Annotated in this window: 137 protein-coding genes, 4 tRNA genes and 2 pseudogenes (1 of these 143 running past the window's edge); 81 read left to right on the top strand and 62 right to left on the bottom strand. The window is 63.1% G+C overall.

The window, feature by feature from the left end:
* The first annotated feature begins 267 nt into the window (after positions 1–267).
* Entirely contained in the window at positions 268–1,017 is a 750-nt protein-coding gene (locus GTP55_RS17230; protein WP_161046082.1) for a Crp/Fnr family transcriptional regulator, read from the top strand.
* A gap of 12 nt (positions 1,018–1,029) precedes the next feature.
* On the opposite strand, the gene GTP55_RS17225 is transcribed toward GTP55_RS17230, so the two are convergent.
* Positions 1,030–1,257, bottom strand: coding sequence for a hypothetical protein (locus GTP55_RS17225; RefSeq protein WP_161046081.1), 228 nt, complete (start codon positions 1,255–1,257; stop codon positions 1,030–1,032).
* A 168-nt stretch (positions 1,258–1,425) separates the two neighbouring features.
* Between GTP55_RS17225 and GTP55_RS17220 the strand changes: the two genes are divergently transcribed.
* Positions 1,426–2,862 carry a SulP family inorganic anion transporter gene (locus GTP55_RS17220; RefSeq protein ID WP_161046080.1) on the top strand — a complete coding sequence of 479 codons (1,437 nt, stop codon included), beginning with the start codon at positions 1,426–1,428 and terminating at the stop codon, positions 2,860–2,862.
* 2 nt (positions 2,863–2,864) lie between these two features.
* Here GTP55_RS17220 and GTP55_RS17215 read toward each other — a convergent pair whose 3' ends face one another.
* From GTP55_RS17215 to GTP55_RS17190, 6 genes are all read right to left on the bottom strand, one after another.
* Entirely contained in the window at positions 2,865–5,207 is a 2,343-nt protein-coding gene (locus tag GTP55_RS17215; protein ID WP_161046079.1) for a hypothetical protein, read from the bottom strand.
* Positions 5,204–5,896 carry a hypothetical protein gene (locus tag GTP55_RS17210; RefSeq protein WP_161046078.1) on the bottom strand — a complete coding sequence of 231 codons (693 nt, stop codon included), beginning with the start codon at positions 5,894–5,896 and terminating at the stop codon, positions 5,204–5,206. Before GTP55_RS17210 ends, GTP55_RS17215 begins: the two co-directional genes overlap by 4 nt.
* A 43-nt stretch (positions 5,897–5,939) precedes the next feature.
* A complete protein-coding gene (locus tag GTP55_RS17205) occupies positions 5,940–7,379 on the bottom strand; it encodes a catalase (RefSeq protein WP_161046077.1) in 1,440 nt (479 codons plus the stop codon).
* Positions 7,380–7,510: 131 nt separating this feature from the next.
* Positions 7,511–8,038 carry an OmpA family protein gene (locus GTP55_RS17200; RefSeq protein WP_161046076.1) on the bottom strand — a complete coding sequence of 176 codons (528 nt, stop codon included), beginning with the start codon at positions 8,036–8,038 and terminating at the stop codon, positions 7,511–7,513.
* Between the two features lie 121 nt (positions 8,039–8,159).
* Entirely contained in the window at positions 8,160–10,334 is a 2,175-nt protein-coding gene (locus GTP55_RS17195) for an ATP-dependent helicase (protein WP_161046075.1), read from the bottom strand.
* Between the two features lie 3 nt (positions 10,335–10,337).
* Positions 10,338–11,489 carry a LacI family DNA-binding transcriptional regulator gene (locus GTP55_RS17190; protein WP_229257993.1) on the bottom strand — a complete coding sequence of 384 codons (1,152 nt, stop codon included), beginning with the start codon at positions 11,487–11,489 and terminating at the stop codon, positions 10,338–10,340.
* Between the two features lie 172 nt (positions 11,490–11,661).
* Between GTP55_RS17190 and GTP55_RS17185 the strand changes: the two genes are divergently transcribed.
* The 3 genes from GTP55_RS17185 (at position 11,662) to GTP55_RS17175 (ending at position 15,021) form a co-directional block, all read left to right on the top strand.
* Positions 11,662–12,915, top strand: coding sequence for an Hsp70 family protein (locus tag GTP55_RS17185; RefSeq protein WP_161046074.1), 1,254 nt, complete (start codon positions 11,662–11,664; stop codon positions 12,913–12,915).
* Positions 12,916–12,918: 3 nt separating this feature from the next.
* Positions 12,919–13,542 (top strand): 3'-5' exonuclease, encoded by a 624-nt coding sequence (locus GTP55_RS17180; protein WP_161046073.1) that lies wholly within the window; start codon positions 12,919–12,921, stop codon positions 13,540–13,542.
* 75 nt (positions 13,543–13,617) lie between these two features.
* On the top strand, positions 13,618–15,021 hold the full coding sequence (locus tag GTP55_RS17175) for a tetratricopeptide repeat protein (protein ID WP_161046072.1): 1,404 nt from the start codon (positions 13,618–13,620) through the stop codon (positions 15,019–15,021).
* A gap of 22 nt (positions 15,022–15,043) precedes the next feature.
* On the opposite strand, the pseudogene GTP55_RS17170 reads toward GTP55_RS17175, so the two are convergent.
* Positions 15,044–16,243 (bottom strand): annotated as a pseudogene (locus GTP55_RS17170) (EAL domain-containing protein); the annotation flags it as partial.
* 210 nt (positions 16,244–16,453) lie between these two features.
* Here GTP55_RS17170 and GTP55_RS17165 point away from each other — a divergent pair.
* The 5 genes from GTP55_RS17165 to GTP55_RS17145 all read left to right on the top strand — a co-directional run bounded on the left by GTP55_RS17165 (position 16,454) and on the right by GTP55_RS17145 (position 24,343).
* Positions 16,454–17,074, top strand: a complete 621-nt coding sequence (locus tag GTP55_RS17165; protein ID WP_161046071.1) for a methylamine utilization protein — start codon at positions 16,454–16,456, stop codon at positions 17,072–17,074.
* A 16-nt stretch (positions 17,075–17,090) separates the two neighbouring features.
* Positions 17,091–19,511, top strand: coding sequence for a putative bifunctional diguanylate cyclase/phosphodiesterase (locus GTP55_RS17160; protein ID WP_161046070.1), 2,421 nt, complete (start codon positions 17,091–17,093; stop codon positions 19,509–19,511).
* A gap of 103 nt (positions 19,512–19,614) precedes the next feature.
* Positions 19,615–20,688 carry a DUF5694 domain-containing protein gene (locus GTP55_RS17155; protein WP_161046069.1) on the top strand — a complete coding sequence of 358 codons (1,074 nt, stop codon included), beginning with the start codon at positions 19,615–19,617 and terminating at the stop codon, positions 20,686–20,688.
* Positions 20,689–20,735: 47 nt separating this feature from the next.
* On the top strand, positions 20,736–22,901 hold the full coding sequence (locus GTP55_RS17150; protein ID WP_202423743.1) for a prolyl oligopeptidase family serine peptidase: 2,166 nt from the start codon (positions 20,736–20,738) through the stop codon (positions 22,899–22,901).
* 239 nt (positions 22,902–23,140) lie between these two features.
* Positions 23,141–24,343: an ammonium transporter gene (locus GTP55_RS17145; RefSeq protein ID WP_161046068.1), complete on the top strand. Its 1,203-nt coding sequence runs from the start codon at positions 23,141–23,143 to the stop codon at positions 24,341–24,343.
* 3 nt (positions 24,344–24,346) lie between these two features.
* Here the strand turns inward: GTP55_RS17145 and GTP55_RS17140 are convergent, their stop codons facing one another.
* Entirely contained in the window at positions 24,347–24,931 is a 585-nt protein-coding gene (locus tag GTP55_RS17140) for a helix-turn-helix domain-containing protein (RefSeq protein ID WP_161046067.1), read from the bottom strand.
* Between the two features lie 115 nt (positions 24,932–25,046).
* Between GTP55_RS17140 and kbl the strand changes: the two genes are divergently transcribed.
* The 3 genes from kbl to GTP55_RS17125 are packed head-to-tail and all read left to right on the top strand — an operon-like array spanning position 25,047 to position 28,616.
* Positions 25,047–26,249 carry a glycine C-acetyltransferase gene (gene kbl, locus GTP55_RS17135; RefSeq protein ID WP_161046066.1) on the top strand — a complete coding sequence of 401 codons (1,203 nt, stop codon included), beginning with the start codon at positions 25,047–25,049 and terminating at the stop codon, positions 26,247–26,249.
* A 25-nt stretch (positions 26,250–26,274) separates the two neighbouring features.
* Positions 26,275–27,243, top strand: coding sequence for an NAD-dependent epimerase/dehydratase family protein (locus GTP55_RS17130; protein ID WP_161046065.1), 969 nt, complete (start codon positions 26,275–26,277; stop codon positions 27,241–27,243).
* Positions 27,243–28,616, top strand: coding sequence for an L-serine ammonia-lyase (locus GTP55_RS17125; RefSeq protein ID WP_161046064.1), 1,374 nt, complete (start codon positions 27,243–27,245; stop codon positions 28,614–28,616). The genes GTP55_RS17130 and GTP55_RS17125 overlap by 1 nt, the downstream gene beginning before the upstream one ends.
* Here GTP55_RS17125 and GTP55_RS17120 read toward each other — a convergent pair.
* Positions 28,597–29,808, bottom strand: coding sequence for a M56 family metallopeptidase (locus GTP55_RS17120; RefSeq protein WP_161046063.1), 1,212 nt, complete (start codon positions 29,806–29,808; stop codon positions 28,597–28,599). The genes GTP55_RS17125 and GTP55_RS17120 overlap by 20 nt on opposite strands.
* Complete coding sequence (locus GTP55_RS17115; RefSeq protein WP_161046062.1) at positions 29,798–30,166, bottom strand: BlaI/MecI/CopY family transcriptional regulator; 369 nt, start codon at positions 30,164–30,166, stop codon at positions 29,798–29,800. Before GTP55_RS17115 ends, GTP55_RS17120 begins: the two co-directional genes overlap by 11 nt.
* A 111-nt stretch (positions 30,167–30,277) precedes the next feature.
* On the opposite strand from GTP55_RS17115, the gene GTP55_RS17110 reads away from it, so the two are divergent.
* Complete coding sequence (locus GTP55_RS17110) at positions 30,278–32,209, top strand: FTR1 family protein (RefSeq protein ID WP_229257992.1); 1,932 nt, start codon at positions 30,278–30,280, stop codon at positions 32,207–32,209.
* Here GTP55_RS17110 and GTP55_RS17105 read toward each other — a convergent pair.
* Complete coding sequence (locus tag GTP55_RS17105; RefSeq protein ID WP_161046060.1) at positions 32,206–34,935, bottom strand: putative bifunctional diguanylate cyclase/phosphodiesterase; 2,730 nt, start codon at positions 34,933–34,935, stop codon at positions 32,206–32,208. The genes GTP55_RS17110 and GTP55_RS17105 overlap by 4 nt on opposite strands.
* Before the next feature lie 202 nt (positions 34,936–35,137).
* Between GTP55_RS17105 and thrC the strand changes: the two genes are divergently transcribed.
* The 3 genes from thrC to moaD are packed head-to-tail and all read left to right on the top strand — an operon-like array spanning position 35,138 to position 38,090.
* Positions 35,138–36,616: a threonine synthase gene (gene thrC / locus GTP55_RS17100; protein ID WP_161046059.1), complete on the top strand. Its 1,479-nt coding sequence runs from the start codon at positions 35,138–35,140 to the stop codon at positions 36,614–36,616.
* A complete protein-coding gene (locus tag GTP55_RS17095) occupies positions 36,616–37,827 on the top strand; it encodes a molybdopterin molybdotransferase MoeA (RefSeq protein ID WP_229257986.1) in 1,212 nt (403 codons plus the stop codon). The genes thrC and GTP55_RS17095 overlap by 1 nt, the downstream gene beginning before the upstream one ends.
* A gap of 8 nt (positions 37,828–37,835) precedes the next feature.
* The gene (gene moaD, locus GTP55_RS17090; protein WP_161046058.1) at positions 37,836–38,090 is read left to right on the top strand and encodes a molybdopterin converting factor subunit 1; all 255 of its coding nucleotides are present in this window, start codon (positions 37,836–37,838) and stop codon (positions 38,088–38,090) included.
* On the opposite strand, the gene GTP55_RS17085 is transcribed toward moaD, so the two are convergent.
* The gene (locus tag GTP55_RS17085) at positions 38,087–38,329 is read right to left on the bottom strand and encodes a hypothetical protein (RefSeq protein ID WP_161046057.1); all 243 of its coding nucleotides are present in this window, start codon (positions 38,327–38,329) and stop codon (positions 38,087–38,089) included. The two genes, moaD and GTP55_RS17085, sit on opposite strands and share 4 nt — an antisense overlap.
* A 32-nt stretch (positions 38,330–38,361) precedes the next feature.
* Here GTP55_RS17085 and GTP55_RS17080 point away from each other — a divergent pair, with 32 nt between their 5' ends.
* The gene (locus GTP55_RS17080) at positions 38,362–39,618 is read left to right on the top strand and encodes a TIGR03862 family flavoprotein (RefSeq protein ID WP_161046056.1); all 1,257 of its coding nucleotides are present in this window, start codon (positions 38,362–38,364) and stop codon (positions 39,616–39,618) included.
* 75 nt (positions 39,619–39,693) lie between these two features.
* On the opposite strand, the gene GTP55_RS17075 is transcribed toward GTP55_RS17080, so the two are convergent.
* From GTP55_RS17075 to hpnD, 4 genes are all read right to left on the bottom strand, one after another.
* Positions 39,694–40,500: a head GIN domain-containing protein gene (locus GTP55_RS17075; RefSeq protein WP_161046055.1), complete on the bottom strand. Its 807-nt coding sequence runs from the start codon at positions 40,498–40,500 to the stop codon at positions 39,694–39,696.
* A 10-nt stretch (positions 40,501–40,510) separates the two neighbouring features.
* Positions 40,511–41,305, bottom strand: coding sequence for a DUF1700 domain-containing protein (locus GTP55_RS17070; protein ID WP_161046054.1), 795 nt, complete (start codon positions 41,303–41,305; stop codon positions 40,511–40,513).
* Positions 41,306–41,445: 140 nt separating this feature from the next.
* On the bottom strand, positions 41,446–42,813 hold the full coding sequence (hpnE, locus tag GTP55_RS17065; RefSeq protein WP_161046103.1) for a hydroxysqualene dehydroxylase HpnE: 1,368 nt from the start codon (positions 42,811–42,813) through the stop codon (positions 41,446–41,448).
* A gap of 85 nt (positions 42,814–42,898) precedes the next feature.
* On the bottom strand, positions 42,899–43,732 hold the full coding sequence (gene hpnD, locus GTP55_RS17060) for a presqualene diphosphate synthase HpnD (RefSeq protein ID WP_161046053.1): 834 nt from the start codon (positions 43,730–43,732) through the stop codon (positions 42,899–42,901).
* Positions 43,733–43,935: 203 nt separating this feature from the next.
* Here hpnD and GTP55_RS17055 point away from each other — a divergent pair, with 203 nt between their 5' ends.
* Positions 43,936–44,262, top strand: a complete 327-nt coding sequence (locus GTP55_RS17055) for a hypothetical protein (protein ID WP_161046052.1) — start codon at positions 43,936–43,938, stop codon at positions 44,260–44,262.
* 42 nt (positions 44,263–44,304) lie between these two features.
* On the opposite strand, the gene hpnC is transcribed toward GTP55_RS17055, so the two are convergent.
* On the bottom strand, positions 44,305–45,147 hold the full coding sequence (hpnC, locus tag GTP55_RS17050) for a squalene synthase HpnC (protein ID WP_161046051.1): 843 nt from the start codon (positions 45,145–45,147) through the stop codon (positions 44,305–44,307).
* Between the two features lie 167 nt (positions 45,148–45,314).
* Between hpnC and GTP55_RS17045 the strand changes: the two genes are divergently transcribed.
* The 14 genes from GTP55_RS17045 (at position 45,315) to yddG (ending at position 61,211) form a co-directional block, all read left to right on the top strand.
* Positions 45,315–46,403 carry an efflux RND transporter periplasmic adaptor subunit gene (locus tag GTP55_RS17045; RefSeq protein ID WP_371868371.1) on the top strand — a complete coding sequence of 363 codons (1,089 nt, stop codon included), beginning with the start codon at positions 45,315–45,317 and terminating at the stop codon, positions 46,401–46,403.
* Positions 46,400–49,501 carry an efflux RND transporter permease subunit gene (locus GTP55_RS17040; protein ID WP_161046050.1) on the top strand — a complete coding sequence of 1,034 codons (3,102 nt, stop codon included), beginning with the start codon at positions 46,400–46,402 and terminating at the stop codon, positions 49,499–49,501. Before GTP55_RS17045 ends, GTP55_RS17040 begins: the two co-directional genes overlap by 4 nt.
* Positions 49,502–49,661: 160 nt before the next feature.
* Positions 49,662–49,748, top strand: a tRNA-Leu gene (locus tag GTP55_RS17035).
* A 32-nt stretch (positions 49,749–49,780) separates the two neighbouring features.
* Positions 49,781–51,121 (top strand): trigger factor, encoded by a 1,341-nt coding sequence (gene tig / locus GTP55_RS17030; RefSeq protein ID WP_110848084.1) that lies wholly within the window; start codon positions 49,781–49,783, stop codon positions 51,119–51,121.
* Between the two features lie 158 nt (positions 51,122–51,279).
* Positions 51,280–51,897, top strand: coding sequence for an ATP-dependent Clp endopeptidase proteolytic subunit ClpP (clpP, locus tag GTP55_RS17025; RefSeq protein WP_371868370.1), 618 nt, complete (start codon positions 51,280–51,282; stop codon positions 51,895–51,897).
* Between the two features lie 160 nt (positions 51,898–52,057).
* Entirely contained in the window at positions 52,058–53,326 is a 1,269-nt protein-coding gene (gene clpX, locus GTP55_RS17020; protein ID WP_110847814.1) for an ATP-dependent Clp protease ATP-binding subunit ClpX, read from the top strand.
* A gap of 263 nt (positions 53,327–53,589) precedes the next feature.
* A complete protein-coding gene (gene lon / locus GTP55_RS17015) occupies positions 53,590–56,001 on the top strand; it encodes an endopeptidase La (protein WP_161046048.1) in 2,412 nt (803 codons plus the stop codon).
* A gap of 182 nt (positions 56,002–56,183) precedes the next feature.
* Positions 56,184–56,456 carry a non-specific DNA-binding protein Hbs gene (hbs, locus tag GTP55_RS17010; RefSeq protein WP_070266615.1) on the top strand — a complete coding sequence of 91 codons (273 nt, stop codon included), beginning with the start codon at positions 56,184–56,186 and terminating at the stop codon, positions 56,454–56,456.
* Positions 56,457–56,505: 49 nt separating this feature from the next.
* Positions 56,506–56,581: transfer RNA gene (locus tag GTP55_RS17005), tRNA-Val, on the top strand.
* A 70-nt stretch (positions 56,582–56,651) separates the two neighbouring features.
* A tRNA-Asp gene (locus tag GTP55_RS17000) sits at positions 56,652–56,728 on the top strand.
* Positions 56,729–56,758: 30 nt separating this feature from the next.
* A tRNA-Asp gene (locus GTP55_RS16995) sits at positions 56,759–56,835 on the top strand.
* Between the two features lie 172 nt (positions 56,836–57,007).
* Entirely contained in the window at positions 57,008–58,126 is a 1,119-nt protein-coding gene (locus GTP55_RS16990; RefSeq protein ID WP_161046047.1) for a hypothetical protein, read from the top strand.
* Between the two features lie 250 nt (positions 58,127–58,376).
* A complete protein-coding gene (locus GTP55_RS16985; RefSeq protein ID WP_161046046.1) occupies positions 58,377–60,287 on the top strand; it encodes a SurA N-terminal domain-containing protein in 1,911 nt (636 codons plus the stop codon).
* A gap of 36 nt (positions 60,288–60,323) precedes the next feature.
* Positions 60,324–61,211 carry an aromatic amino acid DMT transporter YddG gene (gene yddG / locus GTP55_RS16980; protein WP_161046045.1) on the top strand — a complete coding sequence of 296 codons (888 nt, stop codon included), beginning with the start codon at positions 60,324–60,326 and terminating at the stop codon, positions 61,209–61,211.
* Here yddG and mnmH read toward each other — a convergent pair.
* Together mnmH and GTP55_RS16970 are read right to left on the bottom strand one after the other, a co-directional pair.
* Positions 61,198–62,259, bottom strand: a complete 1,062-nt coding sequence (mnmH, locus tag GTP55_RS16975; protein ID WP_161046044.1) for a tRNA 2-selenouridine(34) synthase MnmH — start codon at positions 62,257–62,259, stop codon at positions 61,198–61,200. The two genes, yddG and mnmH, sit on opposite strands and share 14 nt — an antisense overlap.
* On the bottom strand, positions 62,256–62,885 hold the full coding sequence (locus GTP55_RS16970; protein WP_169115389.1) for an arylesterase: 630 nt from the start codon (positions 62,883–62,885) through the stop codon (positions 62,256–62,258). Before GTP55_RS16970 ends, mnmH begins: the two co-directional genes overlap by 4 nt.
* 40 nt (positions 62,886–62,925) lie before the next feature.
* Here GTP55_RS16970 and GTP55_RS16965 point away from each other — a divergent pair, with 40 nt between their 5' ends.
* The gene (locus GTP55_RS16965) at positions 62,926–63,639 is read left to right on the top strand and encodes an ABC transporter ATP-binding protein (RefSeq protein ID WP_161046101.1); all 714 of its coding nucleotides are present in this window, start codon (positions 62,926–62,928) and stop codon (positions 63,637–63,639) included.
* Positions 63,639–65,096, top strand: coding sequence for a S41 family peptidase (locus GTP55_RS16960; RefSeq protein ID WP_161046043.1), 1,458 nt, complete (start codon positions 63,639–63,641; stop codon positions 65,094–65,096). Before GTP55_RS16965 ends, GTP55_RS16960 begins: the two co-directional genes overlap by 1 nt.
* On the opposite strand, the gene GTP55_RS16955 is transcribed toward GTP55_RS16960, so the two are convergent.
* The gene (locus GTP55_RS16955; RefSeq protein WP_161046042.1) at positions 65,093–66,604 is read right to left on the bottom strand and encodes an NAD(P)H-hydrate dehydratase; all 1,512 of its coding nucleotides are present in this window, start codon (positions 66,602–66,604) and stop codon (positions 65,093–65,095) included. The two genes, GTP55_RS16960 and GTP55_RS16955, sit on opposite strands and share 4 nt — an antisense overlap.
* 85 nt (positions 66,605–66,689) lie before the next feature.
* On the opposite strand from GTP55_RS16955, the gene GTP55_RS16950 reads away from it, so the two are divergent.
* The 3 genes from GTP55_RS16950 (at position 66,690) to GTP55_RS16945 (ending at position 71,559) form a co-directional block, all read left to right on the top strand.
* Entirely contained in the window at positions 66,690–70,301 is a 3,612-nt protein-coding gene (locus GTP55_RS16950) for a hydantoinase B/oxoprolinase family protein (RefSeq protein ID WP_161046041.1), read from the top strand.
* A 100-nt stretch (positions 70,302–70,401) separates the two neighbouring features.
* Positions 70,402–70,542 (top strand): hypothetical protein, encoded by a 141-nt coding sequence (locus GTP55_RS29610; RefSeq protein ID WP_202423741.1) that lies wholly within the window; start codon positions 70,402–70,404, stop codon positions 70,540–70,542.
* A gap of 9 nt (positions 70,543–70,551) precedes the next feature.
* Positions 70,552–71,559: a TraB/GumN family protein gene (locus GTP55_RS16945; protein ID WP_161046040.1), complete on the top strand. Its 1,008-nt coding sequence runs from the start codon at positions 70,552–70,554 to the stop codon at positions 71,557–71,559.
* An 80-nt stretch (positions 71,560–71,639) separates the two neighbouring features.
* On the opposite strand, the gene GTP55_RS16940 is transcribed toward GTP55_RS16945, so the two are convergent.
* Positions 71,640–73,280, bottom strand: a complete 1,641-nt coding sequence (locus GTP55_RS16940; protein WP_161046039.1) for a response regulator — start codon at positions 73,278–73,280, stop codon at positions 71,640–71,642.
* 226 nt (positions 73,281–73,506) lie between these two features.
* Here GTP55_RS16940 and purL point away from each other — a divergent pair, with 226 nt between their 5' ends.
* Positions 73,507–77,562 carry a phosphoribosylformylglycinamidine synthase gene (purL, locus tag GTP55_RS16935; RefSeq protein ID WP_161046038.1) on the top strand — a complete coding sequence of 1,352 codons (4,056 nt, stop codon included), beginning with the start codon at positions 73,507–73,509 and terminating at the stop codon, positions 77,560–77,562.
* Between the two features lie 248 nt (positions 77,563–77,810).
* Here the strand turns inward: purL and GTP55_RS16930 are convergent, their stop codons facing one another.
* The 6 genes from GTP55_RS16930 to GTP55_RS16905 all read right to left on the bottom strand — a co-directional run bounded on the left by GTP55_RS16930 (position 77,811) and on the right by GTP55_RS16905 (position 82,332).
* Positions 77,811–78,587, bottom strand: a complete 777-nt coding sequence (locus GTP55_RS16930; protein WP_161046037.1) for a foldase protein PrsA — start codon at positions 78,585–78,587, stop codon at positions 77,811–77,813.
* Between the two features lie 92 nt (positions 78,588–78,679).
* Positions 78,680–79,456: a peptidylprolyl isomerase gene (locus GTP55_RS16925; protein ID WP_161046036.1), complete on the bottom strand. Its 777-nt coding sequence runs from the start codon at positions 79,454–79,456 to the stop codon at positions 78,680–78,682.
* Between the two features lie 73 nt (positions 79,457–79,529).
* Positions 79,530–79,811, bottom strand: a complete 282-nt coding sequence (locus GTP55_RS16920) for a BolA family protein (protein ID WP_161046035.1) — start codon at positions 79,809–79,811, stop codon at positions 79,530–79,532.
* Positions 79,808–80,437, bottom strand: coding sequence for a septation protein A (locus tag GTP55_RS16915; RefSeq protein ID WP_161046034.1), 630 nt, complete (start codon positions 80,435–80,437; stop codon positions 79,808–79,810). Before GTP55_RS16915 ends, GTP55_RS16920 begins: the two co-directional genes overlap by 4 nt.
* 9 nt (positions 80,438–80,446) lie before the next feature.
* Positions 80,447–80,845 carry a peptide-methionine (R)-S-oxide reductase MsrB gene (msrB, locus tag GTP55_RS16910; protein WP_110847832.1) on the bottom strand — a complete coding sequence of 133 codons (399 nt, stop codon included), beginning with the start codon at positions 80,843–80,845 and terminating at the stop codon, positions 80,447–80,449.
* 14 nt (positions 80,846–80,859) lie between these two features.
* Positions 80,860–82,332 carry a protein adenylyltransferase SelO gene (locus tag GTP55_RS16905; RefSeq protein ID WP_202423750.1) on the bottom strand — a complete coding sequence of 491 codons (1,473 nt, stop codon included), beginning with the start codon at positions 82,330–82,332 and terminating at the stop codon, positions 80,860–80,862.
* Positions 82,333–82,449: 117 nt separating this feature from the next.
* Here GTP55_RS16905 and GTP55_RS16900 point away from each other — a divergent pair, with 117 nt between their 5' ends.
* Together GTP55_RS16900 and GTP55_RS30215 are read left to right on the top strand one after the other, a co-directional pair.
* A complete protein-coding gene (locus tag GTP55_RS16900; protein WP_161046033.1) occupies positions 82,450–84,096 on the top strand; it encodes a 3-(methylthio)propionyl-CoA ligase in 1,647 nt (548 codons plus the stop codon).
* A gap of 245 nt (positions 84,097–84,341) precedes the next feature.
* The gene (locus GTP55_RS30215; protein ID WP_161046032.1) at positions 84,342–85,955 is read left to right on the top strand and encodes a methyl-accepting chemotaxis protein; all 1,614 of its coding nucleotides are present in this window, start codon (positions 84,342–84,344) and stop codon (positions 85,953–85,955) included.
* Between the two features lie 72 nt (positions 85,956–86,027).
* Here the strand turns inward: GTP55_RS30215 and GTP55_RS16890 are convergent, their stop codons facing one another.
* The 8 genes and pseudogenes from GTP55_RS16890 to GTP55_RS16860 form a co-directional block, all read right to left on the bottom strand.
* Positions 86,028–87,431, bottom strand: a complete 1,404-nt coding sequence (locus GTP55_RS16890; RefSeq protein ID WP_161046031.1) for an MDR family MFS transporter — start codon at positions 87,429–87,431, stop codon at positions 86,028–86,030.
* Positions 87,432–87,875 carry a MarR family winged helix-turn-helix transcriptional regulator gene (locus tag GTP55_RS16885; protein WP_161046030.1) on the bottom strand — a complete coding sequence of 148 codons (444 nt, stop codon included), beginning with the start codon at positions 87,873–87,875 and terminating at the stop codon, positions 87,432–87,434.
* 103 nt (positions 87,876–87,978) lie between these two features.
* Entirely contained in the window at positions 87,979–88,671 is a 693-nt protein-coding gene (locus tag GTP55_RS16880) for a DUF4197 domain-containing protein (protein ID WP_161046029.1), read from the bottom strand.
* Between the two features lie 59 nt (positions 88,672–88,730).
* Complete coding sequence (locus GTP55_RS30365; protein WP_371868372.1) at positions 88,731–89,201, bottom strand: chemotaxis protein CheW; 471 nt, start codon at positions 89,199–89,201, stop codon at positions 88,731–88,733.
* Positions 89,202–89,318: 117 nt separating this feature from the next.
* Positions 89,319–90,254 (bottom strand): annotated as a pseudogene (locus GTP55_RS30360) (chemotaxis protein CheW); the annotation flags it as partial.
* Positions 90,247–90,816: a chemotaxis protein CheD gene (locus GTP55_RS16870; RefSeq protein WP_229257983.1), complete on the bottom strand. Its 570-nt coding sequence runs from the start codon at positions 90,814–90,816 to the stop codon at positions 90,247–90,249. The gene GTP55_RS16870 and the pseudogene GTP55_RS30360, both read right to left, overlap by 8 nt.
* Before the next feature lie 9 nt (positions 90,817–90,825).
* The gene (locus GTP55_RS16865; RefSeq protein WP_161046027.1) at positions 90,826–91,641 is read right to left on the bottom strand and encodes a CheR family methyltransferase; all 816 of its coding nucleotides are present in this window, start codon (positions 91,639–91,641) and stop codon (positions 90,826–90,828) included.
* A gap of 2 nt (positions 91,642–91,643) precedes the next feature.
* Entirely contained in the window at positions 91,644–93,341 is a 1,698-nt protein-coding gene (locus GTP55_RS16860) for a methyl-accepting chemotaxis protein (protein WP_161046026.1), read from the bottom strand.
* 319 nt (positions 93,342–93,660) lie between these two features.
* On the opposite strand from GTP55_RS16860, the gene GTP55_RS16855 reads away from it, so the two are divergent.
* The 3 genes from GTP55_RS16855 to GTP55_RS16845 all read left to right on the top strand — a co-directional run bounded on the left by GTP55_RS16855 (position 93,661) and on the right by GTP55_RS16845 (position 98,276).
* Positions 93,661–95,742 carry a 3-hydroxyacyl-CoA dehydrogenase NAD-binding domain-containing protein gene (locus GTP55_RS16855; RefSeq protein ID WP_161046025.1) on the top strand — a complete coding sequence of 694 codons (2,082 nt, stop codon included), beginning with the start codon at positions 93,661–93,663 and terminating at the stop codon, positions 95,740–95,742.
* Between the two features lie 182 nt (positions 95,743–95,924).
* Positions 95,925–96,593 (top strand): PEP-CTERM sorting domain-containing protein, encoded by a 669-nt coding sequence (locus GTP55_RS16850; RefSeq protein WP_161046024.1) that lies wholly within the window; start codon positions 95,925–95,927, stop codon positions 96,591–96,593.
* 309 nt (positions 96,594–96,902) lie between these two features.
* Positions 96,903–98,276 carry an alpha/beta hydrolase family protein gene (locus tag GTP55_RS16845; protein WP_161046023.1) on the top strand — a complete coding sequence of 458 codons (1,374 nt, stop codon included), beginning with the start codon at positions 96,903–96,905 and terminating at the stop codon, positions 98,274–98,276.
* Between the two features lie 480 nt (positions 98,277–98,756).
* Here GTP55_RS16845 and GTP55_RS16840 read toward each other — a convergent pair whose 3' ends face one another.
* The gene (locus GTP55_RS16840; RefSeq protein WP_229257977.1) at positions 98,757–100,454 is read right to left on the bottom strand and encodes an MFS transporter; all 1,698 of its coding nucleotides are present in this window, start codon (positions 100,452–100,454) and stop codon (positions 98,757–98,759) included.
* A gap of 202 nt (positions 100,455–100,656) precedes the next feature.
* On the opposite strand from GTP55_RS16840, the gene GTP55_RS16835 reads away from it, so the two are divergent.
* From GTP55_RS16835 to GTP55_RS16810, 6 genes are all read left to right on the top strand, one after another.
* Entirely contained in the window at positions 100,657–101,835 is a 1,179-nt protein-coding gene (locus GTP55_RS16835) for an acetyl-CoA C-acyltransferase (protein ID WP_161046022.1), read from the top strand.
* A gap of 3 nt (positions 101,836–101,838) precedes the next feature.
* Positions 101,839–103,680 (top strand): acyl-CoA dehydrogenase, encoded by a 1,842-nt coding sequence (locus GTP55_RS16830; protein ID WP_161046021.1) that lies wholly within the window; start codon positions 101,839–101,841, stop codon positions 103,678–103,680.
* A 114-nt stretch (positions 103,681–103,794) separates the two neighbouring features.
* The gene (locus GTP55_RS16825; protein ID WP_161046020.1) at positions 103,795–104,574 is read left to right on the top strand and encodes an SDR family oxidoreductase; all 780 of its coding nucleotides are present in this window, start codon (positions 103,795–103,797) and stop codon (positions 104,572–104,574) included.
* Complete coding sequence (locus GTP55_RS16820) at positions 104,571–105,575, top strand: NADP-dependent oxidoreductase (RefSeq protein WP_161046019.1); 1,005 nt, start codon at positions 104,571–104,573, stop codon at positions 105,573–105,575. Before GTP55_RS16825 ends, GTP55_RS16820 begins: the two co-directional genes overlap by 4 nt.
* 2 nt (positions 105,576–105,577) lie before the next feature.
* Positions 105,578–106,498, top strand: coding sequence for an SDR family oxidoreductase (locus GTP55_RS16815; protein ID WP_161046018.1), 921 nt, complete (start codon positions 105,578–105,580; stop codon positions 106,496–106,498).
* A 39-nt stretch (positions 106,499–106,537) separates the two neighbouring features.
* Positions 106,538–106,963, top strand: coding sequence for a GNAT family N-acetyltransferase (locus tag GTP55_RS16810; protein WP_110847854.1), 426 nt, complete (start codon positions 106,538–106,540; stop codon positions 106,961–106,963).
* On the opposite strand, the gene GTP55_RS16805 is transcribed toward GTP55_RS16810, so the two are convergent.
* A complete protein-coding gene (locus GTP55_RS16805) occupies positions 106,960–108,273 on the bottom strand; it encodes a hypothetical protein (protein ID WP_161046017.1) in 1,314 nt (437 codons plus the stop codon). The genes GTP55_RS16810 and GTP55_RS16805 overlap by 4 nt on opposite strands.
* Before the next feature lie 9 nt (positions 108,274–108,282).
* Positions 108,283–108,657: a flagellar protein FlaG gene (locus GTP55_RS16800; RefSeq protein ID WP_161046016.1), complete on the bottom strand. Its 375-nt coding sequence runs from the start codon at positions 108,655–108,657 to the stop codon at positions 108,283–108,285.
* A gap of 94 nt (positions 108,658–108,751) precedes the next feature.
* Here GTP55_RS16800 and GTP55_RS16795 point away from each other — a divergent pair, with 94 nt between their 5' ends.
* From GTP55_RS16795 to GTP55_RS16780, 4 genes are all read left to right on the top strand, one after another.
* Positions 108,752–110,230 (top strand): pyridoxal phosphate-dependent decarboxylase family protein, encoded by a 1,479-nt coding sequence (locus GTP55_RS16795; RefSeq protein ID WP_229257976.1) that lies wholly within the window; start codon positions 108,752–108,754, stop codon positions 110,228–110,230.
* Positions 110,227–111,441 carry an ATP-grasp domain-containing protein gene (locus GTP55_RS16790; RefSeq protein WP_161046015.1) on the top strand — a complete coding sequence of 405 codons (1,215 nt, stop codon included), beginning with the start codon at positions 110,227–110,229 and terminating at the stop codon, positions 111,439–111,441. Before GTP55_RS16795 ends, GTP55_RS16790 begins: the two co-directional genes overlap by 4 nt.
* A 157-nt stretch (positions 111,442–111,598) precedes the next feature.
* Positions 111,599–114,220, top strand: coding sequence for a cation-translocating P-type ATPase (locus GTP55_RS16785; RefSeq protein ID WP_229257975.1), 2,622 nt, complete (start codon positions 111,599–111,601; stop codon positions 114,218–114,220).
* Between the two features lie 42 nt (positions 114,221–114,262).
* Entirely contained in the window at positions 114,263–114,835 is a 573-nt protein-coding gene (locus GTP55_RS16780) for a cytochrome b (protein ID WP_161046014.1), read from the top strand.
* Between the two features lie 30 nt (positions 114,836–114,865).
* Here GTP55_RS16780 and GTP55_RS16775 read toward each other — a convergent pair whose 3' ends face one another.
* From GTP55_RS16775 to ygfZ, 3 genes are read right to left on the bottom strand one after another with little or no spacing between them, the layout of a single operon-like run.
* The gene (locus GTP55_RS16775) at positions 114,866–115,609 is read right to left on the bottom strand and encodes an NRDE family protein (RefSeq protein WP_161046013.1); all 744 of its coding nucleotides are present in this window, start codon (positions 115,607–115,609) and stop codon (positions 114,866–114,868) included.
* The gene (locus GTP55_RS16770; protein ID WP_161046012.1) at positions 115,600–115,887 is read right to left on the bottom strand and encodes a DUF4936 family protein; all 288 of its coding nucleotides are present in this window, start codon (positions 115,885–115,887) and stop codon (positions 115,600–115,602) included. The genes GTP55_RS16775 and GTP55_RS16770 overlap by 10 nt, the downstream gene beginning before the upstream one ends.
* Before the next feature lies 1 nt (position 115,888).
* Positions 115,889–116,905, bottom strand: a complete 1,017-nt coding sequence (gene ygfZ, locus GTP55_RS16765; protein WP_161046011.1) for a CAF17-like 4Fe-4S cluster assembly/insertion protein YgfZ — start codon at positions 116,903–116,905, stop codon at positions 115,889–115,891.
* A 156-nt stretch (positions 116,906–117,061) separates the two neighbouring features.
* Between ygfZ and mltG the strand changes: the two genes are divergently transcribed.
* Genes mltG through GTP55_RS16745 form a run of 4 tightly spaced genes read left to right on the top strand, consistent with a single transcriptional unit; the run spans position 117,062 to position 120,102 of the window.
* Positions 117,062–118,051, top strand: coding sequence for an endolytic transglycosylase MltG (gene mltG, locus GTP55_RS16760; protein ID WP_202423740.1), 990 nt, complete (start codon positions 117,062–117,064; stop codon positions 118,049–118,051).
* Between the two features lie 6 nt (positions 118,052–118,057).
* A complete protein-coding gene (gene tmk / locus GTP55_RS16755) occupies positions 118,058–118,663 on the top strand; it encodes a dTMP kinase (protein ID WP_161046010.1) in 606 nt (201 codons plus the stop codon).
* Between the two features lie 16 nt (positions 118,664–118,679).
* On the top strand, positions 118,680–119,708 hold the full coding sequence (locus tag GTP55_RS16750; protein WP_161046009.1) for a DNA polymerase III subunit delta': 1,029 nt from the start codon (positions 118,680–118,682) through the stop codon (positions 119,706–119,708).
* A gap of 10 nt (positions 119,709–119,718) precedes the next feature.
* A complete protein-coding gene (locus GTP55_RS16745) occupies positions 119,719–120,102 on the top strand; it encodes a PilZ domain-containing protein (protein WP_179672305.1) in 384 nt (127 codons plus the stop codon).
* On the opposite strand, the gene GTP55_RS16740 is transcribed toward GTP55_RS16745, so the two are convergent.
* A complete protein-coding gene (locus GTP55_RS16740; RefSeq protein ID WP_161046008.1) occupies positions 120,090–120,626 on the bottom strand; it encodes a DNA-binding protein in 537 nt (178 codons plus the stop codon). The two genes, GTP55_RS16745 and GTP55_RS16740, sit on opposite strands and share 13 nt — an antisense overlap.
* A gap of 12 nt (positions 120,627–120,638) precedes the next feature.
* The gene (locus tag GTP55_RS16735) at positions 120,639–121,844 is read right to left on the bottom strand and encodes a cation:proton antiporter (RefSeq protein ID WP_161046007.1); all 1,206 of its coding nucleotides are present in this window, start codon (positions 121,842–121,844) and stop codon (positions 120,639–120,641) included.
* Positions 121,845–121,995: 151 nt separating this feature from the next.
* Between GTP55_RS16735 and GTP55_RS16730 the strand changes: the two genes are divergently transcribed.
* Both GTP55_RS16730 and GTP55_RS16725 read left to right on the top strand, forming a co-directional pair.
* Entirely contained in the window at positions 121,996–122,775 is a 780-nt protein-coding gene (locus GTP55_RS16730) for a TatD family hydrolase (RefSeq protein WP_161046006.1), read from the top strand.
* 14 nt (positions 122,776–122,789) lie between these two features.
* The gene (locus GTP55_RS16725) at positions 122,790–123,434 is read left to right on the top strand and encodes an ankyrin repeat domain-containing protein (protein ID WP_371868369.1); all 645 of its coding nucleotides are present in this window, start codon (positions 122,790–122,792) and stop codon (positions 123,432–123,434) included.
* Between the two features lie 61 nt (positions 123,435–123,495).
* On the opposite strand, the gene GTP55_RS16720 is transcribed toward GTP55_RS16725, so the two are convergent.
* Together GTP55_RS16720 and GTP55_RS16715 are read right to left on the bottom strand one after the other, a co-directional pair.
* Positions 123,496–125,220 (bottom strand): DUF3300 domain-containing protein, encoded by a 1,725-nt coding sequence (locus GTP55_RS16720; RefSeq protein WP_161046004.1) that lies wholly within the window; start codon positions 125,218–125,220, stop codon positions 123,496–123,498.
* A 106-nt stretch (positions 125,221–125,326) separates the two neighbouring features.
* Positions 125,327–126,130: an alpha/beta fold hydrolase gene (locus GTP55_RS16715; RefSeq protein WP_161046003.1), complete on the bottom strand. Its 804-nt coding sequence runs from the start codon at positions 126,128–126,130 to the stop codon at positions 125,327–125,329.
* Between the two features lie 160 nt (positions 126,131–126,290).
* Between GTP55_RS16715 and GTP55_RS16710 the strand changes: the two genes are divergently transcribed.
* Positions 126,291–127,211 (top strand): class I SAM-dependent methyltransferase, encoded by a 921-nt coding sequence (locus tag GTP55_RS16710; protein WP_161046002.1) that lies wholly within the window; start codon positions 126,291–126,293, stop codon positions 127,209–127,211.
* Here the strand turns inward: GTP55_RS16710 and GTP55_RS16705 are convergent, their stop codons facing one another.
* Entirely contained in the window at positions 127,212–128,984 is a 1,773-nt protein-coding gene (locus GTP55_RS16705) for a tetratricopeptide repeat protein (protein ID WP_161046001.1), read from the bottom strand. It lies immediately after the preceding gene.
* 133 nt (positions 128,985–129,117) lie between these two features.
* Here GTP55_RS16705 and GTP55_RS16700 point away from each other — a divergent pair, with 133 nt between their 5' ends.
* Complete coding sequence (locus GTP55_RS16700; RefSeq protein WP_161046000.1) at positions 129,118–129,315, top strand: hypothetical protein; 198 nt, start codon at positions 129,118–129,120, stop codon at positions 129,313–129,315.
* Here GTP55_RS16700 and GTP55_RS16695 read toward each other — a convergent pair.
* Positions 129,312–130,391, bottom strand: coding sequence for a phospholipase A (locus tag GTP55_RS16695; protein WP_161045999.1), 1,080 nt, complete (start codon positions 130,389–130,391; stop codon positions 129,312–129,314). The two genes, GTP55_RS16700 and GTP55_RS16695, sit on opposite strands and share 4 nt — an antisense overlap.
* A gap of 191 nt (positions 130,392–130,582) precedes the next feature.
* On the opposite strand from GTP55_RS16695, the gene fusA reads away from it, so the two are divergent.
* On the top strand, positions 130,583–132,694 hold the full coding sequence (gene fusA / locus GTP55_RS16690) for an elongation factor G (protein WP_161045998.1): 2,112 nt from the start codon (positions 130,583–130,585) through the stop codon (positions 132,692–132,694).
* Here the strand turns inward: fusA and GTP55_RS16685 are convergent.
* Positions 132,691–137,724 carry a hybrid sensor histidine kinase/response regulator gene (locus tag GTP55_RS16685; protein WP_229257973.1) on the bottom strand — a complete coding sequence of 1,678 codons (5,034 nt, stop codon included), beginning with the start codon at positions 137,722–137,724 and terminating at the stop codon, positions 132,691–132,693. The genes fusA and GTP55_RS16685 overlap by 4 nt on opposite strands.
* 126 nt (positions 137,725–137,850) lie before the next feature.
* Between GTP55_RS16685 and GTP55_RS16680 the strand changes: the two genes are divergently transcribed.
* Both GTP55_RS16680 and yjjJ read left to right on the top strand, forming a co-directional pair.
* Positions 137,851–138,801: a 2-hydroxyacid dehydrogenase gene (locus GTP55_RS16680; RefSeq protein WP_161045997.1), complete on the top strand. Its 951-nt coding sequence runs from the start codon at positions 137,851–137,853 to the stop codon at positions 138,799–138,801.
* An 86-nt stretch (positions 138,802–138,887) separates the two neighbouring features.
* Entirely contained in the window at positions 138,888–140,264 is a 1,377-nt protein-coding gene (yjjJ, locus tag GTP55_RS16675; protein WP_161045996.1) for a type II toxin-antitoxin system HipA family toxin YjjJ, read from the top strand.
* Here yjjJ and GTP55_RS16670 read toward each other — a convergent pair.
* From GTP55_RS16670 to GTP55_RS16655, 4 genes are read right to left on the bottom strand one after another with little or no spacing between them, the layout of a single operon-like run.
* Positions 140,218–140,979, bottom strand: a complete 762-nt coding sequence (locus tag GTP55_RS16670) for a GGDEF domain-containing protein (protein ID WP_161046092.1) — start codon at positions 140,977–140,979, stop codon at positions 140,218–140,220. The two genes, yjjJ and GTP55_RS16670, sit on opposite strands and share 47 nt — an antisense overlap.
* Before the next feature lie 8 nt (positions 140,980–140,987).
* Positions 140,988–141,374, bottom strand: a complete 387-nt coding sequence (locus GTP55_RS16665; protein WP_161045995.1) for a DUF1987 domain-containing protein — start codon at positions 141,372–141,374, stop codon at positions 140,988–140,990.
* Positions 141,375–141,393: 19 nt separating this feature from the next.
* Positions 141,394–141,951, bottom strand: a complete 558-nt coding sequence (locus GTP55_RS16660) for a SiaB family protein kinase (protein WP_161045994.1) — start codon at positions 141,949–141,951, stop codon at positions 141,394–141,396.
* 12 nt (positions 141,952–141,963) lie between these two features.
* Entirely contained in the window at positions 141,964–143,166 is a 1,203-nt protein-coding gene (locus GTP55_RS16655) for a SpoIIE family protein phosphatase (RefSeq protein WP_202423739.1), read from the bottom strand.
* 204 nt (positions 143,167–143,370) lie between these two features.
* Between GTP55_RS16655 and GTP55_RS16650 the strand changes: the two genes are divergently transcribed.
* The 5 genes from GTP55_RS16650 to GTP55_RS16630 are packed head-to-tail and all read left to right on the top strand — an operon-like array spanning position 143,371 to position 146,978.
* Positions 143,371–144,996 (top strand): methyl-accepting chemotaxis protein, encoded by a 1,626-nt coding sequence (locus GTP55_RS16650; RefSeq protein WP_161045992.1) that lies wholly within the window; start codon positions 143,371–143,373, stop codon positions 144,994–144,996.
* Between the two features lie 56 nt (positions 144,997–145,052).
* Positions 145,053–145,628 (top strand): lipopolysaccharide transport periplasmic protein LptA, encoded by a 576-nt coding sequence (gene lptA / locus GTP55_RS16645; protein ID WP_161045991.1) that lies wholly within the window; start codon positions 145,053–145,055, stop codon positions 145,626–145,628.
* Between the two features lie 2 nt (positions 145,629–145,630).
* Positions 145,631–146,170, top strand: coding sequence for a hypothetical protein (locus GTP55_RS16640; protein WP_161045990.1), 540 nt, complete (start codon positions 145,631–145,633; stop codon positions 146,168–146,170).
* Between the two features lie 5 nt (positions 146,171–146,175).
* Entirely contained in the window at positions 146,176–146,718 is a 543-nt protein-coding gene (locus GTP55_RS16635) for a GNAT family N-acetyltransferase (RefSeq protein ID WP_161045989.1), read from the top strand.
* Positions 146,715–146,978: a hypothetical protein gene (locus tag GTP55_RS16630; protein ID WP_161045988.1), complete on the top strand. Its 264-nt coding sequence runs from the start codon at positions 146,715–146,717 to the stop codon at positions 146,976–146,978. The genes GTP55_RS16635 and GTP55_RS16630 overlap by 4 nt, the downstream gene beginning before the upstream one ends.
* Here GTP55_RS16630 and GTP55_RS16625 read toward each other — a convergent pair.
* Positions 146,962–147,753 carry an SDR family NAD(P)-dependent oxidoreductase gene (locus tag GTP55_RS16625; RefSeq protein WP_161045987.1) on the bottom strand — a complete coding sequence of 264 codons (792 nt, stop codon included), beginning with the start codon at positions 147,751–147,753 and terminating at the stop codon, positions 146,962–146,964. The genes GTP55_RS16630 and GTP55_RS16625 overlap by 17 nt on opposite strands.
* A 158-nt stretch (positions 147,754–147,911) precedes the next feature.
* Between GTP55_RS16625 and GTP55_RS16620 the strand changes: the two genes are divergently transcribed.
* The 4 genes from GTP55_RS16620 to GTP55_RS16605 all read left to right on the top strand — a co-directional run bounded on the left by GTP55_RS16620 (position 147,912) and on the right by GTP55_RS16605 (position 151,770).
* Positions 147,912–149,132: a hypothetical protein gene (locus GTP55_RS16620; protein WP_229257972.1), complete on the top strand. Its 1,221-nt coding sequence runs from the start codon at positions 147,912–147,914 to the stop codon at positions 149,130–149,132.
* Entirely contained in the window at positions 149,113–149,883 is a 771-nt protein-coding gene (locus GTP55_RS16615) for a hypothetical protein (protein ID WP_161045986.1), read from the top strand. The genes GTP55_RS16620 and GTP55_RS16615 overlap by 20 nt, the downstream gene beginning before the upstream one ends.
* Positions 149,884–149,993: 110 nt before the next feature.
* Positions 149,994–150,296, top strand: a complete 303-nt coding sequence (locus GTP55_RS16610) for a hypothetical protein (protein ID WP_161045985.1) — start codon at positions 149,994–149,996, stop codon at positions 150,294–150,296.
* 127 nt (positions 150,297–150,423) lie between these two features.
* Positions 150,424–151,770 (top strand): MATE family efflux transporter, encoded by a 1,347-nt coding sequence (locus GTP55_RS16605; RefSeq protein ID WP_229257971.1) that lies wholly within the window; start codon positions 150,424–150,426, stop codon positions 151,768–151,770.
* Here the strand turns inward: GTP55_RS16605 and GTP55_RS16600 are convergent.
* Complete coding sequence (locus tag GTP55_RS16600; RefSeq protein ID WP_161045983.1) at positions 151,767–155,303, bottom strand: CHASE domain-containing protein; 3,537 nt, start codon at positions 155,301–155,303, stop codon at positions 151,767–151,769. The two genes, GTP55_RS16605 and GTP55_RS16600, sit on opposite strands and share 4 nt — an antisense overlap.
* A 117-nt stretch (positions 155,304–155,420) precedes the next feature.
* Here GTP55_RS16600 and GTP55_RS16595 point away from each other — a divergent pair, with 117 nt between their 5' ends.
* The 5 genes from GTP55_RS16595 (at position 155,421) to GTP55_RS16575 (ending at position 161,071) form a co-directional block, all read left to right on the top strand.
* Complete coding sequence (locus tag GTP55_RS16595) at positions 155,421–157,133, top strand: PAS domain-containing hybrid sensor histidine kinase/response regulator (RefSeq protein ID WP_229257970.1); 1,713 nt, start codon at positions 155,421–155,423, stop codon at positions 157,131–157,133.
* 90 nt (positions 157,134–157,223) lie between these two features.
* On the top strand, positions 157,224–157,631 hold the full coding sequence (locus tag GTP55_RS16590) for a DUF2141 domain-containing protein (RefSeq protein ID WP_161045982.1): 408 nt from the start codon (positions 157,224–157,226) through the stop codon (positions 157,629–157,631).
* A gap of 13 nt (positions 157,632–157,644) precedes the next feature.
* Positions 157,645–159,117 (top strand): carotenoid oxygenase family protein, encoded by a 1,473-nt coding sequence (locus GTP55_RS16585; protein ID WP_161045981.1) that lies wholly within the window; start codon positions 157,645–157,647, stop codon positions 159,115–159,117.
* A gap of 17 nt (positions 159,118–159,134) precedes the next feature.
* Positions 159,135–160,301, top strand: a complete 1,167-nt coding sequence (locus tag GTP55_RS16580) for a sensor histidine kinase (protein ID WP_229257969.1) — start codon at positions 159,135–159,137, stop codon at positions 160,299–160,301.
* A gap of 20 nt (positions 160,302–160,321) precedes the next feature.
* Positions 160,322–161,071 (top strand): LytR/AlgR family response regulator transcription factor, encoded by a 750-nt coding sequence (locus GTP55_RS16575; protein WP_229258002.1) that lies wholly within the window; start codon positions 160,322–160,324, stop codon positions 161,069–161,071.
* Between the two features lies 1 nt (position 161,072).
* On the opposite strand, the gene purT is transcribed toward GTP55_RS16575, so the two are convergent.
* Together purT and GTP55_RS16565 are read right to left on the bottom strand one after the other, a co-directional pair.
* Positions 161,073–162,284 (bottom strand): formate-dependent phosphoribosylglycinamide formyltransferase, encoded by a 1,212-nt coding sequence (purT, locus tag GTP55_RS16570; protein WP_161045979.1) that lies wholly within the window; start codon positions 162,282–162,284, stop codon positions 161,073–161,075.
* A 16-nt stretch (positions 162,285–162,300) separates the two neighbouring features.
* Positions 162,301–163,053 (bottom strand): DUF481 domain-containing protein, encoded by a 753-nt coding sequence (locus GTP55_RS16565; protein ID WP_161045978.1) that lies wholly within the window; start codon positions 163,051–163,053, stop codon positions 162,301–162,303.
* Between the two features lie 176 nt (positions 163,054–163,229).
* Here GTP55_RS16565 and GTP55_RS16560 point away from each other — a divergent pair, with 176 nt between their 5' ends.
* Entirely contained in the window at positions 163,230–163,565 is a 336-nt protein-coding gene (locus GTP55_RS16560; RefSeq protein WP_229257968.1) for a DUF4124 domain-containing protein, read from the top strand.
* Here the strand turns inward: GTP55_RS16560 and GTP55_RS16555 are convergent.
* Positions 163,552–164,460, bottom strand: a complete 909-nt coding sequence (locus GTP55_RS16555; protein ID WP_161045976.1) for a LysR family transcriptional regulator — start codon at positions 164,458–164,460, stop codon at positions 163,552–163,554. The genes GTP55_RS16560 and GTP55_RS16555 overlap by 14 nt on opposite strands.
* Positions 164,461–164,553: 93 nt before the next feature.
* Between GTP55_RS16555 and GTP55_RS16550 the strand changes: the two genes are divergently transcribed.
* Positions 164,554–165,606 carry an NAD(P)H-binding protein gene (locus GTP55_RS16550; protein ID WP_161045975.1) on the top strand — a complete coding sequence of 351 codons (1,053 nt, stop codon included), beginning with the start codon at positions 164,554–164,556 and terminating at the stop codon, positions 165,604–165,606.
* Here GTP55_RS16550 and GTP55_RS16545 read toward each other — a convergent pair.
* The 4 genes in view from GTP55_RS16545 to GTP55_RS16530 are tightly spaced (at most 18 nt apart) and all read right to left on the bottom strand, a layout consistent with a single transcriptional unit that may run on beyond the window.
* Positions 165,522–165,872, bottom strand: coding sequence for a DUF3325 domain-containing protein (locus GTP55_RS16545; RefSeq protein ID WP_161045974.1), 351 nt, complete (start codon positions 165,870–165,872; stop codon positions 165,522–165,524). The genes GTP55_RS16550 and GTP55_RS16545 overlap by 85 nt on opposite strands.
* Complete coding sequence (locus GTP55_RS16540; RefSeq protein ID WP_161045973.1) at positions 165,869–167,470, bottom strand: PepSY-associated TM helix domain-containing protein; 1,602 nt, start codon at positions 167,468–167,470, stop codon at positions 165,869–165,871. The genes GTP55_RS16545 and GTP55_RS16540 overlap by 4 nt, the downstream gene beginning before the upstream one ends.
* Positions 167,467–167,724, bottom strand: a complete 258-nt coding sequence (locus GTP55_RS16535) for a DUF3649 domain-containing protein (protein ID WP_161045972.1) — start codon at positions 167,722–167,724, stop codon at positions 167,467–167,469. The genes GTP55_RS16540 and GTP55_RS16535 overlap by 4 nt, the downstream gene beginning before the upstream one ends.
* Positions 167,725–167,742: 18 nt before the next feature.
* Positions 167,743–170,069, bottom strand: partial view of a TonB-dependent siderophore receptor gene (locus tag GTP55_RS16530; RefSeq protein ID WP_161045971.1) — the 3' portion only. 136 nt of this gene lie beyond the right edge of the window; 2,327 of the gene's 2,463 nt are visible here — the last part of the coding sequence; the start codon falls outside the window, past its right edge; its stop codon occupies positions 167,743–167,745.

Below are 170,069 nucleotides of genomic sequence, written 5' to 3'. Positions count from 1 at the left end.
GTCATCGGCGCCGTCATGCATAAGCTGGCGCATTTCATTTACGGCGTCATCAAAACAAACAAGCCCTTTGACCCCAATTACCTGGCGAAAGGGCTTGCTATTCAAGACGGTATCTGACCCCGGATTACGGAGTGCGTAGGACTAAGATGACATTTTGCAATGTTCGCAGCCTACATAGGGCTGCAGGTTGCTCCTATACCGAAGGATTAGGCTGCTCGATATAGTGTCTACATCAACCAGACAGACACACTATCAAGAGGCCTTACCATGAACGCACTTCACTCCGCTCCAGCCGCTGCTCCACAAGTTAGCCTGATCGGTGCTCAGCAGAACGATTTGCTGCGCGCTCTGTCGCGCGACGATCTGCTGGCCCTGTTCGGCGACCTGGAATTGGTGACGTTGCCAGAAGGTAAGCACTTGTTCGATTTCGGCGCGACCGTCGAATACACCTATTTCCCTACCAACGCCATTATCTCGCTGCAGTATGTGATGGAAGACGGCGCCACGACCGAGATCGCCGTGGTTGGCCGTGAAGGTGTGGTCGGCGTGGCGTTGCATCCTACCGAGCGCGCCAGCTACTCGGCCGTGGTGCAAACCGCCGGCTATGGCTACCGTCTGAAGACCTCGGTGCTGCGCGATGTGTTCTACACCGGCGGCCCTCTGGCCCAGCAACTGATGCGTTACACCAGCGCAATGTTCGCCCAGTTGGCGCAAAGCGTGGCAGGCAGCCGTCATAGCAGCATTGAGCAGAAACTGTGCCGCTGGCTGCTGGAACGTCTGGACCGTTCGCTGTCCAACGAATTGAAGGTCACGCAGGAAATGATCGCCAATATGCTCGGCGTGCGCCGCGAAAGCATCACCGGCGCGGCAGGCAAGCTGGCTCAGGAAGGCCTGATTATCTACCGCCGCGGTCTGGTCACGGTGCTGGATCGGGAAGGCATGGAACGCCGCGCAGGCAGCTGCTACCAGAGCCGCGTCAGCAACACGGCACCGGCGCAGCAACGCTACGCAGCTTGATAGGGTAGGGAGTTAATGCAGCACGCGGGACGGCGGCGTGATCAGGAAACCGCCGAAATCCGCCCGCGCCGGCATGCGCGCTGCCAGGTCCTGGTCCAGTTTGCGCTGCACCAGCTTGTGCCAGGCGCTGGCCCAACGGGCCGCCAGCTGGGATTCTTCGGCCGATCGCGCATACAGCGTTCTTTCCACGGCGATTTTTTGGCGTTGCAGGGCGTAGGTGGCGGATATCAGAGTAGTCATGGCGTAGTTTGACTGGCTGGGTTAATCGAATAAGTGTCGCCATTGTGCCCTCGCCACGCCGTTATTGAATGTGCGCCACTTCACCATAACGATGAGTATTTAGCGCAGCCCGTGTAAAATGCACGACTGTTGCCTTTTCGCATCGCCGTTATTCCGTCTTTTCCCCTCATGAATCTTTCCAAAAATGCCCTGGCAGGGCTGACCACCTCGTTCGCGTTGGTTCCCGAATGCATCGCTTTTGCCTTGGTTGCGCATCTCAATCCGCTGACAGGGCTGTACGGCGCCTTCTTTATTTGCACGATCACCGCGATTTTCGGTGGCCGTCCCGGCATGATTTCCGGCGCCGCCGGTTCGATGGCGGTGGTGATTGTGGCGCTGGTGGCCCAACACGGGTTGCAATATTTCCTGGCGACGGTGGTGCTGAGCGGAATCATCATGCTGTTGTTCGGCGTACTAAGGCTGGGCAAGCTGGTGACCATGGTGCCCCATCCGGTGATGCTGGGCTTCGTCAATGGACTGGCGATCGTGATCGCATGGTCGCAACTGCAACATTTTAAGGCGGATGGGGCATGGCTCCATGGCAGTTTACTGCTGTGGATGTGCGGCCTGGTGGCGCTGACGATGCTGATTGTCTATCTGCTCCCGCGCCTCACCAGGGCGCTGCCGCCGGCGCTGGTGGCGATTGTCGGCGTGGGCGTGTTGTCCGCGACACTGGGTCTGCCGGTGCGCACACTGGGCGACATGGCCCACATCGCCGGCGGATTGCCGGTGTTTGCGCTGCCGGAACTGCCGATGACGATGGACACATTGCGCGTTGTCTTCCCCTATGCGCTGCTGATGGCGGTGGTCGGTCTGCTGGAAACGCTGCTGACCTTTAACCTGACCGATGAAATGACCGAGACGCGCGGCTTGCCGAATCGTGAGTGCGTGGCGCTGGGCGTAGCGAATGTGGCTTCCGGCCTGTTCGGCGGCATGGGCGGCTGCGCGATGATCGGCCAGACCATGATCAACCTGAGTTCCGGCGGCCGCACGCGGGTGTCGGGCGCGGTCAGCGGCATCATGATTTTATTGTTTATACTGTTTTTGTCGCCGCTGATCGAGCGCATTCCGCTGGCGGCGCTGGTGGGCGTGATGTTCGTGGTGGCGCAGCAGACGTTCGCGTGGAGCTCCCTGCAGGTGCTGGGCAAGGTTCCGCGTCATGATGCGCTGCTGATTGTGGCGGTGACGGCGATTACCGTGGCCACCGATCTGGCGGTCGCCGTGTTGTGCGGAATTGTGATTGCGGCGCTGAGTTTCGCCTGGCGCCACGCGCGCGAGATCCGCGCCGATGTGACGCAGGCCGAAGGCGTCAAAACGTACACGCCCTACGGCACGTTGTTCTTTGCGTCGATCGCGCATTTCAATGAGCTGTTTGATCCGCAGGCCGATCCGCAGCAGGTGACGCTGGATTGTCGTCATCTGCGACTGGCGGATCATTCTGCGGTGGTGGCCGTGGCCTCGCTGAGTGAGCGTTACGCCAAGGCCGGCAAAACGCTGCAGGTGCTGCATTTGTCCAGGCGCTGCGAAGCGCTGCTGCAGCGCTCGGGCGTGATGGCGACCGCTTAACATCAATAATAGTAAGGCGTCTTGCGCGACCATTCGGTGTTGCCGTAACGTTTGCCCAGCAGGGTGAAGGCGTTCTTCGACAGCGCTTTGGCATCTGCATCCAGGCAGCCGCCGCGCGTGGATTGCACCACCACATACAATAGCCACGGCAGCTCCGGATCTTTCGGCACCGCTGCCGCGCGACGCAGTACGTGGTCGCCGACAAAGCCGGTAGCGGTTTTCAGGCTGCCCAGTTGCGCCAGTTCCTTGTCGCGGATGGCGGCGTTGCCGGTGTCGGGCGACGGCGGCGCGATTTCGATGCCGGTGTCTTCGTCAATGCTGACGCCGGCCTTGGCGGGCAGCTTGCACCACATGCTGGCCGTGACGTCATCCAGGTTAGGTGAGGGCAAGTCGTCGCGCGTCGCCATGTACGCGTTCAGTGTCGGCGTCAGTTGCCACTTCATCGCGGTGACCAGCATGATGTGACGCCGCTCCTGTACGTTGGCCTGCGACTGATATTTGCGCATGTCCGCAGCCAGCGCTGGCGCGCTTTGTTCGATGCGTTTGGCGGCGGCGATGGCGGCGCTGTCTTGTCCCAGCAGATCAAAACGCATCCATGCGGCGATGGCGATGCGCGTGCGCAGTGGCGCGGGCAGGCGCGTGTCGGCGCTCAACGCGTACAGGTCGGCGTTGGACAGGCCGCTATTCAGCCAGCGCTGGCCGTCGGACGCCAATTGCAGGTTGACCGGTTTGGCCTCTGCCTTTTCGCCGGTATCGCCATCATGGCCGTCCACCGGTTCGCGCAGCAGATACGGCGCCGCTTCCGCCGGCGTAGTCGCCATCGCCAGCCGCTCTTGCAGGAACAGATTGCGCGCGCTCGGCGATGCTGCAGCGCGGAGCTGCGCGCTGGCTAGCACGGCATCTTCCAGTGCCCGAGCCTTATCGGCCTGCTTGCTGACGCGATAGTGACGCGCCAGCGCATAGCGCAGCGTCAGGTATTCCGGCGCATCGGCCGTCACTTGCAGGCTGGCTTTCTCCAGATCCTGCGGCATCGTCTCGCCACGGATCGCGGCAGCCATCAGCCACACGCGCGCCTGTGGCTTGTTGGCCTCCTTGACGTAGCGGCGCCATTGCTCCAGCGCGTGATCGCGTTCCTGTTCGCAGCTGGCTTGCGGCTTGTAGTCATAACAAGCCTGAATGGTTTGTATCCAGTCGATGAAACCCACCGATTTGCGCAGCGATACCGCAGATATCAGGTGATTCGCCAGCAGGCGCCAGTCACCCAACTGGTCATCGGCGTAGGGATCGATGCGCGGGTTGTCGAGTGCCTTGCTCAGTTCTGCGAAGCGCACTTCAGGCGTCAGCGTGGAGCGCATCGCGCGCCCGATGGCACGGGCATTTTCGTGCAAGTCCTTCAGCGCGGGATCGGCGACAATATGGTCGATGCCGGCCTGGATGGCGTCCACTTTCTTTTGCTGTGCCGCTTGCGGCGCCGCTGTTGCTTCCGGACTTTCGGCGGCGATGGCCTGGCGCTGCTTCCAGCGCTCTTCCTGTGATACCGATGACGGCAGGTAGGTCGCCGCGCGCGCCAGCGAGCGCAGGCTCAGATACTCGCCCCAATGCCGCAGCGGATGTTTGTCGGTAGCGCCGATGCGGGCAAACAGCTTGCCGCTGGCCGCGTAGTCTTCGGCGTAAAACGTGGCTGACGCCAGCTGATACTCCTGCATCTGCCGCCAATACAGCGCTTCCGATGCCGGTAGCGCGGCCGGCTGCGCCACCACCACCTTGGGCTGCCCATAGCCGGGATGACGCACCTCCGGATCATCGCCACAGATGCGGAACACCTGCCGCTGTGTCGCAACCCACGCCTGCAACCGCGCCGGCGTGGCGTCGCTGCGCCTGGCGAGATCGTTCAGCGTTTGCGCCGCGAAGAAGTAGCTGGTGTCCGGACAGGCGCGATAGGTAGCGGCGACATTGTCGTTCTCACGCGCTGGCAGGATCTCGCGCTTCAACGCTGCGCTGACCGCCAGGCGCCAGGCTTCGTACACGTCGTTCGGTGCATTCTGGCGCCAGTCGCCATAGCCTCCCACGCGTCCTTGTACCGTCACCGCCAGGCCACCTTCCATGCCCGGAGATGCTTTCAGGTCGCGCGCGCCCAGCATCACATCGCGCCATGCGGCGTAGAGATAGGGACGCGCATAGGTCGGCAGCACCACGCCCAGTTCACCGCCCTGGTAGCGACCCGACGCGATGTCCGGCGCGTAGCGGCTGGCGAAGCGGTCGTAGGGCACATCGCCGCTGGCGCCGGCGTTGGCGATGGTCAGCAGGGTGCCGGCAAGTACGCCCGCTTTGAAACAACGAATCATGGAATGCTCCCAATGTTGGCGCCACGCTGCCAGGCGTAGCGGTCGAACCAGTATGTTTTGCGATAGCGCGCCGTCACCTGCGGCGAAAATGGCTCTTGTGGCGAAAAACCGGCGACGTCGCGGCAGCTGGCGTGCAGCGTTGCGGGAGAGTGCTCGACGATGTCGCGCAGCCGCGCGCTGTCTTTCCCCATGCGGAAGAACATCGGCACCACTTCATCGGCGCCGAGGTCGTCCAGCCATGCGGGCGAGCGGCACCACCAGGCCAGCGCCGTCACACTCAGTTTGATGTGAGGCGGCAGCTCGCTGCGCAGCTGGCGCACCAGGGAGCGATAGAATACGCGCTGCGACGGTTTGGCTTCCATGTCCAGCTGCACCCAGCCGGACGTGCTGGCGTCCGCAGCTTCCTGCATAGCGCGCAGGATCATGGCGCGCCGGCGTTCGAGGTCGATAGGGGGATTGACGGTGCTGACTTCCACATGCACCACCGGCGTAATGCGCGAGGCGGGCGGCCAGCCGGCACGGGGACGGGTGAGGGCGTTGTCGCCGCTCAGCAGAATATGGCGTTGCAGGATTGCGGCTTCCTGCTGTGACCACGCGGGAAGCGCTGCGCCGTCCCACAGCCAGGCGACTTGCTGCGCGCAGGCCGCGGCGGGAAGGAGCAGCGCAATCAGTAAAAAAACGAAGGGCATCGGTCAATGAGGCGGTCTATGAGGCCGCCTCATTGTACCGGTATTACTTGCCTTCCAGCGCAGCGATGGCGGCGGCGACGCCTGCGCCGTAGGCCGGATCGGCCTGGGTGCAGTTGTAGATGTGACGTTCCTGCACCGGCTTCGACACGCCATTGATGGCGCGCGCAGTGTTTTCAAACAGCAGCTGCTTCTTCTCGGCGGTCAGGAGGCGGAACAGATTGCCCGGCTGCGAGTAGTAGTCGGTGTCCACGCGGTGGTTCCAGTGATCGGCCGCACCTTCCAGCGACAGCGGCGGCTCCTTGAATTGCGGGCTTTCCTGCCATTCGCCACGGCTGTTCGGCTCATAGGGCGTGTGTTCGCCGCCGCTGGCGCCGATGCGCATGGCGCCGTCGCGGTGGTAGCTGTGGAACGGGCATTTCGGCGCATTCACCGGAATCTGGTGATGGTTGACGCCCAGGCGATAACGCGCCGCGTCGCCGTACGAGAACAGGCGCGATTGCAGCATCTTGTCCGGCGAGAAGCTCACGCCCGGCACCACGTTGGCAGGCGAGAAGGCCGCCTGCTCCACGTCGGCGAAGTAGTTCTCGGCATTGCGATTCAGTTCCAGCACGCCGACGTCGATCAGCGGATAGTCGCCCTTCGGCCAGACCTTGGTCAGGTCGAACGGGTGATACGGCACTTTGGACGCATCGGCCTCCGGCATGATCTGCACCGCCAGTTTCCAGCGCGGGAAGTCCTTGTTCTCGATGGCGTCGTACAGGTCGCGCTGCGAGCTCTCGCGGTCCACGCCTACCAGCGCGGTCGCCTCGGCGTCGCTCAGGTTCTCGATGCCTTGCTGCGAAACGAAGTGGAATTTGACCCAGAAGCGCTCATTGGCCGGGCTGATAAAGCTGTAGGTGTGGCTGCCGAAACCGTGCATGTGGCGGTAGCCCTTTGGAATACCGCGGTCGCTCATGACGATGGTGACCTGATGCAGCGCTTCCGGCAGCAGGGTCCAGAAGTCCCAGTTGTTTTCGGCGCTGCGCAGATTGGTCTTTGGATCGCGCTTGACGACGTGGTTCAGGTCCGGGAATTTCAGCGGGTCGCGGAAGAAGAACACCGGTGTGTTGTTGCCCACCACATCCCAGTTGCCTTGCTCGGTGTAAAACTTGACAGCGAAGCCGCGGATATCGCGTTCGGCGTCGGCCGCGCCGCGTTCACCGGCCACGGTCGAAAAACGCATGAAGATATCGGTCTTTTTGCCGACTTCAGAGAACAACGCGGCGCGCGTGTACTTGCTGATGTCGTGGGTGACCGTAAAGGTGCCGAAGGCGCCGGAGCCCTTGGCGTGCATGCGGCGCTCGGGGATCACTTCGCGCGCGAAATGGGCCAGCTTTTCCAGATGCCAGACATCCTGCAGCAGTACCGGGCCGCGCGGGCCTGCGGTTTGGGTATTTTGATTATCGACGACCGGTGCGCCGGCCGCAGTAGTGAGGTTCTTCATGAAACTTCCTTCGCCTGAATGGGATGAATGGAAACTTCCAGCATAACTACTACCAGTGATTTGCGCCGCTCTCAAAAGTCAGAGCCGCAATGAAAAACGCCCGGCGGTGCCGGGCGTTCGATGCTGCTGAATTACTTGCTTGGGTAGATGATGTCGTCGCGGCGATCATGTGCGCGCGCTGCATCGTCGGTACCGGTGGTTTTTTCTTTACCGTAGCTGACGGCTTCCATCTGGCCATCTTTCACGCCCTGGACTTTCAGGGCGGTGATCAGGGCCTGGGCACGTTTCTGACCCAGGGCCAGATTGTATTCTGCGCCGCCGCGGTCATCGGTGTTGCCTTCGACTTTGATCGAGACGTTTGGATTGGCCGACAGGAACTTGGCGTGATCAGCAACCAGTGCATCGAACTCTGGCTTGACGGTGTACTTGTCGAAGTCGAAGTAGACGCTACGATTTTTGTAGATCGAGCTGTTTGGGTCCAGGTAAGCTGGCAGTGGTGCAGCAACTGGAGCTGGCACTGGTGCGGCTACTGGCGCTGGTGCTGGCGCAGCAACTGGCGCTGGCGCCGGTGCTGGTGCAGGGGCCGGAGCTGGGGTCGAGCAAGCGCTCAGCAGAGCGATGGTGCAGGCTGCCAGCAGGATATTGGTTTTAGCTTTCATCGAAATACTCCCGAATTGATTTTGTTGGAGGGACATGGTGTACACGCTAGGTGTGAGGCTGTTCCGCAGCCCGCGACCGGTATTATATAAGGGTTTCCCTTGGAAAGATTGGTCCCCTGCATTATTTTTTCATCCAGGCTGAAAATGGCGTAAGGTCGGTCCCGCTTTCGACATACCACGCGCGGCGGGCGATATCGAATTTGGCGCCCAGCGCCTTGACGTGATCCTTGTCCTGGAAACCGGCGGTCAGGTAGCAACGCGTAGGCGGCGTGGCAACTGGCGCGCGCTGATTGCGCTCCAAAGCGCTGTCGGCGGCTGCTGAAGATTTAGGCAGCCGCATCTGCGCGATGAAGCTGCTGCGGGCGGCGGCATCGGACGGCGCGAGCAGCGTCAGCCGCGCGCGGGCGCGGGTGGCGGCCACGTAGAACAGGTTTTCTTCCTCGCGCCGCGGTTGCGACGGATGGGGAAATTCGCCTTCCTCCAGGAACGGCAGGATCACGTGTTCGAACTCCTTGCCCTTGGCATTGCCGGCGCACTCGATCAATACCGACTTGCGGTCACGCTTGCGGCGGATGAAGGCTTCGCGCGCGTTGACGGCGTTCCAGAACTCGCCCAGGCTCTGGCCCGAAGCTGCAGCCGCTGCCAGCAGGCTGGCGATGGATCTGGTGATGACGCTGGCGTCATAGGCGCGCACGAAGATGCGGCGGGCGGTGGCGGCCAGTTGCACGCGCTCGCACAATTCGGTCAGCACGGCGGCGGCCGGCGCGGCCGGGTCCACGGTCGACAGCCAGGCCAGCGCGGCGATCACGGCGCGCTTGGTGCCGGCACTGGCGACGTCGCGGTAGTCCGGCTCGACGCCGTCGCGGCGCTCGTCCTCGATCATGAACAGTTCGCCCAGCAGGTCCGGGCTCTTCATGATCTGCTGCTTGAAATTGTCCATGCGGTGGGTGGAGAACTTCATTTCGCTGAACGCCACCAGCGCTTCGACCACGGCCACGCGCACCTGTTCCGATTTGACGGCGGAGAAATCCTTGAGCGCGATGCCCAGCAGGCCGCGCAGGAACAGGATCTCGTCGCGCTGCAGATACCCGGCCATGGGCGGCGTGCGGTAGTCGATATCGGCTTCGATCAGCGCGTTTTCGATGGCCATCGACTGATGGCGGTCGCGGATCAGGATGGCGCAGCCATCGTAGGCGTGGCCGTCGGCCTTCCACTGGCGCACGGCGGCCACCACGCGCTGCGCGCATTCGGCCGCGTCGTTGTAGTGCGCGTGCAGGATCTCGGTGCGCAGCGGCAGGGCCGATTCCACCCGTTTCTGCTTGAACTCGGCCATGGCGTAGGCCAGATGCGGACCGTGGCGCCAGGTTTGCGTCAGCGGATAGCGCACCAGCTTGGGAAAGCGTTCGTTGAAGCGGCGCTTCAGGTATTCGTCGCTGGCGCCCAGCTTGGCGTGGATCACCTGGTCCTTGTCGCCGGCGCCGACGAAGAAGCACGGCGGGCGGTCGATCAGCGCCTCCAGGATGCGGAACGAGGCTTCGTTCAAGTCGTGCAGCTCGTCGCACAGCACCAGCCGATAGTCGGGGAACTGCTCGGCCAGGCGGGCGCCCTGATGCAGGTTGCAGGCCAGATCGTAGCTGGCGTCGAACGGGCCGCGGAACACCGCGCCGGCGCCGCCGTCCAGCCGCATCGCTTCGTACTCCAGCGTGGCCAGGTAGTCGCTCAGCGGTATGCCCAGCTGCTCGGCGGCTTCGTCGTGGCCCATGAACTCGACGTCGCTGTCGAGCGCCATGGTGGCTTTCAGGCTTTGCTGGACGTCGAGAAACTGGCTCAGCGCCACGCTGTGGGTGTGCAGTTCCAGGCCGTCGACGCTGCCGGCGTAGCGGTCGGCGGTGCGGTCGATGGCGCGCAGCGCGTGCTCTTTCAGCGCGCGCAGGTCGCGGCACTGGCGTACGTCGTCGTTGTCGGCCAGGTCCATCATCCAGGCCGCGAAATCCTCGAAACTCAGCACTGCCACGCGCTCCGCCAGGGCCGACGGCACGCCCACTTCCTGCAGCCGGCGGCGCAGCACTTCGCGCGCTTCCGGCGTGAAGGTCAGCGCCAGGATCTGCTCCGGCGCCAGCTTGCGCGCCAGCGCCTCACCGATGCGTAGCGCCAGCGTGGTGGTCTTGGCGGCGCCGGCGTTGGCGTCCACCAGCACCACCTTGTTCTGGGCCAGCTGGATGGCGGTCTGCTCTGCGGTAGGAATCAGGCCTTGCGGGGTGAAGCGGGGTGTATTGGTCGGATTGGTTTGGTTCATCCGCTACATTATAGCGACCGGCAGCCGCAAGCTGGGCGTCGCCATCGCCGGCGGCGCCATCGAGGTGGCGACCGGCGTCAGGCGCGCGGTGGCGCCTTCGATGAACTGGGCGCTGAACACGCGCCGCTCGGTGTCGGTTTCGTGGCGGTCGATGCGGGAACACAGCAGTTCGGCGGCGGCGGCGGCCATTTTCGGCAGCGGCTGGCGCAGCGTGGTCAGGTTGTAGCTGATCCAGTTGGATGGTTCGACGGCGTCGAAGCCGGCCACGGACAACTGGCCCGGCACGTCCAGCCCCAGTTCGTGGCGGGCGAAATCCAGGCAGCCGATCGCCATGACGTCGCTGCCGCAGATGATGGCGTCCGGCACGCTGCCCAGCTGGGCGATGATGGCTTTCAGTCCCAGCGCGCCGCTACGGTAATCGTAGGCGCCCGGCACCACCACCGGCGTCGGCAGGCCCAGCTCGGCGATGCGTTCGCAGGCGCCGCGCTGGCGTTCCGTGGCCACGCTGTACGGATCGTTGCCGGCGATGATGCCGAATTGGCGATGCCCGGCAGCCGCCAGCCGCGAGGCCAGCATGCGGCCGGATTCCACATGGTCGCAGGTGACGGTGTTGACCGACTGGTCGCGCAGCTTGCGGTTGAACAGCACCAACGGCATGCGGCGGCGCTCGAATTCGGCCGCGTGTTCGGCCGTCAGGCGTGCGGCGGCGATCACGCCGTCGACCTGGTATTGCCAGACGTCGGCCAGCACGCGGTCGACATCGCCCTCATGTTGCAACGTGAATAACAGCACGCGCTGGCCGCGCGCGGTCAACTGCTGGCTCAGTTCGGCCAGCAGTTCCGGGTAGTATAGATTGGCCTGGTTGGTAATGATCAGCGCGACCATATTGGATCGGCGGGTGATCAGGCTGCGGGCGGCGGCGTTGGGAATATAATCGAGCAGGGCGGCGGCCTGCATCACCAGCGCGTAGGTGCTCTTGGAAACGCTGGCGCCGGGCTTGAAGCAGCGCGACACCGCAGACTGCGAGACCCCCGCCAGCTGCGCCACGTCATACGACGTTACGCGGCGGTTTTCGCCGGCGATCACCGTTTTCAGCGTGGTTGCGCTATCCTCTACAGTCGGATTCGATTTGCTCATCGTGGAAAGCAGGCCCATTGGATTGTTCTTTTAATAGTGAAACGAGCATAAATAAAAAATTACCCGATAGCAACAACTATCGCATTTCTGCAAAGAAATATCTTCTTTCTTGTGGCTAAGGCGCAATGTTTGCTGCGATGCGCCTTTATCTGATAAACTCCCGCCCCTTTAGCTGAACGGAAAGGGCAAGATGGCCATTGCTTGCGGCGTTGATTTTGGTACGTCCAATTCCACCGTTGGCTGGGTGCGTCCCGGCCATCCGGTGATGCTGGGACTGGAGGAGGGTAAGACCACCTTGCCGTCGGTTGTCTTCTTTAATGCGGACGACGACGAAGTCACCTATGGGCGCGCGGCGCTGGCCGACTACCTGGCCGGCTACGAGGGGCGCCTGATGCGTTCCATGAAGAGTTTGCTCGGCACCAGCCTGATCGATGGCCAGACCGAGGTCGGCGGCCGCGCGCTGCCGTTCCGCATGCTGCTGGCGCAATTCATCGGCGAGCTCAAGAAGCGTGCCGAACGCGCGGCCGGGCGGGAATTCACCTCGGCCGTGTTCGGCCGTCCGGTGTATTTCATCGACGACAGCAAGGACAACGACCAGCTGGCCGAGGATACGCTGGCCGAGGTGGCGCGCTCGGTCGGCTTCAAGGACATCGCCTTCCAGTTCGAGCCGATTGCCGCCGCGTTCGACTACGAGTCGCAAATCGACCGCGAGGAACTGGTGCTGATCGCCGACATCGGCGGCGGTACCTCGGACTTTTCGCTGGTGCGCCTGTCGCCCGAACGGGCCAGGAAGGCCGAGCGGCGCGACGACATACTGGCCAACGGCGGCGTCCACATCGGCGGTACCGACTTCGATAAATACCTGAGCCTGTCGTCCATCATGCCGCTGCTGGGGTACGGCAGCCGCCTGCGCAACAACAGCGAAGTGCCGTCCAGCTACTTCTTCAACCTGGCGACGTGGCACACCATCAACCAGGTCTACACCAAGAAGATGTGGACCCAGCTGTCCGACCTGATCCGCGATTCGGCCGAGCAGGAAAAACTGGGCCGCCTGCAGCGCCTGATCGACGAGCGCGCCGGCCACTGGCTGGCGATGAAGGCGGAAGAGGGCAAGATCGCGCTGTCCGCCGACGCCGTGGTGCAGCTGGAGCTGGACCGGCTGGCGCCGCCGGTGACGCTGGCGCTGCGCCGCGAGCTGTTCGACGGCGCGATCGACCACCTGGTCGGCTCGGTGGAAACCACGGTGCAGAACTTGCTGCGCGACGCCGGCGTCAAACCGGAAGACGTCGACACGGTGTTCTTCACCGGCGGTTCCAGCGGCGTGCGCAAGCTGCGCGAGCGCATCGGCGCCGTGCTGCCGGCCGCGCGCAAGGTCGAAGGCGACCTGTTCGGCAGCATCGGCGCCGGCCTGGCGCTGGACGCCGTCCGCAAATTTGGCGGATAAACCATGCTCGACCAACCTATCGTCATGCTCGACTTTGAGACCACCGGCCTGTCGCCCGCCATGGGCGACCGCATCACCGAAGTGGCGGCGTTGCGCATCGTCGGCGGCGAGGTGGTCGAGCGCTATGTGTCGCTGATTAATTGCGGCGTGCGCATCCCATCCTTCATCACCGGCCTGACCGGCATCACCCAGTCCATGGTGGACCACGCGCCGCCGGTCGGCGAGGTGGTGCCGCAGCTGCTGGAGTTCATCGGCAGCGATCCGCTGTCGGCCCACAACGCCAGCTTCGACGAAAAGTTCTTGCGCGCCGAGGCGGAACGGCTGACGCTGGCGCCGCGCCATGCGTCGCTGGTGTGTTCGCTCAAGCTGTCGCGCCGCGTGTTCCCCACGCTGGGCAGCTACAAGCTGGGCCAGCTGTCCGGCGCGCTGGGCATCCAGTTCCGCAGCGCCGCCCACCGGGCCGAGGCCGATGCGGAGGTCGCCGCCAAGCTGCTGATCCATATCGGCCAGCATCTGCGCGCAACGTACGGCATCCGCCAGGTCGACACCGACCTGCTGGTGTCGGTCAACAAGTTGGCGGCCGCCAAGGTGCCGCAATTCCTGCAAAAGCGCGGCCAGCCCGTTTGAGCGTCGTCAAATCCGTTCTGGGGACGCGTTTTACACTTTAATCAACAGTGTTGTCACGTTGGTCAGAGGTGTATCGTGAAAAAACCATGCACGGCCAAGGAAGGGTACGACGTCTACCGGTGGTTCCTCGACGCTGCTGAGCGTGGCAATCCCTACGCCCAGTTCAATCTTGGCCGCATGTACAAAAGCGGCGATGGCGTGGCGCGCGACGAATCCCAGGCGTTTGACTGGATGAGCAAAGCTGCCGTCCAGGGACTGGCTTACGCCCAGAATCAGCTGGGCGTGATGTACTACTACGGCCGTGGCGTCGACCACAGCGATGATCTGGCCACCAGCTGGTTTCGCCGCGCCGCCCGCCAGGGCGACGCCTCCGCCCAGCAAAACCTCGGACAAATGTACAAGAAGGGACGCGGCGTGCCGCAGAGCGACGAGGTGGCGCTGGCCTGTTTCTGCCGCGCCGCCGAGCAGGGCCTGCCCAGCGCGCAGACGCTGGTCGGCGAAGCCTACTGCAACGGCTACGGCGTGGCGCGCAATTATCCGATGGCGCTGGCGTGGTTCCGCAAGGCCGCGCTGCAAAACGACGCCAACGCCCAGCTTCGCCTCGGCCTGATGTACAAGCACGCGCTCGGCGTGGCGCGCAACGAGGCGCAGGCCGTGGCCTGGTTCCGGCAGGCGGCGGCGCAGGAAGATCCGGTGGCGCAACGGCTGGTGGGCGTGGCGTACGCCGAAGGGCTGGGCGTGCAGCGTGACCCGCGCCGCGCGTTTGCCTGGCTGTTGCGCGCCGCCGAGCAGGAAGACGCCGACGCCCAGTTCAACCTCGGCGTGATGCTGGCCACCGGCAATGGCGTCGAGCAGGATGACGAGCTGGCTTTGACCTGGTACCGCCGCGCAGCCGAGGCCGGCCATGCGCTGGCCCAGTACAACCTCGGCGGCCTGTATGCGCGCGGCCGTGGTGTCGACCGCGATGAACGGATGGCGCTGGAATGGTACCGGCGCGCGGCCGAGCAGGGCATGCCGCATGCGCAATTCAATGTGGCGGTGATGTACGCCAACGGCCACGGTGTGGGCAAGGACGATGAGCTGGCTGCGGCCTGGTATCGCAGCGCCGCCGAGCAGGGCGATGCCAGCGCGCAGAACAACCTGGGTGTGATGTACGCCAACGGCGTCGGTGTCAAGCGCGACGATCTGCAGGCGGTCGACTGGTACGGCAAGGCGGCCGAGCAGGGCCATGCGCTGGCGCAGTTCAACCTGGGCGGCATGTACGGCAGCGGCCGCGGCGTGGAGCGCGATCCGGCGCAGTCCTTCATGTGGCTCACGCTGGCTGCGCAGGCGGGCGATGTGGCGGCGGTCAGCAACCGCCGTCGCATGGCGCTGGTGATGACGCCGCAAGCTATCGCTGCTGCCCAGCAATTGGTGCGCAAGTGGCGCGACGCCCATCCGCCGTCGTGTTATGTGCCGCACAACCGCGCGGTCGATTAAGGGGCTAGCCCGGCGGCGGCTGGTTGATCTGCCTCTGCGTGATCGCGCGCATCAGGTCGTGGCCGGTGCCCATGCCCAGATAGCGGCCCTGTTCGGTAATGATGAAGCCGTTGAACAGGTGGTGCGCTTCAGCCTCGGCCATGCGGCAGCCGAGTTCCTGCAAGCTGGTATTGCGGTCGGCGATCAGCGGTTGGCGGTCCATGAACTGCTTGCACGACTTGTTGCCGTACAGCTGGCGCTCATAGGGCCGGGCGAAATGCTCGATCATGTCGAAGCGGTTGATCAGCCCCAGCGGCTGGCCGTCGTCCACCACCGGGATGCTCATCAGCTTGGGATGCTGCTGAAATATCTGGTAGACGTCGCGGTTGCTCGTGCATGGCGACACGGTCGGCACTTCGTGCAGCAGCTGGTGGATGCGGCCGGCATGCGGATCCACCGCGCGCTGCGGATACCTGGCCCGGCCATGACGCGCCAGCGCCTTGATGACGTCGGCGGGCGCGGTGCGGGCCGGCATCGGATGCGGCCGCCCCAGATGGTAGCCTTGACCGTAAGCGACGCCCACCTCGCGCAGTACCAGCAGCTCGGCCTGGGTTTCGATGCCCTCGGCAATCACGCGGGTGTTGGACTTCTCCGCAATCTCCTGGATCGAGCGTATAAACTGCAATTTGAGCGGGTCGCGGTTGACGCCCTGGATGAAGTGCATGTCGATCTTGACATATTCCGGCCGCAATTCCGACCACAGCCGCAAGCTGGAAAAGCCTTCGCCGAGGTCGTCGATAGCGATCTGAAAGCCCATCTTGCGGTAATGCAGCACCGCTTCGCGCATCAAATCATAATCGTAGGTGGGCTGGTTTTCGGTCAGCTCGATGATCACCCGCTCGGGGTTGATGCCGATCTGCTGGATCACTTCCAGCGTCTCGCCACGGCGGGCGTCGCGTTGCAGCAGGCATTCAGGGCTGACGTTGAGAAACAGCTTGCCCGGCAGTGCCAGCTCGGCAAAACGCTCCAGCACCACCTTGCGGCACAGGTGCTCCAGCTGCACCGTCAGGCCGTTGGCGCGCGCCGTCTGGAAGAGATTCATCGGCGCATGCAGCGGACTGTCGGACGGTCCGCGTATCAATCCTTCATAGGCGATGATTTCGCCGCGCTGCATGTGTACAATCGGTTGAAACCACGCGCTCAGCTGCTTGCGTGCCAGGATGTCGTATAAATGCGCGCGCAGCACCGCTTCCTCGTCTTCTTTGCGAGGTGTCAGGTAGGTGACTGTGGCGCCACCGGATGGCTGGAGGGCGGAATTCACGATGAATCATTTGCCAATTGTCGGTTTAACTGTACGATCATAGAGTCAATTTATGACTGGATGATGAATTTGGGAAACAGTTGTTCTGCACATGCGCTACACTTATGCCGTCGCCGAGAGAACAGGGAACTTATGCAGTATCGTCATTTCGCTTTTTGCCTGGGCCTGGTTGGCGCGGCCCACGCCGGCGCCACCGGGATTGCGGTGCAGGTCCAGGATGCCACTGGCAAGGTGCTACCGGACACCGTGGTCTATATCGAGGCCGAGGGCGGCGCCACCGGCGGCAAGCCGGGCACCGCACTGATCGAACAGAAGGGCTTGAAGTTTCTGCCGATGGTGACCGTTGTGCAGACCGGCGCCACCATCAACTTCCCGAACAACGACAAGGTCCGTCACCACATTTATTCGTTCTCGCCGGCGCACAAGTTCGACCAGAAGCTGTATTCCGGCCAGGCGGCGTCGCCGCAGATCTTCGACAAGGCCGGCACGGTGGTCCTGGGCTGCAATATTCATGACAAAATGATCGCCTACGTGAAGATCGTCGACACGCCATATTTCGCCAAGACCGATGGCGGCGGCGCGGTGCGCATCGACCTGCCGGCGGGCGGCAAGTACGTGGTCAAGGCCTGGCATTACAATACCGTGGGCGGCGCGACGCCGGAACAGGTGTTGACGGTGAAGGCGGGCGAACTGGCCACCGCGTTGTTCAAGCTGCCGATGAAACCCATTGCGGCCGACGACGCTGCGCTTTAAATAGGATAGTCCCAGCATGCACTTGCGTTTTCGCAGCCTCGAAAGCCGTATTGTCACCTTGTTCCTGGTGCTGATCGTGGCCGTGCAGGTGGTGGGGCTGCTGGTGATCCAGCGCGGCATCGACAACAACGCGCGGCTGGCCATCAGCAGTGAGCTGGTCAACGGCGCCAAGGTGTTCCACCGGCTGCTGGAGCAGAATGCGCAGAACCTGCGCTTTGGCGCGCGGCTGCTGGCGCGCGATACCGCCTTCGTGGCCGCCATCGGCAACAACGATGAAAGCGACCGCGCCACCATCGAGTCGGCGCTGGTCAACAGCGGCCGGCGCATCAAGGCTTCGCTCACCATGCTGATCGGCGAGGACCGCAAGATCAGCGTCTCCACCAATCCGCCGCAGGCGGCGGGCCTGCAGAAAATCGCGCTGTCGATGCTGGACGCGGCGGAAGCGGGCGACGGCGCCATTGGCATCGCCATCGTCGACCACCGGCCGTTCCAGATTGTCGCCATGCCGGTCAAGGCGCCGATCACCATCGGCTGGATTGTGATGACCTTCCCGATCGACCGCCAGCTGGCCAACGACATGCGCGAAGTCAGCTCGCTGCACACCACGGTGCTGACCCGCGACACGCAGGGCAAATGGCTGTCGGCCGGCTCCACCTTCGTCGGACCGTCGGCACAGGAAGTGGTCGACCAGTTGCAGGCGCTGGGCGGCAAGCCGCCTGCGGGGCCGTTCGACATCACGGTGGAGACCTCGCAGTACAGCGCGCGCCTGCTGTCGATCGGCGAGGACAGCGGCCAGACCGCCAGCGTGCTGCTGGCGCGCTCAATCGACGAAGCGACGGCCGAATACCGCCGGCTCGAGCGCTGGCTGATCGGCCTGACGCTGGGCGGCATTTTCGCCTCGGCGCTGGCCATCGTGTTCACCGCCAAGCGCATCGCCCAGCCGATCAGCGAGCTGGTGACCACCGCCAAGCGGCTGGAAGGCGGCGACTACAAGGTTTCGATCGACAGCACGCGCGAAGATGAAATCGGCCAGCTGGCGCACGCCTTCGATTCCATGCGCGAGGGGATCGCCAAGCGCGAACAGGAAATCCGCCGGCTGGCGTATTGGGACCCGCTGACCAACCTGCCGAACCGCGCACAGTTCGTGGTGCAGCTGAACGACGCGCTGCAGGACGCCCGCCGCCGCGAGGAGGCCCTGTTCGTGCTGATGATGGACCTGGACCGCTTCAAACACGTCAACGACGTCATGGGCCACAGCTTTGGCGACGCCTTGCTGCAGCAGGTGGCGGGGCGCCTGCAGCTGCTGCTGGCCAATCGCCGCCAGCTGTCGGCACAAGTGGCGCGTCTGGGCGGCGACGAATTTGCCGTGCTGCTGCCGGCCGCGAACATCGACGCCGCGCTGCTGATGGCGGCCGAGATTTTGCAGGCGCTGGAAACCCCGCTGTCGCTGGAAGACCAGATGGTCGACATCGGCGCCGGCCTCGGCATCGCCGCCTATCCGGAACATGCGGACGATGGCGAGACCTTGTTGAGCATGGCCGAAGTGGCGATGTACGCCGCCAAGCAGCGCAACGACGGCGCCGTGGTGTACGACGCGGCGATGGACAAATCCAGCGCCAAGAGCCTGTCGCTGCTGACGGAGCTGCGCAACGCCGCCGAGCGCAACGAGTTCCGCCTGCACGTGCAGCCGAAGATCTCGCTGCAGACCGGTAAAGTGGTGGGCATGGAGGCGCTGGTGCGCTGGGTTCATCCGGAGCGCGGCAATGTATTCCCCGACGAGTTCATTCCGTTCGCCGAGCAGACCGGCTTTATCCGCGTGCTGACGCGCTGGGTGATGGAGCGTTCGGCCGAGTTGTGCCGCGAACTGGCGCTCAAGGGCCACCCGTTGAAAGTGTCGGTCAACCTGTCCACCCGCGACTTGCTGGACCAGGATCTGCCGGCCAAGTTTGCCGACCTGCTGGCGCGTCACAAGCTGACGCCTGGCTCGTTCTGCCTGGAGATCACCGAGAGTGCCATCATGGACGATCCGGTGCGCGCGCAGCAAACGCTGGAGCGCCTGAGCGCCATGGGTCTCGATTTGTCGATCGACGATTTCGGCACCGGCTACTCGTCGCTGGCCTACCTCAAACGCCTGCCGGTGAATGAACTGAAGATCGACAAGTCCTTCGTGCTGAATATGGAGAACGACGAAGGCGACACCAAGATCGTGCGCTCCACCATTGACCTTGGCCACAACATGGGCCTGCGCGTAGTGGCCGAGGGCATCGAGAGCGAAGCCGTATGGCGGCTGCTGGCGGAGCTGGGCTGCGACCAGGGGCAGGGCTATTTCATGAGCCGTCCGATCCCGGGCGACCAGATGATCCCGTGGCTGGAGAAATGGCAGGCGCCGATCGCCATCGCGCAAACCGACGACAGCGCGGTGGCCGCCGATAGCTGATTTGCATTCCATCCCACGAAAACTGCATTACGTCGCATTTCAAGCGCGCACGCGCGCGTAGCCGCAGTAAGCTGGCGGCATCGTAATCATTCCGGGAGAATGCATGAGCCGTCTGTTTGCCGCCTTGATCGTCGCAGCCCTTGCCAGCCAGGTATCCGCTGCGGAATCCACTGATTTCTCTCCCGGCGCGTTCAAGCTGCAAAACGGCCAGCCGAACCAGCTGCTGGTCCTCGGCACCGAGCATCTGTCGCAGCTGCCCAAGTCCTTCGATCCCGCCAATCTGAGCGCGTTGCTGGAGTTGCTGGCGAACTGGCGGCCCAAGGCCATCGCCATCGAGGCCTTGTCCGGCCCGCAATGCGCCTACCTGCGCCAATACCCCGAGCGCTACGCCGACACCGTTAAGACCTATTGCTTTGATACGGCGCCCGCGCTTGGCGCCACCGGCCTCGATGTGCCGGCGGCCACCGCACAGGCGGAGCGCATGCTCGCCGCGTGGCCTGCCGCGCCAGCGCCGGCCCAGCGCCGCAAGCTGGCGTCGCTGTTCCTGGCTGGCGGCGAACCTGCATCGGCCACGGTCCAGTGGCTGCGCCTGCCGGCGGAACAGCGCCGCGCCGGCGATGGCCTGGACCAAGGCCTGGTCGACAGCCTGGAGAAGCTGCGCCAGAAGCGCAACGAAGACTATCTGATCGCCGTGCCGCTGGCCGTGCGCAGTGGCCATGAGCGCGTCTATCCGATGGACGACCACACCTCCGACGCCTCTGCAGGGGACGAAAAAGCCTACGGCGCCGCCGTGATGAAAGCCTGGGACAATCGCTACACTGCAGAACGCAAGCAGGCTTCCGATGCCTTGCAGGCGCATCTCGACACGCCGGCCGGGGTGCTGGCCATGTACCGCGCCTATAACGCGCCGGGCGCGCCGGAGCAGACCTTCCACAGTGACTTCGGCGCGGCGCTGGAAGAACCCTCGCCGCAGCACTATGGCCGCAACTACACCGGCTCATGGGAGACGCGCAACCTGCGCATGGCCTCCAACATCCGCGAGGTGATGACCACGCAACCCGGCGGCCGCATGCTGGTGATCGTCGGCGCCTCGCACAAAGGCTATCTGGATGCGTACCTGAACCAGATGCACGACGTTCGCATCGTCAACGCCGAGGCGCTGTTACGCGCCGAATAAAAAACCGCTATGATCCACAGCACTTCTTTGACTACATGGACCCTCGAATGAAGCAATTGAAACACGCAGCCATGGCTGCCGCAGTTCTGGTGGCGCAAGGCGCCATGGCGCAAACCTGTAACGTCGCCGGCGCCGGCCTGGCCTATCCGGTTACGCACACAGTGGACCAGCAGGACAACTACCACGGCACCGTCATCGCCGATCCGTACCGCTGGCTGGAAGACGCCAACAGCGCCGAGACCAAGGACTGGGTAGTGGCGCAGAACCAGCTGACGCAAAGTTATCTGGCGCAGATTCCCGGCCGCGCAGCGCTCAAGGAGCGTCTGACCAAGCTGTGGAACTTCGAGCGCTTCAGCGTGCCGTTCAAGGAAGGCGGCCGCTATTTCTACAGCCGTAACGACGGCCTGCAAAATCAGGCGGTGCTGTACACCACCAAGACGCTGGCCGACGTGCCACGCCTGCTGCTCGATCCGAACACGCTGGCCGCCGACGGCACCGTGGCGCTGGCCGGCCTGGCCGTCAGCCCGGATGGCAAATACCTGGCCTACAGCACCGCTGCTTCCGGCTCCGACTGGAACGAGATCAAGGTGCGCGACATCGACAGCGGCAAGGACGTGGAAGACCACATCAAGTGGGTCAAGTTCTCCAGCACTGCATGGCTGCACGACGGTTCAGGCTTCTTCTACAGCCGCTACGACGAGCCGAAGGAAGCCACCAAGCTGGCCGACGTCAATTACTTCCAGAAGCTGTACTTCCACAAACTGGGCACCCAGCAAAGCGCGGACGTGCTGGTGTACGAACGCCCGGACCACAAGGACTGGGGCTTCGGCGCGCAGGTCACTGAGGATGGCCGCTTCCTGATCATCAGTGCTTCGCAAGGCACGGAGAACAAGAACCGCGTGTTCTACAAGGACTTGAGCAAGAAGGACGCGAAAGTGGTCGGCCTGCTGGAGGACTTCGACGCCGCCTATGACTTCGTCGGCAATGACGGTCCGGTGTTCCTGTTCCGCACCGAGCGCAATGCGCCGCGCGGCCGCATCGTCAGCATCGACACCCGCAAGCCGGGTGTGCTGAACTGGAAGCAGATCGTCCCGGAAAGCAGCAACACCATGGTGTCGGCATCGGTGGTCAACAACCAACTGCTGGTGGACTACCTGAGCGACGCGCATAGCCTGGTCAAGGTCTACGACCTGAAAGGCAAGGCGCTGCACGACGTCGAACTGCCTGGCCTGGGCACCGCCGGTGGCTTCAGCGGCAAGCGCGGCGACACCGAGACCTTCTACTCGTACACCAGCTTTACCACGCCGAGCACCATCTACCGCTACGACCTGAAGGCCAACAAGAGCAGTGTGTACCGCCAGCCGAAAGTGGACTTCGATCCGACCGCGTTCGAAACCCGCCAGGAGTTCTTCACCTCGCGTGATGGCACCAAGGTGCCGATGTTCATCGTCTCGAAAAAAGGCCTGAAGCTGGACGGCAGCAATCCGACCTACCTGTATGGCTACGGCGGCTTCAATATCTCGCTGACCCCCAGCTTCTCGGTGGCCAACCTGGCGTGGCTGGAAATGGGCGGCGTCTACGTGATGGCCAACCTGCGCGGCGGCGGCGAGTACGGCGAATCGTGGCACGCCGCCGGCACCAAGCTGCAAAAGCAGAACGTGTTCGACGACTTTATCGGCGCCGCAGAATGGCTGGTGGCGCACAAGGTGACTTCGCCGGCCAAGCTGTCCATCGGTGGCGGCAGCAACGGCGGCCTGCTGGTCGGCGCGGCGATGACGCAGCGTCCGGACCTGTTTGCGGCGGCGATTCCGCAAGTGGGCGTGCTGGATATGCTGCGCTTCCATAAATTCACCATCGGCTGGGCGTGGACTTCGGACTACGGTTCGTCCGACAACGCCGACGAATTCAAGGCGCTGCTCAAGTATTCGCCGCTGCACAACCTGAAGAAAGGCACTTGCTACCCGGCCACCATGATCACCACCGCCGACCATGACGACCGCGTGGTGCCGGCCCACAGCTTCAAGTTTGCCGCCACTGCGCAGGCCGACCAGGCCGCCGGCGGCGCGCCGATCCTGATCCGCATCGAGAGCAAGGCGGGCCACGGCGCCGGCAAGCCGACCACCAAGCAGATCGACGAAGTGGTGGACCGCTGGGGCTTCCTGACCCGCGCGCTGCACATGGATAGCGGCGACGCGACGACTGCTGGACAGTAACAAATCGCCACGCCGGGCGCCCGTCCGGCGGGCTGGCTTGATGAGCATGGTGGCTGGGTCGCTGCAAGAACGCACCAAAATAACGCCTTGTTTTAGTGCGCACCGGGTCGGTGCGCATTTTTGCACCATTTGAAAAACCATTGAAATCAATCACTTAAAATTTGCACCAAATTGGAACGATTATTGCTTCTAGCATGAAACGTTTTTAATTTCTGCATTGTTTTGGGGAGTGATTGTTGATGGATGCACACAAAGACGGCGCCAACGCTTTATTCATTTTGCTCGGCGCTATCATGATTCTGGCCATGCACGCGGGCTTCGCTTTTCTTGAGCTGGGCACGGTGCGCAAGAAAAACCAGGTCAACGCGCTGGTGAAAATCCTGGTCGACTTCGCCGTATCGACCATCGCGTATTTTTTCGTCGGCTACAGCATTGCCTACGGCATCAATTTCTTCTCCTCGGCCGGGGAGCTGTCCGCCAGGAACGGCTACGAGCTGGTCAAATTTTTCTTTCTGCTGACGTTTGCCGCCGCCATTCCGGCGATCATTTCCGGCGGCATCGCCGAGCGCGCGCGTTTCCATCCGCAGACCATCGCCACCGCCTTGCTGGTCGGCCTGATCTATCCATTCTTTGAGGGCATCGCCTGGAACAACCGTTTTGGCGTGCAGGACTGGCTGACGCACACTTTCGGCGCCGCCTTCCACGACTTCGCCGGCTCGGTGGTGGTGCATGCGGTGGGCGGCTGGATCGCGCTGCCGGCGGTGTTGCTGCTGGGCGCGCGCCGTGGCCGCTACATGAAAAACGGCGCCATCGCCGCCCATCCGCCATCGTCGATCCCGTTTTTGGCGCTGGGGGCGTGGATTCTGACCGTCGGCTGGTTCGGCTTTAACGTAATGAGCGCACAGTCGCTGGACAAGATGAACGGTTTGGTTGCGGTCAACTCGCTGATGGCCATGGTGGGCGGCACGCTGGTCGCGCTCATGATGGGCAAGAACGATCCCGGGTTCGCCTACAACGGCCCGCTGGCCGGCCTGGTGGCGGTGTGCGCCGGCTCGGACCTGATGCATCCGCTCGGCGCGCTGGTCACCGGCGGCATCGCCGGCGCGGTGTTTGTCTGGATGTTTACGCTGGCGCAGAACAAGTGGAAGATCGACGACGTGCTGGGCGTATGGCCGCTGCACGGCCTGTGCGGCGCCTGGGGCGGCATCGCTGCCGGCATCTTTGGGCAGAAGGCCTTGGGTGGGATGGGCGGTGTCTCGCTGCTGTCGCAGCTGGTCGGCACGGTGATGGGTGTGGCAGTGGCGCTGATCGGCGGTTACGCGGTGTACGGCGTGCTGAAAGCCACGCTGGGCCTGCGCCTGGACCCGGAAGAGGAATTCCAGGGCGCCGACCTGTCGATCCACCGCATCAGCTCCACGCCGGAGCGCGAAGCCAACTGGTAGTCATTAGCGGTGGATCACCACCAGCAGCGCCTTCGCCTCGGTCTTGCCGACGTTGCGGATGATGTGCTGCTGGTCGCCCGGGTAGCGCGCCGTGCTGCCCAGTTTGACCTTCTTTTTGTCGTTACCGACTTGCACTTCGACCGAGCCGTGCAGCAGCGTCAGATGTTCCTGCGCGCCCGGATCGTGGCCTTGCGAGGCCAGCTCGCCGCCCGGCGACAGCGTCAGTTCATACCATTCATATTTGCTGGCCAGCTCCAGCGGGCCCAGAATGCGCAGCACGTAGCCGGCGTGCAGGCCGGGCAGGGTGGGCGTCTCGTGGGCGTCGATCACGCGGATGGTTTCGGTCTCGCGCTCGGCGGTGGCCAGCAGTTCGCCGATCTGCACGCCCAGCGCATTGGCCAGCCGCCAGGTGATGGCGATGGTGGGGTTGGCCTTCTCGCGTTCAATTTGCGACAACATTGACTTCGAAACACCGGCGATGCGCGACAGATCTTCCAGCGTCAGGCCGCGGGCCAGGCGCAGGCGCTGCAGGGCGGCGCCGACTTCCGGTGGTGCGTTGGTGGAAACGGTTGATACAGTTGTTTTCATTGTTTTGGTTGCGGAGTTCACTGGTTCTCGATAAAATTCAATATATCGAATTTGAATTCGACATAACGAATTTCGCATAAGATAGCGAAATCGTATCACAGACCTGAGGACCATCATGAGCAATCCACAAAATACCTTCTACAGCGGCCTCCAGCAAAGCCTGGATCAATTGCGCGAACAGGGCCTGTACAAGCCAGAGCGCGTACTGGCCTCCCGCCAGGGCTCGGAAGTGATGAGTGAGGATGGCCGAATGCTGATCAATATGTGCGCCAACAATTACCTCGGCCTGTCGGGCGAGGAGTGGGTGGCGCAGGCGTCCATCGACGCCACCGAAAAATATGGCTACGGCCTGTCGTCGGTACGCTTCATCTGCGGCACCCAGACCGTGCACAAACAGCTGGAGCAGGCCATCTCCAGGTTCCTCGGCACCGAAGACACGATTCTGTATGCAGCCGCTTTCGATGCCAACGGCGGCGTGTTCGAGCCGTTGTTCGACGAGAACGACGCCATCATCTCCGACGCGCTGAACCACGCCTCGATTATCGACGGCATTCGCCTGTGCAAGGCCGCGCGTTTCCGCTACGCCCACAACGACATGGCCGACCTGGAAAAGCAGCTGCAAGCGGCCGCCGACAAGCGCCATAAAGTCATCGTCACCGACGGCGTGTTCTCGATGGACGGCACCATCGCCCAGCTGGACAAGATCGTCGAGCTGGCCGACAAATACGGCGCGCTGGTAATGATCGACGAATGCCACGCCTCCGGCTTCATGGGCAAGACCGGCCGCGGCACGCACGAGCACCACAACGTGGTCGGCAAGATCGACATCATCACCGGCACGCTGGGCAAGGCGCTGGGCGGCGCCATGGGCGGCTTCACCTCCGGCCGCAAGGAAGTAATCGAGATGCTGCGCCAGAAATCGCGTCCTTACCTGTTCTCGAACACGCTGGCGCCGTCGATCGCCGGCGCGTCGCTGGCCGTGCTGCAGCAGCTGTCGCAATCGACCGAACTGCGCGATCGCCTGCACGAGAACACCGCGTACTTCCGTAAAGAGATCGAAGCGCTCGGCTTCACTATCAAGCCGGGCACCCACCCTGTGGTTCCTGTGATGTTGTTCGAAGCGCCGGTGGCGCAGAAGTTCGCCGCGCGAATGTATGAACTGGGCGTGCTGCTCAGCGGCTTCTTCTACCCGGTGGTTCCGATGGGCCAGGCGCGCGTGCGCGTCCAACTGTCTGCCGCGCATACCCGCGAGCAGCTGGACACCGTACTCAAGGCATTCGAACAGGCCGGCCGCGAATTGGGCCTGCTGAAGAACTAATATGAAAATCGTCAGGAACACAGAAATGGAACAACAAAAAATTCTCGTCATCGGCGCCAATGGCCAGATCGGCAGTGAACTGGTGGAAGCACTGGCCACACAACACGGTGCACAGAACGTCATCGCCAGCGATGTCAGCCCGACCAACCTGTATCAGGCAGCGCGCTACACCATGCTGAACGTGCTGGATAAAGTAGCATTGGCCTCATTGATCACCGATGAAGGCATCACCCAGGTGTACCAGCTGGCGGCGATGCTGTCGGCCACCGGCGAAGCGGCGCCGTTGAAGGCGTGGACGCTGAACATGGACGGCCTGCTGAATATTCTGGAAGTGGCGCGCGAGCGCGGCGCCATCGGCAAGCCGCTGAAGGTGTTCTGGCCGTCGTCGATCGCCGCCTTCGGCCCGAACACGCCGCAAACCGATACGCCGCAACTGACGGTGATGGACCCAACCACCATCTATGGCATCAGCAAGCTGGCCGGCGAGCGCCTGTGCGAATACTATTTCCTGAAGTACGGCGTGGACGTGCGTTCGATCCGCTACCCAGGCATCATCAGCTACAAGTCGCCACCGGGCGGCGGCACCACCGATTACGCGATTGCGATCTTCCACTCGGCGCTGCGCGGCGAGCGTTATGAATGCTTCCTCGGCCCGCACACCACGCTGCCGATGATCTACATGCCCGACGCGATCCGCGCCACCATCGAGTTGATGGATGCGCCGGCGGAGCTGGTCAAGGTGCGTTCCTCGTACAACGTTGCCGGGGTGTCGTTCAATCCGGAGCAGCTGGCTGCGGCGATTACCCGCAAGCTGCCGGACTTTAAAATCGCCTACCAGCCGGACAGCCGCCAGGCCATCGCCGACTCCTGGCCGCAAAGCCTGGACGACGCAACCGCCACTGCGGACTGGGGCTGGAAAGCCCGCATCGGCGTCGATGAAATGGTCGACAGCATGCTGGCCAATATCGACGTCAGCTTGGGCAAGGCCGCCTGATGGACATGAGCGTCTTCGATCTGTTCAAGATCGGCATCGGCCCATCGAGCTCGCACACCGTGGGCCCGATGGTTGCGGCGCGCCGCTTCCTGCTGGATAACGCGCCATTGGAGGACGTGACCGAAGTCAAGGCCGAGCTATATGGCTCGCTGGCCTTGACCGGTATCGGCCACGCGACCGACAAAGCCGTGCTGCTCGGCCTGATGGGCGAAACGCCGCAGGACGTGGTGCCGACCCGCGTGGATGCGCAACTGGCGGAAGCCGAGGCGGCCGGCCAGCTCGCGCTGCTCGGCAAGCAGGTGGTGCCGTTCAAACGCGGCACGCATCTGGTATTCCACATGGCCGAATCGCTGCCGGAGCACCCGAACGGCATGCGCTTCACGCTGACTCGCAAGGACGGCAGCAGCGTCGCCAAAGTCTACTACTCGGTCGGTGGAGGCTTTATCCGCGAAGAGGGCGAGGAGGCGGCGTTGGCGGCGTCGGTGGTGGTGCCTTACCCGTTCGGCACCATGGACGAACTGCTGGCGCACGGCGTGCGCAGCGGCCTGACCATCCCGCAGATGCTGCGCGCGAATGAGCGCGTGCGCGTCAGCGACGATGAGCTGAACACCGGCCTGGATAAAATCTGGAGGGTGATGCGCGACTGTATCGCCCATGGTCTCGACACGCCGGGCCAGTTGCCGGGCGGCTTGAACGTCAAGCGCCGCGCCGCCGGCCTGTGGAAGCAGGCCAGCACCAGCAGCCCGGCGGACAGCCTGCCGCACGACGCCATGCATCTGGTCAGCCTGTATGCGATGGCGGTCAACGAAGAAAACGCCGCCGGCGGACGCGTGGTCACCGCGCCGACCAACGGCGCGGCCGGCATCATCCCGGCGGTGCTGCGCTACTACGCGGAAGACTGCAAGCCGAGCGACCCGGTCACCGGCGTGCGCGACTTCATGCTGACGGCTGCGGCCATCGGCATGCTGTGCAAGCGGAATGCGTCGATCTCCGGCGCGGAAATCGGCTGCCAGGGCGAAGTGGGCGTCGCTTGCGCGATGGCTGCTGCGGGCCTGGTCGCCGCGCTGGGCGGCAGCAATGGTCAGATCGAGAACGCCGCCGAAATCGGCATCGAGCACCACTTGGGCATGACCTGCGATCCGATCGGAGGGCTGGTCCAAATTCCCTGTATCGAGCGGAACGGCATGGGCGCCGTCAAGGCGATCACGGCCGCCTCGCTTGCTCTAAAGGGCGATGGCACGCACTTCGTCAGCCTCGATGAAGTGATCGAGACCATGCGCCAGACCGGCGCCGACATGCAGGCGAAGTACAAAGAAACTTCGCTGGGCGGCCTGGCGATTCACGTCATCACCGTCAATCACGCGGCTTGCTGACGGCCAGTTGTAGTTTGAACTGATCGTCCACGCCGACGGTTGCGGTTTCGCCGATCGGCACCAGCAAGCCTGGGCTGCTGATCACGCGGTCGTCATGCTTGATGACCGCTTTCACAAACACGGAGCTGGCGCTGGCCTTGGTCAGCATCAGCTCCGTGCGCCATTTGCCGCCTTTCCCGGTGCTGGTCACTGCCGCCTGCACGCCTTCCTGCACCAGCAGTGCCGGCGAGGACGACTCGCCGCCCGCGCTCAACTTCATAGTGACCATGTATTTGTCCGGGCTTGCCACGCCGGCGTTGGCGGCCATGGCGCCGTAGCCGCAGGCGGCGACGAGGGCGGTGATGGTGATGCGGCCGAACACGCGGCGAAGCCTGGTGGGTGGCGTTTGCTGCAACTGCATGATGCGCTCCTTCAGTGGGTGAGTGGACTGCCAGTGGCAATGGATCAGTGCTGCCTGGGTGGACATCTGCGTCTTCAGCATGGCCTCGGCGTAGCTGCGCTTCAAGCCTGGATGCGCGTGCATGACGGCGGCGTCGCACGCCAGTTCCTGATCCAGCCGGAAGCGGCGCGCGGCCAGATGCACCAGCGGATGGAACCACAGCGCGCATTGAAGCAGTGCGCACAGGGCGTTCATCAAGGGATCGCGGCGGCGCAGATGCACAGCTTCGTGGGCGAGGATCAGTTGCTGCTCTTGTGGCGTGTAGCGCGCGGCGAAATCGGCCGGCACCACGATCACGGGCCGCCACAGGCCAACCACCGCCGGCCCTTCGTCGGTGCGCATACTGTGATAGAGACTGCCATCGCGGCGGAGCGGGCCAAGCTGCTTGCGGTAGCGACGGTGAGCGACGCCATACCACGCCAGCATCGCCACGGCCACCGCCAGCCAGGCCGCCGCCAACCACGTCTGCCACTGCTGCCATGGCATGCCGGCGATGCCGGCGGCGGGCAGGCCAGCGCTGGCGAGATGGCGCAACGGTGCCACCACCTGCTGCACCTGAGCAGGCATGCGTACGGTGGACAGCATGGCCAGTGCTGTCGCCGCCAGCGCGATCGGCACTGCGGCCCACGCCATGTAGGCGACCGCCGCGCCAAACGCACGTCGCAGCGGCACACGCGCGGCGCACAGCAACGCAATGACAGCGCCGGCAATCAGGCTGGCGGCAAGCAGCGCATGCAGGATGTCATTTGCCATCGCTAAGCTCTTTGACCAGTCGCTTCAGATCTTCAAGATCGTCTGCACTCAGTTTGCCGTGCTGGCCGAAATGCGCGACCAGCGGCGCGATGCGGCCGCCGAACAGGCGCTGCACCATGCTGCCGCTTTCCGTCACCAGCCACTGGTCACGCGTCAGCAGCGGCGAGTAGAGGAAGCGCCGGCCGTCCTTGTCGGCGCGCACCGCTCCTTTTCTGAGCAGGCGATTTAACAGCGTTTTGATGGTGGCGACTTGCCAGGCCTGTTGATCGCTGAGCGCCGCCACCACGTCTTCCGCCGTGCGCGGGCTACCGCTCCACAGCACTTCCATGACTTGCGATTCGGCATCGCTGATTTGCATAGGTTTATTCATGCGGTTAACGATTACACATGTAATCGATGATGTCAACCTGCAGAAACTTGGAAATTGGAATATAGTCGCCGACTTGGATACACAATGAGAATAAGAATCATGTTGATTGCGATGAGAATCTGGTCGATAGCGCTGCTGGCCTTCTGCCTGAATGGAACCGTGCACGCGCAGGCGAGCGATCCAAGCGCCGGCGCAAGGCAGTTATGGCAGCTGATTGATTACGTCGCCGTCGATTACGGCGGTGCGGTGGAACATGGCGCGGTGGCCAGTGAGTCCGAATATGCGGAAATGCTGGACTTCACCGACAACGCCGTCAAGCAAGCCGCTGGCCTGCCGCCGCATGCGTCCCAGGGGGCGGTATCGGCTGCGGTGGCAGACCTGCGCGCCGCTGTCATGCGCAAGGCCGATGCGGCCGATGTCAAGAATCTTGCACACCGCGCCAACGCTTTGCTGATCGCTGCCTATCCGATTCCGGTGGCGCCGAAGGCCTTGCCGAATCTGGCACGCGGCGCTTCGCTGTATGCCGCGCAGTGCGCCGCCTGTCACGGCGCGGCGGGTCATGGCGATGGCGCACTCGCCGCCACGCTCGATCCCAAGCCGATTGCTTTCTCGGACGCTGAACGCGCGCAGTCGCGCAGCCTGATGGCGCTGTACCAGGTGGTGTCGCAAGGAGTGGCGGGAACCTCGATGGCCAGTTTTGCGGCTTTGCCGGAAGCCGACCGCTGGGATCTCGCGTTCTTCATCGGCGGCCTGTCGTTCGATGCTGCCGCCCGCGCGCGCGGCGAAAAATTATGGAAGGATCATCCCGCGCTGCATGCGCAATTCCCCGACCTGGCCGCAGTCACCACGCTGACGCAGGAAGCCATCGCCGCCAGAACCGGCATGCAGACGGCGCATGATTTGACCGCTTACATTCGCAGCCAACCGGCGCAGGCCGAACGACAAAAACCGTCCGGCCTGGCGCTGTCGCGCGCCCGCCTGGCGGAAAGCCTGGCCGCCTTGCATGCGGGCGACCGCGCGGCGGCCACCAAGCTTGGCTTGTCCGCCTATCTGGACGGCTTCGAGCCGATCGAACCGGTGGTCGGCGCGCGTAACAAGTCACTGCTGGCGGCTGTCGAAAGCGCCATGCTGGCGTATCGCTCCGCCGTCGCTGGCGGCGATGTGGCCAAGGCCGACGCGGTCGGCAGGGAACTCGCGCAGCTGTTTACGTTGGTGGAAGCCGAACTCGGTGACGCCAAGGCCGACCCGATGACGACCTTCGTCGGCGCGCTGACCATCCTGCTGCGCGAAGGCGTTGAGGCGCTGTTGATCGTGATCGGCATCGTCGCCTTCCTGCGCAAGGCGCAGCGCAAGGACGTGCTGCTGCATGTCCACGCCGGCTGGATCGGCGCACTGGTGGCGGGTGTGCTGACCTGGGTGGCGGCGACCTACCTGGTAACCATCAGCGGCGCCAGTCGCGAAGTCAGCGAAGGCGTCGGCTCGGTGTTCGCGGCACTGGTGCTGTTGAGCGTTGGCCTGTGGATGCACCAGAAGAGCAGCGCCGGTCGCTGGCAGGAATATTTGAGCGGGAAGCTGTCGGCGGCGATGACCCGCAAAACTGCGTGGAGCCTGTTCGCGCTGTCCTTCATCGCCGTCTACCGCGAAGTGTTCGAGACAGTACTGTTCTACTCTGCGCTGGCGGCGGACGGCAACGGCGGCGCGCTGCTGGGAGGTTTCATCGCGGCGGTGGTGCTGCTGGCGATGATTGGCTGGGTGCTGCTGCGCTCCAGCGCGCGTATGCCGATCGGGAAGTTCTTCTCCTTCACCTCCGGCTTTGTCGCGGTGCTGGCAGTGATCTTGATCGGCAAGGGCGTGGCGGCGTTGCAGGAAGCTGGCTGGGTGGGCGTGACGCCGGTCAGCTTCCCTCGCATCGACATGCTGGGCCTGCTGCCGACCGCCGAAACGCTGGGTTCCCAGGCGCTGATCCTGGCGATTCTGCTGGCCGGTTTTGGCTTCAACCGGTTCTTTGCGGCGCGGCGGGTGAAAGCTTAAGCTTCCAGCAGCGCGCGGAAGGCATCCGGCAGCAATGGCTTGCTGAAGTGGTAGCCCTGCATCTCATCGCAGTCCTGCTCGCGCAGGAAGTCCAGCTGCGCCGTGGTCTCCACGCCTTCGGCGATGGTGGTCAGCCCCAGGCTGCGCGCCATGTTGATGATGGCGCTGACAATGGCCTTGTCCTCGCTGTCGGTGCTGATGTCGCGCACGAAGGACTGGTCGATCTTCAGTTTGTAGACCTTGAACTTCTTCAGGTGGCTGAGTGACGAGAAGCCGGTGCCGAAATCGTCGATCGACATGCGGATGCCACGGTCGTGCAGCTGGTTCATGGTGGCGATGGCGCCTTGCGGGTCCTGCACCGCCACGCCCTCGGTCAATTCCAGTTCCAGGTATTCTGGCGGCAGGCCTTCTTCGTACAGCACTTGCGCCACATGCGAGGGCAGGTCGGCAGTGCGGAACTGGATGGCCGACAGATTCACCGCCATCACCAGCGGCGGCAGGCCGTCGTCCAGCCACTGGCGCGCCTGACGCACGGCCTGACGCAGCACCCAGTCGCCGATCGACACAATCAGGCCGCTTTCCTCGGCGGCCGGAATGAATTCGGCAGGTGATACCACGCCCAGCTCCGGCGTACTCCAGCGCAGCAGCGCCTCCGCGCCGACAATGCGGCCGGTCTTCAGCGAGACCTGCGGCTGATACACCACGTGCATCTGCTCGCGTTCCAGCGCGTAGCGCAGCGCGTTTACCACCTGCAGGTGGCGCGCGGCCCGCTGTTGCATGGCGGCGGTGAAAAAGCGGAAGTCGTGGCGGCCGGCGCGCTTGACCTGGTACATGGCGGCGTCGGCGCGTTGCAACAACGTCTCGATATCCAGCCCGTCGTCCGGATACATGGCGATGCCGATCGAGGCCGACACCTTGAGGTCGTGCGTGCCCACCGTGTAGGCCTGGCCGGTGAGGTCGAGCAGCTTGCGGGCGACGTCGCTCGCTTCGCCGCCGCCGGCATTCGGCAGCACGAAGATGAATTCATCGCCTCCGAGGCGCGCCACCAGGTCGGTGTCGCGCAGGCAGCTGGTCAGGCGCAGCGCCAGTTCCGACAGCAGCGCGTCGCCCACCGTGTGGCCGAGCGAATCGTTGATGTCCTTGAAGTGATCCAGGTCCAGCATCATCAACGCCATCGAGGTGCGGCTGTTGCGCGCATGTTCCAGCAGGTGGCGCGCGCGTTCGTGCAACTGTGAGCGGTTCGGCAGTCCGGTCAGCACATCGTAATGCGCCAGATACTGCACGCGCTGGTCGGCCTGCTGGCGTACCGCCTCGCGGTCGAAGTTCTTCAGCGCGAATTCGATATCGAGCGTCATTTCCAGCAGCAGTTCGCGCACGTCCTGGTCGAAGGCGTTGACGGTGCTGGAGTAGGGCGCGAAGAAGCCGATGATCTCGCCGTCGCGGCGCAACGGAATCGCCGCCGACGCGGCCCATCCATAACGCGCGCCATGCGCGTGCCAGTGGGCCGTCTCCGGCGCGTGCTGGTAGTCCTGGCACCAGTAAGGCTGGCCGCTGTGGTAGGACAGGCCGATCGGACCGCGGCCTTCCGGCGTGTTCGGGTCGAGCGAGACTTCCAGCTGGTCCAGGTATTCGACGCCGCCGCCGAACGAGGCGGCGACGTCGATGCGGCCATGCTGCTTGTCGATGATGCCGATCCACGCCATGGCCATGCCGCCGTAGCTGACCACGTCGCGGCAAATGCGCTCGAACAGTTCCGCTTCGCTGTGGCTGCGCACAATCGCCTGGTTGCACTGGCTCAGCGCCGAGTACAGGCGGCTGACGCGCTGGATGCGTTCCACCGCCTCATTGCGTTCGGCGTCCAGCCGCGCCAGGCCTTGCTGTGTATGGGCCAGCCAGCCCCACACGCTGTCGCGGGCATCGTCGGTGACGGTTAGCGGATCGGAGAAATCGCCGCGCCCCAGCTTTTCCATGCTGGCCTGAAGCTGGTCGACCGAGCAGCCAAGCGACGCGTCCAGCCGTCGCTTGGCGCGCCATACCAGCAGCACCAGCACCACGGCGCTGAACATGAAGGCCCACCGGGCCAGGTTGGCATCGCGCGCGGTCTCCTCGACCAGCCTGCGGGTGCGGCGGTCAACGCTGTCGTTGACGGCGCCGATGGGGCGCATGATGTCGGCCTTGGCGCGGTGGTAGGCGGCGTCGTACAGCATGGCGGTGGCCTGAGCGACGTCGCCGCCGGCCGCGCGCAGGTCCATCGCGGCGACCTCCAGCCCCACCAGCTTGTCCGATTCGTTCTTGGCGGCGGCCAGCAGCGCCAGCTCTTCCGGCGCGAAATCGGCTTCGCGCATCATTTGCATCAATGGCACGGCGGCGCCAGCGGCGCGCGGACGCTGGCCGTTGGCCTGCACCAGATCCCAATACACGTTCTCGTAGTTTTGCGGGCGCGGCGCGCGGCCGTCGCGGATGTCGACGATTTCGTTGTAGTGCTTGCGGTATTGCTCCTCGCCGGTGGCGACGTAGGTGCGCGCCATGCGCGTCAGGTCGTCGGAGGACTGGCGCAACTCCTCGACCAGATTGTGCGAGGTGTAGCGCAGCGCATTGGCGTGGTCGATGCGCTTTTCGGTCCACACGTAGAACATGAAGGCTGCCGCAACCAGCAGCAGTGTGGCAAAGCAGGCCCACAGGTAGCTGATGAACTGGGGGCGTGGCGGGGTGACGTGGGACTTCATGTGGTTTTGCGGCGAGATGCGGAAGTTAGGCTGTAATTCAGCAGTATCCGGCAGTATAGGGCCTGGCCCGGTCACCAGCCAGCACCGCAGGTCAAGGTCATGACCATAAAACAACGTGAATTTCACGGCTGGGCGCAAGGCGCACTATAATAGTCCCTCGCTTTGTACCGTCCTGCAGCTCAACTGGAATCTCTTCTTATTTATGCAATACGTGTCTACTCGCGCCGCCCAGTCGGCCGCCGCTTCGTCTCCTCAACAATTTTCCGATATTCTGCTGGGCGGCCTGGCCGCTGACGGCGGCTTGTTCCTGCCTGCGACCTATCCGCAAGTAACCGGCGCGGAGCTGGATGCATGGCGCCAGCTGTCGTACGCCGACCTGGCGTTCGAGATCCTGAAGAAGTTTGCGACCGATATTCCGGAAGCCGATCTGCGTGCGCTGACCGCCAAGACCTATACCAAAGAAGTTTATAAAAACGTTCGCGAAGGCGAGAAGGCTTCCCAGATTACGCCGCTGCGCGTGCTGGAAGAGGGCGAGAACGGCACCAGGCTGGTATTGCAGGCGCTGTCCAATGGCCCGACGCTGGCCTTCAAGGATATGGCCATGCAGTTGCTGGGTAACCTGTTCGAGTACGCGCTGGCCAAGCAGAACGCGGAACTGAATATTTTCGGCGCCACTTCCGGCGATACCGGCAGCGCCGCCGAATACGCGATGCGCGGCAAGCAGGGCATCCGTGTCTTCATGCTGTCGCCGCACAAGAAGATGAGCGCCTTCCAGACCGCGCAGATGTTCAGCCTGCAGGACCCGAACATCTTCAACATCGCCATCGAAGGCGTGTTTGATGATGCGCAGGACATGGTCAAAGCCGTGTCCAACGACCTGGAATTCAAGGCCAGGTACAAGATCGGCACCGTCAACTCGATCAACTGGGCACGCGTGGTGGCGCAGGTGGTGTACTACTTCCGCGGTTACCTGGCGGCGACCACCTCCAACGACCAGAAGGTGTCGTTCACCGTGCCGTCGGGGAACTTCGGCAATATCTGCGCCGGCCATATCGCCCGCATGATGGGCCTGCCGATCGACAAGCTGGTGGCCGCCACCAACGAGAACGACGTGCTGGATGAATTCTTCCGCACCGGCGTGTACCGCGTGCGCAAGTCGGCCGAGACCTATCACACCAGCAGCCCGTCGATGGACATCTCCAAGGCGTCCAACTTCGAGCGCTTCGTGTATGAACTGGTGGGGCGCGACGGCGACCGCACCCGCGCACTGTTCCACAAAGTGGACACCCACGGCGGCTTCGACCTGTCCGGCAAGCCTGGCAGCGACGGCGACGAGTTCAAGCTGGTGGCCAATTACGGCTTCAAGTCCGGCAAGTCGACCCATGACGACCGGGTCAACACCATCCGCGACGTGGCTGATGATTACGGTATCGTGATCGACACCCACACCGCCGACGGCATCAAGGTCGCCAAGGAGAATCTGGAACCTGGCGTGACCATGATCGTGCTGGAAACCGCGCTGGCGGCCAAGTTCAACGAAACCATCCTGGAAGCGTTAGGCGAAGATGCCGAGCGTCCTGAAGGCTTCGAGAACATCGAAGACCTGCCGCAAAAGTTCGTCGTCATGAAACCGGATGTCGCCGCCATGAAGGCGTACATCGCTGCCAATACGGGCCTGTAATGGAACGCAAGCCGATGCTGGCCGTCCGCGAAGCGCTGGACCTGATGCTGGCTGCTGCGCGACCGGTGCAGGATATCGAAGTCATCTCCACGCTGGCCGCTAATGGCCGCGTGCTGGCCAAGGCCCAGGTTTCGGCCATGAACGTACCGGGCGCCGACAACACGCAGATGGACGGCTACGCGGTGCGCGCCGCCGATTGCGCCGGCGGCCATGCGTCGCTGACGGTGTCGCAGCGGATTCCGGCCGGCCATGTCGGCCAGCCTTTGCTGCCGGGGACTGCGGCGCGCATCTTCACCGGCGCCATGATTCCGGAAGGCGCGGACGCTGTGGTCATGCAGGAGCAGTGCGAGTTGGCGGGCAACGTGGTCACGATCAAGCATGCGCCGAAGTCCGGCGAGTGGATACGCCGCGCCGGTGAGGATATCACCAGTGGCAGCGTGGTGCTGCCGGCTGGGGCGCGCTTGCGCAGCCAAGAGCTGGGCCTGGCCGCATCGGTCGGGCTGGCGGAACTGCCGGTCAAGCGCAAGCTGAAGGTGGCGGTGTTCTTCACCGGTGACGAGCTGACCATGCCTGGCGAGCCATTGGCGCCGGGCGCGATCTACAATTCCAACCGTTTTACGCTGCGTGCGCTGCTGGAGAATCTGGGCTGCGAAATCACCGATTTCGGCATCGTGCCCGATTCGCTGGAGGCTACGCGCTCGGTGCTGCGCGAATCGGCGCAAGGGCATGACCTGATCATCACTTCCGGCGGCGTATCGGTCGGCGAGGAGGATCACATCAAGCCGGCGGTGGAAGCCGAGGGCAAGCTGAATATGTGGCAGATCGCCGTCAAGCCGGGCAAGCCGCTGGCGTTCGGCGAGGTGCAGCAGGCGTTCTTTATCGGCCTGCCGGGCAATCCGGTGTCCAGCTTCATCACCTTCATGATGTTCGTGCGGCCGTTCGTGCTGCGCCTGCAAGGGGTAGAGAGGGCGATTGCGCCGCGCGCGTTCCCGATGCGCGCCGATTTCGACTGGCCGAAGGCCGACAAGCGCAATGAGTTCCTGCGCGCGCGCATCAATGATGCGGGCGGCGTGGAGCTGTTCCACAACCAGAGTTCCGGCGTGCTGACGTCGACGGTGTGGGGCGATGGCGTGATCGACAACCCACCCGGCCAGGCCATCGCCGCCGGCGACCTGGTTCGATTCATACCGTTTAACGAGTTATTGTACTGATTGTAAAGATGGTTATTACCGTAAAATTTTTTGCCAGCGTGCGCGAGGCAGTGGGAGCATCGTCTGAGTCGATGGCGCTGCCGGCTGGTCTCGGCACGGTGGGCGCGCTGCGCGAATATCTGGCGGCGCGTGGTGAACAGTGGCAGCAGGCCTTGAGCCATCCGGCGCTGCGCATGGCCTGCAATCAGGTGATGTGCGACGCCGATACGGCGCTTGCCGATGGCGCCGAAGTGGCGTTCTTCCCGCCGGTGACCGGCGGCTAGGTGGTCTTTTTGGCCTTGCGCGCGGCGGCCAGGTCGTCGCACATGCCGCAGGCCCTGGCGTGGCGATGGCGCCGCCAGGCGGAATACGTGAAGATGGCGGCCGCGATCAAGGCCCATGCGCCGGCGCTCAGATAGTCTTCCCTGGCGGTCGAGCCCTTGAACCATTCGACGGCGGCCAGCAGCGCGGCCAGCGGCACCGCCGCCAGCAAAAAGCGTTTTATCCAGAATAGCGCACCCATATTATCTCCCTTGTTTTTATCGGACCGAATGCATGCAGCCTAGTTTGACATCTTTTCGCGTCGCCGTCATCGGCGGCGGCCCCGCCGGGCTGATGGCCGCGCAAACGCTGGCGCAGGGCGGGGCGCAGGTGGACGTTTATGATGCCATGGCTTCGGTCGGCCGCAAGTTTTTGCTGGCGGGGCGCAGCGGCATGAACATCACGCACGCCGAGCCGTATGCGGATTTCGTTACGCGTTACGGCGCCAGCGTGCAGGGATTGCGGCCGATGCTGGACGCCTTTGGCCCGCAGGATGTGCGCAACTTCGTCCAGGGCCTGGGGCTGGAGACGTTTGTCGGCACCTCGGGCCGCGTGTTCCCGACCGATATGAAGGCGGCGCCGTTGCTGCGCGCCTGGTTGCATCAGTTGCGCGACAGCGGCATACGCTTCCACATGCGGCATCGCTGGCTGGGTTGGCAGGATGATGCGCTGCGCTTTGCGGCGCCTGACGACGCGGGCGTGGCCGGCGCGCGCGAGGTGCTGGTGAAGCCGGACGCAGTAGTGCTGGCCCTCGGTGGAGGCAGCTGGGCGCGGCTTGGTTCGGATGGCGCGTGGCTGCCATGGCTGGCGTCGCGCGGCGTTGCGGTGGCGCCGCTGGCGCCGGCCAATTGCGGCTTCGATGTGGCGTGGAGTGAGCATTTCAGCAGCCGTCACGCCGGCGAGCCGTTGATGACGGTGGCGGTGATCGCGCGCGATGCGCAGGGCCAGGAAATGCGCCGCCAGGGGCAGTTTGTGGTGACGCAGGGCGGCGTGGAAGGCAGTCTGATTTATGCGCTGTCGGCGCCGTTGCGCGATCAGATCGCGGCCGAGGGCTACACGACGATCTGGCTGGACCTGATGCCGGATTGGGCGCCGCAGCGCGTGCTGGACGCAGTGTCGCGTCCGCGCGGCGCGCGCTCGATGGCCAGCCATCTGCAAAGCCGTTTGGGCATCAAGGGCGTCAAGGCCGGGCTGCTGCGGGAGTGTCTGAGCAAGGAGCAGTTCAGCGACGAGGTGCAACTGGCGGCGGCGATCAAGCGTTTGCCGGTGCGGCTGCTGCGGCCGCGCCCCATCGATGAGGCGATCAGCACCGCCGGCGGGGTGCGCTGGGATGCGTTGCAGGGCACCATGCTAAAGGCCCTGCCGGGCGTGTTCGTGGCCGGCGAGATGATTGACTGGGAGGCGCCGACCGGCGGCTATTTGCTTACCGCCTGCTTTGCCGGCGGCGTGGCCGCAGCGCGCGATGCGCTGGCCTGGCGCGCGGCGAACTAGCCTCACATGTAGCGTCGTGGCGGGACAGGCGCTGCAGCCTGCGCGTGGCGCGGCTCTACGGCGGCGCCGCTGCGCTCACTCCCAGCTAACGTCGCCCGAACCGCTGCGGCTGACGTTGCGCTGGTCGGGATTGCCCAGCACGCGGATGTCGCCGCTGCCGCGCAGCGTCAAATCGGCCGACTGCTTGGCGAAGACGTGGCTGGTGCCCGAACCTTTCAGATTCACCGTGACCTTGTCGGCCGCCAGATGGCGCGCATCCAGGTCGCCGGAGCCGGTCAGTTGCGCGTCCAGCGTCTTGCAGCTGCCGGAGGCGGTGATCTGGCCCGAGCCGACCATCTCCAGCTCCACATTCTCGGAGCTGCCCGCATTCAGATTCAGATTGCCGCTGCCATGCGCGCCGGCCGCCAGCGAGCGATAGCGGCCGTTGAAGGTCACGTTGCCCGAACCGTGCAGCTGCAATTCCAGCCGCTCGCCGTTAAAGCCGGATACTTTGGTGTCGCCGCTGCTGCTGACCATCAGTTCTTCCAGCGACGGCAGCACCAGCTCCACCTGCAAGCGGTGGCGCGGATTGAGCAGCATGCCCTTGGTGCCGATGTGCAGGTCGCGGCCATCTTGAACGGTCTCGATGTTGGCCAGCGAGCGCTGCTCGCCGCGCACCTTCAGCGAGGCGTTCTGGCCTTGTGTCAGAATCAGGTCGATCGGGCCGCTCAGCTCCACCGAAGTGGCCATGGCGTCGATCTTGCGCGTCTCGCCGCCAAGGGAGCGGCCGGCGGTGCTGGTCGGGCTGCTGCTGCCGTAGGCCTTCAGCATGCTGTAACTGACGCCGATCAGCACAAAGGCCAGTAACAGCAGGCTGACGCCGATTTTCATTAATGCTCGCATCTCGTTCTCCTCAACGGCCGCGCAGCAGCGACATATTCATCGCCGCATAGCGTTTCAGGCCGATTACCGTGTAGCGCGTGAGCACGATGCTGATCAGGCACAGGCCGATCCCGCCCAGCACCAGCCCGAGTCCCATCAGCGATTGCGTGGTGCGGGCGCCGCTGTCGAAATCGGTGGTGATGCGCACGTCGCCGGTCGCCACCGCTTCGGCGCGGTTCAACAGGCGGCCGCTGCGGCTCAGGCCTTCCTCGTCGGTCGGCGCGGCCTCCACTTCGTCCTTGTTGAGCTGCACGCCCATGCGGTCGATCGACACCCGCCAGCCCTGGGCGTCTTCTTCCTCTTGCGGCGTGTCGAAGCGGGAATTGGTGAATTCCATCAGGTGGCGCAGCGGGCCTTCCAGCGCCAGTTCATTCTGGCCCGACAGGCCGCTGGCGGTCAGCGCCACGCCGCCGATGTAGAACGCAAACGCCGACACGTAAATCGCCCCCAGCAGGCTGGCGTACACCAGCGCCGGAATCACCATGAACAGGTTGAAGATCGACAGGCCGACAAACGACACCATCGCCCGCGCCAGGTTGAACGGGGTTTTGTGCTGGCCGAATTCGCTCAGGTGCGCGTTGGCGCGCAAGGTCATGGCGATCTTGCGTGGCTCGTCCAGTTCCTGATAGACCTCGGCCTCGCTGCGGCCGGCCACCAGGCCGTCGATGAAGCGTTGCTCGTAGTAGGCCAGGGTCTTGGCCACCGTCTCCGGTGGCAGACCCTGCATCGCTTGCCTGAGCGCGTCGAGGTATGCCTGCTTGGTCATGATGTCAGTTTTCCAATAATTCTCTAAATCCATCGCAATATACGGCTTTTGCCGATGATGCGACTGTACGCACAGGCCCGTCTACGCGCCATCGCCATGTGACAGGCTGCAAAAAGGGCGGCACAGGCGACCAAAAAGGGCTACTGGACGGCGCTCCGCTTGAGCAGGGCGGCAGCGGCCACGCCGCTGCGCACGGCCGCTTCCAGCGTGGCCGGGTAGGTTTGGGCTGGATGCGCGGCGGCCGTGTAGTCGCCCGCCAGCACCAGGCCGGGCAGGCCGCTGTCGTTGCCGGGACGGCGCAGACCGGGCGCGCAGGCGTAGGTGGCGCGTTTTTCGGTGATCACCTTGAACCAGTCGGGCCGGCCCAGTTCCGGGCGCTGGAAATCGACCGCCAGCTGCACCGCCACCGCTTCCGCCAGCAATTCCTGCGGCTGGGCGGCGGCCGCGCCGGAGGCGCTGATGACCACCGCCAGCAGGCCGGCCTGGCTGGCGTCCAGCTGGCCGCGATCGAACACGAACTGGCCGTAGTGGTGGTTGTAGGGCTCATCCAGCAAAGCAAAGAACGGTCGCTCCAAGCGGGTGGCGGCGTCGTATTGCAGGTAGACGGTGGTGATGGCTTCCGGCTCGAAGGCGGTCAATTGGCCGCACAGGGCGGCGGTGTCCTGTGCCGGGATATCGTGCAGCAGGGCGGCGGCCTGGGCTGCGCCGGTGGCCAGCACCACGCCGCCGAAATAGGTGCTCCAGGTGCCGCCGACGGCGGCGCCGCTGATGTCGAGCTGCCACAGGCGGCCTTCGATCGAGTGGATGCCCTGCACCTTGGCGCCGCTGCGTACCGTGCCGCCACGTGCTTCGATGAAGGCGGCGGCGGCTTCCGGCAGTAGCTTGCTCAGGTCAGTGCGCGGCAACAGCATGTCGGAGGCGCGGCGGCGCGCGCCGAGGCTGTCGCGCAGCACGTTGAGGAAGACTTGCGCCGAGGCGCGTTCCGGCGGCGTGTTCAGCGCGGCCAGGCACAGCGGGCGCCACATCAGTTTGGTCAGGCGCGGTGTCTGGTCAAAGCGTTCCAGTAGTTCGCTGACGCTGCAATCGGTGTCCAGTTGCCAGCCCATCCAGCGCGCGGTGGTCGAGAAGCGGGCCAGGCTCAGTTTGTCCTGCGGCGTCAGTCCCTGGGCTTTGAACAGTGCGGCAGCCAGGTGCAGCGGGGCGGGCAGCGGCAGTGACGGCGCGGCGAAGTCCATGCCGCCGGTGCCGGCCGGATAGCGCATTTGCAGCGGCAGCGTCAGCAACGCCTGGTCACGCTCGACGCCGGCCAGCTTCATCAAGCGCAAGGTTTCGCTATAGGCGCCCAGCAGGATGTGCTGGCCGTTGTCGAGGTGGGCGCGGTCGGTGTCGACGCGGCGGGCGCGGCCGCCCAATGTGCGGGCCGCTTCCAGCAGGGTGACCCTGTAGCCGGCCTGGGCCAGCTCGATGGCCGCCGCGCAGCCGGCCCAGCCGGCGCCGATGACGGCCACCGAGCGGGCGGGCTGGCCCGGCTCCGCCTGGCCGCGCTTGTCGGCCGGCGTGCCGGCGACGTCGGCGTTATCGGTGATGTTACGCTCAACCACGGATATACGTTTTCCATGCCAGCCACAGCTTGCGCAGCGGCGTCAGCGAAATACGGTGTTGCAGCACATGATAGCCGTCGGCTTCCACTTCGGTCAGCAGCGTGCGGTAGATGGCGGCCATCATCAGGCCGGGGCGCTGGGCGCGACGGTCTTCCTTCGGCAGCAGCGCGAAGGCTTCGTCATAGACGGTTTGCGCGCGGGCGATCTGGAACGCCATCAGCTTCTCAAACTTGTCGCTGTGCCTGGCGTTGATGATGTCGGCGGCGGTGACGTTGAACTGCTGCAGCTCGTTGATCGGCAGGTAGATGCGGCCTTTGCGCGCATCTTCGCCGACGTCGCGGATGATGTTGGTCAGCTGGAAGGCCAAGCCAAGCTTTTCGGCGAATTGGAGCGTCTGCGGGTTGGTCACGCCAAAGATGCTGGCCGACAGGATGCCGACCACGCTGGCCACGTGCCAGCAGTATTTGTTGAGCGCCGGGAAGTCGAGGTAGCGGGTCTGGTTCAGGTCCATCTCCATGCCGTCGATGATGGCCTGGAAGTGTTCCTGTTGCAGGTTGTACGGCTGCAAGTGTGGCGCCAGCGCCTGCGTGACCGGGTGCGACTGGGTGCCGGCGTACATGTCGCCGATTTCCTTGCGCCACCAGGCCAGCTTGATGCGGGCGATCGATTCGTCGGTGCATTCGTCCACCGTGTCGTCCACTTCGCGGCAGAACGCGTACAGGGCGGTAATGGCGCGGCGACGCTCCGGCGGCAGGAACAGGAAGCTGTAGTAGAAACTGGAGCCGCTTTGGGCGGTCTTTTGCTGGCAGTAGTCGTCGGGAGACATGGATAAAAAAGCAAGAAGCTATTCGAAGCCGCTATTCTATAGGAAGGGGCAACAGCGTGGTCTGCAACTTCAGGCGTTTTGCGGATACAATATGTTACCTTTGTCGGAGTTGCTCACGTATGAATCACCAGATTGTTGCAGCCTTGTTCTTCATTCCAGCCCTTGCTGGGTGCCAGGGCTCGTCTGCGGACGATACGACGCCCATGAAAACGGCCACTTATTACATGCAGAATCTGGCGGAGGCGCGCGAAATGGCGGGCCGCTGCAAGTTGCTGGATGAGCAGAAAGTGCGCACGCTGAGCCCTGGGGATTACCAGGAATGGCAGATTTCCAACGAGGGCGTGAATTGCCAGACAGCGTTGTCGGTATCGGAAGCGGCGTCGGTGCGCGAGCTGGTGCTCAAGCAGTCCAGGCCTTCGGTGCCGGTGGCGACCCCCAAAGTGTCGGCCCCGCCATCCTCCGCCGTGCCGTCATTGCGCGACCGCAACGACCAGAAACTCAGTTCCTCCCGGACACTCGCTCCTGTTTGATAGCCCAGCGCTGCGCTTCGCCAGCGGGGCCAATAGAGGGGCTCACGCGGTGCGCGGCACCCCTTTCAGGCGTTTCTTCATGCGCAGCGCGGCCCATAAAATGCCCATCCAGTCACGCTTGCTCAGCTTGGGACGGTGCAGGAACACGTCATACTCCGCCGCCTCGATCGCGTCCAGAATGCGCAGGCCGCCTTGCACCACCATCCGCAACTCGAAGCCGATGCGGCCCGGCAGGCGCAAGGCCAGCGGTGCGCCGCTCAGCAACAGTCGGCGCGCGCGGTCCACTTCAAACCGCATCAGCGAGCGCCAGCGCGGACGCGCGCTGGCATGATCCAGCGCCGCCGGCGAAATCGCATAGCGGTTCAAGTCCTCCAGCGGAATGTAGATGCGCTCCTTGTGCAGATCAATCGCCACATCCTGCAGGAAGTTGATCAACTGTAAGGCGGTGCAGATCGCATCCGAATCCCGCACATTTTCCTCGTCCGCCGCGCCGTACAGGTGCAGCATCAGCAGGCCGACCGGGTTGGCCGAGCGGGCGCAGTAATCCAGCAGCGCGTCATAGGTCTGATAGCGCGACACCAGCACGTCCTGCTTGAAGGCCGACAGCAAATCGTACATCGGCTTGAGCGGCAGCTCGAATTCTCGCACCACCTGCGCCAGCCGCTCGAACATCGGCGCATGGTCGGTGCCGCCTTGCGCGATACGGGCCAGCGCGTCCTCGTAGGAGGTCAGCGCCGCCAGGCGTTCTTCGGGCGCGGCATCGCCTTCGTCGGCCAGATCGTCGGCGCTGCGGGCGAAGGCATAGATGGCTTCCACCGCCGGGCGCAAACGCTTGGGCAACAAAATCGAGGCGACAGGGAAGTTTTCGTAGTGATCAACCGGCATAGAGCGAGGCGAGCGGCAGTTGCCGGGGTATGGTTTCCAGCGCGTAATGGTAGTGCCATCATGAAATAAGAGCAAGGTCAAAATTAATGACGCCTCGGTCATTTGCAAACGAAGTTATTCGGCTTATAATTTATAAATAACTTGATAGTCATTAAAAGGAAGCCGCTGTGTTCACTTTGAAGAATATGCTGGTCGCCACCTCGGCGCTGGTGCTGCTTGGGGCCTGCTCAAAGCACGAGGAGAAAACCGAAGACATCCGCCCGGTGCGCGCCATGCTGCTGGCCAGCAGCGACGTCGACGTGAATGCCGAATTTTCCGGCGAAGTGCGGGCGCGGATCGAGTCGCGCCTCGGTTTTCGGGTCGGGGGCAAGATCGTCAACCGCAAGGTGGACGTCGGCACGCTGGTGAAAAAAGGCCAGGTGCTGATGCAGCTCGACCCGCAGGACCTGCAGTTGTCGCAAGCCCAGGCGCTGGCCAATCTACGCGCCGCTGAAACCAACCGCGACCTCGCCAAGGCCGATCTCAAGCGCTACCAGGAGCTGGTCAGCAAGAGTTTCGTCAGCCAATCCGTGCTGGATGCCAAAGACTCGACCTTCAAGGCGGCGCAAGCCAATGTGGAAGCGTCGCAGGCGGCGTATCGCGGCCAGTCCAACCAGGCGGCCTATGCGGCGCTGGTGTCCGATGTCGACGGCGTGGTGACGGAAGTTGACGCCGAAATCGGCCAGGTGGTGGCGGCCGGCACGCCGGTGGTGCGCGTGGCCAAATCGGGTGAGAAGGAAATCGTCATCGGTCTGCCGGAAGACAAGGTCGAGGTGCTGCGCCGCGTGGCGGACGTGCAGGTTCGCCTGTGGGCCGATCCCAAAAACACCGTGCCCGGCAAGATCCGCGAGATTTCGCCGGTGGCCGATCCATCGACCCGCACCTACACTGTCAAGGTGTCGATTCCCGATTCGCTGGCCGAAGCCAAGCTGGGCATGACCGCCGTGGTGCAGTTCGCGTCCAAGACGCCAACGCCGCAAATCAAGGTGCCGCTGACGGCGCTGTTCCATGAAAAATCGCAGACCTCGGTGTGGCTGGTGGAGCAGGGCGCCGTCAAGCTGGTGCCGGTGACCATCGGTGGCGTGGCCGGCAACGATATCGTGCTGGCCAGCGGCGTCAAGCCGGGCCAGACGGTGGTGACGGCCGGCGTCAACCTGCTCAAGCCGGGCCAGAAAGTGACCATCCTCGGCAATGACCTGCCAAAGGCGGCCAAATGAAGGAAGGATTCAACCTCTCACGCTGGGCGCTGGAGCACATCCCGCTGACGCGTTACCTGATCGCGGTGTTGCTGATTGGCGGCTTCCTCAGCTATAGCAACCTCGGCCAGGATGAAGATCCGCCGTTCACCTTCCGCGCGATGGTGGTGCGCGCCAACTGGCCGGGCGCGACCGCCTTGCAGATGGCCGAGCAGGTCACCGACAAGCTGGAGAAAAAGCTGCAGGAAACGCCGGGTATCGATGAGATCTCCAGCTATTCCAAGCCGGGCGAGACCACCATCATCCTCAAGCTGCGCGAATCGACGCCGCCCAAGAGCGTGGCCGATGCCTGGTATCAGGTGCGCAAGAAGATCAGTGATATCCAGTTAACGCTGCCTTCCGGCGTGCAGGGACCGTTCTTCAACGATGAGTTCGGCGATACCTACGGTTCGATCTTCGCGCTGTCCGGCGACGGCTTTACCTATGCCGAAATGAAGGATTATGCGGACTTCGTGCGCCAGCAAATGCTGGGCGTGCCGCTGGTGTCCAAGGTGGAATTGTTCGGCGTGCAGGATGAGAAGATCAATATCGAGTTCTCGCACCAGAAGTTTGCCCAGCTGGGCATTCCGATCGAGACCATCGCCAACCAGATCGCCACGCAGAACTCGGTGGAAGCCACCGGCGTGCTGGTGACGCCGACCGACAACCTGCAAGTCCGCGTGACCGGCGCGTTGAAGACCGTCAAGGATCTGGAGGAGCTGGAACTGCGCGCCAACGGCACCACTTTCCGCTTGGGCGACTTTGCCACCATCAAGCGCGAATACCAGGACCCGCCGGGCAACAAGATGCGCTTCAACGGCAAGGAAGTGATCGGCCTGGGCGTGTCGATGGAGAAGGGCGGCAATATCATCGAGCTGGGCAAGCACATGGAGAAAACCGTGCGCATGCTGAAGGCCAAGCTGCCGGTTGGCATCGAGCTGGAACGCGTGTCGGACCAGCCGGAAGCGGTCAAGGCCTCGGTGGGCGAGTTCGTCCACACGCTGATCGAAGCGGTGCTGATCGTGCTGGGCGTCAGCTTCGTCGCGCTGGGCCTGCACAGCAAGCCGAAACTGCGGCTGGACGTGCGTCCCGGCCTGGTGGTGGCGCTGAGTATTCCGCTGGTGCTGTCGGTGACCTTCCTGTTCATGCGCGTACTGGACATCGACCTGCACAAGATTTCGCTGGGTGCGCTGATTATCGCGCTGGGCCTGCTGGTGGACGACGCCATCATCGCCGTCGAAATGATGGTGCGCAAGATGGAGGAGGGCATGTCGCGCTTTGACGCCGCCACGTTCGCCTACAAATCCACCGCGATCCCGATGTTGACCGGCACCCTGATCACGGTGGCGGGCTTCCTGCCGATCGGCCTGGCCAAATCGGCGGCCGGCGAGTACACCTTCTCGCTGTTTTCGGTCAACGCGCTGGCGCTGGTGATTTCGTGGGTGGTGGCGGTGACCTTCACGCCTTACCTCGGCTACGTGCTGTTGAAGGTCAAGCCGCATGCCGAGGGTGGCGGCGAGCATGAGCTGTTCGATACGCCGGGCTTCCGCAAGTTCCGCGCGCTGGTCAACTGGTGCGTGGAGTACCGCTGGATCACCATCGGCGCGACGCTGGCGGTGTTCGCGCTGGGCGTGTATGGCTTCAAGTTCATCGAGAAGCAATTCTTCCCCGACTCCAGCCGTCCTGAGCTGATGGTGGAACTGTGGACCCCGGAAGGCACGACCTTTGCGGCCAACGAGGCGCAGGTGAAGAAGTTCGAAGCCTTCATCCGCAAGCAGGATGGCGTGGTCAGCGTGACCAGCTACGTCGGCACCGGGTCGCCGCGCTTCTACCTGCCGCTGGACCAGATTTTCCCGCAGACCAACGTGTCGCAGATCGTGGTGCTGCCGAAAGACCTGCAGGCGCGCGCTGCGCTGCGCGACAAGATCGTCGACGTCTTCAAGCATGATTTCCCGGAAGTGCGCGGCCGCGTCAAGCTGCTGCCGAACGGGCCGCCAGTGCCGTATCCGGTGCAGTTCCGCGTCACCGGCACCGAAGTGGCCAAGGTGCGGGCGATTGCCGACCAGGTCAAGGACATCATGCGCGCCAATCCGAATACGATCGGCGTCAACGACAACTGGAATGAGTCGATCAAGGTACTGCGGCTGGACCTGGACCAGGACAAGATGCGGGCGCTGGGCGTGACGTCGCAAACCGTGATGCGCGCGGCTAACACCATCCTGTCCGGCACCAGGATCGGCCAATTCCGCGAAGGCATCCAGCTGATCGATATCCAGATCCGCCAGCCGCTCGATGAGCGTTCGACCATTTCGGTGCTAAACGACACCAATATCCCGACCGCCAGCGGCAAGTCGGTGCCGATCAGCCAGCTGGCGCGCGCGCACTTCGTCTGGGAGCCGGGCGTGGTGTGGCGGGAAGGGCGCGACTGGGCGATTACCGTGCAGTCGGATGTGGGCGACCACATCCAGGGCCCAACTGTGTCCGGCCAGATCGAACCGCAGCTGAAGGCGCTGCGCGACGCGCTGCCGGCCGGCTACGCGATCACGGTCAAAGGCGCGGCGTCGGACAGCGGCGCGGCGGAAGCGTCGATTGCGGCCAACCTGCCGCTGGCGATCTTCCTGATCTTCACGCTGCTGATGCTGCAGCTGCATAGCTTCTCGCGGGCGCTGCTGGTGTTCCTGACCGGGCCGCTGGGCGTGGCCGGGGCGGCGATGGCGCTGCTGTTGCTGGGAAGGCCGCTGGGCTTTGTCGCCAACCTGGGCATCATCGCGCTGTTCGGCATGATCATCCGCAACTCGGTGATCCTGGTCGACCAGATCGAGCAGGACATCAAGGCCGGCCACGATCCGTGGACCGCCATCGTGGAATCGGCGGTGCGCCGCTGCCGTCCGATTATCCTGACGGCCGCCGCCGCGGCGCTGGCCATGATCCCCTTGTCGCGCTCCGTATTCTGGGGGCCGATGGCGGTGGCGATTATGGGCGGACTTATTCTGGCGACGGCGCTAACGTTATTGTTTCTGCCAGCGTTGTATGCGGCCTGGTTTAGAGTTAAAAAGCCTATAAAACAGGCAAATAATTAGAAATTTGTGCGGAATGTTGGCGACATACTAAAAATCGTCACCATTCCGCGAAAAACCCGTTAAAATACCGCGTTGAAGTTGAAAGCTCCTGCATCAAAGAGCGGGAATAGGGCGACCGTTTTCACTTACGGATCGCCCTTTGCTTTTGTGCACACATGCCGCGAGGATGGCGAAATTGGTAGACGCACCAGGTTTAGGTCCTGACGCCAGCAATGGTGTGGGGGTTCGAGTCCCCCTCCTCGCACCAACTGTACTTTTTATTTTTTGGACGATTTTTACATGGCAACTGCAGTCGAAACCTTGGGCAAACTCGAACGTCGTATCACGATCTCCTTCCCGCTGACCGAAGTCCGCGCTGAAGTTGAGAAGCGCCTGAAAGTGCAAGCCAAAACGGCTAAGGCACCAGGCTTCCGTCCGGGTAAAGTTCCTCTGAAAATGGTCGCAGCACAGTACGGTTATCAGATCGAGACCGAAGTGCTGAACGATAAAGTTGGCCGCGCTTTCAACGACGCCGCAAACGAAAACCAGCTGCGCGTTGCTGGTTTCCCGAACATTGAGCCGAAGGCCGAATCGCCAGCCGGCGTACTGGCCTTCGACGCCACCTTCGAAATCTATCCGGAAGTCGAAATCGGCGACCTGACCAAAGTAGAAATCGAAACCGTCAAAGCCGAAGTCAGCGAAGCTGAAATCGACAAGACCATCGACATCCTGCGCAAACAGCGCGTGCACTTCCACACCAAAGGCGAAGCCGGCGAACACGGCGACGGCGGCGAAGCTGTTGCCGCCAACGGCGACCGCGTGACGGTGGACTTCGTCGGCTCGATCGACGGCGTGGAATTCCCAGGCGGCAAAGCTGAAGATTACCCGTTCGTGCTGGGCGAAGGCCGCATGCTGCCGGAATTCGAAGCCGCGACCGTCGGCCTGAAAGTGGGCGAAGCGAAGACCTTCCCACTGGCCTTCCCAGAGGACTACCATGGTAAAGACGTGGCCGGCAAAACCGCCTCGTTCACCATCACCCTGAAAAAACTGGAATGGGCGCACCTGCCGGAAGTCGACGGCGAATTCGCCAAGTCGCTGGGCGTGGCCGATGGCGACGTTGCTAAAATGCGCGAAGACATCAAAGTCAACCTGGAACGTGAAGTCGCCGGCCGCGTGAAAGCACGCAACAAAGAAGCCGTGATGGACACCCTGGTCAAGACCGCCACCCTTGACGTGCCGAAATCGCTGATCGCCCAGGACACCGAGCGTCTGGCCGAAATCACCCGCCAGGACATGGCGCAGCGTGGCATGAACGTCAAGGACGTGCCATTCCCACCAGAACTGTTCGCAGAAAAAGCCGAGCGTCGCGTACGCCTGGGCCTGATCCTGTCGCAACTGGTGACCGAGAACAACCTGCAAGCCCAGCCTGAGCAAGTTAAAGCCCAGATCGAAGACTTCGCCCAAAGCTACGAAGATCCACGCGAAGTGCTGAAGTACTACTACAGCGACCGTCGTCGCCTGGCAGAAGTCGAAGCCCTTGTATTGGAAGAAAACGTCGTCAACTACGTCCTGGGCCTGTCGAAGACGTCGTCCAAGGCCATTGCCTTTGACGAACTGATGGGAAGCAACGCACAAGCGTAATTCAGTTAGGTTAGAATAAAGACAGCGCCACCGCCGTCGTCCCGGCGCAAGCCGGGATCCATGTTGAGCATGCGTTCTATAGGGGCCGGCCTGCGCCGGAACGACGCGGTGGTAATGTTTCTGAACCGGCTGCTTCACAAGGAAATAGAATGACTGGTATGAACCGAAATCCGGCGCTGGACACCGAAATGCTCGGCCTGGTGCCGATGGTGGTGGAACAAAGCGGCCGCGGCGAGCGCTCTTATGACATCTACTCGCGTCTGCTGAAGGAACGTATTATCTTCATGGTCGGTCCGGTCAATGACCAGATGGCCAATCTGGTGGTCGCCCAGCTGCTGTTCCTGGAGAGCGAAAACCCGGACAAGGACATCTCGCTGTACATCAATTCGCCCGGTGGTTCGGTTTCGGCCGGCCTGGCGATCTTCGATACGATGCAGTTCATCAAGCCTGACGTATCGACGCTGTGCACCGGGATCGCCGCTTCGATGGGCGCCTTCCTGCTGGCCGCTGGCGCCAAGGGCAAGCGTTTCTCGCTGCCGAACTCGCGCATCATGATTCACCAGCCGTCGGGCGGCTCGCAGGGCATGGCGTCGGACATCGAGATCCAGGCCAAGGAAATCCTGTACCTGCGCCACCGTCTGAACTCGATCATGGCGGAACGCACCGGCCAATCCGTCGAGCAGATCGCCAAAGACACCGATCGCGACCGCTTCATGTCGGCGGAAGAAGCGGTAGAGTACGGTCTGATCGACAAAGTGTTGACCAACCGGGCTTAATGCTTTCCCCGCAGCATTGCTAAAAAGACGCCCGGACGATTAATCGTTCGGGCGTTTCGTTTTTATTTCGGGTAGCATGTGGTGTAGGCGGATTTTTTCCAGTCTTCAAACTTGCTAGCCGGCAATGGCCAAGCCATTCTGTAACCAAAGAAAACTGCCCATGTCAGACAAAAAATCCTCCAGCGGCGAAAAACTTCTGTACTGCTCGTTCTGCGGCAAAAGCCAGCACGAGGTGAAGAAGCTCATCGCCGGCCCGTCGGTGTTCATCTGCGACGAGTGTATCGATCTGTGCAATGACATCATCCGCGACGAAACCTCGGCCATCGAGTCGGTTTCGGGCGCCAAATCGGACCTGCCGACCCCGCACGAAATCAAGGACTTGCTGGACCAGTACGTGATCGGCCAGCAAACCGCCAAGCGCATCCTGTCGGTGGCGGTGTACAACCACTACAAGCGCCTCAAGCACCTGGGTAAAAAAGACGAGGTCGAACTGGCCAAGTCCAACATCCTGCTGGTCGGCCCGACCGGCTCGGGTAAAACCCTGCTGGCGCAAACCCTTGCGCGCATGCTGAACGTGCCGTTCGTGATCGCCGACGCCACCACGCTGACCGAGGCCGGCTACGTGGGTGAAGACGTCGAGAATATCATCCAGAAACTGTTGCAAAGCTGCAACTACGATGTGGACAAGGCGCAACGCGGCATCGTCTACATCGATGAGATCGACAAGATCTCGCGCAAGTCGGACAACCCGTCGATCACCCGCGACGTGTCGGGCGAAGGCGTGCAGCAGGCGCTGCTGAAACTGATCGAGGGCACCATGGCCTCGGTGCCGCCACAAGGCGGCCGCAAGCATCCTAACCAGGACTTCGTGCAGATCGACACCACCAACATCATGTTCATCTGCGGCGGCGCGTTTGACGGCCTGGCCAAGGTGATCGAGAACCGTTCGGAGAAATCCGGCATCGGTTTCGGCGCCTCGGTGAAGAGCAAGTCCGAGCGCAACGTCAGCGACGTGCTGATGGAAGCGGAACCGGAAGATCTGATCAAGTTCGGCCTGATCCCTGAACTGGTGGGCCGTCTGCCGGTGGTGGCGACGCTGGCCGAGCTGACCGAAGAAGCACTGATCCAGATTCTGGTCGAGCCGAAGAATGCGCTGATCAAGCAGTATTCGAAGCTGCTGGAAATGGAAGGCGCGGAACTGGAGATTCGCCCGGCCGCGCTGCACGCGATCGCCAAGAAAGCGCTGGCGCGCAAAACCGGCGCCCGCGGCCTGCGTTCGATCCTGGAACACGCGCTGCTCGATACCATGTATGAGCTGCCAAACGAAACCAACGTCACCAAAGTGGTTATTGACGAGAATACCATTACCAGTGGCGCGAAACCTTTGTTGATTTATCAGGAGCAGCCCAAAGCTTCTGGTGAGAATTAAATAACGAGTGCACACTTGCCCCGCGCGACAGCAAAATTCATTTCGCATCCGTGGGGCAAGGCGGTACAATCAAAATCAATAAAAGAATACAGGCTTCAGTCGGAAAGCCACTCGTGACGCTGGTCGCGCGTGGCTTTTTTTATTCGCGATTCTTTTAGAGTGCAGAAAATATTCTTTTATATAAGGAATATTTCTTGTAGGTCGGTCTTGTGATTTGACGGAACAGCGCCATTTCATAATCACGCTTTCACATAAGGTACGCCATGACAACTTCCAAATTAACTGAGCAAACTCAACTGCCGTTATTGCCGCTGCGGGACGTCGTCGTATTTCCGCATATGGTGATACCGCTGTTCGTAGGACGCCCAAAATCGATCAAGGCGCTGGAAGCCGCGATGGAGCAAGGCAAGAGCATCATGCTTGCCGCCCAAAAAGCCGCTGCCAAGGACGAACCTTCTGCTTCCGATATTTATGAAATCGGCTGCGTGGCCAATATTCTGCAAATGCTGAAACTGCCGGACGGCACCGTCAAGGTGCTGGTCGAAGGTGCCCAGCGCGCCCGCATCAATAAAATTACCGATACGCCGACGCACTTCGTGGCCGATCTGACGCCGCTCGACTCCGAGCTGGGCGACGATTCGGAAATCGAAGCGATGCGCCGCGCCATCGTTCAGCAGTTCGACCAGTACGTCAAACTGAACAAGAAAATTCCACCAGAGATCCTGGCCTCGCTGTCGGGAATCGACGACGCCGGCCGCCTGGCCGACACCGTGGCCGCCCATCTGCCGCTCAAGCTTGAGCAGAAACAGGTGATCCTGGAGATCTTCAGCGTCGCCAAGCGCCTGGAGCATCTGCTGGGCCAGCTGGAAGGTGAGCTGGACATCCTGCAGGTCGAGAAACGCATCCGTGGCCGCGTCAAGCGCCAGATGGAGAAGTCGCAGCGCGAGTACTACCTGAACGAACAGGTCAAAGCCATCCAGAAAGAACTGGGCGAGGGCGAAGACGGCGCCGACCTGGACGAGCTGGAGAAGAAAGTCGCGCTGGCCAAGATGCCGAAAGAGGCGCTGGACAAGGCGACTGCCGAGCTGAAAAAACTCAAGCTGATGTCGCCGATGTCGGCCGAAGCCACCGTGGTGCGCAACTACATCGACACCCTGGTCAGCCTGCCCTGGAAGAAAAAATCCAAGGTCAACAACGATCTGACCAACGCGGAAAAAGTGCTGGAAGGCGACCACTATGGCCTGGACAAGGTTAAAGAACGCATCCTGGAATACCTCGCAGTGCAACAACGCGTCGACAAGCTGAAGGCGCCGATTCTGTGCTTCGTCGGTCCTCCGGGCGTGGGTAAAACCTCGCTGGGCCAGTCGATCGCACGTGCCACGAACCGCAAGTTCGTGCGCATGGCGCTCGGTGGCGTGCGGGACGAGGCCGAGATTCGCGGTCACCGCCGTACCTACATCGGCTCGATGCCGGGCAAGGTGCTGCAATCGCTGGCGAAAGTCGGCGTGCGCAACCCGCTGTTCCTGCTGGACGAGATCGACAAGATGGGCGCGGACTTCCGCGGCGATCCATCATCGGCGCTGCTGGAGGTGCTGGATCCTGAACAGAACCACACCTTCTCGGACCACTACATCGAGGTTGATTTCGACCTGTCGGATGTGATGTTCGTGGCGACCTCGAACTCGTTCAACATCCCGCCGGCGCTGCTGGACCGCATGGAAGTGATCCGCCTGTCGGGTTACACCGAGGACGAAAAAGCCAGCATCGCGCAGCGTTACCTGCTGCCGAAGCAGATCAAGAACAACGGCCTGAAAGAGGACGAGATCTCGGTCAACGACGCCGCCATCCGCGACATCGTGCGTTACTACACCCGTGAAGCCGGCGTGCGTTCGCTGGAACGCGAAGTGTCGAAGATCTGCCGCAAGGTGGTCAAGATGCTGCTGCTGAAAAAGTCGGAGAAGAAAGTGATCGTCACGCCGAAAAACCTGGACAAGTTCCTGGGCGTGCGCCGCTACGACTTCGGCGTGGCCGAGAAAGAGAACCAGGTTGGCCAGGTGGTTGGTCTGGCATGGACCGAAGTGGGCGGCGATCTGCTGACCATCGAAGCCGTGCAGATGCCAGGCAAGGGCAATGTCATCCGCACCGGCACGCTGGGCGACGTGATGAAGGAATCGATCGAAGCCGCCCGCACAGTGGTGCGCAGCCGCGCGCAGCGTCTGGGCATCAAGAATGAAGTGTTCGAAAAAGCGGACATTCACATTCACGTGCCGGAAGGTGCAACGCCGAAAGACGGTCCGTCCGCCGGCGCTGCCATGACGGTGGCGATGGTGTCGGTCTTCACCGGGATTCCGGTGCGCGCCGATGTGGCAATGACCGGCGAGATCACGCTGCGCGGCGAAGTATTGCCGATCGGCGGCTTGAAGGAAAAACTGCTGGCAGCGCAGCGCGGTGGCATCAAAACCGTGCTGATTCCTGAGCAGAACGTCAAGGATCTGGCCGACATTCCGGACAATGTCAAAAACAAACTGGAGATCGTGCCGGTGCGTTGGATCGACAAAGTGCTGGAAATCGCCCTCGAACGTCAGCCGGAACCGCTGGTGGAAACCGCTCCGGTGGAGGCTGTTGCGGCCGCCGCCACCAAGGTTGACGGCCAGGTCGAAGTGGTAAAACACTAACGCTTTAGCTGTAATACCGATAAAACAGGCGCTTATATAGCGCCTGTTTTTTTATTTTTACTTATTTTTCTATTGTGTAGCCTTGACACGAGAGTGGGCTGGCTTGTTTAATACGGCCTGAGTTTTTTGCGTTGCCGTATTTTAAGCGGGAACAGATATAACCTTTGTGACGGGGAATTGCTTTGAATAAGACTGAATTGATCGACCATATTGCCACTACCGCTGATATTTCCAAAGCGGCTGCTGCTCGCGCACTGGATGCAGTGATCGACGGCGTGACCACCACCCTGCAAAAGAACGACAGCGTGACCCTGGTTGGCTTTGGTACCTTCTCGGTAAGCGAGCGCGCAGCCCGTACCGGCCGCAACCCACGCACCAAAGAAGAGATCACCATTGAAGCAGCTAAAGTTCCTAAATTTAAAGCTGGTAAAGCTTTGAAAGATGCTGTAAACTAACGGACTTCAGTGAGCAGCAGTAGTTAAACAGCTGTTCACTGCGGTAAATGGGCGGTTAGCTCAGTTGGTAGAGCGGAGCCCTTACAAGGCTTAGGTCGGGAGTTCGAGCCTCTCACCGCCCACCAAAGATTGATTATCAATCACATTTGCCAGGTAGTAAATGTTAGTGTAAAATGTAGCACCTTGTATTTTGCTGGAGCGGTAGTTCAGTTGGTTAGAATACCGGCCTGTCACGCCGGGGGTCGCGGGTTCGAGTCCCGTCCGCTCCGCCAACAAAATACAGACATTAGTAATACCGTTTAGGAGCGGTAGTTCAGTTGGTTAGAATACCGGCCTGTCACGCCGGGGGTCGCGGGTTCGAGTCCCGTCCGCTCCGCCAGATCAAGATACCCCGCAGCTTATATTTAAGCTGCGGGGTTTTTCTTTTTCCGCGTCTGAAAAGTAATCTATTACTCCTGCCGAATTAAACGAACCGTGCGCCATTTCAACGGGTGAGTGAATTATAGTGTTGCATTATCGCAAACTCTACAATGCCTCACGCAGGAAAAGCCATGAGCGGATACCCGTATGAAACCGGAATAACTGAGCTCGATATTGTCGAGAAGCGTGAACGCATAGAACTGCGTTTGCATGCCGCCTACTTGAATCTGACCGACCAAATGACCGAGTTTCGAGGCCAGTGGGATGCCAGTCCGGCTGCGGCATACGCCACGAGCGCACGCGAGGGCTGGAATGCTGGTGGTGCAGGTTGGCTAGATGGCCAAGTTGAGCTGTTCAACGTCGAACTGTGGGCCGACCTCGGCCGCAAGATGCGCGTTGCTGCGGGCTCTCAACGCGCTACTGCATCGGAACAGACGTCTGGCACGCCGGGGCAGGGCGAAAATGACACTCCTGACGACTGGGCCTGGTGGCAACGATCAATTCCCGAAACGGCGTCCGGGCGCGAAGATGCGGGGGATGTGCTCCAGAGCGCGGGGCCCACTGTCATTGCAGGCGAGGATCAGGCGAGAGAACTCTATCAACATCGCGATGCGATTCTAAATCTCCAGAACCTGATCTCGGATGGCAAACCCCAGCCGCTACGCAAATTCCTCGACGCCGTATTGATGAATATAGATTCTGCCTTGGCAGAATCCATCCTCAGCGATCCGAATTTCGATTTGGTGCTGGCAATTGTCGCTGACGACGGTAATGTTTTAAGCTATCTCGCCTACGTCGGACTGATGATGGAAGCAATTCCTCCTAATTTCTATGCTTACGTTGCAGGTAAGGGCGGCGCCTATTTGATGCTGGAAGTCAGCATGCTGACGGTGTGCGCTTTGCTCAGTGGGGGTGCCGAGGCGGCGGACCGTATCAGGACGTTAATCGGTCGCCTCACTGAGGCAGAGGAGGAAATTGATGCCGCAAATGACACGATTCAACGTGGCGCAGCCGCGATCGACGCGTTCATCAGAATGCTTGAAGACCTGTCTGACTCCGTAGACGAGATTCACACTTTCGGTGCAAGATTGGCCCAGGCCAATAGTGAAGGGCTTACAGTAAGACGTAGTATGCACACCACGCTGGCCGAGAAGAGAACCTCCGTGAAACAGGACGAAAAATGTCGAGCTTGCGGGAGCGTGACGCATACAACACCACGCCATCGTCCCGGCAACGTGGAATATGATTAAACGCGGCGCGCCCGGCATATGTCGCTTTTTATCTCCGAAAACGAAATGCTCCAGGCAATCGTGCGCTGTCAAAGTGGCAAGCGAATGCTTGCTAAGCCTACGGTGCTTCTGTAGAATCGTGCGATACTGAATTTTTCGGCATACTCCGGCTTCACTGTGCAGTGCAAGTCATTGAATTAAAAAGAGAATTGGCGAACGCGAGTTCGCCATTTTTGTATGTGCAAGTAATCACCATCCGAATTGGCAGACCATGTTTGAATTTATTCGTACCCACCAGCGTTTGATGCAGATCTTCCTGGCCATCATCATCGTGCCATCGTTTGCGTTTGTCGGCATCGGCAGCTACAAGAGCTTTGGCGATGACGCCAGCACCATCGCCAAAATCGATGGTAAGCCGCTGACGCAGCAAGAGTTCGACAACGCCGTGCGCAACCAGTTGGACAACTACCGCCAGCGTATGGGCGCACAGTTCGACCAGAAAATGTTCGACACGCCCGAGTTCAAGCAAAACGTACTGGACCAGCTGATCGCGCAACGCGCCATCGCTGCTGAAGTGGGCGATAGCCATCTGAGCATTGGCGACGCCCAGCTGCAAAAAGCCATCATGGACATGTTCGGCGGCCCAGCCAGCTTCGACAAAGAGCGCTACATCGCCATCCTGGCCGCACAAGGCCTGCGTCCGGAGCAGAACGATGCCCGCATGCGTCAGGAACTGGCGCTGCAACAGCTGGCGGTCGCGGTCGAAGGCACTGGCTTTGCCCCACGCACCGTGGCCAAGACCCTGTCCGACATCGCCGCCCAGGAGCGCGAAGTGCAGGAACTGCTGCTGCCGGTGGCTGATTTCGTGCCACAGGTCAAAGTGACCGATGAAATGGTCAAGGCCTTCTACGACAAGAACAGCAAGTTCTTCGAAGTGCCGGAGCAAGCCAAGATCGAATACGTGGTCCTGAACAACGATGCCGTCGCCGCGCAAGTCAGCGTGACCGATGCCGAAGTATCGGACTACTACACCAAGAATGTGGCCCAGTTCACCACGCCGGAAACCCGCCGCGCCAGCCACATCCTGATCACCCTGAAAAAGGGCGCCAGCGCTGCCGACACCGCCGCCGCCAAGGCCAAGGCCGAAGCCATTGTGGCCGAACTGCGCAAGACCCCAGGCGATTTTGCCAAGGTGGCCAAGGCCAAGTCGGAAGATCCGGGCTCGGCAGAGCAGGGCGGCGATCTGGGCGTGATCGAAAAAGGCGTGCTGGTCGCGCCGGTCGAAAACGCTATCGGCAAGCTGAAGCTGGGCGAAATCAGCGATCCGGTGCAGTCGGACTTCGGATTCCACGTGCTGACCGTGACCGAGCTCAAGCCAGCCGTGGTCAAGCCGCTGGAGGTGGTGAAAGCCGACGTGACGGACCTGCTGAAGAAGCAGAAAGCCGCCAAGAAGTATTCGGAAATGGCCGAAGCCTTCACCAACACCGTCTACGAACAGTCTGACAGCCTGAAGCCGGTAGCTGACAAGCTGGGCCTGAAGATCGAGACCGCCAGCAATGTGTCGCGCAATCCATCGCCGGCTCCTGGCGCTGGCGCGTTCAACAACGCCAAGTTCCTGACCGCGCTGTTCTCCAACGATTCGATCAGCAGCAAGCGCAATACCGAAGCGGTCGAAACCGCGCCGAATACCCTGGTCTCGGGCCGTATCGTCGAATTCAAACCGGCCAGCAAGCGTCCGCTGGCGGAAGTCGATGCGCAGATTCGTCAGCGCGTGACCATGGAAGAAGCCGCCAAACTGGCGTTCAAAGCCGGCGAAGAGAAACTGGCCGCCTTCAAGAAGTCGGGCGATGCGACCGGTTTCGGCGCTGCCAAGCTGGTGTCGCGCCAGAAGCCTGAAGGCATCAACGGTCTGGCCATGCAAGCGATCATGAAAGCGGATACCAGCAAGCTGCCAGCCTACGTGGGCGTGGACCTGCCAGGCATGGGTTATGGCCTGTACCGCATCGACAAAGTGCAGCAGCCTGCGGCGCAGGACGAGGCCGAGCGCAAATCCCAAGCCGAACAGATCGGCAACGTGATTGCGCAACAGGAGATGGCACAGTACATCGAGTTCCTGAAGCAAAAGGCCAAGGTGAAGATCCTGAAGCCGATCACGAAGACCACCGTGACTGAAGTGAAGTAATCCAGCAAGGGCCGCGACTAGCGGCCCTTTCTACATATGACGCAGACAAAAGGGACTTTGCTTGGCCTGGCGGCGATCGGCTTGTGGAGCACGGCGCCCTCGCTGATACGCTTGTTTAGCGAAACGGCGGGCGCGGTGGCCGGCGCGGCGATGATTTATACGCTGGCCTCGGTGATGCTGGTGGCGTTGCGCGGCTGGACGCCGCTGCGGCAGTACCCGCGCCGCTATCTGCTGATCGGCGGCGCGCTTTTTGCCGGCTATGAGGTCGCACTGGCATTGGCGCTCGGCTACGCGCAGGACCGCACGCAGGCGATCGAGGTCGGTCTGCTGAATTATCTGTGGCCGTGCCTGACGGTGGCGTTGATGGTGCTCGGCGGCCGCCAGCGCGCGACCGTGTGGCTGGCGCCGGGGCTGCTGCTGTCGCTGCTCGGCGTGGCGTGGATTCTGAGTGGCGGCGAGGGCTTGTCGCTGGCGCACATCGTTGCCAACGCGGCGCGCAATCCTGTGAGCTACGGGCTGGCCGCCGGCGGCGCGTTGCTGTGGGCCACGTACTGCTGCGCGGCCAAGCCGCTGTCGCAGGGCACGGACGCGATCGTGCCGTTCTTTGTGTTGACCAGTGCAGTCCTGTGGGTGAAGTTTGCACTGGGCGGCGCAACGCTGCTGCCATTCAGCGTGAGCTCCGCGACCGCCGCCGGCCTGCTGTGTGCGGCGGCTGCGGTGATGGCGCTGGGCTATGCCAGCTGGAACCGCGCTCTGACACACGGCAACCTGGCCTTGCTGGCTGCCGTCTCGTATGCTGCGCCGGTACTGTCGTCCGCCTTCAGCGCGGCCATCCTGCGCACCGCGCTGACCGCCAGCTTCTGGCAGGGCGCCGCGCTGGTGACGGCAGGATCACTATGCTGCTGGTGGGCTACACGCAAGTAGCGATCAACTGGCGCGCTGCGGCGGCGAACGCATCCTCGCTGATGTCATCCAGCGCCAGCGGCAGCGCCTGGCCATAGCGGATGAAATTGCGGTCGATGGAGCGCAAATACGCTGGATCGTAGTGATCGGCCAGCAGTTGTTCCACCAACTCCGGCATCTGCCCTGCATCCGACATCGCCTGCCAGCGGGCGATTTTTTCGCGGCCGTGCAACTGCGTCAGATGTTCCAGCTGGCCGTTGAGCGACGACGGGTCAGCCAGGAAATGCTGATAATCCTCCATCAGCAGGCGCACCCGGTTAGAACGCGACAACGTCAGCGCGATGCAATCAGCGGCGCGCATGGTGTCCATCAAGGCCGCTGGCACCCGCAAATTGCCGACCTTCTTGCTTTCCGCCTCTACAAACACCGGCCGCGACGGATCGAAACGGCGTAGCACCTGCCAGATGCGGTTCTCGAATGCCTTCTGGCTTGGCTGCGGCTGACTCGGCAAATGGCCCAGCACCGAACCGCGATGCATGGCCAGCTGCTCCAGGTCCAGCACCTGCGCGCCTTGCGCATGCAAAACTTCGAGCAAGCGGCTCTTGCCGCTGCCGGTGGTGCCGCACACCACCTGGAAGCGCAGCGACGGCGCCTGTTCCAGTGCCGCATTCACTTCCTGGCGAAACGCCTTGTAGCCTCCGTCCAGCTGCACCACCGGCCAGCCGATCTTGGCCAGGATATGCGCCATCGAGCCGCTGCGGTTGCCGCCGCGCCAGCAATACACCAGCGGCCGCCACTCGCGCGGCTGGTCGATCCACAATTCTTCAATATGCCGCGCGATGTTCCTGGCCACCAGCGCGGCGCCGAGCTTCTTTGCTTCAAACGATCCCACCTGCTTGTATATGGTGCCGACGCGGATGCGTTGATCGTCGTCCAGCACCGGCGCGTTGATGGCGCCCGGAAGGTGGTCGAGCGCAAACTCGCCCGGACTGCGGGCGTCGATGATAGCGTCGAAGGTGTCGAGCTGGTCCAGCACCTGATCGATGCTTAATACTTCCGGATACTTCATTTGGCCTTAATGGTTTTTTGCAGCGTCGGCCAGATATTGGCCAGGATGGTTGGATGGGCCTCCGCCAGCGGATGCAAGCGGTCCGCCTGGAATAGCTGCGGCTTGTCGGCCACGCCATCGAGCATGAACGGCACCAGCGGCGCCTTGATATCCTTGCTCAGCGCGCCATACATGGCGAAGAATTTGTCGGCGTAGTCGCGGCCGTAGTTGGGCGGCATGCGCATGCCGATCAGCATCACCTTGGCGTCGGCCTTGCTGGCGGCGTCGCTCATGGCGCGCAGATTGGCCTCGGCGGCCGGCACCGGCAGGCCACGCAAGCCATCGTTGGCGCCCAGTTCGATCACCACCAGGTCCGGTTTGTACTTGGTGAGCAGGGCCGGCAGGCGCGAACGGCCGCCGCTGGTGGTCTCGCCGCTGACACTGGCGTTGACCACCACCGCATCGATGTTATTCTGTTTGAGTTTCTGCTCCGCCAGCGCGACCCAGCCGGTGCCGCGCGACAAGCCGTATTCGGCTGACAAACTATCACCGAGCACAAGCACGGTTTTTGGTGCAGAATAGGCGCTCGCCGCCGCCGACAGCAGGAGCAGGGCGGCCAGTGATTTCCCAGATAAACGTTTAAACATATTCAGCATGCCCGATTTCCCTAAAGCGTCAACTCATTTCATGCCGGAAGGCCCGGCCCTGGCGTCGTCGCCTGTGACGGCGGCTGGCGTGCAGCCGGCCATCGCCGTCCACGGCCTGGCCAAGCGGGTCGCCGACGCCGCTGGCGAACTGACGATCCTGCACGAGGTAGATTTTACAGTGCAAAAGGCAGAGACGCTGGCGATCGTTGGCGCTTCCGGTTCCGGCAAGTCTACTTTGCTCGGTTTGCTGGCTGGGCTGGACACTCCCAGCGCCGGCACCGTGGTGCTCGATGGTGTAGACATTTATGCACTGGATGAAGACGGCCGCGCAGCCTTGCGCAAGGAAAAACTGGGCTTTGTGTTCCAGTCCTTCCAACTGCTGGCGCATTTGACGGCGGTGGAAAACGTCATGCTGCCGCTGGAATTGTCCGGCGTGGCCGGCGCCCGCGAGAAGGCGGAGGCGATGCTGGCGCGGGTTGGCCTGTCGAGTCGCCTGAAACATTATCCGAAATACCTGTCCGGCGGTGAGCAACAGCGCGTGGCCTTGGCACGCGCTTTCGTCAGCGAACCGCCGCTGCTGTTTGCCGACGAACCGACCGGCAGCCTGGACGCCGCCACCGGCGAAGCCGTGATCCAGCTGATGTTCGAGCTGAATCGCCAGCATGGCTCGACTTTGGTGCTGGTCACCCACGACCAGGCCATGGCCGCCCGCTGCGGCCGCACCATTACGATCGCAGCGGGTCGCCTGGTCTGATGCGCCGCCTTGCTGCGGCCTGCCTGTTGGCGGCAGGCGCCGTCACGGCTGCCGACCTGCCGCAGACGCCGGAACAGTGGCAGCGCGCGGCCAGCGCCGATATCGACGCCGCTTATCAGATTACCCTGGACAACCACCCCGGCACCTACGACCCATCGAATCCCGGCTTTGCCGCCCGTCTCGGCGAGGCGCGCAAGGCGGGCCTGCAATTGGCTGCGCAAGTGCGGGATGGCGCCGGCTATCAGGCCGCGCTGATGCGGTTTAATACGGTGATTCACGACGGCCACGCGGGCGTGGCGTTCACCATGCCGCCGGCGGTGGAATGGCGCTGGCCCGGTTTTGTCGCGGCCTGGCGCGGCGACAGCATGTATGTCTATGCCACCGTGCCCGGCGGCCCGCCAGCCGGTAGCCGGATTGAGGGCTGCGATGGCGAGGCGATCAGCACACTGGTGCAAACCAACGTATTTGCGTTTCAGGGGCGCAGCGATGAGCCGGGCAGCTGGTGGAGCGAAGCGCCCGATGTCTTTGTCGACAAGGGCAACCCGTTTATCAAGCGGCCGCAGGTCTGCGCCTTCGCGCTGGATGGCAAACAGTTTGCGATGACGCTGGCGTGGAGCCAGTACACCAACGAGATGCTGCTCTGGCGCCAGCAAAGCTATAACGGCACGACGCTGCCGGTCGGCCTGACCGAGCCGCGCCCGCGCCTGTATTGGGCCGCGATGCCGGAATTCCAGCCGGACGAAGCGCAGCGCACCGCCTATCGCGCAATGTCGGCGGAACTGCGCGCGCATCCGCAGCGCTATCAGCAGGCGGACGCTGTGGTGATCGACCTGCGCGGCAATCACGGCGGCTCGTCGCTGTGGAGCCTGGATTTTGCCGGCGCCTTGTGGGGCGATGCCGATATCGCGCGGCGCGACCAGCAGCGCACGGGCAAGCAGCAGGTGTGGTGGCGTACGTCGCCCGGCAATGTGGCGCATGTGCGCTGGATGGTCGCTTTTTTGAAGGAGCAAGGCAATGCCGAACTGGCGGAAGGCATCAACGCGCTAGCCAACGTCATGCAGGACGCGCTGGAGCGCGGCGACAAGTTTTACGTCAGCAGCAGCGGCCCGCCAGCAGCGGACACTGCCATGGTAGCGGCGCCGACTGCGTTCAACCGTCCCGTGTACGTCATCGTGCCGGGCCAGTGCGCCAGTGCCTGTCTGGATGCGCTGGACTACTTCACCATGTTCCCGAATACGAAACTGATTGGTGCGCCGAGTTCGGCAGACAGCAATTACATGGAAGTGCGCTACCAGTCGCTGGTCTCCGGTGCAGCGAAAGTGGTCATTCCGAACAAGGTCTACGTGGGCCGCCCGCGCGCGGCAGGGCAATTCTACACGCCACAAATCGTTGTGCGCGATCTTGAGTGGTCGACCGACACTTTCTTGAAAGTCATTCAGGCCGACCTGAAACGCTAGCGGCCGTGGTGCTGCACCATGCGGTTGAGCGCCGTGCGGATGGCTGGAATCAGCTCGGCAGCGGTAAGGCCGATCGGGCCGCAGCCTTCGCTGACCAGCACATCCGCCGCCATGCCGTGCAGCCAGACCGCCGCCAGCGCGGCTTCCCAGTGCGGCCAGCCCTGCGCCAGCAGCGCGCCGCACAGGCCCGCCAGCACGTCGCCGGTGCCGGCCGTGGCCAGCGCCGGATTGCCGGTGGTGTTGATGACGGCCTTGCCGTTGGGCGCCGCGATGACCGTGCCCGATCCTTTCAGGACCACCACGGCGTTGAGGCGCGCGGCCAGCGTGCGCGCTGCGGCCAGACGGTCGGCCTGCACGGCGGCGATGTTGGCGTCCAGCAGGCGCGCGGCTTCCAGCGGATGCGGCGTCAGCACCGTCGGCTTGCTGCGCTGGGCCAGAACGGTTTGCAGCGAGGTGTCAGCGGCCAGCAAGTTAAGGGCGTCGGCGTCGGCCAGCAGCGGGCTGCCGCTGGCAATGGCGCTTGCCAGCAAGGCTTGCGCGGCGGTCGAGTCCCCCAGTCCGGGGCCGATCACCAGCGTGGCCTGATTCAGCTCGTAATTGCCGGCAGGGCGGCACATCAGTTCTGGCTGGCCGGGATCGCATGGCAGCGCGTCTTCCACGAACAGCGCGTAGACGCGGCCGGCGCCGCTATTGAGCGCCGTACGCGCGGCCAGGATCGGCGCGCCGCTCATGCCGCGCGCGCCGCCGATCACCGCCACGTTGCCGTAGCTGCCCTTGTGCGAATTATGCCGCCGCGCTTTTAAATGGCGGGCGAAGAATTTGACGTCGTTCAGGTGCAGCGTCGCCGGCGCAAAGTGGCTGGCATCGATTTCCAGCCGCGAGATGTCGACCAGGCCGGCGTAGTCGCGGCCATCGCAAGTGTGCAGGCCCGGCTTATTGCCGATGAAAGTGATGGTGTGGGTGGCGTGCACCGCCACGCCGTCCGGGCCGACAACGCAGCCGGTGTCCGCATCCAGACCGCTCGGCACGTCCAGCGCCAGCACGCTGCAGCGCAGCTGGTTGACCGTCTCCACCAGCGTCCGTAGCGGGCCGCTGAGCGGCCGTTTCAGGCCGATGCCGAACAGGCCGTCTACCACCAGATGCCATTCGGTGCCGGCGATGCTGGCGTCTTCCACCGCGCGGAAGCGGGCATCGCTGGCCTTGGCCCGTTGCAGCGCTGCCTGGCGTTCGGCCGAGGACTGGCTGTCGTCGGCCGGGCCGAAATGGATCAGCGTGACCTGCGCGCCGGTGTACGACAGGTGCGCGGCCGCCTCCAGCGCGTCGCCGCCGTTGTCGCCGGGACCGGCCAGCACCAGCACCCTGGCCTGGCTGGTGCTCAGCGGCAGCAGGTCCAGCGCGGCATTGGCGCCGGCCTGGCCGGCACGCTGCATCAGGGCGCCCGGCGGCAGCGTGGCGGCGGCTGCGTGCTCGATGGCACGGATTTCGGCAACGGTGTAAAGTGGGTTCATGGTGCCATTTTAGCATCGATATTTGTGTGGGCGGCTCCGCAGCGCCGGCACTACAATACACGCTTCATCACTTAGCGAGGCACGCATGGATTGGGAATTCTGGATCGACCGTGGCGGTACGTTCACCGACATCGTGGCGCGCGCGCCAGATGGCCGGCTGCGCACGCTCAAGCTGCTGTCCGAGAATCCCGAACATTACGCCGATGCGGCCATCGCCGGCATTCGCCAGCTGATGGGTGTGGCCAAGGGCAAGCCGATTCCGGTAGAGCAGATCGGCGCCGTCAAGATGGGCACCACGGTGGCCACCAACGCGCTGTTGGAGCGCAAGGGCGAACCGACTGCGCTGGCCATTACGCGCGGCTTCCGCGACGCGCTGCGCATCGCCTATCAAAACCGTCCACGCCTGTTTGACCGGCGCATTCTGCTGCCGGAACTGCTGTACAGCCATGTGATTGAAATTGATGAACGCATGGGCGCGCACGGAGAATTGGTGACTGCATTGGACCTGGACGCCGCACGCGCCGGTCTGGAACAGGCGTATGCTACGGGCTTGCGCTCGCTGGCCGTGGTCTTCATGCACGGCTACCGCTATCACGCCCACGAAACCCGCGTGGCCAGTATCGCCCGCGAGATCGGCTTTACGCAGGTGTCGGTGTCGCACGACATCAGTCCGATGATGAAGCTGGTGGCGCGCGGCGATACTACTGTGGTCGATGCCTATCTGTCGCCCATCCTGCGCCGCTATGTCGAGCAGGTGGCCGGCGAACTGCCGGGCGTGAACCTGCAATTCATGCAGTCCAACGGCGGCCTGACCGACGCCCGTGCGTTCCAGGGCAAGGACTCGATCCTGAGCGGCCCGGCCGGCGGCATCGTCGGCATGGTGCGCGCCTCCCGGCTGGCCGGCTTCGACAAGGTGATCGGCTTCGACATGGGCGGCACGTCGACCGACGTGTCGCACTATTCGGACGAATTCGAGCGCGTGTTCGAGACCCAGGTGGCCGGCGTGCGCATGCGCGCGCCGATGATGAGCATTCATACCGTGGCGGCCGGCGGCGGTTCGGTGCTGCATTTCGACGGCAGCCGCTATCGCGTGGGGCCGGACAGTGCCGGCGCCAATCCGGGCCCGGCCAGTTATCGCCGCGGCGGACCGCTGGCGGTCACCGACTGCAACGTCATGCTGGGCAAAATCCAGCCGCATCACTTTCCGCAATTGTTCGGCGCCGACGGCAAGCAGGCGCTGGACGCCGCCACGGTGCGTGAGCGCTTCGGCGACATGGCCAGGGACATCGCAGACGCCACCGGCATGCCCACTACGGCGGAGCAGGTGGCTGAAGGCTTTCTCGATATCGCGGTCGGAAACATGGCCAACGCCATCAAGCAGATTTCCGTCCAGCGCGGGCACGACGTGACCGAATACGCGCTGACCAGTTTCGGCGGCGCCGGCGGCCAGCACGCCTGTCTGGTGGCCGATGCGCTGGGCATGAAGACGGTGTTTGTGCATTCGCTGGCGGGCGTGATGTCGGCCTACGGCATGGGGCTGGCCGACCAGACGGCGATGCGCGAGGCGGCCGTCGAAACGCCGTTGAGCGAAGAGGCGCACGGCGAACTGGAAGCGCGCCTGCATGCGCTGGGCCGGCAGGCGCGCGCCGACCTGCATCACCAGCAAGTGGACGATGAGCGCATTACGCTGATCCGCCGGGTGCACCTGCGTTACGAAGGCACCGACACCGCGCTGATCGTCCTGTTCGATACGGTGGCGTCGATGCGGCAGCAATTTGAATCGGCTTACCGCAAGCGCTATTCCTTCCTGATGCAGGCGCGCGCGTTGATCGTCGAGGCGGTGTCGGTGGAGGCGGTCGGCAAGTCCGATGCGCCGTCGGAAACGGTGGAGCCGGCGGCGCGCCGCATGTCCGGCCTGATGCCGCATACGGTGGTGCCGATGTACAGCGGCGGCAAATGGCGGCAAACCAGTTTGTACCAGCGCGGCGCCACGCGCATCGGTGATGTCATCAAGGGTCCGGCGATCATCGCCGAAGCCAACGCCACCACCATCGTCGAAGCGGGCTGGCAGGCCGAGGTCACGCTGCACGATCACCTGGTGCTGAAGCGCGTGGCGGCGCTGCCGGAGCGGCGCGCCATCGGCACCACGGCCGATCCGGTGATGCTGGAAATCTTTAATAACCTGTTCATGTCGATCGCCGAGCAGATGGGGCTGCGCCTGCAGAACACCGCATACTCGGTCAACATCAAGGAGCGGCTGGACTTCAGCTGCGCCATCTTCGACGCCGACGGCAACCTGATCGCCAACGCGCCCCATATGCCGGTACATCTGGGCTCGATGGGCGAGAGCATCAAGACCGTGATGCGCGAAAACGCCGGCCGCATGCGCGCCGGTGACGTGTACATGCTCAATGACCCGTACAACGGCGGCACCCACCTGCCGGACGTCACGGTGATTACGCCGGTGTTCGATGCGACCGGCGCGCGCATCCTGTTCTACGTCGGCTCGCGCGGCCATCATGCCGACATTGGCGGCACCACGCCGGGATCGATGCCGCCGGATTCGCGCGTGATCGAAGAAGAGGGCGTGTTAATCAATAACTTCAAGCTGGTGGACGGCGGCCAATTGCGCGAAGCCGAAACGCGCGCTTTGCTGGCCGGCGCGCAGTACCCGGCGCGCAATCCGGATCAGAATCTGGCCGACCTGCGTGCGCAAGTCGCCGCCAACCAGAAAGGCGTCGACGAGCTGCATAAAATGGTGCTGCATTTCGGGCTGGATGTGGTGCAGGCTTACATGGGCCATGTGCAGAACAATGCCGAGGAAGCGGTGCGGCGCGTCATCAGCGCCTTGAAGGACGGCGCCTTCACGCTGCCGCTGGATAACGGCGCACAGATCCAGGTGGCGGTGCGCGTGGATCAGGCGGCGCGCAGCGCGGAGATTGACTTTACCGGCACTTCGCCGCAGCTGGAAAATAACTTCAATGCGCCGTCGGCGGTGTGCATGGCGGCGGTGCTATACGTATTCCGCACGCTGGTCGATGACGAGATTCCGCTCAACGCCGGCTGTCTCAAGCCGCTGAAGGTGCTGATTCCGGAAGGCTCGATGCTCAATCCGCATTATCCGGCCTCGGTTGTCTCCGGCAATGTGGAGACCTCGACCTGCATCACCAATGCGCTGTACGGCGCGCTGGGCGTGATGGCGGCGGCGCAGGGCACCATGAACAACTTCACCTTCGGGAACGCGAAGTACCAGTATTACGAGACCATCAGCGGCGGCTCCGGCGCAGGGGACGGCTTCGATGGCACGTCGGTGGTGCAGACCAATATGACCAACTCGCGCCTGACCGATCCCGAAATCCTGGAGTTCCGCTTCCCGGTGCGGCTGGACAGCTACGAAATCCGCGCCGGCAGTGGCGGAGCAGGGCACTGGAACGGCGGCAACGGCGGCGTGCGCAAAGTGCGCTTCCTGGAGCCGATGACGGCGGCCATCCTGTCCAACAACCGCATTTACGCGCCATTCGGCATGGCGGGCGGCTGGCCGGGTGCGCTGGGCCGCAACAGCGTGCAGCGCGCGGACGGCAGCGTGGATGTGCTGGGCCACATCGGCAAGACCGATATGCAGCCGGGCGATGTGTTCATTATTGAAACGCCGGGCGGTGGCGGTTTTGGCACGCCCTTGCCGCCATCAGCCGATTAGGCGATACCCCTGGCATCGGATGGCGCCACCTCCCAATCGGGTCTTGTCCGGCTGTTGCCTGCAACGTACAGTTGAACTTTAGACAGGTTGGGAGGACATCATGCGCACTTTATTGAGGATTTTTCAATCCCGTAGCTCACCGCGCGCCGCGATTGTGTCCGCCTTCCTGCTGTGCGGTTTGTATTTTGTCTCCTGGTACTTCATCAGTCACTGCCTGGCCAACGGCCTCATCGCTTTCTGAATCTGACCTATGCTCAAACGCCTGCTGCCCACGTTTTGCCTGCTCCTGCCACTGACTGCCGCGCTGGCCCAAGAAGCCACGCCAGCAGCCCCCACCGAGGAGGCCGCGCCGCAACCTGAAACCATCCTGCTGGTTGGGCAGCGTCCCGGTCCGGGTTTGTGGAAGGTCAGCAAGGGCGATCATGTGTTGTGGGTGTTCGGCAGTTATTCGCCGCTGCCACTGAAGATGGAGTGGCGCTCGCAGCAGGTGGAGTCGATTCTGGCGCAGTCGCAAGAGTATCTGGGGCCGCCCGGCGCGCATGGCCATGTTGGCTTCTTCCGCGGCCTGACCTTGCTGCCGAGCCTGATCGGCATCAAGAAGAATCCGGACGGGGCGACGCTCAAGGATGTGCTGCCGGCTGACGTGTATGCGCGCTGGCAGCCGCTCAAGACCAAATACCTGGGCAAGGACGACAGCATCGAGCGTGAACGGCCGATTTTCGTGGCGGATGCGCTGTACGACGCGGCGCTGAAGCAGGCTGGGCTGGGCAAGGGCTACGATGTCAGCAATAAAATCAACGCCATCGTCAAGGAACGCAAGATCAAGAAGACCGACACCAGCATCGCGCTCGAAATGGACGATGCCTCCAGGATGCTCAAGGATTTCAAGAAGTCGTCATTGGCCGACACGGCGTGCTTCGACAAGACGCTGACGCGGCTGGAAAGCGATCTGGACGCCATGCGGGTGCGCGCCAACGCCTGGGCCAAGGGCGATCTGGAAGCGATCCAGAAACTCAGTTATGCCGACCAGGAAGCGGAATGCCGCGACGCCTTGCGCAACGCCGATTTCGTCAAGAACCAGAAAAACTGGCAGAACGTCCAGCAGCGCGTGCAGGATGCGTGGCTCACTGCCGTCGACAAAGCGCTGGACGCCAATACCACCAGCTTTGCCATGCTGCGCCTGTCTGACCTCATCGGCCCGGACAGTTATCTGACGGCGCTCAAAGCCAAGGGCTACGAAGTGGTCAGCCCCGACTGATGCCGTCGTTCCCGCGCAAGCGGGAACCTATGCTGAGCCGTATCAGCATGGATTCCCGCTTGCGCGGGAATGACGGTGGATCAGGCCACCGCCGAAATACCGTATTTCCGTTGGGTGTAGTGATATTGCGCCGTCAGCGTTTCCAGTGACGGGTGCGCCGGATCGAGGCGGCGCATGCGCTCCAGCAGGAACTGGCAGTGTTCGGCCAGCGGCGCTTCCCAGCCCAGATCGTCCAGCTGCTTGAGGATGGCCGCGGCGGCCGCCGGCAACAGCGCCATATTGCCGGGCGCCTTGCGCAGGCCGGCGCTCAGCGTATCGACCGCCGCCCGCAAATCGCCGTGCGAACGCTGTTCGCTGGCGTGCGCGATCAGTTCGTCCACCTGAATCTTGATCTGTTCGCCCATGCCCTGCGCCAGGTCGTGGCGGCCGGCTTTTTCAAACACCTGCACCGCGTCGTCCATCGAGACGCCACTTTCGGTGTCGTTCATCAGGTTGAGCATCAGGTCGGACGCCTGCTGGTCCAGCTTGACGGCCAGGCAGCTGTGCACCAGGCCCACCTTGAGGCCGGTCGACAGGCCGCGGCTGCCGGCCACGGCATTGACCGCGTTGGTCAGCTCGGTGGCGGCGGCGGTCAGGTTGCCGGTCATTTCCTGCAGCAGGCCGGCGGCGATGGCGCGGCAGACGTCCACATTCGGGCCGCTGCGCAGCGAGCGCTCCATGTCGCGGATCACGCCGCTGGCCTGGTGGGCGTCGCCTTTCTTGACCAGCGTCTTGACCAGCTTGACGTGGTCCTCCGGATCGCGGAATTCGGAGTACTTGGCCTTGGCCACCACTTGCTTGAAAGCTTTTTCGGCCATGCCGACGTCGCCGGTCTCAAACGCGACGTCGCCCAGATGGCGCAGGCGGCGCACCATGTGCGGCGAGATCGCCACCGCGTCTTCCAGGATTTTTTTGGCGGCCTCTTGCTGGCCCAGCGCTTCGTGGCAGCGTGCCAGCAGGTCGTAGGCGGCCATGTAGCGCGGATTTTGTTCCAGCAGCTCGGACAGGGTTTCCTGCGCTTCCAGGTATTTTTGCAAACCGAAGCGGCAGCGGGCCAGGCCCAGGTGGGCCCAGGGCACCGGCCGCGTCATCAATATCCACAGGTAGACGGTCTCCGCCTCGGCCAGCTCATCGATGGAAAACAGCAGCTCGGCGCGCAGGCGCGCGAAGTCGACGGCGTAGCGCGGGGCTTTTTCTTCGGCCAACCGGGCCTCGCTGATCGCCTTGCGCACATTGCCCATTTCAACCAGTTGATAGATCGGCAAGAACGAGTTGCGGCGGTCGACCGCGCGCTGCAGGCGCTGGAGCAGGGCGTCCACCGTGAACGGCTTGAGCACGTAGTCGGTCGGCATCAGTTCCGCCGCGCCGATCACCTTGCCGTACTCGCCCTCCGAAGTCAGCATGATGAAAATCGTCCAGGGCGTGATCAATTTATGATGACGCAAGTCTTCCAGCAGCTGCTGGCCGTCCTGGCCGTTCGCTTCGCCGCTACCGTTGCCGAGGTCGTATTCGCACAAGATGATGTCAAACGGTTTCTTCGTAAGCTGGCGGATCGCCGTGCCCGAACTGACCGCGTAATCGATCTTAGTGATCGACGCCTGGCTGAGCATATTGTGCAGGTTGCCGCGCATGCCCGGATTGGGATCCACGATCAGCACTGACAAGTCGCTATATTCCGCCATTGTTCCACATCCAAGCTAAGTTTTGCTCAGCATACTCCAAGGCAAATGAAAATTGATGATTTTCGGCGCAGAATGTTGCTTCAGTGGCAGCTTTTACGCGCCAGTGCCACTATATGGCAACGCTGATAGCGGGTATAATGCGCGCAAAGGAAAATCTCGCAACACAGTATCTAGTGCCCCATCTCCCTTTAAACCGCAGCCCAGCTGCATCAACTCTCTTCCAATCATGCTGATTCTGCCGGGCTCTAACGCCCTGTCCGCATTCCGTAGCCAACGCCTGTTGAACCAACTGCAAGCGCTGCTGCCTTCCGTTGCCGCCGTCCAGGCGCGTTATGTCCACTTCATCGATGCCGGCGCGCCGTTGTCGGCCGACGACACCCAGCGCCTGCAGGGCCTGCTGACCTACGGTGAGCCGGCGCATGCCGACAACACCGAAGGCCACGCCGAGGAATTCTTCGTGATCCCGCGCTTTGGCACGATTTCGCCGTGGGCCTCCAAGGCCACCGACATCGTCCACAACTGCGGCATGGTGCACATCAAGCGCGTCGAGCGCGGCGTGGCGTACCGCATCAACCTGAAGACCGGCATCCTGGGCACCGCGCTGGGTGCGGCCAAAAAGCTCAGCGACGAGGAATTGCAGGCTGTGGCTGCGTTGCTGCACGACCGCATGACGGAATCGGTGCTGCGCTCGCCGGACGACGCAGCCGGCCTGTTCCGCGAACTGCAAGCGCGTCCGCTGGAATCGGTGGACGTGATTGGCTGCGGCAAGGCCGCGCTGGACAAGGCGAATACCGACCTCGGTCTGGCCATGTCGGACGATGAAGTGGAATACCTGGACGCCGCCTTCACCAAGGCCGGGCGCAACCCGACCGACGTCGAGCTGATGATGTTCGCGCAGGCGAACTCCGAACACTGCCGCCACAAGATCTTCAACGCCGACTGGACCATCGACGGCGTCGCCCAGCCGAAGTCGCTGTTCGGCATGATCAAGAACACCCACCAGCTGCAGCCGAAGGGCACCGTGGTCGCCTACAGCGACAACTCGTCGATCATGGAAGGCGCGGAAGTGATGCGCTTCTTCCCGCAAGGCGAAGGCCAGCAGTACGCGCCGATGACCGAGCTGACCCACACGCTGATGAAAGTGGAAACCCACAATCACCCGACCGCGATCTCGCCGTTCCCGGGCGCCTCGACCGGCGCCGGCGGTGAAATCCGCGACGAAGGCGCCACCGGCCGCGGCGCCAAGCCGAAGGCCGGCCTGGCCGGCTTTACCGTGTCCAACCTGCTGCTGCCGGGCGCCGTGCGTCCGTGGGAAAGCGACGCCGTGGTCACCGCACCGATCAAGGACGGCGACTACCGCGACACCGGCAATCCATACGGCAAGCCGGAGCGGATCGCTTCGCCGCTGCAAATCATGATCGACGGCCCGCTGGGCGGCGCTGCGTTCAGCAATGAATTCGGCCGTCCGGTGCTGGGCGGTTACTTCCGTACCTACGAACAGAACATCGGCAAGCAGTTCGCCGGCGCGCACGATACCGTGTTCGGCTATCACAAGCCGATCATGATTGCCGGCGGTATCGGCAACATCTCGTCGCAACACACCCACAAGAACGACATCCCGGTCGGCAGCTTGCTGGTGCAGCTGGGCGGTCCCGGCATGCGCATCGGCATGGGCGGTTCGGCCGCCTCGTCGATGGCAACCGGCACCAATACCGCCGACCTGGACTTCGACTCGGTCCAGCGCGGCAACCCGGAAATGGAACGCCGCGCGCAGGAAGTCATCAACGCCTGCTGGCAGCTGGGCGCCAAGAACCCGATCATCTCGATCCACGATGTCGGCGCCGGCGGCCTGTCGAACGCCTTCCCGGAAATCACCAATGATGCCAAGCGCGGCGCGATCTTCGACCTGCGCAAGATTCCGCTGGAAGAAAGCGGCATGGCGCCGAAAGAAATCTGGTCCAACGAATCGCAGGAGCGGTATGTGCTTGCGATTGCGCCGGGCGACCTGCCGCTGTTCCAGGCGATTTGCGAACGTGAGCGCAGCCTGTTTGCCGTGGTTGGCACTGCCACCGAAGAGCGCCAGCTGAAGCTGATCGATCCGGAACTGGGCAACGAGCCGGTCGATATGCCGATGGACGTACTGCTGGGCAAACCGCCAAAAATGCAGCGCGACGTGCATCACGTGCAAAACGATTTCCCGGCCATCGACCTGACCGGTATCGATCTGGCGGACGCCGCCGAGCGCGTGCTGCTGCTGCCGACCGTGGGCGACAAATCGTTCCTGATCACCATCGGCGACCGCACCGTGGGCGGCATGTCCGTGCGCGACCAGATGGTTGGTCCTTGGCAGGTGCCAGTGGCTGACTGCGCCGTCACTGCAATGAGTTTTGAAGGCTACAAGGGCGAAGCGATGGCCATGGGCGAACGCACGCCGCTGGCCGTGATCAATGCCGCCGCGTCGGGCCGCATGGCCGTGGCGGAGGCGGTGCTGAACATCGCCGCCGCGCCGATTCGCTCGATCGAAGACATCAAGCTGTCGGCCAACTGGATGGCGGCCTGCGGCCAGCCTGGCCAGGACGCTGCGCTGTACGACACCGTCAAGGCAGTCGGCATGGAGCTGTGCCCGGCGCTGGGGATTTCTATCCCGGTCGGCAAGGATTCGCTGTCGATGCGCACGACGTGGAAAGACGGCGACCAGGCCAAGGCCGTGTTGTCGCCGGTGTCGCTGATCGTGTCGTCGTTTGCGCCCGTATATGACGTGCGCAAATCGCTGACCCCGCAAATCCGCATGGATGCCGGCGACACCGCCATCATCCTGATCGACCTGGGCCGTGGCAAGAACCGCCTCGGCGCCTCGGCGCTGGCGCAAGTCATGGGCCAGCTGGGTAATTCGGTACCGGACGTGGACAGTGCGGAAGACGTCAAAGGCTTCTTCGCCGCCATCCAGCAACTGAACGCCGATGGCAAGCTGCTGGCTTACCACGACCGTTCGGACGGCGGCCTGTACGGCACGCTGACCGAGATGGCCTTCGCCGGCCGCGCCGGCCTGTCGATCAACCTCGACATCCTGACGCTGGAAGAGGGCCATGGCGCCGACCAGGGCGACGCCAAGAACTGGGCGACGCAAATCGCCGAGCGCCGCAACGAGCAGACGCTGCGCGCGCTGTTCTCGGAAGAGCTGGGTGCGGTGATCCAGGTGCGCGCCGACGAGAAATCGCTGGTCATGGATGTGCTGCGCTCGTTTAACCTCGGCGCCTGCAGCCATATCATCGGCAAGCCGAACGACCGTGGCGTGATCGAATTCACCCGCGACGCCAAAGTCATCTATAACAAACCGCGTGCCGAACTGCACCGCCTGTGGAGCGAAACCAGCTGGCGCATCGCCCGTCTGCGTGACAATCCGGCCTGCGCCGATGCCGAATACGACCGTCTGCTGGACGAGCAGGATCCCGGCATCACGCCGAAGATCACGTTCGACCTGAGCGACAACGTTGCGGCGCCGTTCCTGGCGACCGGCGTGCGTCCACGGGTTGCGATCCTGCGCGAGCAGGGTGTCAACTCGCATATCGAAACCGCCTACGTCATGCACCAGGCCGGCTTTGCCGCGATCGACGTCCACATGAGCGACCTGATCTCGGGCCGCGCCAAGCTGGCCGACTTCCAGGGCATCATCGCCGTCGGCGGCTTCTCGTACGGCGACGTACTGGGCGCCGGCGAGGGCTGGGCCAAGACCATTTTGTTCAACGATGCGCTGTCGGACCAGTTCGCCACGTTCTTTGCGCGCAAAGACACCTTCGGCCTGGGCGTCTGCAACGGCTGCCAGATGATGAGTAACCTGAAACCGCTGATTCCTGGCGCGCAAGCGTGGCCGAAGTTCACCACCAACAAGTCGGAGAAATTCGAAGCGCGGTTCGCCATGGTGGAAGTGCTGGACTCGCCGTCGATCTTCTTCAGCGGCATGGCCGGCACCCAGACGCCGATCGCCATCGCCCACGGCGAAGGTTATGCCGACTTCTCGCAGACCGGCAACATCGGCGAAGCCGTGGCCGCCATGCGTTTCGTCGACAACCGTGGCGCCGCGACCGAAGCCTACCCGTACAACCCGAACGGCTCGCCGCAAGGCCTGACCTCGGTCACGACAGCGGACGGACGCTTCACGGTAATGATGCCGCACGCCGAGCGGGTGTTCCGCACCGTCCAGCATTCGTGGGCGCCGGAAGCGTGGGGCGAGGAATCGCCTTGGATGCGCATGTTCCGCAATGCCCGTAAATTCGTCGGGTAAGTCAGGAGCGGCGCAAGCCGCAATGCCGTCCAGTTAAGCTTAGATTCTACAGTGTCATTCCCGCGAAAGCGGGAATCCATAGCACGTCTGCCGAGCAAGCGCGGTATGGGTTCCCACTTTCGCGGGAACGACGTCGCTTACTGAACGACATTACGGCGCAAGCCGCTCTTTTGCTTTGTAGGTGCATCAAATGCAGAGGACGTAAAAAAAGCGCCTGCATGCAGGCGCTTTTTGCTGAGTAATCCAGCTTACTGGATTTTGGCTTTCTTCACCAGCTCTTCGCGGTAGGCGACGATCTTGCGCTGTTGCAGCGCTTCGGCAACTTGCGGTTTGACTTCTTCCAGCGACGGCAGTTTTACTGGACGGGATTCTTCCATTTTGATCACGTGATAACCGAATTCGGTTTTCACTGGCGTCTGGGTGATTTCACCGTTTTTCAGTGCGACCATCGCATCGGCGAATGGTTTGACCAGTTTGCCTGGCGTCATCCAGCCCAGATCGCCACCGTTATTGGCCGAACCGTCTTTTGATACTTTGGCCAGTTCTTCGAATTTAGCGCCGCCTTTCAGCTTGGCGATAATATCTTTGGCTTCCTGTTCGGTTGCAACCAGAATATGACGCGAGTGATATTCGGTGCCGCCCATGGCTGCTTTATATTTGTCGTATTCGGCTTTGATTTCCGCATCCGATACCGGATTTTTCTTTACGTAATCAGCCAGCATCGCATTGATGATAATGCTTTGACGGGCATTGTCGATAGCAGCGGTCACGTCAGGCTTCTTGCCATAACCCTGTTTATCGGCTTCCTGCAGCAGGACTTCGCGGCCGATCAGTTCTTTCTTGACCATGTCGCGCAGTTGCGGCGAATCAGGCTGCTGACCCTGGGCTACCACTTGCTTGACCATTTGGTCGACGCGGGCGGCAGGAATCGCCTTGCCATTCACGGTCGCGGCATTTTGCGCGAACGCTGGGACGGCAACCATGGCGATCAGGGCTAACATCAGACGGGCTGGCTTCAACATCATTATCTAAATCCTTAAAAAATTACACTCTGAAGGTGCATCATACCAACGCGGAATTAAAAACGGCGCCCCGCAGGGCGCCGCCTTTCATAACATTACTGCACTTTTGCCTTCTTTACCAGTTCTTCCTGATACGCCTGCAGTTTCTTCTGGGTCAGCGCTTCCGCGATTTGCGGTTTCACTTCTTCCAGGGTCGGCAGTTTGGCTGGACGGATGTCGTCCACTTTGATCACGTGGAAGCCGTTCGGCGTCTGCACTGGCTTCTCGGTCACCTGGCCTTTGCCCAGCGCCACGAACGCTTGCGAGAACACTGGTGGGAAGGACGAAGGCGAGGCCCAGTCCAGATCGCCGCCATTGGCAGCCGAGCCGGTGTCTTTCGACAGCTTGGCCAGGTCTTCAAACTTGGCGCCGCCCTTGATCTTGGCGATCACGTCGTTGGCTTCCGCTTCGGTGCCCAGCAGGATGTGGCGCACGTGATATTCCTTGTCGCCAGCCTGGGCAACAAATTTGTCGTACTCAGCCTTGATGTCGGCGTCCGATACCGGATTTTTCTTGACGTAGTCGGCGATCATCGCGTTGATGATGATGGCCTGACGGGCGTTTTCAATCGCGGTCTTGACGTCGTCTTTCTTGCCATAACCTTGCTTTTCGGCTTCCTGCATCATCACTTCGCGGCCGATCAGGTCTTTCTTGATCAGTTCGCGCAGCTGTGGCGAATCCGGCTGCTGGCCCTGGGCCACGACTTGCTTAACCACGGCTTCCACGCGCGAGGTCGGGATCGCCTTGCCATTTACGACGGCAACGTTTTGCGCAAAAGCTGGTACGGCGACAACGAGAAGTGCAATCAGCAACTTGGCTGGCTTAAAGGTCATTATTAATTCCTGTATTTGGAAAAAGTGTTATTTTAAAAGCCCGACGGCAATCATTCACAGACGCGGCACAAAATCATACTTCAGACGGCGCCAGCGCGGTAATGGCCAATGCATGAATTTCTTTATGCATCATATCGTGCACGGAATCATACACGAGTCGATGTCTTGTGACGAGTTTCAGCCCTTCGAATTGTAACGAAACAATTCTGACGTTGTAGTGCCCGCCGCCAGAGGCCGCGCCGGCATGGCCGGCATGGGCTGCGGAGTCGTCGTCGACCACCAGTTCGACCGGCGCCAGCTTCGCTTCCAGCGCTGCGCGGATGCGGCCCAGACGGGTATCTTGAATCGGATTCATGCCTGGTCCTTCATGTGACGCGACAAATAAACGGTTTGTGCCACGATAAACACAAACATGATGGCGGTGGCGCCGAAGGCTTTAAAACTGACCCAGGAATCGGTATCGCCTTTGAACAACACAAACGCCAGATACCAGTTCAATACACCCATAAAGGTGAAGAAGGCGATCCAGGCGACATTCAAACGGGTCCAGATCTGGTCCGGCAATTCGATGATCTCGCCCATCGATTTGCGCATCAGGTTCTTTTTGAATACCAGGTCGCTGACCAGCAGCGCGCCGGCAAACAGCCAATACACAATACTCAGCTTCCATTTAATGAAGTCTTCGTCGTGCAGATAAATGGTCAGGCCGCCGAAGACGACGAACATACCCAGCGACAGCCATAAAATCCCGTCGACCTTGCGCCCGCGCAGCTTGATCCAGGCAATCTGCGCCATCGTCGCCAGAATGCCGACCAGCGTGGCGATGACGATGGGCGATTGCTCGGCGGTGACGGAACCGCCGGAAATCATGCCGCTCATGTGGGTGTTGATGAAGTGCTGCGTCGCTTCGGCGTTCCAGCCAGCCAGCTTGTAAGAGCCGAAGAACAGCAGGACGGGGATCAGGTCGAACAGGAATTTCATGGTGTCTTATTAGTCTTGTGGGTCAAAGCGCAAGGACGCCGAGTTGATGCAATAGCGCAGCCCGGTTGGCGGCGGACCGTCCGGGAACACGTGGCCAAGGTGTGCATCGCATACGGCGCAAATGATTTCGGTGCGCAGCATACCATGCGTACGGTCAACCTTCTCGATCACATTGGCCGGATCGATCGGTTCAAAGTAGCTCGGCCAGCCGCAGCCGGAATCAAACTTGGCGTCGGAACGGAACAGCGGCGTGTTGCAGCAGACGCAGGTGTAAGTGCCGTGCTCATGATGATCCCAGAATTTGCCGGTAAAAGCACGTTCGGTGGCGGCGTGACGCGTGACCTGGTACTCCATCGGGTCCAGCTGGTCGCGCCATTCGGCGTCGGGTTTGACAACTTTATTGCTCATGGCTTATTTCTCGCTTAAGAAGAACAGCTGACTTCCAGGTGACTTGCCCAGTCCGGCGGCAAGGCGGCGTAATGCTCGTGCTCGGGCTGTTCGTCGTAGGGACGCTGCAATACCGCCAGCAGGCGCTCCACCTCGGAAAAGTCCTTGTTTTGCGCCTTTTCAATGGCCACTTGGGCCAGATAGTTTCGCAGCACGTATTTGGGGTTGACTTGATTCATCGCAAGCGTGCGCGCTTGGTCGTCGCTTTGTTCGGCGCGCAGGCGGGCACGGTAGCGCTCGGCCCAGGCATCGAAGGCGGCACGGTCGATGAACAGGTCGCGCAACGGTTCGTCGCCGCTGGCGTCGGCCGCGCGCACGCCGCTCAGGCGACGGAAGAACAGCGTGAAATCGACGCCTTCCAGCATGGCGAACATATCGTCCAGCAATGCGCGGTCGGTGTCGAAGTGCTGGTCCAGCACAGACAGGCCCAGCTTGGCGTGCAGCAGTTCGTCCAGCTTGGCGGCAAACTCCGGCTGGTAGACGTCCAGCGCGGCCTGCGTCTCGTCTACTTCGCCGATCAGCGGCAGCAGCGCTTGCGCCAGAGCGTAGCAATTCCAGTGGCCCACCTGCGGCTGGTTGGCGTAGGAATAGCGGCCTTGCTGGTCGGTGTGATTGCAGATGTGGTTGGCGTCGAACGCTTCCATGAAGCCGTACGGGCCGTAATCCAGCGTCAGGCCGAGGATCGACATATTGTCGGTGTTCATCACGCCATGCATGAAGCCGACCGCTTGCCAGTGGGCGATCAGATGGGCGGTGCGGCGCGTGACTTCTTCCAGCAATGCACGGTAAGGATTGGCTTCCTCGCGCAACGCCGGATAAAAGCGTTCGATCACGTAATCGGCCAGCACTTTCAGCTCAGCGTTTTTCTGGCGGTAGTACCAGTGCTCGAACGAGCCGAAGCGCACGAACGATGGCGCCATGCGCACCACCACGGCGGAGGTTTCGGCGGTTTCGCGCATCACGCCCTGGTCCGAGCCGGCCACCGCCAGCGCGCGCGAGGTGGGAATGCCCAGCGCGTGCATGGCTTCCGAGCACAAAAATTCGCGGATCGACGAGCGCAGCACGGCGCGCCCGTCGCCCATGCGCGAGTAGGGCGTCATGCCGGCGCCTTTCCATTGCAGCTCCATCGGGCCTTGTTCGGTGGCGACGTCGCCGAACAGGATGGCGCGGCCGTCGCCGAGCTGGCCGGCCCAGACGCCGAACTGGTGGCCGGAATACACGGCCGCCAGCGGCAAAGCGCGCTCCGGCACGGTATTGCCGATCACGACATCGAGGCTGGCGGCCACATCGGCCGGCGTCAGGCCGAGCAACTGCGCAGCCGGCGCGCTGACGCCCACCAGGTAAGGGGACGGCAGCGGGGTCGGCATCAGGCGGGTGTAAAACGCAGGCGGCAAAGACGCAAAAGAATTGTCCAGCGGCAGGGTAGAGGCAGTAATGATGTGCTCCAGTTTAACTAAGCTTCGGATTTTACCGCAGCGAGCGAATGCGGCAGTGCAGCATCGAAAACCGTTGACGCTGTTCAAGCGGGCATTCGACACTCTTCCTCACATATATAGGAGACATGCATGCAATCACAAGTACCTCTGATGGGCCAGATGATGGACCAGCCCTTGCTGATTTCCACCATCATCGACTTCGCCGCCCGCCACTACGCTAACAGCGAGATCGTCTCGCAGCGCGTCGAAGGCGACCTGCACCGCTACACTTTCCGCGACTGCCAGCGGCGCGCCAGGCAGCTGGCGCAAGCGTTGCAGCAACTGGGCGTGCGCATGGGCGAGCGGGTGGCGACGCTGGCGTGGAACGGCTACCGTCACCTGGAAGCGTACTACGCCGTGTCCGGCAGCGGCGCCGTGCTGCACACCATCAACCCGCGCCTGCATCCGGAACAGCTGGCCTACATCTGCAACCACGCGGAAGACCAGTACCTGCTGTTCGATTTCTGCTTCCTGCCGCTGATCGAGGCCATCGCGCCGCATTGCAAGACCGTCAAGGGCTGGATTTTGCTGGGCGCGGCCGACCGCATGCCGGCTGAGAGCAAGATTCCCAACCTGTTGTGCTACGAAGATTTGCTGGCCGCGCAGACCGGCGACTACACCTGGCCGGTGTTCGACGAGAACGCCGCTGCCACCTTGTGCTACACCTCGGGCACCACCGGCAATCCCAAAGGCGCGCTGTATTCGCACCGCTCGACCGTGCTGCACGCCTACGCATCGGCTTTGCCGAACGTGCTCAACGTGTCGTCGCGCGATGCGGTGATGCCGGTGGTGCCGATGTTCCACGTCAACGCCTGGGGGCTGCCGTACTCGGTGCCGTTGTCGGGCGCGAAAATGGTGTTTCCCGGCCCGGCGCTGGACGGCAAATCCGTCTACGAGCTGATGGAAAGCGAGAAGGTGACGTTCTCGGCCGGCGTGCCGACCGTCTGGCTGGGCTTGATCAATTATTGCTTGCAGCATCAGCTGAAGTTTTCCACCTTCCGCCGCACGGTGATCGGCGGCTCGGCTTGTCCGCCTGCCATGATGAATACGCTGATCGACGAGTTCGGCGTGGAAGTCATCCACGGCTGGGGCATGACGGAGATGTCGCCGCTCGGGACAACTGGTGGCTTGCTGTCGAAACACCTGGCGCTGCCGAAAGAGGCGCAGCGCAAGATCCTGCAAAAGCAGGGCCACGCCATCTACGGCGTCGACATGAAGATTGTGGATGAGCTGGGCGTGGAATTGCCGTGGGACGGCGTCAGCGCCGGCGATTTGCTGGTGAAAGGGCCGTGGATCATCGCCAGCTATTTCAGGCATGAAGGCGGTGACGTGCTGCAAGACGGATGGTTCCCGACCGGCGACGTCGCCACCATCGACCCGGACGGCTTCATGCAGATCACCGACCGGGCAAAAGATGTCATCAAATCTGGCGGCGAGTGGATCGGCACCATCGACCTGGAAAACATCGCCATGTCGCACCCGGCGGTGATGCAGGCCGCCTGTATCGGCGTATTCCATCCGAAATGGGATGAGCGGCCGCTGCTGGTGGTGGTGCGGCGGCCGGGGCAGGAGGTCAGCCGGGAACAGCTGCTGGCGCATTTCGACGGCAAGGTGGCCAAATGGTGGCTGCCGGATGACGTGGTGTTTGCCGATGCCTTGCCGGTCGGCGGCACCGGCAAAATCCAGAAAAACAAGCTGCGCGAACAGTACCGCGATTACTGCCTGCCAACCGCGTAATTAGCTGACAATGTTGCATCCAGGCCCGGCCGCGCGCCGGGTTTTTTATTGCCTGGAACATGAAACTTGTTTAAGTTCAGAAATAAATAGTTTGACTACTAACGGTCAATGCTATTACATTATTGCCCTACGGCACTTTTAGGCCACACCGGCCACCCCAGGCGCGCACCCCGGCAAAAGTCATTCCCGGCGATAGGTTATCTATTCGACACGCTCCCGGTCCATTCTACAGACGAGAAAACGATATGTTCAATAGCATAACCATCCGCACGCGCCTGATCGCGACCATGTCCGTCATCGGCATCCTGATGCTGGTACTCGGCGTACTCAGCATCTTCGGCATGAATACCGTCAACTTCGCCCTGAAGGACGTGTATTCCAACCAGATGGCCTCGACCATCGCACTGGCCAATGCCAAGAATTTCATGAACCGCTCGCGTTTCGTCATTGACCGCGGGGTATTTCACCCGGAAGCGGCGGACCTGGAAAAAACCCTTTCACGCGCCGAAGGATTTCTCAACGACTCCGATAAATCGTGGGCAGGCTACCTGGCGCTGCCGCTGGGCGACGACGAGAAAGTGCTGGCCAACGATCTGAACGCCAAGCGCACGCTGTATCGCGCGGAACTGGTCGCCCTGATCACCGCACTGCGCGCCAAGGACGCCGACAAGATTGAAGTTCTGTCAATGAAGACCTTGTCGGCCCAGTTCGGCATCTTCGACGCCGCCTCGGTCAAGCTGGAAGGTTATCAGCTGACGTCGGCCAAGGAACACTACGACGAAAGCCAGTCGTTCTTCTCCGGCTTTACCAAGGGTTACACGGTGGCGCTGGTGTTCGGCGCGGCGCTGATCATTTTCTCGGCGATTCGCCTGCTTAGCGCCATCCTGGGGCCGCTGGGACACGCGCTGGGCCACTTCGACCAGATCGCCGCCGGCAACCTGGCCAACCAGATCGACATCTCGCGCAACGATGAAATGGGCAAGCTGATGAAGGGCCTGACCAAGATGCAGGACCAGATGTCCAGCACCGTGAGCAGCATCCGCACCGGCAGCAGCGCGATTGCCACCGCCAGCGCGGAAATCGCTGCGGGCAACCTCGACCTGTCGCGCCGTACCGAGAACCAGGCCGCGGCGCTGGAAGAAACCGCGTCGTCGCTGGAGGAACTGACCTCGACCGTGCGTCAGAACGCCGACAACGCCCGCCAGGCCAATCAACTGGCGCTGAGCGCGCAGGACGTGGCAGGCAAAGGCGGCCAGCTGGTGTCGCAAGTGGTGGACACCATGGGCAACATCAACACCTCGTCGCGCAAGATTGCCGACATTATCGGCGTGATCGATGGCATCGCCTTCCAGACCAACATCCTGGCGTTGAACGCGGCGGTGGAAGCGGCGCGGGCCGGTGAACAAGGCCGTGGCTTCGCGGTGGTGGCGACCGAAGTGCGCAATCTGGCGCAGCGTTCGGCTGCAGCAGCCAAGGAAATCAAGGAACTGATCACGGAATCGGTGTCGCAGGTGGACGCCGGCAATCAGCTGGTCGACAAGGCCGGCGCCACGATGGATGAAATCGTCAGCAGCGTGGAGCGCGTGACCAGCATCATGACCGAGATCATGGTCGCCGGCGAAGAGCAAAGCGAAGGCATCAACCAGATCAACCAGGCCATCGTGTCGATGGACGAAGTGACGCAGCAAAATGCGGCGCTGGTGGAAGAGGCGGCTGCCGCAGCCAACGCCATGCAGGAGCAGGCAGCGCAGCTGGAAGAGATGGTCAGCACCTTCAAGCTGGATACCCACAGCACGCAGCGCCTCGGCGGCGGCAACCGTCCGGCCTTGCGCCGTCCGGCATTGGCGCTGGGCCAGTAACCTTCCCGTCGCTCCCGCGCAGGCGGGAGCCCATACTCAGCATGGACTCCCGCCTGCGCGGGAGCGACACCGCTAGCGTTTGGCGGTCGTCGTCGCCAGCGGCACTTCCGGCAGGAAGGCCAGCATCAGCAGTCCCAGTCCAACCATCACCGTACCGACGCCGAAGATCTGGCCGATGGCGTCACGGTATAGTAGAGCGTTGGCCGCATTGGCCGCCTGGCCGTGCAGTTGCTGCGCCAGGATCGCGCCGGAGCCGGTCACGCCGATCAGTCCACCTAACGAGCGGAAGAAGCCCAGCATCGCCGTGCCGACGCCGCGCCGCGCGGCGGGCAGGGCGTTCTGCACCGCCATCGTCATATTCGGCATGACCAGGCCGAGGCCCATGCCGAGCACGAAGATGGCCGGCTCCAGCACCATATAGCCGGCCGAGCTGGCAATACCCCAGGCCAGCACGCCGAACGACAGCGTGGCCAGCGTCAGGCCGACCACCTGCGCCGGTTTGTAGCGGCCGGACTTGGCCAGCACGCGGCCGCCCAGCGCGGACGAGATCACCAGTCCCACCATCATCGGCATGGTCAGCAGGCCAGAGCTGGCCGGCGACGCCCCCATTACCAGCTGGAACAGCAGCGGGAAGAACACGCTGGAACCCATCATGCCGACGAAGGTCAGCGCCAGCACCACGCTGGCGACGTTGAACACGCGGTTGTCGAACAGGTCCGGCGGCAGCACCGGCTCCGGCACGCGCCGCACATGCCACACCAGCACCACGGTCAGCAGCACCGCCAGCGCGCCCAGCCAGCGCACCTGCTGGCCGTCCCACGGCCATTCGGTGCCGCCCAGCGCCAGCACCAGCAGCGCCGCCGTAATGGCGCCGGTCAGCAGCGCGGAGCCGAGATAATCAATCTTGTGCGCATTGTGCGGCTTGTCATGGGGCATCGATTTGGCGATCAGGTACAGCGCCACCGCGCCGATCGGCAGGTTGACGTAGAAAATCCAGTGCCACGACAGCCAGTCGGTCAGCAGCCCGCCCAGTACCGGTCCCAGCACGCTGGTCAGCGCATACACGGCGGCAATGCTGCCCTGGCGCTTGCCGCGCTCGGCAGGTGGCACCAGGTCGCCGATGACGATTTGCGCCAGCGGCATGAAGCCGCCCGCGCCCAAGCCTTGAATCGCGCGGAAAGCGATCAGTTCGGCCATGTTCTGCGCCAGCCCGCACAGCGCGGAGCCGGCCAGGAAGGTGATGATGGCCGTGTACAGCAGCGGCCTGCGGCCATATTGGTCGCTCAGCTTGCCGTACAGCGGCATGGTGGCGGTGGACGCCAGTACGTAGGCGGTAACCACCCACGACAGGTGCGCCACGCCGCCCAGCTCGGAGACGATGCGCGGCAGCGCAGTGGCGACGATGCTCTGGTCGAGCGCCGCCAGGCCGATCATGGTGACCAGGCCGAAATAGATTTTACGGATGGAAGTGTTCATTTATTCGCCGATTTCATTCAGATAGACCAGGGCATTCCGCAGCGCGGCCGCGCCTTCCGGTGGCAGCAGTGATAGCCGGCGCGCCAGCCAGTCGCGGCGGCGCGCGCGCAGTTCTTCCAGCACCGCCGTGCCGTGCTCGGTCAGCAGCAGGCCGCTGCGGCGCCGATCGTCCGGATCGGGGGCGTCGCGCTTGACCAGGTTGAGCGCTTCCAGCGCCTTGATGTGGCCGCTCATGGTCGGCCCGCGCAGCTTTTCCTGCCGCGCCAGCTCGGCCACGCCGATGCCGGGCTGCAGGCTGATGGTCAAAATCAGCATTTTCTGCTGCAAGGTCAGGCCGGATGGATCGGTGTCACTCTCCTGGCGCAGGCGGCGGAATACGTGGTGCAGGGCGGTGCGCAACTCGTCGGCCAGGGCGATCGCTTGGGGGGAGATGTCGGTGGTCATGGCTCGGATGATAGGTAGGCTACCTACCCATCTTAATCCGATCCGCTGGCAAATTCAAGGCGAAAAAAAAGCCCTGCTAACCGGGCTGAGGGGAGGAGGCAACTTATTTGAGGGCGCCGAACACTTTACCGATCAGCTTGCTGCCGGTGCCGAGCGGGTCGGCGCGGATGGCCTTTTCCTCTTCGGCGATCATGGTGTACAGGCCATCGAGCGCGCGCTGGGTGACGTAGCCTTCCACCGTGGCCTGGTCCTTGGCCAGCATGCCCATCTTCGGCGCCAGGCTCATGGCGGCGTTGTACTGGGTGGCCACGCCGGAACGGTCGGTGACTTTCTTCACCACCGGCAGGAACTGAACCGCCAGCTTTTCCTGCGTCCTGGAACGGAAGAAATCGGTGACGGAAGTGTCGCCGCCGGTCAGGATGTTCTTGGCGTCGTTGATGGACATCGACTTGACGGCGTCGATCAGCAGCGGCTTGGCCATCGGCACGGCCGATTCGGCGGCGCGGTTCATCTGCACCACCAGGTCGTCCAGCTGCTGGCCCTTGCCGGTCATTTTCAGGATCGGCCGCGCCTGTTCCAGGATCTTGGGCAGCGGAATGCGCACCTTGGCGTTGTCGAGGAACCCGCCTTCGGCGCCCAGCTTGCTGACGGCGGCGTTGGTGCCGGTAGTCAGCGCCGCCTTCAGGCCGCTGGACGCATCCTCGTTGCTGAGGTCGGACAGCGAAATTGCATATGCGCTGACGGCCAGCAGGCTCATCGGAATAAACAGGGCGATGCTACGGCGGGAGGTGGACATGTAGGGCATGGTCAGTAAGGCAAGGAGTGAGCAATCCTGCTACTGTACTCCTCCCGCCTTCATGCCGCCAGCGCCGGAATTTCGCGCGCCAGCCGTTCCAGCAGGCGGTCGCACTGGAACACGCTCAGCGTGCGGCGCGTGTCGCCTTCGCCGATGTCGATCACTTCGTCCATTTCGCTGCGCGGATCGCCCTGGGCGCCGGCATTGCGCATCATCTTCGGCGCGCCGAAGCGGTGGCTGTCCTCGATGGTCATGATGTTTTCCACCGCGTCCACCATCAGGCCGTAGCATTCGTCGCCGCGCTCCACCACCAGGATTTTTGCCAGCCCGCTGTCTTCCAGCGGCGTCATCTGGTACAGGCTGCGCAGGTCGATCACGCTGACCATCTGCTGGCGCAGGTTCAGCATGCCGCGCATGAAGCCGGGCAGGCCGGGCGGCCGGGTTAGCTCGCCCATGCTAAGGTCGATGATTTCGCGCACCTGCTTGATTTCCACCGCATAGCTGTTTTCCAGCGCAAAGGTGATGTACACCTGGCGCTGGCTGCGGCGGGCGTCGCGGCGGTCGTTCCTGGCCAGCAGTTCCTCATCCTTGGGATACAGGTTGGCGTGGCCGGTGCGCATTTCCTTGATTTCGTTGCTAGAGAAAATCTGCCGGTGATCGAGGAAGAAGATATCGCCCAGCTGCGGCCGCGACAGGCAGCCGCCGAACATGCCGGCGCGTGCCTTGCTCAACAGCGGAATCGGCATCACTTCTTCGCTGTAGAAATTGATTATGTTGTCGACCGAGTCGACCAGGAAGCCGATGGTGGCGTCGTCGATGCGGGCCACGATGATGCGCTGGTCCGGGCTGGCGGCCGCAGCGGCGGCTTGCTCGCGGCTCGGCGCGGCGTTCAGCAGCGTGGCGAAATCGACCACCGCCACCGGCGCGCCACGGAAGTTGATGCGGCCCAGGCACAGCGCGCTGTTGAGCACCGATGGCTGCAATTCCGGCACGCGGATGATTTCCTGGATGGCCGCCATCTCGAACGCAAACGAGGACGGCCCGGCGCGGAAGCTGACGCACTGGCGCCGTTCGCCGTGGTGGCGGCGGGTTTCCTTGTCGGCGCACTGGATGGCGCGTACCTGCGGCACGTTTTCGATATGAATCAGCGTGTCGGGATCGAGGATCTGCACCAGCCGCGCACCGTGGTCGAGCAGGATGGTGCCGGCCACGACGCCGCGCTGTTCGCCATCGGTGTACGCCAGCCGGCTGCGCTGTTCAGGCCGTACGCGCAGGATCTCGCCGGTGGCGTCGAACAGGATGCCGATCAGCACGCCCTCGTAATCGAGGATGGCGATCTTGTCGGTCGGCAGCGCGCCGCGCGCGCCCGGATCGAACACCCGGCCCAGGTTGACCACCGGGATTACGCTGCCGCGCAGGGTGAACACGCCTTCCAGGAATTTCGGCGACAGTGGCAGCGCCGACACCTTGTCCGGGTAGTTGACCACCTCGCGGAAGCAACTGGCGGGCAGGGCGAATTCATCGCCGCCCAGCACGAACGAGCCAAACAATTCAGTACAGGTAACCGCCGAGGCATCAGGCATGCGTAGCTCCGGAGCAATTGGTGACGATTTCCTGCACGGCGTAGGTGCAGGTGGCGCAATCGATGGTCAGCGTGCGGCCGCACTTGCCGCCGATGCGGCAATAGCTGACGTTCAGCCCATGCTTGCGCAGGTGCTTGCGCGCCGCTTCGGCGTTTTGCTGGCCGATCTGCAAGCGGCTGGAGCAGCTGTTGAGCATGGTGGCGCCGCCGGCGATCACCACTTCGATATCGGCGCAGTCCTCTTCGCTGGCCCCCAGCAGGCGCATTAGCGACGGCACGGCCTGGTTGACGTAGCGGGCGCCGAACTCGTCGGCCATCTGCGGACATTCCGGCAGCAGGCAGTGCGCCAGTGCGCACTGGCCGCGTTTCTTCCAGATCAACGCGATGCCGACGCAGGAACCCAGCAGCGCCTGCAACTGATCGGTGCGGGCGCCCAGCTTGAGTTGACCCATGGCCACTTGCAGCGGTGCGCGCAGGCCGTGGTCGGCGCGCTCGGGCATGCCCCAAGGCATGGCAGCGCCCGGCATGGGCTGCTGGACGGGAGGGGTGAAGATCGCTTGCATGCTGACCGCCTATTCCATTCGATAAATCATCGGCCGGTCGAACTGGTAGGCGGTGTTGAGGCCCGTGATCGATTCGGATTCGCCCACAATCATGATTGCGTGGGGGGCCATACTCAAACGCGCTTGCTGGAGGATGGTCTGCTGCTGTTCCTGATAGAAATAGATCAGGACATTGCGCAGGAACACCAGGTCAAACTGTTTGGCGGGCTTTAAAGGAGTCAGCAAATTATGTTGGGCCAACTCCACGTTTTTCTTCAGTGCATCAACCACCCGCAGGCCATTGCTGCTGGAACGAAAATACTTTTTGACCCAGTCCGGGTGGGTGGACTGGATGCGCTCGACGGAGCGGCCGGTGTACTGGCCGTCGCGCGCCAGCGCCAGGATCTGCTGCGAAATGTCGGTGGCGTGGATCCGGTAGCTGAAGCCGGCATTGGCGGCGGCGAATTCCTCGCACAGTATCGCCATCGAATACAGTTCCTCGCCGCTGGAGGAGGCGGCCGACCACACTTTCAGGCGCTGTCCCGGATACGCGGCCCACCACTGCGGCAGAAATTCCTTTTCGACGTAATCCCACACCTGCGGCGTGCGGAAGAACAGCGTGTCGTTGGTGGTCACCAGATCGATAAAGTGCGGCACCTCGGCGCGGTCCTGTTCCACCTTGTCCAGATACGCCTGGTAGCTGCCCAGGTTGAGCGCCTGCACGCGCGGACGCAGCCGCCGTTCCAGCAGCACGCTCTTGCGCTCAGTCATGGCGATGCCGGTGTGCTTGCGCACCAGCGCAATCAGCGCGCTCAGCGTCGCAGGGCTAAAGCCAGTGGCTTCCATGGTTACACCGTGAAGCCGGAAACCGTTTTATTCAGATCGCCTGCGCGCTGGTTCAAGCCTTCCGTCGAGCGGGCGATGCTGTCGCAGGCGGCAGCCGATTTCTCGGCCTCCTCGGCGATGTACTGCACCGCGGTGCTGACTTCGCGCGCGGTCAGCAGCTGCTCGTTGGTGGCCTTGGAAATGTCGGAAATCGCCTCGGTGGTGCGGTGCACGCCGCTGAGGATCTTGTCGAAGGCGTCGCTGGCCTGGCGCGAAATCTCGCTGCCGGCCGAGACCCGCTTGACCGACTCGTTGATCAACTTGGAAATCTCCTTGGTCGCCTGCGACGAGCGCTCGGCCAGCTTGCGCACCTCGTCGGCCACCACCGAGAAGCCCAAGCCGTGTTCACCGGCGCGCGCCGCCTCGATGGCGGCGTTGAAGGCCAGCATATTGGTCTGGTTGGCGATGTCGCTGATGACTTTGACGATTTCGCCGATGTCTTCCGACGAGCGGTTGATCAGATCCATCGCCTCGATCGACTTGGCCACCGCCTTGGCGCCGATTTCCGCCTCGTGCTGGGTCTGCTTGGCCATGGTGTCGGCGTCGGTGGTGTTGCCGGCGATGATGTTGATCGAACTGGTCAGGCCGTCGATGGACGCATTCATTTCCTCCACGGTGGCGCCGAGCGCCTGGGTACCGACCGCGACGCCATTGCTGCGTTCGGAAATGGTGGTGGAGGCGTCAGCCAGGCCGCTGGCCGACATCACCACGTCGCTGATGACTTTACGCAAGTCGGCGATCATCTTGCTGATGCCGCCGGCCAGCAAGTCCAGCGGCTCGTCGCCTTCGACCAGCACTTTGCTGGTCAGGTCGCCGTTGGCCGCATGCTCGACCGAGTCCAGCAGGCGGGCGATTTTCTCGCCGTCCGACTTGGCCTTGGCGGCGACGGATTCCTCCAGCGCCACCTGGGCGGTAATATCGCTTGCATATTTAACTATTTTATATGGTTTGCCATTTAAATCCAGGATCGGATTATAAGTGGCCTGAATCCATATCGTTTTTTTATTATTGCCAAATCGTTTATAGCGGCCACTGTCAAATTCGCCGCGATTCAATTTTTGCCAGAAACGTTTGTATTCCGCACTTGCCGCATATTCCGGGTCGCAGAACATCCGGTGGTGTTCGCCCTTGATATCATCGAGGAAGTAACCCATGACGTCGAGGAAGTTTTCGTTGGCAGCCAGCACGTGGCCGCCCATGTCGAACTCGATCACCGCCTGGGCCTTGCCGATGGCGCTGACCTTGCCTTCGTACTCGGCGTTGCGCATGCGGGTGTCGGTGATGTCGGTAGCGAACTTGATTACCTTGTAGGGCTTGCCGTCGGCGTCCATGATCGGGTTGTACGAGGCGTTGATCCAGATTTCGCGCCCGCCCTTGGCCAGGCGCTTGTACTCGCCGTGTTCATACTCGCCGGCGCCGAGCTTGGCCCAGAACTGTTTATAGGCCGGGCTGGCGGCAAATTCCGGTTCGCAGAACATCGCGTGATGGCGGCCCTGGACCTCCTCCAGCGAGTAGCCGAGTACGCGCAGGAAGTTCTCATTGGCATGCAGGATCTTGCCTTCCAGGTCGAATTCAATCACCGCTTGCACCCGGTTCAATGCCGCGTGAATGGCTTGCAACTCAATATCCTGCACGTTGATGATCTGGCTGGGAGCGTTCATGGAAATCCCTATCAATATAAATAAATATCCAAATACCCTTGATATTTATTCGCGGTGGTATTTGGTGAGAATTAATATGATATTCGGGGGCGGGGAATATGCGGCGTTGGTTTATTATTTCGTCTAATTAAAGTCGAAGCAAGCTGAGCAATGAATAAGGGGGGTAAATTGTCCCTTCGCAGCAACAAAGACGGGCCTGCTTCGCAGCGTTACGAAGTTTCTTCTCGGCATGCAAAACCCGTCAAAATAATAATACGATCGTTCTTTTATGCGGTATAGTGAGCGCGTAGCTCACCCACTAAAATCATAAGGAAGAGACATGACTGCTGAATACCAAGTGCACGGCGCAGTGGCCGTCATTACGCTGAACAATCCGCCGGTCAATGGCATGGGGCTGGCGACGCGCACCGCCGCCGTCAACGGCATCCAGCGCGCGCTGGCCGATGAGGCGGTGAAGGCGATCGTCATCACCGGCGCCGGCAAGGCGTTTTCGGGCGGCGCCGACATCAAGGAATTCAATACCCCGCAGGCGCTGGCCGAGCCCAGCCTGCACACCTTTATCGCCACCGCCGAAAGCTCGACCAAGCCGGTGGTGGCGGCGATCCACACGGTCTGCATGGGCGGCGGCCTGGAGCTGTCGCTCGGCTGCCATTACCGCGTGGCGATGCCGGGCGCGCAGATCGCGCTGCCGGAAGTCAAACTCGGCCTGCTGCCGGGGGCCGGCGGCACCCAGCGCCTGCCGCGCGTGCTGGGCCTGGAGCCGGCGCTGAACATGATCGTGTCCGGCAACCCGGTGCTGTCGGAAAAACTGCCGGCGTTGTTTGACGAAATCTTCGCCGCCGATGCCGACCTGCTGACCTCGGCCGTGGCCTTTGCCGAGAAAATCGCCGATGCGCGGCCGCTGCCGAAGGTGCGCGACCGCCAAGTCGATTACCCGAATTACGAAGCCTTCCTGCAGTTCTCGCGCAATACCGTCAAGGCCATGGCCGGCCCGTTCCCCGCGCCGCTGGAGTGCGTGGAAACCGTCGCCGCCTCGGTGACGATGAAGTTTGAAGACGGCCTGAAATTCGAGCGCGACCGCTTCCTGCACCTGATCCAGACCACCGAATCGAAGGCGCTGCGGCATGCCTTCTTTGCCGAGCGTGTGGCCAGCAAGGTGCCGGATGTGCCGGCCGATACGCCGGTGCGGCCGATCAAGTCGGCCGCCATCATCGGCGCGGGCACCATGGGCGGCGGCATCGCCATGAACTTCCTCAACGCCGGCATTCCGGTCAAGCTGCTGGAAACCAAACAGGAAGCGCTGGACAAGGGCATCGCCACCATCCGCAAGAACTATGAAAACACGCTGAAGAAAGGCAAGCTGACCCAGGAAAAACTGGACCAGCGCATGGGCCTGCTGAGCAGCACGCTGTCGTATGACGAGATCGGCCAGGCCGACATCGTGGTGGAAGCGGTGTTCGAGGAAATCGGCGTCAAGGAAGCGGTGTTCCGCAAGCTGGACGAGGTGATGAAGCCGGGGGCCATCCTGGCCACCAATACCTCGACGCTGGACGTCGACCAGATCGCCAGCTTCACGACGCGCCCGCAGGATGTGATCGGCACCCACTTCTTCTCGCCGGCCAATGTCATGAAGCTGCTGGAAATCGTGCGCGGCAAGGCCACCGCCAAGGACGTGCTGGCGACGGCGCTGGCGCTGTCGAAGAAACTGAAGAAGACCGGCGTGGTGTCGGGCGTGTGCGACGGCTTCATCGGCAACCGCATGATCGAGCAGTACAGCCGCCAGGCCGGCTTTTTGCTGGAAGAGGGCGCGCTGCCGGAGCAGATCGACAAGGCGGCCGAGAAGTTCGGCTTTGCCATGGGCCCGTTCCGCATGGGCGACCTGGCTGGCAACGATATCGGCTGGGCCATCCGCAAGCGCCGCTACGTCGAGAAGCCGGAAATCAGCTACTCCAAGACCGCCGACCTGCTATGCGAAATGGGCCGCTATGGCCAGAAAACCGGCGCCGGCTGGTATGACTACAAGGCCGGCGACCGCAAAGCGTATCCGAACGAGCAGGTCAACGCCATGATCGTTCAGCACTCGGCCGACCTCGGCATCACGCGCCGCAAGATCAGCGATCAGGAAATCGTCGAGCGTCTGGTCTACGCACTGGTCAACGAAGGCGCGCTGATCCTGGAAGAGGGCATTGCCTTGCGCGCGTCCGACATCGACATGGTCTACCTGACCGGCTACGGCTTCCCGCTGTACCGCGGCGGCCCGATGTTCTACGCCGACACGGTGGGCCTGCCGAATGTGCTGGCGGCGATCCGCAAATACGCCCAGGGCCATCAGGGCCAGGCGTGGCAACCGGCGCCGCTGCTGCAAAAGCTGGCAACGGAAGGTGGTAGCTTCAACCGCTGATTGCACGATGCTCACATGCTGCAAAGAAATTTAAGTGGCATGTGAGCATTTTTCAAAAAACTCGTTTATAATTTCGACATCAGCAGTTCCTTCCTTCGACGCCCTAAAAAACGGTTCGATGATGAAAACCCGGCCTCCCTATCGACGCCGGCAACTTCACCAACTTACTTTTAGAGGCTTCCATGAAACGCATCGTCATCACCACCGCCCTGGCCATCGCAGCATTTGCCGGCTCGGCGCAAGCCGCCACCACCACGACCATCACCGGTCTGAAAAACACCGGCGTCGGCACCAGCGGCAGCACCGACACCAGCTACAAGCTGACCGCCGCCAGCAGCGACACCACGATCGCCAACACTGCGCCGTTCATCAGCTACGACAATCAGTGGCCGGTGAGTCCATGGCTGGCCAATAGCGTCGACTCGAAATGGATCACGCCGACCAGCAGCCAGGGCCAGACCTTTGACGCCTGGAGCGCCGGCACCTACACCTACACGCTGTCGTTCGATCTGACCGGCTACAACGCCACCACGGCATCGTTCGCGGGCCGCCTGGCGGCTGACAACGCGGTCACCGTTAAACTGAACAACCAGGTCATCAGCACCGCCGCCGGCTTTACCGACTGGACCTCGTTCAACGCCGCCAGCGGCTTTGTCTCCGGCGTCAACACGCTGGACTTCGTGGTCACCAACTGGCAGCAGAACGGCGGCAACCCGACCGGCCTGCGCGTAGAGTTTGGCACCTCCAGCATCGCCGCGCCGGTGCCGGAACCGGAAACCTACGCCATGATGCTGGGCGGCCTGGCGCTGATGGGTGTGGTCGCCCGTCGCCGCAAAGGCAAAGCTGCCTGAATCGAGTACGTTACCGCAAGTTTAACCGCCCTCCGGGGTAATGCCGTTAAGTTAGCAACGTCGTTCCCGCGCAAGCGGGAATCCATGCTGCGTTTGCCCTGCAAACGTCCTATGGATTCCCGCTTGCGCGGGAATGACGATGTGAAATTCCAGCTTAACTTAACGGCATTACCTCCGGGGCGGTTTTTTTATTCGTGACGGGAAAACGGGGCTTGATGACATCCCGGAGCGGATTGGTCGCATATTGTTGCGCGGAACTTGCCGTTTGGCTAAGGTAGAGCCTTCTTCAATTCCGGAAAGCGCAACAGCATGAAGACCTTCCTCGGCGGCCTGTCCGTCATCGCGGCCATGGGCGCGGCCTTGCCGGCCAGCGCGGAAGACGCGCAAGGGCAATGGAGCGGCGTGATCGCCGGCCAATTGACGGTGGTGCTGGATGTCAGCAAGAGCGCCGACGGCCAATGGCAAGCCACGCTGGCCAGCCCGAGCCAGTCGTTCTCGGCCAAGGTCGAGCAGCTGACGACTGACGCGACGCATCTCAGTTTCGCGCTGCCCAAACTGCAGGCCAGCTATCAGGCCACGTGGGACGATCAGGCCAAGGCCTGGACCGGCACCTGGACCGAGGGCCAGAAAGCGCCGCTGACGCTCAAGCGCGTGCCGGCCGGCACGCCGGCTGTGACGGCGCCATCGCGGCCGCAGGAAAAAGCCATCGCCGCCGCCGTGCCGACCTATACCAGCGAGGACGTCAAGTTCGCCAGTTCGGCCGCCGGCGTGCAGCTGGCCGGTAGCCTGTGCGTGCCGAAAGGTGCCGGACCCTGGCCGGCGGTGGTGCTGGTGCACGGCTCCGGACCGAATACCCGGGACGAAGAAGTTTTTGGCCACAAGATCTTCCTGGTACTGGCCGACCATCTGGCGCGCCAGGGCATTGCCGTGCTGCGCTACGACAAGCGCGGCATCGGCGGCTCCAGCGGCGACTACAAGACCGCCACCACCCACGACTTTGCCGACGACGCGCAAGCGGCGGTCAATTTCCTGCGCACGCGGCCGCAGATCAACGCTCGCCACCTCGGCGTCATCGGCCACTCCGAAGGCGGCCTGATCGCGCCGATGCTCGCCGCGCGCGACCCGCAACTGGGCTTCGTGGTGCTGATGGCCGGTCCCGGCGTGCGCGGCGAATTGCTGATGGTTGAACAACTGGCGTACCACAGCGAGGTCGACAAAGCCGCCAGACAGCGCGCCATGAATCAGACCATGCTGGCCGCCATCGTCGCCGAGCGCGATCCGGAGCAGGCGCGTAGTAAAGCCCAGGCCATCCTCGAACAGGGCGAACGCGAGGACCTGGTGGTGCAGGGCGCGGCGGCGCTGGAGGCGAAAACCTTCACCACGCCGTGGTTCCGCACCTTCCTCAGTCTGGAGCCGGGACCGGCTTTGCGCGCCATGCGCCAGCCTGTCCTGGTCCTGAACGGCGAACTGGACCGTCAGGTGCCGGCCAAGCTTGACCTCGACGCGATGCGCATCGCACTGGCCAACAACCCGCGTGCCGTGGTAAAAGAGCTGCCCAAACTGAATCACCTGTTCCAGACCGCGACCACTGGCGCGCCTGCCGAATACGGACAGATCGAGGAAACGCTGGCGCCATCGGCGCTGGCCGTGATGTCGGACTGGATTCGCAGCCAGATGCAATAATCTTCTGAATGTCAGTGATGAACAGACCCACCGTAACAGACGCCGCCAACGAACAGCCGATTCCTGCCCGGCTGGCCGGCCAACTGGCGGGCTGGTCTGCCAAAGCGCGCCAGTATCCGGTATTCAGCCGCACCTGGTTCGCTTACCGCGCGCGCTCCTTCCTGCTGCCGGTGCTGCATAGTCTGGGCCTTTGTGCTGCTGTGGCTGGGTGGCGTTGGCGACCTGATCGCTTACCTGCGGCAGCTACTCCAGGGACGAAAATCGTATGGTTTCGATTGAACTGTGACGACTAAAAAAAACCGCCCGAAGGCTAATGCCGTTAAGTTAAGCGCCGTCGTTCCCGCGCAAGCGGGAACCCATACCGCGTTTGCCCGGCAAACGTCCTAGGGATTCCCGCTTGCGCGGGAATGACGATGTGAAATTTCAGCTTAACTTAACGGCATTAGCCCGAAGGCGGTTTCTAGATGGGCCGATTCAGATTCAGTCGGCCGCGTAGATGTTGTTGTCCTTGGTCTCGCCGACGAACACCGCGCCGATGACGACGGTGATCAGGGCGATCACGATCGGGTACCACAGGCCGTAGTAGATGTCCCCTTTGAACGCCACCAGCGCGAACGAGATGGTTGGCAGCAGGCCGCCGAACCAGCCGTTACCGATGTGGTACGGCAGCGACATCGAGGTGTAGCGGATACGGGTCGGGAACATTTCCACCAGCATCGCGGCGATCGGGCCGTACACCATGGTCACATACAGCACCAGGATGAACAGGATCAGCACCACCATCGGTTTGTTCATTTGCGCGTCATCCGCCTTGGCTGGATAGCCAGCCGCCTTGATGGCGCCGCCGACTTCTTTCTTCAGCGCGGCTTCCGTATCCTTCGATGGCTTGTCGAAGTTCAGGCCATCCGGCGTCATGACGGCGTTGAACGACGAAATTTCCTTGTCGCCGACCTTGATCTTGGCCACGCTGCCGGCTGGCGCGTCTTGCGTGGTGTAGTTCACCGAAGCGTTGGACAACATGCCGGTGGCGATGTCGCACGACGATGGGAATTTCTTGGTGTTGGTCGGGTTGAACTGGAAGTGGCACGACGCCGGATCGGCAATCACCACCACCGGCGAATTTTTCAACGCGGTTTCCAGCTGCGGATTGCCATAGTGGGTCAGGGCGCCGAATAGCGGGAAGTAGGTCGCCGCCGCCAGGATGCAGCCGCCCAGGATGATCCACTTGCGGCCGATCTTATCCGACAGCATGCCGAAGAAGATGAAGAACGGCGTGGCCAGGGCCAGCGACAGCGCGGTCATGATGTTGGCGCTGGCGCCGTCGATCTTCAGCACTTGGGTCATGAAGAACAGCGCGTAGAACTGGCCGGTGTACCACACCACCGCCTGGCCCATGGTCAGGCCGATCAGCGCCAGGATCACCACTTTCAGGTTGCGCCATTGGCCAAAGGCTTCGCTCAGCGGCGCCTTCGAGGTCTTGCCCTCGGATTTCATCTTGGCGAAGGCTGGCGATTCATTCATCGACATGCGAATCCACACCGACACGCCCAGCAGCAGCACCGACACCAGGAACGGCACGCGCCAGCCCCAGGCATTGAAGGCTTCCTCGCCGATTGCGGTACGGGTGCCCAGAATCACCAGCAGCGACAGGAACAGGCCCAGAGTCGCGGTGGTCTGAATCCAGGCGGTGAAGGAACCGCGCTTGCCGGCAGGTGCATGCTCGGCCACGTAAGTGGCTGCGCCGCCGTATTCGCCGCCCAGCGCCAGCCCCTGCAGAATCCGCAGCCCGACCAGCACAATCGGCGCCGCGATGCCGATCGCCGCATAGCCCGGCAATAGCCCGACAATAAAGGTGGAGGCGCCCATGATCAGGATGGTGATCAGGAAGGTATACTTACGGCCGACCATATCGCCCAGGCGGCCGAACACCAGCGCGCCGAACGGCCGCACGATGAAGCCGGCGGCAAACGCCAGCAGCGCGAAGATGAAGGTGGTGGTCGGTTCGCCGATGAAGAACTGCTTGGCGATGATCGGCGCCAGCGCGCCGTACAGATAAAAATCGTACCACTCGAATACGGTGCCGAGCGAGGAGGCGAAAATCACCTTGCGCTCTTCGGCCGTCATCGGCGTGGCTTGCTTGGGTAGGTTGCGGGTATCCGCGGTACCGCTGTTTGCCATGATGTGTCTCCTTTGATTTTGTAGGATGTTTTGTCCCCAGCCGAGATAGTTGGTACTTCGTCAGCTTGGTCCGAGTTTGGGCGCTGAACCTTACGCGATGCTTTCACGAGGCTTACGCGAAACTTACAATAAATTTTGCGAACGACCGTACTAAAACTATGCTATTCTGGATTGATAACACCTTCACTAAAGGAGACTTCTCATGATCGATGCCGTCATTGTTTCTACCGCCCGCACGGGTCTGGCCAAATCCTGGAAAGGCGCGTTTAACATGACGCACGGCGCCACCTTGGGTGGCCATGTATTGCAAGCTGCAATCCAGCGCGCCAACCTGGAAGCCGGCGAAGTGGAAGACGTATTGGCCGGCTGCGCCAACCCGGAAGGCGCCACCGGCGGCAATATCGCGCGCCAGATCGCCCTGCGCGGCGGCTGCCCGGTGACCACCGCCGGCATGACCATCAACCGTTTCTGCTCGTCCGGCCTGCAAACCATTGCCACTGCCGCCCAGCGCATCATCGCCGGCGAAGGCGATATTTATGCGGCCGGCGGCGTCGAGTCGATTTCCTGCGTGCAGCAGGAGATGAATATGCATATGTACAAGGAAGTCTGGCTGTCGAAAAACAAGCCGGAAATCTACTGGCCGATGCTGCAAACCGCCGAAACCGTCGCCAAGCGCTACAACATCAGCCGCGAGCGTCAGGATGAATACGGCGTGCAGAGCCAGCAGCGCGCCGCCGCCGCCCAGGCTGCTGGGCTGTTCAATGCCGAGATCGTGCCCATGACCACGGTAATGGGCGTGGCTGACAAGGCCACCGGCCAGCTGTTGTCGCGCGAAGTGACCATTTCGGCCGACGAGGGCATCCGCGCCGATACCACGTACGAAGCCGTGTCCAAGATCCGTAGCGCGCTGCCGGGCGGCGTGATTAGCGCCGGCAATGCCAGCCAGTTCTCGGATGGCGCCTCGATGGCCATCGTCATGAACGCGCAGACTGCCGCCGCCAAGGGGCTGAAACCGCTGGGCGTGTTCCGCGGCTTCGCCGTGGCCGGCTGCGAGCCGGATGAGATGGGCATCGGCCCGGTATTCGCCGTGCCCAAGCTGCTGATAAAAGCCGGCCTGAAAGTCGAGGACATCGGCCTGTGGGAGCTGAACGAGGCGTTCGCCGTGCAGGTGCTGTATTGCGCCGACACGCTGGGCATCCCGATGGACCGCCTCAACGTCAACGGCGGCGCGATTGCGGTCGGCCACCCGTATGGCGTGTCGGGCGCGCGCCTGGTCGGCCATGCGCTGATCGAAGGCAAGCGCCGCGGCGTCAAATATGTGGTGGTCACCATGTGTATCGGTGGCGGCCAGGGAGCGGCAGGCCTGTTCGAAGTGGTGTAAGCCATGCGCTCGACCATTCTGTCGCGCCGCGACCTGTCGTTCATGTTGTACGAGTGGCTGGACGCGGAGGCGTTGACGCGCCGCGCCCGCTTTGAGGACCACAACCGCGAGACCTTCGACGCCGCGCTTGATACGGCCGAACGTCTCGCCACCGATCTGTTCGCCAACCACAACAAGAAGGCCGACGCCAACGAGCCGCATGTGGTGGACGGCAAGGTGCAGATCATCCCCGAAGTGAAGACGGCGCTGGAAGCGTTCTCGCTGGCGGGCCTGATGGCCGCCGGTCAGGACTACGAGCGCGGCGGCATGCAGCTGCCGGTGGTGGTCGAGAAGGCGCTGGCGGCGTATTTCACTGCTGCCAACGTCAGCACCTCGGCCTACACCTTCCTGACCATGAGCAACGCCAACACCTTGCTCAAATGCGCGACGCCGGCGCAGATTGAAACCTACGTCAATCCGATGCTGGCTGGCCGCTTCTTCGGCACAATGTGCCTGTCCGAGCCGCAGGCCGGTTCCAGCCTGTCGGACATCACCACCCGCGCCGTCCCCGACGGCGACAATCAGTACCGCATCACCGGCAACAAGATGTGGATCTCGGCCGGCGAACACGAGCTGGCGGACAACATCGTCCACCTGGTGCTGGCCAAGATTCCCGGCGAGGATGGCAAGCTGATTCCCGGCGTCAAAGGCATCTCGCTGTTCATCGTGCCAAAATACCTGGTCAACGACGACGGCAGCCTCGGCGCGCGCAACGACATCTCGTTGGCCGGCCTCAACCACAAGATGGGCAATCGCGGCACCACCAACTGCCTGCTTAATTTTGGCGAAAACGGCGGCGCCATCGGCTATCTGGTCGGCAAGCCGCACCACGGCCTGGCGAATATGTTCCACATGATGAACGAGGCGCGCATCGGTGTCGGCCTCGGCGCTGCGGTGCTGGGTTACACCGGCTATCTGCACGCGCTGGACTATGCGCGCAACCGGCCGCAAGGCCGCCACCCGGCGCAGAAAGACGCGGCGCAGCCGCAACTGCCGATCATCCAGCACACCGACGTGCGGCGCATGCTGCTGGCGCAGAAGGCGTACGTCGAAGGCGGCCTCGGCCTCGTGCTGTACAGCGCCCGACTGGTCGACGAGCAGAACACGGCCGAAACCCCGGAAGCCCGCGAACATGCTGGCCGCCTGCTGGACTTCCTGACGCCGATCACCAAGTCGTGGCCTTCCCAATGGTGCGTCGAGGCCAACAGCCTGGCGATCCAGGTACACGGCGGCTACGGCTACACGCGCGAATACAACGTCGAGCAGTTTTACCGCGACAACCGCCTGAACGCCATCCACGAAGGCACACATGGCATCCACGGCCTGGACCTGCTGGGCCGCAAGGTCAGCTTGCAGGATGGCGCGCTGTTCCGTGCCTTTGGCACCGAGCTGCGCAAGACGATACGCAAGGTGCGCGGCAGTGTTGGCGCGCCGGATGCGGTCGGTCCGGGCCTGGCCACCATCAGCGTCGAGCTGCTGGCGCATGCCGATGCGCTGGAACAGGCCTGGCATAGCGTGGAAGAAGTCACGCAGAAGTTGTATGCTGTCGGCGATTTGAACAAGACGCTGGCCAACGCCAGCCTTTATCTGGAAGCGGTCGGGCACGTGGTGGTGGCGTGGATCTGGTTGCAGCAGGCCTTGCTGGCGGCGGCGTCGCTGGCCAGCGGCGATACGGATTTCTATCGCGGCAAGCTACAGGCGTGTCAGTATTTCTTCCAGTGGGAGCTGCCGAAGGTGGGGCCGCAGCTGGCACTGCTGGCGAGCATAGACACCACCACGCTCGACATGCAGGATGCTTGGTTTTAACAAGGAATAAGCAATCCTGAACGTCGCTCCTGCGTACGCAGGAGCCTATAGAACGCGCTCGGCATGGATCCCCGCTTTCGCGGGGACGACGCGGGGCAGCATAAAGGAGACACGATGCGTACTACTCAAGAACTGTTTTCACTGGCCGGCAAGACCGCGCTGATCACCGGCGGCTCGCGCGGCCTCGGCCTGCAAATGGCGCTGGCGCTGGGCGAGCAGGGCGCCAGGGTCGTCATCTCGGCGCGCAAGCAAGCCGAGCTGGATGAAGCTGTCAGCTTGCTGACCCAGCGCGGCATCAGCGCGCACGCGGTGGCCGCCGACCTGGCGCAGGACGCCCAGGCCGAAGCGCTGGTTGACGCCGCCATCGGCCACCTCGGCCATATCGACATCCTGATCAACAACGCCGGCGCCAGCTGGGGGGCTCCGGCCGAAGACCATCCGGTCGAAGCCTGGGACAAGGTGATGGACCTGAACATCCGCAGCATCTTCTTGGTGTCGCAGCTGGTCGGCAAGCGTTCGATGATTCCACGCCAGTCCGGCCGCATCATCAACATCGCCTCGATCGCGGGCCTGGCCGGCAACCCACCGGGCACCATGCAGACTATCGCCTACAACACTTCGAAAGGCGCGCTGGTCAACTTCACCCGCACGCTGGCCGGCGAATGGGGCCGATACGGCATCACCGTCAACGCGCTGGCGCCGGGCTTTTTCCCATCCAAGATGACCAAGGGCTTGCTGACGGCCATGGGCGACCAGCTGATCGGCCACGCGCCGCTGAACCGCCTCGGCGATGACGAAGACCTGAAAGGCGCCGCCGTGCTGTTCGCGTCCGACGCGGGCAAGCACATCACCGGCCAGATCCTGGCGGTGGACGGAGGCGTGTCGGCGGTATGAGTATTCCCGAAACATACCAGCGCATCGTGCTGGCCGAACGTCCGCGCGGCCCGGTCAAGCCAGAGAACTTCCGGCTGGAGATCGTGCCGGTGCCGGCGCTGGCCGACGGCGAGCTGCTGATCCGCAATCACTACCTGTCGCTGGACCCGTACATGCGCGGCCGCATGAGCGCGGCCAAGAGCTACGCCAGCTCGCAGCCGCTGGACGACACCATGATCGGCGGCACCGTCGGCCAGGTGATCGCCTCGCGCAACGAGTTCTACCAGGTTGGCGACTACGTCAACGGCATGCTGGGCTGGGCCGAGATGGGCGTGTCGGATGGCCTGTTGTTGCGCAAGCTGGACACGACCCGCATTCCGTTGTCGGCGTTTCTCGGCGTGGTCGGCATGCCGGGCATGGCGGCGTGGTACGGCTTCAATCAGATTATGGAAGCAGCGGCCGGCGAAACCGTGGTGGTGTCAGCCGCCAGCGGCGCTGTTGGCAGTGTGGTCGGCCAGCTGGCGCGGCTGCGCGGCTGCCGCGTGGTCGGCGTCGCCGGCGGACCGGACAAGTGCGCCTACGTGGTGAACGAGCTGGGCTTCGACGCCTGCGTTGACTACAAGGCCGGCAACCTGGAGGCCGACCTGGCCGCCGCGACGCCGGACGGCGTTGACGCCATCTTTGAAAACGTTGGCGGCGCGTGTCTGGACGCGGCGCTGGCCCGCACCAACGCCTTCGCGCGCATTGCGCTGTGCGGCCTGATCGCCGGCTACAACGGCGCCGACATGCCGATCAAGAATGCGCGGGTGCTGTTGATCAATCGCCTGACCGTGCGCGGTTTCATCGTGACCGAGCACATGGAGTTTTGGCAGCAGGGCTTGCAGGAGCTGGCCGTGCTGGTTGCAAATCGTCAAATCAAATACCGCGAATCGGTGGCGGACGGCCTGGCTGCCGCGCCGGAAGCGTTCATGGGCCTGCTGCAAGGGCGTAATTTTGGCAAACAACTGGTGAAGCTCATTTAAAAATGAAAACATTCCGAGACAAAGTCGCCGTCATCACCGGCGGTGCAAGTGGTTTGGGTCGTCAATTTGCAAACATCGCCGCACGCGAGGGCATGAAGCTGGTGTTGGCCGACGTGCAGGCCGATGCGCTGGAGCAGGCCACCGCCGAGCTGCGTGGGCAGGGCGCCAGCGTCATCGCGCAGCTGTGCGATGTGCGCAAGGGCGAACAGGTGCAGGCGCTGGCCGATGCGGCCATGACCGAGTTTGGCGCGGTGCATCTGGTGTTCAACAACGCCGGCGTTGGTTCGGCCGGGTTGATCTGGGAAAACACCGAGGCGGACTGGGAATGGGTGATGGGCGTCAACGTCTGGGGTGTGATCCACGGCGTGCGCATCTTCACCAGGCTGATGCTGGAGGCGGCCGCAAAAGACGCTTCGTTTGAAGGCCATATCGTCAACACCGCGTCCATGGCCGGCCTGCTGAATGCGCCGGCGATGGGCGTCTACAACGTCTCCAAGCATGCGGTGGTGTCGCTCTCGGAAACGCTGTATCACGACTTGCAGCTGGTCGGTGCGCCGATCGGCACGTCGGTGCTGTGCCCGTATTTTGTGCCGACCGGGATCAGCCAGTCGCACCGTAACCGTCCGCAAGACGTGCGCATGACCGCCGGCCCAACCGCCAGCCAGATCGCCGCGCAGGTGATGACCGACAAGGCCGTTTCGTCGGGCAAGGTATCGGCCGGGGAAGTGGCGGAGATTACCTTCAAGGCGATTGCCGATGGCCAGTTCTACATTTACTCGCATCCGGAGGCACTGGCTGGCGTGCGGCTGAATCTGGAGAGCGTTGTCGCTGGCACCAATCCGCCGGACCCCTATGCTGCGACGCCGCAGATCCGCGAGCTGCTGAAGGCCAAAATGCAGGGTGCTTCCAAACCGCAGGGCTGACGTACTACAATCGTGCTTTTGCTGAACAGGATCACAACGATGAGCAAGCACGAAATCAAACTGGGCGACTGGGGCACGCTGAGCGCCGACGCCAAGGCCATCCGCACCGAAGTCTTCGTTGAGGAGCAGGGCGTTCCTGCCGAGCTGGAAATGGACAGCATGGACGCGCTGTGCCTGCATGCGGTGGCCTACGAGGCGGATGGTACGCCGGTTGGTACCGGCCGCCTGCTGCCGGATGGTCATATCGGCCGCATGGCGGTGCGCAAGTCGGCGCGCGGTAGTGGCGTGGGCGGCGAGCTGTTGCAGGCTCTGATGGTGCAGGCCAAGGCACGTGGCGACCTGCTGGTGGCGCTGAGCGCGCAGACGCACGCGGCGCCGTTCTACCAGCGTCACGGCTTTGCCATCGAAGGCGAAGAGTTCTACGAAGCGGGCATCGCCCACATCAATATGCAGCGCAGCTTCTAAGCAAGCAACTGGGCGATGCGGGCCAGCGGCGCGACGACATCGATGTCTGGCGCCACGCCCTCGTGCAGGTCGGCGATCATGCGGGCGCTGAGACACAATCGCAGCGCCCCGGCCGCTGCAGGCTGACCCAGCTGGTAACGGCGTGTGCCAATGGCCGGCAGTTGCAGCTGAAGATACACACGGCGCGCCTCGGCGGCATCCAGCAGGTGGCCGTCAGCGCCGCGCAGCGTGAACGGGAAGATGGTTTGCACGCCGTCCCAGCCGGCCGGCACGCCGAGCGCCGAGCGGTCGATGGCGGCGACTGGCAGCTGCGCGAACGCTGCATTTTGCGCCAATCCGTGCGTCACCGCATCCTCAAAATGCCTCGCCCAGCGCAGGCGCGCGGTCTGCGGCACAGCAGCAAAACGCTCCATTTCCGTCAGCGCCGCCTCCCAGCGCAGTAGCATGCCGAAATTGCTGTGGCTGGTGACTGCGTGGACCGCATTGGCCGCCATCGCGCGCGGCAGCAGCAGGGCGCCGCTGAAGGTCGGCCCGCTCAGGAACTTGGAGCCAGTCAGCGCCAGCATGAAACCCTGCGCCAGATACGCCCGCACCGTCATCGGGTCCAGCCGGAACTGACAAGCATCCACCAGCACATCCAAGTGATCCGGCCAACGCGCCCGCAGCGCCTGCACCGAGGCGATCGACGGCGCAATCATCCCCGTCTTGCTGACATCGGTCAGCACCAGCAGCACACGCTGCCCCTGGGATGCCGCCTCCTCAACGATGGCGGCGTACTCGGCATCGACCTCGCCGGCGTCGCGCAAACTGCCATCCGTCTCGCGCACCGCCACCATATGGGGTGCACCCTGACGCGGCCCGAGCAAGGCCAGCGGCACGCCGCTGCCGGTCTCTGCCCCATCTATCAGCACCGTGCACTGCGGCTGCCGCAGATTGGCTACCACCATGAACAAATCGGTGCCGGATGGCGCCAGCAGCGTCATCGGACTGTCTGCCGGCGCGCAGCCGCAGTAGGCCAGCAAACGCTGCCGCACGGTGGTCAATGCCCGCCGGTACACCACCAGTTCCGGCTCCCTCCGCATGGCTTGCACACAGCGCTGCCGCAACGCGTCGGCGGCCTGGTAAGCGTAGGGAGAGATGTGTGAGGCGGTAGAGGAGCCAAGCGACACCAGATCGCGGTCCGGCGTGGGCCGGCAGCCATACCGGGAGCGGCCGCTGCCGGCATCCAGCGTCAATCTGTCGTCGCCGCCGGCAAGCAGCAGGTCGTCGGTCGGGGGAAGCTGATGCAGATCGGCGGCGTGCTTGATCAAGTTGGAGTACTATGCCTTGCTATTAATCAGCAGGCCTTTCATGCTGTTGAGGTTCCTGGCAATTTCCAGCGATTCCACGGATGGAAGCTGACGCAAGACCTGCTTGGTTTCAGTATCGATCACCTTGACCACCGACAGGCCACTGTGGTCATCTATGCTGAACTCTACCTCACTATTGTTTTCGAGGAAACGATTTATCGCGTCAACCGATTTTTTTAACTCAGATTTACTAGGAGTTTTCAACGCAGCATCGTCTTTACCGGCGACAATAGATTGTGCGGATGCTGTATCCGTAGTTTTGTCCAGGGCAGGCAGGGGCAACACCGCCCACGTGGCGGTGGTGGTGGGTAGCGAATCTAATCGGTTGATGCTGCTCGGGTCCATGCTGTTGGTTTCCTTCGTTCGCGCGGGGGATTTGCTTTGGATAAAATACCCCGCTACTGGCAATAACGGCAGGTCTGAAGAAAAATTGAGTCACATGGCAAAAAAAACGCAAGAAAATTTCGCTGGCCCACTGGAACCGGCAGATTGGCAGCAATTCCGCACGCAGGGCCACCGCATGCTGGACGATATGTTCGACTACTTGCAAGGCATCCGCCAGCGGCCCGTCTGGCAGCCGGTGCCGGACCAGGCCCGCGCTGCTTTCCGCAGCCCGCTGCCGGCGCAGGGCAGCGATCTGGCCGACGTCCACCAGCAATTCATGGACAACATCCTGCCGTATGCGATCGGCAATACGCATCCCGGCTTCTTCGGCTGGGTGCATGGCGGCGGCACGGCGGCCGGTATGCTGGCCGAGATGCTGGCGGCCGGCCTCAACGCCAATTGTGGCGGCCGCGACCATATCCCGATCGAAGTCGAGCGCCAGGTAGTGCGCTGGATGGCCGAGCTGTTCGGCTTCCCGTCTTCGTCCTCTGGCCTGTTCGTGACCGGCAGCTCAATGGCGAATATGATCGCGGTGCTGGTGGCGCGTTATCGCGCGCTGGGCCGCGAGGTGCGCAGCCACGGTATTCCGCCCAAGCGCCAGCTGGTGGCGTACGCGTCCGCCGGCGCGCATGGCTGCATCGCCCAGGCCATGGATCTGGCTGGCCTCGGCAGCGCCAACCTGCGCAAGATCCCGATGAATGCCCGTTTTCAGATGGATATCACGGCGCTGGAAACCGCGATTACCGCCGACCGCCAGGCCGGCTTGCAGCCGTTCTTTGTGGCCGGCACGGCGGGCACGGTCGATGTCGGCGCGATTGACGAGCTGCCGCTCCTGGCCGCCGTTGCCGAGCGCAACGGCCTGTGGTTCCACGTCGATGGCGCGTATGGCGCGCTGGCGGCGCTGTCGCCGGAATTGCGGCCGCTGCTGGGCGGCATTGAACTAGCCGATTCCATCGCCTGTGATTTTCACAAGTGGGGCCAGGTGCCGTACGACGCCGGCTTCATCCTGGTGCGCGACGCCGACGTCCACCTGGACACCTTCGCCAGCCGCGACACCTATTTGCGCCGCGATGAGCGCGGCATGGCGGCCAATTCGCCGTGGCCGTGCGATTTCGGCCCGGACCTGTCGCGCGGCTTCCGCGCCTTGAAGACCTGGTTCACCTTCCAGGTCTTCGGCGCCGAGCGCATTGGCCAGGTGATTTACGAAACCTGCTTGCTGGCGCGCTATCTGGAACAACGCATCCAGGCGCAGCCGGAACTGGAATTGCTGGCGCCGGTGGCGCTGAACATCGTCTGCTTCCGTCACCGCGCGGCTGGTCACACCGATATCGACGCCTTCAATGCCGCGCTGATCGCCGACGTGCAGGAGTCCGGCATTGCGGCTCCCTCCGCTACGACGGTACGCGGCAAGTTGGCGATCCGCGCCGCCATCGTCAACCACCGCACCGGCCAATCCGACATCGACGCGCTGCTGGATGCAGTGCTGCAATTGGGCGCGAAGCGCCTGTCCCTTACCAACACGGAGTCCGCATGACATTTGACGCAAGCACTATCGGCCAGCACAACGCCCCGCTGATCGGCGTCGCCCCCTTGATGCGCCGCGCATTTGCCGGCGAGGACCTGTCGCCCATCGGCCAGGTGCTGCTGGAGCGCGCCCAGACCTATCCCAACGACGCGCACGCCTACATGGACTTCTCCACGGTGCTGCAACTGACCGGCAACCGCGACGACGCGCTGGCGGTGCAGGCGGAAGCGATCATGCTGCAACCGCATTACACCATTCCCGCCGCATCGCCGGGCCTGACGCTGCTGGTGCTGATGGGGCCGGGCGATCTGATGGCCAACACGCCGGTCGAATTCCTGGTGGAAGACAGCGACGTCACGCTGGAACTGCTGTACCTGCGCGCCGACGAGGACTTCCCGGAACAGGTGCCGGACCACGACGTGATGCTGGTGGCGGTGGCCGAATCGGAAACCAACCAGCCACTGCTGGAACGGCTGATCGACTACACCAGCGACTGGCCGCGGCCGGTCATCAATCGTCCGGCGCAACTGCGGGCGACTTCGCGTGACGGCCTGAGCGCCGCCTTGCGCGGCCTGTCGGGCGTGGAAATGCCGGTCGCCGTGCGCACCGGCCTGAGCACGCTCAATGCCATCGCCGCCGGCACCCAGACCATTGACAGCCTGCTGCCCGATGGCGGCTTTCCGATCATCGTGCGGCCGCTGGGGTCGCATGCTGGCACCAATCTGCAGAAGCTCGACACGCCTGCCGCGCTCGGTCAATATTTGCAGGAAGTGGAGGGACCGCAGTTCTACGTGTCGCGCTTTGTCGACTATCGCGGCGCCGATGGCCTGTTCCGCAAATACCGCATCGTGCTGATCGAGGGCAAGCCGTACATCTGCCACTACGCGATTTCGCAAAACTGGATGATTCACTACCTGAACGCCGGCATGACCGAAAGCGCCGAAAAACGCGCCGAGGAAGCGGCCGAAATGGCGCGCTTCGACCAGGGCTTCGCCGTGCGCCACCAGGCCGCGCTGCAAGCCATCGACCAGCGCATGGGCTTGCCGTACCTGGGCATCGACTGCGCCGAAATGCCCAACGGCGACCTGCTGATCTTCGAGGCCGACAACGCCATGATCGTCCACTCGATGGACCCGGAAGACATGTTCCCCTACAAAGCGCCGGCCATGCGCAAGGTGTTCAAGGCCTTTCGCGAGATGCTGGCCCACTCAGTGGGCTGATTGACAGAAGACGTGCATGCCGGCGGCGGTAGGAAATGCGAATCATTGCGACAATGATTCGGAGCACCCACGCTCGCTTTGACACAGAATTTCACTTAACATAGTGACATCTGTTGGCAAAGCCATTTCCACCCTATCCACCGTATGAACCCGGCTAATGGATCGTGCCGTTGACCAGATTGAATACAGCGTAATTCGTGCCACCCTGCTCGAAACGCCCGGGATAATTGATCATATGTCTCCGCAAAAAGTCACCGCTGGTCTGACGGCGGCGCAGGCGGCCGAAAGCCTGCGCGCAAACGGACCCAATGAGCTTCCTGCTTCCCGTCCATTGAGTGCCTGGCGGCTGTTGCTGGACGTGGTTTCCGAGCCGATGTTCTTGCTGCTGGTAGCGTGTGGCGTCATTTATCTGTTATTGGGCGACCGTAGCGAAGCGCTGATGCTGCTGGGTTTTGTCGGCATCGTCATCGGCATGACGTATTTTCAGCAGCGGCGCACTGAAAGGTCGCTCAACGCGCTGCGCGACCTCGCCAGTCCGCGTGCCTTGATCATCCGGGACGGCAGACAGATGCGCGTCGCCGGCAGGGAACTGGTGCTCGGCGATCTGGTGCTGCTCGCCGAGGGCGACCGCGTGCCCGCCGATATCGACCTCGTCACCGCCTCGAATTTAAGTGTCGATGAATCCATGCTCACAGGCGAGTCCGTGCCGGTGGCAAAGCATGCCGACGCCGAGGCCGGCACGGAAGGCCGTATCTATTCGGGAACCCTGATCACGCAAGGCACGGCAAGCGGCCTGGTGATCGCCACTGGAGCGAGCAGCGCTCTGGGGCGGATTGGCGCCTCGTTGGCGACCCTGGGCGGCGAGCTGACGCCGATTCAACTTGAAACGCGCGGTGTCGTCAAAACCGTCGCGCTCGGTGGACTGTGTCTGGCCGCTGGCCTGAGCATCACTTACTGGTGGTTGCGCGGCGACTGGCTGCAAGGCCTGCTTGCCGGACTCACCCTCGCCATGGCGATTCTGCCGGAGGAATTGCCGGTTATTCTGACGCTGTTCCTCGGCCTGGGGGCATGGCGATTAGGGCGTGAGAAAATTCTGGCCCGCAGCATTCCGGCGATCGAATTGCTGGGCGCTACCACGGTGCTTTGCGTCGACAAGACCGGCACATTGACCGCCAACCGCATGCAACTGGTGCAGTTGTGGAACGACCACGCCAGCTACGATGGACAGCGCGCGGGGGCGGCGGCACTGCAGGAGGAGCTGCACAGTTTGCTTGAATATGCGGTACTGGCCAGCCATCGACAGGCGTTCGACCCGATGGAGACGGCCATCGTGCAAGCCGGCGCCCGGCTGCTCGCCAACACGGAACACCTGCACTCAGACTGGACGCTGATTGACGACTATCCGCTGTCGCGCGAAATGCTGGCGATGTCCAGGGTCTGGCGATCGCCGGATCGTTCTGAATACCTGGTTGCCGCCAAGGGAGCGCCCGAAGCAATTGCCGATCTTTGCCACATGGATGCCGACCGACATGCCGCGCTTGCAGCGCAAGTGACGACGATGGCCGACCAGGGATTGCGCGTTATCGGTGTCGCCAGGGCGACTTTCCCGGCGCCGCCGTTACCGGACAATCAGCACGTTTTTGCATTTGCGTTTCTGGGCCTGGTGGCGCTGCAAGACCCGGTCCGTGAGGAGGTCCCGGACGCCGTTGCACAATGTCATGCGGCTGGCATACGCGTTGTGATGATCACCGGAGACCACCCGTCCACCGCAACGGCCATTGCGCAGCAAGCAGGAATCACCGAGGGCAGGGGCGCCATATTGTCCGGCGCCGAACTGACCGCGATCGACGACCGCGCGCTTCAGGTGCGGCTCAACGACACGGCCGTTTTTTGTCGCATCGCTCCGGAACAGAAGCTACGCCTGGTGCAAGCGTTTCGGCGGCGTGGTGATGTCGTGGCCATGACCGGCGATGGCGTCAACGACGCACCAGCATTAAAAGCGGCTAACATTGGTGTGGCGATGGGCGCACGGGGCACCGATGTCGCGCGTGAAGCGGCAGCCCTGGTCCTGCTCAATGACGATTTCTCGTCGCTATTGCTGGCGGTGCAGCACGGCCGTCGCCTGTTCACCAACCTGCGCAAAGCGATCGTCTTTATCGTCGCGGTGCACGTCCCGATCGTCGGTCTTTCCATCCTGCCGGTGTTGTTTGGCTGGCCGATGCTGCTAATGCCGGGGCATATACTATTTCTGCAACTGGTCATCGATCCGGCTTGCTCCATCGTGTTTGAGGCCGAGGCGATAGAAGCCGACGCGATGAGCAGCAAGCCACGTAATCCGGACACGCACTTGTTCGACCGTGAAATCCTGGTGCGCGGGCTGCTGCAGGGGCTCGGCTTATTGATTATGCTGGTTGGGGTGTACCTGGCGGTCATCGCGTCCGGCCGGGCCGACGGCGTGGCGCGCACCACGACCTTTCTCGCACTCGTGTTGTCAAATATAGGACTGATTTACACCAATCGCAGCTGGTCACAGCCGTCCTGGCGGCGCCGCGGGGTGTCGAATCGGTCGTTTGCATGGGTCAGTTTATCCGCACTAGCGCTGCTGGGACTGGTGCTTGTGCTGGCGCCCCTCAGGGACTTGTTTGCTTTCGCTGCGCTCGATCCCATGCTGCTTTTCACGTGCCTGATGGTGGCTGCGTTGAGCATCGCCTGGTTCGAATTCATCAAGTGGGCGACATCGAAACGGGTCAATACTGTCAGGACGGCTGCGCCGATCTGAGCGCCGGCTATTTCAATCACACAAAGCAATCGAGGAAGCGACATGGAGAATCGTCACAGCATCAGTACAAAAGCCGACCGCTCCTGGAAGTATGCGGCGCCGGCGATATGGCTGCATTGGATATCAGCACTGTTGGTCATCGGGCTGCTCTGCATCGGGTGGTACATGATGTCGATAGAGGATGAACCTGGTAGCGCCTGGTATTTTGATCAGCACAAATCCTTCGGTCTGCTGTTCTTCGTGCTGGTGATCGTCAGGCTCATTTGGAGAGTAACGCACAAGCCCGTCCCATTAGCGCACAGTCTGCCTGGCTGGCAAAAGAAGTTGGCCGGGTTAATGCAATGGCTGCTGTACGGCGGCATGCTGGCGATGCCAGTCTTGGGCTACCTGGGCGCCTCTCACACCCGGCAGGGAGTGGCTTTCTTCGGCATGCAGCTTCCTGTCTGGGCGATGCCCGATCATGACGTGGCGGAACAATTTTTCGACCTGCATGCGTCACTGGCGATTGCCCTGACGATGCTCATTGCGCTGCACGTGCTGGCGGCCCTGAAGCATCTGCTGGTCGACAAAGATGATATCTTTTACCGCATCTGGTTTTGGAACCGGAATTTGTAGGGGCTTCCGCTCGTCGCATGGCGTCAGGCTTCAGTGAATCAGCACCTCATGCAGCGTGGCGGAGGCGTCGGCGTAGAGTTTGACGACGGTGGAGGTGCGGGTGCCGTAGCCGGGGCTTTCGATGCGCACGGCGGACAGCACGCGTTCCAGCTCCAGCGAGACGCCGGTTTCCGGCAGGCGCTGGTCGGACGCCGGCGTGGTGTCGGACAGCATTTCGAAGAAGGCTTCTTCCGGCGCGCCGAGGCACAGCAGGCTGGCGAACTGGGCTTTGGTCTTCAACACTTTTGGCCACGGCGCATCCAGCAGCGCGTTGGACAGGCCATAGATGCCGGCTTCCAGCGGCTGGCCGTTGCGCGGGTCGTGGTCGCCTTTGTTGGAGTACCAGATCAGCGTGTCGCGGTCGCCCAGCACCAGGTTAAAGCCGTTGTACTGGTGGGCCGTGGCGCGGATGGACGCGACGTATTCCTGCGGCGTCATGCTGCCTGCCAGATAATCGGCCACCAGATGGCCGCGCGACGGTGCGTCATCCCTGTGCTCGGACGGTGCGCGGATGTTGGTGATGGCGGCAAAGCGCGATGGCCCGCCTTCGGCACCCGGCTGGGTGATCCCCATCCAGCTGCCGCCGGCCTGCAAGTCGCGGCCGGCGTAGATGTGCGGATGTTCGGGCCACGGACCGGCCGGCGCGGTGGCGCGCTGATAGTATTCATCGCGGTTGGCGGCCGCAATCAGCGGCACCGCCGGTACCACCTGCCAGGCAAAGACAATCAGGCACATGGGACAACGTCCATAAAAATTTCCGTGTGGCGCAGGCCGGTGGTGAACTGGTCCACGCCGGCCTCGGCGACGGCGTCGTGCAGTGCCGCCGCGAAGCCTTCCGGCACGGATGGATAAACTTCCATCCACGTCTGCACGTCTTCCCTGGTGTCCGGACGGCGCTTGAGCAGGCCCGTCACGCCGTGGTGCTGTGCCAGCGCCGTCTGCATCGGCACGACTGCCGCCAGCAAGGACACCGCGTCGCTGTCCTTGACCTTGTAATAGATGTAGAGATCCATGCTAGAGATCGAGTGGTTCCAGCACATACGGCATGGCCAGGAAACTCAAGGCCGTGCCTTGCGCCGAACCCAGTCGCACGGACGCCGCCTCGATGGCCGCCAGCTTCATTTCCACCAGCGCATCGACGCCGCCTTCGCCGTTCGGCGCGGCGTTGACGATCATGCCGCACGGCTGTTCCGGATCGGCCGTGGCAAACACCTCCATGCCGGCGGCCGCCGTCGCGTCAGGGATGCTGACCAGCGTGGTGCGGCGCTTGAGCTTGCCGAGGTACTGGCTGCGGGCGACGATTTCCTGACCCGGGTAGCAGCCTTTCTTGAAATTGACGCCGCCCAGTAGCTCGTAGTTGATCATCTGCGGCACGAATTGTTCCTGCGTCGCCTTGCTGATGTGCGCCACGCCGGCGTGGATTTCCGACAGGTGCCACGCATCATTGCTGCCGACGCTAAGCTTGTCCGCCAGTTCCGGCACCACGGTTGCGGCGGTCTCGGCCGACATCAGCCACTGGTAGCGCGGCGCGCCGAAGACGTCGGCCACGCGGATCAGCGTGCCCAGCGGATGATCCAGCTTGGCGAACGGTTTGGCGGGCAGCGTGTCGAACCAGGTTTGCAGCGTGGTTTCAGCCAGGCCGCCGCCCAGGCCCAATACGACGTGATTGGCCGGCAGTTCAGAGGCGTCGCTGAGCTTGGTTTTGGCGCGCAGCACGAACATCGACAGGCGCTTCTGGATCGCCGGCTGGATGTCGCGCGCCAGTTGCAGAAAGATAGTCGATTCGTTACGCCACATCAGGAACGAGGCCAGCAGGCGGCCTTTCGGCGAGCAGTAACCGGCCAGCCGGGCTTCGCCCTGGCCGAGGTGTTCGACGTCGTTGGTCAGCTGCGTGTGCAGGAAGTTGGCGGAGTCCTCGCCGTCCAGCGCGATCAGGCCGAGGTCGGTGATCGGGGCGACAAAACCGACTGCCAGCTGCGTTGTGGTCAGCGGGGCAGCCTGCTGCGTTAAAAGTTCATTCCAGGAAGGCATAATTTTCAATCTTTTGACGGTGAAAGCATTATCATTACGGGCTCATTATAGTGATGTCGCGCCGATCGCGTCGGACGGGGCACAAAACATCGCACTGGCGCACCGGGTCAGGAACTGGCAAGCTGTGCGACTTGATCCAATCAGATGGCTTTAATAATGGCTTTTATCAAAAAAATAATTAGTCTGTGTATCGTGCTGGCCATCGTGGGCGGCGGGTATTTCATGTACTGGTCGCAAAATCCGATCATTCCGGCCGATGCCGAAGCGATCGACTTCACCATTACGCCCGGCAGCGGTGCGCATGCGGCCGGCCAGCAGATCGCCGAAGCGGGCGTGCCGATCCAGCCCTTGCTGTTCAACCTGCTGGCGCGCGCCACCGGCAAGAGCAGCAAGCTGAAGGCCGGTTCCTACGAACTCAAGCCCGGCTCGACGCCGCTGCGCCTGATCGACCAGCTGGCGCGCGGCGAGTTCGCGCAGGAGCAGCTGACCATCATCGAAGGCTGGAACTTCCGCCAGATGCGGGCCGCCATCGCCGCCCACAAGGGCCTCAAGCATGACACCGTGGCGCTGTCGGACACCGAGCTGATGACCGCGATCGACGCCGACTACAAGCAGGCCGAAGGGTTGTTCTTCCCGGACACCTATCTGTTCGCCAAGGGTTCCAGCGACCTGCAAATCTACAAGCAGGCGCACGCCATCATGCTGACCCGCCTGGCCGACGCCTGGGCCAAGCGCGATCCGTCGCTGCCGTACAAGAATCCGTACGAGGCGCTGACCATGGCCTCCATCGTGGAGAAGGAAACCGGCCAGAAGTCAGAGCGCGCCATGATTGCCGGGGTGTTCGTCAACCGCCTCAAGCTGGGCATGCTGCTGCAGACCGATCCGACCGTGATCTACGGCATGGGCCTGAAATACGATGGCAAGATCCGCAAAAAGGATCTGGAGACCGACACCCCGTACAATACCTATACGCGCGCCGGCTTGCCGCCGACCCCGATCGCGCTGCCGGGCGTGCAGTCGCTGATGGCGGCGCTGTCGCCGGCCAAGACCGCCGCGCTGTATTTCGTCTCCAAGGGCAACGGCACCAGCCAGTTCTCGGACAATCTGAACGACCACAATCGGGCAGTCAACCAGTATCAACGATAAGAATCAATGGGTAAATTCATCACCTTCGAAGGCATCGACGGCGCCGGCAAGTCCACGCACATTGCCTTCGTCAGCGATTACATCAAGCAGCGCGGCGTCGATCTGGTCAGCTCCCGCGAACCGGGCGGCACGCCGCTGGGCGAAAAACTGCGCGAGATCGTGTTGCACGAAAAAATGCACCTGGAAACCGAAGCGCTGCTGGTGTTCGCCAGCCGCCGCGAACACCTGGCGCAAGTCATCGAACCGGCGCTGGCGCGTGGCGCCTGGGTCATTTCCGACCGTTTCACCGATTCCACCTTCGCCTACCAGGGCGGCGGCCGGGGCATGAGCCTGGCCAAGCTGGATGCGCTGGAGCAGTGGGTACATCCCGCATTGCAGCCCGACCTGACCCTGTTGTTCGACGTGCCGCTGGACGTGGCGCGCGCGCGCCTGGACGCCACTCGCGAGCTGGACAAGTTTGAGCAGGAAAAGAGCGACTTCTTTGCTGCCACCCGCACCGAGTACCTGCGTCGCGCGGCCGAGTTTCCGCAGCGCTTCCGCGTGATCGACTCGACCCAGAGCATCGCCGAGATCCAGCAGCAAATTGCCGCCATCCTCGACGCGTTCTTTTGAAATAGAATACTGAATAATGAGTCATTCCATCTACCCGTGGCAGGAATCGTCGTGGCAGCAGCTGCAAACGCTGCGCCAGCGCATGCCGCACGCCATCCTGTTCCATGGCGCCGCCGGGATAGGCAAAGCCGATTTCATCGAGCAATTTGCGCAAGGCCTGCTGTGCGAGAACGTGCAGCCGGACGGCCATGCCTGCGGCGCTTGCGCCTCCTGCGGCTGGTTCTCGCAGCACAACCATCCTGATTACCGCCGCGTGCGGCCCGAGTCCATGGAGGACGAGCCGGCCGCCGACGAGGAAGGCGAGGGTGAGAGCAAGAAGGCCGCCAAGTCGAAGACGCCGTCCAAGGAAATCAAGATCGAGCAGATTCGCGCGCTGGCGGATTTCATGAATATTTCCACCCACCGCCAGGGGCTGCGGGTGGTGGTGCTGTATCCGGCCGAAGCGCTGAACACGCCGGCCTCCAACGCCTTGCTGAAGACGCTGGAAGAACCGCCGCCGGGCACCGTGTTCCTGCTGGCGTCCAACAGCCTGGACCGGCTGCTGCCGACCATTTTGTCGCGCTGCCGCAAGTTTGCCTTGCCGATGCCGAACCACGCCGAGGCGCTGGCCTGGCTCAAGGAGCAGGGTGTGCCGGACGCCGACAGCTGGCTGCGCGAGCAGGGCGGCGCGCCGCTGGCCGCAATGGCGCAAGCGGAAGCCGGCAGCCGCGAGGATCTGGAAACGCTGCTGCAACTGCTGGCCCACCCGAGTGTGGAAGGCGCGCTGAAAGTGGCGGACAAGTTGCAGAAAGTGCCACTGAGTGGCCCTGCGTCCTGGTTGCAGCGCTGGCTTTACGATGTGTTTTCGTACAAACTGGCAGGTAACATCCGGTATTATCCGCGCTACCAGAAAGAGCTGGCCAGCCTGGCCGACAAGATCCACGTCAGTCGTCTGCTGGCGGCGATCAAGAGCGCGAACGAACGCCGCGCGACGGCCGATCACCCGCTGTCGCCCAAGCTGTTTTTGGAAGAGATGCTGCTGGATTACGCCAGCTGCTGTGCCTGAAAGGTAAGGAATGTCCGCTGCCAGCCCACTTGACCCGAACACCGTGCCCATGGCGCCACGGCCGACGGTGCTATCGCTGGCAATCAAGGAAAAGGCCGCGTTGTACGCGGCCTATATGCCGTTCCTGAAAAACGGCGGCATGTTCGTGCCGACCCAGAAGCCGTACAAACTCGGCGACGAGATCTACCTGATTCTGGCGCTGATGGACGACCCCAACAAATACCCGATTGCCGGCAAGGTGGCCTGGATCACGCCGCCCGGCGCGCACAACAACAAGGCGCAGGGCATCGGCGTGCATTTCCCAGACGACGAGAGCGGCCAGCGCGCCAGGCTGCGGATTGAAGAAATCCTCGGCGCCGCGCTGCGCTCGTCACGCGCCACTCACACCTTGTAGTGGATCGGCCGGCTGTCGACGTCAAACACCGACGCCCGGCCGCCGGACAGCACCATGCTGAATGCCGTGCTGTCATTCAGGCCGCCACGCGAACTGGCGTACAGGTGGCTGAAGTTGCCGAAGCCGTGGTCGTGCGGCTGGCTGGCGTAGGCGTCGATTTCCAGCTCGTCCACGCGTGATTGCAGCTTCTCCACGGTCTCGCGCAGCGCGGCCAGCTCCTGCTCTTTGTCCTGCATGGCCTGCTGGTGCTCGGCATACAGCGCGCGGTAGCGGCGTTCGGCGTCGTCGTGCAGGTGGCTGGCCAGTTGCTCCACCATCACTTGCAGGCTGCGCGCCGTGTCGTCCCGCTTGATGCCGGGCTGGGCGTCTTCGTCGCTCAGTTCCTTCAGGTGGCGGTGGATGGTCGACTTGGAGCCGGTGCCCAGCGCGGCGCGCACCGCATCGACGGACGGGTAGCGTCCTTCGGCCAGCAGCTGGTCGCGGCTGGCTTTGACTTCCGATTTGCTTAGTCCCATGCGTGCCATGTTCTCTGTCTCCTAACTTGCCTGGCCGACCAGCCCGCGATTCTGTGCGCGGTGCAGCTTAGGGTGGACCAGCGGGATGGTCAGCATGGTACTGCCGACCGCCATCAACAGCAGCGCGGTGAACGTCTCGCTGGTGATGATCTGTTTATCCAGCAGGATATTGGCGAACACGATTTCGATCAAGCCCTTTGATTGCAACAGCCAGCCGATGATCGAGGCTTCGCCTTCCTTCCATTTGAGGATTTTGCCGGCCATGTGCGCCGCCGCCAGCTTGCCGCCCACCGAGGCCAGCAGCAGCAGGCCGGCGACGAAGAACACCGAATAGCCGCCCAGGTCCCACTTGGTGCGCAACCCGGTGCTGAGGAAGAACACTGGCATCAGGATCAGCAGCACGTTCTTGAACATGGCGTCCAGCGCTTCTTGGCCAAACCAGTCCGCATCCATCACCACGCCGGCCAGGAAGGCGCCAACCATGAAGTGCAGGCCGGCCCAGTCGGCGCCGAACGAGCAGGCGATCAGCCAGATCAGGGCCACCGCCCAGCGGTCGTTTTTGCTCAGGCGCACCATCAGGCGGCGGTAAGCGAAGGTCAGGATGGCGAAGGCGGCCAGGAAGCCGGCCTGGCGGCCGACGCGTTCCCAGTCCAGCATCAGCAGCGCCAGCACGCCCCAGATGGCGACGTCGTCCAGGCTGGCGTAGCGCAGCAGGCGCTGGCCCATCGGCTGGCGCAGGATCTCCAGCTTTTCCATCAGCATGACCAGCACCGGCAGCGCGGTCACGGCGCAGGCCATGCCGGTGCCGATCAGGAATTGCCAGGGAGCGGCTTTGGCGCCGATCCAGCCCTGGTAGTTCAGCAGCAGCAGGGCGGCGCCGCAGCCGAACAGCAGCGGCATGCCCAGCGACAGGCCGGCGGTGGTCATGCTTTCGCGGCGATATTGCCAGGTCTTTTTCAGGTCCAGCTCCACCCCGGCCAGCATCACGAACAGGATCACGCCCCACATCGAGACGCCGTTGAGGGTTTTCACCACGTCCGGATTGAAGACGAATTGATGGTATTCGGGGAACAGGTTGCCCATCACGCCAGGGCCGAGGATCACGCCCATGATGATCTGGACCACCACCAGCGGCGCAAAATAGTCGGTTCTCAGCAGCCGCCAAAACAGATAAGGCACGGCGAAGATGAGCAGCATCGCCAGCAGGAAGATTTCGCTAGTGTTCATTAGGTCTCCGTATTTTTTATTTTGCGTAACGTAATTACATACCGTCGAACGATACTAACTTGCCAATATTAAAAATGAAAGCGTTTTCTTGAGACGCAGTGGTATCGATTCCACAAAAGGAGTGTGGGACGCGATCAGGTACAATCGCGGCATGTATATCGACTCCCATTGCCACATCAATTTCCCTGAGCTGGCCGCTCGCATGCCTGAGATTCTCGCCAAGATGGCGGAAAACCAGGTGACCCACGCGCTGTGCGTGTCGGTTGACCTGCCGGATTTCCCGCAAGTGTTGGCGCTGGCCCATCAGTATCCGCATATCTACGCCTCGGTTGGCGTGCATCCGGACTATGAGGACACGCCGGAACCATCCGTCGAACAGCTGGTGCAGCTCGCGGACGACCCGAAAATCATCGCCATCGGCGAGACCGGGCTGGATTACTTCCGGCTGGAAGGTGACCTGGAATGGCAGCGCGAGCGCTTCCGCACGCATATCAAAGCGTCGCGGCTTACCCGCAAGCCGCTGATCATTCACACCCGCAGCGCCAGCGAGGACACCATCCGCATCATGCGTGAAGAAGGCGCCGGCACCGAGGCGGGCGGCGTGGCCGGCGTGATGCATTGCTTTACCGAGTCGCTGGAAGTGGCGCGCGCGGCCATCGAGATAGGCTTTTATATTTCTTTTTCGGGCATCGTGACCTTCAAGAGCGCCAAGGATTTGCAGGCGGTGGCTCTGGAACTGCCGCTGGAGCGCATCCTGATTGAGACCGATTCGCCGTATCTGGCGCCGGTGCCGTTCCGTGGCCTCATGAATGAGCCGGGCTTTGTGGCGCATGTGGGCGAATACATCGCCAAGCTGAAAGGCGTGTCGGTGGAACAGGTGGCTGAGCAGACCACGGCCAATTTCCGCACACTGTTTAACGTGCCGGCATGATGCGGCGCCGGTTAGTGTTGCTGGCTCTGGCCGCGTTGGCGGTGGTGCCAGCATTTGCCTTCGAGCAGAGCGACGACGAGGTGGAGTTCTTCCGCGCTGCGCAGCTGGATGGTGCCGAGCGGGTGAAGAAGATGCTGGCGCGCGGCGTCAATCCGAATGCGCGTGATTCCAATGGCGAGACCGGGCTGATCGTGGCTATGCGTTATGAGGCGCTGAATGTGGCGCGGGTGCTGATGGACCAAAAAGGCATCGACCTGGAAGCCAAGGCGCCGAATGGCAACACGGCGCTGATGATGGCGGCCTTCCGCAAGAACAAGACAGCGTTGCTGGAATTACTCAAGCGCGGCGCGCAGGTGAACCAGAAGGGCTGGACGGCGCTGCATTACGCGGCAGCGTCCGGCAGCGTGGAGATCACCACCATCCTGCTCGACAAGTACGCCTATATTGACGCCGAAACGCCGTCCGGCATGACGCCGCTGATGATCGCCGCCCGCGAAGGGCAGGAAGAGGTCGTCGAGCTGCTGCTAAATCAAGGCGCCGACGCGACGCTGAAGGACGGGGGCTTCCACCTGACCGCCGCCGGTTTTGCCGAGAAGGCCGACAAGCCTTGGATCGCCAAGACCATCAACACCTTCCTGGCGAACAAGAAGCCGCGCTAGCCTCCCCACGCTAGCAGCCAGCCAGAAGTCACACGCCAGCGCGGGCTGCTGACCGGGTTCGCTAGCCGTGATGCTCGTGCTTATCATGCTGCTCGTGATGAGCGGCTTGTTGATGATGCTCCTCGCGCCGCGGTTCGGCGTGGGGCTGCTGGGGGCGAGGCTGCGCCGCAGGATGCTGAGCCATCGCTGCCATTTCCGGACGGGCACGCGCCGCCATTTCCTGATGCCTTGCCTGCGCCTGAGCGCGATCGGGCCCGTTGAATTCGCGGTGTGGCTCCAGCGCGCGTGGCATTCCAGCGTCCGCCCGCATGCCATTGTCCGCACGCATAGCAGCGCCCCCGTGCTGAACCGGCGCTTGCTGTTGCTGAGCGGTCGGCTGGTGCTGCTGCGGTTGCGGCTCACGCTGCTGAGCTAGCGTTTGATGCTGCTGCATCTGCGGCTGGTGCTGCTGGGCTGACGCTTGCTGCACTTGCGCTGGCGGTTGATGCTGCTGTGGGCTGGGCTGCTGATGTTGCATCATGGGCAGATGCTGCTGTCCTGTCTGCATGTGCATCGCCTGCGCACCATGTTCCTGCATCTGCTGCGCCATACGAGGCGACTGACCCGGCTGCTGACGGAAATCGTGCTGCGCCATGGCTTGTGGTTGCGGACCATGTGACGCTGCCATCATTGGCGGGCGCGAACCCGGCACCGCGTCGTGCGCGGTAAAGTGTGGCATAGTCATCGGCCCGGCCTGCCGCGTCGGCTGCATCGGCTGCATGTGCTGCATCTGCTGGGTTGGCGGCATCGGCCGCATTGGCTGCGGGTTGCCGGCCAGCGCTGGGCCACGCGGCGCGCCATGGTAATTGTTGATCACGGTAACCGACTTCGTCACGTAGGTATTATTGTTGTACACCACCGCCGGACGATGCCAGCCGCCGCCTCCATACCCCGGCCCGCCCCAGTTGACGCCCCAGGCATTCCAGCCCCAGTCATGGTAATGATGGCTAACCGCCGCGCCGACCAGAATACCAATCCCGAAGGTAATCGCACCGGTAGTCACCAGATCGTTGCTGGCGTACACCGGCTCACGATAGGTCCAGCCGGGATACACGTCCACCGGCGCACCATAGACGATGGTCGGGTTGTAGCGCGGCACGTAGACCACATCCGGCTCGGCCGGCTCAATGATGATGGTTTGCGGTGGCGGCGGAATGACCGCCGGCCCGGCGTACACCACCTGGTCCGGCGGCGCCTGATCAACGTAGTTCGGCGGCGGCGCGGCCCGCACTGCGGTCGTCACCTTCAAATGCGGCGAACTCTTCAGATTGCCGGCCTGCTGCGCGCGCAGACGCATCACCTGGATAGCGTTCATCACATCGTTGGGATCGTTGGCGTAGGCCTGGCCGAGCGAGGTGGTCCACTGGATATTGCCGGCCATCTGATCGAGCACGCTCGGGAACGCGGTCAGCGATTTGACGCTGACATCCCACGGCTGGGCGGCTTCGGCCGATTGCAGCGCATCGCCCTTCAGGGACGGATTTTGCGCCAGCCACTGGTCGGCGGCGGTCACTTGCGCAGGATAGGTGGCGCCCGCCAGCACCTGGCCCACCAGCTTATCCGGGAACAAGGCGATCGGTGCGACCATCTGCGACAGTTGCTCCGCAGTAGGCGGCGTGTACGGTGGCGCCGGTTGGGCGGCGGCCACCTTGGGCTGTTGCGGCTCGACCGGCTTGTTGCAGCCAGCCAGCGTGAGCAGGCTCAGCAACAGCGTTGACGACATCACATATTTTGCTTGAGCGGCCATGATGACTTCCTTCCTCGCTAATAGTTGAGGCTAGGTTATCAGGCGTCTGCAGACCAAGCTGTTACCTGTTGTAACGTGCGCGCCTGATCGCACTAAACACCGCGCACTAAACGCCAAGATGCAGCAGGTAATCTTCGATCAGGTCCGAACTGGCCGACGGCGAACTCATATGCGGGCAGTGGCCGACGTTGTCGATGACCGCCAACTGGCTGTTGGCCAGGTGCTGGTGCAGATAATCGCCCACCTCGCGCGGCGCGATCATGTCGTCGCTGCATTGCAGGATCAGCGCCGGCACGGTCGATTTTTCCACCTCCGCGCGATGGTCGGCGGTAAAGGTCACGCGGGCGAAGTGGCGGGTGATTTCCGGATCGTTCTTGGCAAAACGGGTCAGCAACTCTTCCTGCAGGACAGGCTGGCGCGGCGCCCCCATGATCACCGGCGCCATGCGCTTGATCCAGCTGTCGTAATCGATTTCCATCAGCTGCAGCAGGCCGTCGATGTCCTCCGCATTGAAACCGCCCACATAGTCGCCATCGTTGATGTAGCACGGCGACGGACCGACCATGATTTGTGCGGTAAATTTTTCCGGCGACATGATGGACGCCAGCATGCCGATCATGGCACTGACCGAATGGCCGATAAACACCACGGGCGCCTTGGCGTACAGGTCGATCACATCCAGAACGTCCTCCGCATGACCATACAAGGTGCTGTACTTGTCGCGGTCGTAGGCGCTCAGGTCCGAGCCGCCGCTGCCGGTCAGGTCCATCAGCACCACCCGGTAGCGGCCCAGGAACGATGGGTAGATGAAACGCCACATCTGCTGGTCGCAGCCATAGCCATGGACGAACATCAACGTAATCGGGCCGTCGCCGTGACAGTGGACATTATTGCGAAACTGGATGGACATGGTATCTCCGAAGCGAATCGCCGCTAGTATAAGCGCAATAATGCCTATTGGTTAACCGCTGAGCGCGAATTGAATTGGCGGGTATTTGCCTTGCAGTTCCCGGCATAGGACATCAACAATCTTAACGATAATGTCCTTAGCGCATCTACCAAGGACCACCATGCTCAACGAACGCGAAATCGAAAGCTGCTATCTGGGGCAGTTCATTCCACTCCACTACCATCACAATATGCTGATGGACCAGAACCGCATGCATCCGTTCAAGTCGGCGATCGCCTATGCGGTCAAGCCCGGCGCCAAGGTGCTGGAGCTGGGTGGCGGCACTGGCGTGCTGTCGTGGTTTGCGGCGTCGCAGGCGTCCAAGGTGTATTGCGTCGAGTTCAATCCGGACATGGTGAAGGAAGCGCGCAAGTTCCTGGCGCTCAATCCGAATGGCGACAAGGTCGAGGTGATCCACGCCGACGCCTTCGAATACCTGCCGCCCGAGCCGGTCGATGTGGTCATCTGCGAGATGCTGCACGTCGGCATGCTGCGCGAAAAGCAGGTCGAGGTGATCGAATCGTTCAAGCGCCGCTATCTGGAGCGTTTCGGCGGTCCGCTGCCGATCTTCCTGCCGGAAGCGGTCATCATGGCGGTGCAGCCCCTGCAGCAGGAGTACGACTTCGAAGGCTTCTACGCGCCGATCGTGCAGTTCCAGGAAACCACGGTGATTTACCCGGGCACGGTGGAGATGGCGCCGCCGGCCGTCTACAGCATCATCGACTTCAACCAGCCGAACGAACTGCTGTACTCGTGGCAGGGCAAGTTTGTGGTCGAGCGCAATGGCGAGATCAACGCCATGCGGTTTGTCACCAAGAACATCCTGCAGGTGGTGCAGGAGCGTTCCAGCACCATCGACTGGCTGATGGGCTATATGACGCTGCCGCTGGCGACGCCGGTCAAGGCGCGCGAGGGCGACGTGTTGCAAGTCAGCTTCCAGTACCGCGCCGGCGGTTCGCTGCCGTCGCTGCAAGCGTCACTGCAAGCTGAAGTATTGTACGAAGCCGCGCTGCAACCGCAGCGCGTCGCCGCCTTCGCCTGATTAACGGCTGCCGCCAAACGTCGACTGCAAGGCTCTGTCCGGATTGGCCGGATTGACGCTTTGCTGGTCGAGGTAGCTGCGGGCCTTCTGCAGCCCGGCGTTACGCTCGATATCCTGCATCACCGTCGCCGTGGCGATGGTCCATTCCCTGAACACCGTGCCGGCCGCTGGCTGCACGCGCATCTCGGCCAGCAGCGCGTCCTTGCCGACGCCGGCCGCCAGTTTGCCCAGCCAGATCTTGGCCCACGCCGACAGTTCCGGCTCCCGGATGTTATGCGCCATCAGCTTGAGGGCGTTGCGGGCACGCGCCTTATCGCCCGCATAGGCATAGGCCAGTGCGGCCGAACGCGCCAGCGTGGTGACTTCGTGCCCGTTGTTGAAGGCGACGATGGCGGCGGCCAGCGTGTCGTCGTCCGGCGGCTGGCCCGATTGGAGGCCTGCCTGGTACAGCGCGTAGGCGGCTTCGGCCGATTTTGGGTCCAGATTCAGCGATTGCCCCAGGCTGTTACGGGCGGCGTCGAGTTGCGACAAACGCAGCTGGGTCTGGCCGAGAAGGTACAGCACTTCGGCGCTGGCGCCCGGTTTTTTCGCCGCCGCGCTGAGATAAGGCAGCGCGTCCTGTGGATTGCCCCAGTCGATCTGCGCGCGGCTCAGTACCAGCTGGGCATAATCGTTGGAGGGGTAATTGGCGGCCGCGCGCGCGGTCTGGCGCAGCAGCGCTTCGCCGGCCGGGCGGGTAGGGCAGGACTTGAGCGCTGACTCGGCCAGCACAAATTCGCCCGACGATTGGGGCAGGCTCTTGAATTCCATGACGGCCGGGGTCAGCTCGGGGACATCCACCTGCAGCACCTTGACCGAGGTATTCCGGTAACGCCACATCTCCTTGCCGAGATCGCCGGTCTTGATGCCATAGGCTTGCTCGAACGCCTGCGGAATCGGCGTGTCGCGGTACACCGCCGCCAGATAGGTGACCAGCTTGTTGCGATTGTCGTCGGAAGACAGCATGTAATGCGTCAGCAGCCAGGAGCGGGCGGCGAATTCCAGCTTGATGCCGGCCTGCGACATATTACCGATGGCGCGCGAGTCGTTCTGCTCCAGCACGTCCTTGTAGTCGAGGTAGTAGGGATTGCCCTGGTCGAGGAAGGACAGATAGCGGTTGACGTTGAGCGGGGTCCGCCCGACCAGCATTTGCGCGTCGGAGAAGCGGGCGCTGGCGAAATACTGCGCCAGGCCGTCGATGAACGAGGTCGGCGCCCGGATATCGGTGTAGCGGTAGATGAAGTGGCGCGTATAGGCCTCGAACAGATAGCCCAGGCTTTCGCTCTGTTCCGCCTTGGGCTTGACCAGCTTGTCCGGCCGCTCCAGCTTGTTTAACTGGACGCCGAAGCCCTGGACTGCCGCAGTGCAGCTAGTGTACAGGCCGATGGCATCGGCCGGCTGGTTGGCGGCCAGGCCGTCGAGGTCGTTGGCGCTGTCGTGGTAGTAGAAAGTCAGTTTGGGCTCGTTGCCGGTGGCTTTCAGGAAGGGCTTGGTGTAGACCCGCAGCATCTGGTCCAGCTTTTCCAGCTGGTTCAGCAGCAGGGCGACGTCGTCGTTGCTGGTGTCGGAATACACGATGAAATGCTGGCTCTCGACCCGGAACCACTCGGACGCATGGCGCTGGCCGGCGACGGTGACGCTGGGTGCAGCAGCAGGCGCTGGTTGCTGGGCGTGCGCTTGCAACAGGCTGGCGCTGCTCAGCAGCGCCGCCAGATACCACGATGGATGCATCATCTACTCCGTTTGTCCCCAGAAACCGACGATTGATCGGCGTTTTATGCAGCTGGTCGCACCAGGATTGCGTGCGCGGTGCTGCTCTATTAGAGTGACATTATAGACAATAAATCAACCGTATCGGGAGCTTCTCATGCTGAGTTTTCTACTGTGGCTGGCGTTGCTGTTCTTTTGCTGGCCGCTGGCGTTGCTGGCGCTGGTGTTATATCCGGTGCTGTGGCTGATTACCTTGCCGTTCCGGCTGGTGGGCATCGGCGTCGAAGGCGTGTTTGAGTTGCTGCGCGCCGTCGTCATGCTGCCGGCGCGCATCCTGGGCGGCAATCCCCGTTAAAACTTGACCAGGAAGCCGGCGCCGATCGACTTCTGCGAGTAGTTGTAGTCGATCAGGCTCTGGCCATAGCCGCTGAACGCCTGCACATAGCCGTTCAGGTTGGCCACCACTGGGAAGGCCCACCCGGCTTGCAACGCGCCGTGACCGGTCGAGATATTGCGGCGCGCCAGCAGCGACAGCTCGTGACCATTGAAGCGGTAGGTGGCGCGCACGTCGCCATGGCCCATGTAATCGGTGATGTCGATGTTGTCGTTGTCCGAACGGGCGTTATCCAGCCGCTTCCACAGGCGGAACGAGACGCCGAACTTGCCTTTTTCCGCACCCACTTCCGCATAAATCCGGTTCCAGCTGCGCGACAGCGTCGAGGTCTGGCCGTTCGACTGGTGGTTCAGCGCCAGCGTCAGATAGCGTACGTCCAGGATACCCAGGTCCAGTGCCAGCGGCGTGGTCAGCATCAGCTCAGGCTGGTAATTGGTCTCGCGGAACGGGCTGGAGGCGGCGCGGTTGTAGGCTTGCCAGAAGCTGTTCTGGGTGTAGCCGAACCACAGGTCGACCGGCGTGCTGAGCAACTGCTCGATCATCTTCATCTTGAAACTGATCTGGTAGGTCAGCTCCACGTGCTTGGATTTGATGCCGCCCGGCGTAAACTCCTCAAAAGGCGTATCGTTGGAGCTGGTGCTGTAATTGGCGAGTAACAAATAGCTGGGACGATGAGGGCGGAAATTGAACACGCCGCGCTTGGATGAGCGGTCCAGTTCCCATTCCTGCACCATGCGCGAAACCGTCTCCTCGGGCGGGATGGTGGTCAGCGCCGCGACCGTGGCCGGCACTTTTGGCTCCGGCGGCGGAGCGGCCGGCTGGGTGCGGGCCGGGGCATCGGCCGAGGCGACCGTGCCATTGTTGGCGTCGGCGGCCGGCGCGACGATGGCGTTTTCGCCGGCTTTCTGCACCACCGGCGCGTTTTTGGCCAGGCCGTCGTAGCACGCCAGGCGAGCGCTGGCGTCGCCCAGCACCGAGCAGCGCTCGAGGCGCAGCTCAACGTCGGAGGCCTGGGCCAAAGCCAGAGCCGGGGCCATGCCTAAAGTAAGGAAAAGTGTCGTTTTCGTTGATGCGCGCATGCAATAGGTCCAGGTGAGAGGTAAGCTGTTAAATAATGTCAGAGATTACATTAATTGCTATTGAACATGTCGCACGGTAACGGGCTCTTGAATTCGGCAACTATCGCCGCACTTGAGACTTCCGAAGCTGTATATCCAAGGAGATTGTAATGACCCGCAAGACCCCCATCGAGCGTTACCGCAACATCGGCATCAGCGCGCACATCGACGCTGGCAAAACGACGACGACGGAGCGCATCCTGTTTTATACCGGAGTCAACCATAAAATCGGTGAGGTACATAACGGTGCCGCGACGATGGACTGGATGGAACAGGAACAGGAACGCGGGATCACCATTACCTCGGCCGCCACCACCGCCTTCTGGAAAGGCATGGCCGGCAATTTCCCCGAGCATCGCATCAACATCATCGACACCCCGGGGCACGTCGACTTCACCATCGAGGTGGAACGTTCCATGCGCGTGCTGGATGGCGCCGTGATGGTGTACGACGCCGTCGGCGGCGTGCAGCCGCAGTCGGAAACCGTGTGGCGCCAGGCGAATAAATACAAGGTGCCACGGATCGCCTTCGTCAACAAGATGGACCGCGTCGGCGCCGACTTCTTCCGCGTGCGCGAACAGGTGGCCAACCGCCTGAAGGGCGTGGCCGTGCCGATCCAGGTGCCGCTGGGCGCCGAGGATAATTTCCATGGCGTGATCGACCTGGTCAAGATGCGCGCGATTAACTGGGATGACGAGACGCTGGGCGTCAAGTTCACCTATGAAGATATCCCGGCCGAGTTGCAGGCGGTGGCACAGGAGTGGCGCGACAAGATGGTCGAAGCCGCAGCCGAAGGCACGCCCGAACTGCTGGAGAAATACCTGGACGGCGGCGTGCTGACCGAAGAGGAAATCAAGACCGGCCTGCGCCTGCGCACCATCCGCAACGAAATCGTGCCGATGCTGGCCGGTAGCGCGTTCAAGAACCGGGGCGTGCAGGCGATGCTGGACGCGGTGATCGAATATCTGCCGTCGCCGGTGGACGTGCCGGCGATCGCCGGTACCGATGAAGCGGACAATCCGATCGAGCGTCATCCGACCGACGAAGATCCATTCGCGGCGCTGGCGTTCAAGATCATGACCGACCCGTTTGTCGGCCAGCTGACCTTCTTCCGCGTGTATTCGGGCGTGGTGAATTCCGGCGACACGGTTTACAACCCGACCAAGTCGCAGAAGGAGCGCCTGGGCCGCATCCTGCAGATGCACGCCAACGAGCGCAAGGAGATCAAGGAAGTGTACGCGGGCGACATCGCCGCGGCGGTCGGTCTGAAAGGCGTGACCACCGGCGATACGCTGAGTTCGCCGGATCATGTGATCGTGCTGGAAAAAATGATTTTCCCCGAGCCGGTGATTTCGCAGGCGGTGGAACCGAAGACCAAGGTCGACCAGGAGAAAATGGGCATCGCCCTGAATCGCCTGGCGCAGGAGGACCCGTCGTTCCGCGTGCATACCGACGAGGAATCGGGCCAGACCATTATGTCCGGCATGGGCGAGCTGCACCTGGAGATTCTGGTGGACCGCATGCGGCGCGAATTCGGCGTCGAGGCGACCGTGGGCAAGCCGCAAGTGGCCTACCGCGAGACCATCACCAAGATCGCCACCGATGTCGAAGGCAAGTTCGTCAAGCAGTCGGGTGGCCGTGGCCAGTATGGCCATGTGGTACTGACGCTGGAGCCGTTGCCGGCGGGCGGCAAGGGTTACGAGTTTGTCGACGCCATCAAAGGCGGGGTGGTGCCGCGCGAATTTATTCCGGCGGTCGACAAGGGCATCCAGGAAACCCTGCGTTCCGGCGTGCTGGCCGGCTACCCGGTGGTCGATGTGCGCGCGACGCTGACCTTCGGTTCGTACCACGACGTCGACTCGAACGAGAATGCGTTCCGCATGGCCGGTTCGATGGCGTTCAAGGAAGGCATGCGGCGCGCCGGTCCGGTGCTGCTGGAACCGGTGATGCAGGTCGAGGTGGAGACGCCGGAAGAATTCATGGGCAACGCCATGGGCGACCTGACGTCGCGGCGCGGCATGGTGCAGGGCATGGACGAGATTCCGGGCGGCGGCGGCAAGATCATCCGCGCTTCGGTGCCGCTGGCCGAGATGTTCGGCTACTCGACCACGCTGCGTTCGCTGACCCAGGGCCGCGCGACCTACACGATGGAGTTCAAGCACTACGCGGAAGTGCCGAAACACATCCTGGACCAGATCGCCGTGTCCAAGGCGCGCGCTTAAAGCACCTCGGGGACTTCGGTCTCCGGCGCCGCCACCGCGCTGCGCGCGCTGGCCATGACGACGTCGAACTCGCCGACGAAGTCGCGCAGCAAATCGGCCAGCGCCTGCGGTTCCGCCCGCAGGCGGTCCTCCAGCGCAGCCGAGGTGGCAAACAGCGCCGTGGCCGACAGGTTGCCGGCCGCGCCGCGGATCCTGTGCACCAGGTCTGCGGCGCGCGCCAGTTCGCCGGCGTGAATGGCGTCATGAATCTGCTGCACAGTGGACTCGAAATCGTGGGCGAACAGCCCCAGTAGCTGCACCAGCAGTGCGCCGTGGCCGCCCAGGCGCTCCATGGCCGCCTGCATGTCGATGCCGGCACGCGGCGTCACCGGCATGCCCGCGCTGGCCGACACCGCACCCGCCGCCGGCGCCTCCGTCCCTGCGGCGCGACTCAAATCCGGCTGCACCCAGGTCGCCAGCACCGCATACAGGGTATCCGGGTCGATCGGCTTGGTGACGTAATCGTTCATGCCGCGTTCCAGGCAGCGCTCGCGGTAGCCGGCCACCGCATGCGCGGTCATGGCGATGATCGGCAGCGCCGCATGGCGTTCGTTCTTACGGATCAGCGCTGTCGACTGATAGCCGTCCATGTCCGGCATCTGGATATCCATCAGCACCGCATCGTAAGCGCCGGCGTCGATCATGCGCGCCGCGTCCTCGCCGCTGCCGGACAGGTCGACCTTCACCCCCGCCCGTTGCAGGATCTCGCTGGCCACCTGCTGGTTGATCGAGTTGTCGTCCACCACCAGCACGCGGGCGCTGCGGATGCGCTGGATCGCCAGCGACGGCGGCGCGCTGCTGGCCGCCATCTGCTGGCTGGTTTCCAGTCCCAGCGCCGACAGCACGGTGTTGCGCAGCTGCTGCGGATTGGCCGGTTTGTCGAGGAAGGGCATGTTGCGGGTCTGCTCGATGACATCCTTGTCATGCTCGCGCGAGTAGGCCGTTACCATCAGCACCGCCGGCACCGCGGCCAGTTCGGCATCTTCGGCGATGCGATGCAGCGTGTCGATGCCGTCCAGGTCCGGCATGTCGGCGTCGATCAGCAGCAGGTCGTAGGGATCGAGCTGCATGGCCGCCACCGCCGCCGCGCCCGAGCCGACCGCGCGCGCCTTCAGCCCCAGCGTGGCCAGCTGGGCCTTCAGCATGTGGCGGCTCGATTCGCTGTCGTCCACCACCAGCACCCGCTTGCCCTCGGCGGCCGGCGGCACCGGCTGCACGCGCGGCGACAGGTCGGCCGCAGCCTGCAAATGCACGGTGAAACTGAAGCTGCTGCCGACGCCAGGTTCGCTGTCGACCCGGAATTCGCCGCCCATCTTGCGCACCAGCTGCTGCGAGATGGCCAGACCCAGGCCGGTGCCGCCGTACAGGCGCGTGGTGCTGGCGTCGGCCTGGGCGAACGCCTGGAACAGGCGCGCCTGCTGCTCGTCGCTGATGCCGAGGCCCGAATCCTCCACCGTAAAGCGCAGCACCAGCGGCGCGCCGGCCATCACGGTCGGGCTGCTGGCGTCCACTTCCACACGCAGCTCGATGTGGCCGCGCGCCGTGAACTTGAGCGCATTGCCGACCAGGTTGACCAGGATTTGTCCAAGCCGCAGCGGGTCGCCCAGCAGGTTGGAGGGCACGTCCGGCGCGGCGCCGATCACCAGTTCCAGTCCGCGCTCGGCGGCGCGCCACGCAAACAGGTCGGCAATCTGGTTCAGCGTGTCGGGCAGGTCGAACGGCAGGGCTTCCAGTTCCAGTTTGCCCGATTCGATCTTGGAGAAGTCCAGCACGTCGTTGATAATCTGTAGCAGGCTTTGGCCGGCGCGGCTGATCTTGCGGAAGTAGTCGAGCGGCTGCGCCGGCAGGTCGAGATGGGTGCCAAGGCCGGCGAACCCGAGGATGGCGTTCATCGGGGTGCGGATCTCGTGGCTGATATTGGCCAGGAACTCGCTCTTGGCGCGCGTGGCCGCTTCGGCGTTGGCGCGGGCTTTCTCGATCACGCGCATGGCGCGCGCCTTCAGGTAGGCGGAGGTGAACGGCTCTTTCAGCGCCTTCAGCAGCTCCAGGTCGCTCTCGGCAAACGTGGCTTGGTACTGGTAGTTTTCAAAAATCAGATAGCCTTCGACCTGGCCGTCGATCACCACCCGCACCGACAGCAGCGCGCAGACGTCGCCCGGCAGCGAGTTCGAATGGTGCACCTCGAAGATGTCGGGCGCGATCATGCAGTCGGCCGGCGCGTAGCGCAGTTCCGCCTGGCGCAGGTCGATGCGGTAGGCGTCGGCGGCGGCGTCGATGCGGCCCCAGGCCGCGCGCAGGGTGAGGGTGTCGGTGCCCTGTTCGCGCACCAGGGCCAGCGCCGAGTCGATGCCCTTGATGATGGTCGACTCATGCAGGATGGTGTGCAGCAGGGCGTCGAAGTCCATCTGTTCGTTGATGGATTTGACGATGGCGTTCAGCTTCTCCAGGTGCTGGGTGCGCGAGTAGACCAGCGCCTGCAAGGCTTCCTGTTTGCGTTGCAGGTGCCGCACGCGCCAGCGCACCAGCGTCCACGCCAGCGCGCAGATGACGAGCAGGTAGCTCAGCCGCGCCCACCAGGTCTGGTGCCAGGCCGGCAGCACGATCACGCGCAGCGTCAGCTCTTCGGCATTCCACAGGCCTTCGCGGTTACTGCCGCGCATGCGCAGGATGTAGGAGCCCGGCGGCAGATGGCTGTAGGAGGCGATGCGGCGGCTGGCGTCCACTTCCAGCCAGCGCTGGTCGAACCCTTCCAGCAGATAGGAATAGCGGTTGCGCTGTGGCGCCGAATAGTCCAGCGCCGCCAGTTCCACTTCAAAGCTCTGGTTTCCTGGCTGCAGCACCAGCGTCGGGCCGTTCTTGGCTTCCAGTTCGGCAGGCGTGACCGAACGCTGGTCGAGCCGCACGCCGCTGATCACCAGCGGCGGACGATATGACCAGTCGTTCAGGCGGCCCGGGTAGACCACCGCCAGGCCGGAGGTGGCGCCGAACAGCAAATCGCGTTCCGCCGTGACGGTGCTGGCGCCGATGAAGAAGGTGCGGAACGGCAGGCCGTCGGCGCGGCTCAGCGCGCGCGCTTTCAAGGTGCCGGAGTCGATCACCGAGATGCTGTCCGAGGTGGCCGCCCACATCCGTCCCGCCGGATCGGATTGCAGTCCCATGATGGTGCCGGTGGTCAGCCCGGTGCTGGTGCCGAGCCGCTCGAACACCGCTTCGCCCAGTGCATCGCGCCCGGTCATGATGCAGATGCCGCCGCCGTAGGTGCCGACCCACAGCCGGCCGCGCCGGTCGATCACCAGGGAGCTGATGACCGCTTCCGACAGCGCATCGGGCTTGGCGGCATTGGCCTTGATCTGTTCCACCTTGCCGCTGTCCGGGTCAAGGCGGTTCAGGCCATTGCGGGTGGCTACCCACAGCGCGCCGTCGGCGTCGCCCAGCACGGCGTGAATGCGGTTGTCGGTCAGTCCACCGCCTTCCTGCGGCCCCTGCACATAGTGCTGCAGCGCACCGGTGCCGGGGTTATAGCGCAGCAGGCCTTCAAAAGTCCCCAGCCATAGTTCACCCTTGCGGACCAGGATGGTGCCGATGCGCGGATAGGGATTAGCTTGCGGCAGCGGCACGCGCCGCGCCGCAGTGCCGTTTTTGCTGGTGCGGTACAGCCCTAGCTGGGTGCCGATCCAGGCCTCGCCGGGTTCCGCCTCGGTCATCGCCAGCACCATGCGGTTGGGCAGCGCGGTCTCGGGCTTGTGCGGATCCGGGCGCAGCGCGGCGCGCCGTGCGCCGCTGGCGGGCACGATGTCGACGCCCTGGTCGGCCAGGCCGATCCAGACGTCGCCCCGGCTGTCGCTCATCAGCGCCGAGATGCTGGCTTCCTGCGCGCCTTCGGCGCCGAACACCGCGTCGATTGCCTCGCTGTGCGGATCGAAGATGTCGACCCCGCGCTCGGTGGTAACCCAGATCATGCCGCTGCGGTCGCGCAGCAGGGCGGCGGCGCGGTCGTTACTGAGGCTGAAGGTCACCGCCGGCTGGTGCAGGATGCGGGTGCCGCGGCCAGCCTCCGTGCGGTATTCGATCACGCCGCCGCCGTAGGTGCTGGCCCACCAGATGCCGGGCACCGTCTCCACCACCGCCAGCACCATATTGGCCTGGGCGTCCTTGACGCCGCGCAGCGCGACAATGCGGCCGGCGTTGGCGCCAGGATCGACCATGCCGATGCCGCTCTTGAGGGTGCCGAAGGCGATCTGCCCGCGCTGGTTCTCGCCCAGCGACAGCACGGCGTCGCTCCAGGCGCCGGGCGTCTCGCCGCTGATCGGGATGGTGGTGATGGCGCCGCCGGGCTTCATGCGCGACAGCCCGCCGGCGCTGCCGATCCACAAGGTGCCGGCGCGGTCCATCAGCAGGGAGCGGATCTGGTTGTCCGGCAGGCCAGGCATGTCTTCGTGGCTGTAGCGGCGGATGGTGCGGTTGACGGTATCGTAGTATTTCAGACCGTCGGCGGTGCCGATCCACAGATTGCCCTTGCTGTCGCTGGCGATGGCGCTGACCGCGCCGCGGCTCAATTCATCGAGCGGGCGGATAAAGCTTTCGGTTCGTTTGTCGTACATGGCCAGGCCGGCGGCCGCCATGCCGACCCACAGCCGGCCGGCGACGTCGGCGTGCAGCACCTGGATAAAGTCGCCGGGCAGGCTGGTTGGCTGGGTGGGGTCATGATGGAAGCTGCGCACGCGATAGCCGTCCCAGCGCGCCAGGCCACTCTGGGTGCCGATCCAGATATAGCCGTCGCCATCCTGCGCCATGGTCATGCCCACCGCGTGCGGCAGGCCTTGATCCAGTCCGAGATGCTCGAACAATGGCGTGGAGAGTGCATCCCAGCGCTGCGGGCTGGCGCCGGCGGCGCCGCACATGGCCAGCCAGGCCGCCAGTGCGAACGTGGCCGCGCGCAGCCAGCGGGCGACGGCTGCCGGAGCGGGGGAGATGGGTGCGTGATCGTTCAAAATCCGTGCGCGCTCCTCTGGTTGGTCAGTCAAGCATACGGAAATGCTGACCGAAAGTCCATGACTGGCAACGGGAATTCACCTGCGCTTGTACAATCACCACATGCTAACCATGTAGGTATTCATATGAAACCCGAAGTATTAGTCCTGGCAGCCAGTCCGTCGGCCGATGTGATGGCTCAGTTGGAGCAGCATTTTCATTGTCACCATCTGTGGCAGCAGCCGCGCGAGCAGCAGGCCGGATGGCTGGCCGGCGTGGCGCCGCAAGTGCGTGGCGTATTGACCACCGGCGCGATCGGCATCAAGGCCGATTTGCTGGCGCAGTTGCCAAAAGTAGAAATCGTCGCCGTCAACGGCATCGGCACCGACGCGGTGGACCTGGCCGCCACGCGCGCGCGCGGCGTCGCCGTCACCAACACCCCGGGCGTGCTGACCGACGACGTGGCCGACCTGGCGCTGACGCTGTTGCTGGCCGCCGCGCGCCGCCTGCCGTCATTGGATACTTTCGTGCGCGATGGTTCGTGGGAAGCCGGCAAACCAATCAAGCCGACGCGCGCCTTGCGCGGCAAAGTGTGCGGCATCTATGGTTTTGGCCGCATCGGCCAGGCCATCGGCGCGCGCGCGCAGGCCTTCGGCATGACGCTGCAATACTTCCAGCCGCGCGCCATCGAGGGCACGCCGGTGCCGCGCGCCGATTCGCTGCTGGCACTGGCCGAGGCCAGCGACTATCTGGTGGTGGCTGCACCGGGCGGCGCGGCCACGCACCACACGGTCAATGCGGCGGTGCTGGCGGCGCTCGGCCCGCAAGGCACGCTGGTCAACATCGCGCGCGGCTCGCTGGTGGACGAGCAAGCCTTGATCGCCGCGCTCGGCGACGGTACGCTGGGGATGGCGGCGCTGGACGTCTTTGCCGACGAGCCAAATGTGCCGGCCGCGCTGCGTGAACTGGACAACGTGGTGCTGACGCCGCACATCGGCAGCCTGACGGTGGAAACCCGCCACGCCATGGGACAACTGGTGGTGGACAACCTGCGTGCGCATTTTGACGGCAAGCCGCTACTCACACCAGTCAAATAATCGTTTCACAACTGCGCTAGATATGCACGTAAGTCATTGAATATGCTATATTTGGTTAATTAGAATCGTTTCATAAAACGTTTCACATGGCTGATATACTGCAAATTCTCCGACTTGCGCGCGTGCTGTCCGGCGCCGATCTGCTGTTACGCCTGCAGAAAACCCGTCCCACGCTCAGCCGCGCCACCATGATGCGCATGGTGCGTGAACTGGGCGAGCAGATCGTGGTGCGCGGCGCCGCCCGCCGCACCAGTTACGCCGCGCGCCGTCCGCTGCGCGGCAGCACCGAATCGATTCCAGTCTACCGCATCGACCGCAAAGGACGCGGCGAGCAGATCGCCATGCTCGAACCGATCTACCCGGCCGGCTGCGCGCTGCGCTACGAACAAACGCTCGAATGGCCGCTGGCGCCGGAAATGCGCGACGGCTGGTTCCCCGGCCTGCCATATCCGCTGGACGACATGCGGCCGCAGGGTTTTTTGGGCCGCAATTTCGCCCGCAACTACGCCGGTCTGCTGCAGGTCGGTCCCGATCCGCAGAAATGGCCGGAGGACGACATCCTGTACATGCTGGCGCAGCTGGGTCACGACACCGCAGGCAACTACATCATCGGCGAGGCCGCGTACCGGCGTCACCTGGAGAACATGCAGCAAGGGCATGCGCCGCTGGCAGAAGGCGCTTATCCCGGGCTGGCCGCAGCGGCGATGCAGGCCGGCGACGCCGGCTCCTCCGCCGGCGGCGAATTCCCGAAATTTACCGCCTTCCGCCAGCACGGCGGCGAAAGCGCCCACGTCATCGTCAAATTTTCCGGCAACGACCAGACGCCTGGGGTGCAGCGCTGGGCCGACCTGCTGGTGTGCGAGCATCTGGCGCTGGACACCATTGCGGCAGAACTACGGCTGCCGGCCGCGCGCAGCCGCATCCATCGCGCCGCCCATCGTACCTTTCTGGAAGTCGAGCGCTTCGACCGCCATGGTGAATTCGGCCGCTCGGCAGTCTGCACCTGGGCAGCGCTGGACGCTGCGCTATTCGGCATGGCCGGTGAAAACTGGAGCCGCGCCGCCGCCCGCCTGCTGGCGGCACGCTACATCAGCGCCGACACCCATGCGTCGATCAATCGCCTGTATCACTTTGGCCGGCTGATCGCCAACAGCGATATGCATGAGGGGAACCTGGCTTTCGTGCCGGGGGAGAGCGGCCAGCCGCCGCTGGCTTTGGCGCCAGCCTACGATATGCTGCCGATGCTGTATGCGCCGGCACGTGGCGTGGAACTGCCGCAGCGCGAGTATGCGCCGTCGTTGCCGCTGCCGGCGGAGCGCGCCGACTGGCTGGCGGCGGCCGATGCAGCCATCGTCTTCTGGCGCGCGGCCGGCGCCGATGAACGCATCAGCGCCGGCTTCCGCGCCGTCTGCAAGGCTAATGGCAAGGAGTTGAAGCGTCTTCGGACGCTGGTGGCGGCGTAACCGGCAACGGCAGCTGCGAGTACAGCTTGACGCAATTACGGCCGGCGCGCTTGGCGGCGTACAGCGCCTCGTCGGCGCGGCTGTAGGCCAGCTCGAAGCTGGTGTGCATGCTGTTCCAGCTGACGCCCACGCTGGCCGTGATCTGGCGGTTGATCGGCGCGCCGAACACCTGATCGGCGATGGCGTCGCAGATGCGCATGCCCACTTCCTTGGCTTCCTCGGGCGAGGAGGTGGGCCACACTACCGAGAATTCTTCGCCGCCGACGCGGCCGATGGCGATGCCGGGGCCGAACAGCGCCTTCAGGCAGTTCACCACAGTTTTGATGACGGTATCGCCGGCCGGATGGCCGAAGTCGTCGTTGATCCACTTGAAGTGATCGATATCCAGCACGATCAGCGCCATGTCGCCGTGCTCCAGGCAATCGGACGCCTGCTCGATCACGGCGGCGCGATTCAGGGCGCCGCTCAGCGGATCGTGGGTGGCGCGGTATTCCAGCTGCTGCGCCAGTTCGTGCAGCTGGCGGTTCATCTGGTTCATGTCCAGTTCCGCGCGGTCGCTGCGGCGGATCAGGCGGCGGCTCTCGCGCATCAGGCGCTCGTAGTGGACGATCATTTCGGCCAGCGCCGCGCGTGGGTCGGCGCAGGAATCGGCATATGCCGCCTTGGCGTTAGCCAGTGCGGCGCTTTCCAGCGCAAACAGGTCGGCGTCGGCCATGGGTTTCATCAGTTGCTCACTGCGTGATCGTGGAAGTCCAGCGCGCCGAAATCGTCCTGCAGTTCCTGGCCGAATTCGAGAATGGTGTCGTCGTCTTCGTCGTGATACCAGTTCAGGCGCACCTGGTTGCCGGCCATGGCGGCGTCGTTCAGCGCCTCGAAGAAACTGAACAGCATCTTGGTGCTGGAGCTGTTGAAGTAGGCCAGCGACACATGCACGGTGATCTCGGCATCGCTGCACTGGTCGAGGTAAGCCTTGACGCGCGCGATCACGGGACCGTAGAAGGCGGCGGCGTTTTCCGGGTAGGATTCGCCCTTGATCGACAGCGTGTGCTGGTCGAAGCGGAAATCGACTTCCGGCGAAGTGGGCGAAGCGGCGATGAAGAGTGGTTCCATTTTATAGTTCTCGGTATGTTCAGATAATCGCTTTGATGCAGAAGACGGTGGTGTCCGGATTGTGCTCATCCTGCACGAATTCGAATTCCAGCGGTTCGCTGGCGTCGCGCGCCATGGTCAGGAATCCCAGGCCTGCGCCTTTGCTGTCGGTTGGCGTTTCGTCGCGCAGCGCTTTTTTGTAAGCGAGCTTGATCTCTTCCATGCTCATCGAGTGCAGCGGTTCCAGGCGGTTGCGGATGTTCTCCGCGTTGGCGCTGTCGACCGGATTGGCGCACAGCAGGAAGAAGCTGTCGTCCTTCATGCCGATGCAGAACGAGCCGCGCCGCATCTGGTTCTCGGTGGCGTCGCCCGGCGTCAGTGTGTCGGACGAATAGTGCATGATGTTCTGCGACATTTCGACAAACGACGAGAAGATGCGGCGGCGCGTCGGCCCGGCCGCGCCGGCCGTATCCAGGCGCGCCTTGATGGTCTCCGAAATGGCCGCTACCACGTGCTGCGAGAAGTAGCCCACGTAGAAGAAGATGATGTGGCGCTTGCGGGCCACTTCATAAAAATCGCTGAATTCTTTGTACAACAAGTGGAACTCCTATTACGGACGTAAGCAGAAAAAGGTCAGGTCGTCGCGGCGCGGCTGTTCGCCTTGCCAGGCCTGGTAATCGTCCAGCATCGCCTGCGCCACGTGGCGCGCGCACTCGGTGCGCTTGGCCAGTAGCACGTCGCGCATGCGGCGCTTGCCGTAGGCGATGTCCTTGGCGCCGCCGATCTGGTCGATCAGGCCATCGGTGGTCAGGAACAGCAGGCTGCCTTCCGGGATGGTGATGATCTTGTTGGTCCAGCTGTAGTCCAGCGGCGAATCGGTGTAGCCGACGCCCATGCGGTCACCGTCGACGGTCTGCACCGATTGCTGGTCCGGATCGAGCTGGAACAGCGACAGCTTGGCGCCGGCGAAGCGCAGCTGGCGGGTGGCGTGGTCGAACCACATAAAGGCGGCGTCCATGCCGTCGTTGGATTCGGTGTGGCCATGGCCTTCGACCTGGCCCAGCATACCCTTGACGCCGCGATTGACTTCGGCAATCAGCTTGGCCGGATCGCGCGGGCCCAGTTGCTGCAATGCCTGGCTCAAGGTCGACGACGAAATCAGCGTCATGAAGGCGCCCGGCACGCCGTGGCCGGTGCAGTCGGCGATGGCGGCGAACCAGCCGTCTTCATAGCGCGCGAAGTGGTAGAAGTCGCCGCCGACCACGTCGCGCGGCTGCCATTCGAGATGGGCGTCGTCCAGTGCATCGGACAGCGCCAGGTTGGAAGGGCGCAGCAGCGAGCGCTGGATCACGCTGGCGTAGTCGATGCTGTGCATGATCTGACGGTTTTTCTCGGCCTGCATATTGGCCACCACGTTCATCAGCTGCAAGCCGAAGCCGACGCCGGCCAGCGCGCCGTCGCGGGTGACGATGAAGCCATCGGCCAGCGCCTTTTCACCTGACTCCACGGCGCGGAAGGTCAGCGCTTCGATGCTCATGTTGGCGTCGACGATCAGCGGTTCCTTGTCCATGAAGGCAATGCAGCTCTTCTTGCCATACAGCTCGTGATAGAAGGGCTTGGACATCTGCGACATGAAGATGTTGCGGCTGATCAGGCCGATCGGGCGGCCGCTCTCGATGACGGGCAGGCTCATCAGGTCGCGGCGCTCGGTGAACAGCTCCAGGACGGCGAAATTGGTCGTGTCGGACAGGACCGAAATCGTCTCCACGCACAGGTCGGCGGCAACCGAGAGACGAAAGCGGGGCAGGTGCAAACGAGAGGCATTGAACTCCACGGCCGGGAACCCTTTATCAACACTGAGTCTTACATGCTAACGGGCAATTGTTACACGCTCATTACATATTAACTAAAAGAAAACACTGTTGCATATATTGCCGCAAGGTAATAGTGACGTCATAATGCGTGTGTAGATTGGTGAGAATTCGCGCAGAAGGCGCATTTTCCCTCAAGAAAAGCTATGAAATTTCCCCAATTGAATACCGGCATGCGCGTGATGGCCTCGTTTGCCGCGTTGTTGATGGTGATGGCCTGCATGTCCGTGTTGTCGCTGTGGCGGCTGCAAACGGCCAACGACACGGCCTCCAACCTGGTGCATGAAAAGCTGGCGCGGCAGCAACTGACGTCAGAACTGCTGGGCGTGACCGAACTGAATGGACTGCGGGCGATGTCGATTGCCCGCAGCGACAGCCTGGAGGTGGCCGACATCTTCCAGTCCCAGCTGACCGCCGGCGACCAGCGCGCGGCGGAGATGGAACGGCAACTGGCCGCCATGCCGGCCGGCGGCGAGGAAGCCGGGCTGCTGAGGGCGGTGGCCGGCAAAAAGGCGGCTTTCATGGCGCTGCGCGGCGAACTGTTCAAGTTCAAGGACAGCGGCCGCACCCAGGAGGTGGGCGATCTGCTGGATAACAAATGGCCGGCCATGTTCAAAGCCTACGCCGGCGCACTCGCGCAACTGCTGGCCTACCAGACCGGGCAGGCCCAGACGCTGGCGGCGCAGTCGGCTTCCCAATATCAGAGCAGCCGCGCCTTGCTGATCGGCTTTGGCCTGGCGACGCTGGCACTGGGGGCGGTGCTGGCCTGGCTGCTGACGCGCAGCATCGTGCGGCCGCTGACGCAGGCGGTGTCGCTGGCCGAGCAGGTGGCCGGCGGCGAGTTGCGCGGCGCGCTGGCGCATGACCGCAGCGACGAGATCGGCAAGCTGTTCGACGCGCTTAGCCATATGACAGGCCGCCTGGCCTATACCGTCGGCCGCGTGCGCGACGGCGCGGTGGCGATCGATTCGGCCTCGCGCGAAATCGCCAACGGCAATCTGGATCTGTCGCGCCGCACCGAGCATCAGGCCGGTGCGCTGGAAGAGACGGCGTCGGCGATGGAGGAGCTGACGTCGGCGGTCAGGCAGAACAGCAGCAATGCGCGCCAGGCCAATCAACTGGCGTTGTCGGCGTCCGAAGTGGCGGGCAAGGGCGGGGCGGTAGTGTCGGAGGTAGTGCGCACCATGGCCAGCATCAATGATTACGCGCACAAGATCAGCGACATCACCAGCGTGATTGACAGCATCGCCTTCCAGACCAATATCCTGGCCCTGAACGCAGCGGTGGAAGCGGCCCGCGCCGGCGAGCAAGGACGCGGCTTTGCGGTGGTGGCGAGCGAGGTGCGCAGCCTGGCGCATCGTTCGGCCGAGGCGGCCAAGGAGATCAAGAAGCTGATTCAGGATTCCGCCGAGCGTGTGGCCAATGGCAGCGCGCTGGCCGAAACGGCTGGCGCGACGATGAGCGACATCGTTGCCAGCGTGCACAAGGTCACGGCGATTATCGGCGACATCAGCGCCGCCAGCGCCGAGCAGGAACACGGGATCTTGCAGGTCAATACGGCCATCAGCGATATGGATGGCGTCACCCAGCAGAATGCAGCCTTGGTAGAGGAGGCTGCGGCGGCGGCCGAGGCGATGCAGACGCAGGCGCGCGAACTGGCCGAGCTGGTCGGGTCGTTCAAGCTGGATGCGCAGCAGGCCGTCATCCAGCCTTTGCCGCAGCGACTGGCTTTGCCGGCGTCGGACGATAACCGGCTGCGGCGTGCCGCCTGAGCCACAAGTTACAAAATTTGAGTATTGCGGATCTGCAAATGTTGTATAGTCATTGTATGAAAAACACTAGCCTGCTTCTCTGCTCCCTGCTGCTCGGCCTGTCCGCCGCCCACGCGGAACGCGCCGACAGCTTCCAAAAGACGGTGGTCCGCGCGCGCGATGCGTCCGGCGAGCTGACGCGCAAGGTCACTACGCTGACCGGCAACATCGAAATTCAGCGTGGCACGCTGCTGATTCGCGCCGAGCACGGCGTGATGACCGAGGATGCGCAGGGCTACCAGCACATCGTGCTCAGCACCAAGCCGGGCGAGGCGCCGGTGTTTTTCCGCCAGCGGCGTGACGGCGGCCAGAACGTGTGGATGGAAGGTGAGGCGCTGGAAGTTGTCTACGACGAAAAGGCCGAGCTGGTGGACTTGATTGACCACGCCAGGGTGCGCCGCACGACGGAGGGCGCCTTGACTGACGAGGTTGTTGGCGAGCACATCATCTATAACTCGCGTGAAGAGCAGTACCAGGTCACGCAACTGGCGAACCGGGCGAGCACCGGCGACCGGCGCGGCACCATGGTGTTGCAACCGACGCGCAAAGACCCGCTGATTTCGCCGGCCTCGGCTACCGCTTCCATGCAGTAGACATGCGACGCTATCTCGCCCCGCTTATTCTCGTGCTGCTCAGTGGCTGCGGGATAAACTATGTGAAGCAGCTGTCGCCCGGCGACACGGTCGGCAATGATCGTGCGGTGATTGTCTATGGCGTCAAGGTCGAGGGGCAATGGGGCTATGCTAAGTTCTCCATTCTGCTCGATGAGTATGACGCCCAGACCGGCAAGATTACCGGCAATTGCCTGGTCCATACCAAAACCCAGGCCACGGTTGACAGCGCTGCGCGTGATGTCCAGTACTTTGCCTTTGAGGTTCCGCCGGGGCAGTATGTCTACAGCCCTTTTAACGCCAATCTTCTTGCCGGTGGCAATGTCGCGTTCGAGGCGGCGGCGGGCAAGCACGTTTACGTGGGCGAATTCGTTTACGAGAAAAACCGGGCCGTGACATTGCGCCAGAATCTGGCACAGGCCAAGGCGCCAATCGACAGGCTGTTCCCGGGATTGAAAGGCAACCTGTCGGCGGCAGACGTCAGGACTGTCAAAAGTCCCAACATCTTTATTTGCACGCCTTAGTTTGCATGCCCATTTCCCTGCCTGACGAAATCCGCACGTCGCGACTGACGCTGCGCGCACCGCGTGCTTCCGATGCTGTCCATCTGTTCGCCGCTTACACCCAAGATCTGGAAGTGGCGCGCTTCATGACGTGGCGGCCGCAAACGCGGCTGGCTGAAACCGAAGGCTTTATCGCGTATTGCATGAAGGCCTGGGCGGAGAACCGCAGCCGCGTCTATCTGCTGGTCCCGCACGACAATGACGATGTGCCGATCGGCATGCTGGACGCGCGCTTGCAGCCGCGCACGATCGACATCGGTTATGTGCTGCAACGACAATCCTGGGGCGCGGGACTGATGCCGGAAGCCATCGAGGCATTCACCCAGTTGGCGCTGTCGCTGCCCGAGTATTTCCGCGTCCAGGCCACCTGCGACGTCGAAAACACCGCGTCCGCACGCACGCTGGAGAAATCCGGCTTCTTGCTGGAAGGCCGGCTGGAGCGGCACACCGTCGTCCCCAACCTGAGCGAGGAGCCGCGCGCCTGCTTCATGTACGCCCGCTGCAAATGAACATCGCCATCGCAAGTCCATCCGATCTTGCCGACATCGGCGCCCAATTGCTGACAGCATGCCGGCCATATCTCGACCAGCACGCCTCGTACTGCCTGCCATACGCACACCTACAGCCTTTTTACGGCGCAGCCGGATTCACCGTAGCAGACAACGCCGATCTGCCGGATTTTCTGGCCAAGCGGCTGGCGTCCTATCTGACCAACGGCCAGGCGGTCATCGCGATGCAGCGGCCGCCAGGGACTAAAACGCGCTCTTGACGACGCCGCCGTCGACCCGCAGTGCGGCGCCGGTGGTGGCCGATGCCAGCGGGCTGGCGATGTAAGCCACCATCGACGCCACTTCCTGCGGCGTGCCGAAGCGTTTGATCAGCGACGTCGGGCGGACGTGGACGAAAAACTCGGCCTCAACCTGCTCGAAAGTCTTGTCAGCCGCGCGCGCCATGTCTTCGACGAAATCGCCCACGCCGCGTGACTTGGTGGGGCCCGGCAGCACGCTGTTGACCGTGATGCCAGTGCCGGCAACCGATTCCGCCAGCCCGCGCGACACCGCCAGCTGCGCCGTCTTGGTCATGCCGTAGTGGATCATCTCGGTCGGGATCTGCACCGCGCTCTCGCTGGAGATGAAGATGATGCGGCCCCAGTTGGCCTGCTTCATCTCCGGCAACACCAGCCGCGCCAGGCGCACGCCGCTCAGCACATTGACGTCGAAGAAGCGCAGCCAGTCTTCGTCGGGAATATCTTCAAACGCCTTGGGCTCAAAAATCCCCAGGTTGTTGACCAGAATGCTGATGCCCGGATAGCGCCGCACCACCTCCTGCGCCGCGTCGGCCTTGCTCAAGTCGCCGGCGTAGCCGTGCACCGTGCCGTGCGTCTCGGCGCGGATGCGCGCAACCGCCTCGTCGACGCCTTGCTGCGTCCTGCCGTTGACGATCACGCTGGCGCCTTCCAGGGCCAGCGTGGACGCGATTGCGTAACCAATGCCTGCGGTACTGCCACTTACCAATGCCAGCTTGCCATTGAGTTGTAAGTTCATATCGACTCTCCTTGGTTGATTGACTCCTGATAATAGCCACCCGGCGAGACAGGTCATACACACGATCGGGCGCACATCCACACTGACCAAAGGCGGAGCGACTGGCGCGCCACCCCCTGCCTATACTGATCTTTTACCATCAAATGAAGGAAGACGTGATGAATACCCGCTTCAAGTTGTTGCTGCCTCTACTCCTTGCAGTAAAGTTCGTCTACGCGGCGCCGGCGCCGGCGATCCAGTCGGCCAGCAAGCTCAGCTTCGGCGATGCCAGCTCCTTATTCGTCGCCGACTGGAAAGGCGCGCGCATTTTTGCATTACCGCTGCCAGCCGCCGCCAGCCCGGCGGGCAAACCGTTCAATTTGCTCGATGTGCAGGCGCCAATCGCCAAAGCACTCGGCGTGGCGCCAACCGCGCTGCGGTTTGAAGACCTGGCCGTCCAGCCTGGCAGCGAACTGGCCTACGTGGCGCTGACCGTGCGCGGCGCCAAGGGCCAGAGCAAGCCCGCCATCGTCAGCATCGACGCAGCGGGCAAAGTCAAACGGCTGGATCTGACCAAGGCCTCTGGCTCGGCAGCGATCAGCGATGCGCCGAAGGGAGATGTCACGTTCTGGCGCGACCTGCCGGAACAGACCCTGACCGTGACCGACATGCGCTATTACGATCACAAGCTGTACGTCGCCGGCCTGTCGGACCGCAGTTTCGCGTCCACCTTGCGCGTGTACGACTACCCGTTCAACGGCAAGGCCACCGCCACCACCATCGAAATGTACCATCCGGTGCACAACCAGATCGAAACCCGCGCGCCGATCCGCAGCATGACCGTGATGACCATCGGCGGCGAGCCGACGCTGGTAGCGGCCTATACCTGCACGCCGCTGGTCACCATCCCGCTCAAGGAGTTGAAAGACGGCGCGCACATCGCCGCCCGCACCGTGGGCGAACTGGGGTGGGGCAGTGCGCCTAACGGCCTGGTGAGCTTCAAGGTGGGCGATGCAGAATATGCCTTGCTGGTCAATTCCAGCCGCTCGGCCGATCTGCTGAGCGCCACCGATCTGACCAGCGCCTCAGCTGCGCCGGGCCTGTCCACGCCGATCGAATGGCCGGCCAAGCCGTATCTGGGCGTGAAGGCGACCATGACGCCGATGTCGGCGGTGATGCGGATCGATAATCTGAATCCGCAGCTGTTGCTGGCGTTGCGCCGCTCCGACGCCGGTGGCGAGATGCAGCTGGTGTCGATTCCCAAGGGCGGCTACCTGCGCCTGAGCGACTTCGTCAACGAATATGACTTCCCGGATTACCGTTACCCGGACGGCGATAAATTCCGCGACTTCCACAAGTACGCGCGCACGCTTGAAGGCTATGGCGAACTGGCGCGTTGACGCGGCGCTGCTGGCGCTCGTGCTGGGTGGCGGGGAGGCCGGGGTGACCGGGGTGGCGACTGGCGCCAGCGTCACCCCGTCCGGCCCGGAGGTGGCGGAAAATCTGCTGCGGATCGAGTTGCATCTTGACCGGCCCTTGCCGGCGGCGCTGGATATGACCCACGTCACGCTGCTGGACAGCGCCGGCACGCCGATCCCGGATGCCTTTCTCGACCTGCCGCTGTTCGACCGCAGCGGCAAGAACGTGACGCTGCTGTTGCATCCCGGCCGTATCAAGACCGGCGTCGGCCCCAATGTTGCGCTGGGACCGGCGATGCGCAGCGGCCAGTCCGTGACGCTGCGCATCGACGATCCGCAGCTTGGCCGCCGGCTGGAACAGCACTGGCAGGTGACGCCGCCGTTGCGCGAGCGTATCGATCCCCGTCAATGGACAGTGCAAGCTGTGCGGCAAGGCGGCCGGCAGCCGTTGAGGGTCGTCGCCCCCGCCGCGCTGGACGGCGATGCCGCCCAGGCGATTGCCGTGCAGGGGCCGGATGGGCGGCGCGTCCCTGGCGTCGCCATGCTGACGGCCGGCGAGCGCGAATGGCGATTCATGCCGGCGCAAAACTGGCGTCCAGGTACGCATCTGTTGCGCATCCACCCACGGCTGGAAGATCCGCAGGGCAACCGTCTGTGTTCGGCGTTTGAGCAAGCGGGACAGAGTGCGCAGCGCTGCGAAGAGGAGGGCAGGCTGGCTTTTATTATTGAATAACGGTGACAATAGGTGAGTATTGCATCTCTATAAAGGTTGTATAGTTTCCTCGTAAAGTTAATCTCACTGGCGAGGGCTGAATGATTGTTTGGCGCGGATATGGCATTCTGGTGTTGGTATTTGCTGTGCTGGGCTACGCGTTGGGCAAGGTGGGCGCCGAGCAGATTTGGGGGGCGCCGCTGCCGGCGGCGTATCGTCCCGGCTCGGAATTGGCTGGCATGCTGCTGGCCGCCGCCATCGTCTACGGCCTGCATCGCCTGATCCAGTCCCGGCAATCGCCCCGCGCCTACATCGACAAGGCCACCGGCGAAGAGATCATCGTCCATCCCAAGAACGATCTGTTCTTTATTCCCGTGAAAATCTGGCCATACATCCTGGCCGTGCTGGGCATCGTGTTCTTCTTCCAGAAATAAGCCGCGCCGGCAGGCAATAGATTTTTTAAATTGCGGTGATGAAAGCGCTTCCACATGGTATAAAGTGGCAATACTTTCACTCGCTCATGCCATGCCCTCCGTCAGAACGCCGATCAGCACGCCTCCCATGTTCAATCTTGCGTGGCCGCTGCTGGTCGAGCTGGGCCTGGCGATCGCCTCCAGCATCATCGGCACCGCGCTGGCTTCGCGCATTTCGGACCAGGCGGGCGGCGCCTTCGCCATCGCCAGCCAGGTGTCGGCGGCGCTGTTCATTTTGTTCCGCATCATCGGCGCCGGCGTCAGCGTGGTGGTCACGCAGAATCTCGGCGGCGGCCAGCGCGCCGCGGCCGACAAGGTGGCTCGCGCCGTGGTTGGCGCCAGTACCTGGCTGGGTGCGGTCACCGGCCTGATCGCCATGCTTGGCGCGCACGGCCTGCTGCATCTGCTGAACACCCCCGCTGAAGTCTTTCCAATTGCCGCGCCATTCCTGATCGCGCTGGGCCCGGCCATGCTGTTCGATGCATGGAACGCCTCCATGGCCGGCGTGATGCGCGCACACCTGCGCACGCGCGACACGCTGGTGGTGCTGATTATCATGCACGTCAGCCATCTGCTGCTGGCGCTGCCGCTGATGTACGGCTGGGGACCGCTGCCGGCGCTGGGGCTGCCGGGCTACGCGCTGGCCCTGGCCGTCAGCCGCATGATCGGGCTGGCGCTGCATCTGCTGATGTGGCGTACCCACCTCGGCATTACCGTGGCGCGCGAGGACTGGTGGCGTTTGCCGCGTCCCGAACTGTCGGCCGTGCTGCATATCGGCTTGCCCGGCGCGGCGGAAAACATCGCCTGGCGGCTGGCCTTCATGGTCAGCGTGGCGACGGCGGCCGAACTGGGCACCAGGGCGCTGGCCACGCAGGCTTACGTATTGCAGCTGATGGGCGGCGTCATGATGTTCAGCATCGCCACCGGGCTGGCGGTGGAAATCGTGGTCGGCTATCTGATCGGCGCCGGCCGGCTACGGGAGGCGCACCGCGTGGTGCGGCGCGCGCTGGCACGCGGGCTGGTGGTGTGCGTGCTGATCGCCGCCTGCGCCGCGCTGCTGGGCCGCTGGCTGCTGGGCTGGTTCACGCAGGACCCGGAGATTCTCGCCGCCGGCGCCACGCTGCTGTGGATCACCGTGCTGCTGGAGCCGGGCCGCACCTTCAACCTGGTGGTGATCAACGCGCTGCGCGCGGCCGGCGATGCGCGCTTTCCTGTCATGGCCGGCGCGTTCTCGATGCTGTTCGTGCTGGCCGGCGGCAGCTGGCTGCTGGGCGTGGTGCTGGGCTGGGGCCTGCCCGGTGTCTGGATCGCCTATGCCGCCGATGAATGGATACGGGGACTGATCATGTGGCGCCGCTGGCAGACGCACGCCTGGGTGCCGCATGCGCGCAGTTCGCGCAAGCGCCTGCGCTCTCCGCTGGTGATCGAAGGTTAGGCCCGTCCGGACGCGGTTTTTTGCGTGGCGGGCAGGTTGCGGGCAATTACGCGCAGCATGTCTTCAACATCGATAGGCTTGGCGATGAAGTCGTTCATGCCGCAGGCGATGCATTCTTCGCGCTCCGACTCCATCACGCCGGCGGTCATCGCCAGCACGGGCAGGTGCAGGCCCAGTTCCGCGCGGATCTTGCCGGTGGCTTCAAAGCCGTCCATCTCCGGCATCTGCACGTCCATCAGCACCAGGTCGTAGCGGTGCGACTCGGTGCGCAGCCGTTCGACGGCGAGGCGGCCGTTGTCGGCGGTCTCGATGGTCGCGCCGGCGTGCGTCAGCATGGTGCTGGCGACCAGCTGGTTGATCGGATTGTCCTCCACCAGCAGGATGCGCACGCCGTCCAGCCGCTGGCCGAGGATATCGGTGTCGGCCGCCGGCGCGGCATCGCGCGCGCCGGCCTGCGCCTGTTGCAGCGTCTCCGCCAGCCGCGCACCGGTGACGGGCTTGAGCAGTACCGCGTTGGCCATCTGCGCGCCGTCGGTGTGCAGCAGCTTGCCCTGGCCGAAAGCGCTGATCATCAGGATCACCGGCGTGCCGGCGATGGTGCTGTCGGCGCGGATCGCCTGCATGGTGGCCAGGCCGCACATGCCGGGCATGTTCCAGTCCACCAGTACACCGTCGTAGCGTGGTCCCTGACTGTGCAGGAGCGCCAACGCCTGCTCGCCGGTGCTGGCGCTATCGCAGCTCCAGCCGCGCGCGCGTATCGAGCGGCACAGGTAGTCGGCGCTGGTGCTGTCGTCGTCCACCACCAGCAGGTGCTGCACCGCACCGGGAGGTTCCTGCGCCGGCTCGACGCCTGCCTGCAGCGGCACGGTGAGAATGAATTCGCTGCCGACTCCCGGCGTGCTGCGAACGTCGATGTCACCGCTCATCAGCGCCGCCAGGCGGCGCGAGATCGCCAGTCCCAGGCCGGTGCCGCCGAAGCGGCGCGTCATCGATGCATCGGCCTGCGAGAAGGGCGCGAACAACTGTGTCAGCCGGTCGGCGGGAATGCCGATGCCGCTGTCGCGCACCGTGAAGCGCAGCGTGGCCGGCGCCTGCGCCAGTTCCACCAGCACCGACACCGATCCTTTTTCGGTGAACTTGATGGCGTTGCCGACCAGGTTGACCAGCACCTGCTGCAAGCGGTGGCCATCGCCGACCAGCGCTTGCGGCACGCCCGGCTCGACGCCGATCGCCAGCTCCAGATCCTTCTCGCCGGCGTTGACGGTCATGATGGCGGCCACCGCCTCCAGCATGGCCGACAGGTGGAACGGCGCTGGCGCCAGCTCCATGCGTCCCGCTTCGATCTTGGAAAAATCCAGCACATCGTTCAGGATGCTGAGCAGCGAGTGACCCGACGACCGTATCATCTCCACGTACTTGTGCTGCTCGCCCGACAGCGTGGTGTTGCCCAGCAAATGCGCCATGCCCAGCACCGCGTTCAATGGCGTGCGGATTTCATGACTCATGTTGGCGACGAATTCGCTCTTGGCGCGGCTGGCCGCTTCCGCCAGGTCGCGCGCGGCGATCAGCGAACTTTCGGACTGCCGCAGCGCGCCGGTCATCTGCCGCGCCAGCGCGGTGGCGTAGGCCTGGCGTGCCGTCAGGGCGCGCACCACGCCGAAGAACAGCAGGCTGATAATGACGCCGGCCAGCAGCACGATGTGCGACTTCTGGCGGTCGATGGCGTCTTCAAACGCCGGCTGTGAGGCAAAGCGCAGGGTCCATTGGTGGCGCAGCAGGTCCAGCGACATGGTGCGCAGATATGGATTCGGATACTGCTGCGGATCGGCCGGTGCGCGCTCGCTGGAGTACAGCAGCGATGCCGGATTGGCGTCGTTGCCATCGAAGATTTCTACCCGCACCGTGTGATCGGCGGGGCCGAGCAGGTCGCGCATCAATTCGTCGGCGCGGATCGGGCTATAAGCGAAACCCTGCAACGCCGCCATGCGCTGCGCGGGCGTGCTGCGCGGGCCGAGTAGCGTGTCCCTGCGGTAGATCGGGAAGTACATCAGGAAGCCGGGCAAGCCGGTGTTGTCGTGATCCTGTACCAGCACCACCTTGGCCGTCAGCGCCGGCGCACCGCTGCGCGCCGCCTGCAGCAAGGCCGCGCGGCGGGTTGGTTCGGACAGCATGTCGTAGCCGAAGGCGCGCAGGTTGCGGCCGGCGAACGGCTCCAGGTACATCACCACCACCGAGCTGCCGCTATCGGGACCTTGATTGTTGCTCCAGATGTGGAAGTCCTCGTAGCCCTGGTTGCGGATGTCCTTCTCGGTGGGGGCGCGCTGGTCGGCGCGCAGGTACATGCCGTAGCCCAGCCCCATCACGCCGGGGAAGTTATGCGGCAGGTCCATGCCTTCGGCGAAGTCGCGCCACTGGTCGCGCGTAGGTTCCTGCTGCGCCCTGAACAGCGCCTGGGCGCCACGCAGGCCGGATTCGTACAGCGTCATGCGGCGCGCGATACGCTTGGCGATATCGGCGCATTCGGACTCGAACTGCTCCTGCGCGCGCCGCTCGGTGCTGGCCGACAGCAGGTGCCACATCGCCACTGTCAGGCCGACGCCGATCAGCAGCGTGCCCCATTGCGCGGCGTTGTAGCTGACCGCGTCGTTGCCGGCGCGCTTGCGTTCACTGACATCGGCGCACAGCACCATGGCGATCAGGCTGCACAGCATGATGAAGCTGACCAGCGCAATCAGCGCGTCGTTCAGCGTGCCGACCGCGAACGGGCCGTAGCCGTGGATGGTGCCGGTCACCGCGCTGCCGGCGGTGACGATGCAGATGGTGCTGGCGCCACGCAGGCCGTAGCGGTGCGCAGACCAGGCGATCGCCAGTACGAACAGATACGGCAGCCATCCCAGGCCGTCGTCGTAGGAGTAGCGGCGGCCGAACACCGCATACGACAGCGCCGCCAGCACCAGCAGCGACAGCGCAATCTCCAGCGCGCCGCGCCAGTTCCAGCGCGGCAGCCGCCGCACGCACCAGATAATGATGGCCGGGCCGACCAGCAGCACGCCGGCCATGTCACCGACCCACCATGTGAGCGCGATGGCGCCATGCGCGGCGGCCGGCGCCAGTCCGCTGTAGACCAGCGTGGTGCTGCCGATGCCGGCGCTGACCGCGCTCATGACCATCGCCACCACTGCGAATTTGTAGACGTTCTGCTGTTGGCCGATCGGCTGCTTGACGTCAAAGTAGCGTTTGACCAGCCACACGCCGGACAAGGCTTCGAGCGTATTGCCGCTGGCGATCAGCGTGGACGCCAGCAGCACGCCGCCGTTGAGCGGCAGGCCGTTGGCCTGGAAGGTTGCGAGGTTGGCGGCCAACGCGCCGAGGAAAATGGCCGGCCAGGCGCGATAGCCGATCAGCAGCAGGGCCGCAAAGGCGATCCCGGACGGCGGCCAGACTGGCGTCGCATTGGTGTGCGCGAACGCCAGCAACAGGCTGGCGCGGGCGATCAAGGCGTAGCACAGCGTGAGCAGCACAAGCGCGCGCATGGCGGATTCGGGGGTTGTCTACGATGAGCCACTATAGCGTAAATATTGCCATAATGGTTTGGCAGATCTACCCGTCGCGCGGTATATTTTGTCATCTTTGTCGATAGCGGGTGAACCTTGTCTCTGTCTTCCAACGATACTTTGATCGTTGCTGTTTCTGTGGTGTTTGCGGCGCTGGCCGGCCTGCTGTCGCTGGTGATGGGCGCGCGCCAGAAGGCGGCGCGGGACGCGGCCCGGCAGCGCAGCCAGGAAAGCGAGCGGCGCGCGCGGGTGCTCGCCGACACGCTGCCATTGCTGATCGCTTACCTCGACCGCGACCTGCGCTACCGCTTCGCCAACGCCCATTACCGCACGCAGTGGGGACTGGAGCCGCAGGAGATGCTGGGTAAAACCGTCAGCGAGGTATTCGGTCCTGCCGCCGCGCCCTGGCTGGAGGATTTGAACTCCGCGCTGGCCGGGCGTCGCTTGCATTACGAACGCGACTTCCAGGGGCGCGATGGCGTCGCCCACTTCCTGGTCGACCTGGTGCCGGACATCGCGCCGGACGGTCGCGTGGCCGGCTTCTACCTGACCGCGATGAATATCACCGACCGCAAGAACAGCGAGCAGCGCGCCGAAGCGGCCAGCCGCGCCAAGAGCGAGTTTGTCGCCAATATGAGCCACGAGATCCGCACCCCGATGAACGCGGTGCTGGGCGTGGCCTACCTGCTGGAGAACACGCCGCTGACCCAGGTACAGAAGGAATATGTCGGTGTGATACGCTCGTCCGGACAGATGCTGCTCGGTGTTCTGAACGACGTGCTGGATTTTTCCAAAATCGAGGCCGGGCGGCTGGAGCTGGCGCCGCAGCCGTTCCTGCTGCGCGAAGTGCTGGACTCACTATCCAATGTGATGTCGTTGCCCGCCAATACACGCGGCATCAGCCTGGCCATCGGCGCCGACGACAAAGTGCCGGCGGTGCTGGTCGGCGACGCCATGCGCCTGCAGCAAATCCTGCTCAACCTGGTGGGCAACGCGGTCAAATTTACGGAACGCGGCGGCGTGTCGGTGCGGGTGACGCTGGACCAGGACGCGGTGGAGCAGGGCTTGCAGCTGCGGTTCGCGGTGCGCGACTCCGGCATCGGCATGGACCTGGAACAGCAGAGCCGCCTGTTCTCCGCCTTTAACCAGGCCGACGCCTCGACCACGCGGCGCTTCGGCGGCACCGGCCTGGGACTGGCGATCTGCCGCCGGCTGACGGAGCTGATGGGCGGCGCTATCTCGGTGCGCAGCACGCCCGGCGCCGGCAGCGAGTTCGTGGTGACGCTGCCGTTTGGCGTGGCCGATGACGACGTCGCGGTCGAGCATCCCGCCTTGCAGACCGCCGCCGCACAAGCGTGGATGGTGCCGGAGGCGCCAGCCCTACAGCACGCGCCGCCCGAGCCTGAGCCGGCGCCCGCGCTGCGGCTGCAAGGACTGCGGCTGCTGCTGGTGGAAGACCATCCGCTGAACCAGCTGGTGGCGCGCGGCATGCTGGAACACGTCGGCGCCAGCGTGGAGGTGGCGGAAAACGGTCAGCTGGCGGTGGACCGCCTGCGCGAACGCGCCGCAGACTACGACATCGTGCTGATGGATGTGCAGATGCCGGTGATGGACGGCTTTGCGGCCACGCGCCACATCCGCGCGCTGGGCCTGACACTGCCGGTGCTGGCGATGACGGCAGGGGTGATGCAATCGGAGCAGGACCAGTGCATCGACGCCGGCATGGATGATTTCATCGCCAAGCCGGTGGATGTGGAGCAGATGCTGGACACCATTTCGCGCCATTGGGACGCAATTCGCGCGCGCTGAACGCATTTCGTCACATGGCCGCACGGACGCCGCGGTGCGTGGATAAAGTGGCATCACACCTCAACCACTTGATCCAACCGGGAGCCTGATATGTCCAAATTGATCCTCGCCTCGCTGCTTGCTGTTTGCTGCTCTGCCCATGCCGCCGACCTGACCATCCATGTTGACGGCGTCACTAGCGCCGAAGGCAATGTCATGGTCGCCGTCTACAACTCGGCCGATACCTTCCTCGCCAAGCCGCTGCGCGCGGTGCAGGCGCCGGCCCAAAACGGCGCGGTGGACGTCAAGGTGACCGACCTGCCGGCCGGCGACTATGCCTTCGCCGTCTACCACGACGCCAACGCCAACGGCAAAATGGACCGCAACATGGTCGGCGTGCCGACCGAGGACTACGCCTTCAGCAACAATGCCTTCGGCAAGCGCGGCGCGCCACGCTTTGAGGATGCCCGCATCGCGCTGCCGGCCGATGGCGCCATCACCGCCGTCAACCTGCGTTGATCGGAGACCGAACATGACTAACCGCCGCCAATTCCTCAGTTTCGCCGCACTTGGCCTGGCTTCCTCGTCCGCCCTGGCCGACAGCCTGACCTACGAATCGTTCCACCACGCGCTGGACGGCAATGCGCGGCTGATGGCTTACGCCGACCATACCGGCGACGTCGCCGGCGACGCCTCAGTGCTGGGCCGGATGCCGGCAGACCTGAACGGCGTCTTTTACCGCAACGGGCCGGGACGTTTTGAACTGGGCGGGGAACGCTACCATCACTGGTTTGACGGCGACGGCTTCGCCCAGCGCTGGCAGATCAGCGACGGCAAGGTCAGTCACATCGGCCGCTTCGTCGCCACGCAAAAATTCCAGGACGAGAGCAAGGCAGGGCGCTTCCTGTATCCGGCCTTCGGCACCTACATCGACCGCAAGGCTGTCAAAAACAACGACAGCGTCAATGTCGCCAACACCAATCTGCTGCCGTTCAATGGCCGCGTGTACGCGCTGTGGGAAGGCGGTTCGGCCACCGAAGTCGATCCGCAAACGCTGGCCACGCGCGGCATCAAGACCTGGCGCCCGGACCTGAAAGCGATGCCGTTTTCGGCGCATCCGAAGATCGACCCGGACGGCGGCTTGTGGAACTTCGGTAATGCGCCAGGCTCCAATCAGTTGGCAATCTACCGCATGAACGCGGCGGGTGAAGTCACGCGCACCGCAATGATACCGGTACCGCAGCTGAACATGGTGCACGACTTTGTGGTCAGCGGCCGTCACCTGATCTTCCTGGTAGCGCCATACGAGATGCGCTCCGGCCCGGAGGTCAGCCTGGGCGACAGCATGCACTGGGCCGGCGACAGGCTGCCGCTGCGCGCCATTGTCATCTCCAAGGATACGCTGGCGCTGCGTCAGGTGTTCGAGCTGCCGGCGCGCTCGGTGTTCCACTTCGGGAACGCCTATGAAGACGGCGCCTGTACCCGGCTTGACGTAGTGCTGCACGAAGGTGACGCCTTGCGCAAGGTCGGCCTGCCGATGCGCGGCCAGATGCGCATGGTGGACGACAACCCTTCCAGTACGGTGCAGATCACGCTGGACTACGCCAGCGGCCAGGCGCGCGAGGCACGGATGTTCGGCGTCAGCGAATTCCCGCGCGTGATGCCACAGGTGGTGTCGGCCCGTCACCGCAAACTGCTGGTGCTTGGCGCCAGCGGCCGCGAGCTGATACTCGACAGCGTCAATGTCATCGACACGGACAGCGGCAAAGTGGACGGCTATGCCTTTGGCCCGGGCTGGCAAGTCGAAGAGCATGTGTTGATACCGCGCCGTGGCGCGCGTTCCGAGACCGATGGCTATGTGGTCGGCGTAGCGCAGGATACGCGCCGCGCGCAAAGCGTGCTGACGGTGTTTGATGCGCACAACATCAAGGCCGGTCCGGTAGCACTGGCACGCTTGCCCTATCGCGCGCCGGTTTGCTTTCATGGTAACTTTCTGGCGGCATGAATTAAATGAAAGCAGAAATGACGCAACAAGACCGTAGCCTGGTGCGCGAGCACCCGCTGGAACTGATCCCGTTTTTCCGTCGATGGCAGCCGTCGCTGGTCCGCGACTGGCTGTACACGGTGATCTGGAGTACCTTGCTCGGCGTGGTGCTGACCGCGTTTGTGCGCCTGCTGACGAACGACGGCGCCACCTTGGCCGAGCGGTTGTGGTCGATGCTGCTGATGTCCAATCTGGTCGGCGCGATCTTCCATGGCAGCGCATTGTTGGCCAATCGTCTGCTGGCAGGCTGGCCGCGTCGTGCTCCCCGTCTGCCGCGCATCCTGTTCAACATGGCCCTGATGGCGTTCAGTGTGCTGCTGGGCGTCCTGCTGGGGAATATGATCTGGAACGGCAGCAATCCGCTGCACTTGCTGGGCAACCGCGCGGTGGTCATGCAATGCCTGGTGATCGGTGCGTTTGTGGCGCTGCTGATGTACATGGTGCGCAGCGCCGCCGAGCGTCGCGGCGCGCGTGCCATGGAGGCGGCGCGCCAGAAGGAATTCGTGGCGGCCAGCGCCCGCATGCTGGCCGAGGCGCGGCTGCGCGCGTTGCAGGCGCAGATCGAGCCGCACTTTTTGTATAACACGCTGGCCAACGTGGTGAGCCTGATCGGACCCCGTCCGGCGCAGGCGCAGCACATGCTGGAGCGCTTCATCGATTATCTGCGCGCCAGCCTGGCCGCCAGCCGCAGCGACGAGGCGACACTGGCGTCCGAAGCGGCGCTGATCGCCGCCTATCTGGACGTGCTGGCGGTACGCATGGGCGACCGCCTGCGCTACCGCATCGACGTGCCGGAAGAGTTGCGCCAGTTCCGCATCGCGCCGATGCTGCTGCAACCGGTGGTGGAAAACGCCATTGCGCACGGCCTGGAACCGAAGGTGGAGGGCGGCGAGATCGCGGTCAGCGCGCGGGTCGAAGGAAAGCATGTCAGCATCCGCATCAGCGACACCGGCGCTGGCCTGAACGAATCGGCGCCGCGCAAGCCGGGCGGGGGCGTCGGCCTGAGTAATCTGCGCGAGCGCCTGGGCAGTTTGTATGGCGGCGCCGCCAAGGTAGAATTATTGGAAAATCAACCCTGCGGCATGACGGTGCGTCTGCTGCTGCCTTTGAATGTGAGTCCGACATCGATACCATCCGTGCCCTGATTGCAGATGACGAAGCCCATCTGCGCGAATACCTGGAAAGCCAGCTGAAAGCCGTTTGGCCGGAACTGCGGGTCGTGGCCCGCGCCGCCAACGGTATCGAGGCGCTACGCATGATCGACGAAGAAGCGCCGGCGGTGGTGTTTCTCGATATCCGCATGCCGGGCCTGACCGGGCTGGATGTCGCCGCCAAACTGGTGGACAGCCCCAAGCCGCCGCACATTGTGTTCGTCACGGCATATGACCAGTATGCGGTTGAAGCGTTTGAACATTCGGCGGTGGATTACCTGCTGAAGCCAGCCAACATCGAACGTCTGGAAAAGACGGTCGCCAAACTCAAGGCGAGGTTGAAGCCTGCGTCGGCCGAAGGCGCGGTGCCGGCAGCGGCATTGCAAGCGTTGCTGGCACAGTTGGCCGTCGCCGCGCCGGTGGCTCCGCCGTCCACAGCGCCGCTGCAATGGATACGCGCCTCGCACGGCGAAGAAACGCGCTTGATCCCGATCGACGACGTGATCTACTTCCAGAGTAACGATAAATACACCAGCGTGTTCGTGGCCGATGGCGAAAGCCTGATCCGCACGCCGATCAGCAAGTTGCGCGAGCAGCTCGATGAGCAGCAGTTCTGGCAAATCCACCGCAGTGTGATTGTCGCCGCGCGCCATGTGGCCGGCACGCGGCAAGACTTCCGCGGTCGCTTGATGGTGCAGCTGAAAGGCCGCCCGGAACAGCTGGTCGTCAGCCGTAACTACGTCGATCTGTTCCGGGGGATGTGACTCACTTGGCCAGCACCGGCTTGACTTTGGAAGCCGCCAGCTTGGCGTTGACGCGCGCGGTTTCCACATCGTCGGCGGTCGCCAGCGCCACGCCCATGCGGCGGCGGGCGAACGATTCCGGCTTGCCGAACAGGCGAATGTCGCTGTTCGGCACGCTCAGCGCATCGGCCACGCCTTCAAAGGCGATGCCTGCCGCTTCGTGCTGGCCGTAGATCACGGCCGAAGCCCCTGGCGCCCTCAGCGCCACGTTGACCGGCAGGCCGAGAATCGCCTTGGCGTGCAGTTCGAATTCGCTTTGCACCTGGGTCGCCATGGTGACCATGCCGGTATCGTGCGGACGTGGGCTCACTTCCGAGAACCACACCATATCGTCCTTGACGAACAGTTCCACGCCGAACAGGCCGAGGCCACCCAGGTCCGCCGTCACCTTGCCGGCGATGTCGCGTGCGCGCACCAGCGCCACCGGGTCCATGCGGCAGGGCTGCCACGATTCCACGTAGTCGCCTTGCACCTGCACGTGGCCGATCGGTTCGCAGTACTGCGTGATCACCTGGCCGTCTTCGCCCAGCGAACGCACGGTCAGCAGGGTGATTTCGTAGTCGAAGTCGATAAAGCCTTCAACGATCACGCGGCCCGAATCCACGCGGCTGCCGGCGGCGGCGTAATCCCACGCCGCTTTCACTTCGGCGGCGCTGTCGATCTTCGACTGGCCTTTGCCTGACGACGACATCACCGGCTTGATCACGCATGGGAAGCCGACAGCTTCGGCGCCGGCGGCCAGTTCTTCCAGGCTGCTGGCAAAACGGTATGGCGACGTGGCGAGGCCCAGCGTTTCGGCGGCCAGGCGGCGGATGCCTTCGCGGTTCATGGTCAGCTGCGCAGCGCGCGCGGTCGGGATGCAGGTGATCTTGCCAGCTTGTTCCAGCTCCGCCAGTTTGTCGGTGGCGATGGCTTCGATTTCCGGCACCACCAGGTCAGGCTTCTCTTGCTCGATCAGCGCCGCCAGCGCATCGCCATCGGTCATGTTGATGACGTGGGCGCGGTGCGCGACCTGGTGGCCGGGCGCGTTTGGATAGCGGTCGACGGCAATCACTTCGACGCCCAGGCGCTGCAGCGCGATGATGACTTCCTTGCCGAGTTCACCGGAGCCAAGCAGCATGACTTTGGTGGCGGTAGGGGACAGGGGCGTGCCGAGAGTGCGTGGAGTGTTCATAGCTTGGGAATTGAAGTTAGAAAGAATAAACCAGTGTCACCGAGGTTTGCGTGTCGGTGTTTTTCTTGTCAGCCGGGACGTTGGTATCGCTGCGGATGTTGAACGCGGCCTTCATCTGCATGGTGCTGTTGATTTTGGTGCGCAGTGCGGTTTCCGCCATCGAGTGGATATTGTCGGTGCCGCGTTCGACGATGACGTTCTGGCTGAATTGCGCGCTGTCGCTCAGCTTCCATTTCAGCAGTGCCGCACCGCGCACGGTAGGGCCGTTTTCGGTTTCAGTGGGCGAGCGTACGCCGCGGAAGTAGCCGGGACCGACTTCCACGTCGAGCGTGTGCGTGTCCGATTGGTAGATCTGTGTACCGTAACCGACGCCGATGGTCGAGTAGCGGGTGTAGGCGCCGAATTTGTCGTCGACGTGGGTAGCCAGTGCATACAGCTTGCCATGCTCGTCGTGCAGCAGCTTGTATGCTGCCTTGGCCGATGCTGCGTAGCGCTGCGCCGAGCGCTCCCGCACTTGCTGGCCTTCGTCATTGGTGACCTGTTCATCCTTGAAATAACCGGACAGGATGTATTCGTTGCTCCAGTTGTGCATCTCCTGCCGGGCGTCGATCTTGCCGGTGACCGAAGTACCGACCGTGTTACCGGAGGTGGAGATGGCGCCCAGTTCGGCGGAAGTGTTCCAGCCGTGGGCATTGACCGGGTCCATCGAGTCTGCGGCGGCATAGCCGTGGGCCAGCGCAAGCGCAGAAAGAATAAGGAGAGATTTCATAGGCAAGAGGACACGGCGCCGCGCCGCGGCAACACGCTGTCGTGATACGGAAAGAAGGCGGTATTGTACCCGACATAGAGCGACAATGCCGCATCGCAGACTGGATGTGCGAGGACGTACAGACTGACAAAGCGCCGGAGCGGATGATGAAGGCTCTTATCAAAGGGGCATCAATCATGAAATTCATTCTGTGCGCGGCGTTGGTCGCAATGACTGGTGTGGCCGGCGCCGCCGTCAACCGCTGTGTTGACGCGGAAGGCCATGTGCTGCTGACCGACGTCGATTGCCCGCAAGGCAGCCGCGCGGAAGACGACAATATCGAGCGCGTGCCGGCGGCGATGACCACTTCGGTGGCCTCAGCGCCGGCGCCGCGCAGCCGCTGGGCCGATCTGCCGCGCGCGCAAGTGCGCAAGACCGTTAGTACCGATGTCGCGACGTTGCAGGCCGCGCGTCAAAACATGACCATGGAAGATGAGTTGCGCAAGCAGCGCCGCCTGGTCAGTGCCCGTTGATGTAGTCTTCCAGTCCCGCCGCCAGAGCAGTGTATACGGCCGCGCAGGCAGGATTACTGCGTAGATTCTCGTGCATGGCCAGCCAGGTTTCCATGCTGATGTTGAATTCTTCGGGCACCAGCCGCACCAGATCCGGATCGCGCGCGGCCAGCCGCACCTGGCAGATGCCAATGCCGAGCCCCGCGCGGATCGATGCCAGGTGGACCAGGTCACTATCACTGCGCAGCGCGAAATGGCTGTTGGCCAGCCCTCCCAATAGCATTTTTAACTTGCGCGTAAAGGCGTTTTCGGTATCGATGCCGATCAGCGTGTGCTGCGTCATTTCCTCCATATTTTGTGGCATGCCGTGGCGCTCCAGGTAACGCCGGTGCGCATGGAAACCAAGATCGATGTGTCCTACGCGGCGCGCCACCAGCACCTCCTGCTCCGGGCGCTGCATGCGGACGGCGATGTCGGCATCGCGCCGCAGCAGGTTTTCGATGCGGTTGGAGACCGCCAGTTCTATCGTGATACCGGGGTGGCTATCGCGCAGCTGCGCCAGTAACGGCGGCAGCACCTCCACGCTGACTACTTCGCTGGCGGTCACCCGCACCGTGCCTTCGATCTGCCGGTCGGCGCCACGGCCTATGCCGGAGGCGGCGCGCAGCAGCGCGGATGACGCCGAGGACAAGGTTTCGGCGTACGGTTGCAGCGCGTGAGCGGCGTCGGTGGCGATGAAGCCGGCCTGTGAACGGGTGAACAGGGATAATCCCAGCGCCTGCTCCAGCGCGTCGATATGGCGGCCGACGGTCGGTTGCGTCAGTCCCAGCGCCCGCGCGGCGCCGGACAGCGAACCTTCCTTCAGCACAGACAGGAAGGAACGGTACAAATCCCAGTTTGGTTCAACGATAGTCATACGAAATTGTATAGCGCCTATGCAGCTTTAGGTAATTTTCTTTTGGCTCGCGCGAGGGCACACTACATCCATCAACTCACACAGGAGAACAGCATGGACAAAGTGGCACTGGTATTGGGCGCAACGGGCGGCATTGGCGGCGAGGTGGCGCGGGTGCTGCTGGCGCGCGGTTGGCAGGTGAAGGCCTTGCATCGCGCGCCGGAGCGTGTGGCGAAGAGCGGCGACGGCCTGCAATGGCTGTCCGGCGATGCGATGGAACACGACGACGTGGTGGCCGCCTCGCAGGGCGTGCAGCTGATTGTGCATGCGGTGAATCCGCCGGGCTACCGTAATTGGGGCCAGCTGGTACTGCCCATGCTGGAGAATACGATGGCGGCGGCGCGTGCGAGCGGTGCGCGGATTCTGCTGCCGGGTACCGTCTATAACTACGGGCCGGATGCGTTCTTGCATATCACGGAGGATGCGCCACAGCGGCCATTGACGCGCAAGGGCGCGATCCGGGTGGAGATGGAGCGGCGGTTGCGCGCCTCCGGCCTACCGGTGCTGATCGTTCGGGCGGGCGATTTCTTCGGGCCGGATGCCGGCAATAACTGGTTCGCGCAGGGGCTGGTCAAGCCGGGCAAGCCGGTGACGGCGATCAGCAATCCGGCATCGCCAGGCGTAGGCCACCAGTGGGCCTATCTGCCGGATGTGGCGGAGACCATGGTGCGGTTGCTGGAACTGGGCGAGGCGCTGCCGCAGGTGGCTGTCTATCAGATAGAGGGACACTGGGATGGTGATGGCATGCAGATGGCGGCTGCGATTGCGCGTGCCGCCGGTCAGCCGCAAATGAAGGCCGGCGCGTTCCCGTGGTGGCTGGTCACGCTGGCGGCGCCGTTTGTGACGGTGTTCCGCGAACTGCGCGAAATGCGCTATCTGTGGCGGCAGCCGGTGCGCATGTCCAACGCCAAGCTACGCAAGGCGCTTGGCACTGAGCCGCATACACCATTGGACGTCGCGGTGCGCCGCACCTTGCAGGGACAGGGGTGCTTGCCGGCCGATGCACCGCTTCATACACCGGCTCAAGTCAGCGCCAGATCCGCGAGGCCGACCAGCCCTAGTGCGCCGGCGACGGCGGCCAATGGCGCTACGCGAGCCGGCCAGTAGGGCAGCAAGCCGGCAGCCAGCAGCGCGCCGATTGTCAGCATGCCGACCCACGCGACGAAGCCGGCGCCCGAGCCCCACAGCAGCACGCATGGCCCGATGGCCAATGCCAGTAGCAGCGTGCCGCCAACGCGCAGCAGGTAACGCTTGCGCGGCGGCGCATCGGCGCCGTAGACCTGTTTGTGATGGCGGTCGATCGCCAGCGATAACGCGACCATGCCGGCAAAGCACAGTCCCAGTGCGGTCAGTACGACAAGGGCGTAACTCATAACGCAGCCTTTGTCATGGCCGTTGCGGAAGCGGTCTTGCGCGCCCCCGCAGCGCCAACGCGGAGCGCGGCAGTGGCAAGCAGGGCGCCGATGGCGATGGCGGTCAGCTCAACGGCGGCGCGTTCGATGTCGCGCTGCGCCAGATACGCCAGCACATGCTGGCCGGTGGTCAGCACATTCAGCAGCGGCAGCAGCACGCACAGCACCGAGCCGGCCCACAACTGTTCGCGCCACGCTTGCGCCGGCGGACGCACTGCGGCGTGCAGCAAGGCCGTCAGCCACACGCCGAAGAAGGCAGACACCTCCCATTCGTGCCGTTCCACCAGGTCATGCGGCAGCAGACGGTTGGACCACAGGAAGCCAATGCACGCCAGCGACAGGCCGGCCACAGTGGCCACATTCAACACGTCGATGATGCGGTAGACGCGCGGTGTGCCGGCCCCGAATTCGTTCAGCGATTTCTGGCGGCGTTTCACCATGAACAGCACCGCGCCGGTCGCCATCATCATGGTGCCCGCCATGCCGGCCACGAAGTAGATCCAGCGGATCACCGCGCCGGCGAAATGCAGGCGATGCAGCTCGTCCAGCATGGCCATGGTGGCGCGCGCGCCGTTGGGCGGTGCGCGGTGCGGCATCTCGGTCTCGCGCAGCGCGCCGGTGACGCCGTCGAACTTCATCACGCCACGCTTGCTCAGCAAGTTGCCGTTCTGCGTCTCCGGCGACGTGGTGCTGTAGACCTCCACCGTCATCGCCGCATCGCCGGGATGGTTGACCACCACCGCATAGGCCGGGCTGTGAAAGGTCGCTTCGGCGATGTGCACCAGCGGATTCAGTGACGTCAGCACCCCGGGCCGGCCGGATGGCTTGCTCTGCGGGCCATACTCGCGCACATTCGCGGTCTCGCCGGTGCGCAGCTCCTGTGCCCATGGGATGGCCGGCACATACGTGCTCCAGCTGATCGCCAGCCCGCTGTAGACGATCATGAACAGGAAGGGCAGCGACAGCACGCCCGCCAGGTTGTGCGCATCAAGCCACGAACGCTGGCCCTTGGCCGGCCGGAAGGTGAAGAAATCCTTGAAGATGCGTTTATGCGTGATGACGCCGGAAATCAGCGCCACCAGCATGGCCGCCGATGCCGCGCCGACGATCCACAGGCCGGTGGTCCCGGCATGCAGCGCGTGATGAAACTCGACGAAATGCTGGCCGCCCAGGGTGTCGCGCACCGCGCTGGCTTGTTCCGGCAACGCCGCGCCCGTGGCGGTGGACAGGTGCGCGTCGGCGTAATAGCCTTTATCGTTTAGCCAGAATACCTGGAATTCATCCTTGCCGGCGCGTGGCCATAGCTCCCACATCTTGCTGTTCGCCGCATGCTGTTCCAGATATTTCAAGCCGTGTTGGAGCTGCTGCGCGTGATCCAGCGGCCCGGCAAATGGCGCGGCGGCCGGCTCCTGTACTTGCTCCGGCCGCATCCAGTCGGAGATGGGATCGACGAATACGCTCAGGGTACCGGTCAGGAAAATGGCGAAGGCCAGCCAGCACACCCACAGTCCTACCCAGGTGTGCAGCCACGCCATGCGTTGACGCAGGCCGCCGGTCACGCTGCGGCTCCGGCGGCGCCAGCAACTGCGGTCAGCACTGCAAGGCTGAAGCTAGCGCCGAGGAGTCCGGCCCAGGCGCGCGTCGCGCTGCGCGTGGCAAACGCCCAGATGATGGCCGGCGCGTACAAGGCCAGTCCAAGCAGCGCGCCGCCCAGCATGGCGTCGCTACCCGGTCCATTGAGCGCGGACAGCAGCGCGCCGCCGCAGGAGGCAAACAAGTAGCCGCCTATGATGGCGGCAGCAATGCGGTTCATGTCGCGGCCTCCGTCGGCTTAGCGAAAGCGGTAGTTCAGGGACAGCGTCACATTGCGCGGATCGCCGTAGTAATTGCCGTAGCCGGTCGAGTAATAATGCTTGTCCAGCGCATTATTCAGGTTGACCGTGGCCGACAGTTCCTTGCTGATGCGATAGCGCGCCATCAAGGCCACCAGCGCGTAGCTGTGCTGTGTGAAGCGTTCGCCGTTCGGCCCCATGCCGTCCTGATAGATGTCGCCTTGCCAGTTGACCCCACCGCCCAGCGTCAGGCCGTTGCCGACGTTGGCCAGGTCGTAGCTGGTCCACAGTTTGAAGTTGTTGAGAGGCTGACTGGTTTGCAGGCGCTTGCCTTGCTGGTCTTCGATGCGCGAATGGGCATAGCCAGCGGTCAGCTGCCAGCCGCGCTGGATCTGGCCCGACACTTCCAGTTCAAAGCCTTTTGCGGTCGCGCCTTTGACGGTGTGATAGGCGTTGGAGCCGTCCGGTAGCACCAGCTGGTCGGCATCCATCTCGGCCAGGTTATCCTGGCGCATGCGGAACACCGACAGGCTGGTGCTCAGCAGACCGTCCAGCAGATCGCCCTTGATGCCGACTTCCGCGTTCCTGCCTTCCAGCGGATCGATGACGCGGTTGTTGCGGTCGCGGTAGGTCTGCGGCGCGAAGATGCCGGTGTAGCTGGCGTAAGCGGACCATTGGGGATTGATGGTGTAGACCACGCCGGCGTACGGGGTGATATTGCCGTTGCTTTCAACTTCGTCGTTCACGGTCGGCGAGCCCCAGCTCACGCTTTCGGTGGTGCGCTTCCAGTTGGCGACGCGCGCGCCGAGAATGACAGATACATCATCGGTCGGACGCAGTCGCAGCGAGCCATAGCCGGCCAGCTGCTTTTCCTTTTCCGTATAGCTTCCGCTGATGGTGCCGACGTAGTTGGGTGTCGGCGAATTGCCGTTCCAGGTGAAGAAGTTCGGCACCGTGGCGTCGTAACCCGGCAATACCCACGATGGGTAGCTTGGGCCGGTGTTCTTCATGTCGGAGGCACTGAAGCCAATCACCGCTTCGTGCTTGCGGCCGAAGGCCTCGAACGGGCCGCTGGCAAAGGCATCAACCGAAAACTGTTCCGGTTTGCTGTCCCACTTGGTCTGCCATAGCGACAGGCCGGCGCCGGTCTGCCGGTCCAGCGAACCGCGCGCGGCGTAGCCTTGCACCGCGTCGTACTGATTGGCGGCGTAGTTGAACGCGACTTTCGCGGTCCATTCGTTGGCAAAGTAGTGTTCCAGCGTGGCAAAGGCCAGGCTTTGCTTGCGGATGTAATAGCTGGAGCTCGAGGCGCTGTTGGTCGAGCGCGGGAAATCGGTCTTGGCGCCGTCGCTGTAGTAGGCGGCGAAACCACGGCTGGCGCCATCCAGCCGCTCGTTCTGGTAGCTCAAGCCTGCGCTCAGCAGCGTGGACGGGCCAAGGTCCGCTTCGACGATGCCGTAGAACAGGTCTTTGTCCTGGTGATAGCGGTCGACGTAGGAATCGGCATTCTGATGGGCCACCACCACGCGTCCGCGCACGTGCTTATCTTCGCTCAGCGGCGCGGAGATGTCGGCCTGCGCGCGGTACTTGTCCCAGCTACCGGCTTCAAGTTCCACATCGGCGTGCAGCTCGCGCGTTGGCCGCTTGCGCACCAGGTTGACGGCGGCGGCCGGGCTGCCGTTCCCGCCCATCAGACCTGCGGCGCCGCGCACTACCTCGATGCGCTCGTAGATGGCGGCGTCAAAGCCGGCCGGTTCCACCAGCTTGGTGGTCGGGATGCCGTCGAACATATAGGTGTCGATGGCGAAGCCGCGCGAGAACAATTGATCGGTCTCGCGGCTGGCGGACGAGTGCTCCAGGGTGATGCCGGTGGTTTGTCCGACCACGTCTTGCAGCGTTTCCAGGTGCTGGTCGGCGATGCGCTGGGCGGTCATGACGCTGACGGCTTGGGGCGTATCGCGGATCGACAGTTCCAGTCCGGTGGCGCCGGTGCTGCGGGTCTGGCCCGGCGCGCCATCGGTGACGCCGTGGACTTCCACCTGGGCCAGCGTGGCTGGGGGGGCAGCTGCCGCGCCGGCCACGGCGCTGGACACCGCCCCCTGTTTTTGCAGCGTCAACGTGCCGTCGGTGCGGGACACCAGTACCAGGCCGCTGCCGGCCAGCAGATGTTCCAGCGCTGCGCGCGGGGTGTAGCTGCCTTGCAGTGCTGGGCTGTTCAGGCCTGAGGTCAGGGCCGGATCGAAGGACAGCGAGATGCCTGCATTGACCGCGACGCCTGACAACGTGCGGCCCAGCGGGCCGGCCGGCAGTTGGTACGCCTGCTGGG

The sequence above is a fragment of the Duganella margarita genome (assembly GCF_009857535.1).
GTDB lineage: Bacteria > Pseudomonadota > Gammaproteobacteria > Burkholderiales > Burkholderiaceae_D > Rugamonas > Rugamonas margarita.
This window is presented reverse-complemented; position numbering and strand designations above follow the sequence as displayed.

Coding starts and splice junctions, on each gene's coding strand:
- GTP55_RS16560 (WP_229257968.1), top strand. CDS start 163,230: ATGAAATTCATTCTGTGCGCGGCGTTGGTCGCAATGACTGGTGTGGCC.
- GTP55_RS17200 (WP_161046076.1), bottom strand. CDS start 8,038: ATGAAAGCTAAAACCAATATCCTGCTGGCAGCCTGCACCATCGCTCTG.
- GTP55_RS16915 (WP_161046034.1), bottom strand. CDS start 80,437: ATGAAATTCCTGTTCGACCTGATCCCCGTCCTGCTGTTCTTCGGCTCT.
- fusA (WP_161045998.1), top strand. CDS start 130,583: ATGACCCGCAAGACCCCCATCGAGCGTTACCGCAACATCGGCATCAGC.
- GTP55_RS16795 (WP_229257976.1), top strand. CDS start 108,752: ATGGCAAAAAAAACGCAAGAAAATTTCGCTGGCCCACTGGAACCGGCA.
- GTP55_RS16555 (WP_161045976.1), bottom strand. CDS start 164,460: ATGACTATCGTTGAACCAAACTGGGATTTGTACCGTTCCTTCCTGTCT.
- GTP55_RS16865 (WP_161046027.1), bottom strand. CDS start 91,641: ATGGAAGCCACTGGCTTTAGCCCTGCGACGCTGAGCGCGCTGATTGCG.
- purT (WP_161045979.1), bottom strand. CDS start 162,284: ATGAACACTCCACGCACTCTCGGCACGCCCCTGTCCCCTACCGCCACC.
- GTP55_RS16635 (WP_161045989.1), top strand. CDS start 146,176: ATGCCCATTTCCCTGCCTGACGAAATCCGCACGTCGCGACTGACGCTG.
- GTP55_RS17185 (WP_161046074.1), top strand. CDS start 11,662: ATGGCCATTGCTTGCGGCGTTGATTTTGGTACGTCCAATTCCACCGTT.
- GTP55_RS16580 (WP_229257969.1), top strand. CDS start 159,135: ATGACGCAACAAGACCGTAGCCTGGTGCGCGAGCACCCGCTGGAACTG.
- GTP55_RS16970 (WP_169115389.1), bottom strand. CDS start 62,885: ATGTTTAAACGTTTATCTGGGAAATCACTGGCCGCCCTGCTCCTGCTG.
- GTP55_RS16710 (WP_161046002.1), top strand. CDS start 126,291: ATGCTCAACGAACGCGAAATCGAAAGCTGCTATCTGGGGCAGTTCATT.
- GTP55_RS17055 (WP_161046052.1), top strand. CDS start 43,936: ATGAAAACGGCCACTTATTACATGCAGAATCTGGCGGAGGCGCGCGAA.
- GTP55_RS17115 (WP_161046062.1), bottom strand. CDS start 30,166: ATGCAAATCAGCGATGCCGAATCGCAAGTCATGGAAGTGCTGTGGAGC.
- GTP55_RS16615 (WP_161045986.1), top strand. CDS start 149,113: ATGGCGAACTGGCGCGTTGACGCGGCGCTGCTGGCGCTCGTGCTGGGT.
- GTP55_RS16720 (WP_161046004.1), bottom strand. CDS start 125,220: ATGGCCGCTCAAGCAAAATATGTGATGTCGTCAACGCTGTTGCTGAGC.
- GTP55_RS16830 (WP_161046021.1), top strand. CDS start 101,839: ATGCGCTCGACCATTCTGTCGCGCCGCGACCTGTCGTTCATGTTGTAC.
- GTP55_RS16925 (WP_161046036.1), bottom strand. CDS start 79,456: ATGACCTTTAAGCCAGCCAAGTTGCTGATTGCACTTCTCGTTGTCGCC.
- GTP55_RS16730 (WP_161046006.1), top strand. CDS start 121,996: ATGTATATCGACTCCCATTGCCACATCAATTTCCCTGAGCTGGCCGCT.
- GTP55_RS16885 (WP_161046030.1), bottom strand. CDS start 87,875: ATGACCACCGACATCTCCCCCCAAGCGATCGCCCTGGCCGACGAGTTG.
- GTP55_RS16625 (WP_161045987.1), bottom strand. CDS start 147,753: ATGAACTTACAACTCAATGGCAAGCTGGCATTGGTAAGTGGCAGTACC.
- GTP55_RS17125 (WP_161046064.1), top strand. CDS start 27,243: ATGGACATGAGCGTCTTCGATCTGTTCAAGATCGGCATCGGCCCATCG.
- GTP55_RS17085 (WP_161046057.1), bottom strand. CDS start 38,329: ATGGGTGCGCTATTCTGGATAAAACGCTTTTTGCTGGCGGCGGTGCCG.
- lptA (WP_161045991.1), top strand. CDS start 145,053: ATGAAAAACACTAGCCTGCTTCTCTGCTCCCTGCTGCTCGGCCTGTCC.
- GTP55_RS16855 (WP_161046025.1), top strand. CDS start 93,661: ATGACTGCTGAATACCAAGTGCACGGCGCAGTGGCCGTCATTACGCTG.
- yddG (WP_161046045.1), top strand. CDS start 60,324: ATGACGCAGACAAAAGGGACTTTGCTTGGCCTGGCGGCGATCGGCTTG.
- GTP55_RS16535 (WP_161045972.1), bottom strand. CDS start 167,724: ATGAACCGCATTGCTGCCGCCATCATAGGCGGCTACTTGTTTGCCTCC.
- GTP55_RS16550 (WP_161045975.1), top strand. CDS start 164,554: ATGGACAAAGTGGCACTGGTATTGGGCGCAACGGGCGGCATTGGCGGC.
- GTP55_RS16840 (WP_229257977.1), bottom strand. CDS start 100,454: ATGGCAAACAGCGGTACCGCGGATACCCGCAACCTACCCAAGCAAGCC.
- GTP55_RS16665 (WP_161045995.1), bottom strand. CDS start 141,374: ATGGAACCACTCTTCATCGCCGCTTCGCCCACTTCGCCGGAAGTCGAT.
- thrC (WP_161046059.1), top strand. CDS start 35,138: ATGCAATACGTGTCTACTCGCGCCGCCCAGTCGGCCGCCGCTTCGTCT.
- GTP55_RS16945 (WP_161046040.1), top strand. CDS start 70,552: ATGCTCAAACGCCTGCTGCCCACGTTTTGCCTGCTCCTGCCACTGACT.
- GTP55_RS16870 (WP_229257983.1), bottom strand. CDS start 90,816: ATGCAAGCGATCTTCACCCCTCCCGTCCAGCAGCCCATGCCGGGCGCT.
- GTP55_RS17105 (WP_161046060.1), bottom strand. CDS start 34,935: ATGAAGTCCCACGTCACCCCGCCACGCCCCCAGTTCATCAGCTACCTG.
- GTP55_RS16780 (WP_161046014.1), top strand. CDS start 114,263: ATGGAGAATCGTCACAGCATCAGTACAAAAGCCGACCGCTCCTGGAAG.
- GTP55_RS16600 (WP_161045983.1), bottom strand. CDS start 155,303: ATGCGCGCGCTTGTGCTGCTCACGCTGTGCTACGCCTTGATCGCCCGC.
- GTP55_RS17120 (WP_161046063.1), bottom strand. CDS start 29,808: ATGGCAAATGACATCCTGCATGCGCTGCTTGCCGCCAGCCTGATTGCC.
- GTP55_RS16985 (WP_161046046.1), top strand. CDS start 58,377: ATGTTTGAATTTATTCGTACCCACCAGCGTTTGATGCAGATCTTCCTG.
- GTP55_RS17160 (WP_161046070.1), top strand. CDS start 17,091: ATGCACTTGCGTTTTCGCAGCCTCGAAAGCCGTATTGTCACCTTGTTC.
- GTP55_RS17140 (WP_161046067.1), bottom strand. CDS start 24,931: ATGAAAACAACTGTATCAACCGTTTCCACCAACGCACCACCGGAAGTC.
- GTP55_RS16770 (WP_161046012.1), bottom strand. CDS start 115,887: ATGGATCTCTACATCTATTACAAGGTCAAGGACAGCGACGCGGTGTCC.
- GTP55_RS16650 (WP_161045992.1), top strand. CDS start 143,371: ATGAAATTTCCCCAATTGAATACCGGCATGCGCGTGATGGCCTCGTTT.
- GTP55_RS16900 (WP_161046033.1), top strand. CDS start 82,450: ATGCAATCACAAGTACCTCTGATGGGCCAGATGATGGACCAGCCCTTG.
- clpP (WP_371868370.1), top strand. CDS start 51,280: ATGAACCGAAATCCGGCGCTGGACACCGAAATGCTCGGCCTGGTGCCG.
- GTP55_RS16590 (WP_161045982.1), top strand. CDS start 157,224: ATGTCCAAATTGATCCTCGCCTCGCTGCTTGCTGTTTGCTGCTCTGCC.
- GTP55_RS17155 (WP_161046069.1), top strand. CDS start 19,615: ATGAGCCGTCTGTTTGCCGCCTTGATCGTCGCAGCCCTTGCCAGCCAG.
- GTP55_RS16695 (WP_161045999.1), bottom strand. CDS start 130,391: ATGGCCCCGGCTCTGGCTTTGGCCCAGGCCTCCGACGTTGAGCTGCGC.
- clpX (WP_110847814.1), top strand. CDS start 52,058: ATGTCAGACAAAAAATCCTCCAGCGGCGAAAAACTTCTGTACTGCTCG.
- GTP55_RS16835 (WP_161046022.1), top strand. CDS start 100,657: ATGATCGATGCCGTCATTGTTTCTACCGCCCGCACGGGTCTGGCCAAA.
- GTP55_RS16890 (WP_161046031.1), bottom strand. CDS start 87,431: ATGAACACTTCCATCCGTAAAATCTATTTCGGCCTGGTCACCATGATC.
- GTP55_RS30215 (WP_161046032.1), top strand. CDS start 84,342: ATGTTCAATAGCATAACCATCCGCACGCGCCTGATCGCGACCATGTCC.
- yjjJ (WP_161045996.1), top strand. CDS start 138,888: ATGGCTGATATACTGCAAATTCTCCGACTTGCGCGCGTGCTGTCCGGC.
- GTP55_RS16920 (WP_161046035.1), bottom strand. CDS start 79,811: ATGAATCCGATTCAAGATACCCGTCTGGGCCGCATCCGCGCAGCGCTG.
- GTP55_RS16640 (WP_161045990.1), top strand. CDS start 145,631: ATGCGACGCTATCTCGCCCCGCTTATTCTCGTGCTGCTCAGTGGCTGC.
- GTP55_RS17225 (WP_161046081.1), bottom strand. CDS start 1,257: ATGACTACTCTGATATCCGCCACCTACGCCCTGCAACGCCAAAAAATC.
- mnmH (WP_161046044.1), bottom strand. CDS start 62,259: ATGAAGTATCCGGAAGTATTAAGCATCGATCAGGTGCTGGACCAGCTC.
- GTP55_RS17230 (WP_161046082.1), top strand. CDS start 268: ATGAACGCACTTCACTCCGCTCCAGCCGCTGCTCCACAAGTTAGCCTG.
- GTP55_RS17040 (WP_161046050.1), top strand. CDS start 46,400: ATGAAGGAAGGATTCAACCTCTCACGCTGGGCGCTGGAGCACATCCCG.
- GTP55_RS17110 (WP_229257992.1), top strand. CDS start 30,278: ATGTTGATTGCGATGAGAATCTGGTCGATAGCGCTGCTGGCCTTCTGC.
- GTP55_RS16800 (WP_161046016.1), bottom strand. CDS start 108,657: ATGGACCCGAGCAGCATCAACCGATTAGATTCGCTACCCACCACCACC.
- GTP55_RS16965 (WP_161046101.1), top strand. CDS start 62,926: ATGCCGGAAGGCCCGGCCCTGGCGTCGTCGCCTGTGACGGCGGCTGGC.
- GTP55_RS16860 (WP_161046026.1), bottom strand. CDS start 93,341: ATGAACGCTCCCAGCCAGATCATCAACGTGCAGGATATTGAGTTGCAA.
- GTP55_RS17215 (WP_161046079.1), bottom strand. CDS start 5,207: ATGATTCGTTGTTTCAAAGCGGGCGTACTTGCCGGCACCCTGCTGACC.
- GTP55_RS16850 (WP_161046024.1), top strand. CDS start 95,925: ATGAAACGCATCGTCATCACCACCGCCCTGGCCATCGCAGCATTTGCC.
- msrB (WP_110847832.1), bottom strand. CDS start 80,845: ATGAGCAATAAAGTTGTCAAACCCGACGCCGAATGGCGCGACCAGCTG.
- GTP55_RS16670 (WP_161046092.1), bottom strand. CDS start 140,979: ATGGCCGACGCCGACCTGTTTGCGCTGGAAAGCGCCGCACTGGCTAAC.
- GTP55_RS16990 (WP_161046047.1), top strand. CDS start 57,008: ATGAGCGGATACCCGTATGAAACCGGAATAACTGAGCTCGATATTGTC.
- GTP55_RS29610 (WP_202423741.1), top strand. CDS start 70,402: ATGCGCACTTTATTGAGGATTTTTCAATCCCGTAGCTCACCGCGCGCC.
- GTP55_RS16680 (WP_161045997.1), top strand. CDS start 137,851: ATGAAACCCGAAGTATTAGTCCTGGCAGCCAGTCCGTCGGCCGATGTG.
- mltG (WP_202423740.1), top strand. CDS start 117,062: ATGGCTTTTATCAAAAAAATAATTAGTCTGTGTATCGTGCTGGCCATC.
- GTP55_RS17080 (WP_161046056.1), top strand. CDS start 38,362: ATGCAGCCTAGTTTGACATCTTTTCGCGTCGCCGTCATCGGCGGCGGC.
- GTP55_RS16775 (WP_161046013.1), bottom strand. CDS start 115,609: ATGTGCCTGATTGTCTTTGCCTGGCAGGTGGTACCGGCGGTGCCGCTG.
- GTP55_RS16825 (WP_161046020.1), top strand. CDS start 103,795: ATGCGTACTACTCAAGAACTGTTTTCACTGGCCGGCAAGACCGCGCTG.
- GTP55_RS17130 (WP_161046065.1), top strand. CDS start 26,275: ATGGAACAACAAAAAATTCTCGTCATCGGCGCCAATGGCCAGATCGGC.
- GTP55_RS17075 (WP_161046055.1), bottom strand. CDS start 40,500: ATGCGAGCATTAATGAAAATCGGCGTCAGCCTGCTGTTACTGGCCTTT.
- GTP55_RS16820 (WP_161046019.1), top strand. CDS start 104,571: ATGAGTATTCCCGAAACATACCAGCGCATCGTGCTGGCCGAACGTCCG.
- GTP55_RS16930 (WP_161046037.1), bottom strand. CDS start 78,587: ATGATGTTGAAGCCAGCCCGTCTGATGTTAGCCCTGATCGCCATGGTT.
- GTP55_RS16630 (WP_161045988.1), top strand. CDS start 146,715: ATGAACATCGCCATCGCAAGTCCATCCGATCTTGCCGACATCGGCGCC.
- GTP55_RS16740 (WP_161046008.1), bottom strand. CDS start 120,626: ATGGCACGCATGGGACTAAGCAAATCGGAAGTCAAAGCCAGCCGCGAC.
- GTP55_RS16880 (WP_161046029.1), bottom strand. CDS start 88,671: ATGTCCACCTCCCGCCGTAGCATCGCCCTGTTTATTCCGATGAGCCTG.
- tig (WP_110848084.1), top strand. CDS start 49,781: ATGGCAACTGCAGTCGAAACCTTGGGCAAACTCGAACGTCGTATCACG.
- hpnD (WP_161046053.1), bottom strand. CDS start 43,732: ATGTCTCCCGACGACTACTGCCAGCAAAAGACCGCCCAAAGCGGCTCC.
- purL (WP_161046038.1), top strand. CDS start 73,507: ATGCTGATTCTGCCGGGCTCTAACGCCCTGTCCGCATTCCGTAGCCAA.
- GTP55_RS16545 (WP_161045974.1), bottom strand. CDS start 165,872: ATGAGTTACGCCCTTGTCGTACTGACCGCACTGGGACTGTGCTTTGCC.
- GTP55_RS16585 (WP_161045981.1), top strand. CDS start 157,645: ATGACTAACCGCCGCCAATTCCTCAGTTTCGCCGCACTTGGCCTGGCT.
- GTP55_RS16745 (WP_179672305.1), top strand. CDS start 119,719: ATGTCCGCTGCCAGCCCACTTGACCCGAACACCGTGCCCATGGCGCCA.
- GTP55_RS16705 (WP_161046001.1), bottom strand. CDS start 128,984: ATGATGCATCCATCGTGGTATCTGGCGGCGCTGCTGAGCAGCGCCAGC.
- GTP55_RS16715 (WP_161046003.1), bottom strand. CDS start 126,130: ATGTCCATCCAGTTTCGCAATAATGTCCACTGTCACGGCGACGGCCCG.
- GTP55_RS17165 (WP_161046071.1), top strand. CDS start 16,454: ATGCAGTATCGTCATTTCGCTTTTTGCCTGGGCCTGGTTGGCGCGGCC.
- GTP55_RS16605 (WP_229257971.1), top strand. CDS start 150,424: ATGTTCAATCTTGCGTGGCCGCTGCTGGTCGAGCTGGGCCTGGCGATC.
- hpnC (WP_161046051.1), bottom strand. CDS start 45,147: ATGCCGGTTGATCACTACGAAAACTTCCCTGTCGCCTCGATTTTGTTG.
- GTP55_RS16565 (WP_161045978.1), bottom strand. CDS start 163,053: ATGAAATCTCTCCTTATTCTTTCTGCGCTTGCGCTGGCCCACGGCTAT.
- GTP55_RS17205 (WP_161046077.1), bottom strand. CDS start 7,379: ATGAAGAACCTCACTACTGCGGCCGGCGCACCGGTCGTCGATAATCAA.
- GTP55_RS16815 (WP_161046018.1), top strand. CDS start 105,578: ATGAAAACATTCCGAGACAAAGTCGCCGTCATCACCGGCGGTGCAAGT.
- GTP55_RS16950 (WP_161046041.1), top strand. CDS start 66,690: ATGGATTGGGAATTCTGGATCGACCGTGGCGGTACGTTCACCGACATC.
- kbl (WP_161046066.1), top strand. CDS start 25,047: ATGAGCAATCCACAAAATACCTTCTACAGCGGCCTCCAGCAAAGCCTG.
- GTP55_RS17150 (WP_202423743.1), top strand. CDS start 20,736: ATGAAGCAATTGAAACACGCAGCCATGGCTGCCGCAGTTCTGGTGGCG.
- moaD (WP_161046058.1), top strand. CDS start 37,836: ATGGTTATTACCGTAAAATTTTTTGCCAGCGTGCGCGAGGCAGTGGGA.
- GTP55_RS16750 (WP_161046009.1), top strand. CDS start 118,680: ATGAGTCATTCCATCTACCCGTGGCAGGAATCGTCGTGGCAGCAGCTG.
- GTP55_RS16845 (WP_161046023.1), top strand. CDS start 96,903: ATGAAGACCTTCCTCGGCGGCCTGTCCGTCATCGCGGCCATGGGCGCG.
- GTP55_RS16790 (WP_161046015.1), top strand. CDS start 110,227: ATGACATTTGACGCAAGCACTATCGGCCAGCACAACGCCCCGCTGATC.
- ygfZ (WP_161046011.1), bottom strand. CDS start 116,905: ATGCCTTCCTGGAATGAACTTTTAACGCAGCAGGCTGCCCCGCTGACC.
- GTP55_RS16810 (WP_110847854.1), top strand. CDS start 106,538: ATGAGCAAGCACGAAATCAAACTGGGCGACTGGGGCACGCTGAGCGCC.
- GTP55_RS17190 (WP_229257993.1), bottom strand. CDS start 11,489: ATGGGCCTGCTTTCCACGATGAGCAAATCGAATCCGACTGTAGAGGAT.
- GTP55_RS16960 (WP_161046043.1), top strand. CDS start 63,639: ATGCGCCGCCTTGCTGCGGCCTGCCTGTTGGCGGCAGGCGCCGTCACG.
- GTP55_RS17180 (WP_161046073.1), top strand. CDS start 12,919: ATGCTCGACCAACCTATCGTCATGCTCGACTTTGAGACCACCGGCCTG.
- GTP55_RS17095 (WP_229257986.1), top strand. CDS start 36,616: ATGGAACGCAAGCCGATGCTGGCCGTCCGCGAAGCGCTGGACCTGATG.
- GTP55_RS17195 (WP_161046075.1), bottom strand. CDS start 10,334: ATGAACCAAACCAATCCGACCAATACACCCCGCTTCACCCCGCAAGGC.
- tmk (WP_161046010.1), top strand. CDS start 118,058: ATGGGTAAATTCATCACCTTCGAAGGCATCGACGGCGCCGGCAAGTCC.
- GTP55_RS16955 (WP_161046042.1), bottom strand. CDS start 66,604: ATGAACCCACTTTACACCGTTGCCGAAATCCGTGCCATCGAGCACGCA.
- GTP55_RS16620 (WP_229257972.1), top strand. CDS start 147,912: ATGAATACCCGCTTCAAGTTGTTGCTGCCTCTACTCCTTGCAGTAAAG.
- GTP55_RS17210 (WP_161046078.1), bottom strand. CDS start 5,896: ATGCCCTTCGTTTTTTTACTGATTGCGCTGCTCCTTCCCGCCGCGGCC.
- GTP55_RS16785 (WP_229257975.1), top strand. CDS start 111,599: ATGGATCGTGCCGTTGACCAGATTGAATACAGCGTAATTCGTGCCACC.
- GTP55_RS16700 (WP_161046000.1), top strand. CDS start 129,118: ATGCTGAGTTTTCTACTGTGGCTGGCGTTGCTGTTCTTTTGCTGGCCG.
- lon (WP_161046048.1), top strand. CDS start 53,590: ATGACAACTTCCAAATTAACTGAGCAAACTCAACTGCCGTTATTGCCG.
- GTP55_RS16940 (WP_161046039.1), bottom strand. CDS start 73,280: ATGGCGGAATATAGCGACTTGTCAGTGCTGATCGTGGATCCCAATCCG.
- GTP55_RS17145 (WP_161046068.1), top strand. CDS start 23,141: ATGGATGCACACAAAGACGGCGCCAACGCTTTATTCATTTTGCTCGGC.
- GTP55_RS17070 (WP_161046054.1), bottom strand. CDS start 41,305: ATGACCAAGCAGGCATACCTCGACGCGCTCAGGCAAGCGATGCAGGGT.
- GTP55_RS16735 (WP_161046007.1), bottom strand. CDS start 121,844: ATGAACACTAGCGAAATCTTCCTGCTGGCGATGCTGCTCATCTTCGCC.
- GTP55_RS17220 (WP_161046080.1), top strand. CDS start 1,426: ATGAATCTTTCCAAAAATGCCCTGGCAGGGCTGACCACCTCGTTCGCG.